This window comes from Tenacibaculum sp. Ill (assembly GCF_051938915.1).
Taxonomy (GTDB): domain Bacteria; phylum Bacteroidota; class Bacteroidia; order Flavobacteriales; family Flavobacteriaceae; genus Polaribacter; species Polaribacter larymnensis.
Genome location: NZ_JBPSCW010000002.1, coordinates 1,590,515 through 1,821,200, shown reverse-complemented (window position 1 = coordinate 1,821,200; position 230,686 = coordinate 1,590,515). Strand labels below are relative to the sequence as shown.

Genomic DNA, 230,686 nt, shown 5'->3' with positions numbered 1-230,686 from the left:
TAATTCTACTTTCTGCTAAACAAAATATTGGTGTTGATGAGTTAAAACAAGAACTTATTTCTTTAGTGAATACAGGTGCTTTAAGTAACAATGAAACAATTGTTACTAACTCACGCCACTTCGAAGCATTAAACCATGCTCTAGAAAGTATTAATTCGGTAAAAAATGGAATTGATTTAGATATTTCTTCTGATTTATTTGCTATTGATATTCGAGAATGTCTACGACACTTAGGAAATATCACTGGTGAATATGATGTTGACAAGGATATTTTAGGTCATATTTTTGGGAATTTCTGTATCGGAAAGTAAGTTTATTTTCTCAAATTTATAACGGTTTACTACGCTTATAAAACAAATTTCTATCTACTTACATGGGTTTATAATTTTACTATAAAATTTTAAACTTAAAAAATGGGATTATACATTACTAGCGGAGCACTAGCTAGCTTTAAAGAAATGGATGAAGAAGCTTTTCAGCATTACTCTTCGATATTTAAAAATATCAACAAATTATTAGAATTAAATGGACTTACACCTTACGAAGAACCAACTGAATTAGAAGATGGTCCTTTAGATCTTGGTGGATTTTCTTACGATTTTATTCATCACTTAAGACGTTTTTACGCTTATTGTGCCGAATATGAAGATTGGACTCCTACTCCATTTAGCCCTAACAGTGAGCCTAATGAAGATTCTATTATAGATGACCATGCATCATTATTAACTTGTCATCTTATATGTCATTCAGATTGTACAGGTTTTTATGTTCCTGTGGATTTTATCGATATTGTTTTTGATAATGATGAGACTCCTATTGATGGTGCAATGATTGGTTCGTCATACACACTTTTTAAGGAATTAAAATTTATAGCAAATAAGCTTAATATTCAACTAGATGAAGAAGATACTATTGTAAATATTGATGCTGTAAATAAATCAATAAACACAGAAGAAAACTTTTGGAGAGAGAAACTAGTTTGGTGTGAATTATTTAAAGCTGCAAAGCATAGTATTCGCAACAAAGCAGCAATCATTTTTCATTAAAAAATTCAATAATTAATAAAACACATCTCATAAATGGAAAGAGAGATAATAATACAGTCACAAGAAAAAAAATATCAAACTATAGGAAAGCTTACTACAAGTAAAATTATTGATTTTTTTATCGAAAGTGAAAACGAAGCTTTACTCCATAAGTTTCAAGGTCAATTTTACCCGTATCGTCATTATGATATTAATGCAACACTAACAAAAGCTTTAAAAGGAATAGACAAGCAAAAAATTGTTGATGCTTATTTTCACGCCTCTAGATTAGGTATTATTACAAAAGTAAAAGAAAACAATTATCCCCTTTTACAAAAAGGTATTGAAAGAGCACTATCCTCAATTGGAAAAGGATATAATATTAATGTTTTAAGACCTAGTACGGTATATTTACTCTTTGGAGTGAACTCACTAAATGACATAGAAAACCTATACAATACAAAGTATAATAAGTTTTTAGAGAATTTAAAGTTTGTTACCAAGGTTAACTCTTATACAAGTTATCCTAGTCTAAGAAGAAAACTAAAAGCATCACTTTTCTTAGAGAATCCTATACTTTTAAAAAGGGCTCAAAAAATGACTCCTTTCTGTAATCAATTTAATTTTGAAACAGCTGGAGCATTGGTTCTACTACTGGTTGACTCTTCTAAAACTTCAAAGCAAGTTCTTTTTGAGTATCATAAAACAGACTTACCTAGAGAAACAGTTTGGGTTCTTGGTAGTTTTTATAAAGACTTTAAAACTTCCGAAGCAAATAAACTACTACTTAACGACTTATATAATAAATATCCTGCGGAATGGGTTGACGAATATTATAACTCTATTTACTAGTAGTTTTATAAGTATTTTTGCTTTATGGATTCACTTACACAAATTGTTCTTGGAGCAGCAGTTGGAGAAGCTGTATTAGGAAAAAAAGTTGGTAATAAAGCAATGCTTTACGGTGCTATTGCTGGTACAATTCCCGATTTAGATGTATATGTTGGAAAACTTTTCGATACTGTTACTGCTCTAGAAATACACAGAGGTTTTACACACTCTGTTTTTTTTGCAATTACTTTTGGGTGGATTTTCGGTTGGCTCATTTCCTTGTATGAGAAAAAAGCCTCCACAAAAGAATGGGCGTTACTCATGTTTTGGGAATTTATAACACATCCTATTCTAGATGCCCATACTACTTGGGGAACTCAACTTTTTTGGCCTTTAGACATACGGTTAGCTTTCAAAAATATTTTTGTTATAGATCCACTATATACACTACCTTTTTTGGTGTTTCTTTTAATGGCTATGTTTCAATCAAAAACATCTAAAAAAAGAAGAAAATATAACAACTTAGGTCTTATAGTAAGTAGTTCTTATATGGCAATTACCATTATTGTCAAGGGAATTACTTATACTAAATTTGCGAATGCTTTAAAAGAACAAGGAATAACTTATAAAGAAATAGGAACCAAACCAACACCCTTTAATACTATTTTATGGTCAGCAAATGTTGAAACTGAAGATGCTTACCTTATTGGTTATTATTCATTTTTTGACACTAAACCTATTGAGTTCTACTCTTATCCTAAAAATCATAACTTATTGGGTGATTACAAAGATGATACTTCTGTAAAACGACTCATTAAAATCACCAAAGGTTGGTATACTGTTTCTGAAAAAAACAATATGTTATACTTAAACGATCTTCGTTTCGGGCTTTTAAGCGTAGCTCCTAATTTTCAACAGTTTGCTTTTAGCTTTGAAATAGCTGAAAAACAAGGTGAAATTATTATAAATGAAGTTCCTAGGAATCGTGAAAAAGCAAAACAATTATTAACAGATTTATGGGAAAGAATTAAAGGAAATTAATTGAGTAATTCCTAGTATATATCTTAAAATTACTGCTCTATTATAAAGCAAAATTACTCAGATTTCAGACAAAATACTTTTGCTTTTTTCAACTGATTTTACTACTAAAAAATTAACTTAAATTAATTTTTTTTAAACAGTTTATTCGCGAATTTTGTTGTCTCAAAAAAAAAATCTTACCTATGAAACGTTACCTAAAACAATTAAGCTTTCTTCTTATATCATGTTCCCTATTTATTTCATGTTCAAGTGATGACAATATTGAAGAGCAAAAATATTTAAACATTCCAGATGCTCAATTTGAGACTAAACTAATCAATCTGGGTATAGATTCTGATGGCATTATCAACCAACAACTATTAAAAAGTGACGCATTAGGAGTTATCAGCCTCGATTTAAACTCATCTAATGATGATATAATTACAGACCTAACAGGTATTGAAGGGTTTACTAATCTAAAAAAATTACATGCAACAGGAAACAATTTAACCACAATAAACTTGAGGTTTAATAAACAGTTAGATACTTTGGTACTTGCCGGTAATTACCTTAAAAATATTGATTTGAGTAACAATACAGAATTAATCAAGTTAGACCTTGATGTAAATGAATTAAGTGTTATTACTGGGTTAAAAAATGCTACTAATCTAAAATCGTTAAGTCTATATTATAATTCATTAGAAACGTTAAGTATTGACAACCCTAATTTAGAAACCTTAAATGTTAGAGATAATTTCCTGGTGTCTTTAGATGTTAAAAAGGCAGTAAACTTAAAAACCATTTTAGCACAAAATAATAAGATTTTAGAAGTAGATTTTTCCGCTAATAAAGCTTTAGAAGTTTTAGCTTTATCTGATAACAAGCTTAAAAATATCGACTTGAAATCTAACAGTAATATTGAAGTATTATATTGTTCCAGTAATTTACTTACATCACTCGATATAAGTGGGTTGGTTAATTTGAGTCGCTTAACTGTTAATGCAAATCCTAGCTTATTCTGTATTAAGATACATAATGGCCAAAATATCCCCACGTTTTCTAAATCTGATTACCAAGAATTTAACACAAACTGTGATTAATAAAATCTTACTATGATGATATCTCCTTATTATTTAATTTAACTTAAATTACTTTTACTAAAACAATAATTCTAAGATAATATCACTTCGTTTTTTTTCTTAATTTTATATCTCTTAAAGATTATAGAAAAACAATGGATAACAAACCTAATAAACAAGCCGATAAACAACCTTCTGCTGAACCTCCATACAAATTATTAAGCTTAAGAACTGGTAAACCTAAAGATTGGGCTGCAGGAATTCCTGGAGTCACAAACGCTATAAAGAGTTTAATAAACGATAAAGCTTTAGTTAGAGGAGGAAAAGCTTTGTTTAAAATGAATCAGTTTGATGGTTTTGATTGTCCTAGTTGTGGTTGGCCCGATCCTGATGATGAGCGATCGCCTATTGCTGAATATTGTGAAAATGGTGCAAAAGCTATAGCTGAAGAAGCTACTAGTAAAAGAATTACTACAGAATTTTTTTTAAAAAATTCTATTTATGAGCTTTCTCAATTAACTGATTATGAAATTGGACATCTAGGTAGACTTTCTGAGCCTATGTACCTTCCTAAAAATGGTACACATTATGAACCTATTAGCTGGGACAATGCTTTTGCAAAAATTGCCGAACACTTAAATAGGTTAGAGTCTCCAGATAATGCTGCTTTTTACACTTCTGGAAGAACAAGTAACGAAGCTTCTTTTGCATATCAACTTTTTGTGCGTGAATTTGGAACTAACAATTTCCCTGATTGTTCTAATATGTGTCACGAAACCTCTGGTTTTACCTTAGCCTCAGTTACGGGTATAGGAAAAGGAACTGCTACTTTAAAAGACTTCTACGATACCGATGTCATCATGATTATTGGTCAAAATCCAGGAACTAACTCTCCACGAATGTTAAGTGCTTTAGAAAAAGGGAAAAAGAACGGAGCTAAAATTATTGCTGTTAACCCTCTTCCCGAAGCTGGTTTAATGGGATTCCGAGATCCCCAAAAAATAAGTGGTATTTTAGGAAAAGGTATCCAACTTGCCGATTTACATCTTCCTGTTAAAATTAATGGAGATTTAGCATTGCTAAAAGCTATCGAACTCTTACTATTACATTTTGAGAAAGAAACTCCTGGTAAAGTTTTTGACCAAGAATTCATCAATAATAAAACAGTTGGCTACGAGGATTTAATAAAACAAATTGAAAGTTATAATTTAGATGAATTAGCAATAGCATCGGGTATTTTAAAAGAAGATATTCAAAAAGCTGCAGAAATGTTAGCTTATAAAAACCGAATTATCATTTGTTGGGGAATGGGACTTACGCAACAACCTAACGGAGTTGATATTATAAAAGAAGTTCTAAACCTGTTATTCTTAAAAGGAAGTATTGGTAAGCCCGGAGCAGGTTCTTGCCCTGTACGTGGACATAGTAATGTACAAGGAAATAGAACGATGCTTATTAACCACAGTCCTTCTAGAGAGCAACTTGATAAATTGCAAGAAGTTTTTGACTTTAATCCGCCAAGAAATAATGGCTATGATGTTGTGAATACCATAAAGGCTATGAATGAAGGAAAAATTAAAGTACATTTTAGCATGGGAGGAAATTTCTTATCAGCAACTCCTGACACCACTTATACTGCAAATGGAATGAGACAGCTTAATTTGTCTGTTTCTGTTTCAACTAAGTTAAACCGAACTCATTTGATTCATGGAAAAGAGGCTTTAATTTTACCTACTATTTCTAAAAGTGAAATTGATATGATTAACGGTGAGCATCAGTATACAAGTGCTGAAAATGCTATGGGAATTGTTGAATGGTCTAAAGGAGTATTAAAACCTATTTCTGACAAACTTATCAACGAGACTCATATTGTGTGTCGTATGGCAAAAGCTACTTTAGGAAATAAAAGTGTGGTTGATTGGGATAGATATATGAATAGTTATGATGCTGTAAGAGATGATATAGAAAAATGTATTCCTGGTTTTGACAACTACAATGTTCGTGTAAAACAAAAAGGCGGATTTTACTTACCTAATGCAGCTCGTGAAGGGAACTTTAAAACAAAAGAGTTTGGAGATCGTGCTCCATTTTCTATAACCACATTGCCTCAAAACACTCTAGCTGATGATGAGTATTTAATGGCTACAGTAAGAACACACGACCAATTCAATACTACTATTTATGGATTAAATGATCGTTACCGTGGAATTCATAATGAACGTCGTGTAATTTTCATGAATAAAAAAGATATAGAAAAAGCTGGTTTTACATCTGGTGATAAGGTAGATTTATACAATTATGACAACAATACAGAGCGTATTGCTCCACTATTTATTATTGTTGAATATCCTATCCCTGAAAAAAATACAGTTACTTACTTCCCTGAAACCAATGTATTAGTTTCAATTCATAATACTGTAAAAGGAAGTAACATGCCCGCTTCAAAACATATTAAAATTAAAATTAAAAAGCACAATCCTGACATCAATGATAAAATAGACGGAACTCTTTATAAGAAATCTAACTCATAAATTAGTTTACTCGTATAGTTTTAATTTATTTTCTAGTTGTTGAATCGTTTTATGCATGGAATCCATTCTATCAAGCATATTATTAATCACGTCTATACCTTGCATATTTACCTCTAAATCGTAATGCAATCTGATTATTTTCTCTAAAATCGGCAACTGTTCTGTGTGTAAATACTTGTTCGAATCTTTTACTACAAACTCTATGAGTTGAAAAGACTCAATACTTTCTATAAATTGTTCATCTAAATTGTGATGAACAATAACTTTCTGTACACTTATTAACTCTTTATCGCTCATATCTATTTCAATTTAGAAAGTTTTGTAAATAACTCTCGTTGTTCTTCTGTTAAATTGGTAGGGGTATTTACTTTATAAGTAACATACAAATCACCATACTGACCTTCTTTTTTATATTTTGGAAACCCTTTTCCTTTTAATCTGATTTTAGTTCCATTTTTAGTTCCTGATTTTACTTTTAATTTAACCTTATCAACAAAGGTATTAATCACTACCTCTCCACCCAATACTGCGGTGTATAAATCAATAGCCTGTTCCGTGTATAAATTAGCGCCATCACGTTTAAAATTAATATCAGGTTTAATATCAAAAGTGATGTATAAATCTCCTTTAGGACCGCCATTAATTCCCTCGCCTCCATGACCTTTTATTTTAATTGTCTGACCATTTTCTACACCAGCAGGAATCTTTATTCGTATCTTTTTATCATTTACTATCAGTACTTGCTTTTGTGAAGTATATACATCTCTTAAATTCAATTGTAAAGTTGCATTAAAATCTTGTCCTCTAAATTGAGCTGTTCGTCTATCTGATCTTCCTCCTCCACCAAAGGCAGCATTAAAAAAGTCAGAAAAATCAGTTCCATCAAAACCTGAAGATGAATATTGCTGATAAGACCCTCCTCTTCCAAATCCACTTTGACTAGCACGTTGTTTTTTAGCCTCCTCATATGCTTCTGCATGTTGCCAGTTTTCTCCGTATTCATCGTACTTTTTACGATTTTCAGGGTTACTTAATACTTCATTTGCTTCATTTATTTGCTGAAACTTCTTTTTAGCTTCTTCATCATTTGGGTTTGTATCTGGATGATATTTTCTTGCTAACTTCCGATAGGCTTTTTTTATATCGGCAGCAGTTGCTTTTTTATTTATTCCTAAAACTTTGTAATAATCTATAAATTCCATATCAATTCGATTGACCTAACACACTAAATTTACAAAATATAATTACACTAAACCAATACTTTAGCTCTACACTATTTTTAATGTATTTTTGCATTCTTATTTTGATAATTGAATGACGGTAGAAGATTTAGTAGGAACATATAATATTATTGGTAGTAATCAGGATGAAAGTGAAAACACTTATAAAGGAACTCTTTCTTTAACGCTTGATGAAAATAATAGAATTCTTGCCAAATGGCTTATTAATAATGAACAAGAACAGCATGGAACTGGTTTCTTTAAAAACAACATCCTTGTAATTAATTTTAACTACACTGATGATGACAATACTATTTATAAAGGTGTTGTAGTTTATTCTTGTCTTTCTAAAAATATTTTAGACGGATTTTGGTCTGAAAAACACGGAAACCCTTTATTTCTTGGTGAAGAACGTTGTTTTAGAGTACAGGAATCACACGAATTACTTAACTAAGCTTTTATTGCTTCTTTTACAAACCAGCTCTTTTAGCTTGTATTGAAGATTTATATGGATTCCAAGGGTCTTCGAATGATCGTTTGAAAAAGAACTCTTTATAATAAGCTATAGTTCTTACTATTCTTAAGTAAGTTCCTGTATATATCGTCATTAAAATAACATAAGGCCACAAGTATTTTTCTTCTTCTCTTCTTTCTGAAAAAATGTAAATACTTAGCATTTGCACATACGACATTACAAAGTATAATGTGAAGTTCATTGGGATAATAAACTGTAAAGAACTGTTATAATTTACAATAATATCTATGATATAAACCCACCACATGATATCTAAAATAACATTGTAAAATACGTTTTCTGCAAGTGAAAAAAAAGTTGACCAATTAAAATTTGCCGTAGGAAAATACACATCTTTATGTTTACGAACTCTAAAACGGATAATAGATTTATCCCATCGCAAACGTTGTTTTGTCAATACTTTAAATTTCGAAGGCGCATTGGTTAAACAAATCGCTTTTTCTTGAAAATATACTTTATAGCCAGACTTTCTAATCTTTACTGTGATATCTCCATCCAAACCTGGACCTATATCCCATCCGCCAATACTATCTATTACATCTTTTCTAAAAGCTCCGAATGCTCCTGAAATAATTTTATAGATTCCCAAATAAGACGTAATTATTCTCCCTACTGATACTGTTTTTAAATACTCTATTGCTTGTAGTTTTGCGCATAAACTTTCTTTGTAGTTTCTCACTTTTACATTTCCTCCTACTGCAGCAATTTTATCGTTTATAAAAAAAGGTAAAAGTACTTGTTCAATTGCATCGCTATCAAAAGAACAATCGGCATCCAAATGCACGATGTATTTACCTTTGCTAAAACGCAGCGCTAAATTTGCTGCTGATGCTTTTCCTCCTCTCATCTCATTTCTTATAAACATATCTATCAACCCTAAACGTTCTAGGTTTTTACCTATGATAGGAGTATCATCATCAGAACCATCATCAACAATAATTAGTTCAAAATTTTTAAACGTTTGTTCTGCCAATGATTTAGTTAACTTATACAAATGCTTTCCTTCATTTTTCCCTGGAATGATTACAGATACAAAAGGGTTTTCTTGAAAGAGTTTTCTTTTAGCTTCTTCAAATTTTTTAGCTCTTTTTTTTCCTGTAATGAGAAAAATAAATGCGATTACATAGTCTATGATTATATAACGTGTAAACTCAAAGATTACGAAATACCAAAACACTCTTATAAATTTTGATAAGCCAACCACAAACCAGTAATTTACATATTCTGGAACTAAATTATGTAGACTTAAAAATATCATTCGAAATACGTATTTGAGTTATCGGTTCCTAAAATTTTATGAATCTCTATTTTGATTTCTTGTTGGGTATCACTCAAGTTATCTGACAATAGCTTTGATAAATTATATTGTATGTTCTCTAGTCTTTCTAACTGATTTTCTTTAGTTTCTGGGAGTAAAATATAGTAGCTATTAAACTTTTCTGCAGATAAGATGTCTGAAGCTTTTAAATACGATTGTATTATTGAACTTATTTCTTTGGTTAGGTTTAATTTTAAATCGGTGTTTAACAATTCTAACTGCTTATTTTCAAATGTTATTTTTGTCAAATAACTATCTCCTTGTGTTACTTCTATTCTCTTTATTTCCTGATTTACTATAATTTTGAAAAGATTAGTATTCATACTATCTACAGAAATAGTTTCCAACTGAGGTTGATTTGTACTTTCTTGATTGAACAACATTTGTTCTCCTATTTCGGTTATTTTATAACTTCCAATTGTTTTTTCTAAAAGCTCATCTAATTTGTTTTCTGTTTCACAATCTAAACACAAGGCTTTCATGTTGGCATTTTGAAATTCGTGATTACAAGTATTACACGAATAGATTGATGAAGGTTTATCATAATCTATTCCGATATGTCTGAGATTTTTATCACATTTCGGACAAGCCAAACCATCGTCAACTTTAAAATCTTTTTCTGGTGCTACATGAGCACAAACAAAATGATGAACCATATCATTTGCTACTATATCAATAGAATCACATTTCGGACAGCATTCTCTAAAATTTAGATAATTCCCAGAACAACTTTTGCAAAGGTGTACATAGTCTTTTAAACTTACAGATAAACTATTTTCTTTTACTGCTTTTTCTAAATTTCTTAATAATGATATTGCTTCATTTTTTTTGTAGAACAATGAGATAAATGGAAATTCATATCCTATATAACTTTCTCTAGTTGCAATTGGTGTTAAAACTTTATTTCTCGAATAAGAAAATGCCATTGTTTTTAACTGAATAAGCTTTTCATGAGAAATTGCTTTAGGTGCTGTTAGGTTCTTTATTCTCTTTTTTATAGTTATTACTCTTTGTATATAAGAAGAGAATATGTTTAGCTCTACGTCACCATCGGTATGAATGGCTACTTCTTTAGGTAATTTGTAAATGCTATTCACAAACAATGGCGACAGACTAACTTGAATGTTTTTGTGTGTTCTTATACTATAAATAATGTCATTTGCATTGGTTACTGTATCTGTATCAATAATAAAACCATCTAAATATGCTAGCTCTTCGTTTTGTAGCTCGCTAGTATGTGAAACCAACAAGAACGAATAACCATCTTGTATGATTCTTCTCGAATTTGATTTCTTTAAAACATTTAGCATGATTTCTACTTTTAATAGTTAACTTTATACTTTACAATGACATATATACTTCTGCTGGAAATTTGTCTTTTTTATCTCCTTTAACATCAAAAATTAATGTTTCTTTCGTTCCATTCTTTAAATAATCGTAGTATGCTAGATGCTTATAATCTTCATGATCCACAGCTAAAATGATTGCATCAAACGCTTCCGAGGTGGTATTTTTAATGGTAAGTCCATAACGTTGCTTTACTTCTTTTGGATCAACCATATAGTCTTGCACTACTACATTATATCCTCTTTTTTGAAGTTCTAAACACATTTCTGCTGTTTTAGAATTTCTAATATCATTTACATTTTCTTTAAAAGCTACTCCTTTTACTAAAATTGAAATATTATTTTTTAAAAACCTTTTAGCATATAACTTTCTTTCTATTTGTAAAACAATGTGATTTATCATGCTTTCATTTACTTCTCTAACTTGCTCAAGTAGCTTTGGGGTATACCTCATTTCCTTTGCCTTGTGTATTAAATAATACGGATCAACTCCTATACAGTGCCCTCCCACTAATCCTGGAAAATAATTATGAAAATTCCATTTAGTTCCTGCAGCTTGCAGTACATCTTTTGTGTTAATTTCTAGCGCATTGAAAATTTGTGATAATTCATTCATTAAACCAATATTTACATCTCTTTGAATATTTTCTACCACTTTTGCAGCTTCAGCTACCTTAATTGCTGGTGCTCTGTGTACACCTGCTGTTACTACTTCTTCGTACACTTTTGCCACTGTTTCAAGAGATTCATCTGTACTTGCCGAAACAATTTTTTTAATTTTTGTAAACGTGTGTTGTGTATCTCCTGGATTAATTCTTTCTGGTGAATATCCTACAGTAAAATCCTTATTTAGTTTTAATCTTGAAATTCTTTCTAAAATAGGTACACAAACCTCTTCGGTACATCCTGGAAATACTGTTGATTCAAAAACCACACAGTCTCCTTTTTTTAAGTATTTAGCAATCGTAGCTGTAGCTGATTTTAACGGTGTTAAATTTGGCTTTTTTAAATCATCTATAGGAGTTGGTACCGCTACGATGTAAAATTTAGCTTCTTTTAAAATTTCATCATTCGACGTAAAGCTTATATCCTTTCCTTTAAACTCTTCTGAAGGTAATTCTTTACATGGATCTTTATGTTGCATTAACTGTAGTACTTTACCATCATTAACATCAAACCCAATTACTTTAAATTTTGATGCCATATGTACAGCCAATGGAAGCCCCACATATCCTAAACCAACAACTGCCATGTTTTCTTTTTTCTCTAAAAGGTTAGTGAATAATTGGTTTTTCTTGTAAGCTAATTTTGGAAATTGATTTTCAACCTGTAACCTGTTTGTTTTTAACGCTGTGCTCATCTTGTTTGTTTTTTTGTTAATTAATATACTGCTAAATTACACTGGCTTTTAAGCTATTTGAGTGGTTATTGGTTTACTAAAAACTTTCTGTAGATGAAAAAACAATAACTATAGATTAATGGTTTTAATCGTTTTTATATGAGTAGAAATATTATCGATTAATGACAGCAGAAACAACACCATTTCCTCTAGTAGCAGCTTGTCTATAGCTTTCATCCAAGTATATCTACAATAAAAAACCTGTGAAGTAAACTTCACAGGTTCATTTTTTTATTTTAAAGTCTTATTAAAACTTTCCTACTTTAATTTTTAAGTTCAATTTATAAAACTTAGCCCAATCAGAAATTTGTTCTTTATGTAAAGGTATAATCTCTGTTAAAATATTTCTTTCTGTTGGCTCATATTTCTTTTGAAATTCAGTTGGTGCCTTATAAGTTGCTATATAAAGTTTATTAATAATTCCTTTAGAAATTGTTTTATCAGGAAACTCTACCTCTACAATAGCTCCTTTATTTATTTTAGACAGATCTTTTAAGTTAAAATATGCTTTTATAAAAACTTTTTCTACATTATGTATTGTTAATACATTTTCTGTTTTGTAACAAGCTTCTTCGCTACTTTTTAAAATTTGCCCAACGACCCCTTTTATTGGAGAGATATATGTATTTTGATAATCTTCATTACTTGTTGTTATTAATTGTGTATCTGGTTTAATTAACTTCTTTTCTGTTTGTAAAAAGTATAATTCGCTCTGTTCCATTTTTATTTGACTTTCAAGTAATATTTTTTGAGTCAGTAAATCGTCTAACTTTGTTTTTGTATATACATCTAGTAAAATAAGTTTTGTTATCTTTTTCTCTTGAATATTCAAAAACGAAAGCCTTTCTTTCAATCCTTTTAACCTTACTTGCTTACTATTAATTTGTCTTTCTATTTCTAATAGGCTGCTATTTTGTTTTTCTTTTCTATCAAAGTTTTTTAATACTATAGATGCGTCACTATCAAAATCGTTTTGAAAGTAATTAAACAACTTACTTCCTTTACTAACTGTATCTCCTTCATTAATATAAATTTCTTTGAGTCTCACATCGTTTGTAAAATTAACATCTACTTTTTCCATTAACATCTGCCCATTACCTTCTAACCATAGAGTTTTATTATACACAAAGCTTGTTAACCAAACAGCAAGCCCAAGAATAATTATAAAATACAAAGCCCTGTCAAAGCTTAGCTTTTTCTTTTTAATTACAGGTTCTTTTAGCGTTCTAATTACTGCCTTTCCTTTTTTATAATTAAATGCTTTCATCTGTTTTTCTTTTAATTTTTTCTAATTCTTCTTTTATAAACTGCTCTACTGTTTTAGTACTCTTATTTACCAAAACATAACTAATTGATGCTTTTTTTAGTTTTTCTTGAATTACTAAATCATTTTTCAATACTGCTACGCTTAATTGTTTAGCCTTTAAAAAATTAAGTTGAAAACTTAGGCTGTAACTTTTACTATTTACAAGTACTAACCTTTCTAAACTTGTTGTTTTTTTAAATGTGTAAGGAACAAACAAAGCATCAATTTTACTAGTTCTATTTAGCTCAAAAAGTCTTGTTATTACTTTATATAACTGTCTTTTTAACTGTAAAATATTCTCTAATATTCTAAATTGTTCTTCTAAAAAATCTAACAATAAAGTCCCTGTATTTTGAGTTTTAAATTCTTCTTTTATTAATTTTAGTATTCTTATTCTTTCTTCTAAAACTTGCCAGTTTTTGTATTCATTTTGCAAGTCTTTTAGTTTTTCATTATACTCACTTATATAAGTGAGTGTGTTATTAAATTGACCTAATGATTTATCTGTTTCTTGTGCTTTTAAAATTTTTATTTTCGTTTCAATAATTTTCTTTCTGTTATTAAAACGTAACGGTGCTTTAAAACGAATACCTACGGAAGGAAAATACCGTTGTATTGCTTCTGAATAACGGTAGTTTTGATTTACATACAACGATAAGTTAATATCATTTAATCGATGCTGTTGTAAGTAGATATTCTCTTCTTTAACGTTTATTGGTGCAGAGGTTTCTTTAAGTGAAAAACTGTCTAACCGTACTTTTAACAGTGGTAGTTTTTTTACTTTTAAATAAGCTGTAGAAACACTATCTCTTAGTAGAACGTTTTCTTTTTCTAACGTTTTTATTTGTTCTTCTAAAACATGTATTTGACTGCTTACTTGTATTAACTTTTCTCTTTTTATTAGTTTTTGGTAATACAGTTTATTCAGTAAATCAAAGTAATCATTTTCAAATGATAAAAATGTTTTTTGTAAGCTAATTACTTCATTGTTTAAAACATAGTTGTAATCTATTTTAAACTGCCTTCTCCATAACTCCTTTTGTACTTTATCACTTTCCTCTTTTAATACGACTATTTGATTCTCAACTCTTTTAGCCTTTGTTTGGTTTTCAAAGTATCCTGACTTTAATACGTTCCATTCTACTTCTGCTTTTACACTAGTAATTATTGAAGTGTTTGTTTCTTCATCTAAAGCATCACTAAAATTATGATTTGCATTTACTTTAAACACTAATCCTATATCGTTTTTATACTGATTAGATTCAAGTGTTTTTAAATCTATCTCTAATAGATTTAAATTTTTGTTTTTTTCTAGTTTGAATTGTTGAAAGGGGAGAAATATCTTAGTCTCATTCTCTGGAAATTTTAATGTGACTTCTGCTTTTTTAACCAAACTTTCTGCATCTTTAATTAAACTCTCTAAAGATTGTCCGAATAAAAAAAATGGCGTAAAAATTAATATAATGATATGTAAACTCCTCTTGTTCATTACTCAAAACTAGCAATAACAAGGACGTTGGAGTATTATAATCGATTAACTGACTATTTACTAAAGATTAATGGCTTTTTTATACAGATGAGACGATTACAGCAAGTTTAATCGCCTTTTTAGTTCATTTCTATTAGATCTGCTCACAGGAACTATATCTTGATTTATAAGTACACTATTATCTTCTATGTCAATAATCTTATTAATATTAATTATATATGATCTGTGTACTTTTAAGAATGATGCTGCAGGCAACTTTTCTTCTATTTTTTTTAAAGGGCTATGAACTATGTAATTTTTTTCTTCTGTTTTAACTTTTATATAATCCCCTTTAGCTTCCACTACATAAATACTTGGTATTTCTATTTTTACCAATCTTCTATCAATGTTTACATATAGTGTATCTGTATCAGTAGATTGAGTGTGGGCTACTGGTTTTAGATTATTTTCTTTTTCTTTTGCCGCTATAATTTTTTCTACCGATTTTTTAAAACGACTTAGTTCTATGGGTTTTACTATATAGTCTACAACAAAATCATATTCAAAAGCTTCCACAGCAAAATTTCTATCAGAGGTAGTCAAAACAATCTTAGGTGGCTTTTTTAAAGTTTGAATCAGATCAAAACCAGTAAAATCAGGCATATGAATATCTAAAAAGATAGCATCTACTTCATTACTATTTAAAAACTTTATTGCTTGTATAGCATTAGAAAACTCACCAACAAGCTTTAACTCTTTTACTTGTTCGCATACTTTTTTAAGAATCATTCTCGACATTAATTCGTCATCTATAACAATGCAGTTCATAGGTAATCTTTTAAATTATCTTCAAAAAATCAAGCATTATAGGTAGTATATTTTCAAAATATTCTTTATTCTCTAAACTATTATCTGCAAGATTGTTTTCAAAGTCGTTGGTTATTTTATAGCTTTTTTCTAAGCCTAAAATACTCATTTTATGTTTAATTCTATGAACAACTTCTTTAGTTTTTTTTAAATCTTCATTTTTTATATGTAAAAAATAACGTTCTATTTCTCCAGAAAGTTCTTCTTTTAAAACTCCAATAACTTGTTTTTTAAACTCTTCATCTCCCTTAGAAAGTTCGTTTATATATAATAGATTTGGTTGCTCCATAATTACTTTTTTATTGTAAAAAAGAAAGTTGTTCCTTTATTTATTTCAGACTCTAACCATATTTCTCCTTTATAAAAATTCACAATTTTTTTCACGATTGATAAACCAATACCTGAGGAGTCTTTAGACTTTTTTAAAGATTGGAAAATTTTAAAAATTTTATCAAAGTGTTCTTTTTCAATACCAATTCCATTATCCTTTATTGAAAACTTATAAAAAGAGTTTTGGTCTTTTACATCAATTTCAATAATCCCTTTTTCTTTATCGTTAAACTTAATTGCATTATTTATCAGGTTTTGAAATAATTGTAGAAACTTTGTTTTGTCTCCTTTTATAATGGGTAATTTCTGTAAAACTTTTATTGAAATGTTTTTTGGCACATATATTACTTTCTTAACTTCTTCAATTAGCAAATTTAAATCTACATCATCGTCTTCTTTAACTCCATTAACTACACTAGAGTATTCTAGCACATCAGTAATGAGTTGTTCCATTTTTTCAAGAGTATTTTCAATATGCTCAAAATTTTGGAGACTAGCTTCATCAAAAACTCCTTCATTATCAGTTTTAATCCAACTGGTCAAGGCATGAATACTTCTGATAGGAGATTTTAAATCGTGGGATACTATGTGTGCATATTCTTCTAGTTCTTGATTACTTTTTGCTACCTTTTTTAATAAGTCAGTATTTTTCTTTTCTACTTTTTTACGTTTTTTAATGTTTATTGCACTTTTTAACTGAAGCGATACTAAACCTGCAATACCTTCTATCGTTTTTAAGTGCTCTTCTGTAAAATAGTTTTTCTCTTGATGCTCTGCATTTATAACTCCTATTACCTTATCTTCATTCTTTATAGGTACTGTTAATTCTGACAGTTTTGGGGTAATATAAACCACGTATCTATCATCTAAACTTGTATTATCTATAATTTCTGAAACACCTGATTTTGCTACGCTTCCAACCACACCTTTTTCAAAAGGTAATCGCATTTTTTCGTAAATTTCTTTGCTCTCTCTTTCTCTTTTATCAAATGATGCTATTAATTCTAATTGTTTTCTCTTCTCATTTACTAAGTAAACAACACAATCGTCAGTATTTAAATAATTAGCAACGCTGTTTGATACTTCCCATGCTATTTCATAGATATCTTCTTTACCTAAAATTGATTTGGCTGTGTTATTTATAACTTCAATTACTTGTCGTTCTTTTCTTTGGTTAGTTATATCTCTAATAATTCCTTGTGCAGCTATTGGAGTATTATTTTTATCAAAAACTACGCTTGAGTTAATATTTACCCATTTTACTTCTTCTTTTTTAGTAATAACTCTAGCTACATAATTGGTGAAGTATCCATTTTTTAATAATTGTGCGTAAGAATTCATCGCATAATCATAATCTTCTTGTTCAGGATAAATAAGGCTTACAACATTTACATCTTCTTCATTTACATCAAAACCAAATAACTCTACGGCAACATCGTTCATTTTTAACACATTACCATTAATATCCATTACTAGATAAGCATCATTAATATTTTCAAAAATTCCTTTTAATTGCGAATCTTTCTCATCTAAAAGGTCTTCTAATTGTTCATTAACTACCTTTAGCTCTTGAGAAATATTAAATAATTCTAACGATTTTTCTTCTAGTATTTTCTCTGCTTGTTTTCTAGCCTTTTTTTGTCTTTCTAGCGCTCTTTGTAGTATTTCAATTTCCTTTATACTCACTAATTTTTATTGATAATAAACCTTACTTCAGTTCCGTCATTTTTAATTTTTTCTAAAATAATTTCTGCTGAACTATTAAAATGTTCAAACGTTTTATTCATTAAACCTAATCCAAAATGATGCATTGCTCTACTTGATTTATATAGCATTACAAGTGAATTTTCGCTTTTCTCTTCTACAAGAAATGTTGGTAATTCTGCATCTGGATAAATCTTTTTTACTTCTACATGAATATGATCTTCAATAGATGACAGCATCTCTATAGGATCATTATATGTAGCTAAAAGTCCAGGATAACTATCTTCTATCACTGAAAAGAAATGTTCTGCGTATACTAACAACAAATCATCTGTTGAAACTCCTGTATTATTACTCAAATTCTCTAATAATTGTAGCATTTCAGAAAATTTGTATGTACCAATAGCAGTGTATACTCCACCAGAATCTAACTCAGATTGTTCTATAATTTTATCTACCATTTCGATACCAAATTTATCTTCAACTAAATCCAAGAACTCTGTAAAAACAATCCCTTTCATATTTTATTTTTTAAATTCATTAAGGCTCCAATACTCAATTATTGTTCCTATTTTTTTTTCATAATCTTGATACTTTAAAGGCTTTAAAACATACCCTGCTATTCCCAATCTATAACATTCTGTAATGTCTTTATCATTATCTGATGTTGTTAGTACTATGGTAGGAATATGTTTTAACTTTTCATCGTTTTTTAGAATAGATAAAAACTCAATCCCGTTAGTATCAGGCATATTCAAATCTAATAAAATTATATTTGGTAAATCTTTTTCCAATAAAGATAAGGCTTCTTTTCCATTATTAGCTTGTGTGATTATATGATTTTCTAAAACAGGAGTAATAGCTCTATTAAACTTAAGCACCTCTATCTTATCATCTTCTATTAAAAGTATTTTTATTTTTTTATTCAAAACCTTAGATTAAAAACTAACTTGATAAAAATAAATCAAATCTAAAGTTATAATTTTTTTCTTTGATAAAGAACTATTTATCTATAGATGAAATGCGCTTTACTATAGACGAATTGATTTTTTACTTTTTTCACCTACTTTTGAAACAAATATTTTAAGCTATGCAATGTCCTTGCAACCCAAATAAAAAATACAGTGATTGCTGCCAAAAAACACATCAAAACATTCATTCAGTTACCTCAGCTGAAGCTTTAATGCGTTCAAGATACAGTGCTTTTGTACTAGCTAACATCGATTATCTACAAAAAAGTCACCATAGTAGCACCAGACCTTCTAAAAGAGAAAAGAAAGAAATTTTAGCATGGACAAAATCTGTTAACTGGATAAAACTAGAGGTGCTACACACAACAGAAACTACAGTTGAATTCAAGGCTTTCTTTATGGAGAATGGCAATATCGATGTGATTCACGAAAACTCTCTTTTTTGTAAAGAGAATGATCATTGGGTATATCTTGGTCAAAAATAAGACTGTCAAAAACGTCATTTCGACCAAAGGGAGAAATCTTTTGTTTATTACTCGTTTTTGAGAGATTCCTCCTCGTCCCTCGTTCGGAATGACATTTTATCTTAGACAATCTCATTAATACTACACCAAGAATTCAAATAAATTAGGTTTATCGTTTAGATATTCACCATAAAAACTACGCTCTTTCATTCTACGAATTAAAGGTTGTAAATCTTCTTTCTTTTCTAATTCTATACCTACTACAGCTGGTCCGTTTTCTCTATTGGTTTTTTTAGAATATTCAAAAAAAGTGATGTCATCATTCTCTCCCAATACCTCAGCTACAAACTCTCTTAAAGCTCCAGCACGTTGTGGAAAACGAACAATGAAATAATGCTTCAATTTGCCATATAACAATGCACGTTCTTTTATTTCGGCAGTACGAGTAATATCGTTGTTACTTCCGCTAATAACACAAACTACATTTTTACCTTTTAATTCTTCTTGATAAAAATCAAGTGCACTTATAGTCAAAGCTCCTGCAGGCTCTACTACAATGGCTTCTTTATTATACATTTCTAATATCGTTTGACACACTTTTCCTTCAGGAACAGTTATCATATCCGATAAGTTTTCTTGACAAATTTTATAGGTCAACTCACCTACTTGCTGTACTGCTGCACCATCTACAAACTTATCAATACTATCAAGCTTAATATTGTTATTTTCCTCTAACGATTTTTTCATAGAAGGTGCTCCTGCTGGCTCTACTCCTATAATCTTTGTTTTTGGGGACAGTAACTTAAAAACACTTGATAAACCAGAGGCCAATCCACCACCACCAACAGGTACAAAAACATAGTCAATAGGTTGTTGTGATTGCTCTAAAATTTCTAAACCAACGGTTGCTTGTCCTTCTATAATTTTTTCATCATCAAACGGATGCACAAATGTTTTTTGCAAACTATCGCATAAAAGTTTTGCTGCCTTGTAAGCATCATCAAATGTATCTCCTATTAATTGAATATCTACAAAATCGCCCCCAAACATTTTTACTTGTTCTACCTTTTGTTTTGGTGTTGGTGCAGGCATGTATATAGTACCGTAGATTTCTTTTTTTCTACACGCCAAAGCAACACCTTGTGCATGATTTCCTGCACTAGCACATACAATTCCGTTTTCCAGCTCCTCTTCGGTTAAAGAACTAATTTTATTATAAGCCCCTCTAATTTTATACGAACGAACTTGCTGCAAATCTTCTCTCTTTAAAAAGATATTAGCATTGAATTGTTGTGATAAGTTAAAATTTTCTTGCAACGGAGTAACTGCTACGACTTCTTGTAAAGTCGCAGCAGCTTGTTGTATTGCTTCTAATTTTGGAAAATAAGTTTCTTTTTGAACTTCCATAGTGTTATGCTAAAACGGGTTCTTCTTGATTGACGCTTGTTTTGATTACTTTCATTGCAGTCATAGCCTCACGCAACTCTGCACCTACTTTTTCAATAGGATGATTACGAATTGCTTTGTTTACTTTAATTAATTCAAGATTATCTACTTCATTGGAAGTGCTGTACTCTTTTCCAATAACATCAGTACTTACCGACTTCATAAAATCGGTTAATAACGGTTTTGCTGCATGATCGAATAAATAACATCCGTATTCAGCAGTATCAGAAATAATTCTGTTCATTTCAAATAACTTTTTACGTGCTACCGTATTTGCTATTAGTGGTAATTCATGTAGTGATTCGTAATAAGCCGACGCTGAAATAATTCCTGATTTCACCATCGTTTCAAACGCCAACTCAACTCCAGCTTTTACAAAAGCTACTAACAATGTTCCTTTATCAAAATACTCTTGTTCTGAAATTTCTTCGGAAGTTGCCGCTGTTTTTTCAAACTGAGTTTTTCCTGTCGCTGCACGCCATGTTAATAAATTCAAATCGTCATTTGCCCAATCTTCCATCATTGTTTTTGAAAAATGTCCTGACATAATATCATCCATGTGTTTATTAAACAAAGGCTCTAATACCTCTTTTAATTCTTCAGAAAGTTGGTAGGCTTTAATTTTTGCTGGATTCGATAAACGATCCATCATATTGGTAATTCCTCCATGTTTTAATGCTTCAGTGATAGTTTCCCATCCATATTGAATTAATTTAGAAGCGTACGATGGCTCTACTCCTTCTTCAACCATTTTATTGAATGATAAGATAGATCCTGTTTGTAATACCCCACATAAAATAGTTTGCTCTCCCATTAAGTCTGATTTTACCTCAGCAACAAATGACGACTCCAAAACACCTGCTTTATGACCTCCTGTAGCAAATGCATAGGCTTTTGCTTGTGCTAACCCTTTATTTTCTGGGTCATTTTCAGGATGTACAGCAATTAACGTTGGTACTCCAAATCCACGTTTGTATTCTTCTCTTACCTCTGTTCCAGGACACTTAGGGGCTACCATAATTACTGTTAAATCCTTACGTACTTGCATACCTTCTTCGACAATATTAAATCCGTGAGAGTATGATAAAGTTGCTCCTGATTTCATTAATGGCATTACAGCATTTACTACCTGCGTATGTTGTTTGTCTGGTGTTAAATTACATACCAAATCAGCAGTTGGAATTAGCTCTTCATACGTTCCTACTGTAAAACCATGTTCAGTTGCATTTTTATACGATTGACGTTGTTCTTTAATTGCTGCTTCACGTAATGCGTATGAAATATCTAAACCAGAATCGCGCATATTTAATCCTTGATTCAATCCTTGTGCTCCACATCCCACAATTACCACTTTTTTACCTTCTAATGCTGCTGTTCCGTCTGAAAACTCATCAGCATTCATAAATCTACATTTTCCTAATTGTTCTAATTGCTCTCTTAATGATAATTGGTTGAAATAATTTTTCATTTTTATTTGTGTTGTTTGTTTATGCTGTTATTAATTGTAATAGTTTTGATACTGGCATTTCTTCTTTCGTAATGGCAATTCTTCCTGAACGAACAAATTGCTTAATACCATGTTTGTCTAAAATGTGATAGAGTTCTTCTACCTCTTCTTTACTTCCTGATTTTTCAAGGACAAAAAAGTTTTTGTTCACATTAATGACTCTTGATTTACTTTGATTGATAATTGTTTGGATATCGTCGTTATCGGTCAATAAGTCTGTACTCAGTTTAAACAAACACGATTCTTGATACACCGTTTCTTCATCTGTATGGTAAAAAGCTTTAATTACTTCCACTTGCTTTTCTATCTGCCCGATAATTTTTTTCATTTGTTCTTCAGTAATCTTTACTAAAAGTGTAATTCTAGAAACACTTTTTATTTCTGAGGAAGAACTATTAATACTTTCTATGTTAATGTGTCTTCGTTGAAATATTGCTGATATTCTATTCAATAATCCAATATTATTTTCTGTATAAATAGAAACCGTATAGGTGTTTTTTGTACTCATATTTTATTATTTTAATCGAACATCAGATACTGATGCTCCAGTTGGAATCATTGGAAATACATTATCTTCTTTCTCTACGCAAACCTCTAAGAAATAAGCTTCTTTAGATTGTATCATTTCTTGAACAGCTGTTGCTAAATCTTCTCTTTTAGTTACTTTATTCGCTGCCATATGATACCCTTTAGCAATTGATACAAAGTCAGGGTTTGTCATTACTGTTGAAGCATATCGTTTGTCAAAAAACAACTGTTGCCACTGACGTACCATACCCAAGAATTCATTATTCAGTACTACAATTTTAACAGCTGCTTTCGTTTGTAAAATTGTTCCAAGCTCTTGAATCGTCATTTGATAACCACCATCACCAATCACAGCTACAACTTCACGTTCTGAAGCTCCCATTTTTGCACCAATTGCTGCAGGCAGGGCAAATCCCATTGTCCCTAATCCTCCAGAAGTAATGCTACTTTTAGTTTGGTTGAATTCCGCATAACGACTTGCTATCATTTGATGCTGTCCTACATCAGTTACTACAATAGCTTTGCCTTCAGAAGCTTCATTGATTTGTTTGATAACCTCTCCCATCGTTAAACCTTCTTTCGTTGGAAACAAGTCACTTTTTATAACATTATCAAACTCTATTGCATCCAAATTTCTAAACTCTTGTAACCATTCTTTGTGTGAATTTTCTTCCAAAAGAAGAAGTGCTGATGCTAAAGTTTCTTTTACATTTCCTAAAACAGCTACATCTGTTTTTACATTTTTATCAACTTCCGCAGGGTCTATTTCAAAATGTATCACTTTTGCTTGCTTCGCATAACGGTTTAAATCCCCTGTTACACGATCGTCAAAACGCATTCCGACAGCAATTAATACATCGCACTCGTTGGTGAGTTTATTTGGACTATAATTACCATGCATTCCTACCATACCAACATGTAACGGATGTTTAGTTGGTAAAGCTGACAATCCTAACAAAGTACTCGCCGATGGAATTCCTGCTTTTTCTATAAACGCTTTGAATTCTTCTTCTGCTTCTCCTAAAATCACTCCTTGTCCCCAAACTACAAATGGTCTTTCTGCATTATTAATTAACTCAACTGCTGATTCAACACTTTGCACATCCATATTCGGAACAGGTTGATAACTACGAACTGAAGTGCATTTTTTATATTCAAAATCAAATTCTTCAAACTGAGCATTTTTAGTAATGTCTACCAACACAGGTCCTGGTCTTCCTGAGCGAGCAATGTAAAATGCTTTCGCCATTACTTCTGGTATCTCACTTGCTTTGGTTATCTGATAATTCCATTTGGTTACAGGAGTTGAAATTCCTACGATATCGGTTTCTTGAAAAGCATCAGAACCTAATAAATGTGCCCCAACCTGCCCTGTTATGCATACCATTGGTGTAGAATCTATCTGTGCATCAGCAATACCTGTAATTAAATTCGTAGCTCCTGGACCTGAAGTTGCCATCGCTACTCCAACCTTACCTGTAGCTCTCGCATACCCTTGTGCTGCATGAGTTGCTCCTTGCTCGTGACGTGTTAATACATGATGTAGTTTATCTTGATATTTATACAGCTCGTCATAAACAGGCATGATTGCACCACCAGGATATCCGTATAACAAATCGACTCCTTCAGCTAGTAAACATTTGATTACAGCTTCTGCACCTGTAATAGTTACTTTTTGTATTGTTTCTTGTTCTGTTTGTTGTTTCGTTTTTGTTTCCATAGTACAAGTGTTAAAATTCGTCGGTTACACATCCATTAGATGCTGATGCTACTGTTCTTGCATATTTATATAGTACTCCTCTTTTTACCTTTAAAGGTGGAGCAATCCATTCTTGTTTTCTCTTTGCTAATTCTTCTTCAGAAACAGCTAGGTTTATTGTATTGGTTTCTGCATTGATGGTTATGGTGTCTCCATCTTTTACCAAAGCGATTACCCCACCTTCTTGTGCTTCTGGTGTGATATGCCCTACTACAAATCCGTGAGTTCCTCCTGAAAAACGACCATCAGTAATTAGAGCAACCTCTTTACCTAGTCCTGCTCCCATAATAGCGGCTGTTGGTTTTAACATTTCTGGCATTCCAGGACCTCCTTTAGGGCCTTCGTAACGAATTACAACCACATCGCCTTTTTTTACTTTTCCGTCTCGTATGCCGTCATTCGCTTCATACTCTCCTTCAAAGACTTTTGCCTTTCCAGAGAAGTACAATCCTTCCTTCCCTGTTATTTTTGCTACAGAACCTTCTTTCGCTAAATTTCCGTAGAGCATTCGTAAATGACCAGTAGCTTTAATAGGCTGTTCTGTCGGTTTAATTACATCTTGCCCGTCTGTTAAACTCGGAACCGTAGCTAAATTTTCGGCTAATGTTTTACCTGTTACGGTTAAGCACTCTCCATGCAACAAACCTTTTTCTAGTAGATATTTTAAAACTGCAGGTGTACCTCCTACTTTATGTACATCTTCCATTAAATATTTTCCACTAGGTTTTAAGTCGGCTAAGAATGGCGTTTCATCAGAAATACGTTGAAAATCTTCTAAGGTAAACTTCACTCCTGCAGCTTTTGCTATCGCTAAAAAGTGTAGTACTGCATTAGTTGAACCTCCCATTACTGTTACCAATCGTACCGCATTTTCCAACGACTTTTTAGTAACGATATCTGATGGTTTGATATCTTTTTCTAGTAATACACGTAGAGCTTCACCTGCTTTTACGCATTCTTGTTCTTTGTTATCACTAATTGCAGGATTGGAAGAATTGTAAGGCAAACTCATACCTAGCGCTTCAATAGCTGATGCCATAGTATTTGCGGTATACATTCCTCCACAAGCACCTGCTCCTGGACATGCTTTTTCAATTACACTTTGATATTCTTTTTTAGTAATCGTTCCTGCAACTTTCTCTCCCCATGCCTCAAAAGCAGATACCACATCTAATTTTTTCCCTTCATGACACCCTGAAGCAATGGTTCCTCCATATACTAAAACTGAAGGACGATTTAAGCGCAACATCGCCATAAGAGCTCCTGGCATGTTTTTATCACAACCTACAACGGTTACTAACCCGTCATACGACATCGCTTGCACTACGGTTTCCATAGAATCAGCAATTACATCACGTGATGGTAGTGAATAACGCATCCCTGGAGTTCCCATAGAAATTCCATCAGAAACACCAATGGTATTAAATATCAATCCAACTAAATCGGCATTTTCGGTTCCTTCTTTTACCAATTTTGCCAAATCGTTTAAGTGCATATTACACGGATTTCCTTCATACCCTGTACTTGCTATTCCTACCAACGGTTTTTCTAAATCTGCTTTTGATAACCCTATCGCATGCAACATTGCTTGTGCTGCAGGCTGTGTATCATCTTGTGTTACTTGTTTACTAAATTTGTTTAGTTCCATGTTAACTTGCTTTTCTTTTTTGACGTAAGCCTAACACTTCGTCTTTATATAATTTCATTAGTTTGTGTCCGTGTGATTTTTCCCACGCTAGTGGAAATTGATAATCGTCTAACGATTGTAACCCTACTACTTCAGCTGCTGTTCCTGTAAAAAAGCAAGCATCTGCCTGTTTTAACTCTTCTAGCGTAAAATGTTTTTCTTCAACAGGTATTCCTTCTTCCTTACACAAATCGATAACCGTAGCACGTGTAATTCCTGCCATGATATGACCTCTTGGTGGAGTGTATAATTCCCCATCTTTTTGCATAAAAACATTGGCTCCTGAACATTCTGCTACATTACCGTTCATGTCTAATAATAGAGCTTCATCATATCCGTTATTTTTTGCTTCGTTAGTTGATAATATTGAATTTGTGTAGTGTCCTGTTACTTTAGCTTCTACAAAACATGATTTCGGATTCGGGCGTTGAAATGAAGACGTTTTTACACGTAGTAATTTATCTCCCATGTATTTTCCCCATTCCCAACATTGGATAACTAGGTTTGTTTCTTTAGAAGTCAACAAACTCATATCGGCTCCAGTAGTGACTAACGGACGGATGTATGCATCTTTCAAACCATTACGTTCTAATAATTCATACGTAATTTGTGTTAGTTCTTCTTCTGAATAATCTAATTGAATATTCATTACTTCTGCGCCAAACTTTAGCCTTTTGTAATGCTCATACGACTTAAAGACTCTAGCCCCTTCCGTTGTGTTGTAAGCTCTCATTCCTTCGAAAACTCCGTTTCCGTAGTGTAAACTCTGGCTATACAAATTAGCACTAGCATCTTTCGCTTTGATAAACTCTCCGTTGAAAAAAATTACTGTTTCCTCGTTATAGTACATTTTTAGTTGTTTTTACTGTTCAAAATTATTTTTCGCTTTTTACTTTACTTTCTTGTTTTTTAAGGCTTTGATGATTTTCATTGACTCTCAAAAACACACAAAAACCTTAAAACCAAACACTTAAAACCAAATCGTTATGATATTCATAGTATAAAAAAAGCCTGTATCTAGAGTTAGATACAGGCTTTCTTATAGGTAATAACCATCTGTATCAACTCGGTGGAAAGCTAATAATGACAATAATAATTACCACGATGTTAAAAAATTGATTCATGCTTTTTACAACAAAAAAAGCTTCCTAAATTTAGGAAGCCTTCTTAATTAATTTATATGTTAAATATTAAATACCGCTTCCCTATCCTTGTGAAATAATCACAATGACAATAATAATAGAAATGATATTTAAAACTTGTTTTTTCATCTGTTGCCACAAATATTTGAAATTATTTTTTAGTTATCCTAATATTTTTTTGACTTTTTTATTTTCCTCCTAGAAAAAACACTCACTAACCTTCTGTATCACTTACACTTATAAAATTTTTTGTTTTTTATATAGCATTAATCAAAATTTATTTTATAGATTTGCGCCATTATGCAAACAAATAAAATATACAACAATATACCCAGTTTTTTAGTGCGGTCTTATAACCGACGCTAGTCTTTCCTTGCACAAAACTGAGTATTGTATAATTTTATTTTCATCCTTTTGATTTCTATAATCTACATTTTTATATCGTTACTAACTCTTGTTATTGTTTTCAATAACGCAGTTGTTGTACGACCTATTTTTATCCGACGTCGCCCGTAAGGGTGCTACTTCATTTTGGGAACCTAGGTGCGTCCGGTTCTTCTTTTCAAACCACCGATTTATAACAAAATGTTTATCTAAAATCAATTTCAATGAGAGTTGTTATTGCTGATCAATCGCATAGTAAGTATGCCGAAATTATTTGTCAAACTATTGACGAAGCTGCTCTGGTTAGAGGTACAGGAATTGCCAAAAGAAAACCAGAATATATTATTACAAAACTAGAAAATGGCAACGCAGTTATAGCCCTAGACGGAGATAATTTCGCTGGCTTTTGCTATATCGAAGCTTGGAGTCATGGTAAGTTTGTCGCAAACTCTGGATTAATAGTGCATCCAGATTACAGAGGTATTGGTTTAGCCAAGCAAATAAAAAAAGTAGTTTTTGAACATTCCAGAGCAAAATTTCCTAATGCTAAAATATTTAGTATCACTACAGGCTTAGCGGTTATGAAGCTCAATAGCGAATTGGGTTATAAGCCTGTAACCTTTTCTGAACTTACCGAAGATCAATCTTTTTGGAATGGTTGTCAAACCTGCAAAAACTACGATGTGCTACAACGTACACAGCAAAAAATGTGCTTGTGTACTGGTATGTTATACGATCCTAACAAAAAATCTCAAAACATAAAAATAAAAGGAAAAGTCTTTCAAAGACTTAAAAGAATTAAGGAGAGCATCTTCCTAAAAAAAGACAAAAAATGAAAAAATTAGTAATTGCATACAGTGGAGGTTTAGATACTTCATACTGTGCGGTAAGTTTATCAAAACAAGGATATGAAGTTCATGCTGTTAGTGTGAATACTGGTGGATTTTCTTCCGAAGAAATTAAGAAAATTGAAGAAAATGCCTATACAATGGGAGTAGCTACCTATAAAAACATTAATGCTGTTGATGATTTTTACAAGAAGGTAGTAAAGTATTTAATCTTTGGAAATGTATTAAAAAACAATACCTATCCCCTTTCTGTAAGTGCTGAAAGAATTGTACAAGCTATTGAAATTGTAAACTATGCCCAAAGTATAGGTGCTAACTGTATTGCTCATGGTAGTACAGGTGCAGGAAACGATCAGGTTAGATTTGATATGATTTTTCAAACGATAGCTCCTGAAATTGAAATCATCACTCCTATTAGAGATTTACAACTTTCAAGACAGGAAGAAATCGAATATTTAAAGAATAATGGAATCGATTTGTCTTGGGAAAAGGCTAAATACTCTGTAAATAAAGGTTTATGGGGAACTAGTGTTGGTGGTGAGGAAACTTTAACTTCTGAGCAACCATTACCTGAACATGCCTATCCTTCACAAGTGACCAAAACAACACCAGAACAGGTAAAACTTTCTTTTGTAAAAGGCGAACTCGTTGCTATTAATGACGACGAAAAAACTCCTGTACAAAATATAGAAGAACTAAATACTATAGCCTCAAAGTTCGGAATTGGTAGAGATATTCATGTTGGTGATACTATTGTTGGAATTAAAGGAAGAGTTGGTTTTGAAGCCGCTGCTGCCTTAATTACCATTAAAGCACATCACTTACTTGAGAAACACACCTTAACCAAATGGCAATTACAACACAAAGAGTATTTAGCTAGTTTTTATGGGATGCATTTACATGAAGGTCAGTATTTAGACCCAGTGATGAGAGACATGGAAGCTTTTTTAGAAAGTAGTCAATCAAAAGTTACGGGTGATGTATTTGTAACCCTTAAACCGTATCACTTTACACTAGATGGAATTGATTCTCCTCATGATTTAATGAATGCCAAATTTGGTAGTTATGGTGAAATGAACAAAGGATGGACCGCCGAAGATGCTAAAGGTTTTATTAAAATCTTAGGAAATCAGAATAAGATATATCAACAGGTTAATCAATAGACAGTAAACAATTAACAGATTGCCACGCTTGAGCCTGTCTTGAGCGACAGTCGAAAGGCTCGCAATAACAAAACCGTCATCATGAGGAGTGATAACGACGTGATGATCTTATAAATGAAAACTGATTCTACTATTTAAAACAACAAACAATATGATACAAGTAGGAATTATAGGTGGTGCAGGATATACAGCTGGTGAGTTAGTAAGACTATTACTACAACACCCTGAAACTACTATCAATTTTGTGTATAGTACCTCAAATGCAGGAAATAAAATAGCAAACACACATCAAGATTTAGTGGGTAGCACTGAGCTAACATTTACAAATACAATCAATGAGAACATAGATGTACTATTCTTATGCTTAGGACATGGAAACTCTAAAAAGTTTTTAGAAGCTCATACCTTTTCAGACCACACAAAGATTATTGATTTAGGAAATGATTTCAGATTAAAAGCTGATAACACTTTTCAAAGAAAAGAGTTTGTATACGGTTTACCTGAACTTCAAAAAACAGCGATACAAGGTGCAAATTATATTGCAAACCCAGGGTGTTTTGCTACAGCTATTCAATTAGGATTGCTTCCACTAGCAGAAGCTAATTTGTTACAAAGTGATGTTCATATCAACGCAGTTACAGGGGCTACGGGTGCAGGAACTTCATTATCCGCTACCACACATTTTACGTGGAGAGATAATAATTTTTCCTATTACAAACCTTTTACCCATCAGCATTTGGGAGAGATAAATCAGACATTAGATACTCTTCAATCTAGTTTTGACTCAGAAGTATTATTTCTTCCTAATAGAGGAGATTTTTCTAGAGGTATTTATGCAACATTGTATACACATTTTGAAGGAAGTTTAGAAGAGGCACAGCAACTGTATGCAGACTATTACAAAAATGCTGTTTTTACACATGTTACTGATAATGACCTCCATTTAAAACAAGTAGTAAATACCAATAAGTGTTTAATTCACTTACATAAGCATGGAGATAAATTATTGATAACAAGCATCATTGATAATTTATTAAAAGGAGCTTCTGGTCAAGCTATTCAAAATATGAACCTAATGTTTGGCTTTAAAGAAGATACAGGACTACAATTAAAAGCTAATTATTTTTAAAATAGAAGACATGAAAATAGCAATCATAGGCACAGGAAATTTAGGAAAATCAATCGCTAAAGGATTGATACAAAACAATTCGTACTCACAACTTTTCTTAACCAAAAGAAATATTGAAGAACTAAACGAATTTAAAGATGTACCTAACGTTTTTATTAGTTCTAATAACGAGAAAGCAATCACAGCATCTGATGTGTTAATTTTTGCAGTACAACCAACACATTTAGAAACTATTTTAAAAGAAGCTGCTCCTCTATTATCAAACAATCATATTGTAATTTCTACAGTTGCTGGTTTTTCCATTGAAAAAATGGAAACTCTCATTGGTTCAGATACTACTATTATCAGAGCCATGCCTAATACTGCTATTGCCGTTGGAAAATCTATGACTTGTCTTAGTGGTAATACTCAAAAGAAGGAAGATTTAGAAATAGCTACAACTATTTTCAATCAGCTAGGAACTTCTATGATTATTCCTGAAGATCAAATGCAAGCAGCTACCGTAATATGTGCTAGTGGAATTGCTTTTTGGATGCGCTTAATACGGGCAACTACGCAAGCCGCTATTCAGTTAGGTTTCGATGCAAAAGAAGCACAAGAACTCGCTATGCATACTAGTGAAGGTGCCGCCAACCTACTCATAGCTACAGGAAATCATCCTGAAGAAGAAATCGATAAAGTTACCACACCTAAAGGCTGTACTATTGAAGGTTTGAATGAAATGGAACACAAAGGATTAAGTGCAGCTTTAATACAAGGAATGGTAGCCTCTTTTAATAAAATTAACACCATAAAAAAAACACCATAATGAGTTTATTTAACGTATATCCTCTATTTGATATCACCCCAGTAACCGCCAACGATGTATATGTATACGATGATAAAGGCACAGAGTATTTAGATTTATATGGCGGACATGCCGTAATTTCTATTGGGCACTCACACCCTACCTATGTAAAAAACATTAGTGAGCAAGTAAGCAAACTAGGCTTTTATAGCAATGCTATTCAAAATCCGTTGCAAGTGGAATTAGCTTCACAATTAGAAAATATATCTGGCTGTAAAGACTACCAACTATTTTTATGCAATTCGGGTGCTGAAGCCAATGAAAATGCTTTAAAACTAGCCTCTTTTCATACAGGTAAGCAGAAAGTAATTGCTTTTAAAAATTCCTTTCACGGGCGTACTTCTGCTGCGGTAGCTGTAACCGACAATCCTAAGATTGTAGCGCCTATCAATGCGCAGCAAGAAGTTATCTTTTTAGAATTTGAAGATTTAGTAGGTGTTGAAAAAGCTTTACAAGACAACAATGTTTGCGCTATTATCATAGAAACCATTCAAGGTATTGGTGGATTGGACGAAGCATCAACTACTTTTTACCTAAGGTTAGAAAAACTATGCCAGCAATACAACACCTTACTTATTACTGATGAAATTCAGTGTGGATTTGGTAGAACGGGTGATTTTTTTGCTTTTCAAAAACACGGCATTACTCCGCATATCATTTCCATGGCAAAAGGAATGGGGAATGGATTCCCTGTTGGGGGAATCTTAATTCATCCAAGTATTGAGGCTTCTTACGGTTTACTAGGAACTACGTTTGGTGGAAATCACTTAGCCTGTGCTGCTTCCTTAGCAGTTATTGAAACCATTAAAAAAGAGCATTTGATGGAAAATGCACAGCAAATTGCTGCGTATTTTATGGAACAAGCAGCTTCTATTCCGCAGATAAACACTGTAAAAGGAAGAGGTTTAATGTTAGGATTAGAATTCGATTTTCCTATTGCTGAATTAAGAAAGAATCTAATATTCAAGCATCACATTTTTATAGGAAGTGCTAAGAATCCTAACTTATTAAGAATTCTTCCCCCATTAACCATTCAAAAGCAACATATCGATGTGTTTTTTGAAGCTTTAAAAAAGGAACTGTCATGAAGAAATACACCAGCCTAAACGACATTGAAAACCTTTCAAACACCATTCAAAAGGCAATTCAATTAAAGGAAAATCCCTATCAGTTTGCTGATTTAGGAAAACACAAAACCTTAGTCATGCTGTTCTTTAATGCTAGTTTACGTACAAGATTAAGCACCGAAAAAGCGGCTAAAAACTTAGGTATGGAGGTAAGCGTGTTAAACATTACCAATGCTTGGAATATGGAGTTTGAAGACGGTACTATGATGAACTTAAGTACTTCAGAACATATTAAAGAAGCTGCCATGGTAATTTCTCAGTATGCAGATATGATTGCAGTAAGAGCTTTTCCGACGTTAAAGGACAAAGAAAAAGATACCTCTGAAATTGTACTCAACAGTTTTATAAAATACGCTACGGTACCTGTTATCAATATGGAAAGCGCTACTGACCATCCACTGCAAGCCTTGGCAGATGCGATTACTATTACAGAAACTAAAAAAGTTGACAAACCTAAAGTTGTGTTGTCTTGGGCTCCACATCCGAAAGCATTACCACATTCGGTTGCCAATGCTTTTGTTCACTTGATGCACAAAATGGATGTAGAATTTGTTATAACGCATCCAAAAGGGTACGAGTTAGATTCTGAAATTACGAAAGAGTTTCCTATCAAATACGATCAAGAGAAAGCTTTTGAAAATGCCGACTTTATCTATGTTAAAAACTGGAGTTCTTTTAATGAATATGGTGAAGTATTAAACGAAGATCCTAACTGGATGATTACTCAGGAAAAAATAGGTGCTGCTAAATTTATGCACTGCTTACCTATCAGAAGAAATGTGGTAGCGGAAGATGCTGTTTTAGATGGCGACAATTCTCTTGTGATTGAACAAGCCAACAACAGAACTTTTGCAGCACAGATAGTATTAAAAGAGATTTTGAATCATTTAAGTTGAATTTAAATTTTGACTTGTCAGTTCGAGTGTCGACCGCAGGGAGATGTATCGAGAACTACTTGAAAACGTCTCGTTACAATTTTTCTTCCTTTCAGTACGAAAAATCACTCGACGTGACATTAAATTAAAAGATAATTGACAAATGAAAACCATAAAGATTGTTAAAATAGGCGGAAACATTATTAATGATGAGACAGCCCTACATAGCTTCTTAGCTGATTTCGCTCAGTTAAAAGGACCTAAAGTATTGATACACGGTGGTGGAAAACTAGCTTCTGAATTGGCTAAACAATTGAATATTCCTGTAACTATGATTGAGGGCAGACGTGTAACCGATACGCAAACTTTAGATTTGATTACTATGGTATATGCAGGTAAAATTAACAAGCAAATTGTTGCGAGGTTACAAGCAAACAATGCAAATGCTGTAGGATTTACAGGGGCTGACGGAAACACAATTATATCAACCAAACGTCCTGCTGAACCTATAGATTACGGATTTGCAGGTGACGTTGTTACCGTGAATCCGCAAGTACTAACGGTATTAATTAATAACGAAGTAACTCCAGTATTTTGTGCAATTACGCATGATGCTAACGGACAATTACTCAATACCAACGCCGATACTATTGCTGCTGAATTGGCTATAGGATTATCTGCTGATTTCTATACAGAACTGTACTACTGTTTTGAAAAACCAGGAGTATTAAGTGATGTTTCTGATGATACTTCTGTTATCGAGCAAATCACGTTAGAAACCTATACTCAACTAAAAACTAACGGAGTCATTTTTGAAGGAATGCTTCCTAAGTTAGACAATTGCTTTCATGCCCTAAAAAACAACGTTCAAAAAGTACACATAGGCAATACAGCTATGGTATTTAACTCAAAAAACAAACACACCTCATTACAACTATCATGATACAAAGACTCACTACAAAAGCTATCAGCCTATTAAAAAAATTGATAGAAACTCCTTCTTTTTCTTCGGAAGAAGATGCTACTGCCCTACTATTAGAAAACTGGTTTCAAGAATTTGATATTCCGTATACCAGAACACAAAACAATGTATGGTCAGTAAACAAACATTTTGATGATAACAAACCTACGCTATTACTAAACTCTCACCACGATACCGTAAAACCTAATAATGGCTATACCAAAAATCCTTTTAAAGCTATTGTAGAAGATGGCAAACTCTATGGTTTGGGAAGTAACGATGCAGGAGGCTGTTTGGTTTCATTATTGGCAACTTATACCTATTTCTACCAAAAAGAAAACTTAGCGTATAATTTGGTATTTGCAGGAACTGCCGAAGAAGAAAGCAGCGGCCCTAACGGATTAAACGGATTACTCAAAACCTTACCAAACATTGATGTAGCCATTGTGGGAGAACCTACCTTAATGCAACTAGCTATTGCCGAAAAAGGCTTGGTCGTTTTTGATGCTGAGGTTGCAGGTACACCAAGTCATGCAGCACATCCGAACCACGATAATGCTATTTATAACACCATTGAAGTATTACAGTGGTTTAAAGAAGTATCGTTTGAGAAAACTTCGGAAACCTTGGGTGAGGTTAAGTTAACAGTAACGCAAATTAATGCAGGGAAACAACACAACGCTGTTCCTTCCGAAGTAAAATTAGTGGTAGATGTTCGCGTAAACGATAAATACACCAATCAAGAAGTTAGCGATTATTTACAGCAAAACGCACCTTGTAACATACAACCAAGAAGTTTGAATTTAAATTCATCGTCAATACTAAAAGAGCATCCATTGGTACAAGCAGGATTGGCTTTAGGAAGAAAAACCTATGGTTCTCCTACCCTATCTGACCAAGCAGTATTGAGTTGTCCGTCGTTAAAATTAGGACCTGGTGATAGTACCCGCTCACACACCGCTGATGAGTTTATTTATCTTCAAGAAATTGAGGAAGGGATTGAGTTATATATTCAATTATTAGAGAAAGTATTAAAAGGAGTTAAGAATTAGCTACTGTACACATGTCAGTTCGAGTGATTTTTATTGAGTGATAGCGAAGTAAAAATTGTATCGAGAACTATTCGAAAACTTCTCGATACAAAATTATTTTTATTTCATTTCAATAATTTTACTCGAAGTGACACTCGATGATAAAAAGAATATAGAACAAAGACTTATAACCAAATCTTTGCTCTAACAGCAAAGCGATCTATTCTCTTGGCTCTAAAAAACAACCGTCATTCTGAACGATAGAGAGAAACCGTAAGGTTCAGCGTAGCTAAATCTCATTAAAAAGAGTAACTCATAAGTTTGAGACCTCTCACATACGTTCGAGGTGACAAACAAACAATGAGAATTTTGTTAGATAAAGTATTTAGCACTCAATACTAAAATAAAAACGTCATAACGAGGAGTGAAACGACGTGGTTATCTCTTAATTTGAAACACAAACAATAAGAAGATTGCCACACTTGAGCTTGTCTTGAGCGACAGTCGAAAGGCTCGCAATGACACATTAAACACTAAGATTATGAAACTTTGGGACAAAGGATTATCCATAGATAAAAAAATAGAGCATTTCACTGTTGGACACGATAGAGAAATAGATATACATATTGCACCGTATGATTTACAAGCATCACTAGCGCATGCTAAAATGTTAGTATCCATCGGTATTATTACTTCGGAAGAATTAGCGCAAGTAACTACTGGAATCACTACACTACAACAACAACTAGCAGACGGCACTTTTGCTATTGACGCTCAGTTTGAAGATGTACATTCTAAAATTGAGTTTGAATTAACCAACATGTATGGTGAAGTTGGTAAAAAGATACACACAGCACGTTCCAGAAACGATCAAGTTTTAGTGGCGTTGCAGTTGTATTATAAAGACAATTTACAGTTGATTTCTGATAAAACTAAAACACTTTTCAATACGTTATTAGAGTTGGCAGAAGAACATAAAACCAAGTTATTACCTGGGTACACCCACTTACAAGTGGCAATGCCTTCTTCTTTCGGGTTATGGTTTTCTGCGTATGCTGAATTGCTAATTGACGATTTGTACATGGTAGATGCTACACTAAAAACGGTAGATCAAAATCCGTTGGGTTCTGCGGCTGGTTATGGTAGTTCCTTCCCTATTGATAGAGAGTTTACCACTAAAGAACTAGGTTTTGAAACCTTAAAATACAATGTAGTGGCTGCACAAATGAGCAGAGGAAAAAGTGAGCGTACGCTTACCATGGCATTAGGAAGTGTAAGTAATACCTTAGCTCGTTTATCGATGGATATTTGTTTATATATGAGTCAGAATTTTGATTTTATTTCTTTTCCTGATGAATTAACTACAGGTAGTAGTATTATGCCGCATAAAAAAAATCCTGATGTATTTGAACTCATTAGAGGAAAGTGTAATAAAATTCAAGCCTTATATACCGAGACCTTGTTAATTACTAACAATTTACCGAGTGGATATCATAGAGATTATCAGTTATTAAAAGAAAATATCATCAATGCTTTTGAGGAGCTAAAAGATGTGCTAGATATTTTTGATTATGCTATTCAGCAAGTTATTGTAAAAGATATTAACCTACAGGATGAAAAGTATAAATACTTATTTACGGTAGATAATATGAATACTTTGGTTGAAAATGGAATGAGTTTTAGAGAGGCTTACCAAAAAATTGGTGGCGAAGTTGTAAACGGTACGTATACTCCTGATACTTCTAAAAAACATACGCATGTGGGTAGTATTGATAATTTGTGTTTGAATAAAATACGCGAGAAGCTTGGTTAGTGGTAGATACTAAAAAAAGTCGTCATTCCGAACGATAGAGAAGAATCTGCTTAATTTAAGTCTAGAACATTCTTAACAGTTCCTAACATACAATTATAAGATTTAGCTACGCTGAACCTTACGGTTTCTCCCTTCGTTCGGAATGACATTTATTTTAGATGAGTCCAAAATCTTTGGTGATGGCAATCAATTGTGTAGGGTTATTGGCGTTAAAGTTTTCTTTTAATAGTTTTAAGCGCTTTTCTACCGAACTAACACTACTGGGCTTTATGTCTTTGTTTTTTAATGCTTCGCTAATTTCTTTTTGATCTAAGCCTTCTGCTAAATGTTTTAATAAAAACACGTCGTAGTCTGTAACTTCAAAAGCTTCTTTATCTCGTAAGGCATGTGCTAATTGTGGTGTGATAAAAAACTCACCGTTAAACACACTTTGTACTGCTTTTTTTAACTCTCTTTGTCCATGGTTAGATTTCCATACATACGCATTTACCTCTAACTCATTACATAATTGCTGAATTCGGTAGGGTTTATCTTCTACAGAAAATACGACTGTTTTTAAAGTTGGTTGTAGTTTTTTTGCTTCGGCTATAAGTGCTTCACCTGATTCTAATCGTTGCTCATGTATGTTATCTTTAAATGATAAATCGCTTACTAATAAATCAAATGGTTCTTTCTCTAACCATGCTTTTTTTAGTTTTAAAAAAGCCTCATCGCAATATTGTGCATATTCAACATTAGGAATTTGCATGTTTTCTAAGGCTACTTTAATTCCGCTTGACATAAAATCAGCATCTTCTGCTATCAATACTTTTTTGAACATAACTACTTTTTAAAGTGAAACTTTGCTTGAAATCCTTTTTCTTGCTTTGATTCAAAAGTAATAAACCCTCCTACTGATTTAATACGGATTTCCATATTTAGCAAACCATTTTTTACAGAGAGTTTTTCTACACCTATTCCATTGTCTTGATACGTTATCGATAATTTGTTTTTTTCTACTGAAAAAGTGATAAGCACCAACGTTGCTTCGCTGTATTTTTTCATGTTTACCAAGAGCTCTTGTAAGGCTCTATACACTACTATTTGTTTTTCTTTAGCTAACTGGTTTATGTTTGCTTCTTGTAATCCTTTATGGATTACTTTACAACGATCGTTCGTAAAATCTAAAAACAGTTGCTTTAAGAAATTCTCAAAGTGCTCTCCTGTGAGTACAGGACTGTTCTCGTGAGAAATATCTCTGGTTTGTGCGTATATTTTCTCTACTCTTGTGAGTAACCTTTCATCTGTTATTGAAGTATTTTGTAGTGTATTCATTACCGCGTATACATCGTTTGCCAATTCATCGTGTATTTTTTTAGCTAAGCGGGTTTCTGTGTTGTAGACTTCTATGGCTTTTTCTTTTTTATTTTTTTCTCTTTTATAAAAGAAATAGACTATTGAGGATAGAATGGTAAGAATAACTGTAAAAATCCAGAGTTGTTTTTGTGATTTTTGTTGTTCTGCTAATAATTTATTCTCAATTGCTTTCTTCTCCAGTTTTTGTGCTTCGATAGTTATCTCATTTACTCTATATATAATAGCTATTTGTTTATTTTGAGTTATCGCTCTTTCCCTTTCTAAGTCTTCCGTTAAGGTAATAAATTCTTTATAATAGGTTTGCTTTTTTTCTGTCTTAAACAATAATAACTTTGCTAATGCATCTCTTATTTCTTTTTTATTTTTTGTTTTTCTTGCTACTTTTAGCATTTTTAAAACATAACTTTTAGCTTCATTTTTTTTATTCTGCTTATTATAATAGTCTGATAAGTGAGAGTAACTAGCACACATTCCTTTATAATCTTTTTCTTCTTTCCTTATCTTCAATGCCATTAAGAAGTCTAAATCAGAAACCTTATCCCCTTTTAACCATTTCGTGTAGGTATAATTATCTATTAACCTAGCTCTAGTAATATTAGGTAGTTCTTTAAAGTAATTACTTACTATTATTATTTTATATATACTAATAGACTTATCATATTGCTTCAGTTCTCGATAACAGTTAGCTATATTATTTTTATACCTGTACCTTCTTTCTTCATCTTCTGTACTTTCTAATGCTTTTTTATACCAATTAATGGCTTCTTTGTAATCATATCTTTTTTTATGGTTTATTCCCAAACAATTATATATACTTGATAATGATCTATTACCTTTAATACTAACATAACCTAATGCCGTCAACGCTGTAGAATCACTCTTATAAAATAATCCAAAGTCTGACTCTAATTTTGCTAATGAGGTTAATCTCCTTATGATTTTTAGGGTATCTTTCATCAAAAAGGATATATTATAAGACTTTCTATAATATATATATGTACTATCTCTAATACCTTTTTTTTTATAATAAAATCCTTTCTTAAAATAAACACTCGATAAGAGTGTGGAATCACTATTTAGTAAGGCTATTTTTAATAATTTGTCAGAATAAAATAAAGCACTATCAAACTCCCTTTTTCGGAACAACTTTTTTGCCAAAGAATCTATCTTTAAATACTCACTAATATAATTTTTATTTAGCTGTGCTTTATATTCATAGTGTTTTTTTTTGTCAATATTACATGAGAAAAAAATAAAAATTGACACATAAATGTATTTATTTAATTTCATATAACTAAAATAATTCTTTCTAATAAAAAATAAGCCTTCATAGAAGGCTTATTTTAATAATCATTTTATTTTTTTCCTTGTGTAACTGGAATATCATCTTCTTCATCTGGGTCTTGTTCATCTTCCCCACCAGTACTTTGAAGTCCTTGTTCTATTTTGTTTGGCACAATATCTTCAGATAAGTCTGTACAAGATGTGAATATACTGTTTACTGCTATAAATGCGAATACTATAAATAATCGTTTCATAATAAAATTCTCTTTAAAATTTTTGAGCATTAGAATTCCTTTCCAAGCTTGATTGCTCAGGTCTATAGTGCTTTGGAAAGCCTAAAAATTTAAAAGAGTCGCGCGCCTCTTTCGCGGGAAGTAGAGATGAACATCGGTATTATTAAGTAGCTTCCCCCCTAAGAAATTCTACCGATATTTCATCTTTTAATTAGAACCAATCAATTTGTTTTCTTTTTTATTTCTCGATTAATTCTGGTACAAACATATAACTGACTTCAAATGAGATTGTGGAAAATGGATGGAAAAGAAGTTGGAAAAGATTTTCTCATTTTACGGATTTCCTTTTCCATACTTTTTCCAACCTTTATAACTTTGTATAAACCAATCAACTACCATGGAAAACGACTTAAAGACTACACTAAACGACGTTGACTTTATTTTTTGTTTTAAACATTTCTTCAAATGTTTTTCTACTAAAAAAAACAAAAAAGAACCTCTAAAAGTGTTATTTACTGAATTATTAGAAGGATTAATGAAAGACGAAGCTGTTGAAAATAAAACTACTAATGGCTGTTTTACTTATTTTGTAAATATATACTTAGGAAATGATGCTCCAAGACCTAAATTTCAAACAACAAAAAAAACTCTTTCCAATTATTACAAAAAGTATGTAGATAATGTTGAAAATGGTGCTGGAGAACCAAAAATTGAATTAAAGGATTTAATAGCTAAATATTTAGGATATAAAAACTATGCAGATTTTTTAGGCTCTACTAAAAAGAAAAAGATTTGCCTTATTTGTATTGCTAAATATAAAAAATCTATTGTTTTTACACTAATTCCTATGTTAGCTATTCCTTTATTTTTATATATTAATTACGAAACTAATAATTGTATTGTATGGAAAGAAGATCATTATGAAAAGACATCATGTACAAATGAAGAAGCTATTAAAAACACTTTATACCATATAGATATTGACCGCTTTAAAAAAGTAACACTTACCAAGGGTATGGAGTTTTTCGCTAACGGAAAACCTAATTTTTGGTATGGAAGTAATACAGAAGGGAAGCGAGAATTCTTTACGGCTAGAGGTGTACATCCTGAAACGTTGAAAGAATTAGATCCTATTACACCTTATATTTTAGAAGTAGAAGGTTTTAAACCATAAAAAAGCCGTTAATTTAATAATTAACGGCTTTTGTTTTTAGTAGCATTCTACCCAAAGCAGGATAGTAATAACTTTATATTTTATCGTCTACTATAGTTTGGTGCTTCTTTAGTAATAGCAACATCGTGTGGGTGACTTTCGTTAATTCCACTTGCTGTAATACGGATAAATTTTCCTGTATTTTTTAGTGTTTCAATATCTTTTGCTCCACAGTATCCCATTCCTGCACGTAATCCACCTACAAACTGATGAATACTTTCTTGTAATTCACCTTTGTAAGCAACACGGCCTACAATTCCTTCTGGAACTAACTTTTTAATATCGTCTTCTACATCTTGGAAATAACGATCTTTTGAACCTTGTTTCATTGCTTCAACAGATCCCATTCCACGGTACGATTTGAATTTTCTTCCTTCGTAAATAATAGTTTCTCCTGGTGATTCTTTAGTTCCTGCTAATAAAGATCCTAACATCACACAATCTGCTCCTGCAGCAACCGCTTTAGGAATATCTCCTGTATAACGAATACCACCATCAGCAATTACTGGAACCCCACTTCCTTTAATTGCAGCTGCTACTTCTAATACTGCTGAAAATTGTGGAAATCCTACACCAGCAACTACACGTGTTGTACAAATAGATCCTGGTCCTATTCCTACTTTTACTGCGTCAGCTCCTGCTTCTACTAGATATTTAGCTGCTTCAGGTGTTGCTATGTTTCCTACAACTACATCTAATTCAGGAAATTTTGCTTTTACTTCTTTTAATACAGAAACTACTCCTTTGGTATGTCCATGAGCCGTATCAATAATCACAGCATCCACCCCTGCATTAACCAATGCTTCTGCTCTATCAACCGCATCATGTGTTACACCTAATGCAGCTGCTACACGTAAACGACCAAAAGTATCTTTGTTTGCTGTTGGTTTCTGTGTAAGTTTTGTTATATCTCTAAAGGTAATTAACCCCACAAGCTTATCATCGTCATTAACAACTGGTAACTTTTCAATCTTATTTTCTTGTAAAATAACTTCAGCATCTTTTAAAGAAGTTCCTTCTGCAACTGTTACTAAGTTTTCAGAGGTCATAACTTCGACTATAGGACGCTCGTTATTTTTTTCGAAACGTAAGTCACGATTAGTTACAATTCCTACTAATTTCCCTGCTTCATCAACAATTGGAATACCTCCAATTTTATGCTCACGCATTGCTTGTTTTGCATCTAAAACGATTGCACTTAACGATAAGGTAATCGGGTCGATTATCATTCCGCTTTCTGCACGCTTTACCTTACGAACTTCTTGAGCTTGTTGCTCAATTGTCATGTTTTTATGTAACACTCCTATTCCTCCTTCTCTTGCAATAGCAATTGCCATAGCAGACTCAGTTACCGTATCCATTGCTGCAGATACAATAGGAACATTGATTGTTATATTTCTTGTAAATTTTGTTTGAATTGAAACTTCTCTTGGAAGTACTTCTGAATAAGCTGGAACTAATAAAACGTCATCATACGTTAATCCTTCGCCTAGTATTTTAGATTGATGAGCTTGCATATGCAATCAATTTAGTGTGTTGTTAATTAATTGCATGCAAATATACTACAAATAATGCAAAAACAACCTTTAAATTTAAGTTAAGAAAATCATTTTTTAAATGTTTATTTTTTTAGTAGCATTTTATTTTAACCTTTTTTCTATTACGTTAATAATCAAGTTTTATACGTTGAAGGTTTTTCTTCTATTTTCTTTTTCACCTTTTTTTTAAATTTATATTGCTTTTGCATATATTAGAACTCATAAAACAAAGCAATGGAAAATAACACCCTTCAAAAAGACAGTAAAAAAATTGTTAGCACTAATAGTAATGGTGTTTACCCTAAAGTATCTATAGAATTAATTACTGAGATCAACAACATGCTATCATACGCTATTTATAATGGTATTGTTATTAATACTGAAGTGAACTCTTTAATTGAAAGTAAGGATTTAAATGATTTAATAAACGCTCATAACATTCTTGTTAAAAATATTGCTCCTGCAACACCAAAATCTATAGAATACACGAAAGCTCTTCGTGATGAAGGTCAAAATAAGTCTATTTTCAGTAAGCTTCCTATAGTTAGGAATCTTATTTTCTTAGCGCTTTTCTTTTTGGTTTTATTCATTGTTACTGCACTTTCTCCTGATGTAAATAATAACTCATTAGATAAAGGCTTAATGAATAACTCTGGATTGCCACTCCTTTTAAACCTCTCTTATTTAGCTTCTGTTGCTGGTTTGGGGGTTATTTTTTATTTATTGAAAAGAGTTAGCGATTCTATTAGAGAATCTACCATGGTTTCAGAAGAATCTATTTCTTATTTAGCCCAAATAGTACTTGGTATTATTGCCGGACTTATCATGTCTGAAATTATTTCATTTTACACCAAAAGTCCTGAAGATATTAACTTGTTTAACAAAGGAGTTTTAGCTCTTATTGGAGGTTTTTCTTCAGAAGCTATTTTTAGTATCCTACAGGGTATTATAGATAGAGTTAAGTCCATTTTTATCATACCAAAAACCAATACAAATTAACTATACTTAAAAACAAAGAGGTTGTTACGTTAAGTGATTATTTATAATAGAGCTTACAGCATACTAACCGAACTTAGCTCAATACTGTAGCAACCTCTTTTTAATTATAAACTAACTACACTTATGAAATACTTTTACGTATCTGTTTTTTCTTTTTTTCTTTTTTCTTGCGCCAGTATTCCAAGCTCTACTGTAACATTAACGAAAGAGGTTATTAAAGAAGCAGATAATATGCATCAGCTAAATGTTTCTTTAGTCAACAGACTTTTTGATGAACGAAAAGAAAAAATCAATTTATTTATTGAGAACAAATACACCCCTACGCTACTAAAAAAGTTTGAGGGTTTATTACCTGATTCTTTAGATTACAAAAAGGAATTGCCTAATATTCTAAATAGTATTGTTCCTATTATTAATCGTAAAAAAGACTCTCTTCAAAGTGTATTGGATATACAAAGGCAAGATATTTTAAACCAACTAAATTCTAATTATAGCGATTATAATAAAGCTACTACTTCACTTCAAAACTTAATTAATTCTGTTGTAAAGGTAAAAACTACAGAAAGTGATGCTTTATCTGCTATAGATCAACTTACAGGTGACAGAATTAACATAAAAAAGGTTGAAAACACCATTAATCAGAGTATTGATAAAACTGGGAATACTCTAAATAAATTGATAAATATTGAAAAAGTAATTACTGAAAAATAACTATTATGAATTCTATAGATTGGAACAATATAGCTAAAGAAGCTGCTTCACAAACTGATGCTGAGTTTAACAAACAATTGGCTAGCTTAACTAACTTAAAACTTAGTGAAGTGGATACTTTTATTAAGGAAAGTAAAATCACCAATGCTAACGCCATAAAAACACTTAAACTTATTGATGATGCTACTATTAGTAATAATGAAAAAGCCAAAGCTATTTCTAATATCGAAAATGGCCTTGGCTTTGTAATAAGTTTAGTTTCTAAAGTGGTATAACTACCTAAAAATTGTATTGTCTTTTATAAATGCTGTTTTATAACGCTCACTAAAGAGTATTTTTTCATCATTATCTAAGACAATAAGATTATCTTCAAAGTAAATCTCTTTGATTTTCTTTACGTTAACTAGGTAATTCCTATGTACTTGTCTAAAATCTGGATTAGACAGCATGTCTTTTAACTTAGTTAATGATAATTTTATTAAGTAGTTTCCTGAGTCGCAAATTATACTACAGTATTTTTCCTTTACCTCTACATAATTAATAGCAGCTACATCAACTTTTACTACGCTTCTTTTTTTCTTTATGAATAAAAAAGATGGGCTTATTACACCATTGTCTGATGCTAAACTAATACTGTTGTTTTGCTGATAACACGACTCAATTGCCAATTCTAAAGAGAATAACAATTCTAGTTTGTTATATGGCTTTAGAAGATATACTAACGGATTGGTTAATTTTGCTTCATCAAATATTTCTCTTCCTTGCATACTTGTTAAGAATAAAAAAGGCACATTAATCCCTTCTTTATTCAAACGGTGTGCTAACGAAATCCCGTCTGGTCTTCCGTTTATCATGATGTCTAAAATAATAACATCAAAAAAGCGGTTTCTAATCAGTTTTTCTGCTTCTACCGCATTTTTTGCTAATGATACTTCATAATCATTATCTTCTAAAAAAGAAGAAAGTTCTAAAGCTTCCTCTCCTGAATCTTCTAGCAATAGTAATTGTAGTCTTTTCATAATTTATGCGCTTGCGTTGGGTAACAAAATTCGTATAGTTGTCCCCACTTCCAACTCACTATCTATGAGTAATTTTCCATTATTCTTTTTAATAAGTGTTTGACATAGTAACATACCTAGCCCTACGCCCTCAGATCTGTTAATTTTGTCAATACTTAAATCTTCTAATCCTTTAATTTTTGCTAGTTTTTCTTCTGAAATTCCAAAACCTGTGTCTTTAATTTCAATTGTACTAAATTCTTCAGAGTCATTATAGGTTTTTACTTCAATTTTACCGTTTTCTCCTGTATATTTTAGTGCATTATCTAACAAATTTCTCAATACTATTTTTAAGGACTCTTTGTCTGCTTTCACTAAAATAGTAGCTTCTAACATGGTCGTTAGTGCAATGTTTTTAGCTTCTGCAATCTCTTCAAAATTATAAACAGCTTGTTCTACCAACGGTTTTAAAGGATATTCCTCTGCTTTAAACGATAACTGATTGTTTTGCTCTAACGACCAATGCAATACATTATTTAATAAGTGACTCGTGCTTTCTGTTAATGCAATAGCATTATTGGTAGTTTCACTTACTGCGTCGTATTCTTTGTTTTTTAACTGTCGTTTTAGCTTTTCGTGTTGTCGCTTAATTGTATTAATTGGCGAACGTAAATCATGAGACACTACAGAAAACAAATAATCTTTGGTTTTGTTAGCTACGTTTAACTCCTCTTTTTGTTGGGTAATAAACCTATTTTTACTTTTTAACTCTCTATAAAAATAACCTAAAAACCCGAGAAAAACTAATAAACCAGAAGCTCCTATGACCAAACTCTTTTGCACCACTGCTTGACGCTTTAACTCTTCTTCTTGTAAAACAATTTCTTGTTGCTTTTGAGCTACGGCTAATTGTTTGTCTTTTTCTGTAAGCTCCCAAATTTTATCACGGTTCCAAATAGAGTCTTTCCAACGACCGTATTCTATATAGTAGTCTACACTTTTTTGGTAGTTTTTTCTATTCTTCTCTACAACCGCCATGTTTTTGGCTGTATATTGTTTAAGTTCTAAATCAGAAAATAATTTTGCTAAATCATACGCCTCTATAAATAATGGAATTGCTTCATCATCTAAATATTGATTATAATATACATTTGCTAAGTCCATTTTAGTTCTTATAATAGCAGCTGTATCTCTAACCTGAACTAAATTCAATTCTTTTTGAAAATATTCCTTTGCTTTAGTATATTCTTTTTTATGAAGATAACTTAATCCTAAGTTATGATAAGCATCTCTACCAAGTTTAATATTTTTTTTTATTCCACCTGACTCCCATTTCTCATAATAATATATGGAACTATCATAATTTTTTAAAATTAAATTTATAGAACCTAGCTTAAGATATTTTAATTGTTGGAAATTATTATTATTTGAAATTGTTTTAAAATTGCTCTTAGCCTTTTTATGCAATCCTTTCATTATAGCACTAACACCTTGTATATAGTTTAGTACATCTTTTTTTCTCTGCTCTTTTACTTTAGACAAAGATTTACCGCTATATACATAACATGAATCATAGGATGCTTTTCTGTATAAAGAATATGCCTTACAAAAATAATCTAAATCATTATCACTCTCTTTACATAAAAAATTTGCTTCTTCATAAAAATAATCTAAATCTGTTTTATCATTTTGGGAAAATAAATACCCTGTAAATAAAACAAAAAAAAGTAGTGAAACTTTTATCATGATTTTTACTGTCCACTTTTTGCTGGCGCAGTTACAGTTCCTCTATCTGTTTCTGGATCATCATTTTCACTACGTACTAAAATCATATCTACAGAAGGAGTTCCTTCGTCTAATTGATAAGCGAACTGTACATAATATAAATCGTATTGACTAGCTACTTCATCACAATTAAATTCTACTCTAAAGTCTCTGCAACTTACCGTATCATACCCACCATCTTTGTTTAAGATTTGTGTTGGTGTTACTCCGTAGTAATTTAAATAGATTTCATTTCCTTGTAGTTGTAATCCGTTTGTGTTATCAACTGAGTTTAATGTATTGTCTGGTAAGTAAGCTAAAACCGTTACGGTGTTAGGAGTTGTACTGTTTCCTGACTCATCTCTAGACATGTTTACTAAAGGGCCTGTAGGTACATTATCAACACTAATATTGGTGTCAAATTTTCTAAAATCTTTTAATGTTAATGTAACTCCGTTAACGTTTACTGGGTTTCCCATGTTTTTATAATTTTAATTTGGTTATTGGCTAAATTTACAATTATAAAAAGAAAAGAAAAAATAGTTTGTTAATAATTTATAGAGGAGTATCTAGATAAATACTCCTCTATAAAACTCCTAGTTCTTCCGCAAGCAAAACAAATATTATTAATAGTTTTCGAAAGCCTTTATTAACACGATAAAGCTGTTATATTAATACCCTGTAAATAATAAAGGGAGAAACCGAAGCTTCTCCCTTTATTTTAAATTTTGAACTGTAATGTTACATACCAGTTTCTCGGAGCGGATGGTATAATACCTGGTCCAGGGTATCCTGTTGCCCTACGGGTAAAATATTTTTCGTCTAACAGGTTATTTACCCCTGCTTCTAACTTGAAAATTTTGTATTTGTAAGAAGCTGAGAAGTCTAATACTCCATAAGCAGGAATTTCACCTACTACTCCACTTATTTTAGCGATACTGGAATTTGAATCTGCTATAACAGCATTCGATGCATCAGAAAATTGTTGTGTTAGGTAAGTATATTGTAAGCTTGATAATAAGTTTTTATAACCGAACTTAACACCGGTTTTAAAGTTAAATTCTGGTACAAATTCTACTTTATTACCTACGATTCCATTTGCTATTGAAGAGGTATACTCTGAGTTTGTATAGGAAGTATTTACAAAGTAATTAAAGTTATAATCGCTATTTATATCAAATATCTTTTTTAGATTCAAATCAAAAAGACTCTCTACACCAAGAATTCTTGCATCTCCAATATTATCTCTTTCTGGTTTACCATCTGGTCTTGTATAAATACCTATTCTATCATTATAAAAAAGTCCGAAAACACTTACATCATATGATACTACTTTGTTAAAATCTCCTCTTACTCCTATATCGGCTGTAAATCCTTTTTCATCTGTAATATCTTCTGCTATTGCAAAAGCAGGATTTGCAGTACTGATATCTGCAAAGGTTACTGAACGATAGTTTTGTGAAACATTTCCATAAAATTCTATTGAGTTATTAGGCTTGTAACTAGTTCCTACTCCTAATAGTAAAAAAGTACGTTCTTTTGTTTCTTCCTCGTCTCTTTCATTTCTATTTATCACATTTCCTGCTGCATCAGTAGTAATATCAGTTATGAATTCTTCTCTTTCGGTTTTTATATGTTCTAAACGAAAACCTGGAGTTACTGACCATTGATCATTTAAATAGAAAATATTCTCTCCAAACAATGCAATATTTAAATTAGGAAATGTACTGTTTGATTGTCTTGGATAGTTTGGATACTCTTCTGAGTAAATTTTAAAGTCAGCATCTGACAATTCAGATCCCGGGCCTTGCGCTGATGTGTTATTTGCTTTATAAAACTTACTCCCTATTAAAAAAGTAGCTTTTTTATTGAATAACTCATATTCTGATAATAACCTAGCTTCAAATCCGAAGTTATTAAAATCTCCCTTTATAACTTGTCTTTCTCTACCAGGATCTTCATCACTAACTCTATTAGTTCTATACCCTACAGCATCTCTCGAAGCATTTAAACCAAAGAAATTAAATGTGAAATTTGTTTTATCTGAAAAACGATGTGCTAACTTAAGATTGTACAAAAACCAATCTACTTGAAACCAATTACGTTCTCTATTACTCTGAAAAGGGTTTTCTACAAACATTGCATCAGTTAATCCACCTGCTTGTTGAGCTACATATTTCAAATATGTAATTTCTGCTTCTAGCTTTGTTTTGTCTGAGATCTCATATCCTAAATGTGCAAAGGCATTTTTTGAATCGAATTCTGAATTCGAACGGAAACCATCTCCTTGCTTGTAATTGTAATATCCGTAGTAGCTAAATTTACCTTTGGTTCCTCCAACACTTGTAAAGTTGGTAAATAAGTTATTACTTCCTAAAGTATTTCTTGTAATGATTTCTAATGGTTTGTTAGGGTTCGGTTTCTTCATTATAAAGTTTACTAGTCCTCCAAACTGAGTTCCATATTGTAACGAAGCTGCTCCTCTTACAATTTGAATTTCATTCAATGCTTCTGCCGGTGGTGTATAATAACTTTCTGGGTACCCTAACACATCTGCACTAATATCGTATCCGTTTTGACGTGTGTTAAAATTAGAGGTTCTGTTTGGATCTAATCCTCTACCACCAATATTTAACTGTAAACCTGCATCATCATTCTGAAAAATATTTAATCCTGCTACTTGACTGTATAACTGACGTGCGTTATTAGAAGCTAATGCTGCTGTAGATTGATTTACTAAAACAACTTCAGTCTTTTTTCCGGCAAAAATGGCTGTTTCTTCAACATCTTTTAAGCGTTTTAACTCAAATACTTTTCTTCGTTGTGTTTTGATTTGTATTTCTGATAACTCCTCTGAAAAAGAGTTTAATTGAACGTTTAATACAACGTCTTTTACAACTGTAATTTTAAGCTCTTTTAATTGGTACTCTTCAACATAAAATAACAATTCTAATTGTTCTTTTTCAGTTGAAAATTGATAAAACCCTTTACCGTTAGTCTCTGCTAACAATCTACCTGTTTTATTATATACTTTTACATTTTGCAACTTCGTATTCATTTCAGAAGTTACCACACCTGAAACTTTGTTTTGAGCAAAAGTTGAGGCAGTAAAAAATAATACACATATTAACCTTACTATATTCTGAGCTAATTGTGTGTGTTTGAACATATGTTTATAGTCCATAAATTTTAATTTTATCATTAAAAGGTAATATCCAATCTTTATGTTTAAAGCTTTCTTTTTGTTTATATAAATCTATGTTAGGTTTTATATATGGTTGACTTAATCGTCCGTTTAATGCTACAAAACTCTCCACGTAGACTTCTATATTTTTATGACCGTCTTTTTTAAAGTGATCTCCTAAATAATGAGCATATTCCAAAATAAAATCAGGCTGAAAGCTCATTTGCTTTTCTTGAAAAGAGGTTAAAAAATCAGCATTGTTTACATAAAAAAACTTCCCTGTTTCACCATCAACAATCTTAAAGTTTGCATAACCTGCTTTCTCCATTAACATAACTCGCCACGAAAAACGAAAACCTTCTTCTGTCCAAAATAATTCTCCTGGATACAATAAGTAACGCCATGGTAATAGAATTTGAAGTATAAAAAGAGTTCCTAAGATTGATAGGATAACTTTCTTTTTAAGTTTTGGATATGTATATTCTTTAACTTGTTGAACTGTTTCTGATGAAATTGAGAACACTCGTTTTATATATTGAATAATTTTTTCATGTAAAGAGGCATCGAAAAAAATGAGTGTCGCAACAATCATTATAAAAGGAAACATACCTATAGGAAATAAAACCCTAGTAAATACATGAAAAAACACAACCAACCCGAAAGCTAACAAACGTGTTCTTTTATACAATAATAAAAAAGGAATTGATAAATCATACAAAGCTCCACACCAACTCATTGTGTAGTGAAACCATTCTTGTTGCATTAAATTATTACCAATAAAAGGTAAATCGTATTTTGATGGTAACCATATTTTTAGTGGTTGTGCTCTGAATAACCAATCGGAATTTAATTTTGCTAAACCTGCATAAAAGTATACAATTCCTAAAAGCAATTTTACACTATCTATTGTCCATTTTGGCACATTTATATATTCTCTTTTTCTTAGGTAAGCATCTAGAGAAAAGCGAGCATTTGCTGGTAAAAAGATTAGTACAAAACTTAGGATGCTTATAAAGTAGTAATGATTTAAATAGGTTGTTTTATCCATTAACTCTATATAGGTAAAGCTTAGAAAGAATGTTATAATAGCCAATCTATATTTAAATCCTAAAGCCACCAATGCTGCTGATAAACCACTAATTATAAATAGTAAATATGTATAATTCCCAATAGGTTTTATCCATTCAAAACCGTAATATGAAAAGTGAAATGTAGGTTGTAAATATAGTTTTTCTATCCAGCCATGATACCAAAATCGTAGGATACCAAAAAGCATCATAACTCCAAAAAAAACACGAAAAACAGCCAAAGGGGCTGAATTTATTTGCTTTGAAAGGTAATTTTTAGAAATCATTTTTATGATATGCTTCACCTACAAAAAGTATGACTAAATAGTTATTTTAATAAAAGCTGCCTATTTTCATAGACAGCTTTGTTATTTTGTTTTCAATGATTAATCTCCATCATTATCTACATATCCAGCATCAATACTAATATTAAATGCTTGCATCATATCTGTTTTTAGTAATATAACGTTTTTCTGTAGCTCATCATATGTCTTAGTCATTGCAGTATTATCGTTTGTTATTTGATCTGAAAAACTATTATTCAACGTATTGATTTGAGTTCTAACACTATTGAATTGATTGATTATAGCTACTGATAAATCATTTCTATCTAAATACTCTAAATAACTTTTAAATGAAACTCCTGTTATATTACTTGTGAAATGTTTTCCATTAAAGAAATTTTGTGAAGCATTCAATGCTTCTAAAGCTAACTCTTTTGAAACTGTTTTACTGTAATATGCTTCTACTTTTTCAGGAAAGGTAGTTCCACTTGAAAAAGTTCCTGTTGGTATTCCGACCTTATTAGTCCTAATTGATTTTTCATAGTGTTGAACATAATCATTTACCATTTTATTTACAGAAGAAGTCACTGTATTTCCTGTTGCACCTACAAACTCATTCTTATAACTTCCTTTCCAATCGTTAAGAATTGCAGTTGTTAATCCGCTCATTTGAGCAATCACATCAGTTATATATTTTTTGTAATTAGCTGCATTTGCATCCGTTGTGTATTTTTCTAAAATAGCAGTATCATTTGCTGCTACGCCATACAATAAATAATCTAACGCTGGAAAACCTTGTGCGTCATGGTTGTTAGAACTATTTAAATCGTATGTTCCGTTACTTACATTACTTTCTACATCTATAACCGTAAGCGGATAAATATTAAAAAAGTTTACGAAACCTAATTCTTCTGCCTTACCTATATTAAACATTTCCACGTGTTGCCATGCTTTGTAAGCATTTAACCAAGCTGTACGTACTTCTGCTAAAGTTGTTGCATTAGGAGCATCTGTAAAAGAAGTTGCTTTTGTTTCTAACGTAGTTAACTGGTTATCAAACGATTCAAAAGAAGGTATAATTATATTATCTGCTAAATGTGTTAGCATTGCTCCTCTATCAAAGCCATCTGATGGTGTTGGGTTATCTGAACTATCTGAACTACAAGCATAAACTACAACTGCAAGTAATAGGAAAGGTAAAAACTTTTTAATCATTTTTATTTCTATTTATTCTAAATAAAACTTTTGCAAATATAAAAAGTAGCTATGAAATCATAACTACTTTTTATAAGAATTCTTAAATTATTTGCTTGTTAGCTCCCTGCTTCTGTTACAGTGAAGTTAAATTTAGCAGCGATAGTTTCAGAAACAGTATCTAATGTTGCTGGTGTAGTATCTTCCCATAAACCATTTCCTGTTCCTAATAAGTCTTCTAATAAACCTTCTACTTCTGTTTTGGTAAAGTATGCTTCTGTAGCATTATTTTTACGAGTAAATTGTAAACTGTAAATAAATCCTAAACCTTCTGAAATAGCATGAAATGCTGCTGCCCTATCGGTCACCCATAAATTTTTACCTTGTTGTAAGTAATATACCCCTCTAATTGCAATTACATTTGAAATTTTTTCACGAATAATTTCTGCTTGCTCATTACGAACATCATAATTTTTAGCTACAATAGCTGCTCTTCCCAACTTGAATGCATTGTAAATATCATCTGCTATACCAGCAAAATCATCATCTCCATTTACTTTTGCTAAATATTCGTTTAAGAACTTATCAGCTTCTAATACTGGTTCAGCTGGGTTAGCTTCGTTACCATATAAGTAACCGTAAGCCTCATCCCACTTATGCTCCATTGTTGTATAACTTTTTCCTTCCTCAACAACATCATTATCGTTGTTAGTAATATTACTTCCTGCATCTAATACAGCTGTACCTAAGTAGTTATTTAACATTTGATCAACCATTAAACCTCCGATTAATGATTTTGCAAAAATTTGATTCAGCTCAACTCCTTTTCCGTTTATGTATCTAATAGAACCTCCTCCATTTTGTTGAAGTTTACCTGCTGTTCCTGCTACTGCGTCAACATCCCAGTTTGGAAATACATCATCTACTTGCTCTTTTATCCAAGCATCAAATTGAGCTTTAATTGCATTAGCTTCTGTTGTATTTGCAGAAAAGAAATCGGTTGAAGCTGCTGTTTTACTACGTACATTTTTACCTGAAGCGTTTAATGTTGCATCGGTAAAGTCTGCATCTCCTTCAGCATGTGCAAACATCTTATCTAAATCAGCTTCAGTTTTTGCCGTATTTTTTAATGCTGTAATTAATTCAGTAGCCATTTTAATTCGAGTCGTTTGACCTGAAAAACTTACTGAGGATTCATTATTTCTTTCAAATTTATAAGTAGCTGGTGCTTTTACTGAGTTTACTGGCTCGTCATCACTCGAACAAGAAGTAAACACTAAAGCTGATATAGCTATCATAGAAAGGATTACTCTTTTCATTTTATTTAGATTAAGTTTTAATTAATTTTGTTTGGCAAATTTATATAAGAAATCCAACCTTACAAATCTTATTAAGACTTATTTTAAATAAATTTTAACACTTATAATTATATCACTAATAAACAAGACTTTAAAACTATTTGAGCTTAAGAAAATTAACAACTGCTTTACGTATATCATATGCTACTTCTTCTTTTTTTGGCGTATAAATACTTAAAACCCCTTCACTTTTACTTGAAAGCATCGGAATATCAAGTCCTCTTAATAAATAATCTGAAAAAGCAACTGTATAAGTTTGGTCTTCTTGAAGTTTACCATTCTTAAGTATCCATTCTCCTTTTTCTTTATTAGCATTAAATCTTTGTAAATAGGCTCCTGTTCCTGAAGATTCTACACCAAAATTTAACACCTTCTTTAATAAGCTTCCTTTAATTTCAACTTTTAAAATCTCTCCTCCATATGGTAATACTCTAAAAATATCAACAGCATTTATATCTCCTGATAATTTATCATCTATTCGTACAGATCCTCCATTTACCAAAGCACAATCTACTTCATTATTATAAGCTAAGCTCATTGATTCTGCAATAATTTTACCCATATTGGTTTGTACAACTCTGATTGTACTTTCTCTTGCATCTAAAGGTTCAGCTGCCTTGTATATTACTTCATAAGGATTCGATACTACTTCTTGAATTTTATCTTCTAAGACTGCTTGCCATTTATCTACAACTTCTTTTACACTCGCATCAAAAGGGATTGATTTATTAATTTCTTTTAACTCAGATTTAAAGTTAACTTTTTTGGTTTTTGGGTTATATTCAAACCTATGAATATAGGCCGTTTTTGCGTTAGCATCTGCTTTTGCAATTGTAACCTCTCCTACTCTTGTGTAACTATTAGTGTGTTCGTGACCACCCATAATTAATGGTACGCTTGGTAAAAGTTTTGCTATTTCTTTATCCTGTGTAAGTGATGCATGAGTTAACCCTAATACGATGTCAACTTTATCTTTTATTTCATTATAAGAGCGTTGTATTTCTTTATACATATCTCCATAATGCACGTAACTTTTGGGGTTTGAAGGAATACAAACACTTATAAACCCTACTTTTAAAGTAGTCCCATCTGAATTCTTAAATTCTTTAATGAAAGAATCTTTTAACGTTTCTTTTTTTCCATCAACGATTTTATGAAAATAAGAGTGTTTACCATCAACATTATGCAATACATTGCCTGATATCCAATCAAACTTACTCTCATTCAAACGATCTTGTAAATGTGTAAAACTTAAATCAAATTCATGATTTCCAAACGCAACAAGGTCAAAGTTCATAGTATTCATAACCTCTACCATTTGTTTCCCTCTTACTCGCTCACCATTATACTTCATTGTTCCTAGTAAAGAAGGTGATAAAAAATCTCCTGCTAATACTAGCATGGTGTTTTTATCTTCATTTAAAAGTTGTTTGTGAACTGTTTCTACTCTTGCCATTCCTCCATACATTCCTCCTTGAATTGGGGCAATTTCATACACATCGTTTAATTGCAGTAATGTAAAATAGCTTTTATCATTATCTTTTTTAAACTGATACGTTGTCTCTAATGTAGTTGTATCAATTTTCTTTTTTGGAGAACCACAACTAACTATAGTGCAAGTTATTAAAAGTAGTAATAGGGTTTTAAATTGCTTCATTTGGTTTTTTTTATAAGAAAACCAAATTTACGAATTCTAATGAAGATATTGACGAGTGTTTTGTCTTATCATTTTTCTATACTCTACCAATTCTGGAAATTGATAAAAAAAGTTTATTTTTTTATGTGCTATAGTTCTAGGTTTTTTAATCTTAGGCCTTAACACAAAGGCTGTCCAGCTTTCAACAATATCTTCTTCTGGGCTTTCAGCAGCATAATCAGTAAGAAATTCTGTTCTATTGTTTAAATATAAATCATACAATTTTTCTACACAATTAGCCTCTGTATAACAGTATTTTCGTTGAATAACATCCCAACGATTTAATAATGCTCCTTTCCAAAATATGTTAACAAACCTATTTATATAACTGTTTTTATAGGCTTCTCCTTCAAGAGTTAAATATAACTCTCCTTCTTCTTGTTCCCTTTTATCTGTTGGTCTTATTTGGGTTCTATTTAGTGTTAATAAGTGCCCAAACTCATGTACTAAAGTATATACTGACTCGTGTAACCTTCTTTTATCTTTAGTTTCAAAATTAACATCTCTAATATCTATTTCTAACTGCCATTTATCATTTTTTGAACTCAATGCAACTAAAGCTCCTGTTTTTTCATCTACCCCATCCGTCATTAAAACAATACGCTTTATATATTTCTGGGTAAGCTCTTTCGGGAAAATCCTATTAAATTCACCCCAATAATAAGCAGCTAATTCATCACTTACCGATTGATTTTTAATTATTTTACTACCATTCACATTCCACACCCCTATCCTTTCACTATTTGTGGATTGAGAAAAGGCTGAAAAAAAGAAAAAAAGAAAAATAATATTTAGTTTCATAATCTTTTAAAAAACTTCTAATGCTTTATTATAAGCACTTTCAAAACTCATTGGTTTAATATTGGTTGCTACTTTATTTGCTGTAAAATAAGACAATAACTTTTCAGTTGGCATATTACCTGTTAACTCATCTTTAGCCATTGGACAACCTCCATAACCTTTAATAGCTCCATCAAAACGTCGGCAACCTGCTTTAAAAGCACTGTCAACTTTTTCATGCCATTTAGTTGGTGTTGTATGTAAATGAGCTCCAAATTCTATTTGAGGATAACTAGGTATTAAGTTTGAAAACAAGTAGTCTATATCTTCAGGTGTTGAGCTCCCAATTGTGTCTGACAAAGATAAGATTTTAACACCAAACGACGAAAGTTTTTCTGTCCATTCTCCTACTATTTCAACACTCCAAGGGTCTCCATAAGGATTTCCAAACCCCATTGATAAATAAGCTACTACCTCTTTATTTGTTCGGTTTGCTATTGCTAATACCTCTCTTAAGGTATCTATAGATTGATCTATTGTTTTGTGCGTATTACGCATTTGAAAATTTTCTGATATCGAAAAAGGATATCCTAAATAATCAATTTCTTCAAACTGTGAAGCATCATTTGCTCCTCGCACATTTGCCACAATTGCTAAAAGTTTACTTGTAGTAGTAGATAAATCTAACTTAGATAAAACTTCAGCTGTATCTCTCATTTGCGGAATTGCCTTTGGCGACACAAAACTTCCAAAATCAATCGTATCAAATCCCACTTTTAACAGTGAATTGATGTATTTAGCCTTCGTCTCTGTGGGAATAAAATGGCTTTTAATTCCTTGCATTGCATCCCTTGGACATTCAATAATTTTAACACTGTTAACCATTGTGTCAAATATACATATTTTGATTCATTTTTTTTACTTAGCATTGCTTACTCAACTTTAATAAAAAAACAAACACACAACCATTTAATTATCAATAAAATACAATAAATAAAAGATTGAATTATGAAAAATATTTATTTTTATTGATGTAAACTGTCACAATTTAAAAGTTAAATTGTCTCTAGTATAGAATGATTTCATTGGAGTCGCAACAAACACATATCAACCAACTAATCGAACGCTGTAAAAAGAACGATAACTCTGCTCAAATGCAGGTTTATCAGGGCTATTACAAAGCTATGTATAACACATCGTATCGTATATTAAAAGACGAGTTCGAAGCAGAAGATTTAATTCAAGAAGCATTTTTAACTGCTTTTACGAAATTAGATACTTTTAAAGGTGAAGTTACTTTTGGTGCATGGTTAAAAAGAATTGTAATTAATAAAAGTTTAACCCAGTTAAAAAAAGTTACTCGATATGATGAAGTAAGGATGGATGTGATTCCTAGCTATGAAGTTGAAGATATTGAAATAGATTATAGCTCACTAGAAGTTAAAAGAGTTATAAACTGTTTACAAAGCTTAAAGGATAATTACAGAATTGTATTGACTTTAAACCTAATTGAAGGCTATGATTATGAAGAAATCGCTCAAATACTAAATTATACTAATGAAAATGTACGTACAACGGTATCTAGAGCAAAAAAGAAGTTAAAACAGGTATTAGCAAGTAATACTAATAAAACAGAAGTATATGGAGGATAAACTGCATCAATTTTTTAAAGAAAATGACTTTGATGTTTTTGAGCCTCATCAAGGGCATTTAAATCGCTTTCAACGAAAACTAGAAACACCGAAAAGAGCTAAAAGACCGTCTTACTTTTGGATGAGTATTGCAGCATCTGTGGTATTAGTTTTAGGTTTTTATCTAGGTAGTTATCAGCAAAAGAACACTTACGATTTAGCTGATATTTCACCTAAAATGGCTGAAGCTCAAAACTTTTTTGTAACAACTATAAATCAAGAGTTAAAAGAGGTTGAACAATATAGAAATTTAGAAACTGAAACGGTTATTGAAGATTCTTTAAACGAAATTGAAGAACTAGAAGACCAATATAAAACCCTTGTAAAAGAATTATCTAAAAGAGAAAACAAGCATCAAATTATCAGAGAAATGATACAAAATTATCAACAAAGATTAGATGTGTTAGAAAAACTTCTTTTACGATTAGAATTACAACAAAATCCCGCTAAAATAGAAATATTAGAAGATGAAATTATATAAATTATTTTTCCTACTACTATTCATTCCTACTCTTTTAGTAGCGAATGATAAAAAACACGAAAAAAGCAAAAACATACGTAAAACTTTTGCTGTTAACAAAAACGCTACCTTATATATTAACAATAAATATGGTAATGTAAACGTGACTACTTGGAACGAAAACAGGATAGAGATTAATGTAAAAATAACTGTAAAAGGTAATGATTTGTCTAACGTTGAACGTAAATTAAAAGCGATTGATGTTCGATTTGAGTCTACTCCCAGTTTAGTAGAAGCTAGAACTATTATTGAAAAAACAAAATCTAGCTGGTCTTGGTGGGGCAGTAATAACACAAACTACAAGATTAATTACTTTGTTAAAATGCCTGTTACCAATAATGCCGATTTAAACAATAAGTACGGAAATATTGAATTAGATAAACTAGAAGGTAAATCCAATATTAACTGTGATTATGGTAAAATACAAATTGACCAATTACTAAATGAAACTAATAACATTAACTTAGATTATTGTGGTACTTCTGAAATTAATTTTATGAAATCAGGAAACCTAAGTGTTGATTACTCTAAGTTAGCTATTATAAAGTCAGAAAACTTAAAAGTAAATGCCGACTATTCAACTATGAAAATTGGTACAGCAAACAATGTTGACTTTAATAGTGACTACGGAAGTATTTCGGTGGATGACGCCTCAAATATTACTGGTAATTCTGATTATGCTAGTATAAAAATAGGAACTCTTAGAAAAAACTTAAAAATTGATACCGACTATGGTGGTGTAAGAGTTAGAAATATTAAAAAAGGATTTGAAAGTATTGTTATAGATGGTAGTTATGCAGGTATTAAACTTGGTACTAGTAGTAATAACAACTTTAATTTTACTATTGATCTAGGTTATGCCGGGTTTGGATATCCTGATAACCATGTAAAAATGTTTAAAAGCATTAGTAAATCTTCTAAAAAATATTACGAAGGAACTTTTGGTAAAGACAACTCTAACTCTACTATTACTATAAAGTCTAGATACGGAGGCGTTTCTTTAAAATTAAATGATTAATTCCTCTTTTTTTCTCGATCATAGAAATACAAATTAAGTAACGAGCAATATAATATACTATAGTGTACGTTATAACATAGTAAAGCTTATAATCTATATATTTATTATACGCTATTAAAAAATCAGCTGTAATAATTAGAAAGATTCCTAAGAAGAAAAACAAATTTTCTTTACTCATTTTATTTAAAAAATTAAAAAAGGTTATTCCAACTATAGTAGCATTTAAAAAGCAAATTATAAAAATTGAATACGAGAGTTCTTTTAAATAAGGTCTTAATAAAACCGAAATAATTAAAAAAAGTATTAACCCTGGTACAAGGTAGGTAAGCAACGTTTTAAGTTTTGTTTTATACATAGCTTTTCTGGCTATTATTAAATATAAAACTCTATTTAGTAACAATAAAAAAACTCCTCCTTTTAAAAAATCATCCTCAAAAATTAAAAGAGCATCTGATACAACAGAACTCATTAATATAAGTAAGTACCAATAATTTATTTTTTGAGAAGAACTTAAGTACAAAAAAGATAAAAACTGTAAAGAAAATATTTTTAGAATTAGCTCTGTAATAGGTTTATCAACATCAATAAAAAATAATGATAAAACACTTACTACAATATAAGCAACACTAAAAATTTTAAAACTAAATGACATCATACTAACGCTAAATATAACTAAAAATGAAAAAACAATTTATTACTACCGTTTTAATTCTCTTATCATTCACCGTTAACTCTCAAAGCTGGTGGGGTTCTAAAAAAGTTAAAGGTAATGGAAAAGTTATCACAGAAACTAGAAAGATTAGTTCTTTTGACAAAGTGAATGTTGGAGGTTCCTTTGATGTTTATTTAATTGACGGAACTGAAGGTAAAATAACCTTAGAAGGTGAAGAAAACATTTTAAAATATATAGAAACTGAGGTAAAAAAAGGGAAGTTAAATATTAACTTTAAAGAAAACACCAATATTAAAACCACTAAAAAATTAATAGTTACTGTTCCTTTTGAAAATATTAAATCGGTTGCTTTAGGAGGGTCAGGAAATGTAATTGCCAAAAAACGCATAAAAGCTGATGAGGCTTCTTTTGCTTTAGGTGGTTCAGGAAATATCGTTGCTAGTGTTGACGCTAATACTGTTAAAGCATCTATAGGTGGTTCTGGAAATATTAAGCTTAAAGGAAAAACTGATAACTTAAAATGTGCTATTGGTGGCTCTGGAAATGTAAAAGGTTACGATTTAAAAACCAATTCTTTAAAAGCTAGCATTGCTGGTTCTGGCGATGTGTTAGCTACTGTTAGTAATAAAATAAAAGCTACAGTAGTGGGTTCTGGAAGTGTATATTACAAAGGAAAACCTTCACAAATAGATAGTAACTCTTTAGGTTCTGGAGATGTTATTGACAGAAATTAAAATTAAATAACCGCAATAAAAAAATCCGCTGTAAGTTTACAGCGGATTTTTTATTTATCTAGATTTACTTTCATTATTGCAACGAAGCTAAACTAGCTTTAATCGTTTCAATTTTTGCTAATGTATCTGATTCTTTTTTACGTTCTAAAGTAATTACTTTTTCTGGTGCATTACTTACAAAACGCTCGTTAGATAACTTCTTTTGGATTCCTGTTAAGAAACCTTCCGCTCTTTTTAACTCCGCATTTAGTTTAGTTATTTCTGCTTCTACATCAATGGTATCTAATGAAATTGGAACAAAATATTCATTCGATTTTACACGGAAAGATGCTGCTCCATCAACTTTATCAGAAACATAATTAATTTCTGAAGCATTCGTTAACTTTTGAATTACTACATCAAACTCTTTAGTAAAGTTTTCGTTATTCACTACTGATAACTCCACCGCATCTTTAAACGAAATATTTTTGTTTTTTCTAATAGTTCTAATTCCTGAAACGACTCCGGTAGCAAACTCAAAATTCGTAATCAACTCTTCGTTTGTTTCTCCTACAGTCGGATATTTAGCTATAATTAATGCATCTTCTGGGGTTCTTTCAGTAATGTGTTGCCATATCTCTTCTGTTAAGAAAGGCATAAATGGATGCAATACTTTTAAGTTATTCTCTAATACTTCTATTACAGCCTTGTAGGTTTTTGCATCAATTGGCTGTTGGTATCCTGGCTTTACAATTTCTAATAACCACGATGAAAAATCATCTGTAATTAATTTATAAATTGCCATTAACGCATCTGATAAACGGTACTTACTAAAGTGATCTTCTATTTCTAACAACACTTTATTGAACTTAGCCTCATACCAAGCTAACCCTATTTTAGCCGTTTCTGGTTGTACCAAACTTTCATCAACCTCCCAACCTTTAATTAAACGGAAGGTATTCCAAATTTTATTTGCAAATCCTTTTCCTTGTTGGCATAAATCTTCATCAAACAATAAATCGTTTCCTGCCGCTGCACTTAATAATAATCCTACACGAACTCCATCTGCCCCAAAATCTTCAATTAACTTTAAAGCATCTGGTGAATTCCCTAAGGATTTACTCATTTTTCTACGTTGCTTATCACGTACTAACCCTGTTAAGTATACATTTTCAAAAGGACGTTCATCTTTATACTCATATCCAGCAATAATCATACGTGCTACCCAGAAGAATAAAATATCTGGTCCGGTAACTAAATCGTTTGTTGGATAATAATATTTGATTTCTTCATTCTCAGGATTTCGGATTCCGTCAAAAACACTCATTGGCCATAACCAAGAAGAAAACCATGTATCTAATGCATCTGGATCTTGTTTTAAGTCAGAAGTAGTTAATGATGCATTTCCTGTTTTTTCTTGAGCTAGTTTTACAGCATCTTCCATATTTTCAGCTACTACAAAGTCTTCTTTTCCGTCTCCAAAATAGAAAGCAGGGATTTGTTGTCCCCACCATAACTGACGAGAAATATTCCAATCACGAATATTTTCCATCCAATGACGATACGTATTTTCAAACTTTTTTGGGAATAACTTCACCTCTCTATTTTCACCTAAAACAGCTTCAATAGCTGGCTTAACTAGCTCTTCCATTTTTAAGAACCATTGATCTGATAATCTTGGTTCAATTACTGCTTTAGTTCTTTCAGATGTACCAACTTTGTTAGTATGAACTTCAGTTTTTACTAAAAATCCTTTTTCTTCTAATTCTTTGGTAATTTCTTTACGAACCACAAAACGATCTTTTCCTTCATAATGTAAACCAAAAGAATTTAAACTAGCATCTTCATTAAAGATATCTATTACCTCTAAGTTGTGCTTATCTCCTAAAGCTTTATCATTTTCATCGTGTGCAGGAGTTACTTTTAAACACCCTGTACCAAATTCAACATCTACATATTCATCTTCAATAATTGGGATTTCCCTATTACATAGAGGAACAATAGCTTTCTTACCTTTTAAATGTGTAAAACGTTCATCATTTGGGTTGATACAGATAGCAGTATCTCCTAAAATAGTTTCAGGGCGTGTTGTTGCTATAATTACTTTTTCATCAGAGTCAACAATATCATATTGTAAGTAATATAAGTTCCCTTGACGCTCTTCATAAATAACCTCTTCATCAGAAAGTGTAGTTTTAGCCTCAGGATCCCAGTTTACCATACGATATCCACGATAAATGTAACCTTTGTTATACAGGTCAACAAATACTTTTATTACTGATTCTGACAAGGCAGGATCCATAGTAAAAGCTGTACGTTCCCAATCACAAGAGGCTCCTAACTTTTTTAATTGATCTAAAATAATACCACCGTATTCATTTTTCCATTCCCAAGCATGTGCCAAGAATTCTTCACGTGTTAAATCATTTTTATCAATACCTTGTTCTTTTAACTTCGCTACTACTTTCGCTTCTGTAGCAATTGAAGCATGATCGGTACCTGGAACCCAACATGCATTTTTTCCTTGCAAACGGGCACGACGAATTAACACATCTTGAATAGTATTATTTAACATATGTCCCATATGCAATACTCCTGTAACGTTTGGCGGCGGTATAACAATTGTATAGGGTTCGCGTTCATCTACTTCTGAATGAAAGTAATTGTGCTTCATCCAGTAATCGTACCATTTTCCTTCTACTTCTTTAGAATTATATTTTGATGGAATATTCATATGTTATGTGTATCTTTATGGTTAATAATTTAACATTTTTTAACCTTTGGCATTGTTTTTGAAATTCGATTAGCAAAAATACAACTATCTATGAGGTACAGAAAATTAGAGGTTGTTTTTTTAGAACTTAAAGAAATAATACTAAATTTGTAGCGGTTAATACCCTAAAAAATTAATTTTTAACATTATGAGAACAATTTTATCATTTATCGCTGTTTGCTTTATCACCTTAACAGTAAGCGCTCAAGAATTTAAATTTGAAACTGAAACTATTGACTATGGAAAGATAGCTTATGGGTCTGAAGGAAAACGCGTATTTGAATTTACAAACGTAGGTGAAGCTCCTATTATAATTAAGGATATCGTATCTCCTTGTGGATGTACAGTACCTACTAAACCTGAAGAACCAATTATGCCAGGTAAAAAAGGACAAATTGAAGTTTCTTATGACACTAAAAGATTAGGTGGTTTCTCTAAAACTTTAACTGTTATTTCAAATGCTAAAAACAAAAGAAAAAGAGTTAAAATTAAAGGATTCATTGTTAAGGATGCTACTCCTGCTAAAGAGAAAAGTACAGTAAGCGATAGCTAAAAACTTACTTTATATATATAAAAAAAGCTCAACTTAAGTTGAGCTTTTTTTTATATCCTTTGTTCAAGTTTAAACATAAATTTAAGCCTAACTCCTACCCTCTCAACTTCTATTCTTATTTTTTTTCCTGGTTTTGTATGAAACATGTCTATAATTTCATTTAAATGATATTCATGTGCCGCCTTTCCATTAATTCTCTTTATTACATCTCCAACTTGAAGACCAGCTTTAAAAGCAGGTGATTTTTCTACTACTTTATCTATTTTGTACTTAGGTTTAAAACGATAAAAGAAAGTACTAACTAAAGAAATTACATTGTTTTTAGGAGTTTGATTATTCACGTTATAACTGTCTTCAAACTTAGTCGCTCCTTTTTCTTTTATTAACTCTTGTCCGTCGTACACTATATGTAAGCCACTCATATTGTAATAAAATCCTTTATTTAATGAAGCGTTCTTTTTTAGCACGACTCTTTTATTAGGATAATCAAGCCATACCTTAAAACGTTTTAAAATTCCTCCTCCAATACTACCATTTCTTTCTTTAAATTGTCTAGCATTAAAAGTTGATGAAGAATCTAAAAAAGATACTGTTGGCTCCCCTATTTTAAACTTCCCTATAGAAACTTTAGGAACTCTACTCCTGTTCCCATAAATAGTACCACTGAAACCTTCTCCAATTATATCTTTAAAAAATTTTTTAGGCGTTTTTAATTCTTCTTTTGTTCCTTCAAACAGCCAAACTGCATCACTACCACCAGTATCAATCAATAATTTTACTGGTAACATTGTATTAGCTACTGTATCAACTTGTACCTTAACATCTATATAAGGTTTATTTCTGTAAAACTGCAAAGGAAAACTTTCACATTTATTACATACATTCAAGTTATATGTTTTAGGATTATAAAAATCTATTCGTTTATTTACATAATTAATTTTAACTATTACGTCTTTCAATAAATCATACCCTATAATTCCATGAATGGTTGTACCCATTTTAGCAGAAATATCAAAAGCATCTTTTAAAACGACATATAATCCTTGATTAGAGCTAGCAATGTTTTTAATTCTAAAATTATTACCTCTAGAAAACAAGGCTTCTACTGGTTCTCCACTACCCAAACCTCTTATGAACACCTTTTTTACATTATTTAAACCTACACTATCTTTAGATGTTAAATTGAATAAGATTGTTTTATTTACACCGGTATCTAAAATAAATGATAACTGATGTCCATTAATTTCTAAGGGAATGACTACTAAATTATTAATTAATTGAAATCTTAAAGACTGTTTATCAGTTTCCTTGCCTAAAAACTGAAAATTTTGTTGAGTAAAGGCAGACACGCTAAAAAAAAGCGCAAAAAAGTATAGTAATAATCTATTCAAAAGAACTTATTTTATGGTTATATACTTAAAGATACAATCTTCATTTTAGATTTTCTGGTTTTTATGATTTTTTTAACCGTTTTTTTTCCAATAAACATTCTGATACTCTCAAATATATTTCGCAATTTTGCTTTTCAAACAACTAATTTATTTTAAAAATGCCATCAATTTCTAGTAAAGGAAATGCTATGCCTCAATCACCAATTCGTAAATTGGTTCCTTTTGCTGAGGCTGCTAAAAAAAATGGAACAAAAGTTTATCATTTAAACATTGGTCAACCTGATATTAAAACACCACAAGTTGCTTTAGATGCTGTAAAAAACAATACTATTGAAGTATTATCATACGCTAGATCTGAAGGTTCAGAAGAGTACAGAACTAAACTTGCTAATTACTATGCTAAAAATGATATTCATGTAACTGCAAATAATATTATTGCTACTACTGGGGGATCTGAAGCTTTGCTATTTAGTATTGGTAGTATTACTGATCCAGGAGATGAAATAATTATACCTGAGCCTTTTTATGCTAACTATAATGGTTTTTCTACTGCTTCGGGTGTGAAAGTAGTTCCTGTTATTTCTAAAATTGAAAATAATTTTGCCTTACCTGCAATTGAAGATTTTGAGAAGTTAATTACTCCTAAAACTAAGGCTATCTTAATTTGTAACCCTGGAAATCCAACTGGATACTTATACAGTAAAGAGGAAATTGAAAAGCTAAAACAAATTGTGTTAAAACACGATTTATTTTTAATTGCTGATGAAGTATACCGTGAGTTTACGTACGATGGTGAAAAACATAACTCAGTTATGGCTTTTGAAGGATTAGAACAAAATGCTATTATGATTGATTCTGTATCGAAACGTTATAGTATGTGTGGTGCAAGAATTGGTTGTATAGTTTCTAAAAACGAAGAGTTTATAAATACAGCTCTTAAGTTTGCACAAGCCCGTTTAAGCCCACCAACGTATGCTTTAATAGCCAGTGAAGCTGCTTTAGATACGCCTCAAAGTTATTTTGATGAAGTTATAGAGGAGTATGAAGATCGTAGAAATACGTTAATCACTGAATTACAAAAAATAGACGGTGTAAAAGTTGCTAATCCTAAAGGTGCTTTTTACTGTGTTGTTGAATTTCCAGTTAAAGATACTGATGATTTTGCGCAATGGATTTTAGAGAAATTCAATGATAATAACGAAACAGTAATGGTAGCTCCTGCAAGTGGATTCTACTCTACCGAAGGGGAAGGAAAAAACCAAGTGCGTATAGCCTATGTTTTAAACAAAGCGGACTTAAAACGTTCAGTTGAGATATTAAAAATCGCTTTAGAAAAATACAATAGTTAATTGAATATTCAAGAAAACATATCTTTAAAAGAATACAACACGTTTGGTATTGATGTAAATGCCAAACGTTTTGTTTCTATTACTTCAGTATACCAATTACAACAACTTTTAAAAGAGGAAAAAGACATTTTTTTAATTTCTGGCGGTAGTAACATGTTACTTACCAAAGATATTGAAACCTTAGTTGTACATATTAATTTTAAAGGAATTTCAATAGATCAACAAAACCATAACGATGTCTACATAACTGTAAATGCTGGCGAGAATTGGCACGAGTTCGTATTATGGTGTGTTTCTCTAAATTATGGCGGTTTAGAAAACTTATCGCTTATTCCTGGAAATGTAGGTACTTGCCCTATTCAAAATATTGGAGCTTACGGAGTTGAAGTAAAGGATACTATAACTAAAGTAGAAGCTATTGAAATAAAAACAGGAAAACTCGTTTCTTTTTCTGCTGAAGAATGCCAATTTGGATATCGAAATTCCATTTTTAAAAATAAAGCTAAGGGAAAGTATATATTAACTTCTGTTAGTTTTAAATTAACTAAAAACAATCATAAGCTTAATACTTCTTACGGAGCAATAGAATCTGAATTATCTTCAAAAAGAATAACAAATCCAACCATTAAAGATATTTCTGATGCTGTTATTGCTATTCGTCAATCTAAATTACCCGACCCAAAAGAGATTGGTAATAGCGGAAGTTTCTTTAAAAACCCAGTAATTTCTAAAGAACATTTTGAAAAACTTCAAAAAAAATATCCAAACATTCCTAGTTATGTGATTTCAGATACCGAAATTAAAGTCCCTGCTGGTTGGCTAATTGAACAAAGTGGCTTTAAAGGAAAGAGTTTCGGTAACTTCGGTGTTCATGAAAAACAAGCCCTAGTTTTAGTAAATTATGGAGATGCCTCAGGAAAAGAAATTTATGAATTAGCGCAAAAAATTCAACATACTATTAAAGATACATTTGATATTAATCTTGAAATAGAAGTTAATATTATTCAATAAAAAAAGGAGCGCAGTAGTTACGCTCCTTTATATTTCTACACCTATTTTTTCTATTCTTTTTCAAACAAAGCTTTATAAATTAAACCTCCTACAATTGCTCCTGCAATAGGCGCTACCCAAAACAACCATACCTGCGACAAATAACCTCCGCCAGCAAATAATGCTTGACTCATAGAACGTGCTGGATTAACAGATGTATTGGTTATAGGAATGCTAATTAAATGAATTAAAGTTAGCCCTAAACCAATTGCAATTGGTGCAAAACCTTTCGGAGCATTTTTATGAATACTTCCTAAAATAATTAGTAAAAAAAACATAGTTAACAAAAACTCAGCTATAAAAGCGGCTGTTAAATTATAACCACCAGGAGATAACTCTCCATAACCATTAGCTGCAAAGCTCCCAAGTGTTTCAAATCCGTCGTTATCTGTTACTATTAAATATAAAAAAATAGCTGCTAATACAGCACCTACTAATTGTGACACAATATATGGTACTACTTCTTTAGCAGTATGATTTCCACCAACCCAAAGCCCAATAGTAACTGCGGGGTTAAAGTGACCTCCTGAAATATGCCCTACAGCATACGCCATTGTTAATACTGTTAAGCCAAATGCTAAGGCGACTCCCGCAAAACCTATTCCTAGCTCAGGGAAACCAGCTGCAAAAATTGCACTACCACAACCTCCAAAAACTAACCAAAATGTTCCGAAGAATTCAGCAAAATATTTTTTCATATCCATATTTTTAAATTAATTGATTATATAACATAAGACACTCTAACAGATAAAAGTCACAACTTTATAAATCTCTCTTTATTCTATATAGAAAAACTGGAAGTTTGTATCTTTGCAGTACAAAACAATACATCATGAAATTAATTTTTGTTACCATAGGATTATTAGCTTTAGCATTTGCTGGAATTGCCATTAAAATTTGGGCAAAAAAAGACGGAGAGTTTGCTGGTACTTGTGCTAGTCAAAACCCAATGTTAAACGAAAGCGGTGAAGCTTGCGGATTTTGTGGTAAAACCCCAGACCAGTTTGATACTTGTAATGAGCCTCAACATAACTAAGTAAACATCACTCAACCAACCCCTTTACTTTCTTTACAACACATACTCCTACTCTACGCTACTTATGTAGCTATGGCTATGCAGATAGTGTATTAACTTATCTCTCTTGGAAAATCAACATAAGAAAGTTTTGTTTTCTTATTACCATTTCTTGATATTTGTTTAGTATTGCTGCAAATTAGTATCTTTATATCAAATCAAATTTCGAACCTAAGCATTGGAAATAAATCAAGAAAAAGTACTTCATCACATTCAACAAGCAAAAAAAGGAAATCAGATATCTTTTAATTATTTATTAGATACTTTTTGGGGAACTGTATACGCTTTTCAACTAAAAAAAACTAAGAATGATAACGATGCTGAAGATATTACCATTCAAACTTTTTCTAAAGCTTTTGATAGAATAGATACTTTTGATGAAAGTTACCAATTTAAAACTTGGTTGATTACAATTTCTAAAAATGTATATATTGACTCTCTTCGAAAGAAAAAGTCTAGTATATACACTCAAACAACAGAAGAACAAGAAAAAGAAGTTTATGCTGTTGTTGATGATGCCCCTTCTCCTGAAGACAAAATTATTACTGAACAAAATTTAGCAAAGCTTCTAAAAGACATTAAAAAGCTAAAACCAAAGTATCAAGAAGTTATTAATCTTCGATATTTTCAAGAGTTGAGTTATAAGGAAATTTCTGAGCAAATAGGAGAACCTATGAACAATGTTAAGGTAAAGTTATTACGTGCAAAAAAATTATTAGCTGAAATAATAAAGAAATCATAAATTGCAAAACCTTTAAAATTCAGGTTTTTATGATTTTTAAATTATTTACTAACAGCTTCGAAGAACCTAAGCAGGTTTTATAGCAAACTAAACTCCTATCCCCTCAATGAAAAAATCTCTTTTAAACTTATTGGGTCCTGGAATATTATTTGCTGGTGCTGCTATAGGTGTTTCTCATTTAGTACAATCTACCAGAGCTGGTGCCGATTTTGGTTTTGGTTTACTTTGGGCACTTCTTCTAGTACATATTATTAAGTATCCTTTTTTTCAATTTGGTCCTCGATATGCTACAGCAACCGGTGAAACACTGTTAGACGGCTATAAAAAACTAGGTAAAGGAGTCTTAGTAAGTTATTTTATCTTAAACCTTGCTACCATGTTTACCATTCAAGCAGCAGTTACCATTGTTACAGCTAGTTTAGCTTCTAACCTTTTTGGTATTTCTCTTGATTTAGTTACATGGTCAGTATTAATTATGCTCGTTAGCATTGTTTTTTTGGGTATTGGTAAGTACAAGTTTTTAGATAACTTAATGAAGTATATTATTGCTATTTTAACCATTAGCACCATAGTAGCTGTAAACATTGCTTTATTTAAAACTGATAAAGGTTTTAGTTTTCAACAAATAGTACCAAGCGGAACTGCCCAAGTTACTTTTTTAATTGCCTTTTTAGGATGGATGCCAGCTCCGTTAGATATTTCTATTTGGCACTCATTATGGTCGGTAGAAAAAGATAAAACTACTTTTGTAAAAATTAAACCCAAGCAAGCTATTTTTGATTTTAATATTGGATATATTGGAGCTTTATTTTTAGGGGTTTGTTTCGTTATGCTAGGAGCATTGGTAATGTATCAATCTGGGGAATCATTCTCTAGTAAAGGAACTGTTTTTGCTTCTCAATTAATTAATTTATACACTAAAAACTTAGGAGAGTTTTCTTCTGTGTTTATTGGAGTAGCAGCTTTTACTACTATGTTTAGCACTACCATTACAACGTTAGATGCTTCACCTAGAGCCATGGAAAAATCTTCTTTTTTACTTTTTTCAAAAAAAATAAAACTAGGGTATTGGTTTTGGTTGATATTGTTAACACTTGGAACTTCTGTTATTCTATATTACTTTTTAAGTGATATGGTTTTTCTTGTAAGAATAGCTACAGTTTTATCTTTTTTAACAGCTCCTTTTTATGCTATTCTCAACTATATATTAATTACTGGTAAACACACTCCTAAAAAATACAGACCAAGTATAGGGTTACGTATTTTGAGTCTTATAGGTATTGTTTTTTTGTTCGGATTTAGTATTTGGTTTTTACTTAGTTTATAAATCTTTTCTTCGTAAATTTGCCATTCAATTTTTATGGAATGGCAAACGAAACTTTAGCAACACCAGAAAGAACGAAAAAACCAAAATGGTTACGTGTAAAATTACCTGTAGGAAAAAAATACACGGAACTAAGAGGACTAGTTGATAAATATAAACTGAACACCATTTGTACTAGCGGAAGTTGTCCTAATATGGGAGAATGCTGGGGAGAAGGTACTGCTACCTTTATGATTTTAGGTAACACCTGTACACGCTCTTGTGGATTTTGTGGTGTTAAAACAGGACGTCCAGATACTGTTGAATGGGATGAACCTGAAAAAGTAGCTCGTTCTATTAAATTAATGAATATTAAGCATGCTGTAATCACTTCGGTTGACCGTGATGACTTGAAAGATGGAGGTTCTATTATTTGGTCTGAAACAGTACAAGCTATTCGTAGAGCAAATCCTAATACCACTTTAGAAACTCTAATCCCTGACTTTCAAGGAAACGAAAAATTAATAGATCGAATCATTGAAGTAGCACCTGAAGTAGTTTCTCATAATATGGAAACAGTACGCCGTTTAACTCGTGAAGTTCGTATTCAAGCAAAATATGATCGTAGTTTAGGTGTTTTAAAATACCTAAAAGAAAACGGAATGCGTACTAAATCTGGAATTATGCTTGGTTTAGGAGAAACAGAAGATGAAGTAATACAAACTATGAAAGATTTACGTGGTGTTGGATTAGATGTTATTACTATCGGACAATATTTACAACCTAGTAAAAAACACTTACCTGTTAAGGAATTCATAACTCCTGAACAGTTCAAAAAATACGAAACATTAGGATTAGAAATGGGCTTTATGTATGTAGAAAGCGGTGCTTTAGTACGTTCTTCATACAAAGCACATAAACACGCTAGCTAACCTTAAATTAAAATATCCTTAACTTTTTAACGGTTTAACGTTAAAAAAATGTCAAATAATTAAAAATTAAATAAAGTACGCCTTTTTATTTATAATTTTGGCACAGATATTGAAAACAACAATACCGTAAGCAAGTAACATTGTTTTCATTGTGTAAATTATTTGAATTAGTTGATTAACAAAGAAGCCCGCTCAATTGAGCGGGCTTCCTGTTTTTATATTTATAATAAAGCTACTTAAATAGCTCTAATAATATCATATTTAGTTATGATATGATGTTTACCGTTTTCTAAATCAACTAATACAGCTTGGTTCTCTTTATTAATTAACTTTGAAACCTCATCAATAGAAGCTGATTTTTTAACTGTAGGGTATGCTTTACCCATTACATCTTTAATAGGCTTTTCTGCTATGTTTTTATCTTCTAAATAACTATGTAATAATGCTGATTCATCTACAGAACCTACAAATCCATTTGCGTCTCTTACAGGAATTTGTGATATTTTAAATGCACGCATTCTTTCGATAGCATGAGACACTAATTCTTCTGTTTGAACAGTTACTAATGGTTTATCTATATGATCTTTAATTAAATCTTCCGCAGTAGTAATTTCTTCTTCTAAAAAGCCTCTATCACGCATCCAATCATCATTAAACATTTTTCCTACATAACGACTTCCATGATCGTGAAATAACACTACTACTACATCATCTGGTTTAAACTCATCTTTTAATTGTAACAATCCTTTAATTGCTGATCCAGCAGAATTACCTACAAAAATACCCTCTTCCTTAGCTATTCTACGGGTGTAAATAGCAGCATCTTTATCGGTTACCTTTGTAAATCCATCAATTAAAGAAAAATCAACATTCTTAGGTAAAATATCTTCACCAATACCTTCAGTAATATATGGGTAGATTTCATTCTCATCAAAAATACCTGTTTCGTGGTATTTTTTAAATACAGATCCGTACGTATCTACTCCCCAAATTTTAATATTCGGATTCTTTTCTTTTAAAAACTTAGCTGTACCTGAAACAGTCCCTCCTGTTCCTACTCCAACTACAAAATGTGTTATTTTACCATCTGTTTGTTCCCAAATTTCTGGTCCTGTTTGCTCGTAATGTGCTTGTGCATTTGACGGATTGTCATATTGATTTACATACCAAGAGTTTGGTGTTTCTTCACCTAAACGTTTAGAAACAGAATAATATGAACGAGGATCATCTGGTTCTACATTCGTAGGACAAACAACTACCTCTGCCCCTACTGCACGTAGAATATCCATTTTCTCTTTAGATTGCTTATCTGAGATTACAAAAATACATTTGTACCCTTTTACAATAGCTGCTAATGCTAATCCCATCCCTGTATTTCCTGAAGTACCTTCAATAATAGTACCTCCTGGTTTTAAACGACCATCTGCTTCGGCATCTTCAATCATTTTAAGTGCCATACGATCTTTTACAGAGTTTCCTGGATTAAACGTTTCTACCTTAGCTAATACTAAAGCATCTACTTCTTTTGTTACTGAGTTTAACTGAACTAAAGGTGTGTTACCAATAGTTTCTAATATATTTTTTGCGTACTTCATATCTAATTAATGTTATGCAAAACTAAGCAAATCGAATGGATTTTGAAGGGCGGATTTTTGTGATGATGTATGAAGGAACAATCAGCATTAAAAAACACAATGCTAACGTACCTATATTCAACAATAAAATAGCTAAGAAATTAATATCTACAGGCATTGTTGACACATAATAGGTTTCAGGATCTAGACTTATTAGCTTCGTATATTTCTGAATTAAAAGAATACTAAGCCCAATAAGGTTTCCCCAGAACAACCCTTTTAAAATTAAGTAAGAAGCATTGTATAAAAATATTTTTCGGATACTCCAATTTACACTTCCTAATGCTTTTAAAATACCGACCATTTGTACACGCTCTAAAATAAGCACTAACAATGCTGTTACCATATTTATTCCTGCAACTAATACCATGATCCCGATAATAAACCACACGTTATTATCTAGTAGCTTTAACCATTCAAAAATAGCAGGATAATTACTTACAATTGTAATACTATTTAGGGTTGCACCAATACTTGTATATACTTCATCTCCTTTTTCTTTAAGCTTATCATAATCATCAATCAATACTTCAAAACCTCCTATCTCATTATCTTTCCAACGATTAATTTTTTGAACTTCTCTTAAATCGCCCAGCAACATAATCTTATCAAACTGTTCAAAACCTGTATTGTATACTCCTACAATAACTGGCTTTCTAGACTTAAACTTCAAACTACTATTTTCTGCTCCAAACCAAGTTTGAATTGTATCGTTAACTTTAAAATGTAATCGGTTTGCTATGGATTCTGAAATTAGAATTTCTCTATTTCTATCTTGCGAAAAATCTGGTAAACGACCTTCTACTAAACATTCATTAAAAAAAGTAAAATCATAATCAGCAGTAACACCTTTAAAAATAATTCCTTCAAAATCAGTTGGGGTTCTTATAATTCCTCCTACATTGGCAAAAGGTTGCACTTTTTTTATTCCGTCAATATTTTTAAATTCTGGATAAAACTCTTGGTTAATATCAATAGGAACTGTGGAAACATCTGAATTATTATTATCATAATTTACAATTTGAATATGCCCTTTAAAACCTGTCATTTTATCGCGCACCTTATTCTGGAATCCTGAGGTAATTGACACTGCTATTAACATAATAGCTACACCAAGAGCAATGGCAATAGTGGCAATGGTAATAATTGGTGATGAAATACTGCTTTTATACTGTTTTCCAGCAATGATTCGTTTTGCTATGAATAGTTCGAAGTTCAAATGTTTTCTTTTTTACAAAACCAAAAGTAACTAATTCTTATGTAAAGAAAGAGAAGAATACCTAGGTTTTAATTCTTTAACTTTTATTATTCTTAAAAAATAGAAATCTGTACCTTTATGCTTTAATTTTTTATAGATGAAGCTTTCTTTTAATTACGTTTTTTTACTTTTTTTAGTATTCAGTTTTCAATTTTCTTCTTGTGCACAACAACAAAAAAAATCTACTGCTAAAGAAGCTATAAAACAAGAAGAACCAAAAACAATTAAAACAGGTGCTGATAGAACAGACCAATACCTTCCTCTTTTAAAAAATAAAAATATAGCCATTGTTGCAAATCAAACTTCCGTTTTACAAGTATTACAACGAGCTGAAGTTTCACCCAATATTATGGGATCTAAACAAGTAACACATCATTTGGTAGATTATTTACATAACTACGAAGGAATTAACGTACAAAAAGTATTTGCTCCCGAGCATGGTTTTCGTGGAAAAGCTGATGCTGGTGAAGCGATAGCTGATGGAAAAGATGTAAAAACAGGGATTCCAATTATTTCGTTGTACGGAAAAAACAAAAAACCTTCACCAGAACAATTGAATGGAATTGATGTTGTTGTTTTTGACATTCAAGATGTGGGGGCTCGCTTTTACACTTATATTTCTACGCTACATTATGTAATGGAAGCTTGTTCCGAGGCAAATATCCCTGTGATTTTATTAGATAGGCCCAATCCTAACGGACATTATATTGACGGACCTGTTTTAGAACCTGAACACAAAAGTTTTGTAGGTATGCATCCTGTTCCTGTTGTATATGGAATGACGATTGGGGAATACGGACAAATGATTAACGGAGAAAAATGGTTAGCCAATGATATTCAGTGTGATTTAACCGTAATTCCTCTAGAAAATTATACGCATCAATCAACATATAGCTTACCTGTAAAACCATCTCCTAACTTACCAAACGATGTTTCGATAAACTTATACCCTAGTTTGTGTTTTTTTGAAGGAACTAATGTATCTGCAGGAAGAGGAACAGACAAACAGTTTCAAATTTATGGTTCACCACATTTAAAAAAAACTAGCTTTAGTTTTACTCCACAACCCAATGAAGGTGCAAAACATCCAAAACATAAAGAAAAGATGTGTTTTGGGGAAGATTTAAGCGCTTCTGAACATTTAGCTAACTTAGACCTTAATTGGTTGTTAAAAGCGTATCAACAATCTCCTAAAAAGGATTTTTTTAATGATTTTTTCACCAAATTAGCAGGTACTAAAAAGCTACAACAACAAATTGAACAAGGGCTTTCAGAAAAAGAAATTAAAGCTAGTTGGCAACAAGATTTAGATAATTTTAAAAAAGTACGTGAGCAGTATTTGTTGTATGAGTAATTTAATTTGGCTCATAACTCTCTTTTATTTAAAAAACTTAGCTACTAGGCTATATTTTTTTTACAAAGACAAAGAATATCTTAACCATTCTAAACTAATAAAAACTAAAAATTCGACAAATATCTCATATCATAAGTGGAAATAATTAAAAACATCATTATTCCTTTAATATCTGCCTTAATTGGAGGATTATTTTCAGTTTGGGTCTTTAACAAAGGTCTTAACAAAAAAAAGCAAGAAGAAAGGAAAAACAGAATTCAAAATAATTTTGAAACAGAAGAGTATTTCTTTTATAACTTAAAATCAATATTATTTTTCATAGATAAACAGGTTGATGCTATTTCAAGAACTTCTCAAAACACCAAAAATTGGTTCCATAAAAACTTGACTTTAGCTACATTTTCAGAATTAAAAATGACTGAATTAAGAGAGTTGAACTTTAAAACGTTGTTTCAAATATTGGTAATTGACAGACAAGGTAGCAATAAAGATAAGATGCAAGATTTTATAAATATAAAAAACTGCTTACACAATATAGAAGACTTTCTTCAAAAGCATAAAGACGAAAATAAAAAACTTCACACAGACTTAAATAAATACTTAGACACTTGGAATCACTGTTTAAAAAGATTAATTCAATTATATAATCATTACATTTTTTTAAAACCTAATGAAGATGATTCTCTTATGCCTATACTAAATAAATATATTGTAGTAAAACAGAGAGAAATAATAAAAAATGGAAGTGACCAGAATATGGAAATCTTTTATAATACAATAATAATCCCTTTCATGGATGAAATGATTGCTTATAAAAACTCTGACGACCAAAGAATTTTACCTGTCATTGAAAACTTAATGGAATGTAGGAAAAGCTATGAGCAGACTAAAGGTTTAAGGTATCAACGGAGAAAAAATATATTGAGTTCAGGTAGAAGATTGATTCAAATAAAACAGCTTCTGAACGAAAGTATGAGTTCAATTGAAAAAAGGGAAAAGCGGATTGAATAAAGTCAGTGTACAATAACGTATAACTACAATTATGGCGGATTCAGCTACTTCCAATCTCGCTCGAAATAACTAACACCTATTATTAACCGAAAATAATTAAATTTAAAACTGTTACTCAAGCTATACAAGATTAATAGCAAAATATTATAAAATTAACTGATATATTTCACTCCTTTTCTACCTTATGTCATTTATCCTTACACACCAATTGCCTATAGTTAATTCCCCAGTTTGCTAAATTATCAATTAAAGGAGCTAGCGTTTTACCATATTCTGTAATGGTATATTCAACAGTGATGGGTTTGGTATTTTTAACCGTTCTGTTAACCAAACGATTCATTTCTAAATCTTGTAATTCTTTTGATAGCATTTTCGATCCAATTCCATCTATTTCTCGCAATAAATCCATAAACCCTAGTTTATTACCTTCTATCAAAGTTCCTAAAATATGGAATTTCCATTTTCCGGATAATATACTCATGGCATCACTAATAGCCTGCATTCTAACCTGACAAATAGGTGTATTATTTATTAATGATTTTTTCACTGATATAACTCTTTCAATTTATTCTTTAATCACTAAGGTAGTTTCCTAGAGGAAAGTACTTTCCTTTAGGAAACTCATGCCAAATATACTAGTTATCTACCATAGTTTTGCTTTATGAATCAATTGTAAAACAAATAAGAACATGGTTAAAAATATTAATGTATTAATAGTATTTATTGCCTTGTTGAATCTTGCAGCTTGTAAAGGACAGTCAAAAACAAACAACATGAACAAACAAACATCGAACGCAAATCCGCTTTTATGCGATCCGCAAACAGGAATGTGTGAAGTAGCAAATGATAGTACCGAAAACTCTATTGTAAAAAAAGACCAACCTAACGAAAACAAGATAAAGGTGGTTTACTTTACCGACCCTATCTGTTCTTCTTGTTGGGCTATAGAGCCTCAATTAAGAAAATTAAAACTTGAATATGGGCAACACATTGAAATTGATTACAGAATGGGTGGTTTATTACCTGATTGGAGTTATAACAGTGGAGGAATAAGCAAACCTTCAGACGTTGCTCATCATTGGGATGAAATTAGCGTTTACTACGATATGCCTATAGATGGTGATGTATGGTTAGAAGATCCTTTAGATTCTTCTTATCCTCCTTCAATCGCTTTTAAAGCTGCTCAGTTACAAGATAAAAACAAAGCTATTTTGTTTTTAAGGGAACTGCGAGAAATGGTATTCTTAAAAAAGAAAAACATTGCTAAATGGGAGCACATGGCTACTGCTGCAAAAAATGTGGGGCTTGATGTTGATGTATTAAAAACTGACTATGAAGGAAAAGCTAGATTATTATTTGAAGAAGATTTAAAATTAGCAAGAGCTTATAGAGTAAGAGGTTTTCCTACAATGTATTTTGAAGACAATTCTGGTAACCAAGAAATCGTATACGGCTCTAAAGCTTATGCTTTCTACGAAATGGCTATTTTAAAAATTCAATCTACAATTTCTAAAAGTGAATATGCTAAGGACTGGAAAACTTTATTCGACAAATATAATTCACTAACTGTTAGAGAGTATTCAGAATTATCTGGGATTCCTAGAATACAAAGTGAACAATTATTAAATGACCTCATGAAAAAGGGATATTTAGAAAAAATTGCTACTAAAAATGGTGCTATGTGGGAGGTTAAAAAAATATAACTCCTAGCACTGAACATAAGCAATAGCAACCGCCCCCCAGATGAATGGTGTTTTATTTTAAACTACATCATTAATTCCGCTATTGCTTATGTATAAAAACAAAAGCGAAATTTTATAGTTTTATCGTACAAGGCTTATAAAAAACCTTGCTCTTTCATCCAGTTATTAGAATAAATCTTATTCATATAACGAGAACCATGATCTGGTAAAATTACTACTACTACACTATTTTCATCAAAAAAGTCATTGTTAGCATATTGTTGCGTAGCTTGTAAAGCTGCTCCTGAAGTATATCCTGCGAAAATTCCTTCTGCTTTTACTAACTCTCTGGCCTTTAAAGCAGCTTCTTTATCTGATACTTTTTCGTAAACGTCTACCACATCAAAATCTGTAGAAGTAGGTATTAAGTTCTTTCCTAAACCTTCTATTTTATAAGGACTGATTTCATTTGCATCAAACTCACCAGTTTCATGATACTTTTTAATTACAGATCCCATAGCATCTACTCCAAGAATCTGTATATCTGGATTTTGCTCTTTTAAATATCTTGCAGTTCCAGAAATTGTACCTCCTGTTCCGCTAGCAGCCACTACATGTGTTACTTTTCCATCGGTTTGTTCCCAAATTTCTGGTCCTGTACTCTTGTAATGTGCTTCAATATTCAACTCATTAAAATACTGGTTGATATAAATAGACCCTGGATTTTCTCTATGCAATCGTTTTGCTACTTCGTAATAAGAACGAGGATCGTCTGGTGTAACATTTGCAGGACATACATGCACTTCTGCCCCCATCGATTTTAGCATATCTATTTTATCTTGAGAAGACTTATCGCTTACTGCTAAAATACAACGATAACCTTTTACGATACTTATCATTGCCAATGAAAAACCTGTGTTACCAGAGGTTGTTTCTACAATAATATCTCCTTCTTTTACTATTCCTTTTTGTTCTGCCGTTTCTATGATATGCAACGCAATTCTATCTTTAGCAGAGTGTCCCGGGTTAAAAGCTTCAACTTTTGCATAATATGTACCCGGTAAATCTTGGGTAATTCTATGCAGTTGAATCATGGGGGTTTGACCTACTAAATCTATTATTGAATTGGTTATACCTTGATGTCTCTTCATTATAGTCTTTAAATAAGAAAAAGTGTCATTACGAAAATTAGACACGAAAAATCTGTTGAGATTGTTCGTTGCTTTCGCAATGACACTTACACTCAATCGAGCGCAAAAATATAATTATTTTTTTAACTTACCTTCTAACATTAAAAAGAACGTATATTCTTCTGCAGTTTCTTTTAATGCATCGAACCTTCCTGAAGCTCCTCCATGGCCTGTTTCCATATTCGTGTGTAAGAATAACATATTGTTATCAGTTTTTAGCTCACGTAACTTCGCAACCCATTTCGCTGGTTCCCAGTATTGTACTTGACTATCATGTAAACCTGTAGTTACCAACATATTTGGATATGCTTTAGCTTCAACTTGATCGTATGGAGAATACGACTTGATATAATCGTAATATTCTTTATTATTAGGATTACCCCACTCATCATACTCACCTGTTGTTAATGGAATACTGTCATCTAACATCGTAGAAATTACATCTACAAATGGTACCGCAGCAATTATTCCATTATATAACTCTGGATTCATATTAATGATAGCTCCCATTAGTAGTCCTCCAGCAGAACCTCCCATTGCATACAAATGTTCTGGAGATGTATATCCTTGATCAATTAAATACTTAGAACAGTCAATGAAATCGGTAAATGTATTTTTCTTATTCAACATTTTACCATCTTCGTACCATTCACGTCCTAAATACTGACTTCCTCTAATATGCGCTAATGCATATACAAATCCACGATCTAATAAACTTAAACGTGTTGTTGAAAATCCGTCATTAATAGTATATCCGTAAGAACCATATGCATATTGTAAAATTGGTGTGCCTTTATCAAGCTTAGTATCTTTATGATGTACAATTGACAACGCTACTTTTTTACCATCACGTGCAGGTACCCAAATACGCTTACTTACATAATTGTTTTTATCAAACTTTCCTCCTAAAACTTCTTGTTCTTTTTTAATCTCTTTTGATCTGTCTCTCATATTGAAATCAATCACAGAGCTTGGAGTTGTCATTGAGTTATACGAGTAACGGATTACCTCAGTATCAAATTCTGGATTTCCATATACTCCTGCTGAGTAAGTTTCTTCATCAAAAGGCAAATAATAGTCTTCTCCTCCATCCCATCGCTTGATACGGATTTTATTTAATCCTTCATTTCTTTCTTCTAAAACTAAGTAATCTTTAAAAATTGAGAAGTCTTCAAATAACGTATCTTCTCTATGTGGAATTACATCTACCCAATTCTCTTTTCCTGGCTTATCTACAGGAGTTTTCATCAACTTAAAATTGGTTGCTCCGTCCTTATTGGTTTTAATGTAAAAATGATCTCCGTAGTGTGCTACTTCATATTCTAAATCACGCTCTCGAGGTTGAATTATTTGTAATTCTCCATCAGGATTATTAGCATCTAATACGTGGTACTCAGTTGAAACCGTACTATACGAACCTATTATGATATAATCTTTAGATTTTGATTTGGTAACAAAAGCTCCAAAAGTATCATCTTTTTCCTCATATACTAATTCATCTAAAGATGCGTCTGAACCTAAAGTATGTTTGTAAATCTTTGAAGAACGTAAGGTTACAGGATCTTTTTTAGCATAAAACAATGTTTTATTATCATTAGTCCAAACCGAACCTCCAGTGGTATTCTCAATAATATCTTTGTAAACTTTACCAGTTTCTAAATTTTTAATTCTGATAAAATATTGTCTACGACTTACGGTATCTGTAGCAAAAGCAACCATCTTATTGTCAGTAGACACATTTAGCCCTCCTAACTGAAAATAATCATACCCTTTTGCTTCTTTATTCACATTAAACATGATCTCTTCTTCAGCTTCTAAAGTTTCTTTTTTACGGCTATAAATTGGGTATTGCTGTCCTTTTTCATAACGTGTAATGTAAAAGTATCCATCCTTTTTATATGGTACTGACTCATCATCTTCTTTTATACGACCTTTCATTTCTTGAAATAACTCTTCTTGAAACTCTTTAGTCTCTTTTGTTATTTCTTCATAATAAGCATTTTCTGCATTTAAATAATCGTATACTTTCTGGGTTTGCTCGTCTTTAACTTTAGCATTCTTTTGCTCATCGGTTAAACGCATCCAAAAGTAATCATCGGTACGAACATCTCCATGTTTCTCTAACTTAGTCGGTTGCTTTTCAGCAACTGGGGCTTTGATATCTTTATTCATTTCTTGTTTTTTGCAAGAACCAAAAATAAGACTAAAAAACAAAGCCGATAGCATTATTTTTTTCATTTTTTAAGTTGGTTTATATTTCCTGTGAAAATACTATTTTTGTTGTTAAGTAAATCATAAAAAACTGTACAACAATGTTTGGAGATATTTCTGGAATGATGGGTAAATTACAAGAAGCCCAACAAAAAGTAGAAGAAACAAAAAAGCGATTAGATACTGTTTTAATTGATGAAACAATTGCTGGAGGAAACGTAAAAGTTACAGTAACTGCTAATCGTGAAGTTAAAGCTATTACAGTAGATGAATCTTTGTTAGAAGACAAAGAAGAATTAGAAGACTATTTAATCTTAGCACTAAACAAAGCATTAAAACGTGCTGGTGAAATTAACGAACAAGAATTGGCTGTTGCTGCTAAAAGCGGAATGCCTAATATTCCTGGAATGGATATGTTCAAATAATAACCTATGCCTTTACAATTAGAAGATTACATGTTACCTTGCTTAAACAAAAAATTCTTTGGAGTTGATTGTTTAGGTTGTGGTATCCAACGTGCTTTAAGTTTAGTTTTCCATGGAGAGTTTATAGCTGCTTTTAAAATGTATCCTGCTATATATACTTTACTGCTGTTAGCTATTGCTGTTAGTATTAACTTCTTCTATAAAGTAAAATATGCTCAAAAAATAATCAGTATATTGGCTATTATTAACATAATTATCATTGTAAGTAGTTATGTTATAAAAATGAATCAATTAATTTAAATTTTAGAAAAACTATGGAAAAACAAAAACTACCAAATTCAACTACTGCATTAGTTTTAGGTATATGCTCTATTGTAACTTGCTGTTGTTATGGAGTTATTGGGCTACCTTTAGGAATTATTGCTTTAGTTTTAGGTAACAAAGCTATTAAATTGAATAACGAAAACCCTGATATGTATGAGGGAGTAAAAAATGCTAATACAGGGAAAATACTTGGTATTGTTGGTATTATATTAAACGTTATTTTTATAGCTTACATTATTTGGATTATTTCAATGATAGGAATGGATGCATTAGGAAATCCAGAATTATTACAAGAAAGATTACAAGAACTACAATAATTCTACATCAATAAAAAATAAAAGAGCGACCAAAACGGTCGCTTTTTTTTATATCATTCCTTTTGCTTTAAACTCAAGGTATTTATTAATTACATTTACGGATAAATGTTGCGGCTTGGTTAAAATAGCATGCACAGCATTTTTCTCTAGTTCTTTTATCATCAAACGTTTTTCGTAAGCATATTTCTCTGCAATGGTTTTGTGATATACACTTTGTAAGTCTTCTGCATTTTCAGTGATTAAAGTGTCTAACTCAGTATTTTCGAAGAAAACGGTTACTAACAAATGTTTTTTAGCTATTACTTTTAAATACGGTAATTGTCTTTTTAAGGCAGATATATGTTCAAAATTAGTATATAAAATCAACAAACTACGTTGATTTATTTTTCGTTTGATGTTTGCATACAATAATGCAAAATTAGCATCTGAAAAGTCGGTAGTTATGTTATACAACTCTTCGTTTATTACCGATAAATTTGTTTTCTTATTACTTGCAGCTACTATTTTTTCTACTTTTTTAGAAAATGTAAGCATACCTGCTTTATCATTTTTTAATAAGGCTATGTTTGAAAAAGCTAAAGTTGAGTTAATGGCATAGTCTAGTAACTTTAATCCTTCAAAAGGCATTTTCATTACACGTCCTAAGTCTATTATAGAGTAAATAGGTTGCGATTTTTCATCTTGATATTGATTCACCATTAACTCCGCTCTTTTAGCCGTAGCTTTCCAGTTTATGGTACGTACATCATCACCAGGAATGTAGTTTTTTATTTGCTCAAACTCCATTGTATGCCCTATTCGTCGTATCTTCTTCATTCCAAATTCCGTTAAGTTATTGTGCATTGCCAAAAACTCGTATTTTTTCATTTGTATGTACGACGGGTATACTTTCACACTTTCTTCCGCAGAAAAGGAATATCGTTTAGAAAACATCTGCAAAAAAGAAGACACAAATACGTTTACTCTTCCAAATTTGTACTCTCCTCTTTCAACTGGTCTAACATTGTAGGTATAAGTTGATTTCTCCCCAGGCTTCAAAGACATTGCATGTTCAAAATCTCTTTTTTGGAATTGAGCAGGTAATTCATCTATCAACGAAATAAAAACTTGAAACGGATAGTTATTTTCAAGCGTAATTGCTATTTCATTATCATCAGAGTTCGACAGTTTTTCTGATGCAATTCTTTTTGCTGAAAACCCGTTTTTAAATCGATATAAAATGAGCACATCAACACACATCGCTATCACAAATAACCATACTAACATCCATGTTGCTGAATACAACGCAGGAAGCCAAAACGACATTAAAAACAATGCCGAAATAGCGCTTATGTAGATAAAAAAGCGATTGTGTACGTATAACGATTTAAAGAATTGAATCACTACCTTGGAACTTCTACAGATTGTACAATCATTTCAATCACCTTATCGGCTGTCATCCCTTCCATTTCGCGTTCAGGAGTTAACATAATTCTATGACGTAATACTGGATAAATACTCTTCTTTACATCTTCAGGAATCACAAAATCTCGTCCATTAATTGCCGCAAACGCTTTAGATGCCATCAATACTGCAATACTTGCTCTTGGTGAACCTCCTAAATACAAATGTGCATTGTTACGCGTGTTAGAAATTAATTGCGCTATATATTTAATAATCTTTTCTTCTACCAACACCTCAAAAACCTTGCTTCTGTATTCTAATAGCTCAGATTCAGTTAATACTGCTTCCACTTTAGTTTGCGGTAGTGCTCCTTTACGATCGTTATGAGCTGTGATAATTTGTATTTCTTCTTCTAAGTTAGGATATCCTACATTTATTTTAAACAAGAAACGGTCTAATTGGGCCTCTGGTAAAGCATAAGTACCTTCCTGTTCTATTGGGTTTTGGGTTGCCAATACCATAAATGGTGGATTCATAACATAACGCTCACCATCCATTGTAATTTGTTTTTCTTCCATCACCTCAAACAAGGCTGCTTGTGTTTTTGCAGGCGCTCTGTTAATTTCATCAATCAACACTATGTTAGAGAAAATTGGACCTTTTTTAAACTCGAAATCAGATGTTTTCATGTTGAGTACAGAAGTACCTAATACATCTGAAGGCATTAAATCTGGTGTAAATTGAATTCGACTGAAATCGGTTGCAATGGTTTTTGCTAATAGTTTTGCTGTTACTGTTTTAGCAACTCCTGGCACACCTTCAATCAGCACATGCCCGTCTGCTAGTAAAGAAACCAACAGTAATTCCATAAACTCTTCTTGTCCTACAATTACTTTTCCTAACTGTTCTTTTATTTTAATAACAGCTTCTTTTAATTTCGACAAGTCTACTCTGCTTGAAAATAGTTCGTTTGTTACTTCTGCTGGATTATTTTCTGTATTCATCCTACTCTTTTTTATATGCTTTAAAATCTTCAATAGCCTCATTCAACGCTACCAAATCCTCTTCGGTTATACTTGATTTTGATTGTATTTGCAGTATTTTTTTGAATAAAGCAACTACTTTTTCTTCTGAATTACCACTTCTGTTGGCAAGGTTTTTATAAAAACGCTCATCTATTTTTAAGGTTGATAATCTATATTTGATTCTGATATACTCTAAAAAATAGTTGATTTTATGTTCAGCTATATTTTTATGATCTGATTTTTCGTAATACATATTGGCTATGGTACGTGTAAAAGCCAATGTTTGATTTTTTAATGGAGTAATTACAGGAATTAAACGCTGATTACGTTTCCCTTTAAAAATAATAAAGAACAATACCCCTATCAATCCTATATAATATGCCCATTTTAACGATTCGGTTGACAGAATATAATGCATAGGTGAGGTTATTCTACTTTTTCCTGTTTTATAATAGGTATCCCATAAAATGGCACTTCTACTATTAGAGCCTCCCCCAGCTCCCACTTCATTTTTTTGCTGATTATTTAAGTACGATAACACATTAGCTACATATTCATAATTGCTATCTAACAACATATTGTAATTGGTAAATGCTAGTGGAAATGTATGTAAATAGAAGTTTCCTTGACCGTGTTTTACTTTTATAAAGTTTGGTTTTTTACTGATAATAGAATCATTTTCATTCCTTACTACCAACTCACCTAAAACAGTTGTATTTACAGTATCTACTTCAGAAAAATATAGCTTTGAAAAATCTCTATCAAAATGATATTCTTTTCCACCAAAAATAGGGTTACTCATTTTTTGATAGGCTTTTTCTTCAAACGCTGAAGTTGTTAAATAACTTGTTTGAACCTGCAATGTGTCTAAATGAATTCCGTTTGTTGCTATAAATACATCATTCCCTCTATCTGTAAACTCTAAAAGCTGATTCAACTCATCTTTGTCAAAATTTACTTTATTATCAACAAAAAAGTACGTTCCATTATTCTTATCGTCTTTTAAATATATGTACGGATTTTGATAGACATCTTTTACTTCACTTTTTGGAAATAAACTTGACATTTCTTTATGCAGTACATATGTACCATACGGAATTTTATGTTTTGCTGCATAACTTGGATACCAATTGATTTCTTTAGGCTTTACAGACTCGACATAAAAAATACCGAGTACTATAAGCACCAACAAACCAATGTATATTTTTAGTTTCTTATCCAAATTAGTATATTTTAGCTAGCGTGTTTTTAAAATTACTTTCCGCTTGTAAGAATTTTTCTTTATCTATTGAAAACTCACCATACCACACATAATCATACAAGTAAGTTAACTTTTTAAAATCGCTATGCAATTGCTTTTTTGACGATAGTTCTTTTATATAATCTTCATTCGTTTTTTCTTGTTGCCAAGAGATAAAATCTTTGTCAGACAGGTTTTTTAGCAATAGTAAATAGTAATAACGTATTGCTAACTGATAGTTCCCTTCTGAAATTGCTTTCTGAATTAACTTTGGTAAATCTTTATCTTTAATCAACTCCTCCTCTTCTGATAAGTGTACAATAGGTTTGTTTTTTTTACCATCAATAATATTACGTGCATTTACTTTTAAAAAGAATTTAATAATAAAGTACAACACTAATCCTGCAATTACATATGGTAACGCTTTTAAAACAACGCGTAAAAATCCTACTGCTGGAGTAATATCATCAAAAATATAAGAGAGTATTTTTATGATGGTTCGTTTTAACCAATCCCATATTTTTTCTAAAATAGTAGGTTCTCTTTTTTCTACGATGTATATAAATTCATCTTTTTGCTTGTACTCTTCTATTTTTTGAGCATCAAACTTTTTTTGTTCAATAATAGTATCATCATACCTAACTTCTCTTTTTTCTTCTTGAGAGAAAAGAGTTATTGAACAAATAAAAAACGTTATGTAAAAAAGAAACTGCTTCAAAAGATTACTGTCCTATACTATCAATTCTTTCAATTGTTCCAGTAAGGTTTTTTCTTTCATTAATATCAAAATATAAAAGTACGTTGGTTATTAAAGTGATTGAATAAAACATTAGCTGACCTGCTATTGAAATAACATTTAAAATCAAGTAAATAGGATCTCCAAAAAATCCAAAAACTTGTGCTGGATCATCACTTCCTGAACCTATTCCCATACTTATTAATTGATATATCGTTGCTGGTATTTGAAACACATATCCTAGAATACTTACTAAAATAGATACAACGAAAACAACCCCAAAAGCCTCCCAAAAATACCCGCTTATAAAGTTGAAACACTTTCCTACTGCTCCAGAGGCTGTTTCATTTTCAAACACTAAAATTGAAGCTCCTAAAGATAATGCTGGCCATGTATAAAACACTGGTAACACACATAGCATTGCACTAGCAAATAATATTAACCCTGCTAAAATACCAAAGCCTGTAAACGACCAAAACTTAGCTTTCGTGTTGGTTACAACGTCTTCTTGTCTGACTACTCCCTTGTTATCTATATACGATTTAATATAATACATACCTGCTAAGTTTATGTAAACGATAGCTACTAAATAAGCTATCATCATAATAAACACCGCTCCCATCATTCCTGCAACTCCACTTGCATCGTCACTCACTATTGATGAAATAGACATCATGTAATAAATCATAGCTGCTACAGCTATTATAATTGGAATAGTAGCTACTTTTAAAATGGTTAAAAAGAATTGTTTTCCTTCTAATCGTATAAATTTAAAAGCATCTGAAATAATACTACCTAAATCTCTCTCTTTTTTAAACTCTACGTATTCTTTATGCATGGGTTTGTTGATTTTTATAAACTTTAACAGGGTAAATGACGTAATAAAATATGATTAATGCTAATGAGGTAGCAATAATTAAAATAGCTAACCAATCTGGCATTTCTGTATGACGGGTTACAAAACCTTCTAAAAATCCTGCAACAATAAAAAACGGAATGGTACTTACCATTATTTTTAATCCGTCTTTCATGCTTCTTTTAAACGATTCTAATCTTGAATAGGTTTTAGGAAACAACAAGCCATTCCCCAATACCAAACCTGCACAGCCTGCAATAACAATTACTGATATTTCTATAGTTCCATGAATCCAAATGGTTCTTGACGATTCCCAAAACAATCCTTTATCGTAAAAGAAATACAAAAACGAACCTAACATTATTCCGTTTTGCATCATAATATATAATGTTCCAACCGAAAAAAGCATTCCTAAAACAAAAGCATACATGGCTACTTTTATATTATTTACAGTAATTCCTATAAACATATCAACTTCATTGGCTTTTTTATAAACAGCCATTGGGTCACCGTTTTCAATATTTTCTAAGGTCATGTTTACATAACCGTCTCCTAAAATAAGGCGGACAAAATCAATATCAGTTGCAGCTGAAAAAGCACCACAAATTGAGAAAAAAGCAAATACTAAAAACGCAATCAATAATTGTTTTTGGTAGCTATAAAACATTAAAGGAAATTCCGTTTTAAAAAAACTAACAAACCTGTTTTTGCTTTCTTTTTTAGTTTTATAAATTTTTTGATGCGCAGCAGAAGCTATAGAATTTAAGTATATCACCGTATTTCCGTTCGGATAAAAGGTTTTAGCGTAACTTAAATCATCAGTCAACTCCACATATAAATCAGATAATTTATCTGGTGAAATAACTTTTTTGTTATACAGCACATCTTCAAAAAGTTGCCACTTTTCTTTATTTTTATTTACAAAAGCAGCTTCTCTCATGTATTTAAAAAATTAAAGCATGTTTGTTGAGAAGTTTCTCTAATCATAGAATATTTTTATCTTCGCTAAACTAAAAAAAGTTGCATAAATATCAACAAAAAAAAGTGAAAAACTAGTTCATGGATAATTTTCAAATAGAAACAGCTCAAAACATTGCTATTAGTCAAAATGTAGCTCATGTTACCACTCGTATCGGTTCTTATTTAATCGATGCCTTATTTATTGTTGGGTACTACATTATCATTGCTATTATAATAGGTATGTTAGATATCCCTATGAGTATGGAATATATGAGTCTGTTTGTTTTATTAGGGCTGCCTGTATTCTTCTACAGCTTGCTTTTTGAAATTTTAATGAATGGGCAAACACCTGGTAAATACTTCAACCAAATAAGAGTGGTTAAATTAGATGGTTCTAAACCTACTTTTGGAAGTTATTTAATTAGATGGTTGCTACGTTTTGTTGATTTTACTTTAGCTAGTGGCTCTGTTGCAGTTCTTACAATTTTATTGAACGGAAAAGGGCAACGTTTAGGAGATATTGCTGCAGGAACTACTGTAATATCTGAAAAGAAAAGGATTACTTTAAAAGATACTATTGCAAGCGATGTAGTCGATAACTACACACCTACCTATTCACAGGTAACGCTATTGAGTGATAATGATATTCATACTATCACAAGAGTATACAGAGATGCCATGAAGAAAAGAAATCATAAAGTAATTTTAAAACTACATACAAAAGTTATTGAGTTAACAGGAATTACTACCGAGCAAAAACCTGCTCAATTTATAGATACTGTGATTAAGGACTATCATTATTACGCGCAACAATAAACTATCCTATTAAATCCCTTTATTTAAAGAATAGAAAGTTTAAAACATTTTGATTTTTTTAAATTAAAATGGTTTTTTAGTAAGTCATCTCCAGAAGCGGAAATTGGTATTTGGGCTGCTGAAACTGGAAATGCCTTTAAAAGACAATACATAGGTCTAAAAGGGAGGTCAAAAACTTTTAGATATAATCAAACTAGAAAGAAACTAAGGTAATTACTATGAAAAAAGAAAACTATATTCAAATAATATTATTAATAGTTATATTTTTAATTTACCATCAAGAAGCTTTTCTTAATCAAGTATTAAAGTTTATAATAGTAATAGCATATTCGTTATTCGCTATTTACTTTTCTATGCTTAATTTTTTAAATAAAAAGAATGGAAAGAAAATAAAGGTAATAAGTTACTATATAACTGGAGCTTTCGAATTTTTATGGTTTTTAACAGGTTTTTTTGTATTGTATAGAAATATAAATAAATTTAGTATAGCTATCATTGTTATGTTCATATCCTTATTACTGTATTTTTTAAGCTTTCTAAAAATTAGAGTAGAAAGAAGGAATTAGTGAAATGTATTCAAGTAAAGATGCTATGAAAAATGATATAGCTTCTGTAAAAAAATAAATATGAACCCAGAAAACAAAAAAGCTTTTAAGGAAATTCTTATACTACTTATTAGTACAGTTTTGATTGTATATTTTTTATTTAAATTTTTTGTTTGGAAATAAAATCTATCTCTGGAGTTAAAATGTGTTTTTAACATATCACACCCTTTAATTTACTGAAAACAAACCCACTATCCTCTCTCCTCTTTTTTCGTTAATAAAAAGCTAACAAAAACTATTTTTTCACCCGTTGAATATAGTATTTTCGCACCCTTTCTTACAGAAAAAATCACATTTCAAGGGTACGAGAACAACTATGAACGACGAAAAAAACTGGTTACAATATTATAAAAACAGCTTATCTGATAGTGAAAACTTAGCTATCGATATTAGTAAAATAAAAAACCTTTTTCATCAAAAATCATCCGATTTAAGCAATGCACTCATCAACTCTAAACAAGCAAGTCAACTATTAGATGTTGAAGAACGTAGAATTAATCGGTTAAAAGGAATTGCTAAAAAAGACAATCCTAAGTGGCATAAGGTAGAAGAAACTAAAATATTAATAGCGCCTTTTCATTTAATATATCAAACAGATAACACAAAATTTAAACAACGTACTATTCATCCTTTTTGGATTAGTGCTATTGTAAATCGTTCAGGGCAATTATCAGCTCCAAAAGATGGTTTTCCTTTAATTGTTCGCAACTATCTAACTCCTATGGCAGATATTAAGAACGATTTTATATTCTCTTCTATCGACACCGTTTTAGATGCTAAAGACCTAAATGCTCCCGATTTTGAAAATAGCGAAGAACCTATACCTTGGGATGAATACTGGAACTATATTAACGAAGTATTCTCTGCGATAACTTTTAGCAACCTATATCGTTATCAAGTAGAACGCCATACCACACAATATGAGCTTACTTATTTCGCATTAAGTTCTAAAATCTCAACAGCAAAAAGTATTTTATTTCTGTACGAAAACTTACTTAAAAATACGGATGAGTTACCTGTACTCTCTAAAATCATCAATCCATATACTAGAGAGAGACAAGAAGCCATTACCGATAACGGATTTTTAGTCTATAATCATTTGCATTTAGGACAAATGTCGAATAAATTCCCACTTTCCGTTAGTCAACGTAAAACATTGTTATCCTATTTAGTAGCCGAAGAAAATGCGGTTACCGCTGTAAACGGACCTCCAGGAACTGGAAAAACTACGCTATTGCAAAGTTTAGTTGCTACCGAATTTGTAAAAGCTGCTATTAACGGAGAAGAAGCTCCTATAATTTTAGCATGCTCTAACAACAACCAAGCCGTAACGAATATTATTGATAGTTTTATCAACTCTGAAAGTACGATGGGAGAATTAGCCAATCGTTGGATTCCTGATTTTAACGGATATGCTACCTATCTTCCTTCCAGTTCAAAAAGTGAGAAAAAACTAGCTAATATCAATTATTTAAAAGGAAATTTATTTGGCCATGAAGGAACACTTTGCAATCTAGAAAATGAAAAATATATCTCTGAAGCAGAATACTATTTTTTAACAAACTACTGTCAGTATTTCAATACCCAAACAAATTCACTTGACGATGTTTGCAACCATTTACAGGAAGAAATTATTGGTATTCAAAATATTTTAGCTGATGGTGTTGATTTCTCAAGAAACTATATAAATGCTGTAAACTATATTAACAGCATACTTGTACACGAAGAAGATTTTGTTCAAAAAAGTACGTTTAAAATCTCCAAGCTACAAGAATGGAGAACTGTTTTAAACGATTTAAAAACATCGACAAAAGACACTGATTTTATTGATAAAGTAAAACACTATTTTATTGATGAAACTCAGTTTGAATCAAGAAATGCTGAACACATTTTTAAGGCTGACGCTGAAACACTGTTGGATACTAAAAGAGCAGCAGCATACATAAAAGAATGTACAAACAATGTAAATCTGTTATTGCAATCGCATTTAAGCCTAAAAAATTGGAAGTACGAAAATAACATCAAAGGATTTCCTTTTGTTTCAGAAGAACAAATGTGGGCGTATGAATATGAAAAGATAAACTCTAACGATGCAACACAGCGTTTCTTTTATGATGAATTAGATATTGATTTACGCCATAAAGCATTCTTATTAACAACCCATTATTGGGAAGCTCGCTGGTTACTAGAAACCAGAGAAATGTTAGAGGAAAACACCGAAAAAGGAACAGGAGAATATGCTATTAAAGCAAAATGGAAACGAAGAGCTATGCTCACCCCCTGTTTTGTAGCTACTTTCTATACAGCACCAAGTCACTTTTTATACAGTCAATTTCAAGGAGAAAACGAAAACGGAAAACCTATTTTTGAATATTTACCTCTATACAACTTTTTAGATTTGTTAATTATTGATGAAGCAGGTCAGGTTACTCCAGAAGTAAGTATCCCTGTATTTTCATTAACTCAAAAAGCCTTTGTAATAGGTGATTTAAAACAAATAGAACCTATTTGGTCTATTCCTAAAAAAATTGACCAAGGAAACTTAACAAGTCTTGATATTATTGAAAATCAGAATGACGCACATTTAGATGAGTTAGGTTTTTTAGCTTCTAGCGGAAGCATTATGAAAATGGCTCAAAATGCCTGCGAATTTGAAACTCCCCTACCTGCAAAAAAAGAACAAGGATTGGTTTTGTTAGAGCACAGACGATGTAATGATGAAATTATTAGTTTTTGTAACGAATTGGCGTACGATGGAATTTTAAAACCCATGAAAGGGAAAGCGAAAGAAAACCAAGCATTTCCATCCATGATGGCATATCATATAGAAGGAGTTAGTGAACGCAAATACAACAGTCGTCAAAACATTAGTGAAGTAAAAGCCATAATTTCTTGGTTACAGCAAAACAAAGAAACCATTCAAGAAGCATACGATGTAGACTCTATTGAAAGTGTTTTAGGAATTATTACCCCTTTTGCTAGTCAAAAAGGAGAATTATCTAAAGCTTTAACCGATGCAGGTTATAAAGTAAGCGATATAAAACTAGGTACGGTACATGCATTACAGGGTGCAGAACGAAATATTATTTTGTTCAGTTCTGTATATTCTAATGATGATGAAGGAACCTTGTTTTTTGAAAAAGATAACAAACCTAACATGTTAAATGTAGCGGTTTCTAGAGCTAAAGAAAGCTTTATTCTTTTTGGAGACACTCGAATTTTTGATGAAACCAAAAACACCCCTTCAGGAATTTTAAAAAGACATTTAAACATTTATGAAATGGCTAACTAATTATGTTTTTGTACACCAAAAAAAATCATAACTAAAAAAGTGTACAACACTTGTACACTAAAAAATTTGATAAAAAAAATAGTGTACAGCACTTGTACACCAAAAAAATTACCAACTTAAAAAGTGTACAGGAAAGTACCTAACTTGCTATTAAACATTTTTAATAACATTTAGAAAAATGTTAGTTTCATATTTTAGTAATTAAAAACTAATAAATAACAACAAAAAAAGGAACGATATAATCGTTCCTTTTTTTATATACAATGCTGCAAACTTATTTTTTAAACTCAGCAATAGTCTTCTTAATAATATTAATACAGTCTCTTAATTGTTCTTCGTTCATTACTAATGGTGGTGCAAAACGAATAATGTTTCCGTGTGTTGGTTTTGCTAATAATCCGTTATCACGTAACTTCATACAAATATCCCAAGCAGTTGAGCTATCTTCGGTATCGTTAATTACGACAGCATTTAACAATCCTTTACCACGTACTAACGTTACTAATTCGTTTTCTTTAGCAAACTCAGCTAACTCTTCTCTAAATATTTTACCTAAACGCTCAGCATTTTCAGCTAATTTTTCATCTTTAACCACCTCTAAAGCTGCAATAGCTACCGCTGCGGCAACAGGGTTTCCTCCGAAAGTAGAACCGTGATTACCAGGTTTAATAACATTCATAATGTTATCGTTTGCTAAAACTGCAGATACTGGATATGCACCTCCACTTAAAGCTTTACCTAAAATTAAAATATCTGGTTGTACATCTTCGTGGTTTACTGCTAATAATTGACCTGTACGTGCAATACCTGTTTGTACTTCATCAGCAATAAATAATACATTATGCTTTTCACATAACGCTTTAGCTGCTGCTAAATATCCTTCAGAAGGCACATATACCCCAGCTTCACCCTGAATAGGTTCAGCCATGAAACCAGCAATATTATCGTTATTTTCTAATGCTTCTTCTAAAGCTTGTAAATTATCGTATTCAATTTTAATAAACCCTTCAGTAAACGGACCAAAGTTTTTACGTGCTACAGGATCGTTTGAAAAAGAAATAATTGTAGTTGTTCTTCCATGGAAGTTATTTTTACAAACAATAATTTGTGCTTCGTTTTCATTAATTCCTTTTACTTCATACGCCCATTTTCTACAGATTTTTAAAGCAGTTTCTACAGCTTCAGCACCCGTATTCATTGGTAATAATTTATCAAAACCAAAGTATTCTGTTGCAAACTTTTCATACTTTCCTAACATATCGTTATAAAAAGCACGAGAAGTTAACGTTAATGTTTGTGCTTGGTTTACCATTGCACCAACAATTTTTGGATGACAGTGCCCTTGGTTTACTGCAGAGTAAGCTGATAAAAAATCATAATATTTTTTTCCTTCAACATCCCATACATATACTCCTTCTCCTTTACTCAATACTACTGGTAATGGATGGTAGTTATGTGCTCCGTATTTGTTTTCTAAGTCAATCGCTTGTTGCGAAGTTAATTGGTCTAAAACAGCCATTTTTCTTAATTTTTTAAAATTTATAAAATAACCATTCCTTATCTACCTTTATCCTTTCGAAAAAGAAGTTTCGAAAATTCAGCGTGGGAAAGAAATCATCCCTAACTACAAAATTATTAAATTAAAGTGACTTTCATAAGTTTTGAAGGGTCTAAAAATATAAACAACATAACTTTTTTTATGGTTTACAATAAAACCATAGTTAATCAGTTTTTTTTATCTTTAAAGAAATTAACTAAATATCATTTTATGAAAAGAATTTTATTTTTATTACTGCTTTCAATAGCTGTAATTGGGTGTAAATCTACATCTGTAACTAACACGAAACTTGACAACAAAACTGAACGATTGCTAAAAGGTAACTGGACTATTACAGCTGTAAATTTTCCTGGTTCAAACTACCTAAAAGTAAACTCATTTAATTTAGAAGACTCTAACTGCTTTATTGGTAGTAACTGGAGTTTTGTTTCTAACAACAATAAAGGAGAAATGAGCTTAAACAATCCAAGTACAGATTGTAAAGACTTTAGCTCTCCTATTACATGGTATGTTAATAAAGATGGAAACTTTGTCTTAAAAATTATTAATAACCACAAAGCTAAAGACGTTAATACTGGATATATTTTAAGATTACGTAACGTTACTGAAACTAGCTTTGACTTAATTGACAAAGTTAACGTTGCAGGACAAGTAAAAGACATTACATACTCATTTCAAAGACAATAATTAATAAAAGCATTATGAAAAAATCAATCATTTATAGTTTATCAATTTTATTTTTAGCTGGTACTATTTTTACCTCTTGTAAATCTATACAAAACGCTAACAACACTCAAAAAGGTGCCGCTATTGGTACTGCTGCTGGTGCTGTAATAGGTGCTGTAATAGGTAACAACGTAGGTAGTAAAAACAACTCTGAGCTAGGAGCCATTTTAGGTGGTGTTGTAGGTGGTGTTGCTGGTGGTGTTATTGGTAACCAAATGGATAAACAGGCTCGTGAAATTGAAGAAGCTTTACCAGGTGCAGAAGTTGAAAGAGTTGGTGAAGGTATTAAACTTACTTTAGGAGAAAATGCTGTTCGTTTTGCTACTAATAAAGCTACTTTAACAGCTACAGCGCAGGCTAACTTAGATAAATTAGTACCTGTATTTAAAGATTATGAAAACACAAATATTGTAATTTACGGTTATACAGATAGTACTGGTGCTGTTGATTATAACCAAAAACTTTCAGAAAAAAGAGCTAATTCAGTAAGAAACTACTTAGCTGGCAAAGGATTAAACAACAGTCGTTTTGAAACTAAAGGACTAGGTGTTAAAGATCCTATTGCTACTAACGATACTGCTGAAGGAAGAAGTAAAAACAGACGTGTTGAATTTGCTATTGTTGCAAACGAACAAATGATAAAAGAAGCTAAAAAAGAAGCAGGTCAATAAAAAAGCCTTCACAACAAAGATTAAAGACTACTCTAAATGAGTAGTCTTTTTTTTATCTTCAAACCATATCTTTTCCTAATTTTGCACACCATAAATCATAGTATAGAATGCCAAGAAGAGAGCGAAATAAGTTTGTAAAAAGAGGACAAGTCATTGAAATTTTAATTGAAGACTATGCCTTCGGCGGAAAAGGAATTGGAAGAATACGTTCAGAAGAAGGTGTTTTTGTAGTTTTTGTTCCTAACACTTTACCAGGACAATTAGTAAAAGCACGTGTAGATAAATCAAAAAAGAAGTATGCAGAGTGTAAGTTAATTGATGTTTTAAAACATTCTGATGATGAAGTAACTGTTCCTTATCAAGATATTCCTGGAGCACCATACATTCAATTACCTATAGATTTACAACACAAATACAAGCAAGAAAGTACTTTATCTTTATTTAAACGCATTGGTAAAGTTGAAAATATTGAAGACCTGTTTGATGAGTTTATTGCTTCTCCAAATGTATTTCACTACCGCAATAAAATGGAATATGGCTTTTCTGCCATTGGTTACGACCGTGAAAATAAAACCGATATAGATGAGTTTACATTAGGTTTTAAACGTCGTGGTGTTTGGTGGATGGGTGATAACCTTGAAAAAGATTCTGGTTTATTTGACAAACAAGTTGAAGATAACATCAAAAACATCAGAGAATACTGTGAAAAAACTGGTTTAGCGCCTTGGCATGGACCTAAAAAAGAAGGTTTCTTTAGGTATTTTGTGGTAAGAAAATCATACAAAACCAACGAATTGTTATTCAACTTAGTAACCACTTCTCACGATTTATCAAAATTTGATTTAAAAGAGTTTGCTAACTATTTAGTAGAGTTATTTGGCGATAGAGTTGCTGGTTTATTACACACTATTAACGACGAAACTGGCGACAGAACCATAGCTACCTCAGGAAGTGTAAAATTAGTATACGGAAAAGATAAAATTGTAGAAGAATTATTAGGGTTGAATTTTGAAATTAGCATGAAAAGCTTCTTCCAAACCAACCCTAAATCTGCCGAAAAACTATATACCAAAGTTGTTGATTATGCGTTAGAAAACAAAGATGCAATTGACAATACCGTAGTGATGGATTTATTCTGTGGTACTGGAACCATTGGGCAAATTATTGCTTCAAAGTCGAATAACACTAAAATTGTTGGTGTAGATATTGTAGCCTCTGCTATTGAAGATGCTAAGAAGAATGCAGAACGAAACAATATTGAAGGTTTACAATTTTATGCAGCTGATGTAGGAAAGTTTTTAAATGAACACCCACAATATAAAAACAAAATAAGAACCATTATTTTAGATCCAGCTCGTGCGGGTATTGCACCAAAAACGCTTAAGAAAATCATAAACTTAAACGCTGATAGAATGGTTTATGTATCTTGTAACCCAGCAACACAAGCTCGTGATACCGAAGAGTTGATTAAAAACGGATATCAATTAAAAAAGATTAGTTTAGTAGATCAATTTCCACATACATCACACATAGAAACTGTGGTTTTATTTGAAAAATAAAAATTAATGAAAAAATACATTGCTCTATTCATACTTATAGCAGGTTTAACGGCCTGTGAAAAAGATGATTTCTGTACACAAAATCCTGTAACACCCAATTTAGTGCTTCGTTTTTATGACAAAGACAATACAAACGATTTAAAAAAATTTGAACGTCTTTCTGTCATTGCTCAAGGAAAAACTGATAGCCTTTTTACAAATGTAACTAATGATAGTATTGCTATTCCATTAGACGGTACATCACAAAAAACAGTCTATACATTAAAAATGAATGATGTAGATGGCAATATAGCTAATAACCAAACGGCTACACTTACTATTGAGTACAATCCTGAAGAAGATTTTGTTTCTCGCTCATGTGGTTTCAGAATTATTTATGAAAATGTAACTTTAAGTAATACAGGTTGGATAAACAGTTTATCAACTACAGAAATTCCTTTAATCGATAATCAAGCTAGCGCCCATGTACAAGTATTTCATTAGTCTATGTTTCGTTTTTGTATTTGTCAACGGATACTCACAAATAAATACACCTAAAGAAGAAACCAAAGAAAAAATAGATACCGTTACATATAAAACAGGGTATGGCTTACGTATCGGATTAGATATTAGTAAACCTGGTCTTGCTATTATTGACAAAAGTTATAGTGGTCTCGAATTAGTGGGTGATTATAGAGTATCTAAAAAATGGTATATCGCTACAGAGCTAGGTTTTGAAGATGAAACTACCTATGAAGATTTTTCGTCTTCTAGTTCAAAAGGAAGTTATATTAGACTTGGAGCAAATTACAACGCCTACGAGAATTGGTTAGACATGAATAACGAAATTTATGTTGGTATGCGTTACGGTTTTGCCATATTTGATCATACCTTAAATAGCTACCAACCTAATGTATCTTCAGGTACCGAAAATCTACCTCCTTATTTTCCATCAAACCCCGTTACAACACCTATGTCTGACAATGGACTCACCGCTCATTGGACTGAATTACAGCTAGGTATAAAAGCAGAAACTTTTAAAAACTTGTTTATAGGTTTTAGCTTTTCGTATAAAATTATGTTAAGTGTTGACGATCAAAAAGGCTTTAAAACGCTATACACACCAGGTTTTAATCGCGTTTTTGAAAGCAGTACAGGCTTCGGGTTCAACTATACAATATCGTACTTAATTCCTTTTGTTAATAAATAAATTGTCAGCATACGCTTGATTTCACTAACTTTACTGCCTGAATAATAAAACTTATTAACAATGAATAAAATTCCAAGCGTAAACTTAGCAGATTTTTTATCGGACGATGCTGAAAGAAAACAAAAATTCATCAATGAAATTGGTGACGCTTACGAGAATATAGGATTTGTAGCATTAAAAGGACACTTTTTAGACGATGAATTAGTAGATAACTTATATGCTGAAATCAAGAAGTTTTTTGATTTACCTACAGATGTAAAAGAAAAATATGAAATTCCAGGTATTGGTGGTCAAAGAGGATATGTTTCTTTTGGTAAAGAGAGTGCTAAAGGAAAAAAAGAAGGAGATTTAAAAGAGTTTTGGCACTTTGGTCAGTATGTTGATGCAGATTCAAAATACGCCAATGAATACCCAGAAAATGTAAAGGTTGAAGAATTACCTGAATTTAACAAAGTAGGTAAAGAAGCCTACCAAATGTTAGAAAAAACAGCTAAATACGTGTTACGTTCGTTAGCATTACACTTAGGCTTGGAAGAAACGTATTTTGACAATTATATTAAAAACGGAAATAGTATTTTACGTCCAATTCACTACCCTCCTATTACTACTGAACCTAAAGGTGCTGTAAGAGCTGCTGCCCATGGAGACATTAACTTAATTACTTTGTTAATGGGAGCTCAAGGAAAAGGATTACAAGTACAAAACCATAAAGGAGAATGGATTGATGCTATAGCGGAAGATGATGAATTAATGATTAATGTAGGTGATATGTTATCACGTCATAGTAACAACAAGTTAAAATCAACAATTCACCGTGTAACCAACCCTCCTAAAGAATTATGGGGAACATCTCGTTATTCAATTCCATTTTTTATGCACCCTGTTTCTGATATGAAACTAGATGTTTTAGAAAACTGTATTGATGAAAACAACCCTAAGCAGTTTGAAGATATTACTGCGGGTGAGTTTTTAGATGAGCGTTTACGCGAATTAGGATTGAAAAAATAAATCTAATGGATTTACAAGATCAATTAAAAAATTTATTTCCAGATCATCAGTTTGAAGAAAAACCTGAAGAAAAAAAACCTGATATCTGGTTACAAGAAGAACCTATTCTTTGCAAGTACGAAAAACGAAAAGGTAAACCAGTTACTATTATAGACGGCTATAATGGAGCTACTAAAGATTTTAAAAAGCTTGCTAAAGAAATTAAAACTAAGCTAAGTGTTGGTGGTAGTTTTAAAGACGATAAAATCATAATTCAAGGAGATTATAGAGATACTATAATGCAACTTCTTAAAGACAAAGGATTCAACGTAAAACGCGTTGGTGGATAAGTAAAAAATGTCGAAGAATTGAATCTTCGACATTTTTTTTATATTTACAACTTTTGTAAAGTGTTAAATACCAACCAATAAATAATAACGTATAAAATAAATCGTTTATTTTATATAAATAAAGAAATCAACAAATTCCCTAGAAATCATGAAACATTCTTTATTGCACATAACCAATGGAGACGTCACAACTCAGAGACTTCAAAATTTAAATATTGAAGGAGATATTATTACATGGCGTGAAATGTTATGTGAAGGAAAAACTTCTGTAGACGTAGGTAGTGAAGACTTTTGGAAAACTCGCTTCGACTTTTTAAAAACTACGTATAAAGTTACCAAGAAGAAGTTTATAGATTATACTCTTAAAGAGTACCGTAACCTTTGTAATCAAAAACAACAAGACGAGATTGTTTTATGGTTTGAATACGATTTATTTTGTCAAGTAAACATGCTAGCTGTAATAAGCTGGTTAAAAAGATATCGTAAAAACCACAAAATATCTTTAGTTACTAGTGGAAAAATAGACAATTCAAAAAAACTATATGGTTTAGGAGAATTATCTGACGACCAGTTAATAGAGCACTTTAATAATAAAATAGAGCTCTCTCAAGACGATATTGAGTACGCAGACTACATTTGGCAATTGTATTGTTCAGATAGTCCGTTACCTCTTGAAAATGCGCATAAATTCAATCCAGAATCACCATTTGTATATTTAGAAAACGCTATAAAAGCACATTTACTTCGTTTTCCATCTATTGAAAATGGTTTGAATCATATAGAAAATAACATTTTAAGAACAGCTAACGAGCATACGTTTGCAAACCAAAATGAACTTCTTACCAACCTTTTAACCCATCAAGAAAACTACGGGTTTGGTGATATTCAATACATTAACAAGCTTGAAAGTCTTAAAAAGTTATTCACCTCATTTGACCCTGTAAAACTTAGTAAAGCAGGTAAAAAGGTATTGCAAAACCAAACAAACTATTATGCTAAAATTCGTTCCGATTTTTCGTATCTTGGTGGCGCAAAAAAATACAGCTATCTCTATGTAAACTCTACTGATAAGCTGTTAAAAATAACATCATAAATGAGTATACAACATTCTGAGCTCATCTTAAATCCAGATGGTAGTATTTACCATTTGAATTTAAGACCTGAACATATTGCTACCGATATCATTTTTGTTGGAGACCAATATCGTGTTGATAAAGTTACCAAACACTTTGATAACATAGAATTTAGCACCCAAAAAAGAGAATTTAAAACCACTACTGGTACTTATAAAGGAAAAAGAATTTCTGTAATTTCTACAGGAATAGGTCCTGATAATATTGATATTGTTTTAAACGAGTTAGATGCCTTAGTTAATATCGACTTAAACACACGTCAAGCTAAAGAAAAGCATACACAGTTAAATATTACCAGAATTGGAACTTCGGGTTCTTTGCACGCAGACATTCCTGTTGATAGCTTTTTATTAAGCTCTCACGGATTGGACTTAAACGGAATGCTTCAATCATATCAAGTAGATAAAATTTCACATCCTGATATTGAAGAAGCTTTTATAAAACATACTAGCTGGAGTACAAAAAAATCGTACCCTTTAATTGTTTCTAACGGAAAAACTTTAGAAGACAAGTTATTATCTGACAAAGTATATAAAGGAATTACAGCCACTGCTGGTGGATTTTATGGTCCTCAAGGACGTGTTTTACGTTTACCTTTACAAGACCCTGATTTAAATAAAAAGATTGATAGTTTTAACTACAACAACAATCGAATTACCAACCTAGAAATGGAAACTTCTGCTATTTACGGATTAGCTAAATTACTAGGACACAATGCTGCTTCAATGAACGCTATTATTGCTAATAGAGCTAACGGAACGTTTAGTGAAGATCCGTACAAAGTAGTAAATGATTTGATTGTATACACTCTTGAGAAATTAGTTGAATAAATGCTGAAATTAAAAATAGGTGGTGTTCCAGAACACTTTAATTATCCATGGTACATCACTTTAAAAAATAAAGAATACACCAAAGAAGGGATAAACTTACGCTGGAAAGATTATCCTGGAGGTACAGGAGCCATGGCAAAAGCTTTACGCTCTGGTGAAGTTGATATTGCCTTAGTACTTACTGAAGGAATTATAAAGGATATTATTAACGGAAATCCGTCAAAAATTACACAAACCTTTGTAAAAAGCCCGCTTGTTTGGGGAATCCATGTAGCTGCCAATTCTAAATTTAAAACTATTGACGATTTAGAACACGCAACTGTAGCTATTAGTCGCTTTGGTTCAGGTTCTCAACTTATGGCAATTGTAAATGCTCATAACAATGGTTGGGACATTAATAAATTACAATTTAAAGTAGTTGGAGATTTGCAAGGAGGAATTGATGCTTTAACAAATGGAGAAGCAGACTATTTTATGTGGGAACACTTTACCACCAAACCATTGGTAGACAATGGTACTTTTAGAAGAGTTGGTAACTGCCCTACTCCATGGCCTTGTTTTGTTATTGCTGTTCGTGATGAAGTACTAGAAAATCATTTTGAAGAAGTAAAAAAAGTACACGATATAATTAATAATTGTACTAAAGACTTTAAGGATTTTGATAATATTGATGAAGTTCTTTCCAACAGGTATGAACAACAAATAGACGATATTCAAGAATGGTTATCTATTACTGAGTGGAATGACGGTGAAGCTATTTCTGAAAATTTAATTTCGGACATACAAAATAAAATGGTAGAGTTCAACGTTATTGAAAAGAAGGAAAATTCTGGTGACTTAATCAGAAATATGTATATTTGATTTTTATAAAACGGAATAATGATGAAAAAAGTAGTATTTATTGCAATTTGTACTGTTAGTTTATTAGGTTTTTCTTCTTGCGGAAGTACTAGTCCTTGTGGATTAGCAAAAACTAATCAAAACAAACAAAAACAACATCAACAACAAGAGATAGTAGTTGCAGATGCAACTGAAGTAGCAATCGCTGAATAAGTTGATGTTTCTTTATTCAAATTCAATAAATCCGCTTTTTTAGGCGGATTTTTTTACCTTATAGTTTCTCTTTACAACAAAAAAAGCCTTTTCTGAACAGAAAAGGACTTTAAGTTGTTTTGTTATATATTTTTTACTTCGCCATAATTTCTCCTAATAATGCACCTTTTTCAAAAGCAAATACTATTACTAACAATAGTAAGATTGCTGCACCTGTAATAACATAATACTTAGTTTTATTTTCTTTTTTCATTATATATAATTCAGTTTAATTAATTCTTCTTTTTTAACATAGGTACAAACCTGAAACCTCCTAGTTCGTGCTTTTCAAATTCTTTTGGCGACTTTCTTATAAACAAGGTCATAACCTGTTCTTTATCTCCCACAGGAATCAGCAACCTACCTCCTACTTTAATCTGTCCTAATAATGCTTTAGGAACATATGGTGCTCCAGCGGTAACAATAATTTTATCAAAAGGAGCTTCTTCTGGTAATCCTTTATAACCATCACCAAAAATAAATCGTTTAGGTTTATAACCTAACTTTGGTAAAAACATCGAAGTTTTTTTAAACAACTCATGTTGTCGTTCTATTGAATACACCTCTGCACCTAACTCTAACAGTACTGCTGTTTGATAACCAGATCCTGTTCCAATCTCTAATACTTTATCGCCTGGTTTTACTTCTAATACTTGTGATTGAAATGCCACAGTATAAGGCTGAGAGATTGTTTGTTCAGCGGCAATAGGAAATGCTTTATCTTGATAAGCATGCGCTTCAAAACTACTATCCATAAACAAATGTCTTGGAATTTTTCTAATAGCCTTTAACACTTTTTCATCATTAATTCCTTTTGCTTCTAAAACGTTTGCTAATTGATTTCTAAGTCCTTGATGTTTGGTTGTATCCTTCATTCTTACATTAATCTACCAATGGGTTTTACTAGCTAAATTACTATAAAATTTATAATTTCTTATTTAAAACACCCATTATAGGGCTTACTAATTATAAAATTTCGGGAGGATAAAAGTAGTAATAAATCTGTATAAAAGTGTATCTTTGTTTGCGTTGATTTTTTGTAGAAATCATTTCTTTTTCAACAAACCAATCAAATAACTAATAATCTTTCACTTATGTTAAAAGCTGGAGTTTTAGGCGCAGGTCACTTAGGAAAAATCCATTTGCGTTTGTTACAACAATCAGATAAATATGAATTAGTAGGGTTTTATGACCCTTTTACAGAAAATGCACAAAAAGTAGCTGATGAGTTTGGCTATAAATTATTCGATTCAGTAGAAGCATTAATTGATGCTGTTGAAGTAGTTGATATTGTTACTCCTACTCTTTCTCACTTTGATTGTGCTAAACAAGCTATAGAAAAAGGAAAACATATTTTTATTGAAAAGCCTATTACGAATACAGTGTTAGAAGCTGAAGCAATAAGAACTTTAGCTAGCCAGCATCATGTTCGTGGTCAAGTTGGACATGTAGAGCGTTTTAACCCTGCTTTTGTGGCTGTAAAAGACTTGATTGACACACCAATGTTTATTGAAACACATCGTTTAGCTGAATTTAATCCTAGAGGAACAGATGTTCCTGTTGTTTTAGATTTAATGATTCATGATATTGACATTATTTTATCTGTGGTAAATTCAAAAGTAAAGAGTGTTCATGCAAGTGGAGTATCAGTTATTTCAGAAACTCCTGATATTGCCAATGCACGTATTGAATTTGAAAACGGTTGTGTAGCAAACCTAACAGCAAGTAGAATTTCAATGAAAAATATGCGCAAAAGTCGTTTTTTCCAAAGAGACGCTTATATCTCTGTAAACTTTTTAGAAAAGCAATCGGAAGTTGTTAGAATGAAAGATGTGCCAGAAAAACCTGATGAGTTTGCCATGATTTTGCAGAATGCTGAGGGAGTTAAAAAGCAAATTTATTACGATAATCCTGAAGTAGTTGCCAACAATGCTATTTTAGATGAATTAGAGTCGTTTGCTGATGCTATTAAGAATAACACTACTCCTATTGTTTCGTTACGTCAAGGTACTGAAGCTTTACGTGTAGCGCATCAGATTATAGACTGTTTTTAACGTATAAAGTAAACAATTAATAACCGCGTTAGGGATTGCAGTGAAAATACTTTTTTGTTATTCTGAGTGATTCGAAGAATACAACAAAAAAGATTGTAGCGGAAAGCCCGACCCGCAGGGGAACGCCCATATAAATATCAAAACACAACAACATGAAAAATATCGCCGTAATTGGAGCAGGAACAATGGGAAATGGAATTGCGCATACTTTTGCTCAATTTGGATACAATGTTCAACTTATCGACATTTCGCAAGCTGCCTTAGATAGAGGACTAGCAACCATTACTAAAAACTTAGACAGAATGGTAGCGAAAGAAAAAATTACTGAAGACGATAAAAATAATACCTTAAAGAACATTACTACACATACTTCTATTAAAGAAGGGGTGCAAAACACTAGTTTAGTTGTTGAGGCAGCTACTGAAAATGTAGATTTAAAACTTAAGATTTTTAAAGATTTAGATGAGGCTTGTGCTGAAGATACTATTTTAGCTACCAACACTTCATCAATCTCTATTACACAAATTGCAGCAGCTACCAATAGACCTGAAAAAGTGATTGGAATGCACTTTATGAATCCTGTACCAATTATGAAATTGGTTGAAATTATTAGAGGATACAACACTTCTGACGAAGTAATGAACTTTACAGTTGATTTAACTAAGAAAATTAATAAGGTTCCTGTTGAAGTAAACGATTACCCAGGTTTTGTTGCCAACCGTATTTTAATGCCAATGATTAACGAAAGTATTGAAACTTTATACAACGGTGTTGCTGGTGTTGCTGAAATTGATACTGTAATGAAATTAGGAATGGCACACCCAATGGGACCATTACAATTAGCTGATTTTATTGGATTAGATGTTTGTTTATCTATCTTAAACGTAATGTACGACGGATTTAAAAACCCTAAGTATGCTCCATGTCCGTTATTAGTAAACATGGTTGCAGCAGGAAAATTAGGAGTAAAATCTGGTGAAGGTTTTTACGATTACTCAGAAAGTAGAAAAGCAGAGAAAGTAGCGAAGATGTTTTCTTAAAAAACTACTATAGCTATATAAAAAAGAAGCCTATTTTAGGCTTCTTTTTTTATTTTTATAACTTTAATACTTCACCTTCATTAGGTACCAAAATTTTATCTTGAATAGTTTTTCCTTGCTCTTTTAGAAACAAACGAAATTGATCTTTTGTTAATCCACAATGGTTTATTGCATCCATGTGAATTGCGACTATAATAGCTTCATTATTGGCAGCTATACTCAATAGCTCTTCTTTAGTTAAAGTCATAAACTTCCCCGGTTCTAAAACAGTGTTTGGCTTGCTAAAACTACACTCCCCTGTATTTGCAACAATATAAGTAGGTTTTTCACTTTTTAAAGCATTCTTTAAAAGACCATCTAAAACGGCGTCTCCTGTAATAAATATTCTATTTTCTTTAAATGTTAAAGAGAATGAAGATGATTCACCAAAAGGCATTGCTCCCGTTGCTCCCTCATGATGATGAGCTTCGTAGCGTTTTATCGATATTCCAGACCAATTTACAACCTCTTCTATACTTTTTAAATTTGTAAAACCTTTTGATTTTAATTTTTCTACATCGAAAGGCTGGCAAAAAATAAGTATGTTTTTAGGAAGTAATTTTTCCGCATCGGCATCAAGGTGATCTGGATGATAATGTGTTATCAAAACAGCATCGGCTTGTTCTATAATTTTATTTTTAGGTATCGGTAAATCATTCATTGGAATCCGTTTATCATTAGAAAAAGGAATCGGATCCTGTGTTCCTTTATCTGACAAAACAGGGTCTATTAATATGTTTTTTGAATTCACTTTTAAAAGCACCGTAGCCTGTCGTATGTATTCCAGTTTTATTCTATTGTGTTTTCTAGTTTTATTAGTTGTTTGACACGCACTAATCACGGTTAAAATTACGAGTAGTAATTGATACCTTTTCTTCATTTTTATATGTTTTTTTTCTTATACAGCTACGAAACTAAAGTACTTTTAAACAAGAAACAATACGTTACATTTTTGTACCTTACGCACATTTTGGTTAGTTTTTTTAGTGCCAAAAAGATAGAATTGAAAAAAAATGAAAAATTTTTTACCTGATTATTGCCCTTTAACATTTGCTACAAAAGTTATAAGTGGAAAATGGAAGTTATTTATCATTTCTAGACTTGTTGAAAAACCACTTAGGTATGGACAAATCAAGACTTCATGTGAAACAATTTCAGAAAAGATGTTAACTAGCCAATTAAGAGAGTTAGAAACTGATGGAATTATTGTTAGAAAAATATATGCTGAAGTACCACCAAGAGTTGAGTATTCTCTCACTCCATTTGGCAATGATTTAGTCAATGCTTTAGCTCCATTACATGCTTGGGGAATTGACTACATGGAGCATAAAAAAATTCCTTTTCCTAAACATAACTAAAAAGATGATTACACCGTATCATCAAAGTAAACAAAGAACTAGTTTCCTAAATTATAAGTTTAGCTAAAAGCCTTTTGGGCTTAACACGAAGTATCTGCGATGATTTTCCATTCGCCTTGTATCTTCTTAAAGATGATCATAAAAACACCGTTAGCGTCTCCTACGGTTCTTTTTAAATGATATTCTCCCATTACAGAATAAGCCCCATTGGTAATTTTCGAAATATCATTAACCTTAAATGTTAATGTTCCCGAATACTCTTTTGTTGGATACCCTTTTTTATAATTATCTAAGGTTTTTTGCCAACCAAAAGTTATTCCGTTACGTCCATAAAACTTTAATGAATCACTTTTCCAATATCCTTGCATAAAGCCTTCTAAATCGTGATTAGACCAAGCTTCTTCTTGTGCTTTCATTACTGATAAGATTTCTTGCTTTTCTGTTTCTTCTAAGACAGTTTGAGTTGCTTCTTGTTTACAAGAAACAAATAGTGTTAGTAAAAAGATTACAGTTAATAACTTCTTCATCTTAAAATAATGAATTTATAATTTCTTTTATAGTAATACCTTCAGCTTCTGCTTTGTAGTTTTTTACAATTCTGTGTGATAAAATAGGAATGGCTACTGCTTGCACATCTTCAATATCAGGTGAGTATTTTCCGTGTACTGCTGCGTGTGCTTTAGCTGCTAAAATTAAGTTTTGAGAAGCTCTAGGACCTGCTCCCCAATCGATATATTTTTTGATTAATTCTGTTGCTTTATCTGAATTAGGACGTGTTTTACCTACCAATCTAACTGCATATTCAACTACATTATCTGCCACAGGTATTTTACGGATTAACTTTTGGACTTCAATAATCTCATCTGAAGAAAAAATTGCATTCACTTTTTGTTCAGCTATTGAGGTAGTATTTTTTACGACTTGTACTTCTTCTTCAAAACTTGGATATTCCAAGTTAATTGAAAACATAAAACGGTCTAATTGTGCTTCTGGTAATGGATATGTTCCTTCTTGCTCAATTGGGTTTTGCGTAGCTAGTACAAAAAATGGCAATTCTAACTTATAATGATGCCCTGCAATAGTTACCGATTTTTCTTGCATTGCTTCTAACAATGCTGCTTGCGTTTTAGGTGGTGTACGGTTAATTTCATCTGCTAAAATAATATTTGAGAAAATTGGTCCTTTTATAAATTTAAAATGACGTGTTTCATCAAGTATCTCACTTCCTAAAATATCTGAAGGCATTAAATCTGGAGTAAACTGAATTCTATTAAAGTTTAGTCCTAATGCGCTAGAAATTGTATTTACTAACAAGGTTTTTGCTAATCCTGGTACTCCAATTAACAACGAATGACCACCACAAAAAATTGACAATAATGTATAATTTACAGCTTCTTGCTGTCCTATTATAACCTTACCTATTTCTTGTTGTAGTTGACTATATTTTTCTACAAGTGTGTTTACTGCTGTTACGTCAGACATAAATCAAAGTTTTTCTTTGTTCAATAAATTTAATTACAAACTTTTATAAAATGAAATTCCCGCTTTCGCGGGAATGACAATATACTAAATTTATTACTTCTTATTTGTTTTCTTTTTTCCAATCTTTCTTAAAAGTACACTTCTTATAATCGTTACTTAATTTTAAGTAAGTTTCTTGGATTTTTTCTTTAGTCCACTTTGTAATCTCTTCTTCTTTTTTCTTAGCTAAAGCAAACTGTTGCATTCTTACATAGTCTTCTACTAAATCTGCCTTATGTGTGTCTGTTTTCTCTTTTAATAAGATTACTTTATACATCTTTTCACCTTCACGAGTTTCATCGTAGTAAATATCAGATAAATTACCTTTTTTTAATTCACTTATTCTTGCGAATAAATCTGGAGGCATTCTTGTTAACTCAAAAGTAGGCTCTTGTGTATAAGGATTCATTATAATACCCGCACTATTTTTTGTTTCTTCATCTTCAGAATACTTTTTTACAGCTTCTTCAAAAGTTATTTTTCCTTCTTTAATATCAGCTACTATCTTTTCTATTTGCTCTTTAGTTTCATTTAATTTTTCGTCAGAAACCTCAGGCTGCATTAAAATATGTGATACTTCACGTTGATTTCCTTTTATTTTATGCAACTGAAGTATATGATATCCAAAAGCAGATTTAATAGGCTCAGAAATTTGATTTACATCTAATGAAAAAGCAGTTTCTTTAAACTCTTTAATAAACGGACTATCTTTTGTAATTACATATTTACCTCCGTTTTGAGCAACTCCAGGATCTTCTGAATTGATAATTGCTTTTAACTTAAAGCTAGCACCATTTTCTATCTCTTTTTTAATCTCTTTTAGCTTGTTAATTACACGCTCTTTCTCTTCTTCTGTTGGCTCTGCTTTTATTACTAATTGTTGTAATTGAACTTCTGCAGGTATTTCAGGAAGCTCTCCTTTATCTTCTAATCCTTTGAAATAAATACGAATTTCTTCAGGAGTTACATCAATATTTTCAGTAATTTTTTGTTGTTCTTTTTCAATTAATAGATTTTCTCTTTGAACTCTTCCTAATTCTTTCTTTAAATCCTCAACATCATTAAAACCATAAGCTTCAACTACTTTTTCTTCACTTCCGTATTCTTGTGTAAAGAAAGCAATACTTCTATCTACTCTACTATCTATTTCTGATTGAGATACTGTAACACTATCAATAACCGCGTGGTGAGCTAATAACTTTTGCTGCATTAATTCTTCTAACATTTCACAGTCAGAAATCTTTACTTTTCCTTCACTTCTTAACTCTACCTCTTGCTTAAACTTATCTATATCAGAATCTAGAACAATGTTTTTACCTACTACAACAGCAACACCATCTATTTTAGTTCCTTGTGCGTTTAATGTTGTTAAGCTTGCTAAAAACAACGTAAATGCTATACTAATATTCTTTAAAGTTCTTGTTTTCAATTGCATCATTTATCAGCGTTTTTTCAATATCTCGTATTAATTCTAATTTTCTTTTATGTAAAATAATTTGCTTTATTCTAGGGCTTACATAGCTTAATGGAGCCGTAGCATTTTTTGGTAACATATTTTTTACAGCGACCAAATATACTCCTAAACTATCTTCTTTTTGTATGAATTTTGATATTTTTAACAAGTTTTCTTTCGTTTCGTTACGAAAAGGTGGAATTTTTTTCTTTAAATAGTCAAAAGTTACCCAAGTTGAATCTTGCAAGCGATATGATTTAAAATTTAATAAGTGTCGTTCTAAATCTTCTTTGTCTTCTTCTTTTTCTGACTTAAACTGCTTTATTGTTTCTTTTTTATCTAAATAATTTTTACCAAAATGTACATATTCAAATTGGACAAGCTCTTCACTTACTTTAAAGTTATCTTTGTTTTCCTGATAATACAATGCTATTTCTTCCTCAGTAACAACAGTATCTAGTTGTTGTTTTATTAAACGTTCTTTATATCCATTAATGTATAAGCTCTTTTTATAATCATTAACTAAGTTTTGTATTTCTTCGCTGTTTACTTCTGAGATATTCTCCTCTGCTTTTATATACAGTAACTCTTGTTTAGCCCATGAGTTAACCAACCCCTTTACAATAACTAAACTATCTTTAGGCGAAAGGTTTTTGGGTAATAAACCTACAATATCTTTCTTGTATAAATGTTTATTATAAACAGTAGCTATTGGTCTTTCATTGGTAACCTTTTTTGTCTTTAAACTTACAAGATCACATGAAACTATTATTAATGATGTAATTAAAAAAATATATTTTCTCACTATATTATTGGTTATACGTATTCTTTAATTTTCTTAATGCCCCTTTTCTTACTCTAACCATATTATTTTTTCGTAGCTCTTTAATCCATTTTTTTTCTAGCTCGTCTTGATAATCACTTATTACTTGCCCCCTTATATCATCAAGTTCTTTGCCATATTTTACTTTATTTGCAATATAAAAAGATTTTAACCCTAAGGTGTCTTTTGAAGCTTTATTCCATATTTTTTTTTGCATTAAGTCAAATAGTAGTAAACCTTCTTTATATTCTAACAGTGTATTTCTATACTCTGAATTTGTTTGAAACAAACTTTCTTTAAAAGAACTTAATAATGCTTTTCGTTTAAAATCTCTAAAACTTTCTGTTATTGTCTTATTTTTTAATTTTATAAACTCTAAAAAATCTTTTTGAGTAAACTTTTTCTTATTAACAGAAAGTAACACTGAATTTAGCTCTTTTATCTTTAACTCCTCTTTTTTATTTTTTTGAAAAACTGTCAATGCTTCAGGATATTCTTTAACTTGGTATTTATCCATTAGTTTTCTGAACAATGCCTGATCGGATACCTTTATTCTTTTAGATTGTTTTACTTTTCTAGTCAACTCATTTTCCATTTCTGAAAAAGATGGTACTGGATAGTTTTTTATGAGTTTAGCTATATGCCAACCATATTTTGTTTTAAATGGTTTACTATAATCTCCAGGTTCTTTTAAGTTTCTTACATTATTCTCAAATTCATCAACCATTTTTCCTGTTCCAAACCTTGGTAGCTTACCTCCAATCTTAGCTGTATTAGTATCTTCTGAATGTTCCTTTGCTACTTCTTCAAATAGTTTTCCAGACTCCAGTAGTTTATATAATGAGTGAATCTTTGACTCGCCCTTAGATGAATGTCTAACTAAAATATGAGCTGCTTCAAACTCTCCTTTAGAGTTTCTTATATCTGTTACTTTTACAATATGCCATCCAAATTTTGTTTTAAAAGGCTCTGAAACTTCTCCAACCCTTGTTTTGTATACTGCCGTCTCAAAAGGATATACCATTTGAAAAGCTTTAAAATAACCTAAATTTCCTCCATTAATTTTTGCTGATGGATCTTCTGAAACCTCTCTTGCTACTTTTTCAAAACCTTCTCCTTGTAAAATACGATTTCTGTAACCTACAATCTTATTTCTTAAAAACAGTGTATCTACAGCTAACCCTTCACTTGGATATCTTACTAAAATATGACTCGCTTTAACTTCATTTTTAGTACGATAATACGCTTCATTTACTAGTTTACTTAGTGTTTCTGTATCATACAAATAAGGTGCTAATAATTCCTTTTTGTAGCTTTCTAGCTCTTTTTGGTAGGATTTTACTGTATCTAGTTTTAACTTATAAGCTTCTTTTACTTTTAGCTTATAATTAATAAATAGGTCTAAATAACTTTCAATATCATTAGCCTCTTTATCCTCGGCAATCATTAAATTCTTTTCATACATCTGCCTAAACTCCGAAACCATTATTGGAGCATCATTAATACGAAACAATTCCATATCCTTTTGACCAAAAGAAGGAAATGTAGCGTAAAAGACAGCAGTTATGAAAAGTACTTTTTTCATGCTATAAATTTACAAAGAAATAATTCCTTTTATAGCTTCTGCCTTCTTATAGTATGAAATAACCTCGTCTGAACTTTTAACAGTTAAATGTATCGATACACTTACATACTTTCCTGTTTTAGATTTTTTTGTATCAATAACTGCTCCTCCATTATCAAATAAATCTTGTACTTCTTGTACTTGATTACCATCAGTAGGAACTATAAACTTGTATAAATATTTAGCAGGAAACGTTGTAGTATCTTCTAACTGTGATTTTAACTTTGCGTAAAAAGCTTCTCTATCTTGCATAACTCAAAAAATTACTGTTTTATTAAAAATCATCAAAAAATATAGAAATTGTAATGATGAAGCACAAAATTACACTATTTATTATATTTATAACTTGAAACTTTTATTTTTGCCCCATGCAACAAAAAATAGTTTTAATAGGTGGTCCTGGTACGGGTAAATCCTCTATTTTAAGAGAATTTATTAGACGTGGATATGAATGTATGCCAGAGATTTCAAGAGAGGTTACACTAAAAGCTCAAAAAGATGGGATTGACCAACTTTTTTTAGAGCAACCTTTATTATTTAGCCAACTATTATTAGAAGGAAGGGAACAACAGTACATAGATGCTCATCAAAGCGATGCTGAGATTATCTTTTTTGATAGAGGAATTCCTGATGTACATGCTTATATGAATTATTTAGGATCTGACTACCCAGATATTTTTATTGAAAAAAGTAATAAGTATTTATATAGTAAAGTTTTTATGTGTGCCCCTTGGGAAGCCATATATAGATCTGATAATGAACGTTACGAGACTTTCGAACAGTCAGTAAAAATAGATACCTTTTTAAAAGAGGCTTACGAGGAAGTAGGCTATAATATTATTGACGTTCCTTTTGGGTCGATACATGAGCGCTGTGACTTTATTTTACATTCGTTAAAACACGATGTATGATGAATCTCTACAAATATTAAAACATTATTGGGGTTATACTTCTTTTAGAAAACCGCAACAAGAAATAATTACTGAAGTATTAGCAGGAAACAATGTTGTTTCTTTACTTCCTACAGGAGGCGGAAAATCTATCTGCTTTCAAGTACCTACATTGGTTAAAGAAGGAGTTTGTATAGTAGTTTCTCCTTTAATTGCCTTAATGCAAGATCAAGTTTCTAACCTTATTGATAAAGGTATAAAAGCAACTTTAATACCTTCAGGAAGCACACAAGATGAGATTATTACATTATTTGATAATATTCGATTTGGAAACACTAAGTTTTTATACATTTCTCCTGAACGATTACAATCTCGTTTTATTCAAGAAAAAATAAAACAACTAAATGTAAATTTAATTGCTATTGATGAAGCACATTGTATTTCTGAATGGGGGCATGATTTTCGTCCATCTTATCAAAACATTACCATTTTAAAGGAACTACAACCTACTTCTCCAATAATTGCTTTAACTGCTACAGCAACTCAAAAAGTAATTTCAGATATTATTTCTTCTCTTGAATTAGAAAACCCTACTGTATTTAAAAAATCTTTTTTTAGAGAAAATTTAGCCTACCAAATTTTTAAAACTGAAGATAAACTTGGTAAACTCAATCAGATTTTCACCAAAACAAAAGCTCCTGCAATTGTATATGTAAATACTCGTAGTAAGACAAAAGAAATTAGTAGTTATTTAAATGCACAAGGCTTTAAGAGTTCTTTTTACCATGGTGGTTTATCTTCTGTAGAGAAAAAAATAGCTTTTGATAATTGGATGTCTGAAAAAACTCCAATTATTGTTGCCACGAATGCCTTTGGAATGGGAATAGACAAACCCAATGTTAGAGTGGTTGTACATATTAACTTACCTTCTTCTATAGAAAATTATATCCAAGAAGCAGGTCGTGGAGGTCGTGATGGAATAAAATCTTTCTCTGTAGTATTAACAAACAATAGTGATATTTCTTTAAGTAATGAATTACTTGAAAAATCATTACCAACTATTGAAGAAATAAAAATTATTCATCAAAAACTATATCAGCATTTTCAGATTACAAAAGGAGAATTAATAGAAACTGCTTTTGATTTTAATTTTTTAGGCTTTTGTAGTAAATACAATTTCATACCTAACAAAACATTTAATGCACTTCAAATACTTAATAATAATGGAGTCATAGAATTAAACCATAGTTTTCAACAAAAATCTACTGTTCAATTTTTAGCTTCAAGTAAACAAGTTATATCACATACAAATCAAAACACCCAGATTAAAAATTTTATTCAACAAATGTTACGTATGTATGGTGGTATTTTTGAAACTCCTGTAAAAATTGATGAGTTTTATATTGCTAAAAAGTTAGAAACTACTTCATGGTTTGTAATTGATACATTGGAAAGGTTAGCTCAAAAAGAACTAATCTCCTATACTAAAGCTACTAATAATGCTGAACTTTTCTTTTTACAACCCAGAGAAGATGATAAAACCATCAACCGAATTTCGGTAAATATCAAACAATATATTAAACAGAAAAAAAAGAAAAATAGAGATTTACTTCAGTTCATAGAAAATAATTCAGTTTGTAGAAGTGTACAACTACTCTCCTACTTTGATGAACATCACTCTCAAAACTGTGGAATTTGTGATGTTTGTTTACAGAAAAAAAATAAAACTAGTATCAATCAAAAAGATATTCTTTCTAACTTACAAAAAGGAAAAACCTATACAGTTACTGAAATCTGCTCGCTATTAAATGAAAAAGAAGCGAACATTTTAATACTTTTGCGAGAGCTTCTTTCCGAAGAAAAAATACACACAAAAAACAATAAATACTTTTTAAAATAATGAGAGATTTACGCATCGTTTTTATGGGAACTCCTGATTTTGCTGCTACTATTTTACAGCATTTAGTAGAGAATGATTATAATGTAGTTGGTGTTATCACAGCAGCCGATAAACCTGCTGGTAGAGGTCGTAAGCTTAATCAATCAGCTGTAAAAAAATATGCTTTATCTCAAAACTTGCCTATCCTTCAACCTAAAAACTTAAAGAGTGAAGAATTTCAAGAAGATTTAAAAAAGTGGAATGCTAATTTACAAGTAGTTGTAGCTTTTAGAATGTTGCCAAAGTCAGTTTGGGCAATGCCAGAATTTGGCACCTTTAATTTACATGCTTCATTGCTACCAGAATATCGTGGTGCTGCTCCTATTAATTGGGCTATTATAAATGGTGAAACAAAAACGGGTGTTACTACTTTCTTTATCGATGATAAAATTGATACTGGTGAAATTATTCTGCAAAGTGAAATAACAATTAAAGAAGATGAAATTGTTGGTGAATTACACGACAGATTAATGCATTTAGGGGCTAAACTCGTTGCTGAAACTTTAGACTTAATAGCTAAAGGTGATGTAACAACTACTAAACAACCTGAATTAGAAGAAAAATCTGCACCAAAATTATATCCACATAATTGTAAAGTAGATTGGTCTAAATCTTTAAATGATATTTACAATCATATTCGCGGATTAAATCCATATCCTGCTGCTTGGACTACTATAGTTAACGGAGAGGATGAACTTTCAGCTAAAATATATGGAGTTAGCAAAGAGCTTTCTTCACATAATCTTGATATTGGTACCATTGTTACTTCTAAAAAAGAACTAAAAGTAGCTGTAACAGATGGTTACTTAAATATTCATCAAATTAAAATTTCTGGTAAAAAATTAATGGATGCTCAAAGTTTATTAAACGGTTATCAGTTTAACAAAGAGGCAAAAGTGCTGTAGCCCTTTATTTATAGGGTTTTAACGTTTTTAACAAAAAACGGCCAGTGGTTATTAACAATTAAGGGCAACTTATTAACAAAACAGTATTTTTTTTAAGTCAAATCTTGCACAATCCCGCATTCCGTCTATATTTGTTGAGCTATTGAAGCAAAAAAACATTAATTAATTTTAAAATCTATTTAAATTATGAACAAATCAGATTTAATCGATGCGATGGCTGCTGATGCAGGAATTTCAAAAGCTGCTGCTAAAGCTGCATTAGACTCTTTAACTGATAACGTAACAAAAACTTTAAAGAAAGGTGATAAAGTTGCTTTAGTTGGATGGGGAACTTGGTCTGTTTCTAAGAGAGCTGCTAGAACTGGTAGAAACCCTCAAACAGGAAAAGAAATTAAGATTGCTGCTAAAAATGTAGTTAAGTTTAAAGCTGGTGCTGGTTTAAGCAATTCAGTAAACTAATATTTTCCACGAAACATATTACAAACAGCATTTAGGCAACTAAATGCTGTTTTTTTTATCAAAGTGTCACAAAAAATAAATACTGGTTGTCTATTATATAGAACTTAAAACCTTTTAAAATGAAAAATATAGTTACTGTCATCGGACTTTTATTTTGCTTTTCTACAACTTTTGCCCAAAGAACCTTCAATGCATCAGATATTATGAAAGATGTTAAAAACGGGAAAGCGGTAGAAATTTCTAATGCCACTATTAAAGGTACATTAGACTTTACTTTTATGGATGAAGCCTTACCTAAATTACCTAAAAGAAAAAGTTGGTGGAACAATGGTGGATCTAATACCATTGAAAAACAAATTACCAATAAAGTTTCTTTTGTTAATTGTGTTTTTGATGATGATGTATTAGCTTACATTCCTCATGAAAAAAGCGGATATACCTTTGTAGCTAACTTTGAAGATGTGGTTGTATTTAAAGACTGTACTTTTGAACAAAAAGCTATGTTTAAATACTCTGATTTTGAAAGAAACACTAATTTTTCTAATACTAAGTTTAAAGGAGACTCTACCTTTAAATATGCAAAATTTGATAGAGATATTACTTTTGAAAATACTTCTTTTGAAGAACCAGCTACTTTTAAATATGCAGATTTTAAACGTTTTGTAAGCTTTAAAAACTCTATTTTTAATGAGAGTGCTATTTTTAAATATACTGAGTTTAAAGACGGGGTATCATTTAGAAATGTAAAATTTGAAGAAGACTTAAATATTAAATATACCAAAGTATCTGGTGAATTTGATATTACAGGAATGGAAGTAGCTTTTGATATAGACTCAAAATACACTAAAATAAATGGAAAAAGTTTTAATAAGTATTTAATGAAAAGATAAACTTTATTCTATCCTCCTATATATAAGGAGTTTAAAAAATATACTTAAACTAAAGAGCAAAAAACTCGTAATAGATATTACGAGTTTTTTGCTCTTTAAAATTTAGGTTGACTCTTATTATTAATTGCACTAACTTAGTATACAACTTCTTACCCTCAAACCTACAACTACTAATGGAGTCCAGAAACCATTCAAAAACGGGGTAAATCCGAAAAACCAAACGAGTAGGAATTAAATTTAATGTCATGCCTAAATATGTTATTGAACGAGAGCTCGCAGGAGCTAGCGAACTAACCCCTGAGCAACTAAAAGAAATTTCACAGAATTCTTGTGGGGTTTTAGATGAGTTAGGACCTAAAATACAATGGGTTCATAGTTATGTAGCAGAAGACAAAATATATTGTATCTACAATGCTCCTGATAAGGAGATGATTCTTAAACATGCAGAAAAAGGAGGCTTTCCTGCAAACAAAATCAATCAAATTTCAACTATTATTGACCCTATTACTGCCGAGTAATCATTATTAAAACACTAAAAACAAACCTCGTAAGAATTCTTGTGAGGTTTGTTTTTAAAGTTTAGTTTTACTCAAAAAACTAAACCCAATAACTTCATTTAGAGTTTTTCATAAACAACCAACTACTCTAACAGTATTTAAATAAATGGACTACAATCTATTACTAAAAAACATTCAACAGCTTATTGAATTAAAAGAAGAAGAGATAAATTACTTCATTTCCTTATTATATTTAAAAAAAGTTAGCCGAAAAGAGCTTATTCAACATTCTGGTAGAATTTGTAATAACTATTATTATATAAGAAAAGGATGTCTAAAAAAATACTATATCAACTCAGAAGGCAAAGAACGTATTTTTGAATTTGCTGTAGAAAATCAATGGATTACTGACCAGAAAAGTTTTTGGTCACAAACTTCTGCTATTTTTAATATTGAAGCAATAGAAGACTCGGAAATAATTCAAATACAAAGAACAAACATCGAATCTCTTTTTACAGAGATACCAAAATTTGAACGTTACTTCCGTTTAATTGCTAATGACTTCTTGTTTAAACAAGAAAGAAGGATTAAACAAAATTTAGCTTGTTCGGCAAAAGAAAGGTATAACGATTTTTTACAAGATTACCCTAATATTGAACCACGGTTAACACAACGACAAATAGCTTCTTATTTAGCAGTAAGTCCAGAGTTTTTGAGCTCACTTCGTAAGGATAAATAATATTATTTTAAAGACCTTAATCTACATTAAGGTTTATATATCAGGTACAGCATACTTTTGATATATATATTCTATGATATAATCATAGAAATTAACTTTAATAAAATATGATAACCTTACCAGATATTACCAGCATCTTTCTATTTAGCCTAAGTTCTATAATACTTGTAATTACGCCTGGACCTGCTTTTCTTTACATCTTTACCAAAACAACTGAAAAAGGCTATAAAGCTGGTATACTTTCGGTTTTAGGCATTGAAGTAGGTACATTATTACATATTGTTACAGTAGCTTTTAGTTTCTCAACTGTCCTATTAAGTTCTAGTATAGCTTTTACCATCATAACATATGGAGGGGCTTTATATTTAATTTTCTTAGGAGTTAAAACTTTCTATTCTACTTATAATAGTAATTCTAAAAACACATTGATAATAAAAAGTGCTATTTCTAATGATTTTTGGAGTGGAGTAATAGTAAGTGCTTTAAACCCTAAATCTATTTTATTTTTTGTTGTCTTTTTACCGCAATTTGTAAATATCTCCAAAAGAAATGAGGCCTCTCAAATACTATTTTTGGGTTTGTTGTTTATTGTAATTGCAGTTACTTGGGGATTTATTTTTGTTTTTCTTTCTAATAAACTAGGTAACTATTTAAAAACAAAATTTACAAATTTTAAAATTCTTAATTACATTGTAGGTATTATTTATATTGGAATAGGACTTTTTTCTCTTTTCTTTTTTACCAAGTAATACATTTATCCTCTTATTTATTGATAGTATTAAATCATAAACTTTTTTTACCTTTAAAACCTAATTTGAATTGTAACCTGTTTTTATATAAGCAACAACTACTTTAATCATTATAGCAAAGAATAATGACATTCAACAAAGTTTGGGATACTCATAAAGATCATTTACTAAATTTTATTAATACTAAAGTTAATGACAAACATATTGCAGATGATATTCTACAGGAAGTTAGTTTAAAACTATATAAGAGTTTGGCTAAAGAAATAGAAATAAAAAATTATAAGAATTGGCTTTTTCAAGTTACCAGAAACACAATTGCTGATTACTACAGAAAGCAAGTAAAACAAGATAAAATTGTAATGAATCAGCCTGAAACAAATATAAATTTTGATCCTTGTGTTTGTGACTTATCTTCTTTTATTATTCAACAATACCTTCCTAAAAAATATAGTGAACCTCTTTATTTAAGTGATATCGAACAAAAACCTCAACAAGAAATTGCTGACACTCTAAACCTAAGCTTAACAGCAACAAAGTCTAGAATACAAAGAGGGCGTAAAAAGCTAAAAGAATTAGCTATTGAATGTGTTGATTTTTCTTATAATAATAAAGGTCAAATAACTGATTTTACACTAAAGAAAAACTGTGAACTCCCACAAGAATTAAAAAATGAAATGAAAAGAATAAACTTTATGCCATAATCTTGCATCTTTTTACTTCCTGTTGACGACTACAAGGGAAAGTAAAAACATATGATACATAAAAAAACATCTTTACTAGCTGTCCCTTTCTTATTATTATCAACTGCTATATTTAGTTATTTAACTCTAATAAATAAATGGAACTTTGAAATTTCCTCTTATGCTATTTTCTGCTTTACACTCTTATATATTTTAGTTTTAGAACGTGTTATTCCGTTAAAAAGAAAATGGACACCTCAAAAAAACTCACTTTGGGCAGATATTAAGCATTTAATTTTCTCTACAGCTTTATTTGATGCTTTTGGAAAAACACTCGCCCTATCAATAACCATTTATGCTCGAGAAAATAGTTTTACTCTATTCAACTTCTGGGATACACTCCCTTTTTGGTTCTGTTATATTATCGCTAATTTAATTGGTGAACTTCTTCCGTATTTATACCATCGCATTAGTCATAAAGGTAACTCTAAATCATATTTAAGTCTCTTACTCTGGAAAATTCATTCAATCCATCATTTACCAACAAGTTTAAATTGGTTTAAAACAAATTGGATTCATCCTCTTAATATGTTTTTAAACACATTTTTAAAGATGGCTCCTATTCTACTTTTAGGATTCAGTAAAGAGATTATTTTTTTAGTAGGAATTACACATACTGTTATTGCCTATATTTCTCATGCCAACATTCAAACAAGAAAAAGTTTTTGGGATTATCTTATTGTTACACCACAGATCCACCATTTTCATCACAGTACTGATATGGAAGAGGCTAAAAACTTTAGCAATGTTTTTCCTTTCTGGGACTTGCTATTTGGTACCTATTACAACCGAAAGGGAGCAGTTAAAGAAGTAGGAGTTATGAAAAGTTCTAAAATTAATTACCCAGAACCTTTTGCATATTATAAGCAATTAGTATTTCCCATAACAACTTTAAAAGAATGTTGTAAATAAAAAATCACAACACAATATATTTGATATATCAAATATATTTTTATTTTTGCTTGATATATCAAATAAAATGAATTTTAATACACCTACAACTACTGTTTTATATTCTATCGAAGAAACTATAAAGGCATATCGTAAGCTCAGTCAACATAATATTGCCCAAATTGTTCCTGATATAACTGTAGATCAGGCTCTAATTTTATTAATGCTTGAAAATAATAATAAAACTCAAACAGAAATTGCCGATTTAGTTTTTAAAGACTATGCCTCTATGACACGTATAGTGAAACTAATGATATCTAAAAACTATTTAATTAAAACAACGGATAGAAAAGACAAGCGAAAAGCTAAGTTAGAAATTACAGATAATGGAAAAGAAATTATAAAAAAACTAAAGCCAGTAATACAAAAAAACAGACAAACTGCCTTAAATAATGTATCTAATAAAGAATTAGAACAGTTATACAAAACTTTAAAAAAAATAACTAAAAATTGCAATTCTTAAAATGAAGAGATTAATCTATTTACTTGTACTTACAATTACTTTTTCTTGCACAAAGAAGAAATCCACTCTTATTAAAAATCAAAAAATAAATCAAATTGCTAATTACTTAGACTCTTTAGATGGATTTAGTGGTGCTGTTTTAATTGCTAAAAATGACAGCATATTATTCAAGAAAGCATATGGGTTTGCTCATCTGGGACACAAAATAAAAAACAATACAGAAACTAAATTTTCGTACGCATCTATAGGCAAATCTTTTACTGCTGTTGCTATACTAAAACTAGTACAAGAAGGAAGATTATCACTAAAAGATCCTATCGGGAAATTTCTTCCTAACTATAAGAACAAAGAAACAAGAGATTCTGTTACTATAGAATTATTACTAAAACACAGAAGCGGTCTCCCAAATTACTTTCATTCAAAAGAGTTCTTGAATGCCTCTAAAGATCAGTATAGAACTATGGAGCAACTTACACACCTGTATGAGAATGAACCTTTAGAATTCAAACCTAACAAACAATTTGCATATAGAAACACCAACTACATTGTGCTGGGCAGAATTATAGAAGCTATCACAAAAGTGCCTTATAATGAATACATACAAAAGCATATATTTTCTGTAGCAAATATGCTGAATACGGGTAATTTTGATATTGATCATACTATTGAAAATACTTCAGAAAACTATACCCTATCAAATATTTATCCGAACCAATTACAAAAAACAATTTATATGGGTGGTGTAAAAGGTACTCCAGCTGGAGGTGGATACACAAACGTAGATGACTTATATAATTTTACAGTAGCTTTTAAAAACAATAAGCTTTTAAACAAAACCTATACCGACCTTATGAAAAAAGAACCAAAAAATGATTGGTATGGGTACGGAATGCAGTTTGCAGGAGCTAAAGGTTCAGGAATTTATGGTCATAGCGGAGGACATTTCGGTACTGGTGCTGAATGGCGAGTTTTTGAAAAACAAAATTACATCGTAATACTTTTAACTAATAAAGATCTAGATCAAGGCTTTTTTGACGCTCGTTTTTTTATAGAAAAAACAATCTCAGGCACAACTCCAAAGCTAGACAACTACTTTTTTACTAAAAAGATAATTAAAACTTGTTTGAATAACAGTATTGAAGAAGCTAAAACAGAAATTAAAAACTCAAAATTCAAACTTTCTGAAATAAACTTAAACGCTAAAGGCTATGAAATGATAAAAAGAGGCTTTTATAAAAATGCTATTGATTTATTTATGCTTGAAGTATTCTCTTTCCCTGAGTCTTATGATGCATACGATTCTTTAGGAGAAGCCTACATGAAAGACGGACAGATAAAAAAAGCTATCAAAAATTATCAAAAAAGCCTCGAGTTTAATCCTGATAATACAAATGCTGTAGAGAAACTAAAAGAATTAAAATCTATTTAATTGTAATTAAATGAAATACTACACTATTCTACTCATATTCATTACATCGTTAGCTTTTGCTCAACAAGAGACAACATTAGAAAGTTACATGGATGCCCAAGCAAGTATTAATCATTTTTCAGGAACAGTATTAGTAACTAAAAATGACTCCATCTTATTAAAAAAAGCGTATGGAACTGCTGATTATGAATGGAAAGTTCCTAATACAATTGATACAAAGTTTAGTTTAGCTTCAGTATCAAAACAATTTACAGCTGTTGCTATCATGCAGTTAATAGAAAAAGAAAAGGTCTCATTAGATGATAAACTTACTAAGTATTATCCAAACTTTCCTAAAGGAGACCAAATAACAATTAAAATGATGTTGACACATAATGCTGGACTCCAAATGGATTATGATGAGTTATATCTTACAAAAACATCATTAGATAAAGATTCTGTAGCAAATTATATTATGCAAAAACCTTTGTTGTTTAAACCAGGTTCAAATACAGCATACAGTAATATTGGGTATTATTTACTTGCACGTATTATTGAAAAAATTTCTAATCAATCCTATGTAGCATATCTTAAAGTAAATCTATTTGATAAAGCTAAAATGTATAATACAGGAATTAGTAACAACGATTCTATAGTTCCTAAATATGCAAAAACCTATTACCAAAAAGAAGGTACGCTTATAAAAAAACCTTATATAAACTGGAATTTTAATATTGGTCATGATGGAATTTATTCCACTGTAGAAGATTTATATCTCTGGAATAAGGCTCTATTTGACAGTACTATTTTACTAAACGAAACCTCTAAAAAGAAAATGTTTACATCGTACAATGACCAAAAGTTTGGGTTTGGTCTAATGATAAATCCCTTCTATAATCAAAACCATGAATTAATAGCTCATGATGGAGGATTTTATGGAGCCATGACTTCGTTTAATAAATTTACCAATGATAACATTTTTATTACCATTTTATCCAATAATCAATCTCCTTCATATCTAATTGCTTACGGACTTGCTGCTATTATTTTCAATAAGCCTGTTGAGCTTCCATATAAACATCTACAAATCAAAATAAATCCTGCATTATATAACGAGTATGTTGGTAGCTATGAAAATGTTACAATTCTTAAAAGGAATAAAAAACTATACTACTCTAATTACGATACTGAATTATTACCTGAATCTGATGTCAAGTTTTTTATTACTAAAAAAAATAAGACTATTGAATTTATTAAAAACAAAAAAGGTAAAGTCACCAAAATTATAGTTAGAAAAGCTGGAGTCGCTGAAATTAAAAAGAAAACTAGTTAATTAAATAGTACTCTACCCAAGTCTTAAATATTATTTTAAAGAGTTGTTTTAGCTCTTTAAGAATATGGATAAAAAACGTAAGCCCTAAAAATGAAAAAAACAACTTATTCCCTTTTACTTATAATCATACTTTCTTGTACAAATAAGAAACTTACATCTATTAGAGATTCTTATGTAGATAAAATTGCTAATTACTTAGACTCTTTAGATGGATTCAGTGGAGCAGTTTTAATTGCTAAAAATGACAACATCTTATTCAAGAAAGCTTATGGATTTGCTCATTTAGGCCATAAAGTTAAAAATAGAACAGATACAAAATTCAATCAAGGTTCAATTGGTAAATCATTTACTGCTGTAGCTATATTACAGTTAATACAAAAAGGAAAACTATCACTTCAAGACAATATAGGAAAGTTTCTTCCTAATTACCCTAATAAAACTGTTAGAGACTCTGTAACAATAGCTCATCTTTTAACACATACTAGTGGACTACCTCATTTTTTCGCTAGAGAACCTTTTATAAAAGGATCTAAAGATTTATTTAGATATACAAATGACTTTAGTTCTCTTTATGAGAATGAACCAATGGAATCAAAACCAGGTAAAATATTTTCATACCGTAATACCAATTACTTAATACTAGGTAAAATAATTGAAGCTGTATCTGATACAGAATATAATAATTATTTAGAAAGTAATATTTACTCGATTGCTTCGATGAAAAATACAGGAAACTATGACTTAGATCATCCTATTGACAATGCCGCAGAGGGTTATACAACTTCTGAAGTCCACCCGAATAAGCTTAAAATAAATATTCATACGTATCCTGTAAGAGGCGGTGCTCACGGAGGTGGGTATACTACTTTAGACGATCTTTATAAATTCTCCCAAGCTATACAGAACTATAAACTACTTAACAAAGAATATACTAAACTATTCACTACTCCTTTAAAAAAAGACAGTTATTATGGTTATGGCATGCAATTCTCTAATCCAGAAAAAGGCACTATATATGGACATACTGGAGGGCATTATGGTGTAGGTAACGAATGGCGTGTTTATAAGCAAAAAGGATACTCAATAATAATTCTAACAAACAAAGACGCTGATAAAGGTTTTTTAGATGCTCGTTATTTTATTCAAAAAACTATTTCTGGAAATAGCCCTAAACTAAACAATTACTTTTTTACCAAAGAAGTCATAAAAACCTGTTTAAATGAAGACATTGAACAAGCAAAAGCTTTAATCCGAAAATCAAAGTTTAAAATTTCAGAAATTGACTTAAATACGAAAGGTTACGAAATGATAAAAAAAGGTTTTTATAAAAAAGCAATCAATTTATTTACTCTTGAAATACTATCCCACCCTGAATCATACAATGCTTACGATTCTTTAGGGGAAGCCTACATGAAAGATGGACAGATAAAAAAAGCTATAAAAAATTATCAAAAGAGTTTAGAAATAAACCCTGAAAACTTAAATGGAAAGGAGAAGTTACGCGAATTATTGGCTATGAATAATTAGCACTAACAAAAACTCCGCTAAAAAAGCGGAGTTTTTATTTTTATTCTTCTTCATCGTTAAATGAAGTATTCTTCTTTGCTTTTTTACTTCCTTCGTAGAGTTCGTATTTTACAAAACGACAATCTAAATCAGCATTTTTAAGCGGAATCCTTTTCGACGTTCGTAAACCTACATGCTTTAAAGCTTGAATATCCGATGTGATTAACCACGCTGTTGAGTTTGGATAATTATTCTTTAAAGTATCTCCTATTTTTGTATAAAACTCTTCTACATCAATATTTAAACGTTCACCATAAGGCGGATTGAACAAGATTGTAGTTTTACCAAATACTTCTTTCTTAGAGTTAAAGAAATTTACGTGATGTACTCCTATAAACTCTTCCAAATTTGCATTGATAATATTCTGTTGTGCTTTTCTAACTGCAGATGGAGCCTTATCAAATCCCATAATTTTAAAATGAGAACTTCGTATTTTCTTTAATAACGAATCTTGAATAACAAAATATAAATCTTCATCATAATCCTTCCAGTTTTCAAAAGCAAAATGCTTTCGGTTAATGTTTGCAGGAATTTGATTCGCTATCATTGCTGCTTCAATCAAAATAGTTCCTGAACCACACATCGGGTCTATAAAGTTCTCTTCACCTTTATACCCTGAAAGCAAAATTAATCCTGCTGCCAATACCTCATTAATCGGCGCAATGTTTGTTGCACTTCTATAACCACGCTTGTGTAACGATTCACCAGAAGAATCTAACGATATAGTTAGCCATTCTTTATGAATATGTACATGAACTTTTACATCTGGATATTTTAAATCTACATTCGGACGCTTTTTATACTTGTGCATAAAATAATCTGCAATAGCATCCTTCGATTTCAAACTAATATAGTGCGAGTTTGAAGTAAAGTTTTTTGAGTTTACTACCGAGCCAATAGCAAATGTTCCATCAACATCTAAAAATCGTTCCCATTTTACACGTTGAATTGCTTCGTATAAATCTTCTTCATCAAAAATTTTACTACGTTTAATCGGTTTTAAAATACGAATAGCAGTACGTAAAGCTATATTAGCTTTATACATAAAACCTTTATCTCCTCTAAAAGTAACACTACGTACTCCCTCCTTCACTTCCATTGCTCCTAGCAGTCGTAATTCATCTGCTAAAACTCCTTCTAAACCTGCCATGGTTATGGCAGTCATTTTAAAATCTTTTTCCATGTAACTGTAAAATTTCATTGCAAAAGTACAGCTAATTTTGGGTTGTTGTGAATCTTTTCTACTTTGAATATAAAAAACGTAAGTTTTGCGTATTTTTGCAGACCTTTATAGTTATGAATACAACAACAGATTGGTTTACTTCGTGGTTTAATACACCATACTATCATATTTTATACAAGCATAGAAACGATGCCGATGCTCAGTTTTTTATGCGAAACATTACTTCTTTTTTACAGTTACCTAAATTGAGTCGTATTGCTGATTTACCTTGCGGTAAAGGACGTCATGCAGTGTATTTAAACTCGTTGGGTTATGATGTTGTGGGAGGTGATTTAAGTGAAAACAGTATTGAACATGCCAAACAATTTGAGAATGACACGCTTCATTTTGAAGTTTGGGACATGCGAAAGCCTATTGAAAGTAAATACGATGCTGTATTTAATCTTTTTACCAGTTTTGGTTACTTTGAAGATGATAACGAAGACATTGCTGTTTTAAGAAGTATTAAAAACGGACTAAAAGAAAACGGTGTTTTTGTGTTAGATTTTTTAAATGTTGAAAAAGTAAAAAACACACTAGTAAAAGAAGAAGTAAAGACTATTGATGGCATTGAATTCAATATTCAAAAAGAAATCAAAGACGGATTTATCTTAAAACATATTTCTTTTACTGCTGAAGGTAAATCACATTCATATACTGAACGTGTAAAATTTTTAACTTTAGAAAAACTACAATCATATTTTGATAGTGTCGGCTTACAAGTAACACATGTTTTTGGCGATTACAATCTTAATGAGTTTAATTCACAATCTTCTGACCGCTTAATTATTGTTGCTAAATGAGTTACTTATTGCTAATTATTTCTGTTTTAGTAGGTGTTTTATTCGTTTTTACACTAAAACCTAGTAACACCTTCGTTCGCTTATTATTAGCCTTTAGTGGCGCTTATTTACTTTCGGTTACTATTTTACATTTATTACCCGAAGTATATCATCATACCGATGATACTAAATTAATAGGTATTCTAATTTTAATAGGAATTATTATTCAATCGGTATTAGAATCATTTTCAAAAGGAGCTGAACACGGGCACATACACTTACATTCTGACTCGTCTAAATTTCCTTGGTTACTTTTTGTAAGTTTATGTATTCATGCTTTTTCAGAAGGATTACCAATTCATCATGCAGATGATAACTTATTATGGGCAATTATTGTACATAAAATTCCAATTGCAGTAGTTTTAACCACCTTTTTGCTACAAACAAAGTATTCAAAGAAAACAATCTTTTTCTTTTTAACTGTATTTGCATTAATGAGTCCTTTAGGTATTTTAGTATCTAACAAAGTTCCTTTAATAGAACAATATCATACAGAAATTACAGCTTTAATAGTTGGAGTATTTTTACACATTTCAACCATTATTCTTTTTGAAAGTACTGAAAATCATAAATTCAACTACAAAAAGTTTGCTGCTATTATTTTAGGAATATTACTAACTATCTTCTCTATGCACCAACCCCATTGAGAAAGCAGGTAAACAAACTGCTAAATACTCACAAGGTTCTGTAAATGGATTGGAATATTGAATACGTGTATTTTTTTCAATTTTGATAGATTGTCCTGCTTCTAACACTACAATTTCACCATCAATATTAAATTGCTTTTTTCCTTTAATTATATAAGTATATTCTTCAAATTCTGGTTTTTGAAAAGGTTCACTCCAACCTGGAGGAGCTATCATATGTGCAATACTTACTTTTGAATTTCCATCAGTAGCATTTCCAAAATGTTCTTCGATTAATTTTCCGTCGGTAGTTGGTACTACAAACGGACTTTTTTGAATGGTATATTTTTTACTCATATCGTTTTACTTATTTCTTTCGAATTTTTAATATTTAAGTCTAAAACTTCTTTATAACTTTATGTAACAGTAGCACACTATTAACCATTAAATCAGCAATAAAATTAAAATTATTTCTTTTCAGTTATAACCTAAACAGTACTTAAAATTGATATAAATAGGCTAAATAATAAGTAGTCTTTAAGTACACAAGATTACTGATACACGCACAAGTTTCGTACAAAAATAATTGATTGTTCTTAAAAGACAGCACTTTACAGTAAGTATATTAAAAATCAAGGCACTACCTATTTATTTTTAGATATATTTTTTATCTTTAAACTCAAAAATTGTTGTACCCCCAAAAAATATCTATGAACATAAAAGCTAAACTTTTTGTGTGTGGAGAAGAACGAGAATTAATCTCTACCAGTTTAAATTATATCCGACTCACTGATTGGAATGGTAAACCAACCTCAGCTTTAATGGGAGGAACTTTTACAGTTACTTACGAATCTCAAATGTATGATGATACCTTTATCGAATGGGGGATTGCCGACAGAGCAGAAAACAAAAAAATAGATTACCCTGCTAACTTATATTTATTAAGAGATGGGAAAGTGGTTTTTTACGAAGACGATTTTGATGGAGTAGAATTATTCCAATATAATTTTCAAGATGGTACACTTATAAACTATCATGAGGTCTTTAATAATCAAGAAGGCATGTATGTTACGTTAACCATATCACCTACGATGCAAGATTATCGTTTTTTTAAAAACAGTACCGATTGGAGAAGAAAAAGCCGTACTCGTTATATAAAACCTTGGCAAGAGAGTTTTATACCTCCTATAAAAGAAACTCCTTATAAGGCACAGGATAATACTAGGAGTAAAAAAGTTTTAAATCTTTATTTTGAGGATGTAGAAACAAAAGAAAAGGTTAAGAAAGTAAAACCCGACCAACTTGTAGAGTTAGTAATTGTTTCTAAAGAAATGAAAAACAAAAAAGTAGATATAGACCTAAATAAATATCCCTTTAATTTTGAGTACAATAAAAAACCTTTAGAAAAGAATATTTTAAAAGATATTCTAATAACAAATGATACTCAGAAACTAACTGTAAAACCCCTAAAAAAAGGATAATATGGCTACTGTAACCGAATGCGGAAACCCTAGTAATACTTTTTCTATAGAGCCTTTAGAAATGTGGGAGTTTACTCCCATAGTAAGCTTGGATGCTGAACCAACAGACTATGAAGATAAAAAAGAAACATCTTTAGTGTACAAAAAGGACGAAAAAGTAACATTATCTGATAAAATTAGTAAATCAATTAGAGATAAATATACTTTGATGGAGTTTACTACCGAAAGTAAAAAGCTTTCGTTAAAATTCACTGTTAAAAATGGTACAACAGACCAGTTTTATGATGATGATGGGTATATTAAACCTAAAATAGCATTGACTAAAGGAGAGAAAGAGCTTACTGAAAAGGAAAGTATAAAAATAACAGACGATAAGAGTTTTTTAGTAGACTACACCAAGAAAAAAAGTACACTTATAGAGTTAGATATTGAAATAAACACAGAAACAGAAAGAACTTTTTTCATCAATTTTTATGCTAACGACAACAAGAAATATTTTGATATAGAAGGAAAGTATAAGAATGTGTTTTGTGGGCAAGTTAAGATAATACATAGTGCTGCGAATGAATGGGAGTTTTCTTTAGAGAAAATACAAGAAATTCGTGACTATGCTAAACAAAACCTTGAAAAAAGAGAGGGTCCAGGAGATGCAAATAAGTATCACCATTGTACCGATACTCATAAGCATATTGTGTACAGATTATTAAACCATCCTACTGATTTGTATTTAGGAAAAGATCAAAATCATTTGCCCTCAGCAAATAGAGTTACACCTAATGATTTTAAAAAGGCAGGGGAGGCAACGACAGATGGTGTACGAGATAAATTAACTTCATTAACTTATGCAGAACCATCAAAAACTTTTACCGTAATTGATATTAAAGATAGAGAAGTGCTTAATAATGATGGTACAGCAGGAAATACAGATGTAGAACTAAGCAGGTTTAAAGAAAGCCCTGTGGAATACATGAAAAGTAAATGCCCCAAAGATGGTTATTATGTGTTTATAGGGGCTTATAATGCAGACTATCATTCGTTTACTATTGTAGCGAATAAAAGAGGTAATAATATTAGTTTTGAATTTATTGACCAATTAAGTGGAGTTGTATTATTCCAAAGTAGAAATACATTTGAACAATGGCTAAGAGAAAGTATTGTTATTTATAAAGAGAATTATCCAATGAAACTTGAACTATATCAATTAAGAAACAAAAAAAAATAATTATAATTATGAAATATTTGATGTTATTATTTTGTGTTACATTATTAACTATTAACTGCAAAACAAAACTAAATAATAACCCTGTCCAAAAGAATAAAGAAGAAGGTGTAATTAAACAGAAAAAAGATACAGTTTACTCACTTTTAGATACTATTAATTTTGAAAGAGTAGTAAAATCTATCAGTAATGTAGAGTTATCACAACCACAAAAGTCAGATTGGTTAACTAATAATGATAGGTTCCTCTCACTAACCTCTATTAACCTTGAAATGTATACTTATAAGGTAAAAACAAAAAGTTATAAGTATCGTGATAGTGTCACTTTTTATATTCATAATTTAAAACATAAAGATAATACTCTTTCAATGAAACCATATTTAGAAAATCTTAGAGGAGAAAAGACAAGAGGTTATTTAGGGGATAGAATACTAATTTTTGCTATGAGAAATAACAAAGAAGTCAACTTTATTGATATACCTGAAAAAATGAACCCTTATAAATTGAGGTTGGAACTAGTGGATACTTTATATAAAAGAATAAAAAGTGATGTCATTATCTGTGATAGATGGAATAAGTGTGTATACAAAGATTTTCGAGAAAAGAAATAGTTATGAAAAAAAACATAATAGTTTTTACAATAATACTATTTCTCTCTTGTAAAGTAGCACAAAACCAAACAAAAAAAGGAGATAAATTACCATTTAGAGCTATAGATTATTCAGTAAAATGGGAGGGAAAAGTACGGTTAGTTACAACATATAAGGAAGCACTACGAATAAGATTAACAAGTAAGAGTAAGAAAAACGAAAGGTTTTATTCGAAAAATGCAGTTTATTTATTTGAAGTTGGGGGCGGTTGCTTTGGGGCAAGTCCGAGTGAAATATCGGTTACACTAAAAAACAATATAATAAATATAAATTGGGAAGAACCTAATGAACTTTGTCCTGAAGTAGGAGAAATGTCAGCTTTTTGGGGCGAAATTATTATAAATAAAAAAGACTACCCTAACTATGAGCGTTTAAAAGTAAAATACTACTGGGAAGAATGAATTTGAAGAAGGCTCGTAAAGTTAAAAACTATTAAGAACTTATTTTATTAAATGATAAAACCAAGCAGTTCTTGATAAAAATGGAATAAAACAAACATAACAGTAAAAAAGGGGTAGTTATCGTTAATAATATTTGTTTTATTGCGTGTTTCAGCAATTAAGTTAGTTAATAAAATAACACTAGCAATAAATTATACAGTATTGTAGTACGTTTTATTATTTACTCTTTTCTTTAAATATAAAATTCTCTATTTTATTATTACTATATTTTTTATTTCCAATCACTTTGCCATTTTCTATTTTCAAAACTAAGCCCTCTAAGAATTTATATTCTATTTCTTCTGGTTTACTATAAATTTTAATAATAGAATCCTGTGTCAGCTCCCATTTATATTTTAGTTTTGAAGTAATATACTCTGAACCGCAACTAGAAATATCTTTTTCGGTTATTAGTATTTGTTCCTTGGAGAAGTTTAATATTAAATACTTTTGTACTCCAGCACAAGGGTTTGGTTCGGGAGTTTCCTCACATCCGTAACCAATATTTGATACATATTCTTTGTTAGTTAATATGTCAGTTTTATTTTGAGCCTCTAAATTCAAAAATATGTTTGTAAATAGTAAAAATAGTATAAATCTTTTCATTATAATTTCCCATTTAGTTGGGTTAAATGTACTACAACTTGTTTGTGTAAACACTCTCAGTATTTTTATACAACAATAAAAATAGTATAAACGTACTTTTTGCAATTTTTTAGTATTAGCTAATATAACAAAAAAAGGAAATTAACAACGAATTTTAAGCGTTTGTGTGTTAAAACATAAGCTATTACAAACCTAAAACAGATGAGTATATAGAAGTTACACTTGATGGACAAACAGGAAAAGAAATTAAACGAAGAGATTTAGAGTTTATAGGTAATTAAGTAATTATTATTAACAACTTTTACTTCAAAAATATAGAAAGTTCTATTCCTTCAGCTAAAAAATATAATGTACTTGTTTAAATAAACAAAAAAGAGCACCCTAAAAGAGTGCTCAATCTTTTCCATGTACAGTTACTAGCCCCCCAGCTGTATTACTGTACATTTCGGTTAGTGATTATTAACACAAAATTAACAATTTTATCTTATTACAAAACTAGAATTAATATAAATAAAGAATCCTTCATTTAGGAATTGTAATTCTTAGAAAAAAACTTCCAAAAAACTATAAAATAGAACCATACTCTGTAAACTTCTCCTTTGTATATCAAAGTATATATAAGTTGCTAACATTATGGCGTACTCCGTTGATACTACGCTATGGGTAGTTGAGATCACGGCATGGGTTGCTAATACTACGGCATACTCCGAAGACACCGCGGCATGGGTCGTTGATATCACGGCGTGGGTCGCTAATACTACGGCATGCTCCGAAGACACCAAGGCATGGGTCGCTGATATCACGGCATGGGTCGCTAATACTACGGCATGCTCCGAAGACACCACGGCATGGGTCGCTGATATCACGGCGTGGGTCGCTAATACTACGGCATACTCCGAAGACACCACGGCATGGGTCGCTGATATCACGGCGTGGGTCGCTAATACTACGGCATACTCCGAAGACACCACGGCATGGGTAGTTGATATCACGGCATGCTCCGAAGACACCACGGCACACCCCTTTAGCATCAAGGCATTAGTTAAATAAAAAAATGAGTGGTATCTCTTTTAGTTCTTTTTTTCAGACTCCCAAATTGGTAGAGGACTTCTTTTAACACTTTTAAACCTATCTGGCATGTTTTTAAAAGGAGTAAGAACAAAGGTAAAACTGTTATCGGCATTAAACCTCCAATAATTTCCCTTTAACACTCCATCTTCTGTTTTAACATTCCAATCAGGGATATTAATTAAAGAGAATTCTTTGGCTTCTTCATTAAAATCTAACGCAAAATCTCTTAATACATGTTCAGAAGGATACTTCAGTGTAATTTTTGCGTTTAAACTACCTTCATCAGTAACATATAAAGTACATGATTTTGATGGGTAGGCTTCTATTTCTTTCCTCCAGTTTCTTGCTACCACTTTTTTTAGTTCTGAACTAACATGCATACTATCTGCTTCATTTGCTATAAGTGCAAATATGTTTTCTTGAACTATAGTTATTGTTTGCTCTTTTGGGTTTATAGTAACAGTTGTTTTCTCCGCTCCTATTCTACTGTTTTCTCCAAAAAAAACTCCCAATACAAAAAATGCTATTTTTATTACTTCCATCTTTTAAAAATTACATAGCTATTATTAATTAAAAAGCCGAAACATCTGTTTCGGCTTCGAATATTTTAGTTAAACCAAATGGTAAATGATTTAATTTTGGCTAAATCTGGAATTTGTTCTTTGGTTACTTTTTGAGTACTAAATTCTTTTAAACCTAAATCTTCATTATCAATCGTTATTGTTGCGTTTAAATCATCAATAAATAAGGTTGCTGATGAAAATGATGATTCTACTTTACTCACTTTAGTATTTGCATTAATTTCTTGAAAAGTAGATTTTATATTTACTCCTGATTTTGTTTTAAAACGATCATCAAAAATTTCAATACTCTTAATTGTTGATGTAGAGTCCAATTGTTCTTTTGGAGTAATTGTTAGTAAATGCTTTCCTCCTTTTTCATATACTAAGTACTTATCATCTTCTTGAAAAAGATTATTTCCTTTAGCCCCTTCACTTAATACTTTAACTACTGAATCTTGCTTAAATACGTTTTCTATTTCGTTAACAGTTGTTTTAGTAGTTAACTTTCCTACTTTTCCTTTAGCAATATCAAATTTACTATTACCACACTGGATGAATAGTACTGATATTACTGCGATAACTAAAGGTTTCATTAATGTTCTCATTTGTCTTCTTTTATATTTAAAACGTCTATTTCTTGTATTTCTTATTTTATTACTTTTTTCAAAATTCCAAAGGCTGCTCTTATAAAAGTAGCACTTGTTAATACCTTCACTATTGGATTCATACGTGTACTTCTACTACGTGTTGATGAACTTCTTCTTGTCTTTTCTTCTTCCTCTTTGCGTGCTTCTTCGGTTTTCTTCTCGTTAATTTTTTCTATCTTCTCGTTTAGCATTTCGTAAGCACTCTCCCTATCAATAGTATCGTTGTATTTCGGAATTAATCTTGAATTATCTAAAACTTGTTTAATTTCCTTTTCTGTTAACACATCCATTCTACTCATAGGTGCACGCAACATGGTTCGTGCCAATGGTGATGGAATTCCTTTTTCATTTAATACAGAAATCAACGCCTCTCCTATTCCTAACTGTGTTAATACTTCTTTAGTATCGTAATATTCAGAATCAGGATAATTTTCTGCGGCTAATTTGATTGCTTTTCTATCTTTTGCTGTAAATGCACGTAAGGCATGTTGAATCTTCATTCCTAACTGTGCTAATACATCTTCTGGAACATCTTTTGGATTTTGTGTAACAAAATACAATCCTATTCCTTTAGATCGAATTAATTTTACGATGCTTTCTATTTGACTTAACAACGCTTTTGAAGCTTCATCAAACACTAAATGGGCTTCATCTATAAAAATCACCAATTCTGGTCGCCCACTATCTCCTTGCTCTGGAAAAGTTTCATATACCTCAGCTAGTAACTGTAGCATAAAGGTTGAAAACAGTTTTGGCCTATCTTGAATATCTGTTAAACGTAATACAGAAATAACACCACGTCCGTTTTCATCAATACGGGTTAAATCGTCAACTTCAAATGATTTTTCTCCAAAGAATAAATCACCTCCTTGTTGTTCTATTTCTATAATTTTTCTAAGAATTGCTCCAGTACTTGCGGTAGAAATTCGTCCATATTCTTTTTTAATCTCTTCTTTCCCTTCATTGGTTATATATTGAAGGATTTTCTTGAAATCTTTTAAGTCTAATAACGGTAATTGGTTATCATCACAATATTTAAAAATAATCGCTACAATACCTGATTGTGTTTCAGTCAAATCTAAAATACGTGATAATAAAACAGGTCCGAATTCAGAAACTGTAGCACGTAAACGAACTCCGTTTTGTTCTGAAATTGATAAAATTTCTATTGGAAATTTTGTTGGAGTAAATGGTATTCCAATTTTTTCGTGGCGTTCATCAATCTTAGCATGCCCAGGGCTTGGTTGCGCTAGTCCACTTAAGTCTCCTTTTACATCCATTAACAATACAGGAATTCCTTTTTCTGACATGTTTTCTGCCAGCACTTGCAAAGTTTTTGTTTTTCCTGTTCCTGTTGCTCCAGCTATTAATCCGTGACGGTTTAATGTTTTTAAAGGAATATTTACATGAGCATTTGTTACAGTTTCTTCTCCTAACATTCCTGCTCCTAGCGTAATAAACTCTCCTTTTGTTGTATAGCCTTCTTTGATGTAATTGAAAAACTCTTGGGTTTTACTCATTATTTATGACCTTTTTTGTGATAAAAACACGTAAAAGTAACAAAAATCATTCATTAAATTTTAATGTTGCCTATCTTTGCACCCTTATGTTGAAAAAAGAAGTACAAGAGTTAATTAATACAGGAGAAATGCTTCCGTTAATGGAAGAGTTTTATACGATTCAGGGAGAAGGAGCACACACTGGTACTGCTGCTTATTTTATTCGTATTGGTGGTTGCGATGTAGGTTGCCACTGGTGTGATGTAAAAGAAAGCTGGGATGCTAATTTACATCCACCTACAAAAACGGATATTATCGTTGAAAACGCAAAGAAATATGCCGAAACTGTGGTTATTACAGGTGGTGAGCCTTTAATGTGGAGTTTGGACTATATTACACAACAACTTCAAGAAAAAGGTATTAAAACACATATTGAAACTTCTGGAGCTTACGATTTTTCTGGTGTTTGGGATTGGTTTTGTTTATCGCCTAAAAAAACCAAATTACCTTTGGAACGTGCTTACCAAGAAGCGGATGAATTGAAAATGATTATTCATAATAAAAATGATTTTCAGTTTGCTGAGGAACAGGCTGCTAAAGTTGGTAAAAAATGTAAGTTGTTTTTACAACCTGAATGGAGTAAAAAGGAAAAAATGACTCCGCAAATTATTGATTATGTGATGGAGTATCCACAGTGGAAAATTTCCTTACAAACTCATAAATACTTAAATATACCATAAATAAAAAAGCAACCTAATTGGGTTGCTTTTTTAGTATTCACTTGGCTCTATATGAATTAAAACATGTCCTAAATCTGGGAGTTTTTCTCTTAAATAGTCTTTTAATTTATGAGCAATATCGTGTCCTTCTTTTACTGTAATTGTACTATCTACAATGGCATGTAAATCTACATGATATTTCATTCCTGCTTTACGAACAAAGCATTTTTCTGTTCCTAAAACACCTGCTACTTCCATAGACTTTTCTCTTATTTCATCTATCAAATCATCATATACATGTTCATCCATTATTTCACCCAGCGCTGGTCTGAAAATCAGGTAACTATTGTATAGAATAAAAAACGAAGCTAATAAAGCTGCCCAATCATCAGCTGTTTCATAGCCTTCTTTAAAAATAAGTGCTATAGAAATTCCTATAAATGCCATTACAGAAGTAATTGCATCACTTCGATGGTGCCACGCATCTGCTTTTAAGGAAGAACTATTAGTTTCTTTACTTTTTCTGATAACCACTTGAAAAGATATTTCTTTCCAAATAATAATTGCTCCTAAAACAAGTAACGTCCATGGTTTAGGAGTTTTGTGTGGTGTTTGGATATTCTGTATACTTTCATAAGCTATAACTGTAGCTGAAGTTACCAAAAAGGCTACTACCACAAAGGTGATTAAAGGTTCTATTTTTCCATGTCCGTACGGATGGTTTTTATCTGCGGGTCTTTTCGCGTATTTCAATCCTAATAGCACTAAAAGCGAAGAAAAAATATCGGTAGTAGATTCAATTGCATCTGCTATTAATGCGTATGAGTTTCCGAAAACACCTGCTAATCCTTTAATAATTGCTAAACTAGTATTGCTAAGAATACTAAAATATGTGGTTTTGATGGCTAACTCTTCTTTACTCATTGAATTATGATATTACAATCTCTTTTTATGAGGTATTACGAAGGTACTTGAAAACTATCGAAAAACCCTAGATTGTACAATAGAAAATCTATTACTAAAAAAAGACTCGCCAGTTGGCGAGCCTTTTGGATAGTTAATAAAACTACCACTTTAACAACAATTAATATTTAATAACGAATGAAAAAATTAGTTCCAGCCTCCTCCTAAGGCTTTATATACTTTTACGTTTGCTAATAATTGATCTCTTTTAGTTTCTATAATTTCAATTTTAGATTCTAATGCTTCTCTTTGCGTTAACAACACTTCTGTATATTCAGCCCTTGCCGATTTAAACAGACGGATTGAAAGGTCTATAGATTCGTTTAACGCTTCTACTTGTTGCTTTTTTAAATCGTAACTGTTTTTTAAGTTATCAATTTTCGAAAGCTCGTTCGCTACTTCTAAATACGCATTTAAAATAGCTCTTTCGTATTCGTAAACAGCTTGTAATTGTTTATTGTTGGCTGTTTTATAAGCTGCTTTTATAGCATTTCTATTGATTAAAGGCCCTACAATATCACCTGCTAAAGAATACACTAACGATTCTGGTGTTGATGTTAAAAACTTAGGTTTAAATGCTTGTAACCCTACTCCTGCTTTTATACCGATTGATGGATAAAAATTAGCTCGTGCTATTTTAGTATTTAATTTGGCTGCTGCTAATTCGTATTCAGCTCTTCTTAAATCGGGTCTGTTTTGTAACAGTTGTGATGGGATTCCTGCTTTTACTCCTTCAATAGGTTTGTCTATAAAATTATCTGAGTTTCTTTCTATAGGTTGTGGGTATCTTCCTACTAAAAAGTTAATTTTATTTTCAGTTTCTACTATCTTTTGTTGAAGTTCATATAGGTGACTTTGGTTTTTAAGTACACTCGCTTCAAACCTACGTACTGCCAATTCAGTTGTTCTTGCAGCTTGTTTTTGAAGCTTCACCATTCGCAATGCATTTTTTTGAATTTCTAAGTTTTGTGAGACCATAGATAATTCATTATCTAATGCTACTAATTCGTAATATGAATTTGCAATTTCTGAAACCAAATTAGTTACCATAAAGTTTTTTCCTTCAACACTAGCTAAGTATTCTAGTACTGCTGCTTTCTTCTCATTTCGTAACTTCTTCCAAACATCTAACTCCCATGAAGCAGAAAGTCCTATTGAAAAATCAGTTAATGGCTCTGGAAATTTTTCATCTTCTCGAATATTTAAATTTTCTTCTACGGCTCCATTTCTAGTATACTTCCCTACCTTTTCTACTTCTGCCCCAGCATACATATTTACAAATGGTAAATACTCACCTTTTTTTGCCTTAATATTATTTTTTGAAATAGCTACTTGTTGTAACATTATGTTCAACTCTTGGTTGTTTGATAAAGCTGTATCTATCAGAGAAATTAAATGTGAATCTGAAAAAAAGTCACGCCATTTAATAGTAGCTGTATTTAATGAATCTACAGGTTGGTTCTTAAAATTCTCTGGTACCGCCTTATTTTCTTCTCTTACTACTTGATTTGATACACAAGAGCACAAAACTAAGAGGGTAAGCACACTTAAAAAGTGTGCTTTTTTTATTACAAATAAACTTCCTTGTTTAGTTTTCATTGTTTTCTCTTTTAATTATTTTCTTTAGAAGCTTTTTAAGCTCTGCTATTTTAGCTTTTGTTTTACTTCCTTCAACTTCATTTATTCTTATAAATTCTTCAGAAACTGGTTCATTAGATTCGTCTTTAATTAAGCTTCTTCCATCACTCATTTTAGCAAATATGTAATAGAGACCTGGTATAATTAAAACTCCGAAAATTGTACCTATTAACATTCCTCCTAAAGCCGAACCACCAATAGTTCTGTTACCAATAGCCCCAGCTCCATGAGCTATAACTAACGGTATTAATCCTGCGATAAACGCAAATGAAGTCATTAAAATTGGTCTGAATCGTTCTTTAGCTCCTTCAATAGCTGCTTCAAAAATTGTAGCTCCCTGACTTCTTTTTAATACAGCAAACTCTACAATTAAAACCGCATTTTTACCTAACAGACCAACTAACATAATAATCCCAATCTGTGCGTATACATCATTCGCTAAGCCCATTAATTTTAATAGTGTAAATGACCCGTACACTCCTACTGGAAGCGAGAATATCACAGCTAATGGCAGTATAAAACTTTCATATTGTGCTGCTAATACAAAATATACAAAGGCCAATACAATGATGAAAATATACACTGATTCATTACCTCTTCTTGCTTCATCGTAGGTAAGTCCTTCCCAAGCTACATCATAACCTCTTGGTAATTCTTTTGCTGCTACTTCTTTAATTGCGTTAATAGCATCTCCACTTGTGTATCCTGGTGCTGGTAACCCTCTAATAGCTGCTGAATTATATAAATTGTATCGTGTTATCTCATTAGGTCCTAGTTTTTTTTCTAAACTCATGAACGCTGAATAAGGCACCATTTCTCCCTCTTCATTTTTAACATATAGTTTTTCTAAGTCTGAAGGAATTCTTCTGTATTCTGGCGCTGCTTGTGTATATACTTTAAAGAATCTACCAAAACGAATAAAACCTTGTTCATAGGTACTACCTATTAAAATGTTTAGGTTTTCCATGGCTTTACCAATGGTCACTCCTTTTTGCATCGCTTTTTTATTGTCGATTTTTAATTCGTACTGCGGATAGTTTGCAGAATAAAAAGTAAATAACCCTGTAAGCTCTTTTCGTTTTGATAACGATTCCATGAATTTGTTATTGATACTTTCAAACTCGTGGTAGTCTGTTGAGTTTGTTTTGTCTAATAAACGCATTGAGAATCCTCCTGAAGAACCGAAACCTGGTACTGCTGGTGGTTCAAAATATTCTATAACTGCTCCTAAGTCTTTAGTTTCTTCTTCTAGTTCTTCCATGATTTCATGAACTGAATGATGACGTTCTGACCATGGTTTCAAGTTAATTAAACAGGTACCTGCGTTTGACCCTCTACCTTCGGTCATAATTTCATATCCTGCTAAAGATGAAACTGACTCTACTCCCTCTGTTTCTTCACAAATTTGTTGTAGTTTTCTTGCTACTTCGTTTGTACGTTCTAAGGTAGCACCTGGTGGTGTTTGAATGATTGCGTAAATCATTCCTTGGTCTTCACTAGGAATAAAACCTGCTGGTAATGTTTTATTGGTAATAAATATTCCTGCACAGAAAGCTAGTAATACTCCAAAGGTTAACATTCTTCGTGCTACGATTCTGTTTAACACTTTTACATATCTTCCCGTAAGCTTTTCAAATCCTTTGTTAAACCAATCAATAAATTTATCTACTATTGATTTTTTTCTTTCTTTTCCGTGGTTGTTCTTCAACATCATTGCACACAATACTGGTGTTAATGTTAATGCTACCACTGCTGAAATAATGATAGATCCCGCCATTGTTATAGAGAACTGTCTGTAGAAAACTCCTACTGGCCCTGTCATAAATGAAATTGGCACAAATACAGAAACCATCACCAATGTAATTGCTAAAATAGCACCACCTATTTCTCCTAATGCTGCTTTAGATGCTTGATAAGGTGTTAGATGTTCTTTCTCCATTTTTAAATGGACTGCTTCTACAACTACAATAGCATCATCTACTACAATACCAATGGCTAGTACTAATGCAAACAGGGTAATTAAGTTGATTGATAGCCCGAAAAGTTGCATTATAAAGAATGCTCCGATTAAGGACACTGGTACTGCTATAATTGGAATTAAGGTTGATCGTAAATCTCCCAAGAATAGGAATACCACAATGGCTACTAAAATAAAGGCATCTCTAAGTGTATGTATTACTTGTTCTATAGAGGCGTCTAAGAAGTTAGAAACGTCATAACTAATTTGAAAATCAATCCCTGGTGGTAGATCTTCTTTTAATTCTTTTAGTTTTTCTTTTACCGATTCTATTACATCACTACCATTACTTCCAAAGGTTTGTTTTAAAACTATAGATGCTGATGGATGCCCATCTAAGTTTGAGTAAATATCGAAGAATTCACTTCCTAATTTTACTTCGGCAACATCTTTTAGCTTTAAAATTTCTCCTTCTTCATTTGCTCGAATAATAATGTCTTTGTACTGATCTGGTTCGTTATACCTGTTTTGATAGGTAAGTACGTATTCTAGTGATTGTGATTTGATTCCTGAACTTCTTCCCAATCTTCCGGGTCTTGCCAAAATACTTTGGTCTTCCATCGCTTCTAAAATTTCTTCCGCAGAAATATTATAGGCTCTCATTCGGTCTGGTTTTAACCAAACTCTCATCGCATATTTTCTACTTCCTAAAATTTTAGCACTGGCAATACCGTTAATACGTTGAATCTCGGGTATCATTTTGGTGTACGCATAGTTGTATAGGAACTTTTCGTCATTATGTTTTTCTTTACTAAAAAGGTTCACATACATTAACATACTTGGTTGTACTGGAGTTATAATTACTCCTTCTCGTTGTACTAATTCAGGTAATAAAGGCATTACTTGATCTACCCTTGTTTTTACCCTAACTACCGCTTGGTTGGGATCTGTACCTGGTTCAAAAATTACACGTAAGGTTCCTTCTCCTGCACTTGTAGCATCAGAAGCGATATAACGCATTCCTTGAACTCCATTGATGGCTGTTTCTAGAGGAATTAGTGTTGAGTTTACCAATACATCTGCACTTGAACCTGGGTAGGCTATAAATATGTTTACCGTGGTTGGTGCAATTTGTGGAAACTGTGATATTGGGAGTTGTTTTATTGATAACAACCCCGTAAAAACAACTATTATCGAAATAACAATTGCTAGTACTGGTCTTTTTATAAATTGACTAAACATGTTTTGTTGAATTTTAGTTTTTGATTACTCTGCATATAAGTCTAAACTAGACATTACTGCATTTGGCTCTTTAAACTCAACATGTATCTTTTGTTGGTCTTTTACCATACGGATTCCTTCTAACAATATTTTATCGTTTTCTGTAAGTCCTTTTTCTACTATAAATAAGTGTGGTAATTCTGCTTCTACAGTAATTTCTCGTTGTTTTACTGTATTATTTTTATCTACTACAAAAACATATTTTTTATCTAATACTTCAAAAGTGGCTTTTTGTGGAATTATTAAGGCTCCTTCGTATGGAACTTCCATTAAAATACTTCCCGTTTCTCCGTGTCTTAAAATTCCATCTGGATTTGGGAAAGTTGCTCTAAAGGCAATATTTCCTGTTTCATTGTTAAACTCTCCCTCAATCGTTTCTACTATTCCTTTTTGATTGAATGGTTTGTTATTTGCCATTAAAAGTGTTACTTCTTTTTTCTTGTCTTTATCTTGACTCATTATGTAGTCTAGATATTCTGTTTCTGGTACATTAAAATATACCCACATTTTACTGTTGTCTGATAGTGTTGTTAGGAGTTCTCCTTCATCTAACAAACTTCCTTTTCTAACATGTAAGTGGTCCATTATACCGTTAAATGGTGCCTTAATGCTTGTAAAACCTAGGTGTGTTTGTGCCAACATTACTTCAGCTTTTGCTTTTTCGTAGTTTGCTTTCGCTAAGGCTAATTCATTTTTAGAAACTACGTTTCCATCTGCTAATAATTCCGTGTTTTTATATTCAATTTCAGCAGCTTTTGCTTCTGCTTTTGCTTTTTGTAAATCTGCTTTATAAACGTTTGCTGATATTTGAAACATGTTTTGTCCTTTTTTTACATGCTGTCCTTCATCAACAAATACTTTCTTTAAATATCCTTTTTCTAGTGCCCTCAATTCTATATGCTGAATGGCATGTATTTGACTTACATAATCTTTAGTTATTGATGTATCTTTTTTAATGGGATTGGTTACAAGGAACTTTGTTTCTGGATGTTTAGATTCCTTTTTTGATTCGCAGCTAATATTAATTAATAGCGCAAATAGGCTCATGAAAATGAAGCTTTTTTTCATTTTTTTGTATGTATTTGTAAAGTTAGAGTAAGTGTGTAACCATTGAAAACCAATGGTTATTCTAAAAATTTAATTAAATTCTTATGCGTGAATAAATAAAATAAGCTAAATGATAGGTTTAGGCATACTTTACCGAAGAGGGTATCAAATTATAAAAACTTGAAATTTTACATGGAGTTTTACTATAGCGCTAAAAGTGTACTCTTTAAAGCGTTGTGCTTTTTCTTTTACTACACAAAACTGGCACTCAAAAAACTGCGCATGTAAGATTGCTGATAAGTAACTTCCGAATTTTGATAAATTTTCATCTACTTCATTTTCGTCTTGGGTTTTGTCTTCAATCTCGCTGATTTCAAAATAATTCTCCCTTTCAGAGTCTTGATGCTGTTTATCAAAAGCTAAGTTAATGGTGTTTTGAGTAATTGATTGTGGCTCTGTTTTTGCGTTTACAGATTTATAAGTAACCACTGAGGTTGTTGTATCAAAAGCCTTTTGGTCTGCATATGATGTAGACCATCCTTTTAATAAAAGTATTAATAAAAATAGATATTTATTAAATGTATTACTCATTTCGACCGGCAAAATTATAGATATATATTCATTTAACAAACAAATCGTATCGTAAAATATTTATAAAACAAAAAAACTCGCCAAATGGCGAGTTTTAATAGTATGTTTTTTTGGGGTATAAAGCTATTCTTTATATACTCCCATATTTTCATATTTCTCCATACGTTGAACTATTAATTCTTTCTCCTTAAGCTTTTTAAGCTCTCCGTATGCTTTTATAATCTGTTCTTTAACAGCTTTAAAAGTTCCTTCACGGTCAGAGTGTGCACCTCCTAATGGTTCTTTGATGATATCATCTACTATTTTTAGTTTCATACCATCTTCTGCTGTTAACTTTAATGCTTCGGCTGCTTTTTCTTTCTCTGACCAGCTACGCCATAATATTGAAGAACAGTTTTCTGGTGAGATAACCGAATACCAAGAGTTTTCTAGCATATATACTCTGTCTCCTACTCCTATTCCTAAAGCTCCTCCTGAAGCTCCTTCTCCTATAATTATGGTAATAATAGGTGTTTTTAAACGCGTCATTTCAAAGATATTACGAGCAATTGCTTCTCCTTGTCCACGTTCTTCAGCTTCTAATCCTGGGTATGCACCTGGAGTATCTACTAAAGTTACTACTGGTAATCCAAATTTTTCAGCCATACGCATTAAACGTAATGCTTTACGATATCCCTCTGGATTCGCCATACCAAAGTTACGGTATTGACGTGTTTTGGTATTATATCCTTTTTGCTGACCTATGAACATAAAAGATTGGTCTCCAATCTTACCTAGTCCACCAATCATTGCTTTATCATCTTTCACACTACGGTCACCGTGTAATTCCATAAAAGAGTCTCCGCAAAGTGCTTTTATATAATCTAAAGTATAAGGACGATTAGGATGACGAGACAACTGTACACGTTGCCATGCCGTTAAATTCTTATATATATCTTTTTTAGCTTTCTCTAATTTTTTTTCAATCTTCTCACATGTAGCTGTTACGTCTACATCACTTTCTTTTCCTATATCAAAACATTTTGCCAACTGATCTTCTAGCTCTTTTATTGGCATTTCAAAATCTAAATATTCCATTGTATTCTTGTATATAGTTTGATTTTCTAATTTACTAGTTAGTTGTTTGTAAAGGCAAACATACTAAAAAATTGTACAGTTTACCTTCATCCTTTTTCTTAAAATACTATTTTTTTATAATTTTCTTTTTTATAGAAGAGGCATTTTTAAGTACTCCGTTCAGTAACACCACTATTAAAACAATACAGGCACCATAATAAAACTCTGGATTCATTTGTTCTTTTTCTCCAAATATTAATAGTGCCAAAATAATGGCATAAATAGGTTCTAAATTAATAGTAAGCATTACTGTATAAGGTGTTAAATACTTCATTACTTGTACTGAAGCAATAAAAGCATATGCTGTACAAATACTACTTAAAATTAATAAATATATCCAATCACTTGCTTGTAATTGGAAAAAATCTACTGAAAATTTTTGCGTAAATAATAAGTAAATAGTTACTCCTAAAACTCCGAATAATAGTTGATAAAATGAAATAGTATTGGCTTCATATTTTTTTATAAACACACCATTTAACACTGAAAATAATGCGGATAGAAAGGCTGAAATTAACGCATAAATAATTCCAAGTGTATACTGACTTTCAAAATTAAATATAATATACAAGCCTACTATTACTAACAGTCCTAAAACTATTTCGATTAATTTTATTCTTCTTTTAAAGAAAAAAGGCTCTATAAATGAAGCGAAAAAGGCTCCAGTACTCATCATAACCAAAGCTACTGATACATTTGATACTTTTATTGCTTTAAAGAATGTTATCCAGTGTACCGCTATAATTATTCCTGAAATAGCAAACTTGGCTAATGCTTTTTTTTCTACTTTAAATGATTTCTTTCTTATTACAAAATAAATAGCAATAAAGCCTACTGCTAATAACATTCTGTACCAAACTAAAGGAACTGCATCAATTGATATTAATGCTCCTAATATTGCTGTAAACCCCCAAATAAAAACGATTAAATGTAAGTGTAGGTAGTTTTTTAATTTATCTCCTTGCATTGAAATATAAATAAATAGCGTATAAACCAAATACTATATTAGGTATCCAAACATTTAACAGGGCATTTGCTCCTGCTACAGCTCCTAATACTTCTGCTACTTTTAAAAAGAAAACATAAATAAACATAACGCTAATACCTATGGCTAAATTAACTCCTATACCTCCTCTACTTTTCCTGTGTGCTAGCCCCACTGCAATTAATGTTAGTATGTAGCTAGCAACTGGTAAACTTGTTCTTTTGTAGAGTTCAACCAAGTATGCGTTTAAGTTTTTTATTCCTCTTTTTCTAGACACTTCAATAAACTTGACCAACTCTGGAGAGTTCATTTCTTGTGCCATAATATTCTTGTAATTAAAATCTTCTGGTGTAAATGTAAATGTGGTATCTAAGCTTCTTCCAGAAAAGATACTATCTCTTTCTTTAAAAATTTTTCGTTCTTTCCAGTTATATAGTTTAAATGTACTATCCTTTTCCTTCCAATTAATATTATCAGCAGTAAGCTTTCTTTTTAGCTTAATACCATCATATAGGTCGATTGAAAAATTAAACCCTGAGTTTCGCTTTAAATCAAAGTTTTGGATATATACATAAGTGCTATCATTAAGCTGTAAGCTAAATTCACGAATAGTAGTGTCTGAATACTTCTTTTTCTTTAGATATTTTTTTTCAAAAGCTTTTCGTGTTTTACTACTTGATGGTACAAAAAAGTGGTTCATTGATAACGCTACTGCACAAACAATAGTTGCTCCTATAAAATATGGATATAAGAATCGTGTAAATGATACTTGAGAACTGTTAATTGCTACAATTTCTGTGTTACTTGCTAGCTTTGAAGTAAATAAAATAACTGCTATAAACAATGCTAATGGCATAAACGTATTAGCATAGTAAATAATGAAGTTTTTATAGTAATCATTAACTATTTCAAACAACGTAAGATTTTCTTCTCGTAAAAATTTATCAACCTTTTCTGCAATATCAATAGCTACTGCAATAGGTATTAAAATAAGTAACGTAAACAAAAAAGTTGTTAAGTAACGTTTTAATATGTACCAATCTAGTATTTTCAAATTACAAACGTTTATCCATTTGTTTTACCATCTTGTCTTTCCATGAAGCAAAATCTCCTGCTATAATGTGTTTACGTGCTTCACGAACTAACCATAAATAAAATCCTAAATTATGAATAGACGCTATTTGTTTACCTAACATCTCTCTTGAAGCAAATAAGTGGCGTAAATAGGCTTTAGAATACATAGTGTCTACCCAAGTAATACCCATTTCATCAATTGGAGAAAAATCTTTTTCCCACTTTTTATTTTTAATATTTATACTACCGTGTGCTGTAAATAACATTCCGTTACGTGCATTACGGGTTGGCATTACGCAATCAAACATATCGACACCTAATGCAATATTTTCCAAAATATTAATAGGTGTACCTACTCCCATTAAATATCTAGGCTTGTCTTCCGGTAATATTGCTGTTACCACTTCAGTCATCGCATACATTTCCTCTGCTGGTTCTCCTACTGACAATCCTCCAATAGCATTTCCTTCAGCTCCTGAATTTGCTATATATTCTGCTGATTGTTTACGTAAGTCTTTGTAAGTACTACCTTGCACAATTGGAAATAAAGATTGGCTATATCCGTATTTTGGAGGGGTATTCTCAAAGTGTTTTATACAACGATCTAACCAGCGATGTGTCATATGCATAGATCGTTTTGCATAATTATAATCACAAGGATATGGTGTACATTCATCAAAAGCCATGATTATATCTGCTCCGATAGTACGCTGTGTTTCCATTACATTTTCTGGTGTAAAGAAATGCGTTGATCCATCTATATGACTTTTAAATTTTACACCTTCTTCATTTATCTTTCTTCTTCCTGATAAAGAGTATACTTGGTAACCTCCACTATCCGTTAAAATATTTCGATCCCAATTCATAAACTTATGCAAACCTCCTGCTGCTTCTAAAGTTTCTAATTTTGGACGTAAGTATAAGTGATATGTGTTTCCTAAGATTATATCAGGATTAATTTCGTCTTTTAATTCTGATTGATGTACTCCTTTAACTGTAGCTACTGTACCTACAGGCATGAATATTGGAGTTTCTATAGTTCCGTGATCGGTTGTAATAACACCTGCTCGTGCTTTACTTTTAGGATCGGTTATTTTTAAGTCAAATTGCATAAGTGGCAAAGATACACATGTAAGTTGAATGTTTAAAAGTAGAAAGTTAAAAGTTTCTTATTACTGTTTTTAATTCTTTCTTCTTCTTCCAAACTTGGATTTAAAATCTGCTTTTTTCTTTGGTTGAGTACTTTTTTGAGGAGAAGTTTTTTGGGTCTTTTTTTCTGCTCCTTCATATGTTTTTGATGAGCTTGCTACTAGTTTATTAATTTCATCCATTTCTTTAGATGATAATTCACGCCACTCTCCTACTTTTAAGTTTCCTAAAGTTACATTCATAATACGTGTGCGCTTTAGTTTTTTTACTTCGTACCCTAAGTATTCACACATACGTCTTATTTGACGATTTAAGCCTTGTACTAAAGTTATTTTAAATACAGTATCATTTACACGTTCTACTTTACATTTCTTTGTTACGGTTCCTAAAATTGGTATTCCGTTACTCATTCTCTTTATAAAGCGTTCATTGATTGGCTTATTAACCGTTACTATGTATTCTTTCTCATGGTTATTTCCTGCGCGTAGAATTTTGTTTACGATATCTCCGTCATTTGTTAAGAATATTAATCCTTCTGAGGGTTTATCTAATCGACCAATAGGAAATAATCGTTGTGGATGCCCTACAAACTTTACTATATTTTTACGCTCTTTACTATCTGTAGTACAAACAATACCTACTGGTTTGTTTAACGCTATATATATGGTTTTTGGTTTTGCTTTTAACGGTTTTCCATCAATTTTAACGACATCGCCTTCATGTACTCTATTGCCTAGTTGTGTGGGTTTTCCGTTTATGGTTACTCTTCCTTCAGTAATAAAGCGTTCTGCTTCACGACGTGAACAAATACCTGTACTACTTATGTACTTATTAAGATTTATTGATGTGTCGTTATTATTTTCCATTACATAGAATCTATGTTATAGCTACACAAACAAATGTAACACATAACTGAGTTTATTTATACTGTATTACTTTTAGATATTAAAAGCTAATCACCTACAAAGAAAAAGAAAATCCTCAAGCTAACACTTGAGGATTTCATAATTTATATGTTTTTCTTCTTAAAACATGATCATTTTTTGTGTACAACGTGCTAAACTTGGTCTTCTTTCATAATCAAACCCTAGTGTTATCATGTGTGTACCATAGTTATATTCTTGTGTCTTATTCATGTTAATACTAAATCCGTACGACAAGTATAGGTTGTTCTTTTTTAAACCAAATAATGGTGCAATAGCGTTTGGTTGAAAAAACTGGTCGTTTAAGAATGTGTAACTTACCCCAGCCCAAACATATCCGTCTCTAATTCCTTTTCTGGCTTTAACGTTCATATCTGTTCTAGATCGTTTATCTGCTTCTCTATACTCTACCAACATTGAAGGTTCTAATTCAAAATTTCTACTTAACCTTGTAAAAGTATAAGAAGTAAAAACTGTATACTTTCTTAATACTTCTGGTTCACCAGTTTGAAAGTCTTCAATTTCTTTATTTAAAATATTTATCGCGTTAAGACTTATACTAAATCGTTCGTAACGATATAATAGACCTACATCAAAATTTGAATTGTTTAATGTTCTATTTGGTACTACTTGTCCTGAATTATTTTCAGAAGTATCAATACCAAACTGAATAAAACTATAGCTTAATGCGAATGATAAAAAGCTATCGTGAAAGTCACTTAATGTTAAGTGACTTGCAAACGATAATTTTGCTCCTTTATGAGTTGTATATCCATTTTTATCATTAAATAAAGTAATACCACCACCAAAAGTGTCTGCTATACGAGCTTCAACTGTTAACGATTGTGTGTCTGGTGCATCTTTAACTCCAATCCACTGGCTTACTCCATTTAACCTAACCTGTAATCCAGTACCAATACCTGCATACGTTGGAGATATTAAAAACGGGTTATCGGCTAAATGACTCACATATTGTGGTAATTCTACTTCTTGTGCAGTAACTTTTACACTACTTAATACTACACATAAAATTAATATTATTTTTTTCATTTTTGTTATTATCTATATAGTGTAAAGTGTCCCATTATTTTCTTCTCTTGACCTGATAACTCTTTAAAGTAAATTGTATACCAATAATCTCCTGATGGTAATGGTGTACCTTCATAAGTACCATCCCATCCTTCTACAGTACCTTTAAAGTCTGCAAGATTACGTGCATATCTATCATAAATAAACACTTTGATATCATGATAATCTTCTACTTCACGAGGATACCAGTAATCATTTATTCCATCTCCATCTGGTGTAAATAAGTTTGGAACAAAAATAGAAATATACTCTCCTCTAACAGTTAATGTAACCTCACAACCTCTAGCATCTCTTACCGTAATGGTATAATCTTTTGTTTGTAAGATTAAGAACTCGTTATCTGGACCAAAATCACCTCCATCTACACTAAACTCGTACGGAGCTAACCCGCCATCAGGATTTGCAATTAATGTATTCTTAACTGAATCATCAATTTCTAAGGTTAATGGTTGATAATCCACTATATCAATTGGACTACTAGTAGAACTTTGAGAACAAGAACTTATTGTGTGTGTAGCTGTAACATAATAACCTGATCCTGCTGGTACATCAATAAACTCTCCTGTAGTATTTGTAGCTATTAGTGTATTTGCACCATCATATAATGTATATGACATGTTATTTCTGTAAACTTCGTCTACTATTGCTAAGATAATATTGCCTGTTGGACAAGTATATTCAAAATCTACTGTTAACTGTAAATCTACTGGTTCTCCTGTAGTTACTCTTATAGGATCAACTACGTTACAACCTGCTTCATCTCTAACTGTGATAAAGTACGATGTACCTCCTTGAATGTTTTCATTTGCTCCTAATACTATTGAGTTGGTAGTGTACTGAGTTGGTAACTCAACATTATTAATACTTACATAATAAGGTTGTGTACCTCCTTGTACATCTAACTCAATTGTTGGTGTAGGATCATCAATACATACTTGTTCTGTTACTCCTACTAGTGTTGCTGTAAACTCATCTGGTTGTGTTACTTCAACTCTTATAGGATCTAAATAACATCCTACAACATCTTTTACAGTAATCCAATACACTCCTGCGCTTAAATTTTCAAATACATTGTTTTTTACAAACTTAGTTTCAGGAAAATCAGGACTACTTGGATCTGAAGCAATATTGAACTCGTAATCTTCATTACCTCCATCTGCATTAACTATTATAGTACCATCGTTACCTCCAAAACACGTAACTGGTGTTGGTGTTACAATTGCTTCTAATACATCTGGTTCAGTTATTGCATACTCTCCTGTTATAGCATAACACTCTACGCCAAACCTATTTGTACTTCTTACATTTATTTTATAAGTACCAACATCTAAACCACTAAATGTGTTTGATGGTTGCCAATTACTTAAAGGCGTGTTGTTTTCATCTAATAATTGATAAGCATTATTAGCAAACCCACCATCTACATTAGCTGATAACACTGCATTACTATCTCCATTACAAGTGATAAATGCAGAGTCTACATTTAAGGTAGCCACTAATGCTTCATAAGCTCCTATTGTTAATGTTGTTGGATCAGAAATACATAATTCACTATCTCTCACAAAGAATTGGTGTGTTCCGGCATCAACATTAAATGTATGGTTAGAACCTGAATTAGCTGGTACAAAAGTAATTCCGTCCATACTATACATATATGGTCCTGTACCTCCTGCTCCTGTAACTTCTACCACTGCTTGAGGGTCGTTACATGTAATATCTACTGTAATTTCTGCTGAAGCAACTACTTCGATAGGGTCAATTATATCAATTGGACCTATTGGACCATCACAAGAATACCCATCTGCTACTTTTACTATATATCCATTACCTGCTGGTAAATTCGTAAAGATTGGTGATGATTGACTTGCACTTTCTGTTCCGTCAGGATATACTAATATATAACTGTATGTTAAATTAGGATCTTGTGTTTGACCTCCAGCTATATTAGTTACTTCAATAGTTGCGGTGTACTCTCCTTCACATAAGTTTGGTGTAACATTAAAGTCTCCTGTAATGGTTGTTCCAGGTTCTAATGTAAAGTTTGTAAATGTTGTACATCCATTAATATCTCTAACCGTAGCAGTATAATCACCTGCTGTTAAACCTGTAATTATTGCATTGCTATTAAATGGCTGAACTACTGTTGAGCCACCTCCAGTGGTGTTTACCAATTCATATTGATAAGCTCCCCAACCTCCACTAGCAGCTAAATTAACAGCTCCTGAGTTTGCTGGTGTACATTTTAAATAGGTTAACTCATGCGCTAATGTTAAATCTGCTGTTGGTTGAGCAATCTCAAAATCAACTGACCTAGGTGTACAGTATGGAGAATATGTCATTCTTATTTGTACATAATACTCTCCTGGAGCAATACCTGAAATAGTAATTGGTGATGCTGCTCCTGCCGCTACATTTCCTGAAACTACAGCTGTACCTCCTCCTACAGGAATTACTTCGTAATTAAAGGCATCTGTATATGATGTAGAAGGGCTAAAATAGAAATCTACACTTCCTGTACCATTGAAACATGCTCTTTGAATATTTGTTAAGAACACATCATACGATGGTACTGGTCCTACTACATAGTATTCTGTTTCAATACAGTTGGTATCTAAGTTCTCTAACTCTACTCTATAGGTACCTGGTGCTAAGAATTGTGTAAAGTCACCATCCGTATTTGTTCTTGTTTCTATAGGTGTAGCTGTTGGTCCTGCTGCATTGTCATACAACCTATACTCAAAATTAGTTAACGAACCTCCTACTACAGTATGAGTAGCAATAATGTCTTCACCGTTGTTACAATCAATTTTTCTTTGAGGATCAACTGTTAGACCAGTTATTTTTACAAACGGATTGATAGTTACATCTTCTGTAGCAAAACAACCTTCGTTTTCGTCATATACGTTAACCGTATATGTTCCTCCTGCTTCATCTGTAGAAGTATAAGTGAAGTTATTTCCGTTATATAAAACATCTCCTGTAGCTGTATCTATAAACTCTACACGTACATAATTTCCTGTACCACCTATAATAGCTGATTTATCTACCACTATGGTTGCACTATTTGTTTCATTACCCACTGTACAATTAAACTGAGTAAATGTAACTGCATTAGTAATATCAATTGCCAAATTTTCATTAATTGTTACATCAGTAGAAGTAATACAACCGTTTGTTCCTTCAGCTGTAATTGTATATGTACCTGCTGGTAAACCAGAGAATACGTTGTTATTAAACGACCATCCTGTTGGCTGAGGATTAATTATATATGTTAACGGTGAAATACCATTATCAGTTGAAGAAACCGTAATTTCTCCTGTTGAACTTCCAGAACAGATATTATTAACCGTAGCTTGTGCTGTAAACACAGGTTCTATTCTAGGGTTGATTATGATTTCTTTCGAAACCTCACATTCTGGTTTTGGCTGAGAATCCATATCACGTACCGTTACCGTATAGGTTTCAGGTGTTGGATTTCCGTTAGGAATTGAAATTGTAAACGGATTACTCGTTACAGGACTACTTAATACCAATGAACCTCCAGAAGAATCAACTACCTCATATTCGTAATTACTTACTCCAGACGTCCAGTTTGTTAAATCAACTGTTACAATACCATTTGGTGTTGGTGTACAGTCTATTTTCTTTGTTTCAACTAACGAGAAGTTAACTTTTGGGTTAATTGTTACATCTATAGGAGCTGTTAAAGCAGTACATCCTTTAGAATCTACAACGTTTACAGTATACGTATCTGCTGGTAAATTGCTAAATGTAAATGACGGTGCATTTATCGTTTGTGTAGCACTATACGAGGCACTAGTAATACTATATACATAGGTATTTGTACCACCCGTAGCGTTTATTGTTATACTACCTCCAACAGAGGTATCACATACATTATCATTTTTATCTACAGAGAATCTTATTGGGTCTGGGTTTATAATAGTAACTGTATCTGACATAGTACAACCGTTACCATCTCTTATTCTAACTCTGTATTGACCTGATGCTAAGTTTGTAAATATATTATTACCTCCATTAGAAGCAAAATCATACCCTCCAATAATAGCACCTGTATTTGTATCTTCTAATTGATATATGTAATTGCCCCAACCTCCACTAGGTGTTGCTGTTATTCTTGCATCCGAACCATTTGTACAGCTTACAACAGGATCTACATTAGCCGTAACATCTAACTGAGTTGGCTCATAAATAGTAAATATTTCAGTAGTAGCCTTACAATTAGGACTAGCGGTCATTGTAATGGTTATGTAATAATTACCTGCTGGTAAATTATGAACAGGTGTAGGCGCATTTACTCCTTGATGTGGAATATTAAGACCTCCTGGATTAGAGCTTAAATCTATAGAGTCTCCTGTATTAGCATCAAATAATTCAAAGTCGTATTGATCTACATAAGCTCCTGTTGGTCTGAAATCTATAAGTACACTTCCATCGTTAGCTTCTTTACATGATTCATTTTGAACATCAGATACTACAATATCATATACAGGTTCTGGTCCAACTTTATAGAATGTTTCTACCATACAGTTTGTTGTTGGGTGTGTAGCAGTAACTGTATAGTCTCCTGTTGCTAATCCTGTAAAGGTAACAGGACTTCCTGCTCCTGTTATTGTTTGATCATATCCTGGACCTACCACTCTATATTCAATACCTACAACATTTGGATTCGCTTCTACAATAATACTTTCTAATGTAGTACAAGTAATAGCATCATCTTGATTGGCAGTTACACCTATCATTGGCTCAAATGGAGGTATAATTACGTCATCAATAGTAGCAAAACATCCTTTATCATCATATACTATAATATCTACAGTTCCACCAGAAGTGTTTGTTGTTGTAAACTCAAAACTGCTTCCTATTTTTGATTCCTGTATTCCTGTATTAGGCGTATAGGTAAATGATACACTCGTATAGTTTCCTGAACCTCCTGAAATATCTCCTGCTCCATTTGGTACGGTAACCGTAGCTACATTTACAGTATTTGTACCTGCGTTACACTTAAATCCATCAACTACAGGGTCTGTTAATGTAATATCTAAATACTCAGTAATTACAATACCTGTTTTAGTTGTTGTACATCCATTAATTGTACTTTCAGCTGTTACTGTGTAAGTACCTGGAGCTAATCCTGTGAATACTGAATCTCCCGTAAATGTATCAGTATAACCACTTGGTCCATTAATTGTATATATTAATGGTATAATACCATTATCAACCGCAGTTACTCTGATACTTCCTGAATTATCACCCGCACACACACTATTTTCTACTTCATATGAGAAGTCTGGCTGAACAGCTGCTGCTACAGGAATTTGTTTTGTTTCCGAACATCCTGATGTTACATCTGTTACCGTTACTTCGTAAGTATCGACTGTTGTTACTGTAATATTCTGAGAATCATCTGCTCCAGTTATTGATCCATTATTAGGTGACGCTGTACCTGCTGGTGTAACAGTGTATGTAAAGTTTCCTGATGTACCTAAGTTAGCTCCTGAAGTTATTTCTATACCTAGAATAGCTTCCCCTGGTGCACAATTTAAATTTTGAACTGTGGTTAAGTCAAACTCTAATGCTGGATACGTAACTGCTGTACCTCCTGTTATGGTATTTTCACAACCATTCGCATCTCTTACCACTACAGTATGGCTTCCGTCAGCTAAACCAGTAAAGGTATGAGAACCTGAAGTTTGTGCTGTAAAAGCACCGCTGTTAATACTATATTGGTATGGAGCTAAACCTCCTGTTGCTGAAACTGTGATAGATTTTAAAGGATCACAGTTTGCTGTGCTATCTACAGTTAGCGTTGGTAATTGAGCTACATTTAATGTTACTGTACCTAAACTAGCTGTACAAGCATTAGGATTGTTACTATCAGCTACCGTTACCGTTACATCAACAGTAGTTAATGTTGTTGGTGCTGTTACTGATATTTCATTTCCTACTACAGTTGTTACTGCAGATCCATCTGATGTTGTAGCTGTATATGTATAAGGACCAAAACCACCTACTACATTTTCTACCCTTATTTTTCCTGGAACACTACAAGTAATGTCGTTTAACTTTGTTAAATCTCCTGTAATTTCTGTACCTTCAATAATCTCAACATCTTGAGCACCAAATTCACAAACCACACCTCCTGTGTTTGATAAAATAATATAATAGGTTCCTGGTGCTAGATTAGTTACCGTGATAGGATCAAAACCTGTTTGTGCCACATCTGTATATGCAGGTACAGCTGTACCTGTATTAGTTGCTGGGTCTCTTTCATACAGCGTCCAAGTAAAATCATTTGTTAAATCTCCACTTTTATTATCTATTAAAAATGTTATTTGTCCTGAATTTGCTCCAAAACACGCTTGACTGTTAACAGTTGATGTAATTGGTACTGAAGGAGTAAAATCAATATAAAGATCGTCACTATTTTGTTCAATACAGTCATCTGATGGATCAGCTGTCCCTTTTGTATCTCTAACAAAAAATTCATACGTTAATCCTGGTGTTAAACCTGTAAAAGTATATGTTCTGTCTGGATCACCAAGTGTTCCATTATTAAGTGCATCAGGTCCAACCCAACCTGAAGGAGAGTTAATAGCAAATTCAAATTCACTAGTTGGGCTACCTCCTAATGCTTCTACAGTTACTGAAAAACCAACTGAACAGTTACTTGGGTTTGCTATAGGGTCTACAATTAAACCTGTAACATTATATGGTATTTCATATGGTCCGTAAGACTCTAAACATAATTGATTACCAGAACTGTCAACTGTTTGTAATACAGGGTGTACTATATCTCCTGAATTTAAACCTCTTATTTGACCATCTGTAAAATTAGTCCATGTGACACCATTATCTGTACTATATTGTAAAATATTAGGTAAATAAGTTGCAGGATCTATATTAATAAAATTAAATCCTGTCTGAGATGCATCAACAATACAACCTGGTGGTAAAACATCTTCAATATCCATTACAATTGCAGGAGGATTTGTTAACGTAAAGTCAAACGTATCTTCACAACCTAAAGCATCTGTAATTTTGATTTCATAAGTATCTACAGGTAAGTTATTAAAGCTAAAACTAGTACCTGTAAAATTATCTAATCTACCTACTTCAGCATTTGAATTATCTTCAATAATAATGGTGTAAGGTGCTTGTCCTGTACTGGCTACTATTTGTCCATCAACACTACCTGTATCACCGTTACAAGTTGGTTGGTTAGGTGTTGCAGTAATATCTACAGGTGTAGTTGTACCAATTATAACATCTTCAATAATATAAGAACAACCTGAGCCATCTCGTACATATACATCATAAGTACCTGGAGCTAACCCTGTAATAAGATTTGTTCCACTATAATCTCCTGTTGCTGGTGCATTTGCAGGATCGGCAGGTGTAGCTGTACTTGTTACTGCTGCAAATTCATGCGCCCCATCACCTCCTGTTGCAGTTACTGAAATTTCTCCTGTAGGATTTGTTGGAGGATTACAACTAGCATTGGTAGGTGTTGCTGTTGCGTAAAGTAGGTTGTTGATTACAACCGTAGCATCTTCAGAACATCCTTTTCCATCTTTCACTGTAACAGTATAACTTTCTGAAGATAAACCTGAAATTGTAAACGGATCTGAAGTTATAGGAATAAAGTTGCTACTTCCATTTAAACTATACGAATAGTCACCATTACCGGTAATATTACTGATTTCTATCTGTCCGTTAGTTCCATCAAAACATAATGCTGCTGCATCAAAAGTTACAGATTCTGCTGGTGCTACAGTAACTGTTTCAGATATTGTACAACCATTAGTTTGGTCTGTAGCTACTACAACATAGTCACCTGATGCTACATCTGTAAATTCTGTAGTTGTGGTAGTTCCTGTTGGTGTCATTGGCGCTATAAATAACTCATAACTATATGTTACACCTCCATAACCTCCTGTTACACTAGGAGTAATAGTAGCTCCCGTAGGTATACTACAGGTAACTTCTTTTGTTATTGGTAATGCTAATACCATTGGCGCTGGATCTACCAATGTTTCTTGTAATGTAACCGTACAAGTTGCTGGTGATGCACTATTAGGGCGAACTTCAATCGTATTTACTCCTACTGGTAAACCAGTTATTGTATGCGGATTATTTCCTGATGTACTTACCCAACCTGCACCATTTGCATTGTATTCAAAGTCAGCTGTTGGTGTACCTGATGGGAAATATGCTTCAACAGTAATTGTACCATCATCACTTCCAATACATGTTTTAGAGCTACCTGTAATAGCAGCTGTAAACTCTTGGTTGGCTTCTACATTTACTATAACATCTGTCGTACAATTACTTCCATAATCAACAGTAATAGTATAAGCTCCTGCAGATAAGTTTGGAAATACTCCTGTTAAGTTTGAAGTCCCTCCTAATGTATATGTATAACTACCCGCAGGTGTACCTGTTACAGTTATATTTCCTGTTCCATCACAGTTATAATCTACTGTACTATTCAATGTTGGTTCAGTAGGTAAATCTGCAATAGTTACATTATTTAATACTAATTCACAACCATTAGCATCTACTACTTTTGTATTATACACACCTGCGTCTAAATTAGTTACTGTAGTACTACCTGCTTGTGTATAATCGGTATCTGTTGTTAATTTATAGAAATACAAATAATCTGTTGTACCTCCTGTTGGTACTTGAAACGTAATTGTTCCTAAAATTGTTCCTGAAGGACTACACATTAAATCAGTTGCTGTTGTAGGTCCTCCGCTAACTAATGCATCTGGAGCTTGTATTGTTCTTGTTTCTGATGCAGTTGGACAATTATTACCATCTATAACTTGAATTTCATAACTTCCTGCTGTTAGACCAGAAAAAGAATAATTTAATCCACTTCCTGTTTGAACTGGTGTAGAAGTTGGTCCTCCTGTTACTGCTACAGTGTATGGTGCTGTACCATTTTCAACTACGACATTAATTGTTCCTGTTCCTCCATTACAATCAGGTTGTACAAGTGTTGTTGTATGTGTAGGATTCACTATTTGATTTACTGTTACTGTATCTGTAAATTCACAATAGTCTGTTCCTCCATTTTTATCTCTTACATATACAATATAAGTTCCTGCTGGTACATTTATAGCACTAGATGTGTATGTAGTTTGAGTACCTCCTGCATCTTCAACAACAAATTGATAATTTCCATCTCCTCCATTTGGAGTTATCTGTATTTGACCTGGATTACAAGTTGCACTCACTGGTACTATCGTTGCTCTAACTTGTGGAAGAATTGTTGCAGATTCTGTTACCTGACAACCTTTTCCATCTCTTACAATAACATCGTATGTTCCATCTGTTAAATTATTAAACACATTAGAGTTTTGCCAACCTGTAACACCATCAATCATATATGAATAGTCTCCATTTCCTGTACCTATATTTACAGTTAATGTTCCGTTACTTCCATCATAACATTGCACTGGTGTAACAGTAAAATCCAAATCTTCTTTTGGGTTAACTACAATAGGGAAAGGTGTAGATGTACAACCATCTTTGTCTGTTGCAATCACGTTATAAGAACCTTCTGGTACATTTGCAAATGCAACAGGGGTTCCAGAGCTATTTAATAATTCGTATGTATATGGTGCTCCATTACCTCCATCTGTATTAGTAACTGTAATAGTAGCTCCTGTATTTGGCACACAAGTTATTTCTTTTGTTACCTGAGCAGCAACTGTAACTACACTTGGTTGAGTTAAAACTACATTATCTGGTATATCTACTTGACAATCTCCTTCAGAGTTTACATTTGAACGTACACTAATTGAATATGTTCCACTTGTTAAACCTGTTATTGTATGTGGACTTGTTGTTAATGCTGTACTCCATGCCCCTCCGTTTAACGAATATTGGTAAGAAGTTCCGTAGTTTTCAGCATTAATAGTAATTGTACCATCACTTCCACCGTTACATGTTATATTTTCCCAAGAGTCTATATTAGCTGTAAATGCTTGGTTCTGCTCTATAACAAAATTAACTAATGTACTACAGTCTTGTCCTTTATAATACACTAAAATATTATGAGGTCCTGGATCTAAATTAGGAAAGTTATTAATATTCGTTGTTGCTCCTCCATCTAATGAATATTCAAAATTATTTTTTATTTCTGAAGGTGGTCCTAATACTACATTTCCTGTACCATCACAGTTATAAGTTATATCTGGTACTAATTGTGGTGCGTTTGGAGAATCAAAAATTTCAATATCTCCTGGTATTACATATACACATCCATTTTCATCTCTTATATAAAAACGATAGGTCCCTGGAGTTAAACTATTAAATACTGCTTCTGCCGACCCGTTATCATCAAAAGAATAATAATTAATAGAAGTTACATTTCCTGTACTAGTATCTACAACACCTATACCATATTCATATGATCCAGTACCTCCTTGTTCATTAAAGAATCTTACTTTACCTCCTGCTCCACAGTTGTAATCTCTTTCTTTAACTACTTCTGCACTAAGTGCTGGTGGTTCTGTAATTGTAGCACTTACTTGATAAGTACATTGATACGTATTTTTTGAAGCTCTAATATCAATAGTATAAGAACCTACTGATAAACCTGAGAATACACCTGTATTATTCGTTGTAGAAAAACCATCTCTACTATACTCTAAAGTATAACCTGTAGCATCTCCTCCTGTTAAGTTTACTTGTATCGTACCATCATTACCTCCATTACATGCAATATTTGTTGGTGTTGCTGTAAACTGTAACGCTGGTTCAACCACAACAGTAGCCTCCGCTGTTGCGCTACAATTGTTATTGTCTCTTACTTCAAACACATATGTACCTTCACTTCCCATTGGAACTTCGTACGTTGTATCAGTAAAATACACTTTATCAGCATCTGCTACTGGAGTTCCATTTACAGAAATTACAGCATATTCGTATGGTGAAGTCCCCTCACTTGGCGTTAATGTTATAATTCCTGGAGAGCTTCCATTTTCACAAGTAATATTTTTTGTGGTAATTGCTGACATTGTAATTGGCTCAGGTAAGGTTATTACTCTTGTTTCATTAGCCGAACAACCACCTTCTGTAGTTACGAAAACCTGATATGTACCACTCTCAGTTATAGTATATCTTTGGTCATTACTATCAATAAAGCCATTAGACCCTGCCATATATACATTATCTTTTCTTATCTCATAAGAATATCTACCTGGTACATTTCCTATTTGTACTGTAAGCTCTGATGCTCCTCCACATGTATCAATATTTGTAAGTACATTTAAATCAATATCTAGACTTTGTATATTTACACTATCTGTAACATAGTTACAAGATCCGTTAGAACCAATTTGACGAATTGTTACAGTATAATCTCCTGGATTAGTTATAGAGAAAGTATTACTTATTTGAAAAGCAGTCGTTGTACCATTGCCAGATAAACTATACTCATACCCATCAGGTACTCCATTAACTACAATACTTCCGTTTGTACCACATAAAATATCTGTTGGTACAAGAGTAGGTGTTAGTGAATTTCTAAATACATTAAAATAATATGTTCTCGGACATGTACCATCGTATAAAACTTCTAATTTATAAGCTCCTGTTTCACCAAAAGATTGAGTTAAATCTGTACCTAGCGGAGTCCAAGAGCATCCAGTAGATGTGGGTGCACAATCTTCTGTTTCAAAGTTATATCCACAACCACCATCTCCATTTAGTTTAAACCATTCTACAATTGTATTAGACCCTGCAAAAGGTAAAGTAATGTCTCTGGTTTCTGTTGTGTTTCCACATAAATAAATTTCAGCTAACTCTGTAGTGTTACTAGTACAAGAAGTATTGAATCTATCTGCAAAAGGTGGTGCCAATGGATTAGATACATCTGCAAAACTTATTACTTCAACAATTTCAGGTTTTGTAATACAACCTAAGGTTGTTGTTTTTGTAACAGTATATACTCCTGCACTACTTACTGTAATACTCTGAGTATCATCTATAAACTGACCATTTTCATCTTCCCAACTATAGGTATCAAAACCGTCACCCGCAGTTAACTCAATACTTCCACCACAAAGCACCTCTTTTCTCCTAAACTTACAATCATCTATATTAACTAAGAAATTTGAAGAACCTACAATACCAAAGTCACAACTATCAAAACCAGAATAACTAGGCTCGTTATCTACTACAACTCCACCATTCACTCCTTCATACCTTGCAAAAGCCTGATTTTGAATCTCGTTAGAACAAACATCTCTTAACTCATTACAATCATTAACTACTTGTACATGTAAACGAATATTATACTCTGCTCCATTCTCTCTTACCATATCATCCGGTACAGAAAACTCAACCTGCGCTCTAAAACCGTTATCTGCAGAGGGAGCTTCATAGCCTACTATTGTTACTCCAGCTGGTAAATCAATATCAAAACGCACACCATTATACACAGTTCCTCCTGTAGACGTTTCTAATAAATCTACATTTTTAGGTAACCTATCCGTTATAATTGTATTTGTAGCATCATCTGTACCTACATTTTGAAAACTTATATTATAAAATAATTCGCTTCCTAAACTTACTGCTTCTCCCTGCACATCTTTTCCTGTGCCATCTAAAACAGATTTTACCATTTGTAGCTCTGGCTCAATAATTTCAACCGTCATTGCATTTAAGAAAGGGAAATATGCATCTTGTGCTGTAGTGAACTTTACATCAATAGATGTTTGTCCATTTTCTATTACAGAGTTTCCGGGATTACTAAGGTTAAATAAGTCTATATCAAAACCTAACGTATTGGTACTTCTAGGAGCTCTATCATTAACAAAATTATTAAACTTCGTTATAGAACTATTAAAAAAGTTATTGGCTTGGTTATTATTCCCTGTCGTTATGCTCTGATAGTTATTTGACTGATTTAATATTTGAAAACTATCTCCTTCATAAGGTTTATCTCCTTCTAAAGCTGCTGTAAGTAATTGAACTCTAACAGGACCTGAAGGAATTGTTTTAAAGCCAGAGAATGTTACATCTGTATCCACATCTCCATTAATAGTAGAAAAACCATCAAATAATGAAATGTTTTTACTTGATTCGGTTTCATTTTCATAAATAACTACCATCACCCAGCCTGCTGAAGACCCAAGTCTCTGTCCCTCAGAATCTCTACCTATAGTTGCTTTTATATTGGCTCCAAAATAATCTCCATTAGGGTCTCCTAAAGTCTGTATTAGCGATGTTACATCACTATAACATACATACGGTAATTGAGTAGCCTCACCATCATCGTAAATTACAGTTCCTGTAATATCTTGATATGCTTGTCCAGGTATTTTAAACTTCATGGTATTGAAGTCATTATCTCTAGTATTTATCCCTTTTTTTTCATCTTTCCAATTCTCATATGGATAAATCGAAGCCCAGTATAAACCTGCATATACAACTCTTGAACAACTTGGTAAATTAAGAGTTGACATACTTGATGAAAAAGTAGTATTATTACCAGGTATCCCCAGAACATCATCAATATCTATATAGCCTAACTCAAAATCAGTATTAGCACTTGTTCCATAGTTAAAATCATCATCAGGTCCTATAAAACTATAATCATCATCATCTATACTTAAAATATTATTACCAACATATGTTATGTTACCTTTAACATTAATACCACCAGGGCCTAATCTATTATTAAAAGGGGTATCTAATAACTTATTAGCTGTAGATTTCTCCTGATTTTTTGATAGTTTTTGTGCTGCTTGCTTTAGTTCTTTAGACACTCTTGAATCTTCAAACAAACTAGATTTTTCCTGCGAAAAACTAAAAAAGGTTTGTAATACAAGTATTAGTAAAGTAATTATTCTTTTCATAATTTCAATTGGGGGAATTAATTAATCAAGTTCTTAAGTTATGTATTTTATTTTATCTGTACGATTGCTTTACGATCGTAAAAGGCTCCATTTAAATTTGTATTGTACATTTTTATTGCTTCCGCTCTATCTGTTGTTTTAAAAATGTAAACATGCATAAACCCTGTTTTTGGGTCAACAAAATAATCTGCATCTATATCATCATTTCGTAACTCATCTACATTTCTATCTGCTAATGCTTTTTGTGAGTTAACATATACTCTTAAATAATATCCTGGCTCTACTCCTTCAGCCTCCATTGGATAAACTCTAGCTGGTGGTTGTGTTTTAGGTTCTTCATAACTACTCAATGAGCCTCCTAAAGTAATTTTAACCACATACACAGGATCTTTAGTTGTTTTTTGAACTTTTATCGTTGAGTTATCTTTCTTCTCATCGTTCTTTTCAAATAAACGAGTTTTATCGTTAAAATTGTCAACCTCTTCTTCTGCATCTTCTTCTTTTGCAAACCTATCAAGGTAAACGTAATATAACTTTTTCTTAGGCTCAAATACATATTTTGCTTCAATATCTAATCTAGACCACTTATCTATTAGTGCTTCAGCATTTTCTTTACTTCTAAACTGGTCTGAAACTACATAATACATGGTACCTCCTCCACCTGAACGCGTTATTGTACTCTTACGCCATGGTTTATTTGATCTTCTTTTTAATGAAGTATCTTTTGATTGAACTGTATCTCTTATTATTACTGTATTAGTTGTTGTTTTCGGCGCTGGTTGATTTTTCAATAAACGTAATACCTCGTCAACTTTTTTATTTAAAATATCAATAGAGTCTTGCGCTTGTTGAATTTCATCAGATAAATCGTTGTGTTCTGGGTTTTTATATTCAATTTCTTTCTTTGGGGCTCGTTCTGGAAGACTAACTTTTACGTTACCAGTTCTTCTTTTAGGACGCTCTCTTGTAAACGATCTTTTTCCAAAATTATAAATCAATCCTATTTCATTAGTTGCAGCAAAACTGCTCTTTTCATAGGTAAAACCAATTGCTAACTTATCAGACAAGTTTACTCCAACACCTGCTGAGATACCGTATGTTTTATCATAACCTGCTTTTACCCAACCTGCTTTAGGTAAATCTACAATAGCATTTGCTCCATAGGTAAACCCTTCATCTCCTGGTTTTCTTGCGGTTGCTAACATTCGTATATCTGCTCCTTCAAAAAGACCTTTAGCATAAGTTAACTCGTGTGAATACATTAAATGTCCTGAAAATGTTTTTTCTCCAAAAGAAGTAGCCATTTCACTCTTTTTTAGGTTAAAGTCTACTAAATTCTCAAAAAACACTCCTACATCAAACTTTCCAATAGATAAAGTTATCGCTGGTTGAAAGTTTACAACGGGATCGTCTTGATAATTACTTAAAAAAGTATCCCCATCGTCTGTTACTAAAACTCTTCCCCAGTCTAAACTTCTTCTACTATACAAAAAGTTAAACCCAAAGGTTAAATCCATGGTTTCATTTAATCGTAAACGATGAGCGTAATTAGCCAAAGCTCCAAAATCTTTTACAGAACCTACTTCTTGTTGATAAATAGCTAACCCTGCACCTACATTTTCTCGCATCTTACCAGAGTATGTAAGCATATATAAACGAGGATTGTCTTCAAAATCTATATTACTATTTCTTACAATAGCCGAAAGTGATGTTTTATTTTCTCGTAAAGCAGAGAAGGTTGGTACAGTTAAAAAACGATTGAATTTCATAAAGCTACGTGAACTAAAACTATTATATTGTTGTTCGCCACCGGAAAACTGCGCTTGTACCACAAACACATTTAATACCAGTAAAATAAGTAACGTAATTTTTCTAATCATTCTAACTTTTTAGTGTAAAACAGATATAGTTCCAGCTTTAATCAACTTATCTTCTTTTACTATTTTATAATAAAAGACTTTTTGATTTCCTAAATCCTCTGTAGGCCAATCATTTCTATATTCAGTTGTTTTTAAAATTTCTTTACCGTTAGCGTTGTACAACATTATTGTTACCAATGGTTGAAACGCATATTTATTTGATATTTTCCATGTGTCATTTTTCCCATCTCCATTAGGAGTTAATGTGTTAGGCACTACAACTTGATCATCAGGTTCTACTACTTCTATTGTCTTATACAGTGTACAGTTACCTACTTTTACTTGCACTGTATAAAAACCTAATTCAGTCACTTCTAACTGCTCTGTTGTAGACAACAAAGTTCCTGAAGTACTTTCTCCTTGGTACCATTCATAATTTTCTCCACCAGCTGCCACAACTATAGCTGAACCGCCCTCTTCCAGCACAACAATTTCTGATGGAGTAACAGTTACTGCTGAATCATCAAAAGGAATTACATTTATAGGTGCTAATTCATTGCTACAGCTTGAATCAGAATATTGTAACACATACTCACCTACTTCATTCACTACTAGTGTTTGAGGATCTGAAGGGGTTACATCTTCATCACCGTCTTTTACCCATTGATAAGTATAACTCGTATTAAAGTTATCTATTGTGTAAACAATAGAAGAACCTGCACATAAAGAATTTGAAGTTGATGTAGAAGATATCTGAGGTACCTCTACTAACTTTGCATCAATAGCATTAGAATCACCACTCTTTCCTGTATTTGTACTTACTGTTAATGTGTAAGAACCATTATCTACATATGAATTGACAGTGTACTGATCACTTGTTCCTCCTGTAGAAACTCCATCTTTTTTCCAATCAAAATTTAACATCGCTATTTGATCGGAGGTTAAATCATACTCGTTTCCATCTTCTGCTACGGCCTTTACCCCTACCATACTTAACTTAGTAGTAGCTGAATTACACTCTTCATAATCTGTAGCAGTTCTAATTACTACATTAAACGAATCTACAGCCAGTAGTACAAATTCTTCTGAATCAACAACAGCGTCACAAGCAGATCCTGTACTCTGAGTTACTCGTGCATAATACACTTCTGGCTCAATGGCATTCATACATAGTTGGGTCTTTGCTGCTAAAGGAGTCGTATCAGTACCCTTAAACCATTCAATTGTACCTGAAGGCGCGTCATGATTAATACACAGTTCTATTGTTTCCCCTGGTAAAATTACTCTGACCAAGGCTCCTTCTGTTCCCACATTAAAACTAGCTTCTGTTTGTTGTTGTAACACTACATCATTTGAAACTGTTGTACATGTCCCTGCTTCTATTTCTAAACGGTATGTACCAAATTGTCCTACAGTTGGTGTGGTATATGTTGGATCGTTTGAAGATTTTTTTAATTCATCATCTAAATACCAATTATATATATAAGTAGTATTGGTCGCATTTGCTTCAAATGTATGAGATTGGTCTCCACATATTTCAATAGTTGAAGCCCCTTTAATTTGCGTATCTGTTCCACTAAGACCATCAACATTTAAAAACCTTGACTTCGGCCCTCCACATAAACCATAATCAATTACTACATAATATTGTCCTGTTTCTGTTATTGTATATTTAGGCTCTTGCGTAGTTGCTACCAACTCATCCGTACCACCAACTCTTCTATACCATAAATACTCTCTATTTACATCAGTATCTAAAAAAACTTCTCTTGATTCACCATTACATAATGTAAAAGCATTACCATTATTTATAGATAACTCACCTTCTGTAAACATATCATAATAAGCCTCAAAAGGAGCTGTCTGTACTGTTTGGACAGGTTCCTGACTTGTAGTTACACGTATTACATAATTCTTACCATAAGTTCCTTCTGGCAACTGAAAACTGATATTTTCTATATTAAATTGTTGATTATAATTATCTGCAGCTGTACTGACTAGAGTTCTTAATGTTTTTACCTTGCTGGGATCTGAGAAAGATCCATTTTCATCAGAAATCTCTATTTTAAAAGTATTTTCATCCTCAAAAGCAGCTCCACTAAAAGTTATATCTAGAGAATAATCTGTCCCTCCTACTTGATCACAAAGAGATCTATTACTCACCCCCACTAAATCGTTAATAACTACGCTTTCAAGCACTTGAGCGCTTGAATTTATACACAGTAGAAATGATGCTAAAAGTAATAATATGCTTTTAGTGCTTCTTTTCATTTAAGGGATTCTTTTAAGGGTGTCAAATTTATAGTTTTTCTTAACAAAACTATAATAAAACTAATAAAATTAATAGGGAAATATATAAAATCTATTTTTAACAGGCAACTAAAGTTTTACAGCTCTTTGTTTTTTACCTTTTTTATTTTTTTTTTTTGTAAAAAAAACTTTCCTTTGTTAGCGAAAAAATATGCTATACTTTCTATACTACTAGAATTGCAGTAATTAAAAATTGTATTATCAAATTTAACCCCAAAACCACGCTCTTAAAAAATATTTTGCGTGTAAAAATTTATGTATTATGAAAAAAAACTCCTTTTACTTTTTAGGTGTATTACTATGCCTATTTACAAACTCTTATGGACAAATTAATTTTCCAGACACTAATTTTAAACAAGCACTATTAACTCATGATCCTATCATAGATACTTCTGGAAACGGTGAAATTGAAGAAGCTGAAGCCTTAAGTATAGACAGGTTAAATTTAGATAATAAAAATATATCAAGTTTAGACGGAATTCAATTTTTTAAAAACCTAGAAGTTCTAAACTGTAGTGATAATAGCATTAAGAAGATTGATTATTCACAAACTTCCACCCTAACCAAATTACGTTTTTTAACCGCTAGAAGAAACCAAATATCTTCTGTTGATGTTAGAAACTGTGCATTATGGGGACTAAGACTCGAAGACAACCCTATTAAACATGCATATTTAACAGGCCCAAGTACCTTTCAAATGGAAGCCCAATGGGGTATATACTTTGATCTAGACGTTATAGAGTATGTTTGCATTAGCAATGCACAATACATGCCTCAATCAAATGGTGTAGATCATAGAGGGTTCTGGGACAGAATTGGAAGCGCTCTCCATATAGGCGAATGTACAATTGTTACCTGCCCAATAATAAACTTCCCTGACCCTAATTTTAAACAAGCATTAGTAGAAGATTATGATACTGATGGTGACGGAGAAATTTGCATTGATGAAGCAGAGAAAATAACACTTATTGGTAATTATAACAATAAAAATATTTCCGACCTTACAGGAATTGAATACCTAACAAACCTTACAGTATTATATTTAAATTCAAATAAACTAACATCCGTTGACTTTAGCAATAACCTTAAACTAAGAAACCTATCACTAAGCTACAATCAAATAAGCAGTATTAATATAGAAAACAACTTGGCACTTGAGTCTTTAGATCTATCAAATAACCTTTTAACTAATATCAACATTAACAATAACAAAAACCTTAGAAGTATATTTATTAATGATAACAAAATATCTAAATTAGATGCCAGTAACTTAACAAAGTTATTCTATATTAACACAACACACAATCCTTTTCTAACTACCTTGAATACTACAAACTGTAGTGCTCTTAAAGATATGCAAATCTGGAACTGTCAAATAACACAATTAGATATTAACACTAATCCCAACATAGAAAGTATACAGGCACACAACAACAAGATAACAGGGTTAAATATTACTTCAAACAATACCAAAATAAAACGTTTAATTTTAAACAACAATCTTATTAGTAAAATAGACATAAGAAATTGTACTTCTTTGAAGACATTAAACTTAAACAATAACCCAAACTTAGAAACTGCTTATTTAACAGGAGGGCATGAATTTTACCTTAGTTTTAGTTACTTTACTCGTTTTGGTAGCTCAGACCCTTATGTTGACTTGAGGTCTTGCCCAAAGCTAAATTTTGTTTGTGTAAACAATGTATCGTTTTTCAATGATATTAAAAACTACATAAAAGGTATGTACCCATTATGTACGGTTAACACAGATTGTACTTTACCAAGAAACGATTTTGGTAGTTACTTTATCCTATCTCCTAATCCTACCACTGGAAGTATGATCTTATCTAAAAAAGACACTGGCACAACAGCCTCTACAGCTGATATTTTCAATGCTCAAACGGGTAGTTTTGTAAAAAGTGTTAATCTTCTTTTTGGAGGAGGTTTTGGTAGTTTATCATTCAAAAAATCAACAACTTCAACAACAACTCAAAGGTTGGGTGCCCCTATTGATTTAGAAGATGGGGCTCCTATTAATGTTAACGACCTAGCTACTGGTAGCTATATATTTAGAGTTAACAGTAATAGAGGTACACACACTACTAATTTTATTAAAATGTAACAATACAGTTAATAGCATATTTTCAAAGAGAGAGGTTAATACCTCTCTCTTTTTTGTCTATATCTTTCAAAAGTATTAGAATTCTACCCTATATTTGCTATCTATTTTTTGAATCATGACAAAGAAAATAACTATAGCCATTGACGGTTTTTCATCTACAGGGAAAAGTACTATTGCTAAGCAATTAGCCAAAGAATTGACCTATATATATGTTGATACCGGAGCAATGTATAGAGCTGTTACTTTGTATGCTATGCAGCAAAACTATATTTCTGAAAGTCATTTTAACTCTGAAGATTTAATTGCTGATTTACCTAACATTTCTTTGTCTTTTGCTTTTAATGAAGAACTTGGTTTTGCTGAAATGTTTTTAAACGGAATCAATGTTGAAAGAGAAATTAGAACCATTGAAGTTTCTAAATTCGTAAGTAAAGTTGCTGAAGTTTCTGAAATTAGAAAAAAGTTAGTTCGTGAGCAGCAGGAAATGGGTAAAAACAAGGGGATTGTTATGGATGGTCGCGATATTGGAACTGTAGTTTTTCCTGATGCTGAATTAAAATTATTTATGACTGCTTCTGCCGACAAACGCGCTACGCGTCGCTACAAAGAATTATTAGATCGTGGTGATAATATAAATTATGAAGAAATTTTACAAAATGTACAAGAGCGCGACAAAATAGATTCTACCCGAGAAGACTCTCCTTTGGTTATGGCAGACGATGCTATTGAGTTTGATAATTCTGATATGGGGCTTAAAGAACAATTTGAACGTATTATGAGTTTAGTTAACGCTAGAATTCAATAAAAACTACTTTTAATTATTAGTACAATAAACCCACAAAATTCTTTGTGGGTTTCTTTTTGCTTTTTTTATGTAAAGTTGTAAATTTCTTACATGGAAAATCTTCAAAAAATAATCAACGTTGCTCAAATACGAAAAGCTGACGAACACACTATTACTAAAAAAGGAATTACCTCATTTGCTCTGATGGGGCAAGCATCTTTAGCCTTTGTAAAAGCTATTGAACCTTTATTAAATCGTTCTCTAAAAATTGCTATTGTTAGTGGTGTTGGTAATAATGGAGGTGACGGATTTGCTATTGCTAGAATTTTAAAAAGTAAAAAATACACTATACAACCTTTTTTAGTTCAGTTTAAAGATACACTTAGCTCTGATTGTGATATTAATTTTCAAAAACTTGATGATACTATTATTATAAAGTCAACTGATGAAACTCCTGATTTTTCTGAGTACGATGTAATTATTGATGCTATTTTTGGTTTTGGACTTTCCAAGCCTATTACTGGTTTTATAAAAAAAGTGATTCAAAATATAAATAAGGCTAAGAAAACTGTATATGCTGTTGATGTTCCTTCTGGATTGTATTGCGACAAGCTTCCTGATTCTGAAACTGTTGTACAGACAGACCTTGCTGTAAGTTTTCAGCGACCAAAATTTTCATTTTTTTTTCCTGAAAATGGAACCTTTGTAAGAAATTGGAAAACAGTTGATATTGGCTTAGATGAAGATTTTATTCAGCAACAAGAAAGCAACTATTTCATTCTGAACGATAAAATTGCTGATATTTTAACTTCTAGACCGCGTCAATCACACAAAGGAAGTTACGGACATGCGTTATTAATTGCTGGTTCTTACGGAAAAATGGGGGCTGCTGTACTTTCTTCAAAAGCTTGCTTACGAAGTGGTACTGGTCTACTGACTAGTTACGTACCAAAATGTGGTTACCAAATTATACAATCTTCCGTCCCAGAAGCAATGTGCCTAACCGATGAGAATGAAGAATTCGTGACCGAACTCCCAGAAATTTTCAAATACGACATTCTCGGGATAGGTCCTGGAATAGGTGTTAACGAAAAAACGACACAACTTGTAAAAAAATTAGTATCGGAAAGTAGTAGTCCGTTAGTAATAGATGCCGATGCTATTAATATTATTGCTCAAAACGAAGAATTAAAATCATTACTTCCTAAAAACTCTGTCCTAACTCCACATATTAAAGAATTTGATAGATTGGTTGGAAAATCTGACACCTCAACTGAACGTTTTCAGAAGCAACTTGAATTTTCTGCAAAATATCAATGCATCGTGGTTTTAAAAAATGCATATACTGTGATTTCTTCTCCTGGAGGAAATTTATATTTCAACACTTCTGGAAACCAAGGAATGGCAACAGGTGGTAGCGGTGATGTACTCACAGGAATAATCACTGGATTATTAGCTCAAAACTATTCGTCTTTACACGCTGCTTTATTAGGTGTATATTTTCATGGAAAAGCAGGTGACGAAGCTGCTAGTAAAAAAGGATACAATGCTTTAATAGCTTCTGATATTATTGATGCTTTACGAATAGAAAAAAGTTAGTTTTCTTTAGAAAATGTTTGGATTATTGTTGCTAATAACATTACTAATCCACACCCTAAAGCATTTAACCACAAATACGGCAACCAATCAATATACCAAACTGCTATGATTATTAGTTGTGTGATTATTGCTGCAACAAATACCGCATTTCCTTTTACATATTTTATAAAAAAGGCTAATAAGAATATCCCCAGCACGTTTCCGTAGAAAATGGAACCTATAATATTTACGAGCTGAATTAAATTATCAAATAAATTAGCTACACAGGCGACTAAAATTGCTAAAATCCCCCAACCTAAAGTGAACCATTTTGACATTTTTACATAATGCTCATCGCTATATTCTATTTTGGTATTTCGTTTGTACAAGTCAATCGCTGTCGTACCTCCTAAAGCGTTTAATTCAGATGCTGTAGAAGACATGGCTGCTGATAAAATTACCGCTAATAATAGACCTATTAATCCTTTGGGTAAATTATTTAGAATAAAATGAATAAACACATAATCTTTATCGTTTGTTTCTACTAACGGATCTACTTCTGAAATAATAGTTTTCGCCTCTTCCTTTAGTATCTTATCTTGTTCATTAAACTCTTGAATCTGTGCTACATTATCAGGAGTTAACCCTTCAAAAATCAGCGCTTTTTTTCTTCCTTCAATAAAACGATGCTGCTCTTCTAATTTTACATATTGTTCTATTGTTTCAAGGTTGGAATTTGCTATTGCTTCTCCTGATTTTGGGTTAAAATTTAACGGTGACGGATTAAACTGATAAAATACAAACACCATTACTCCAACTAACAGAATAAAAAACTGCATCGGTACTTTTAACAGCCCATTAAAAATCAATCCTAATTGACTTTCTCTTAATGATTTCCCTGATAAATAGCGCTGTACTTGGCTTTGATCAGTTCCGAAATAAGATAGCATTAAAAATGTTCCTCCTAAAATACCTGTCCAAACAGTATAACGGTTATTTAAATCCCAAGAAAAGTCTAGTACTTTCATTTTATCAGAAGCACCTGCAATTTCTAATGCTTTGGTAAATGTAATATCTTCTGGTAAATATTGTAATATCAAGTAAAAAGCAACAAACATTCCTGCGAAAATTACAGCCATTTGTTGTTTTTGAGTAACACTTACTGCTTTAGTTCCTCCAGAAACAGTATAAATAATTACCAAAACACCTATTATAATATTTAGCGTAACTAAATCCCACCCCAAAACAGCTGACAAAATAATAGCTGGGGCAAAAATGGTAATTCCTGCAGCTAATCCACGTTGAATTAAAAACAGAATTGCAGTTAAGGTTCGAGTTTTTTGATCGAACCTTCCCTCTAAATATTCGTAAGCTGTGTAAACTTTTAATCGGTGATAAATAGGAATAAACACCAAACAGATAATTACCATTGCTATTGGTAACCCGAAGTAAAACTGTACAAAGCCCATTCCGCTATGGAACGCTTGTCCTGGAGTAGATAAAAAAGTAATGGCACTGGCTTGTGTTGCCATAACCGACAAACCAATCGTCCACCATTTACTTTCGTTTCCTCCTTTTATATAATCTTCTACATTTTTACTTCCTCTGGTTTTCCAAGCTCCATATAAAACAATAAACAATAAGGTTATTGAAAGAACAATCCAATCTACTATTTGCATGGTTTACTTTGTATATATGTTAGTGATTATATAAAATAACACGATGTATACTAAGTTAGCCACTAAGACTAACGTGTATTCTTTTTTCCATACATACTTTTTATCCATACTTTGTTTGTTTATTAGTTGATTATTGTTTTGGTTTCTCGTAAAAACTATTGGCTAAAGATGCTTCATTTAATAAAGGCATTTTAAACTGAATTGGTTCTCTTGCTGGTTCTGTTGGTTGCCCGTTTTCATCTTTAGCATACCAAGTTATGAATTTTGGCAACAACAAACCGTTAACATTTTCCCAATCGTTGTATCTTATAATTTTATACGCATCGGTTGGTTCTTTACTAAAAAAGGTAACCGTATACCCTAACCAAGCCATTTGTTTTGTTTCTGGGTGGTAAAATATAAAATAATTATCATCTGGTGAAGTTCCAACGTTTGCTTTGTATGAAATTTTTATTCCTGGGTAAGTTACTCCTTCATAAATTAGTGGATTTGTTTCTGAATATACAATACCATCATCTGCTAACACAAAAGGCATTGCATAAAAATAAAAATATAAGTTATAATAAAACTCAGGATTCCCTTTAAAAGCGGTTGAGTCTTGTTGTTGTAACCACACTTCTGTTCCGTCAAAGCCTAAAGAATATTCTGGTGAATTCACTACTGTTTTTCGTGAATGTAAATCTGTAGTATGCTCTTCATTTTTTAATGTGAATGACAATGTTTTCATTTTCTTCCATTGTTCAATTCCCCCATGTTCTTTTAAAACTTCTTCTAAAGCTTTTGGGTATTTTGATACTGCTACCTCTTCTTTGTTACTTGTTTCCTTTTTAATTTCTTTTTTACACGCTATTGAAACAAAAGCTATAGTTATTAGTAGTACTATTTTTTTCATGATAATTGATTTATTCTGATTGGTCGAAACTGCCGCTAAAAATTACAGTAAAAATAAAAAACTCTCTAAAATACATTTAGAGAGTTTTATGTTAACTATAAAAATTGAATGAATTATTCATCCGTTAAGGCTTCCATAAAAGCTATTAGGTCTTTAATTTCTTTTTCTGACAAATTTAATTTATCTGATGGTAACGTTTGATTTGGAACTTTATACCCTAATCCTTGTCCACCACCTTTATTATAAAAATCAACTACTTGTTCTAAGGTTTCATATACCCCATTATGCATATAGGGAGCCGTTTTGGATACATTACGAACGGTAGAAGTTTTGAAAAAGTATTTTCGTTCTTCAGTTTTAAATATATTATAAGCACCTAGGTCATCATCTAACCCTGTTTCTTCTAAATTTGGAACTCCTATAGACTCTACTTCTGTTTCTGTAAAATTAGGAGGAACTGTTCCATTAAACACAGGTGGAAAGTGGCAGGTCGCACATTTTGCTTTTCCCATAAAAAGATTAAATCCATTGATTTCAGAAGTTCTTAAAGTGTTTTCTTTATTATTGATGTTTTTATCAAACTTTGAACTAAAGTCTCCTAAACTTCTAATGTAATTTGCCATCGCGTTTCTAATATTAAAATCAGTTACTTTTCCATATAAATCAGTAAATGATTTCGTATACACACTATCACTTTTTACAGTTTTTGTCAAATTTTCTAAATTGGTATGAAACTCATTTTTATTTTCAACAACTCCAACAATTTGTCCTTCTAAACTTCCTGCTCTTCCATCATGAAAAAAAGTTTGTTGATAAGCAGCATACGGTAGTGTTGGTGTATTTCTTTTTTGCTTCGGAAAAGTTGCTAATCCATCTGTAAAAGCTTTATCCTTAATATGACAAGTAGCACAACTCATAACACCGTCTTTTGATAAGCTTTTATCGTTGAATAATTTTTTTCCTAAAGCTATTTTTTCACCAGACATAGCTTTCTCTAACTGATGATAGTCATTAAAGAAATTAATATTAAATGTTTCTTTAGAAAATAACGAAGTGATATTGTTATTAAATGCCATAGTTAATGGAAACTCCACTTTCCAATCTTCTGAAGTTTTTGCCAACAACTCTAATTGCTTATGCGTATGGCTTTTAATAAAATCGAAACGATTGAATGTAGTAAACTCTCCATCTTCTAATACTTCTTGAGTTGTCTGTATTTCATTCAACCAATCAGTATATAAGCTTTCATTTGAAAATTCACTCTTATACGTTTTTATAATAAAAAATAAGGTTTCATAATTTGTCTTAGCCTCAGTCAACGATTGCTCTAACACAGGTGAATCAAAACCTGTTATTCCTACCAAAGCTATACGAGCAATTTGATCGCGTAACAACCATAAAACATGGTGCTTTTTTAAATACAATGTATTGTTTGCCGCTATTAGTTTAAGTCTATTTTTGGTAATATTTACAGCATCTTTTAAAGCAATAACATCAACCTCATCTTCATGTAATAACTCTTCAATAACCTGAAAACCAAAAGGATTTCTTATTTTTATATTGGTAGCATCTTCTTCGTCAATTCGTAAAAGATTAGGGCTATTTAAACTCTTATAATTTTCTTTATCAACAAATGATAAAATAGGCTCAATTAACTTAAACTCTTTTCTCGCTAATTTGTACTTATTAAGTTTCTCTGAAACCTCATCAACAATATTAATTTCTTCTAAAAGAGTAATACAATTATCTAAATGAAGTGAGTAATATTCTTCAACTTTTACTACTAAAGCTTTACTATCAACTTTTGTGTAACTCGCTGTTTTTTCTTGTTTACAACTAATTATAGATACCAGAAAAAGACACATGATAACATGTGCCTTTTGTATTTTTTGAAAATTGTTTGTCATTATCTATCTAATCCTTGAATCACATATAATTGACTTCCTTCTTTTGATGTTTCAGCTGCATCATTTGCTAAAGGATCTGTAAACGCTCCCCCATCTGCTGGAACCCAACCATGATTTTGAGTAATTAATAAAAATGTATTGCTTACTCCTATAGTTTTAGAAATATCAATCATTCCTGTAATCTCCCATGCTTTTTCTTGGTAAGTTAACCCATAACCTGCTGCCGCAGCTGCCACTTGGTCACATTCTAATACTTTTTTCAGTTCTCCTGTTTTTAGGTTATATTGGTATAAACTTGCAGCATGTTGTTTTTCTGCACTATCAAAATACCCGTTAGGATCTTCTTGAATATAAGCATAGTTTTCAGTTACTACGATATTATCAGGACTATGAAAAACACCTGCTTTACCGTCTAACTTATCACCATCTAACACACATGTAATTTTAGCAGCTCCTGTAGGATCATTTTCATTTAATTCTACTTTATACACACGTCCGTAAATAGTTCCTTTCCCTATTAAACCATCTTTTTTACGACCTGTAACACAAAAATAAATTTCACGATTGTTTTTAGCAGAACCTCTTCTCCAATCAATATCTTCTAAACGAGAGAATCCCATCACTCCTTTTTCTTTAGCTTCAGCATCTAACAAATCGATATTCTTCTCAGTTAACTCAACAAAAGAAGCACTGTAAGTTGTACCTTCTTTCATGTCTACTTCATAAGTAACACCTTCATCCGTTACTTTTAAACCATATAACTTTCCTCCTTCTACATCTCCTCTACTACCTACATACATTCCTAATTGTCCTGAAGGAACCATATTATCTCCGTGATCATCTCCTATAAACACAACCGTCTTATCAGTATAAGCATCTTTACTTAACGGTACTGCATTTTCAGTCACCCACTGCCCCATAGCAGTTAACATTCTTGGACTACTTGCCCCAGATGCATCTTTAAAAGGGTCTGTAGCAAAAACACCTTGAGGTCCATCTCCCCATTCACCTCCAGATAAGTATAGAGGACCAAAGCCATGCTCTTCTTGTGTTATTAACGTCCCTGAACATTGAGCAGAGCCTCCTGTTGCTATAGCGTTTAAAATATACTCACCATGAACTGGTTTAAAAGTTTTATCTAATTTAATACGAGCAATAGAGTAATCTGCCTCAATATTATTTATTAAAGTATAAGTACCATCTGAGTTTCTCATTAATCCAGCCCCATCAGACATAGAACCATACACAAAGTTTGGAGTATCTTCTAATTTATCTTCAGATGATAATAAAGGAAAAATGTTTACTCCAGAAAACTCTGATTCTAATTTTAAGAAGTTGGGAGTTTTAGAATGTGCTTTTAATTCTATTGAATCTCCATGGTTAAGTGTACTATCAGAGTCACACGATGTTAAAGCTATTACACTACAAACACCTAAGAACCCTAATTTAAGTAAGTTTTTCATTATTCTGTTAATTTTTGTTTTATACCCGCAAATCAACAACACTAACTTTAAGAAGTTCTTAGCTATAGTTTAAATCTATCTCATCAAAAGGTTATTAACTTTAACTAAACTTAAACAACTCTAAACAACAATTTTCGTAAAATCCTGTAAACACTAGTTATTACCGTTACAGTCCTTAACCATCTCTTAACTTACTTAACTCATATTACTTCTTGGTACACCTCTTTTTCTAACAAAAAAAAGAGCACCTTTAAAAGGTACTCTTAGTTTGCATCAAATTTTTACTTTGGTTAGAGTAAAAAAGTCATTTTGTTTTTCTTTTTCTTCATAGAACTTTCCCTACGACGTGATATAATTCCCCATTTTATATCTTAACCTTATTGAAGGTTTAAATTTTAACCGAGACAAAAATAAACCGTCTAATTTTCTTTTTGGTAAGTCAGTGACTTACTTTTAGTAAGTCACTGACTTACTTTTTCAACAAAATGGAGTAAAAAAGGTCCTAAAAGCTAAAAATATTGTTAAAACAATAATTATTTAAAATTTTATATATTTGCTTTTCATGAAAAAAATGAAGTTACATATAGCACAAGAGCTTGTAAGCTTAACATGTGGTTTTCGCGGGAATCCTGATGAAGGAATCTTTCGAAACAGGACGTTGTATGTTAATTATAATGAAAACTCAAATATGATTTGATTATAAAAACTAATAATATATAAAGCGTCCAATTAATTTTGGACGCTTTTTTTTTATATTTTTTTTGAAAAATGGAATTTTAATTTAAAACATACTAAAAACTCTTAATTGAACTCTAAGACACTAACGTACAAAACGTTACAAAAACACTACTTATCTGGATATTATCCGGACAGCCTCCCTTTACCTTAAAACTAAAATAATCACTTGATTATCAATATATTAAGTAATAAAAACACTTGTTTTATTGTAAAAATTTCGTATATTTGTACCATACTTATTAAGATATACTTAATTAGTATTATTAATAAATAATAATTTAAAACTATGGTATTAACTAACATAAACAAAAGTATCAGCTTAGCTTACAGAAAAGAGGCTGATTACATAACAAAAAAAGACAAGGATGTTTATTGTGGAGCAAAATATTTAATGAGGAATTAGCAATTATTCTACACTTATATATAACACAAAAGCGTCTTTTTAAAAAAGACGCTTTTTTTTATTAAAAAACACATTTTTAACAAGTTAAAACTTGTATAATTCGTTTTTTTTCACTATATTAAGAAGACAAAATAAATGCTATGAAAACATTAAAATTGCACATACTATATGAAAAAGGACGTTTACTCATTAAACAAGAACGCTTACTAAAATCATCTTCATTATCAATAATGTTGTCACTATTTTAGAATCAGAAATCAACTAGCGTTCATTCAAAAAAATTGCAAACGCTTCCTTTATGACAAAGTAGAATTCCCTGAAGTCTGTTGTACTCAATAGGCCTTAGTAGTAACACATCTTCATGAATTGATGTTTCTATCAATTTAATTCTACCTACTACCCAAACACTTGGGTTAGATGACTATTGCCTCATTTAAAAAATGATGTAATACACACGAAAATTTATTTCGATGCTATATGAGCTGCACATGCGGCTAGGAAAACTATTGTCAAAATTTAAAAATTGAAATTATGAGAACTTTAAAATTTACACTACTAATAAGCACGTTATTTTTGTTAACCACAAGTTGTACAGACTTAACAGAAGATATTGTACCAAACGACAACGATAATCATATAGAACTAGTTTCAGTAACAAGTCCACCTCCTTACTTAGGTGGAGATACAGGTGGTGGTAACGATGGAGGTGATGGTACAAAAGGAAATTAAACTTATATTTACAAGCTTTTAACAAAATGTTAGAAGCTTTTTTTAGTTATCTCAAAAAACAATACTCTTGAAACCTCTAAAAGCAAATTTATTCTTTTTATTTTTTATTCTAACAAGCTCTGTTTATAGCTTTTTCTTACCGTACTCTAAATTACAACAAGTAGACAGCATTAAAATATGGCTAAATTCAATTAATAATGAAAAGTTAGACACTGTTAGTAGGAGAAAAATATTATTCAAAGCGTATAACTATATCCAAAAGAATCAAAAGAGTCAAAATCACTTAAGCACCATATCTTACGAATACTACAAGCTAAAAGACTCAATATCTTTTCTCAAGATTAATCAAAAGGCTGTAGAGTCAGCAAACAAAACAAAGGACTATTACTCACTGGGTGACGCTCATTGGAATTATGCTACTTATTATGTAAAGCTGAGTAAATACAGTAAGGGCTATGCTCATTTTAATCTAGCCTATGAAGCTTTCGAAAAAGGTAACTTTGAATATGAAAAAGCTAAAATGTTATTTGGAATGGCACATATTAAAGGCCGCTACAGAGATTATTTAGGTAGTGAAATCTTAATTATTAAAGCTTTAAAAATTTATAAAAGCTTAAAAAAACATCAGGATTTATACTTATCATACAACCATCTTGGTCTTCTGCAATTTGATATTAAAGAATATGACAAAGCTATATTCTATTACAAAACAGCTCTAAAACATTATTCCAACCTAAGTAAAAAAAATAGAAGTAGAAAATACATAACTATTTTCAATAATATAGGAAATGCTTACCTTAAAAAGAAGAACTACAAAAAAGCTATAGAAAATTTCAAAAAAGAACTTGGTAATCTATTAAAAAAAGAGCAATACGCAAGAGTATTAGACAATATTTCTTACTGTAAACTTCTAGCAAGAGACACCCTAGGTATAAAACAAAATTTTCACAAAGCTTTAAATATTAGAGATAGTTTAGGTAATAACGAAGGGATTCTAACTTCAAAAATCCATATTTCAGATTATTATAAATATATCAAAGATACTACTAAGGCTATGCAATATGCTAAAGAAGCCAATTTGCTTGCCAAAGAGTTAAAAAATGGGGGAGATTATTTAACTACTTTAAAACAACTTGCCAATTTAGACAAACAAAATTCTAAAAAATACTTAGATCGTTATATCGTGTTTAACGATAGTTTAATTAGTGCTGAGCGAAGAATACAAAATAAGTTTACTCGTATTGAGTTTGAAACAGATGAATATATTGAGGAAACCGAGCGTTTAAGTCAACAACGTGTATGGATTATTGTTACTAGTTTCGCTGGTCTGTTAGTTCTTAGCCTACTTTATTTTTTACGTGTACAAAAAGTAAGAAATGAGAAATTAAAACTAGAGGCGGAACAACAAAAAGCTAATGAAGAAGTGTATGTATTAACACTACAACAACAGGCTAAATTAGAAGAAGAGCGTGTTAACGAACGTAACCGTATTTCGGCAGAACTTCATGATGGTGTTTTAGGGAAACTTTTTGGTACTCGTGTTAATCTAGGCTTCTTGGCAATGCAAATGAAACCTGAAACTCAAGAAAAACATCAGGCTTTTTTAGATGAGTTACAAGAAATAGAAAAGGAAATTAGAGATGTTTCCCACAGGTTAAGCGATAATTTTGATAGTGCTAATATTAATTTTACAACTATTTTAACCCAGCTTTTAAAAGACAGAAGTACCATTGGTAACTTTAGCTATCAATTTGATTTTGACAAAACTATTCCTTGGAGTGAAATTAGTGAGGTTACAAAAGCCAATGTTTATCGTATAATACAAGAAGCTTTACAAAACATAATTAAGCATGCTAAGGCAAAAAACGTTACCTTAGACGTCTCTTTTAATAAAAAAGAGCTTATTATTTCGTTAAAAGATGACGGAATTGGTTTTAATACCGAGAAAAAGAAAAAGGGAATTGGTATAAAAAATATTACAGCAAGAGTAAAAAAACTAGGTGGTAATTTAGAGTTTATTTCTAAAGAAAACCAAGGAACTACGCTTGTTATTATAACCCCTTTTAATGCAACAAATGGAAAACAAAAAGTATAACGCTTTAATAATTGACGATCACCCCTTAATATCAGAAGCTTATAAAAGTGCTTTTACTTATATTGAAAGCCAAGGTGAAAACATCTCTTTTCAGGTACAAATAGCAAATAATTGTGGTGCTGCCGATGAAATTATAGAGGCATACTCCTCTTCTAATCGACCAATTGAAATTATCTTTTTAGATATTAGCCTCCCTCCTATGGAAGAAAAAGGCATTTTATCTGGTGAAGATTTAGGTTTGATTATTAATGAAAAGCTACCTGAATCTAAAATTATCATTTCTACTACTTTTAACGACAATTACCGTGTACACAGTATTTTAAAAAATGTAAATCCTGATGGTTTTTTAGTTAAAAACGACATTACTCCTGTAGAATTGGTTCACGCCATTAAAGAAGTTCTTAGCGACCCTCCATATTATAGTAAAACTGTAATGAAAATGCTGAGAAGTCAAGTTTCTAATGAGTACTTTTTAGATGATTTAGATAGAAAAATATTGTATGAATTATCTATTGGTAATCGTGTGAATAAATTACCTAATATTCTTCCATTATCATTAGCTGCTGTTCAAAAAAGAAAACGACAAATGGCTAAAGTGTTTGGGGTTGACAACTCTGATGATCGTGATTTAATTTTAATAGCAAAAGAAAAAGGATTCTTATAAGAACCCTTTTTCACTATTTTACAATCTATTATCAATTATACTTTGTACAACTTCAGGATTTAGAAGTGTAGAGACATCTCCTAAATTATCTAATTCGTTGTGTGCAATTTTTCTAAGAATACGACGCATAATCTTTCCTGAACGTGTTTTAGGCAATCCTTCTGTAAACTGAATTTTATCCAACTTCGCTATCGGACCAATATGTTCTGTAATAATTTGATTTATCTCTTTGTATAAATTGTCTTGGTTTCTTGTTTCTCCAGTTTCTTTTAAAATAACATAACCATATAAGGCATTTCCTTTTACATCATGAGGAAAACCTACAATAGCACTTTCAGCTACGGCTGGATGTTCATTCACTGCATCTTCAATAGGTGCGGTTCCTAAGTTATGACCTGAAACTATAATTACATCATCTACCCTACCTGTAATTCGGTAATATCCCACCTCATCACGAAGCGCTCCATCACCTGTAAAATACATATTATCGAATGCTGAGAAATACGTCTCTTTATAACGCTGATGGTTTCCCCATATAGTTCTTGCCATAGATGGCCAAGGATATTTTATGCACAATCTTCCATCAACTTGATTTCCTTTTACTTCTTTTCCGTTTTCATCCATTAACGCTATTTGAATTCCTGGTAAAGGTAATGTTGCATAAGTTGGTTTTGTTGGAGTGATATATGGCAATGGTGAAATCATGATCCCTCCCGTTTCAGTTTGCCACCAAGTATCTACTATTGGGCTTTTCTTTTTACCTACATTATCGTTATACCAGTGCCACGCTTCTTCGTTAATAGGCTCTCCAACCGTTCCTAAAACTTTTATTGAGGATAAATCGTGACTATCTACAAAATCCAAATTTTCTTTTGCTAATGCTCTAATTGCTGTTGGCGCTGTATAAAATTGATTTATGTTGTGTTTTTCAACAATTTCCCAAAAACGACCAAAGTCTGGATAACTAGGAACACCTTCAAACATTACAGTTGTAGCTCCGTTTGCTAAGGGACCGTATACAATGTAGCTGTGCCCCGTAATCCAGCCAATATCTGCTGTACACCAATACACATCATTTTCTTTATAATTGAAAACATTTTTAAATGTATAAGCTGTGTACACCATATAACCAGCTGTAGTATGTAACATTCCTTTTGGGCTTCCTGTTGAACCTGAAGTATATAAAATGAATAATGGATCTTCAGCATCCATAATCTCAGGAACACAGTCTTGATAAGCTTCTTCTAGCAGAGGTTCTAACCACTTATCACGTCCTTCTTTTAACTGAATATCTGAATTAATTCTTTTGGCTACTAATACATTTTCTATAGTAGGACAATTTTCTAATGCCTCATCAACAATACTTTTTAAATCAATTGTTTTAGCTCCTCTATAAGAACCATCTGAGGTAATTACCATTTTTGCTTCGCAATCATTTATTCTCGTAGCTAATGCTGTTGATGAAAACCCTGCAAAAACAACTGAATGCACTGCTCCAATTCGAGCACAAGCTAAAACTGAAATAGCCAATTCTGGAATCATTGGTAAGTAGACACAAACTCTATCTCCTTTCTTAATTCCATGGTCTTTTAACACATTAGCGAATTTACAAACACGCTTGTGTAATTCTTTATAAGATATATGTTCGGCTTCTTCATTTGGATTATTTGGTTCAAATAAAATGGCAGTTTTATCTCCTCTAATATGCAAATGACGATCTATACAGTTTTCTGTAATATTTAATTTTGCTCCTTCAAACCATTTAAACTCAGTTTTCTCAAAATCATAGTCTAAAACTGTATCCCATTTTTTTCTCCAAACAAAGTGTTCTTCTGCTATTTCTTCCCAAAATAACTCTGGATTTCTTACGGACTTTCTATATACTTGAAAATATTCTTCTAGGTTTTTTACGTGGTAATTACTCATTCTTATACTTCTTTTATTTTAGCTTAAGCTACTAAAATAAATCATTTTTAATTGTTTATCAACTTATTAGTTCTTCTTCTTAAAACACATACTAATCTTCATCTTCTTGTTGCAATAATCGTGAATGTACGATAAAGCGAACTCCTAAAGGAATCTCTAATGAAAAACTTGATCCTCTTCCTTCAGTTATATCAATCGTTAAGTGCGTATGCTTCCAATATTCATATTGATCTTTATTCATATAAAAAGGAACTTCATCTAACACACCTAACAGAATATCACTTTCATCTAAATACATTTCATCTTTAGGAAAAATCATTGGAGACGAACCATCACAACACCCTCCACTTTGATGAAAAATCAATGCTCCATGCTGTTTTTTTAGTTTTTCAACTATTTCTTTTGCCGCTTCTGTTATTGCTACTCTTTGCATATTCTATTTTTAAATTATAAAATACTGGACCTATATCAGCCCAGTATTTACAAACAACTAAAAGAACCCTAACTTGTTTTTATCATACGATATCAACATGTTCTTAGTTTGACGATAGTGGTCCATCATCATTAAGTGGGTTTCTCTACCAAATCCTGATTTTTTATATCCTCCAAATGGTGCATGTGCTGGGTATGAGTGGTAACAGTTCACCCAAACTCTACCTGCTTTAATAGCTCTTGGAATTTGATATAACTGATGTGCATCACGCGTCCAAACTCCTGCTCCTAATCCATACATCGTATCGTTTGCTATTTCTAATGCTTCAGCTTCATCTTTGAATTTTGTTACACATACTACTGGACCAAAAATTTCTTCTTGGAATACACGCATTTTGTTATGTCCTTCTAAAATAGTTGGTTTAATATAGAATCCATTCGCTAACTCTCCTTCTAATTTATTAGCTTCTCCCCCACATAACACTTTCGCTCCTTCTTCTTTTCCTATATTAATATAGGCTTGTATTTTTTCATATTGATCGTTTGATGCTTGCGCACCTACCATCGTATTTACATCGTATGGACTATCTTGAACAATAGCTTTTGTTCTTGCTACTACTCGCTCCATAAACTTATCATAAATATCCTCTTGTACTAAGATACGCGAAGGGCAGGTACATACTTCTCCTTGATTAAAAGCAAACAACACTGCACCTTCAACTGCTTTGTCTAAAAATGCATCGTCTTCATCCATTACGCTATTAAAGAAGATATTTGGAGACTTACCTCCTAACTCCATCGTTACTGGATTTAAGTTTTTAGAGGCATATTGCATAATTAACTGTCCTGTAGTAGTTTCTCCTGTAAATGCTACTTTATCTATTCTAGGGCTTGATGCTAATGGTTTACCAGCTTCTGGTCCAAAACCATGTATCACATTAATAACCCCTGGAGGAAAAACACCTGCTATTTTTTCCATTAAAAGTGTTGCTGATGATGGAGTTTGTTCTGCTGGTTTTAATATTACACAGTTACCTGTTGCTAGTGCTGGAGGTAGCTTCCATGACAACATTAAAAGAGGAAAATTCCAAGGAATAATTTGTCCAACAACCCCTAAAGGCTCTTTAATGTTCATTGATAAGGTATTTTGGTCAAGCTCGGTAGCACTACCCTCTTCTGCTCTAATTGCTGCAGCAAAATAACGCCAATGATCTGCTGCTAAAGGAACATCTGCATTTAATGTTTCTCGTATTGGTTTTCCATTATCACACGTTTCTACTAATGCAAACTCTTCTAAATTTGCCTCAATAATATCTGCTACTTTATTTAATAAAGATGCTCTCTCTGCAGCTGAAGTCTTCCCCCAGCTTTCTTTGGCTGCGTTTGCTGCATCCAATGCTAATTCAACATCTTCTTTTTGTGATCTAGGATATTTTGCTATAATGCTATTATCAATTGGAGATGTATTTTCAAAATATTCTCCTCCTAATGGAGACACAAACTTTCCATTGATAAAATTTGCATAAGTGTCTTTAAATTTTGGTTTCGTGTAACTCATAAAACTTTGTATTTTTGTTTTTTACTTAAATCAACTATCGAAATAACACTTCCTTAATTAATACATGTTGAAAATGAATATTTCGTAATTTTTGTAAAATTAAAATATCATATAGTCAATATATTGAACGTATTTATTAAATTGTAACACATATCTATTATCTTAAAAAATACATAGATAGAATTTTGTACTATTGATTATGAACCATTTATTAAGTCGACATAAAGAAAGTAGAAAACTCACTACTTTAATTGAGAACAGAACTACGTATAATGCTGAATATGCGGAGTTGAATATTTTTGAGACTCATAAAAGTGCGGAGCAGATATCTTTAACTTTTGATTTTCCTGTTATTGCAAGTATGCTTACTGGAAAAAAAGTAATGCATTTAGAAGGTATGGAACCTTTTGATTTCTTTCCTGGTGAATCTGTAGTAATGCCGACTAACAAAGAAATGATTATCGATTTTCCTTTAGCTGAAAAGAATAATCCTACTCAGTGTTTGGCTTTAGGCATTGATTCTAATAAGATTGATGAGATAGTAGAAAAGTTTAATCATAACGTAGCTATTGAACGTGAAAACAATAATTGGAAGCTAAATGAAACTTCTTCTCACCTAGTACACAATACAGATATTAATCATTTAGTAGGACGTTTGGTACACACTTTTACTGACCAAAATAAGTCTAAAGACATTCTTCTTGATTTAATGATTCAAGAACTTATTGTGAGATTATTACAAACTAAGGCTAAAGCTTTTATTTTAAATGATCCTTCTGGCACGCTTACAGATACACGTATAGGCATGGTTATTAAGTTTATAAAAAACAATCTTACTAATAAAGATATTACTGTTGAATTGTTAGCTAAGAAAGCTTGTATGAGTACGTCTCATTTTCATAAAAAGTTTAAAAATACCTTAGGGATTTCTCCTATTGACTATATAAATTCTGAAAAGATTAAATTTTCTAAAAAACTTATAAAACAATCTAAAAACCTGCGAATCTCTGAAATAGCCTACAAATCTGGTTTTAATAACATTAGCTATTTCAACAGACAGTTTAAAAAAATGGAGATGATTACTCCTCAGCAGTTTAAAAAGTCTTTTCTAAAAGAGTAAATCATCAACTTTTTTCAAAAAACTTTTATAGTTACATTTGTTTAATATGATGATATCTCTTTTTTTAGATGTTTTAAGCACTAATTGGTACATAATTTTACTTTTCTTTATCGTAGCTGTTCTATACTCCTCTGTCGGATTTGGCGGTGGTTCTAGTTACTTAGCTGTTTTAGCACTTACTGGTTTACTTTTCACACAAATTAGAGCTACAGCTTTACTATGTAATGTAATGGTTGTTACAGGAAATGTTTTACTGTATATGCAACAAAAACAATATAACTGGAAAAAGGTTATTCCACTTACTTTATTTAGCATTCCTATGGCTTTTTTAGGTGGCTATTTACGAATAAGTCAAACTTTTTTCTTTATTCTCTTAGGTTTCACACTACTCTTTGCTGCTATTACCATGTGGATTTCTAACAAAGTGGTTACCAATAACAGCAAAACTAAAGATTTAAACCTAACAAAAAATGCAGGTTATGGTGGAGTAATTGGTTTTATTTCTGGAATGGTAGGTATTGGTGGCGGTATTTTCTTAGCTCCGTTACTTCATTTAACCAATTGGGACACTCCAAAGAAAATAGCAGCTACAGCAAGCTTTTTTATTTTGGTAAACTCTATATCTGGGTTGATAGGTCAGTATACAAATCCTGAGTTTTCTATTGATTGGACACTAACTTCTAGTTTATTAATTACCGTTTTTATTGGCGGTCAAATTGGTAGTAGAATGAGTAATCAATTCTTTACTCCCACTCAACTAAAAAAGGCAACCGCTATTTTGATTGCCTTTGTAAGTATTCGGATTTTAATTAAGTATTTATTCTAATTTCGCTTTTTTGCCCCTTTTTATTGCCTTTAGCTTTGGTTAGCTGTAAACATACCTTTTTCTTTTTTTATTCTGTTTTGAAAGATTGCTATTTTCTTTCCTTTTTTTTCTAAAAACTTATACGTGTAAAATCCATCTTCAAAAGAAAATTCATTAGATGAAGTTGGATAAATCTTAAATTTACTTGAACTTCCTTCTCTCTGACTGTATAATTGACCATTTTCCATCGTGATAATACGAATTCCTCCATCTTCAAACTTATAAGCACCTACCCACTTTTGCAACTCTTCTTTTGATAAAGAAACAGCATTATTACTTGAAGAAAAAGGTTTATTAATAGCCAAAGCTGCTATTTTTATAGTCAAAGCTGTTGGTGATTTACAACCACAATTAGAAAATACAATTACATACACATCTTCACTAGGTACATATACTCCCATAGATTTATATCCAGGAATTGAGCCACCGTGTTCCAAAGTTGGCACTCCATTTATTTCGTTTAGACTCCAACCATATCCATAGTTTATTTTCTTACCATTATTCAGTGTGTAATTGGTAAACGCTTTATCAATTGTTTCTTTTTTTACTAATGTATTATTACGAATGGCTGTTTGCCACTTTAACATATCATCTACATTAGACATGATTGAACCTGCTGCATAAGGTAATGTCATACTTATATATTGAGCATTTGAATATTCTCCATTTCTCTTTCGATAACCTGCTGCTCTGTTTTTAATTAATTTTGTATAGCTTCCGTAATAAGAAGAATTCATATTTAGCTTCTTAAAAATTTGTTCTTCAACAAATTTCGGATAACTAATTCCACTTACTTTTTCAACAATATATCCTAAAATAAAATATCCAGAATTATTGTATTTATACTTTTCTCCGGGTTCAAAATCCATTGGCTCATTCTTAAAAAAATCAATAAATTTTAAAGGTTCTACATCTTTAGTTGTCACCTCTCCAAACTTTTGCATTGATGTATAACTTTTAATTCCCGATGTATGTGTTAATAAGTGATGAACAGTAATTTGTTTTCCATTCGTTGGATAATCAGGTATAAACTTAGTTATATCATCTTCTAAACTTAGCTTACCTTCTTCTAACAACATTAATATTGAAACTGATGTAAACTGTTTGGTAATTGAACCAACTTCGAAAACATTTTCTGGCTTCATGTTTACATCTAACTCTAGATTAGCTTTTCCATAAGCTTTTCTGTAAATAACATTTCCTTTTTTAGCAACCAAAGCTACTACTCCGGTTTCATTACTTTTGAATTGTGTTTGTAAAATTTCATCAACCTTTGATGTCAAATTTTGAGCAGACACTAAATTTGTTAATAAAAAGCAAAAAGAGAAGAATAATATTTGTTTTAGTTGAATTCGGTTTTTCATTTGATTTGTTTTCATGATTATTACACTTAGGACGACCCAAAAACAAATAGGTTACATCATTTTTTACTAAAAACAAAAAAAGCAACGTAAATACGTTGCTCTTTCATCCCCAAAACATAGATAACTATTTCTTAGCCTAACCAAGCATTCATCATCCACAATGTTTTTTCTTGTTCTGCTATAAAGTCACTCATCATTGAATTTGTACCCTCATCTTCAGCTTTATCAGACAAATCAAGAATTGTACGTTCTATTTTTAATAGTTCTGATAGTGAGTCAATAATTAACTTTACCGCTTCAACATCATTTGAAATATTTTTTCCTACTGGCACTCTTGATACACTAGTGTAATCTTCAAAAGTATGTAATGGCGTTCCTTGTAATGTTAAAATACGTTCTGCAATTAAGTCTACTTTTTCTTGTGCATCTGTATAAAATTCTTCAAACTTCATATGCAACTCAAAGAAGTTTTTCCCTTTAATATTCCAGTGTAACCCTCTTGCATTTTGGTAATACACTTGAAAATTTGCTAGTAATGTATTTAACTCATTTACTAAGTTTTCGGTTTTTTGTTTATCTAATCCTAAAATTGTGGTTGACATATTGTTTTGATTTTAAGTTTTTTACTTTTTCTACTACAAATTTAGGGCAAGTTTTAACAGTTTTACTATAAAGGTAATCGATTGTTTTAATATCTTTATCGAAAATTATTATTGAAATGACTATAACACAATTAAAATATACACTAGCTGTTGCTGAATATAAAAATTTCACCATAGCGGCAGAACATTGCTTTGTTACACAACCAACGTTGAGTATGCAAATTCAGAAATTAGAAGAAGAATTAGATGCTAAGATTTTTAATCGCTCTAAAAAACCCATTGAATTAACTGAAGTTGGTAAGCGTATTGTAGAGCAAGCCAAAGTTATTGTTGATGAGAGTAATCGTATTATAGATATTGTACACCAACAAAAAGGGTATGTTGGTGGTGAGTTCAGACTAGGTATTATTCCTACAATTATGCCTACGTTGCTTCCTATGTTTTTAAAAACTTTTAGTAAGAACTATCCAAAAGTTCAATTAGTTATTGAAGAGTTAACTACAGAGGAAATTGTTAGAAAATTAATGGATGGTTATATCGACGCTGCTATTGCTGCAACTCCATTAGAAAATGAAGCTATAAAAGAGCGCGTTCTATATTATGAACCTTTTGTTGGCTTGGTTCCTAGCGAACATCGTTTGTTTAAACAAAAGAAATTAAAAGTTGATGATTTAGAGGTTGATGACATTTTATTGTTAGAAGACGGGCATTGTTTTAAAGACAGTGTAATTAATCTTTGTAGAACAAACAAAAGAAATTCAACACACCACTTTCAATTAGAAAGTGGAAGTTTTGATACATTAATAAAGTTATCTAAAGACGGTTTAGGAATGACATTACTTCCTTACTTAAATACTTTAGACTTAAATGAGCGAGACAAAACTCATTTAAGAGAGTTTGAAACTCCTTCTCCTGCACGTGAGGTTAGCTTGATTTATCATAAATCTCAATTAAAAATGCAATTGATAGAAGCTTTAAAAACTACAATTGATAGTGTTATTAGAGGCGCTATTGCTTTTAGTGATGTAGAAATCATAAGTCCACTTCAAAAAAAATAAGAGTAATAAAAAATCCCGCTAATAGCGGGATTTTTTATTTTTTATCGCTCAACGATTTAAAAACTATATTCTGATAATGGCTTAGGAAAATCTTCTGGATTAGCCGCTAAATGATAACGAGGATCATCTACCGCTTCTTCAATAACATCTGCAAAAATCGGGCTTGCTTTATAAAGTAATACCTTACAATCTTCACTTAAATGTTTTAAGGTTACCTTTTTCCCTTCCTTTTGATATTTTTCTACTAATATAAAAATAGCTTCAATAGCTGAGTGATCAGAAATACGTGATTCTACAAAGTCAATCTCCACATTATCTGGGTCATTCTTAATATCAAACTTTTCGTTAAAAGCAGTAATACTTCCGAAGAATAAAGGCCCCCAAATTTCATAAACCTTAGTTCCATCTTGTTTAAAACGTTTTCTCGCTCTAATTTTCTTGGCATTTTCCCAAGCAAAAACTAATGCTGAAATAATTACTCCAACAAATACAGCAATTGCTAAATCAAAAATCACGGTTACCGCTGATACTATAATTAACACAATCGCATCTGATTTTGGTATCTTGTTCATAATTCTGAAGCTCGACCATGCAAATGTGTCAATTACCATCATAAACATTACTCCTACTAAAGCTGCAATAGGTACTTGTTCAATATATTTATCTGCAAATAGGATAAAAATTAATAAAGTAACCGCCATCATAACTCCTGATAAACGTCCTCTACCACCTGCGTTAATGTTAATTACTGTTTGACCAATCATACCACAACCACCAGTTCCTCCAAACAAACCACTTAACATATTTCCTGCTCCTTGTGCTACACATTCTTTATTACCATCACCTCTTGAATCTGTTAACTCATCCACTAAATTCATCGTCATTAATGTTTCAATCAATCCAACTGAAGCAGCTAAAAAGGCATACGGGGCTATAAACTTTAAAGTATCTAAATTGAATGGTAAATTGCTCCAAAGTTCTGCTAAATTCATTTTTTTAGAAATTTCATCAAAACCATTTAAACCTGCTCCTCCACCATCTCTAATAAAATCTCCAACATTGATAGACTCTAATCCTCCAAAAATAGACACAAACGTAACAATTAAAATAGCTGTTAACGCTGCTGGTACTTTTGTTGTTAGTTTAGGAAGTAACCATATAATTAGCATTGTTAACAATACTAACCCAATCATAGTATATAGTTTTGTTCCTTGTAAAGTAGACTTTACTACTCCACTATCTTTTACTGAATAGAATCCGTCATTTTCTATATTAAAAACAACCTTTTTTGTTTTTGCTTCAAAAACTTGTGTATCTGATTTTACAAAAACTTCTTGATTTGTTTGATTGTTAATTACTGAATTTCCTTTGATTGAAAATAATGCCGCATTTGATACTAGGTCTTGTACTTCATTATCTGCTATTTTATAAACCAGTTCTTTCGATTCAGTTTTACGCATGTTTTGTCCGAAAATATCTTTCTTATTTTCTTTAAACATTCCTAGTTGTGCAATAAAAATAACTACAGCTAAACCGTTTACAAATCCCATCATTACTGGATGTGGAATTAGTCTAACTAATTTTCCAAGTTTAAATACTCCTGCTAACACTTGAATTATTCCCATTAAAACTACAGCTGCTAGTAAATAAAAGTACCCCATGTTTTCTACAGGTGTGTCAAACAACAATCCTTTTGCGTGTCCTTCTTGTATCATGTTTACAAAAATTACAGCCACAGCTCCTGCTGCTCCTGAAATTAAACCTGGTCTTCCTCCAAAAATTGCTGAAACAATTCCCACAACGAAAGCTCCAAACAGTGCTACAATAGGACTAATTTGAGCCACAAAAGCAAAAGCTACCACTTCTGGTATCATCGCTAACGATACTGTAATACCTGCTAAAGAATCGTCTTTTATGTTAATCTTCTTACTTTTAATGTATTTCATCATAATTTCTAAGAGTCTTTTGTAAAAGTGCGCAAATGTAAAGATAATTTTATAGACCTAGTTTTACGTTTCATTAAGTTTAATTTTGTCAGCGTAAATTTTTGCCTTAATTTTGAACGTTGAACTATCAAACCAATTTGGTAGCAACAAATGAGCAGAAAAACACTACTTACTTCGAAAGAAATTGAAATCATTCTGCATCGATTAGCGTGCCAGTTAATCGAGAATCACAACGATTTTTCTAACACCGTTTTAATAGGGTTACAACCTAGAGGTTCTTATTTAGCAAATCGATTGGCTAAATTATTAAGAGAGGAATATCATATTAAAGACTTAAAATTAGGTTTGTTAGATATTACTTTTTATCGTGATGATTTTCGCAGAAGAGAAGAACCATTAGAAGCCACTTCTACACAAATTGACTTTTTAATTGAAGGAAAACAGGTGGTTATTATTGATGATGTATTATTTTCAGGAAGAAGCGTTAGAAGTGCTTTAACAGCACTACAATCATACGGAAGACCTGATAATATTGAATTATTAGTATTAATTGATCGTCGTTTTAGCCGTCATTTACCAATTCAACCTAATTATAGAGGAAGACAAGTAGATGCCATTAATGAAGAAAAAGTAGTTGTTAATTGGCAAGAAACTCATAAAGAAGATACAATTTACCTTGAACCCAAGCCCTCAAAGCTTGATTAGTTATGATTAAAAAAACAAACTAAAATGAAGCAGTTAAGTGTTGAACATTTATTAGGAATCAAATACCTTAACAAAAATGACCTTGAGCTTATTTTTGAAACTGCTGCTCATTTTAAAGAAGTCATTAACCGACCTATAAAAAAGGTTCCTTCATTACGTGATATTACAATTGCTAATTTATTTTTTGAAAATAGCACACGTACAAAACTTTCTTTTGAATTAGCAGAAAAGCGTTTATCTGCAGATGTTATTAATTTTTCTGCTGGGCAATCTTCAGTAAAAAAAGGAGAAACTTTAATTGATACTGTAAACAACATTTTATCAATGAAAGTTGATATTGTTGTAATGCGTCATTCAAATGTAGGAGCAGGAATTTTCTTATCGAACCATGTAGATGCTAAAATTATTAATGCTGGTGATGGTACACATGAACATCCAACCCAAGCATTATTAGATAGTTTTTCTATGAGAGAAGCTTTAAATAGCGACTTAAAAGGAAAGAAAATTGTAATTGTTGGTGATGTCTTACATTCACGTGTAGCTTTATCAAACATATTTGCTTTACAACTACAAGGCGCTAAGGTAAAAGTTTGTGGACCAAGCACTTTAATTCCTAGATACATTTCTAGTTTAGGTGTTGAAGTAGAAACAAACCTTAAAAAAGCTTTAGAGTGGTGTGATGTTGCTAATGTATTACGTGTACAACACGAACGTATGGATATTAAATATTTTCCATCAACTAGAGAATACACACAACTTTTTGGTATTAACAAAGAAATATTAGACAATCTTGGTAAAAAAATTGTCATTATGCACCCTGGACCTATTAATAGAGGTGTAGAACTAACAAGTGATGTTGCCGACAGTGATCAATCAATTATTCTAAATCAAGTAGAAAATGGAGTTGCTGTTCGTATGGCAGTTATTTATTTGTTAGCACAACAAATAAAAAGATAGTCATGAACATAGTAGATAAAACTGATTACACTTTAATTACTTCTGATGAGAAAACATTTTCTAGTTTCTTAGAAAACTTTGATAATGAATACGTAAACCTTACAGGAAAAAACCTGATTATTGTAATTTCAGAAGAATTTAATGCCTCTAACAAAAATATTTTGCTATTTTTGAGATACGCGGAACAACATCAGAACAATGGCACATCTTTTGTAGTTGTGTCTAAAGATGTTACTATTGATGATTTTCCTGAAACCTTTAACATTGTTCCTACATTAGTAGAGGCAGAAGATGTTATAGAAATGGAAAACATTCAACGTGATTTAGGTTTTTAACCTTATATTTTTAAATAATTATCCATCCCCTAAATGATAATTTATGGTAAAAAAAATACTATTTATAACTTTTTTCTTAGCTATTTCCGTTGGTTTTTCTCAAGAAAAATCAATTGAGAAGTTAGTAGCATCCCCTAACCCTTTTACGAATAATACTACTATTTATTTTAATGCAAAACACGATCAAACAGTTATCTTAACTGTTAGAAATGTATTAGGTAAAACTGTTTATAATAAAGAGCTTAAAGTGGTTAAGGGACGTAACTCTTTTCCGTTTCAACGTAACGACTTAAAGTCTGGAATGTACATTTATGCAATACAAAGTAATAAAGAGATTATTTCAAAACGCTTTGTAATTAAATAAATGAGTTTACACTTAACTGTTTTAGGTTGTCACTCTGCTACACCAAGAGCAAATGCCTACCCAACCTCTCAATACTTAGAAATTAACAATCGTCATTTTTTAATTGATTGCGGTGAGGGTACACAACGTCAAATGAGAAAGTATAAAGTTGGTTTTTCAAAAATCAACCATATTTTCATTTCTCATTTACATGGTGATCACTTTTTTGGTTTGGTTGGACTTATTGCCACTTTTGGCATTCTAAACAGAGAAAAAGAGCTACATATTTACGGACCAAAAGGTATTAAAGAAGTTACTACTCTTCAATTAAAGGTTTCTAAATCGTGGACTAAATATCCTATTATTTTTCACGAATTAGAATCTAAAGAAAGTGAACTCATTTTTGAAGATGATAAGGTTTCTGTTAGAACTATCCCTTTAAATCATAGAGTGTATACTAATGGTTTTTTATTTACCGAAAAACCAAAACTTAGAAAATTACATATTGAAAATATTCAGCAATACAATGAAATAGAGACTTGTGATTTTCATAATATTAAAGCTGGTAAAGACTTTATACTCTCTACAGGAGAAGTGATTCCTAATAAAGAATTAACTATTGATCCGCCTAAGCCTTTAAGTTTTGCCTTTTGTAGTGATACTGCCTATAAGCCAGATATTATTCCTATAATTAAAGAGGTAGACTTATTATATCATGAAGCTACATTTTTAAAAGATAGAGAAGATTTGTGCGATAAAACAAAACACTCTACTGCAGAACAAGCTGCTTCTATTGCCAACCAAGCAAATGTAAATAAGTTAATTATTGGACATTATTCTAGCAGATATAAAAACATTAATGATTTTAAAACTGAAGCTCAAACAGTTTTCAAAAACACTGAATTAGCAGAGGCAGGAAAAAGATATAGCACTAATTCTTTTCCTGTTGAAGTTCTAAATTAATACTGCTTTGTTGATAGGAGTACTAAAGTACAGGCTATTTCGCTCTCAATCCCATTTTCTTTTAACAACTCTATAAACTCAATATTTTCAGTTCCTGGATTAAAAATTACTCTGCGAGGTTGTAAATTAATTATATATTCATAATACAATTTCTGGCGCTCTGGATTTAAGTATAAGGTTACAGTATCAATATTTTCAAAAAAAATATTTTCTGTTTCAATGGCTACATCTACTACGTTTCCTTTTTGTAATCCAATCGCTACAGTTTCTATATCATTGTCTCTTAACTTTTTAATAGCAATATTAGAGTATCTAGAAGGCTTTAAAGAGGCTCCTAGTACCAAAGTACGTTTTTTCATTTTCTGTTAATAATACGTTAAACTCTCTTAAACTGAGTAACAAAGTTAGACAATTAAGAGTCTATTAAGCACCAAAACAATTCAAAAACAACAAAAATGAAAAACATATTACTAATACTTTTAGCTGTATTTACTACAAGTATTTATGCACAAATGCCTAAAAGTAGCCTACCTAAACCAGGAGTTATTACTGGTAAAGTAGTCGACCAAGCGACCAAGCAACCTCTTCCCTATGTTAATATAATAATCAAAGATGCTGCCAAAAAAATTATTACTGGTGGAATTACTGATGACAACGGATTATTTTCTATAAAAAATATACCTGAAGGAAACAGTATTGTTGAGGTTCAGTTTATAGGATATAAAACTTTTTCAAAGCCAGTTACTGTAAGCCGCAAATCAAATAAAGTTAATTTAGGTACTATTCCTCTTGAAGAAGACAGTACTACTTTAGATGAAGTAGAAATTCGTGCAGAAACCTCTTCAGTTACTCAAAAAGTAGACAGAAAAGTAATTAACGTTGGTAAAGATTTAACCTCAGCAGGTGCTACTGCTTCTGAGTTATTAAATAATGTACAATCTGTAAGTGTTGATAGCCAATCAGGAAATATTAGCTTACGTGGTAATGAAAACGTACGTGTACTAGTAGACGGAAAACCTACGAACATACCTGCTTCTGAATTATTAAAACAAATTCCTTCTTCATCTATTAAAAGTGTTGAGTTAATTACGAATCCTTCTGCTAAATACAATCCTGAAGGAATGAGTGGTATTATCAATATAATTCTTAATAAAAATGCCAACATGGGCTTTAATGGCTCTATAAACACTGGTGTTGAAGCTGGACATTATGTTCGTTACAACGCTTCAACAAATATGAACTATAAAACAGGAAAAGTTAACTTCTTTGGAAACTATGGATTCAATGGTGGAGACCGCTATAACTTTGGTTATGTAAATAGACCCGGAGTTAACAATCAAGACTTCATTTTTATAAATGATAACGAATCTCATTTATTTAAAATTGGAGCAGACATTTATTTAGATGATAAAAACACCTTATCTCTTTATACTACTCAAAACTGGTTTGACAGTAATGCTAGCGGACGTGCTATAATTACAGACAACAATGGTGATTTAATATCTCACTCTCCTAATACACAAACAAATGAAAGTCATAACCAAGCTTACAATGTAAATTATAAACATGATTTTGAAAAAGAAGGGCATAATATAGAACTTGAAGCCAATTTCTCTAAAAATGATTCTCCAAAATTTTTAGAAAATATTTTCTTAGAAAATTCGCAACCAGATTATTTTAACGATATAAATAATAACAGAAAAAGTACACTGTTAAATTTAGATTACACTAACCCTATTTCTAAAAATGGAAAATTAGAGTTAGGTTTAGAATATAGAGTTAATAGAGCTGATAATACTAATGTAACAAACCAACAAATTTTAGTAGAAGAACCTGATACTTATAGAGATGTAGGTAACTCTTCCTTCACCTACGATAGAGATATTTATTCTGCTTATGTAAACTATGGACATAAGTTTGGTAAACTTAACATGCAATTAGGTGCTCGTTTTGAACAATATAAAATTGAAGGAGACTTTACAGGATTGGATGAAAATGGAGATCTAAAGAACGAGAAAGTAACTGATGATATTTTTACTGTATACCCATCTGCTTTCTTTACCTTCAACCCAAATGACAATGATCAATTTCAATTAAGTTACAGTAAAAGAGTTGACAGACCAGGAATACAACAAGTAAACCCTATTAGAGAATGGAGTACGCCTTTAATTACGTCAATAGGTAATCCTGACCTTGTTCCTCAGTTCACTAATTCAGTTGAATTTAACTATACACGAAAAATAAAAGGCGGGTCGATAACTTTAGGTAGTTTTTATAGAAATATTAATGATGTAATTAATAGAGCTACTTATAAAGATCCTGCTGACGCTGATAATGTAAAGCAAATATTAACCTTTGCTAATTTTGATGACACAGATGCTTATGGTTTAGAGTTTTCTGTAAACTATAAAATTGCAAAATGGTGGAGAGCAAATGCTAGTATGGACTATTATTCTCAAAAGCAATTTGGAACCACAGATTTAAGTGACCCTAATGCTCCTACTACTGAAGTTAAAACAGATATTTTTAACGCACGTATAAGTAATAGTTTTACAGTATCAAAAAAATTACGTTTACAATTATTTGCAATGTACAGAGGTCCAAGAGAAGACATTCAATGGAACGTAGACCCTATGAAAATGGTTAACATCGGTGCTAACTATAGTATTCTTAAAGGGAAAGGAAATATTAACCTTAGAGTAAATGATATCTTTAACGATATGAGATTTAAATTTAACTCTGAAAGACCTTTTGTTCAAAATGGACGTTTTAAATGGGAAAGCAGAACAGCTTATATTGGATTTAACTATAGGTTTGGTGGAGGAAAAAACAAAGCCCGCTCTCGTAAACAACGTGATAACAATGAAAGACAAGGAGGCGGAGGTTTCCTATAAAATTAATTTTTAATTAATTATTTAAAAAAAACGAAGTTAAATACTTCGTTTTTTTTATTTTTAGCGCAATTTCATTCCCTTCAATTTATGAAAAGATTGCTAATATTATTTTTATTTCTAGGCACTTATTTTTGTCAAGCACAAAATTTACGGCTTACTGGAATCGTTTTAGATAAAAAAAATAATCAACCATTACCTTTTGTCACAATTACTTGTAAAAACACTTCTAACCAAATACTAACAGGTAGCATTTCTGATGAAAAAGGTAATTTTAAAATTGAAAAACTTCCTAAAGAAAGTTTGCTCTTAACTTTTCAATTTATTGGTTATAAAACCTTCGAAAAGAAGGTTGACTTAAAAGAGCATAGTAAAATAGAAACAGTTTTCCTTGAAGAAAATACTACTCAATTAGATGAAGTTGAAATACAAGGAGAAACTTCAACTATTATTCAAAAAATTGATAGAAAAGTTATTAATGTAGGTAATGACTTAACTGCTGCTGGAGCTACCTCCCTAGAAATGCTTGAAAACATTCCTTCTGTAGATATTAATCAACTCTCTGGAACCATAAGTTTGCGAGGAAATGAAAATGTTAGGGTTTTGGTAAACGGAAAACCTTCCAATATAAATACAGCTCAATTATTAAAACAAATACCTTCTAACTCAGTTAAAAGCGTTGAAATAATTACTAACCCTTCAGCTAAACACACACCTGAAGGCATGAGTGGTATTATCAATTTAATTCTTAAAAAGAATACAAAAATTGGTTTTAATGGAAGCTTAATAACGGGGATTAAACAAAGTAGAAACACAAGACCTGATATTACTTTAACTACAAACTATAAAACAGGTATAACTAATTTTTACCTAAACTACAATACAAGTTGGGGAGATTATGAAACCTTTAATGATTTAGAAAGAAACGACATCAACTTAACTCAAGATTTTGACTTTCTTAACAATTCAAAGAATCATAATATCAAGTTTGGTGTAGACATAGATGTTACTTCGAAAAGTATATTGTCTATGTACACCTCTCTAAATTTTGATAATAATAGTTTAGCTACCAATACTCTTATCCATGAAAACAATTCTTTAGTTTTTAATAACAAAAGTTTTTCTGACTATAACCAAAAGGACAAAACTTACAACATTGATTATGTTTATAACTTTGATGATAAAGGTCAAAACTTAGAAGTTGAGTTTAATCACTCTATCACAAAAAACCCTGAGGAAACTATTAATAAAGAATTAGTTAATCCAAATTCAAAAGAATATAATTACACAAACGATATTAAAGACACACGAAAGTTATGGTTATTAAATATTGATTATATAAAACCTATAAAATCTGGAAAACTAGAATTTGGTGTTGAATTCAGAAAACAAGATTTTTACAATTTAATACTTACTGATAGAGAACACATAAATGATTCGGCTTCTCTTGAACTCGTTGGAAATACAACCTTAAATTATGACAAAGGTATTTATTCTGGATATCTAAATTTTAACAAGGAGTTCAAAAAAATTTCAATTCAAGCAGGTATAAGGTTAGAGCAATTTAATTTAGATGCTCTTTTTTCGAATACTCAACAAGGAAACACCTCTTTAAAAAATAATCTTTTTAGTTGGTACCCTTCAGCCTCAGTTCTATACAGCTTTACTGAAAAAGACAAGTTACAATTTGCTTATAGTAGAAGAATTGACAGACCTTCAGCTTACCAAGTAACTCCTATTCAAGAATGGTTTTCACCTCTAACTATATCAAAAGGAAACCTTAACTTACAGCCGCAATTTACAAATTCTCTAGAGCTTAATTATACTAAAACAATTACCAAGGGCTATGTATCTTTCGGTACATTTTACCGAAGAACAAATAATAAAATTGGTCGATTATTACAGCAAGATGAACAAAATCCAGACAGAATCATTACTTCATTTACCAATTACGATTATGCTGATAGTTATGGGGTTGAGTTATCTGCAAGCCTCAAACCAATCAAATGGTGGACGTTAAATCCTTCTTTCGAAACCTACATTCAAGACTCTCAAGGTGTTTTGAACGGCAACTTTGAAACGGTAAAAAACACCTTAGTAAAAGGACGTATAAGTAACTCCTTTAAAGCTTCTAAAAAACTGAGTTTTCAATTATCATGTATTTTTAGAGGTAAAAGTGAAAACATTCAATATACTGTACAACCATATACTATGATTAATGCCGCTGCTAGATTAAAGATAATAAATGGTAAAGGAAGTATCACCTTAAGAGGTACTGATATTTTTAATAATGTAAACTTTGATTACAGGTCAAATAATCCATTTATGCAAAAAGGAAAGTATACTTTGGAAAACAATTCAGTTTATCTAGGTTTTTCTTACAATTTTGGAAGTGGAAAAAATAAGAGTAAAAGTAGAAAATACAGAGACAGTAATGAATCTCAAGGAGGTATGTTTTAATAAACATCTAGAATAGAACATTAATTATATATCTAAAACACTTATCATTGGTACTTCTAACAAATATTAAATCTACCTCATAAATTTTCTATTATTAACATAACATTTGGTTTTAGTAAACAAAATTACTATTTTGGGCATTAAAAAAATAAAAATTAAAAATAATGAAAAAAAAAGTAACAACTTTAGGGAGGCAACTAAGTATTAATGAAAAAAAACAGGTTAGAGGAGCATACACCGATGATATTTGTTGCAAAAAACCAAGACTTGTTGTTTGTGAATGCAAAGATGACAATGATTTTGATAGAATTCAATAAGGGTTAATCATTAATTAAATACCAAAAAATGGTTCTTATAAAATCAAAAACTATTTTTAATAAAAATACCTAAACCCGAAGTCATAAAACTTCGGGTTTTTTGTTTTATATGTATAATAAAACTACCAACGAATCACTACTGATCCCCAAGTAAATCCACTACCAAAAGCAGCCAATACTACTAAATCACCTTCATTGATTTTTCCTTTTTCCCAAGCCTCTGTCAATGCTATGATAACTGAAGCAGCAGTAGTATTGCCATACTTCATAATATTATTATATACTTTATCATCCGATAATTGGAACTTCTTCTGAATAAACTGTGCAATACGTAAGTTTGCTTGATGAGGAATTAACATATCAATGTCTTCTTTTTGCAAACCGTTAGCTTCTAAACCTTCCATAATAGCTTCTGAAAAACGAACTACTGCATGTTTAAATACAAATTGTCCATTCATATATGGATAATATGAAGTATCATCAGGGTCGCTTTCTTCAATAATAGTATCAACCCATCTTCCTGTTGATGGTCCTATTAATGCCAATTCTTTAGCATGCTTTCCTTCCGAATGTAAATGAGAAGATAAAATCCCTTTACCCTCTTCTTCACTACGAGATAAAACTGCTGCACCTGCACCATCACCAAAAATTACAGTCACTCCCCTACCTCTAGTAGATTTTTCTAAACCTCCAGAGTGATTTTCAGATCCAATTACCAAGATATTCTTATACATTCCAGTCTTAATAAACTGATCAGCAACAGACATTGCATAAATAAACCCAGAACATTGATTACGTACATCTAATGCTCCAATAGTAGGCATATCTAACAAATCTTGAATTTGTACTCCTCCTCCAGGGAAATATAATTCAGGACTCAACGTAGCAAAAACAATAAAATCTATATCATCTTTTGTTAAACCAGCACGCTCTATAGCTATTTTAGCTGCTTTTGCCCCCATAACTGATGTAGAATCATCAGATGTTTTTGGATCAATCCAACGACGTTCTTTAATACCAGTTCTTTCTTGAATCCATTCATCACTCGTCTCCATGAACTGAGTCAAGTCATCGTTAGTCACTACGTTCTCAGGAACATAATAACCTAATCCTGTAATTTTTGAGTTATACATATTTTTTTATGTTGATTATTCTGTTGTTAACAAATTAAAAGCCTGTAAAAGTATGAATTTTATATAATTCGTACAAAAAGTGTCATCTTGTCACTATTTTTTATTTGGTATTTTTTTTGACTATTCATTCAACAGAAAATAATATCAATTAAAAATATATACTTATGAGTAAAGGAAACATTAATGTATCGGTAGAAAATATATTTCCACTGATTAAAAAATTCTTGTATTCTGATCACGAAATCTTCTTACGTGAGTTAATTTCTAACGGAACAGATGCTACTACTAAATTAAAACACCTTATTTCAATTGGTGAAGCAAAAACTGAATTAGGTGATGCTAAAATTGAAATTAGTATTGATAAAGAAGCAAAAACCTTAACTATAAAAGACCAAGGTATTGGTATGACAATGGATGAGGTTGAAAAATATATTAATCAAATTGCCTTTTCTGGAGCTGAAGAGTTCTTAGAAAAGTATAAAGATGATAAAAACGAAACGGGCGTTATTGGTCATTTCGGATTAGGTTTCTACTCTGCATTTATGGTTGCTGATAAAGTAGAAATCTTTACCAAATCGTTCAAAAATGAACCTGCTGCTCACTGGATTTGTGATGGTTCTCCTGAATATACTTTAGTTGAACATGACAAAGCTGACAGAGGTACAGAAATTGTATTACATATTGCTGAAGATTCTACAGAGTTTTTAGAAGAAGGTAAAATTCGTGGATTACTAACTAAGTACAATCGTTTTAACCAAGTACCAATTAAGTTTGGAACCAAGAAAATAAACGATCCTGACTTCACTCCTCAAACTACCAAAGACGAAGATGGTAAAGAAGTAACAGAACCTCACAAACAAATTGAAGTAGATGATATCATCAATAATACAGAACCTGCATGGACTAAAAAGCCAGCAGATTTAGAAGATGAGGATTATAAAAACTTCTACCGTGAGTTATATCCAATGCAATTTGAAGAGTCTTTATTCCATATTCATTTAAATGTAGATTATCCATTCAACTTAACAGGAATTTTATACTTCCCTAAGTTGACACAGAATTTGGATATGCAAAAAGACAAAATTCAATTATACCAAAACCAAGTATTTGTAACGGATAATGTAGAAGGAATTGTTCCTGATTTCTTACAAATGTTAAAAGGTGTAATTGACTCACCGGATATTCCTTTAAATGTTTCTCGTTCATATTTACAAGCAGACGGAGCTGTTAAAAAGATTTCTGGATATATTACCAAAAAAGTAGCAGATAAACTTTCTTCTTTATTCAAAAACAACCGTGAAGACTTTGAACAAAAATGGAACGATATCAAAGTTATTATTGAATACGGAATGTTATCAGAAGAAAAATTCTTTGATAAAGCAAAGAAGTTTGCCTTATATCCAACTGTTGATGGTAAATTCTTTACGTTTGATGAATTAGTTGAAAAAACTAAAGATACTCAAACAGATAAAGACGGAAATCACGTTGTTTTATATGCTGCACACAAAGATGCTCAACACAGTTATATTGAAGAAGCTAAAGCTAAAGGGTATGAAGTATTATTATTAGATTCTCCTATTGTTCCGCATTTAATGCAGAAGTTAGAAACTGAATCTGGTGATGCCAAAGTACAGTTTAAACGTGTAGACGCTGACCATGTTGATAATTTAATTAAGAAAGACGACACTGTAATTTCTAAACTTTCTGACGAAGAAAAAGAGAAATTAAAACCAGTTATCGAAGGCGCTGTAAACAACTCTAGCTACACAGTACAATTAGAAGCTATGGATTCTAGTGCTTCTCCTTTCTTAATTACCGTACCAGAATTTATGCGTCGTATGAAAGAAATGAGTGCTACTGGTGGTGGAATGATGGGAATGGGTAACATGCCAGAAATGTATAATTTGGTAGTTAATACCAACCACGAGTTAGTATCAGAAATTTTAAATGCTGATGAAGACAAGCAAAAACAATTAGTTTCGCAAGCTTTTGATTTAGCTAAATTATCTCAAAACCTATTACATGGTGAAGAGTTAACCAACTTTATCAAACGTTCTTACGAATTAATTAAATAATGACGAATCGTCATAGATAAATTAAAAAAACCTCTTTGTGAAAACAGAGAGGTTTTTCTTTTTCGTTTATCTACAAAATTATTAGCTTCGTTTCACTTAGAAAATAACATCAATTTAAAACTATGGAACATATTATTTGTTTTGGAGACAGTATCACCAGAGGTGAAAACGATAATGAAAAAGGTGGTTGGGCAGATCGTTTGAAAGCTTACTGTATGGAACTTTTTCTAAAAAATAGAAAAGATGAAATTTGTGTTTTTAACATGGGAATTGGCGGAGAAACAACAGAAGGTCTGATTAAACGATTTGCAAATGAATTCAACACAAGACTTTTAAAAGACGGAAACAATATTGTTACTTTAGCTTATGGTGCCAATGATATAGCTTCTTTAAATGGTAAAAACGCTGTTTCGATAGAAAAGTTTCGTGATAATCTCAACTTGTGTATTGACCATGCCTTAAAACACAATGCTACGGTATATTTAATCAATATACTTCCAGTCATAGAAAACGATTACAATACTAAAAAAAGGTCACCAAAAGACATTTTAAGATACAACGATATATTGTTATCAATAGCACAAAAACAAAACATTAATCTTGTTGATGTACATAGCAAATTTGACTTTGATAAAGAGGAACTACTTACCTACGATGGTGTTCATCCTAATGCAAAAGGACATGAAAAAATATTTAACATAGTTAAAGAGGTTATTTTACCTAATCACGATTAACAATCTAATTCTCTCTTTTTCTTTTTGGTATATTTGTTCACATTCAAAAATATAACCATGAAGAAAATCCTCTTAACTGTAGTGGCCACAGCTACTTTCCTAGTTTCTTGTAAGCAAGAAAAAAAGGAAGCAGTAAGCACTCCTACTCCAGAAAATACTGAATTCAATCAGTTATTAAAAGATTACAACGAAGGTAAGCTACAATTGAATCCTGTAAATGCAACTTTTGCAGGTGATAATCGTTTTAACGACCAATTCCCAAATACCTTATCTGATGAATATCAAGCAAAAAGCAATGAGTTTTTCAAAAATTATAAAGAAAAACTTAACAGCTTTAAAGACGCTGACTTAACCGAAAGTCAACAAATGAGTAAAGCTGTATTAGCTTGGGACTGTGATATGGCATTGGCGCAAGCTAGTTATAAAAATGACTTATTAATGCCAATCAACCAAATGTGGACAATTAACCTTACCATGGGGCAATTGGCAAGTGGTAGTAGTGCACAACCTTTTAAAACAGTTGAAGATTACGACAATTGGTTAAGCAGATTAGACAAATACAATACTTGGTTACAATCGGCTAAAGAACGTATGCAGCAAGGAATCAAAAAAGGATATGTATTGCCTAAATCATTAATCCAAAAAGTAATTCCACAGTTTGAAAGCTTAACAATTGTAAAAACTTCTCCTGAAGGAATTACAGATTTTTCAGAGCATTTATTTTATTCTCCAATAAACACTTTACCAGCTGATTTTTCTGATGCTGATAAAACACGTTTAACTGAAGCTTATACCAACATGTTGAATGATAAATTAATACCATCATTCAAAGCAATGCATGAATTTTTAAAGAATGACTATTTAGCAGCTGGTAGAGAAAGTAGTGGTATTTCTGATATTCCAAACGGAACAGCATATTATCAACACGCTATCAAAAACTACACAACCACCAACATGACTGCTGATGAAATTCATGAGTTAGGACTAAAAGAAGTCGCTCGAATTTTATCAGAAATGGAAGAAGTAAAAAAACAAGTTGGTTTTGAAGGAGACTTAAAAGAATTCTTTGATTTTGTTCGTAATAATAAGGAGTTAATGCCGTACACCGAACCGCAACAAATCATTGATAATTTTAATGCGATTCACGAAAAAATGAAGCCACAATTAGAAAAGCTATTTGGTAACAAACCAAAAACTCCTTTTGTGGTTAAACAAACTGAAAAATTCAGAGAAGCTTCTGCTAGTGCTGAATACAACCCTGGTTCATTAGACGGGACACGTCCTGGAGTTTTCTACACCCCAATTCCTGATGCTACTAAATACAATGTATTTTCTGATGAAGCTTTATTTTTACACGAAGCTATTCCTGGTCACCATTATCAAATTTCTTTAACACAAGAAAACGAAGAGTTACCAGACTTTAGAAAAACCTTATGGTACAGTGCCTACGGTGAAGGTTGGGCATTATATACTGAGAATTTAGGTAAAGAGTTAGGTTTATACACAGACCCTTATCAATACTTTGGAATGTTAGGGATGGAAATGCACCGAGCAATTCGTTTAGTAGTTGACACAGGAATACATGCTAAAGGATGGAGCCGTGAGAAAGCGATTCAATATTCATTAGATAATGAAGCTGAAGGTGAAGCTAGTATTATTTCTGAAATTGAGCGTTATATGGCAAACCCTGGGCAAGCGTTATCATATAAAATAGGGCAATTAAAAATCCGTGAATTACGTGCTAAGGCTAAAAAGGAGTTAGGTGATAAATTCGACATTAAAGAATTCCACAATCAGGTTTTAGAAACAGGATGTATTCCTTTAGCGTTATTAGAAAACAAAATTGACAAGTGGATTGCTTCTCAAAAATAATATCATCACTTTATTAAAAGTAAAATCCGCTTTGAAAATTCAAAGCGGATTTTTTTATCAGTTCAGGTTTCTAGTAAAATGGTTTTTCAAATAATAGATTTGTACAAATACCATTACGGTAAAAAAGAAGCAAGCACTTAGCATTAAATTTGATACTGTGATATTTTCAAATAAATTTGGCAATTGAATATTCGATAAATAATCCATTTTTATCTCGGGTATTTGAAGCCAACTTGATGAAGCTCCTTTCGATACAAACAAAATACTAACAGCTAATATACCCGCTAATACAAACCATACTCTTTTGGATATTAATGGTGTTGCTTTATAAATAGAAGATTGCTCTTCTTTTAAAATCGCATCCATAATATTTGCTATAAAATCAATAGATGGTGTCTCTGCTTCTATTTCGTTGATATACTTTTTTGTAAAAGCGTCCAACTCTTTAATATCTTTATTTTCTCCCATAATGATTAATCAATTCAGGTTCTACTTTTTTCTCTACTATACTCAGTAAACTCTTTCTAGCTCTATGTAATTTTACTTTAACATTCGCTTCAGAAAAATCGGTTACTTCTACTATTTCCTTCAAACTTAATTCTTCAAAATAAAACATCCATAAAATTGTACGTTCTTCTTCAGGTAAACTTAACAAACACTTATTAATTACTTGTGCTCGTTCTTTTCGTTCAATTCCTTCTAAAATACTATCAGCAGATTTAATTCTATTAATTGTAATCTCGTCAATTATATCGGTATTATACCTTTCTTTATTCTTCTTTAAGCTATCTAAGCAAGTTCTATATGTTATTTTATACAACCAAGTAGAAAACTTCGACTCTCCTTTAAACTTGCTCAAATTCTTATAAGCTTTTATAAAAGTATCTTGTGATATTTCTTCAGCCTCTTCTCTACTCTTTACCATTTTTAACGCCAACGAAAACACCATTACCTTATACTTTTCAACTAAAAAAGCATAAGCATTAGCATCTCCCTTAAGGGTTTTATCTATATAAATTTGATCGTTAATAATAGTCGTTTTATACTATGACTGTACTTAGTTAAAAAAGGTTACAACTATTCATTAAAAAAATTAAAAATATTCTGTAACCTTTTTTTAAATGTAGCTGTCATACTTGTAAACACATTAAAAATAATCATTTTAAACTCAAAAATATGGAAGTAGCAATTGTATTTATGTTCTTATTCGCAGTAATCTTCGGAATCTTTTACTTGTTTTATTCAACAAGAAATAAGGAACGTTTAGCTTTAATTGAAAAAGGTGTAGATGCCAAAATTTTTATGCAGGGAGAAAAAAAGCGTTCAACTTTAACAGGTAGAGTAATTATCTTAAATTTAGCTTTATTAGCTATGGGAATTGGCGTTGGTGTTTTATTAGGTGCTATTTTGAGCTCTTTCTTTGGTTATAATGGTCCATGGGAAACACGTCCAGCAGATGCCATTGATTCTGAAGTTTTCTTTATTGCATCTATCTTTTTATGCGCCGGAGGAGCCTTATTAATTGGATTTAATCAAACTAAAAAATTAGACAACAAATAACGTTTGTTTAAATAATAAATTATTTTACTAAATATGTTAAAAGAGAATAATGCTAATTTTATTCTCTTTTTTGTTTTGTAATTTAGTAAGCTAAATTCCTTAACATGAGAAAATTTACAGTACTATTCTTACTAATTTCTACAACAATATCAGCGCAAACCGACACTAAAATATACGATATTATTAATGCTGTTTCAGCAGATAGGATCAAAACTGATATTACTACTCTAACAAATTTCGGAACACGTCATACACTAAGCGATACTATTTCAAATACTCGTGGAATTGGAGCGGCACGTCGTTGGATTAAATCTGAGTTTGATAAAATATCTTCTGATTGCAACAACTGTTTAGAGGTATTTTACCAAAAAGACTTTGTAAAAAAAGGAACCAATAGTAGAATCACCAAAGATGTTTGGGTCGTTAATGTTGTTGCTATTCAAAAAGGAACAAAATATCCTAACAATTACATTGTAATGAGTGGTGATATTGACTCAAGAATTTCTGACCCTAATAATTATACCGATGATGCTCCTGGAGCTAATGATAATGCTTCCGGAATGGCAGGAACAATTGAAGCTGCTCGTGTTTTAAGTAATTACAACTTTGAAAACAGTATTATTTATGTTGGATTGTCTGGTGAAGAACAAGGTCTATTTGGCGGAAAAGGACTAGCTACATATGCTAAAGAAAAAAACTGGAACATTATTGGTGTAATGAATAATGACATGATAGGAAATATTAAAGGTGTTGACGGCGTAATTGATAATCGTACGTTTAGAATCTTTTCTGAGCCTGTTCCTCCAACAGAAACAGAACGCCAACGAAAAGCACGTCGTTTTTATGGTGGTGAAGTCGATGGAATTTCACGTCAGCTAGCACGTTATATATACAAAACTACCAAAACGTATATACCAGAAATGAATCCGAAAATGATTTATCGTTTAGACAGGTTTGGTCGTGGCGGACATCATAGACCTTTTAACGATGCTGGTTTTGCTGGTATTCGAATTATGGAAGCTCATGAGAATTATACGCAACAACACCAAGATATTAGAACAGAAAACGGTATTGAATATGGTGATAGACTTAAATTTGTAAACTTCGATTACGCTAAAAAATTAACCGCTGTGAACGCTATTAACTTAGCGAGTATTGCTGCTGCACCACCTTCTCCTAAAAATGTAGGAATTGGTGGTATTGTTGAAGCTTCTGCCAAACTTCAATGGGATAAAGTTGATGGTGCTAAAGGATATAAAATCTACTGGAGAGAAACTACTTCTCCTACTTGGGATAACTTTAAATATGTGGAAAATACTACTGAGTTTACTTTAGACGGAATTGTTTTAGATAATTACTTCTTCGGAGTAAGTACTGTTGGTAAAAATGGACATGAAAGTATAGTTTCATTCCCTTCAAAAATTATACGTTAATTAATGGATAATAAGCCTCATCTATATTTTAAAACTCATATTGAATGGCGAGCTTGGTTATTAGACAACCATAATGAAAGTGATGGTGTTCATTTAATTTTATACAAAATTGATGTTGACATGCCTAGTATGCGATGGGAAGAAGCCGTAAAAGTTGCTTTATGCTTTGGTTGGATTGATAGCACTGTAAAAAGTTTAGGAGATGGAAAAAGGAGGCAATATTTCTGTCCTAGAAAACCTAAAAGTGTTTGGAGTGCACTCAATAAAAAATATATTGAAGAACTAACTGCTTCCGAATTAATGCATCCATCCGGAATTGCTTCTGTTGAAATTGCTAAAAAAAATGGTTCTTGGAATGCTTTAGACCCTGTAGAAAAATTAATTGTTCCTGAAGACCTACAAATTGAGTTTGATAAAAATCCAACTGCTTTTAACAACTTTCAAAACTTTGCTCCATCTTATCGTAAAAGTTATTTGTATTGGATACACCAGGCTAAAAGAGAAGCCACAAGAACAAAACGAATTAATGAAATTATTCGTTTGTGTGAGGCCAACATAAAGTCTAAATAAACTGTTAAATTTTATAATATAATTAACAATAATAAACAATAATAAAAGTAATTTGGGAACCTTATTTATCAACTCAAACAATTTATTATGTTTACAAAACAATTAAAATTAGTTTGTTTACTTTTTTTAACAATTTCAATAATGGGCATTCAAGACATAAATGCTCAAAAAAAGAAAAAGAGAAAGAACAAAGCTAAAACAGAAGTTTCTTCCAAACCTAAAAAAAAGAAACCTAAGAAAACAATTAAGAGCTTAACTAAAAGCAGTAAAAAATTAGACGGTTTATTTACCATCTTCCAAGATACTGTTACTGGAGACGTTAAGTTATTATTGAAAAAAGATCAACTAGACAAAGATTTTATCTATTTCTCGCAAATAGCTGATGGTGTTACAGAAGCTCGTGCATTTAGAGGTTCTTATAGAGGTTCTAGTATTTTCAATATAAAAAAGCACTTTAATAATATTGAATTTGTAGCTCCAAACACTTCTTTTTATTTCGATAAAAATAATGCGATCTCTAAATCAGCAAAAGCAAATATTAGTGATGCTATAATGGCAAGTACTAAAATTTTAGCTTCTGATGAAAAAAAAGGAGAGTATTTAATAGATGCTAATCCTTTATTTATTTCTGAAGCTTTTACTAGAATTAAAGCTCCAAACTTTCCTAAAAGCTCACCTTTTACTTTCAAGCTAGGTAGGTTTGACAAGAAAAAGTCAAAAATAAATACCATAAAGAACTATCCGGAAAACACTAATATTAAAACTGAATATGTATATAACAATCCTTCAGTTTTAAACCAAGGATCTAATGCTATTAAAGATGGTAGATATGTTTCTATAAAGGTTTTCCATACGTTTATGAATCTTCCTGAAGATAACTATCAAGCTAGGATGGATGACCCTAGAGTAGGTTATTTCCTAACCAATACTAACGACATGACCTCTACAAGTACAGTAAATTATAGAGATTTTATACATCGTTGGAAACTTGTAAAGAAAAATCCTGAGTTAGCCATTTCAGAACCTGTAAAACCAATTACTTGGTGGATTGAAAACTCAACACCTAAAGAGTTTATTGAAACTATAAAAGAAGGTGTTTTAGCTTGGAACGAAGCTTTCGAGAAAGCAGGGTTTAAAAATGCTATGGTTGTAAAAGTTCAACCAGATGATGCTACATGGGATGCTGGTGATGTTCGTTACAACGTATTACGATGGACTTCTTCTCCTAACCCTCCTTTTGGTGGTTACGGACCAAGTTTTGTTAACCCGAAAACAGGAGAAATCTTAGGAGCAGATATCATGCTTGAATATGTTCACTTTACCAATCGTGTGATATATAATAAAATTTTTGGTGATGTTTCAAAAGCATCTTCAGAAGAAGAGACTCGTGCTATTTTAAACAATGAAAATAACCATATGTATTGTTCAGCTGGTCACTTGATGCATGAAAACACAATGTTTGGTAAAACAGTATTAGCAGCGACAGGTGCATCTGATTTAGAAATGGAAGGCATGAAAAGAGAAGCTATGAAATCATTAATCATGCACGAAGTTGGTCATACATTAGGTTTAAATCACAATATGAAAGCAAGTCAGTTATTTTCACCTGAACAATTAGCTGATGCTGATTTTATAAAAGGAAAATGTTTAACTGGTTCTGTAATGGATTATGCTGCTATTAACCTAACTCTTGATAGAAGTAAACAAGGTCAATATTACGATACTGCTGTAGGACCTTATGATATTTGGGCTATTCAATTTGGTTATACTCCTTTTAAAAATAGAGCTGAAATAGATGCTTTATTATCACAATCAACAAAACCAGAATTAATTTTTGGTAACGATGCTGATGATATGCGTTCTCCTGGTAAAGCAATTGACCCTCGTGTTATGACAGGTGACTTATCAAACGATCAAATAAAGTATTCTGTTGACAGAATTAAGTTAGCTAACAATATGATGAAAAACATTAAACAACGTTTTTCAAAAGATGGAGAAACCTATGAAGAACTTAGAAATGCTTATTATATCTTAAATGGTCAAGCTGCTAGAGCTGGTGATGTAATTTCTAGGTTTATAGGTGGTGTTTATGTAGACAGAGCTGTATCTGGTCAAGAAGGAGCTACAAAACCTTACACTCCAGTTAGTTTAGCTGATCAAAAAAGAGCTATGGAAGCTTTAAAAACTTATGTTTTTGCTCCTAATGCTTTTAAAGCACCTAAAGATTTGTATAATTATCTAGCCAGACAAAGACGTGGCTATAACTTTTTCTCAGGTCCAGAAGATCCAAAAATCCACGCGCAAGTTTTAAGTTACCAAAAAAGGGTCTTAAACCATATTTTACATAGAAATACTTTACAAAGAATTTCTGATTCTGAATTATATGGAAACCAATATAAACTGTCTACTTTTATGACAGATCTTAATAACGCAATTTTTAGAGCTGATGTAAATACCAATATAAATTCTTTCCGTCAGAACTTACAAACTGAGTATACTAAGATGTTATTAAAAATGGTTAATGGTAAAAGTAAATATACAAATGCCTCTAAAGCTATGGCTTTATACAACTTAAACAGAATTAAATCATGGGTAAGTAATGGTGTTGGAAATATTGCCACTAAAGCTCATAAAAATCAATTAAAACTGTTAATTAATAATAATCTTAAAGACGTAAAGTAATAAATAGTATTAATAATTTAACACAACCCCATCATTTTGTAATGATGGGGTTTCTTTTTCATTATAAGTCTATAACTTTTAATTCCAAAGCTATAAACCTAATAGAAAAGATATATCATTAGATTCTAAATGATTTTTAGTATTTTGTACTCCAATCAATTAACTATATGCAACTAGAATCCCTCGTTAAAAATTTTAAAAACAAAGATGTAAAGGCTTTTGAAAGCCTCTACGAAATGTACAAACAAAGCGTTACTGGAGTAGTTTACAATATTGTTAGAGACCAAACAATAGCCGAAGAAATAACACAAGATGTTTTTATAAAAGCTTGGAATAATGCAAGCACATATTCTGAAAAAAAAGGACGTTTTTTCACATGGATTATCAATATTGCTAGAAATGCTGCTATTGATAAAACAAGATCTAAAAATTTTAAGAACAGTTCTAAAAACCTTGATGCCGAAATTTTCGTAGATATATTAGAGAACCACGACAGTTTAGACTCTAAAACTGATGCAATTGGTATAAAAAACTTTGTAAACAAGTTAAAAGATACTTGTATTAAGGTTATAGAGCTTCTTTACTTTAAAGGCTTTACACAAAAAGAAGTTTCTGAAAGTTTAAAAATGCCTCTTGGTACTGTAAAAACTAGAAGCCGAAATTGTATTAACGAATTAAGACTTATGCTAAAATAATGGCTACAAATAAACACATAGAATCTGGAATATTAGAACTATACATAGCTGGCGCTCTTTCTGATAAAGAAAACGAGCAAGTATATGGTTTGATGATGGAACATCCTGAGATTTTAGAAGAAGTAAAAGAGATTGAAAAGTCTATTTCTATTCTTACTTCTCACGTTGCTCCTAAAGATGCTAAAAATTCTTTTAAAGACGTTTTAATAAAAATGTTACAAGAAAAAGAAGATTCAGCAAAGACAATTCCTTTACGAACATCAAAAAATAATTGGGTAACTTATACTGGATGGGCTGCTGCCTTAGTTGTTGGTAGTTCCTTAATTTTATCTTTAAATAAGAGTGCTAATTTACAAGGTCAAATAGACACTATTAACGAGGCTAAAGAGCAATATGAAATTCAGTTAGACAAAACAAATACCGATTTAGCCGAAAACAAAAAACTTTTAGCAGTAATAAGAAGTAAAGAGATAGTTACTGTTCCACTGCAGGGGCAAAAAGTATCTCCTGAGGCATATGCAAAAGTATACTGGAATAAAAACTCTAAAAATATTTACTTAGATGTTCAAGGTTTACCTGATCCACCAGAAGGAAAGGTATACCAAGTATGGTCTTTAAAACTTGATCCATTATCTCCAACTAGTTTAGGAACTATAGATAACTTTACAGCTAGTGATAGTAAAATATTTACTATTAATAATCCTAATGATTCACAAGCTTTCGGTATTACTTTAGAACCTGCAGGTGGAAGCGAAACACCTACTTTAGAACAATTATATACTCTAGGTGCAGTATAAATAATAATTACTTATAAATTAATATAGCCGCTTTAAGCGGCTATATTTTTGTTGCCATTAATCCTTCTAAAAAAATGACAACTTATCAAGTCCCCCCGGACTATCGTTATTTTAAAAAGAATATCGTATTGTAGCTTTTGCAGAAAACGGAGTTCCTGGTGTAAAGTGAATTTCCTCTACTGGGTTTGGCTCATTTTGCAACCTTGATTCTGTAGCAAACTGTGTTTCATTCCAAGCTACGTCAAAAATATTTTCTAACGATACGCCTAGTGTTATGTTATTTATTTTATAACTAATATTTGCATCAGTAACAAAATAACCTTTTGCTACTATTGAATTATCTTCATTTGCAGGTCTATCACCTATATATCTGTAATTTACCCCTCCTGAAAAGTTCTTATAATTATTTACAGATAATCCTCCTGTTACAGTCACTTTAGGAGCTAACGGAATATTGTTTTCTCCAGACGGACCGTCAACACTTTCCGCTTTTGTAAAAGTAGCGTCACTATCAAAGTATAACCAATCTGTTAATTGATATCTAAGACCTAAATCGATACCATAACGTTGTGCTTCTCCTGAAGGTTCTACAATACCTGCATCTCCAACATATACTAATTCATCTTCTGAAAGTAAATACCATAATGCTGTATTTATAGCTATTTTTGAAGTAGGCTTCCAAACAGTTCCTAAATCAACACCATAAGCTCTTGGTAATGTTTTCCTATTAGGTTGTGTAGCCACTACCCTAGTATCGTTTGAATGAAAACCTATTCCTGATTTTAAAAACCATTGAATTTTAGCATTTGGAGTATAGGTTACATTTATTTTAGGATTTACTACTACTTGTGATTTAGAAAATGTTTTGTACTCATCTAATAAGTAATCATTGTAGTTAAATTTTAAATAATCTAAACGTAATGCTGGAGCTACCATAAACTTTCCAAACTCAAATTCACTATTTGCAAAAGCGTAATAATTCGTTTGATTTACCTTTCCTAATTGAATTCGATCTAAAACTTCTTTTCTTTGAAGTGTATGCGATAACTCTAAGTTATCTACAATATCGGCACGTAAACCTGTTCCAATAGTTAACTCTACAGGTGTATTTGATAATTGTGTTTTCTTTTTAAACTGTGTGTTAAACCCGAAAACATCTCTGTTTTCAGTTTGCTTTATTTGATCTCCGTTTACAGGGTCTTCTAAGTAGAAAGTAAAGTTTGAAAATAAATTGAAATTATAATTTGAATAGAAAACGTTTGAAGTTACACTAACATCATTCTTTAAAACTTTTGAGTGTTCTAAATTTATATTTGTTCGTGAAGTTGTTCCTCCTTCAGTATCATCAATTGAACCGAAACGAGTAATATTTCCATTGTCTACTTCTCTTTGTGGTATTTGCCCTGAAGCATCCCATTTACTCGTAAAATGCGAAGCTGATACTGATAAACTACTATTATCTTTTAAAAAGGTTCTATACTTCGTAAAAATATTAATTCGACTAAAATTTTGTGGAGATTCTACAAAACCATCTGTTTCTAAATACTCGATAGCAACATAAGCATTATCTGTACTGTTTTTATCTAACAAATTAAACATACCTAATGTTCTAAAAGTATTGAATTGACCAATACCTACTTCTACTCTACTGTTTTCTAAATATGTTTTTGTTTTAAAATCTACATACCCAGCTGTATTAAAGTCTCCCTTACTAGCATAATAAGGACCTTTTCCGAAGTTAATTTTTTCAATGGTTTCAGGAATTATAAAGTGTAAATCACTATATCCTTGCCCATGAGCATGAGAAACCATATTTACAGGTGTTCCGTCAACCGACAACGCTATATCAGTACCATGATCAATATCAAAACCTCTTAAAAATATTTGTTCAGATTTTCCTCCTCCAGCATGTTGACCTATAAAAAGCCCCGGTACTCGTTGTAAAATTTGTTGAGATGAGTTTACTGGTTTTTTATCTAAATCAACTCTAACAATTGTTTGTAATGGATCTCTTTTATTAGACAATACCATTTCATCTAACAAAAAACTTTTCATTTCTAAAATAATTGTTTTTGGAGAGTTTAGATCGTCACTACCTAATTCTAAGTTGATTTTTTTATATCCTAAAATTCCGAATTCAATAATATCTCCTACTTTTGAATTATCTAAGATAAATTCTCCATTAACTTTCGTATGTGTGTGGCTATTACTGGTAGTATTATATACATATACATTCTCTAAAGGCTTTTTATTGGTATTAAATACCTTTCCTTTAAATTCTTGTGAAAATACATGGTAACTACCTAGCAGTAATGCTAAAAATAAAATCTTTGCTTTCAAAATACTGGGGTTTAATTATATACTTAAAATTTTTTCTGTCATCAACGGACCTAATTCAAAAGAGCTTTCTAACAACTCATCTTTTAAAGCCATAGCTTTATCATTAATTCCATTTGCTTTGTAAATTTCAGCTATATGATACTGTATTTCGGGCTCGAAAGTTTTATCTACTACATGTGTGTTAATTACTTCTAAAGCTTTTTTAAACTCTTTATTTTTGTAATAATACCAAGCTAGTAAATCGTAAGACTGTGGTGTAGGCCTACTCTCAATTTCTTTTTCGATGTATGATAATGCACTAGATGTGTCATTAAGTTCTTCTAAATATAATTTAGCTAGATGCTGATTATACATTACACCATATGAGCTATTTTTTACAGCCGATAAATATACCTCTATATTACTTTCTTTCATTGTTAAATTATTCTTAAACTCGGCTATTTCTGCCTTTAACAAATAGTAATCTGGAGAAGAGTGTTCGTTACTTATAATATCTAAAATTCGTAATGCTTCATCTGCATTTTTATCATGAGAATATACAATCCAAGCAATACCTTTTTTTGCATACGCATTACTATTATCTAGTTCTAATGCTTTCAAGTATAAATTATAAGAATCCTTTATTTGACCATTATGTCCATAAAAGTCAGCTAAATTGGTATAACTCCATGCTTTTAAATCTTTATTACTAGCTTCTTCTGCTTTTTTCATGGCCTTTTCCATAAATCGAATTGCTGAAGACAAATCTCCTTTATAATCATGCCATTTAGATACTCTTATTAAATAATCAAAGTCAGCATAGTTTTCAATTTCAGCTAAGTACTCTGAAGCTTTATGAGGTTCTCCTAACTCTAAATAAACATCAAACAGCATTTTTTGAGTAGCATTTAGGTTTTCTCCATTTACCTCAGCTTTTTTTAGTAATTCTAATGATTCTTTAAATCGATGTTGAGAGATATAGTTTCTTGCTAATGATCGTAAATGTGAAGCTTTGTTATAATTTGTTTTTTGATTGATTTTTAACAGCTTTTTTTCCGCTTCTATCAAATAAGAAATATTTCCTTTTTCTGAGAAAAGTAATGTATTAGCCTTTGCTATTTTAGTTAAATATGGATATTGCGTTGGCTGATTGTTTAGTTTTTTCTGCCAAAAGTCTAGTTCTTTTTGTGCTAACGATTCTGAAGTAGTTATTGTATTTTTTATATACTTATTATACTCTTCTTGATTAGCTACTTTTGTTGTTTTTGAAGTTGTACAACTCAATATACTACTACTTAAAATAGCACATATAATTATTTTAACAGTTTTCATTTTAGAAGGATTTTTAGTTAATAGTTTATTTAAAAATTGGTTGCTAAAAAGCAACCAATTTTAACCCCAGGAGGTTTAGTCATCCCGTTCTACCAAGGACTTGCCAAATATGGAAAAGAACTTGAAAATTCTTTATCATTTGCATCTACGTTATCATTTGACAATGTTGGGTTCTCAGAAAAATCTTCTCCTCCAAAAATCAATAATAGTTCAACGGTAATAACATCATCTGCTAATGCTCTACCTGTTAATACATTAGTTCCATCGTAAAAAGTTGTTGTACCATCTAATGAAACGGTTAATACATCGGTAGCTAAAACACTTGCAAAAGTTGCAGCGTCTAAACCTAATGCATTCGTATCACCATCATTTGCATATGCAGGGCTTAACGCTTTTAAATTCATTTCAAACATTGCTGCAAAATTTGCTCCTTGCTCAGACGGTATTGTTACATTAAACGCATCTTTCATATCACTATTTACAAAAACAGTATTCACTGCTGGTCTACCCATTTGGTCTTTTTGCATGTAACTTCCCGAGAAGTCAATAGAAGCCATTGGTGGTATGTTATTATCATCATCACTACAACTTGCTAAGGCAAAAATTGATAGGATTGAAATTGCTAAGATTTTTATATTGTTAAGTTTCATGTCTTTGAATTTTAAAGTTGATTGTTTTTTACTGCTTCGTTTTAGTTTCTACCCAAGTATTAATAGTACCTGAGCCTCCAATCATAGATTTTGGTACCTCTACTACTACTGATAATACATTAGTACCTGCAAAAGTATCTGCTCCTGGATCATTAAAACCACCTGCATTTCCTGCAATAATTTCACCGTATTGAGCAAAATCCATAAAGAAAGGATCATCTCTAGGTCCTGCAAAAAATTGCATTCCTCCTTTACTACCAACTATGGCACTAGATCCATAAGGAGTTATAGAAACCCCATACTCTGATCCATCTTGTGGTAACGTACTAGTTAAACCTGTAGTTGATGGATTGTATGGACCAAAAAAGTACATTTTTCCATCTCTTGGAATTGCTTGAATTACTAAATCTTCAACTTTGTCATCATTGTTATCGATATTAAATTCAATCAATACATTTTCATCAAAACTTGCTGATGCTGTTGCTGAAGGACTTAATAATCCTTGAATATTTGCTACAAAAACAAGATTGCTTGTATTTTCTCCTTGGAAAGCATAAAAGTCTGTAATATCACTTGAGCCTCCTGTTACGTCTGGAGCATCAATGTGATCGGCTGCTAATAAGACTAAACCTATTAATGCTAAAGCACCGGCTCCAATAATTAATTTCATTTTTTTCATGGTTGTAAATTTTAAAGTTAATTACTCATTCAACCATACTTACGAGAAAATAGCAATGACGGTTTTTATTTTTTAACTTTTTTTTATAAAAACATGAAACCCTCCTATTTTAAAGGGATTACAGATGATTTTTTTTATACTCTTCTTTTATCTATTCATTTCTTTAAAAATGAATGTTTATTTTTGAGTACTATGGCTACAATATTAATTACAGGCGGAACAGGATTGATTGGAAAAGAGTTAACCAAAAAATTAACTAGTAAAGGGCATGTGGTAAACATTCTTACCCGAACACCTAAAAAGAACAATGAGTTTCGCTGGAATGTAAAAGAAAGTTTTATTGATAAGGATGCTTTTAACAATGTTAGCCATATTATTCACTTAGCTGGAGCAGGTATAGCAGATAAACGATGGACTAATGAAAGAAAGAAAGAATTGATAGATAGCCGTGTAAAAACAGCTAATTTACTGTTCAATAAAGTACAAGAATACCAAGTACCTCTTGAAAAATTTATTTCTGCTTCTGGTATAGGATATTATGGAGCTGTTACTTCTGACAAAATATTTACAGAAAAAGATAGACCTGAAAATGATTTTATCTCTAAAATTTGTGTGAAATGGGAGAATGCTGCTCTTCAATTTGAACAAATAGATATTCCTGTAACCATTTTACGAACTGGTGTCGTTCTTTCAAAAAATGGAGGGGCTTTACAAAAAATGAATACTCCTTTATTTTTATCTGCCTTAGGAAAAGGTAAACAATATATGCCTTGGATTCATATTGATGATTTATGTGAACTCTATTCAAAAGCAATAGAAGACAAAGACTTTAATGGTATTTTTAACGCTGTTGCTCCTGAACATCAAACCAACGAAAGTTTTACAAAATTACTTGGAAAAAGCATTAATAAACCAGTGCTTCCAATGAACGCTCCTTCGTTTATTTTAAAAACTGCTTTAGGAGAAATGGCTTATATCTTATTAAAAGGAAGTAGAGTTTCTTCAAAAAAAACAAATAGTAATTATACTTTTATTTTTCCAACCTTAAAAACTGCTTTAACTAATATTTATAATGAATAATAAGCTTGAAAATCCTGTTTGGCATTCGTTGTGTGAAACACATGAAAAATTTGCTGTTAATTATGATGGTGTGAAATTTTATAATCCTACAGTTTGTCCTTTCGGTGCTTTTACTGATGCTTCAAAAACTACAGATGCGCTGAATGAATATTCAAAACTTACAGATCAATTCTTTTTGGTTTCTGAAAATAAAACTCCTACTTACGACAAAGACAAAATTCTTCTGTACAAAAAGATTGATGGCTGTCAAATGGTTTTAGAAAACATAACAGATGTTGACATTACCGAAGAGATTATACCATTAACTGAAAAACATGTTGATGAAATTTATAACCTAGTATGGTTAGTAATGCCTGGTTATTACAGAAAAAGAACATTTGATATGGGAAAGTATTTTGGAATTTTTAAGAATAATAAACTTGTTGCTGTAACTGGACAACGCATGCAAACTGACAATTTTATTGAACTTAGTGCTGTAGTCACTCACCCTGAGCATACCAGAAAAGGATTAGCTAAACAACTTTCTCAACATGTTACTAAAGAAATTTTAAAAGATGAGAAACATCCTATTTTGCATACCAACAAAGGAAACCCTGCAATACAGCTTTATGAAAAACTGGGGTATAAACTAACAAGAGATATGAATTGGTGGTTTTTTCATAAAAAATAAGAGCTCAGAAATTCCTGAGCTCTTTTCTTTTTATTTGGTTAGTTCTGGTACTGATGTATAAATATAATCACCATGTTTACCTGTAAAATACTTACTCATTTTCTTTCCAAACTCTTTTCTTTTTGCTTCGTCAGACCAATGTTCTCTATAAAGCTCATTACTTCTTTTTCCCATTTTATCTAAATCTCCCATTGACTCTATTACATAAGCCCTGGTATACTCTGTTCTGTCAGACCCCCATGCGTGTCCGTGTTGATAAAATCCTTTTATAAATTCATTTTTTTGAATAACATTATCTAAATATTGTTTTGATAATTCATCAAATTCTTTCATTGAGCCATCTTCTGGAAATGCAAAATGCCCTTTTACCACTAACCAAATCATTTCTTTGTTTGAAGGTTGTAACATCTTTGCTCCTCCAATTGGTGCATAAATTTCATCTGAATGATGATGTGTGTAATAAGCATCCTTTTTCTTAAAATATGCAGCTCTTTCATCTTTGTCTGGCCAAGCCTCTTTTGCTAACTCACCACTTCTTTTATAAGCTTTATCTATATTATCCCAAGAAGAATACGTGGTTACAAAAATTATCTCTGTATTATCTGGTGTAAAGCGATGTAAAAACACAAACGACCTTAAGATAAACTCATTCTTTTTTACAACTTTATCTAAAAACTCTTTTTCTACAGCAATCCATTCTCCTTTATCAAAATTTTCATAGTTTAAGTTCCAGTGCCCCGTTGTGACAGTTATATACTCAGGACGTTGATTCTCTTCTTGCGAAAAGATGGTTGATGGAATAACCATAAGTAATAGAAATCCCATTAATAGCTTAAGTTTAACTGTTTTCATAATAGTTAAGTTTTAGTTATGATTGAAAAATGTAATTATGGGTTTGCTTAAGAAATAAATTATAAACTAGCCCCTTTGTGAGAAGTATAATGAGAGTTTTACAAAATTAACAAATTATAACACATTATGAATAAGTGTTTTAACTGTATTTATCATAAAAAAAGCTCAGAATAAATTCTGAGCTTTCAAGTAAGTATATGATTAATATGTTTTTAACCTTTAGTAAACTTAGCTGTCATATTAGTTGTTGCATCTTGCCCTTGAATCTTCATTGTCATATTTATGTTTGACTCTAAAGGCATACCAGAACCTCTATCTATATCCATCGCTCCTGTAATATCTCCATCAGCTGCTCCCGTAACTTTTCCTGAAATATCTATTAAAACATTTTTAGAAGATATTGATTTTACTTTATAGGTAAAGCTGAAGTTCATTGCTCCGTCATTCTTAGTTTTTGTCCAAGTATCTCCTACAGCAACTGCCTCTTTAGGGTAAATTACACTACTAGATTGTTTTGTAATATCTTTTGCCCCTTGAATATTACTAGGCTCAACCTTTGTTTCTAAGATATTTCCTAGGTTATCACCTTTAGTCATAATTGTAGCTGATAACATAGGCTGCATTTTAGACTTCATCATTTTTCCTGTCTCATCTAATTCTTCATCCTTTTTAGATGAGTCATATGATATATTCACTGCTCCTTGCTTCATATCCATTACCATTTTGGTAATTTTAGAACTACTTTCATATGTATCGCCTGAAACACCTGTTATATTATATTTCATTTGAATATGCATATTATTTGTCATTATTCCAGTACCTATAACTTGAGCCATTTTCATATCCATAGTGTACTTTTGTCCTTTCTCATAGTTTAAACGAAGTAACACTTTTTCTTGTGCAGTACTCACCATTGTTACACCTAACAAAAGTGCTATTAAAATTTTTTTCATCCTTTTTTGATTTCTATTAGTAGTTAAAGTAGCTAATATAGTTAAAAATAAAAAAGGCTTAGGTGAATACCTAAGCCTTTTAAAATGTTATATCGCTTTTTAAAAATCTTGATTTACATCCCAAGATTCTAAAATTTCTTTTAATGTTTTAATAAACATACCTCCTAAAGCTCCATTTACCACTCTATGATCATAAGAATGTGATACAATCATTTTATGACGTATTCCTATAAAATCTCCTTCTGGAGTTTCAATAACAGCTGGTTTTTTAACAATCGCTCCTAAAGCTAAAATTGCAACTTGAGGTTGGTTAATTATTGGTGTACCTGTAATACTTCCAAAACTACCAACATTCGTTACTGTATAAGTTCCTCCTTGAATTTCGTCTGGTTTTAATTTATTAGCACGAGCTCTACCTGCTAAATCGTTTACTTGCTTAGTCATACCAACTAAATTTAACATATCAGCATTTTTGATTACTGGTACAATTAAATTTCCGTCAGGCAAAGCTGCTGCCATTCCTAAGTTTACATTTCCTCTTTTAATGATTTTATCACCATCAACAGAAATGTTTATCATTGGGTGCTTCTTAATTGTAGAAGCTACAGCTTGCATAAATATTGGTGTAAATGTTAACTTCTCTCCTTCTCTTTGTTGGAAAGCATTTTTAACCTTATTTCTCCAATTAACAATATTTGTTACATCAATTTCAATAAATGACTGTACGTGAGCTGATGTTTGAATAGAATCGACCATGTGTTTAGAGATTAATTTCCCCATACGACTCATTTCTATAATTTCATCTTTACCACTTAATGAAACTGGAGTTGGTGCTGGTGCTGATTGAGGTGCCGATTTTTTCTCTGTTGAAGCTGGCGCTGCAACTGTTGGTTGATTTCCTCTATTATCTAAATATGATAAAATATCATTTTTAGTAACTCTTCCTTCTTTACCAGTTCCTTTTATAGTTTCTAACTCTTCAACTGATATTCCTTCTGTTTGTGCAATACTTTTTACTAATGGTGAGTAAAAACGATCACTTGATGAAGTATCAATCGTAGTAGCTACTGTCTCTTTAGCTACTTCAACTGTTTTTTCTACTGCTGCAACAGTTTCTGGTTTAACCTCTTCTTTCTTAGGTGCATCTACTGTAGCTCCCTCTTCTCCTTCTGTTTCTATAATTGCAATAGTTTCACCTACTTGCACAACAGCATCTTTTTCAAATAAGATTTCAACTAAGGTTCCTTCTACTTCACTAGGTACTTCACTATCTACTTTATC

The 230,686-nt window shown here is 31.5% G+C and carries 202 protein-coding genes (2 of these 202 cut by a window edge); 104 read left to right on the top strand and 98 right to left on the bottom strand.

Going from position 1 to position 230,686, the window contains the following annotated elements:
• The 6 genes from mnmE to ACTPNM_RS08585 all read left to right on the top strand — a co-directional run.
• Positions 1-311 carry the end of a tRNA uridine-5-carboxymethylaminomethyl(34) synthesis GTPase MnmE gene (gene mnmE, locus ACTPNM_RS08610; RefSeq protein ID WP_274640702.1) on the top strand. It extends 1,084 nt beyond the left edge of the window, so only the last 311 of its 1,395 coding nucleotides appear in the window; its start codon lies off the left edge, out of view; the stop codon is at positions 309-311.
• Between the two features lie 102 nt (positions 312-413).
• Positions 414-1,046, top strand: coding sequence for a hypothetical protein (locus ACTPNM_RS08605; RefSeq protein ID WP_440121377.1), 633 nt, complete (start codon positions 414-416; stop codon positions 1,044-1,046).
• Between the two features lie 33 nt (positions 1,047-1,079).
• Positions 1,080-1,877, top strand: coding sequence for a hypothetical protein (locus tag ACTPNM_RS08600; RefSeq protein WP_440121376.1), 798 nt, complete (start codon positions 1,080-1,082; stop codon positions 1,875-1,877).
• A 24-nt stretch (positions 1,878-1,901) separates the two neighbouring features.
• Positions 1,902-2,897: a metal-dependent hydrolase gene (locus ACTPNM_RS08595; RefSeq protein WP_440121375.1), complete on the top strand. Its 996-nt coding sequence runs from the start codon at positions 1,902-1,904 to the stop codon at positions 2,895-2,897.
• Positions 2,898-3,079: 182 nt separating this feature from the next.
• Positions 3,080-3,976, top strand: coding sequence for a hypothetical protein (locus tag ACTPNM_RS08590; protein WP_440121374.1), 897 nt, complete (start codon positions 3,080-3,082; stop codon positions 3,974-3,976).
• 134 nt (positions 3,977-4,110) lie between these two features.
• Positions 4,111-6,486 carry an FdhF/YdeP family oxidoreductase gene (locus ACTPNM_RS08585; RefSeq protein WP_440121373.1) on the top strand — a complete coding sequence of 792 codons (2,376 nt, stop codon included), beginning with the start codon at positions 4,111-4,113 and terminating at the stop codon, positions 6,484-6,486.
• 6 nt (positions 6,487-6,492) lie between these two features.
• Here ACTPNM_RS08585 and ACTPNM_RS08580 read toward each other — a convergent pair whose 3' ends face one another.
• Both ACTPNM_RS08580 and ACTPNM_RS08575 read right to left on the bottom strand, forming a co-directional pair.
• Positions 6,493-6,783, bottom strand: a complete 291-nt coding sequence (locus ACTPNM_RS08580; protein WP_440121372.1) for a chaperone modulator CbpM — start codon at positions 6,781-6,783, stop codon at positions 6,493-6,495.
• A gap of 2 nt (positions 6,784-6,785) precedes the next feature.
• A complete protein-coding gene (locus tag ACTPNM_RS08575) occupies positions 6,786-7,688 on the bottom strand; it encodes a DnaJ C-terminal domain-containing protein (RefSeq protein ID WP_440121371.1) in 903 nt (300 codons plus the stop codon).
• A gap of 112 nt (positions 7,689-7,800) precedes the next feature.
• On the opposite strand from ACTPNM_RS08575, the gene ACTPNM_RS08570 reads away from it, so the two are divergent.
• The gene (locus ACTPNM_RS08570; protein WP_440121370.1) at positions 7,801-8,160 is read left to right on the top strand and encodes a hypothetical protein; all 360 of its coding nucleotides are present in this window, start codon (positions 7,801-7,803) and stop codon (positions 8,158-8,160) included.
• Positions 8,161-8,176: 16 nt separating this feature from the next.
• Here ACTPNM_RS08570 and ACTPNM_RS08565 read toward each other — a convergent pair whose 3' ends face one another.
• From ACTPNM_RS08565 to ACTPNM_RS08520, 10 genes are all read right to left on the bottom strand, one after another.
• Positions 8,177-9,499, bottom strand: coding sequence for a glycosyltransferase family 2 protein (locus ACTPNM_RS08565; protein WP_440121369.1), 1,323 nt, complete (start codon positions 9,497-9,499; stop codon positions 8,177-8,179).
• The gene (locus ACTPNM_RS08560) at positions 9,496-10,869 is read right to left on the bottom strand and encodes a hypothetical protein (protein WP_440121368.1); all 1,374 of its coding nucleotides are present in this window, start codon (positions 10,867-10,869) and stop codon (positions 9,496-9,498) included. Before ACTPNM_RS08560 ends, ACTPNM_RS08565 begins: the two co-directional genes overlap by 4 nt.
• 31 nt (positions 10,870-10,900) lie before the next feature.
• Positions 10,901-12,265: a nucleotide sugar dehydrogenase gene (locus tag ACTPNM_RS08555; protein ID WP_440121367.1), complete on the bottom strand. Its 1,365-nt coding sequence runs from the start codon at positions 12,263-12,265 to the stop codon at positions 10,901-10,903.
• 286 nt (positions 12,266-12,551) lie between these two features.
• Positions 12,552-13,571, bottom strand: a complete 1,020-nt coding sequence (locus tag ACTPNM_RS08550) for a hypothetical protein (RefSeq protein ID WP_440121366.1) — start codon at positions 13,569-13,571, stop codon at positions 12,552-12,554.
• Positions 13,558-15,099, bottom strand: coding sequence for a hypothetical protein (locus tag ACTPNM_RS08545; RefSeq protein WP_440121365.1), 1,542 nt, complete (start codon positions 15,097-15,099; stop codon positions 13,558-13,560). Before ACTPNM_RS08545 ends, ACTPNM_RS08550 begins: the two co-directional genes overlap by 14 nt.
• Positions 15,100-15,195: 96 nt before the next feature.
• Positions 15,196-15,906: a LytR/AlgR family response regulator transcription factor gene (locus ACTPNM_RS08540; RefSeq protein ID WP_440121364.1), complete on the bottom strand. Its 711-nt coding sequence runs from the start codon at positions 15,904-15,906 to the stop codon at positions 15,196-15,198.
• A gap of 10 nt (positions 15,907-15,916) precedes the next feature.
• Positions 15,917-16,234: an Hpt domain-containing protein gene (locus ACTPNM_RS08535; RefSeq protein WP_440121363.1), complete on the bottom strand. Its 318-nt coding sequence runs from the start codon at positions 16,232-16,234 to the stop codon at positions 15,917-15,919.
• Between the two features lie 2 nt (positions 16,235-16,236).
• Positions 16,237-17,961, bottom strand: a complete 1,725-nt coding sequence (locus tag ACTPNM_RS08530; RefSeq protein ID WP_440121362.1) for an ATP-binding protein — start codon at positions 17,959-17,961, stop codon at positions 16,237-16,239.
• A complete protein-coding gene (locus ACTPNM_RS08525) occupies positions 17,961-18,500 on the bottom strand; it encodes a heme NO-binding domain-containing protein (RefSeq protein WP_440121361.1) in 540 nt (179 codons plus the stop codon). The genes ACTPNM_RS08530 and ACTPNM_RS08525 overlap by 1 nt, the downstream gene beginning before the upstream one ends.
• A gap of 3 nt (positions 18,501-18,503) precedes the next feature.
• Positions 18,504-18,908: a response regulator gene (locus tag ACTPNM_RS08520; RefSeq protein WP_099216162.1), complete on the bottom strand. Its 405-nt coding sequence runs from the start codon at positions 18,906-18,908 to the stop codon at positions 18,504-18,506.
• Positions 18,909-19,069: 161 nt separating this feature from the next.
• Here ACTPNM_RS08520 and ACTPNM_RS08515 point away from each other — a divergent pair, with 161 nt between their 5' ends.
• The gene (locus ACTPNM_RS08515; protein WP_440121360.1) at positions 19,070-19,435 is read left to right on the top strand and encodes a YchJ family protein; all 366 of its coding nucleotides are present in this window, start codon (positions 19,070-19,072) and stop codon (positions 19,433-19,435) included.
• A gap of 120 nt (positions 19,436-19,555) precedes the next feature.
• Here the strand turns inward: ACTPNM_RS08515 and ilvA are convergent, their stop codons facing one another.
• Genes ilvA through ACTPNM_RS08485 form a run of 6 tightly spaced genes read right to left on the bottom strand, consistent with a single transcriptional unit; the run spans position 19,556 to position 27,191 of the window.
• Entirely contained in the window at positions 19,556-20,821 is a 1,266-nt protein-coding gene (ilvA, locus tag ACTPNM_RS08510) for a threonine ammonia-lyase IlvA (RefSeq protein WP_440121359.1), read from the bottom strand.
• Positions 20,822-20,825: 4 nt separating this feature from the next.
• Positions 20,826-22,328: a ketol-acid reductoisomerase gene (gene ilvC, locus ACTPNM_RS08505; protein WP_440121358.1), complete on the bottom strand. Its 1,503-nt coding sequence runs from the start codon at positions 22,326-22,328 to the stop codon at positions 20,826-20,828.
• 19 nt (positions 22,329-22,347) lie between these two features.
• Positions 22,348-22,875 carry an acetolactate synthase small subunit gene (gene ilvN, locus ACTPNM_RS08500; protein ID WP_274640669.1) on the bottom strand — a complete coding sequence of 176 codons (528 nt, stop codon included), beginning with the start codon at positions 22,873-22,875 and terminating at the stop codon, positions 22,348-22,350.
• Between the two features lie 6 nt (positions 22,876-22,881).
• Positions 22,882-24,615: a biosynthetic-type acetolactate synthase large subunit gene (ilvB, locus tag ACTPNM_RS08495; protein ID WP_440121357.1), complete on the bottom strand. Its 1,734-nt coding sequence runs from the start codon at positions 24,613-24,615 to the stop codon at positions 22,882-22,884.
• A gap of 10 nt (positions 24,616-24,625) precedes the next feature.
• Positions 24,626-26,302, bottom strand: a complete 1,677-nt coding sequence (gene ilvD, locus ACTPNM_RS08490; protein WP_440121356.1) for a dihydroxy-acid dehydratase — start codon at positions 26,300-26,302, stop codon at positions 24,626-24,628.
• Between the two features lies 1 nt (position 26,303).
• Positions 26,304-27,191 carry a branched-chain amino acid transaminase gene (locus tag ACTPNM_RS08485; protein WP_440121355.1) on the bottom strand — a complete coding sequence of 296 codons (888 nt, stop codon included), beginning with the start codon at positions 27,189-27,191 and terminating at the stop codon, positions 26,304-26,306.
• Between the two features lie 900 nt (positions 27,192-28,091).
• On the opposite strand from ACTPNM_RS08485, the gene ACTPNM_RS08480 reads away from it, so the two are divergent.
• The 9 genes from ACTPNM_RS08480 to argH all read left to right on the top strand — a co-directional run bounded on the left by ACTPNM_RS08480 (position 28,092) and on the right by argH (position 37,661).
• Positions 28,092-28,703, top strand: coding sequence for a GNAT family N-acetyltransferase (locus ACTPNM_RS08480; RefSeq protein ID WP_440121354.1), 612 nt, complete (start codon positions 28,092-28,094; stop codon positions 28,701-28,703).
• A complete protein-coding gene (gene argG / locus ACTPNM_RS08475) occupies positions 28,700-29,878 on the top strand; it encodes an argininosuccinate synthase (protein ID WP_440121353.1) in 1,179 nt (392 codons plus the stop codon). Before ACTPNM_RS08480 ends, argG begins: the two co-directional genes overlap by 4 nt.
• 151 nt (positions 29,879-30,029) lie before the next feature.
• Positions 30,030-31,007 (top strand): N-acetyl-gamma-glutamyl-phosphate reductase, encoded by a 978-nt coding sequence (gene argC / locus ACTPNM_RS08470; RefSeq protein ID WP_440121352.1) that lies wholly within the window; start codon positions 30,030-30,032, stop codon positions 31,005-31,007.
• Positions 31,008-31,017: 10 nt separating this feature from the next.
• Positions 31,018-31,815, top strand: a complete 798-nt coding sequence (proC, locus tag ACTPNM_RS08465; RefSeq protein ID WP_440121351.1) for a pyrroline-5-carboxylate reductase — start codon at positions 31,018-31,020, stop codon at positions 31,813-31,815.
• Positions 31,815-32,942, top strand: coding sequence for an aspartate aminotransferase family protein (locus ACTPNM_RS08460; RefSeq protein WP_440121350.1), 1,128 nt, complete (start codon positions 31,815-31,817; stop codon positions 32,940-32,942). The genes proC and ACTPNM_RS08460 overlap by 1 nt, the downstream gene beginning before the upstream one ends.
• Positions 32,939-33,877, top strand: coding sequence for an acetylornithine carbamoyltransferase (locus tag ACTPNM_RS08455; RefSeq protein WP_440121349.1), 939 nt, complete (start codon positions 32,939-32,941; stop codon positions 33,875-33,877). The genes ACTPNM_RS08460 and ACTPNM_RS08455 overlap by 4 nt, the downstream gene beginning before the upstream one ends.
• Before the next feature lie 142 nt (positions 33,878-34,019).
• Entirely contained in the window at positions 34,020-34,799 is a 780-nt protein-coding gene (argB, locus tag ACTPNM_RS08450; protein WP_440121348.1) for an acetylglutamate kinase, read from the top strand.
• The gene (locus tag ACTPNM_RS08445; RefSeq protein ID WP_440121347.1) at positions 34,796-35,869 is read left to right on the top strand and encodes a M20 family metallo-hydrolase; all 1,074 of its coding nucleotides are present in this window, start codon (positions 34,796-34,798) and stop codon (positions 35,867-35,869) included. The genes argB and ACTPNM_RS08445 overlap by 4 nt, the downstream gene beginning before the upstream one ends.
• A gap of 520 nt (positions 35,870-36,389) precedes the next feature.
• Positions 36,390-37,661 carry an argininosuccinate lyase gene (gene argH, locus ACTPNM_RS08440; RefSeq protein WP_440121346.1) on the top strand — a complete coding sequence of 424 codons (1,272 nt, stop codon included), beginning with the start codon at positions 36,390-36,392 and terminating at the stop codon, positions 37,659-37,661.
• Between the two features lie 154 nt (positions 37,662-37,815).
• On the opposite strand, the gene ACTPNM_RS08435 is transcribed toward argH, so the two are convergent.
• The 3 genes from ACTPNM_RS08435 to ACTPNM_RS08425 all read right to left on the bottom strand — a co-directional run bounded on the left by ACTPNM_RS08435 (position 37,816) and on the right by ACTPNM_RS08425 (position 40,555).
• The gene (locus ACTPNM_RS08435; protein ID WP_440121345.1) at positions 37,816-38,481 is read right to left on the bottom strand and encodes a response regulator; all 666 of its coding nucleotides are present in this window, start codon (positions 38,479-38,481) and stop codon (positions 37,816-37,818) included.
• A 2-nt stretch (positions 38,482-38,483) separates the two neighbouring features.
• Positions 38,484-39,974, bottom strand: a complete 1,491-nt coding sequence (locus ACTPNM_RS08430) for a tetratricopeptide repeat protein (RefSeq protein WP_440121344.1) — start codon at positions 39,972-39,974, stop codon at positions 38,484-38,486.
• Between the two features lie 398 nt (positions 39,975-40,372).
• On the bottom strand, positions 40,373-40,555 hold the full coding sequence (locus ACTPNM_RS08425; protein ID WP_440121343.1) for a hypothetical protein: 183 nt from the start codon (positions 40,553-40,555) through the stop codon (positions 40,373-40,375).
• A gap of 376 nt (positions 40,556-40,931) precedes the next feature.
• Here ACTPNM_RS08425 and ACTPNM_RS08420 point away from each other — a divergent pair, with 376 nt between their 5' ends.
• Positions 40,932-41,708 (top strand): hypothetical protein, encoded by a 777-nt coding sequence (locus ACTPNM_RS08420; protein WP_440121342.1) that lies wholly within the window; start codon positions 40,932-40,934, stop codon positions 41,706-41,708.
• 80 nt (positions 41,709-41,788) lie between these two features.
• Here the strand turns inward: ACTPNM_RS08420 and guaB are convergent, their stop codons facing one another.
• A complete protein-coding gene (guaB, locus tag ACTPNM_RS08415; RefSeq protein WP_274641025.1) occupies positions 41,789-43,264 on the bottom strand; it encodes an IMP dehydrogenase in 1,476 nt (491 codons plus the stop codon).
• 255 nt (positions 43,265-43,519) lie between these two features.
• Here guaB and ACTPNM_RS08410 point away from each other — a divergent pair, with 255 nt between their 5' ends.
• The 3 genes from ACTPNM_RS08410 to ACTPNM_RS08400 all read left to right on the top strand — a co-directional run bounded on the left by ACTPNM_RS08410 (position 43,520) and on the right by ACTPNM_RS08400 (position 45,270).
• A complete protein-coding gene (locus tag ACTPNM_RS08410) occupies positions 43,520-44,284 on the top strand; it encodes a hypothetical protein (protein WP_440121341.1) in 765 nt (254 codons plus the stop codon).
• A gap of 123 nt (positions 44,285-44,407) precedes the next feature.
• The gene (locus ACTPNM_RS08405; protein ID WP_440121340.1) at positions 44,408-44,995 is read left to right on the top strand and encodes a hypothetical protein; all 588 of its coding nucleotides are present in this window, start codon (positions 44,408-44,410) and stop codon (positions 44,993-44,995) included.
• 5 nt (positions 44,996-45,000) lie between these two features.
• Positions 45,001-45,270, top strand: coding sequence for a hypothetical protein (locus tag ACTPNM_RS08400; RefSeq protein ID WP_440121339.1), 270 nt, complete (start codon positions 45,001-45,003; stop codon positions 45,268-45,270).
• On the opposite strand, the gene ACTPNM_RS08395 is transcribed toward ACTPNM_RS08400, so the two are convergent.
• The 10 genes from ACTPNM_RS08395 to ACTPNM_RS08350 all read right to left on the bottom strand — a co-directional run bounded on the left by ACTPNM_RS08395 (position 45,271) and on the right by ACTPNM_RS08350 (position 58,205).
• Complete coding sequence (locus ACTPNM_RS08395) at positions 45,271-46,014, bottom strand: LytR/AlgR family response regulator transcription factor (protein WP_440121338.1); 744 nt, start codon at positions 46,012-46,014, stop codon at positions 45,271-45,273.
• Positions 46,015-46,017: 3 nt separating this feature from the next.
• A complete protein-coding gene (locus ACTPNM_RS08390; RefSeq protein ID WP_440121337.1) occupies positions 46,018-47,739 on the bottom strand; it encodes a tetratricopeptide repeat-containing sensor histidine kinase in 1,722 nt (573 codons plus the stop codon).
• Between the two features lie 5 nt (positions 47,740-47,744).
• Entirely contained in the window at positions 47,745-48,236 is a 492-nt protein-coding gene (locus ACTPNM_RS08385) for a hypothetical protein (RefSeq protein WP_440121336.1), read from the bottom strand.
• 242 nt (positions 48,237-48,478) lie between these two features.
• Positions 48,479-50,941, bottom strand: coding sequence for a TonB-dependent receptor family protein (locus tag ACTPNM_RS08380; RefSeq protein WP_440121335.1), 2,463 nt, complete (start codon positions 50,939-50,941; stop codon positions 48,479-48,481).
• Positions 50,931-52,295: an HTTM domain-containing protein gene (locus tag ACTPNM_RS08375; RefSeq protein ID WP_440121334.1), complete on the bottom strand. Its 1,365-nt coding sequence runs from the start codon at positions 52,293-52,295 to the stop codon at positions 50,931-50,933. Before ACTPNM_RS08375 ends, ACTPNM_RS08380 begins: the two co-directional genes overlap by 11 nt.
• A 99-nt stretch (positions 52,296-52,394) precedes the next feature.
• Positions 52,395-53,507, bottom strand: coding sequence for an imelysin family protein (locus ACTPNM_RS08370; RefSeq protein ID WP_440121333.1), 1,113 nt, complete (start codon positions 53,505-53,507; stop codon positions 52,395-52,397).
• A gap of 98 nt (positions 53,508-53,605) precedes the next feature.
• Entirely contained in the window at positions 53,606-54,805 is a 1,200-nt protein-coding gene (locus ACTPNM_RS08365) for a DUF4856 domain-containing protein (RefSeq protein WP_440121332.1), read from the bottom strand.
• Between the two features lie 136 nt (positions 54,806-54,941).
• The gene (locus ACTPNM_RS08360; protein WP_440121331.1) at positions 54,942-56,501 is read right to left on the bottom strand and encodes a bifunctional metallophosphatase/5'-nucleotidase; all 1,560 of its coding nucleotides are present in this window, start codon (positions 56,499-56,501) and stop codon (positions 54,942-54,944) included.
• A gap of 36 nt (positions 56,502-56,537) precedes the next feature.
• Positions 56,538-57,341 (bottom strand): hypothetical protein, encoded by an 804-nt coding sequence (locus tag ACTPNM_RS08355; protein ID WP_440121330.1) that lies wholly within the window; start codon positions 57,339-57,341, stop codon positions 56,538-56,540.
• Between the two features lie 6 nt (positions 57,342-57,347).
• Complete coding sequence (locus tag ACTPNM_RS08350) at positions 57,348-58,205, bottom strand: hydroxymethylglutaryl-CoA lyase (RefSeq protein ID WP_274641035.1); 858 nt, start codon at positions 58,203-58,205, stop codon at positions 57,348-57,350.
• 191 nt (positions 58,206-58,396) lie between these two features.
• Here ACTPNM_RS08350 and ACTPNM_RS08345 point away from each other — a divergent pair, with 191 nt between their 5' ends.
• Genes ACTPNM_RS08345 through ACTPNM_RS08335 form a run of 3 tightly spaced genes read left to right on the top strand, consistent with a single transcriptional unit; the run spans position 58,397 to position 60,549 of the window.
• Positions 58,397-58,972 carry an RNA polymerase sigma factor gene (locus tag ACTPNM_RS08345; protein ID WP_274641036.1) on the top strand — a complete coding sequence of 192 codons (576 nt, stop codon included), beginning with the start codon at positions 58,397-58,399 and terminating at the stop codon, positions 58,970-58,972.
• Positions 58,962-59,492: a hypothetical protein gene (locus tag ACTPNM_RS08340; RefSeq protein ID WP_274641037.1), complete on the top strand. Its 531-nt coding sequence runs from the start codon at positions 58,962-58,964 to the stop codon at positions 59,490-59,492. Before ACTPNM_RS08345 ends, ACTPNM_RS08340 begins: the two co-directional genes overlap by 11 nt.
• A complete protein-coding gene (locus tag ACTPNM_RS08335) occupies positions 59,479-60,549 on the top strand; it encodes a hypothetical protein (protein ID WP_440121329.1) in 1,071 nt (356 codons plus the stop codon). The genes ACTPNM_RS08340 and ACTPNM_RS08335 overlap by 14 nt, the downstream gene beginning before the upstream one ends.
• Here the strand turns inward: ACTPNM_RS08335 and ACTPNM_RS08330 are convergent.
• The gene (locus tag ACTPNM_RS08330) at positions 60,512-61,204 is read right to left on the bottom strand and encodes a lysoplasmalogenase family protein (RefSeq protein ID WP_440121328.1); all 693 of its coding nucleotides are present in this window, start codon (positions 61,202-61,204) and stop codon (positions 60,512-60,514) included. The two genes, ACTPNM_RS08335 and ACTPNM_RS08330, sit on opposite strands and share 38 nt — an antisense overlap.
• Positions 61,205-61,227: 23 nt before the next feature.
• Between ACTPNM_RS08330 and ACTPNM_RS08325 the strand changes: the two genes are divergently transcribed.
• Positions 61,228-61,956: a head GIN domain-containing protein gene (locus ACTPNM_RS08325; RefSeq protein WP_440121327.1), complete on the top strand. Its 729-nt coding sequence runs from the start codon at positions 61,228-61,230 to the stop codon at positions 61,954-61,956.
• A 73-nt stretch (positions 61,957-62,029) separates the two neighbouring features.
• Here ACTPNM_RS08325 and ACTPNM_RS08320 read toward each other — a convergent pair whose 3' ends face one another.
• Positions 62,030-64,669: a valine--tRNA ligase gene (locus ACTPNM_RS08320; protein ID WP_440121326.1), complete on the bottom strand. Its 2,640-nt coding sequence runs from the start codon at positions 64,667-64,669 to the stop codon at positions 62,030-62,032.
• Between the two features lie 187 nt (positions 64,670-64,856).
• Between ACTPNM_RS08320 and ACTPNM_RS08315 the strand changes: the two genes are divergently transcribed.
• Positions 64,857-65,261, top strand: coding sequence for a DUF1573 domain-containing protein (locus ACTPNM_RS08315; protein ID WP_047789497.1), 405 nt, complete (start codon positions 64,857-64,859; stop codon positions 65,259-65,261).
• Between the two features lie 50 nt (positions 65,262-65,311).
• Here ACTPNM_RS08315 and ACTPNM_RS08310 read toward each other — a convergent pair whose 3' ends face one another.
• Positions 65,312-66,652 carry an aspartyl protease family protein gene (locus ACTPNM_RS08310; RefSeq protein WP_440121325.1) on the bottom strand — a complete coding sequence of 447 codons (1,341 nt, stop codon included), beginning with the start codon at positions 66,650-66,652 and terminating at the stop codon, positions 65,312-65,314.
• Between the two features lie 158 nt (positions 66,653-66,810).
• Between ACTPNM_RS08310 and ACTPNM_RS08305 the strand changes: the two genes are divergently transcribed.
• Positions 66,811-68,001 carry a pyridoxal phosphate-dependent aminotransferase gene (locus ACTPNM_RS08305; RefSeq protein ID WP_440121324.1) on the top strand — a complete coding sequence of 397 codons (1,191 nt, stop codon included), beginning with the start codon at positions 66,811-66,813 and terminating at the stop codon, positions 67,999-68,001.
• A complete protein-coding gene (gene murB / locus ACTPNM_RS08300; RefSeq protein ID WP_440121323.1) occupies positions 68,002-69,012 on the top strand; it encodes a UDP-N-acetylmuramate dehydrogenase in 1,011 nt (336 codons plus the stop codon). It abuts the gene before it with no gap.
• Positions 69,013-69,062: 50 nt separating this feature from the next.
• Here murB and aqpZ read toward each other — a convergent pair whose 3' ends face one another.
• Positions 69,063-69,749: an aquaporin Z gene (aqpZ, locus tag ACTPNM_RS08295; RefSeq protein ID WP_440121322.1), complete on the bottom strand. Its 687-nt coding sequence runs from the start codon at positions 69,747-69,749 to the stop codon at positions 69,063-69,065.
• Between the two features lie 134 nt (positions 69,750-69,883).
• On the opposite strand from aqpZ, the gene ACTPNM_RS08290 reads away from it, so the two are divergent.
• The 4 genes from ACTPNM_RS08290 to lipA all read left to right on the top strand — a co-directional run bounded on the left by ACTPNM_RS08290 (position 69,884) and on the right by lipA (position 73,103).
• Positions 69,884-70,087 (top strand): membrane or secreted protein, encoded by a 204-nt coding sequence (locus ACTPNM_RS08290; protein ID WP_099216576.1) that lies wholly within the window; start codon positions 69,884-69,886, stop codon positions 70,085-70,087.
• A 217-nt stretch (positions 70,088-70,304) separates the two neighbouring features.
• Positions 70,305-70,868, top strand: a complete 564-nt coding sequence (locus ACTPNM_RS08285) for an RNA polymerase sigma factor (RefSeq protein ID WP_274641044.1) — start codon at positions 70,305-70,307, stop codon at positions 70,866-70,868.
• A gap of 106 nt (positions 70,869-70,974) precedes the next feature.
• On the top strand, positions 70,975-72,195 hold the full coding sequence (locus ACTPNM_RS08280; protein ID WP_274641045.1) for an Nramp family divalent metal transporter: 1,221 nt from the start codon (positions 70,975-70,977) through the stop codon (positions 72,193-72,195).
• Positions 72,196-72,233: 38 nt separating this feature from the next.
• Complete coding sequence (gene lipA / locus ACTPNM_RS08275; RefSeq protein WP_274641046.1) at positions 72,234-73,103, top strand: lipoyl synthase; 870 nt, start codon at positions 72,234-72,236, stop codon at positions 73,101-73,103.
• A 236-nt stretch (positions 73,104-73,339) separates the two neighbouring features.
• On the opposite strand, the gene ACTPNM_RS08270 is transcribed toward lipA, so the two are convergent.
• Both ACTPNM_RS08270 and ACTPNM_RS08265 read right to left on the bottom strand, forming a co-directional pair.
• Positions 73,340-74,698: a pyridoxal-phosphate dependent enzyme gene (locus tag ACTPNM_RS08270; RefSeq protein ID WP_121147415.1), complete on the bottom strand. Its 1,359-nt coding sequence runs from the start codon at positions 74,696-74,698 to the stop codon at positions 73,340-73,342.
• Between the two features lie 22 nt (positions 74,699-74,720).
• Positions 74,721-75,956, bottom strand: a complete 1,236-nt coding sequence (locus ACTPNM_RS08265) for an ABC transporter permease (RefSeq protein WP_440121321.1) — start codon at positions 75,954-75,956, stop codon at positions 74,721-74,723.
• A 136-nt stretch (positions 75,957-76,092) separates the two neighbouring features.
• Here ACTPNM_RS08265 and ACTPNM_RS08260 point away from each other — a divergent pair, with 136 nt between their 5' ends.
• Complete coding sequence (locus tag ACTPNM_RS08260) at positions 76,093-77,349, top strand: exo-beta-N-acetylmuramidase NamZ family protein (RefSeq protein WP_440121320.1); 1,257 nt, start codon at positions 76,093-76,095, stop codon at positions 77,347-77,349.
• Positions 77,350-77,484: 135 nt separating this feature from the next.
• Complete coding sequence (locus ACTPNM_RS08255; protein WP_440121319.1) at positions 77,485-78,360, top strand: hypothetical protein; 876 nt, start codon at positions 77,485-77,487, stop codon at positions 78,358-78,360.
• A 187-nt stretch (positions 78,361-78,547) separates the two neighbouring features.
• Here ACTPNM_RS08255 and ACTPNM_RS08250 read toward each other — a convergent pair whose 3' ends face one another.
• A complete protein-coding gene (locus tag ACTPNM_RS08250) occupies positions 78,548-78,907 on the bottom strand; it encodes a winged helix-turn-helix transcriptional regulator (protein WP_440121318.1) in 360 nt (119 codons plus the stop codon).
• 226 nt (positions 78,908-79,133) lie between these two features.
• On the opposite strand from ACTPNM_RS08250, the gene ACTPNM_RS08245 reads away from it, so the two are divergent.
• A complete protein-coding gene (locus tag ACTPNM_RS08245; RefSeq protein WP_440122829.1) occupies positions 79,134-80,063 on the top strand; it encodes a ClpXP adapter SpxH family protein in 930 nt (309 codons plus the stop codon).
• A gap of 134 nt (positions 80,064-80,197) precedes the next feature.
• Here ACTPNM_RS08245 and ACTPNM_RS08240 read toward each other — a convergent pair whose 3' ends face one another.
• Both ACTPNM_RS08240 and ACTPNM_RS08235 read right to left on the bottom strand, forming a co-directional pair.
• Complete coding sequence (locus ACTPNM_RS08240) at positions 80,198-81,193, bottom strand: PLP-dependent cysteine synthase family protein (RefSeq protein WP_440121317.1); 996 nt, start codon at positions 81,191-81,193, stop codon at positions 80,198-80,200.
• Positions 81,194-81,307: 114 nt separating this feature from the next.
• On the bottom strand, positions 81,308-83,404 hold the full coding sequence (locus ACTPNM_RS08235) for a S9 family peptidase (RefSeq protein WP_440121316.1): 2,097 nt from the start codon (positions 83,402-83,404) through the stop codon (positions 81,308-81,310).
• 140 nt (positions 83,405-83,544) lie between these two features.
• Between ACTPNM_RS08235 and ACTPNM_RS08230 the strand changes: the two genes are divergently transcribed.
• Genes ACTPNM_RS08230 through ACTPNM_RS08220 form a run of 3 tightly spaced genes read left to right on the top strand, consistent with a single transcriptional unit; the run spans position 83,545 to position 84,509 of the window.
• Positions 83,545-83,868 carry a YbaB/EbfC family nucleoid-associated protein gene (locus tag ACTPNM_RS08230; protein WP_121147422.1) on the top strand — a complete coding sequence of 108 codons (324 nt, stop codon included), beginning with the start codon at positions 83,545-83,547 and terminating at the stop codon, positions 83,866-83,868.
• 6 nt (positions 83,869-83,874) lie between these two features.
• Positions 83,875-84,168: a DUF2752 domain-containing protein gene (locus ACTPNM_RS08225; RefSeq protein WP_237270938.1), complete on the top strand. Its 294-nt coding sequence runs from the start codon at positions 83,875-83,877 to the stop codon at positions 84,166-84,168.
• Between the two features lie 14 nt (positions 84,169-84,182).
• Complete coding sequence (locus ACTPNM_RS08220) at positions 84,183-84,509, top strand: CCC motif membrane protein (RefSeq protein ID WP_274641055.1); 327 nt, start codon at positions 84,183-84,185, stop codon at positions 84,507-84,509.
• Positions 84,510-84,557: 48 nt separating this feature from the next.
• Here the strand turns inward: ACTPNM_RS08220 and ACTPNM_RS08215 are convergent, their stop codons facing one another.
• The 6 genes from ACTPNM_RS08215 to ACTPNM_RS08190 are packed head-to-tail and all read right to left on the bottom strand — an operon-like array spanning position 84,558 to position 90,689.
• The gene (locus tag ACTPNM_RS08215; RefSeq protein WP_440122828.1) at positions 84,558-85,889 is read right to left on the bottom strand and encodes a DUF58 domain-containing protein; all 1,332 of its coding nucleotides are present in this window, start codon (positions 85,887-85,889) and stop codon (positions 84,558-84,560) included.
• Positions 85,890-85,891: 2 nt separating this feature from the next.
• The gene (locus tag ACTPNM_RS08210) at positions 85,892-86,896 is read right to left on the bottom strand and encodes an AAA family ATPase (RefSeq protein WP_440121315.1); all 1,005 of its coding nucleotides are present in this window, start codon (positions 86,894-86,896) and stop codon (positions 85,892-85,894) included.
• 1 nt (position 86,897) lies between these two features.
• The gene (locus tag ACTPNM_RS08205; RefSeq protein ID WP_440121314.1) at positions 86,898-88,139 is read right to left on the bottom strand and encodes a DUF4350 domain-containing protein; all 1,242 of its coding nucleotides are present in this window, start codon (positions 88,137-88,139) and stop codon (positions 86,898-86,900) included.
• 1 nt (position 88,140) lies between these two features.
• Positions 88,141-88,875 (bottom strand): DUF4129 domain-containing protein, encoded by a 735-nt coding sequence (locus ACTPNM_RS08200; RefSeq protein WP_274641058.1) that lies wholly within the window; start codon positions 88,873-88,875, stop codon positions 88,141-88,143.
• 4 nt (positions 88,876-88,879) lie between these two features.
• Entirely contained in the window at positions 88,880-89,731 is an 852-nt protein-coding gene (locus tag ACTPNM_RS08195; RefSeq protein ID WP_440121313.1) for a hypothetical protein, read from the bottom strand.
• Positions 89,724-90,689, bottom strand: coding sequence for a stage II sporulation protein M (locus tag ACTPNM_RS08190; RefSeq protein WP_440121312.1), 966 nt, complete (start codon positions 90,687-90,689; stop codon positions 89,724-89,726). The genes ACTPNM_RS08195 and ACTPNM_RS08190 overlap by 8 nt, the downstream gene beginning before the upstream one ends.
• A gap of 119 nt (positions 90,690-90,808) precedes the next feature.
• Here ACTPNM_RS08190 and ACTPNM_RS08185 point away from each other — a divergent pair, with 119 nt between their 5' ends.
• From ACTPNM_RS08185 to ACTPNM_RS08175, 3 genes are all read left to right on the top strand, one after another.
• Positions 90,809-91,525 (top strand): RDD family protein, encoded by a 717-nt coding sequence (locus ACTPNM_RS08185; protein ID WP_440121311.1) that lies wholly within the window; start codon positions 90,809-90,811, stop codon positions 91,523-91,525.
• A 561-nt stretch (positions 91,526-92,086) separates the two neighbouring features.
• Entirely contained in the window at positions 92,087-92,149 is a 63-nt protein-coding gene (locus ACTPNM_RS08180) for a DUF1508 domain-containing protein (protein WP_440122827.1), read from the top strand.
• Between the two features lie 297 nt (positions 92,150-92,446).
• Complete coding sequence (locus ACTPNM_RS08175; RefSeq protein ID WP_440121310.1) at positions 92,447-95,422, top strand: AAA domain-containing protein; 2,976 nt, start codon at positions 92,447-92,449, stop codon at positions 95,420-95,422.
• 274 nt (positions 95,423-95,696) lie between these two features.
• Here the strand turns inward: ACTPNM_RS08175 and rocD are convergent, their stop codons facing one another.
• Complete coding sequence (rocD, locus tag ACTPNM_RS08170) at positions 95,697-96,941, bottom strand: ornithine--oxo-acid transaminase (protein ID WP_440121309.1); 1,245 nt, start codon at positions 96,939-96,941, stop codon at positions 95,697-95,699.
• Between the two features lie 249 nt (positions 96,942-97,190).
• On the opposite strand from rocD, the gene ACTPNM_RS08165 reads away from it, so the two are divergent.
• From ACTPNM_RS08165 to ACTPNM_RS08115, 11 genes are all read left to right on the top strand, one after another.
• Positions 97,191-97,667, top strand: coding sequence for a lipocalin family protein (locus ACTPNM_RS08165; protein ID WP_440121308.1), 477 nt, complete (start codon positions 97,191-97,193; stop codon positions 97,665-97,667).
• A 14-nt stretch (positions 97,668-97,681) separates the two neighbouring features.
• Complete coding sequence (locus ACTPNM_RS08160) at positions 97,682-98,377, top strand: OmpA family protein (protein WP_099216081.1); 696 nt, start codon at positions 97,682-97,684, stop codon at positions 98,375-98,377.
• A gap of 107 nt (positions 98,378-98,484) precedes the next feature.
• Entirely contained in the window at positions 98,485-99,936 is a 1,452-nt protein-coding gene (rlmD, locus tag ACTPNM_RS08155; RefSeq protein WP_440121307.1) for a 23S rRNA (uracil(1939)-C(5))-methyltransferase RlmD, read from the top strand.
• A 6-nt stretch (positions 99,937-99,942) separates the two neighbouring features.
• Positions 99,943-100,419 (top strand): DUF6452 family protein, encoded by a 477-nt coding sequence (locus tag ACTPNM_RS08150; RefSeq protein ID WP_440121306.1) that lies wholly within the window; start codon positions 99,943-99,945, stop codon positions 100,417-100,419.
• Positions 100,400-101,125, top strand: coding sequence for a DUF6048 family protein (locus tag ACTPNM_RS08145; RefSeq protein ID WP_440121305.1), 726 nt, complete (start codon positions 100,400-100,402; stop codon positions 101,123-101,125). Before ACTPNM_RS08150 ends, ACTPNM_RS08145 begins: the two co-directional genes overlap by 20 nt.
• A gap of 60 nt (positions 101,126-101,185) precedes the next feature.
• Entirely contained in the window at positions 101,186-102,133 is a 948-nt protein-coding gene (locus tag ACTPNM_RS08140; protein WP_440121304.1) for an isopenicillin N synthase family dioxygenase, read from the top strand.
• A gap of 5 nt (positions 102,134-102,138) precedes the next feature.
• The gene (locus tag ACTPNM_RS08135; protein WP_440121303.1) at positions 102,139-102,462 is read left to right on the top strand and encodes a translation initiation factor; all 324 of its coding nucleotides are present in this window, start codon (positions 102,139-102,141) and stop codon (positions 102,460-102,462) included.
• A gap of 148 nt (positions 102,463-102,610) precedes the next feature.
• Positions 102,611-103,555, top strand: a complete 945-nt coding sequence (locus ACTPNM_RS08130) for a DUF1835 domain-containing protein (protein WP_440121302.1) — start codon at positions 102,611-102,613, stop codon at positions 103,553-103,555.
• A complete protein-coding gene (locus ACTPNM_RS08125) occupies positions 103,556-104,425 on the top strand; it encodes a nucleoside phosphorylase (protein WP_440121301.1) in 870 nt (289 codons plus the stop codon).
• A complete protein-coding gene (locus ACTPNM_RS08120) occupies positions 104,426-105,286 on the top strand; it encodes a substrate-binding domain-containing protein (protein WP_440121300.1) in 861 nt (286 codons plus the stop codon).
• Positions 105,287-105,304: 18 nt separating this feature from the next.
• Positions 105,305-105,478: a hypothetical protein gene (locus ACTPNM_RS08115; RefSeq protein WP_167444751.1), complete on the top strand. Its 174-nt coding sequence runs from the start codon at positions 105,305-105,307 to the stop codon at positions 105,476-105,478.
• A gap of 272 nt (positions 105,479-105,750) precedes the next feature.
• Here ACTPNM_RS08115 and ACTPNM_RS08110 read toward each other — a convergent pair whose 3' ends face one another.
• A complete protein-coding gene (locus tag ACTPNM_RS08110; protein WP_440121299.1) occupies positions 105,751-106,392 on the bottom strand; it encodes a protein-L-isoaspartate(D-aspartate) O-methyltransferase in 642 nt (213 codons plus the stop codon).
• A 219-nt stretch (positions 106,393-106,611) separates the two neighbouring features.
• Between ACTPNM_RS08110 and ACTPNM_RS08105 the strand changes: the two genes are divergently transcribed.
• Both ACTPNM_RS08105 and ACTPNM_RS08100 read left to right on the top strand, forming a co-directional pair.
• On the top strand, positions 106,612-107,571 hold the full coding sequence (locus ACTPNM_RS08105) for a Gfo/Idh/MocA family protein (RefSeq protein ID WP_440121298.1): 960 nt from the start codon (positions 106,612-106,614) through the stop codon (positions 107,569-107,571).
• 152 nt (positions 107,572-107,723) lie between these two features.
• Positions 107,724-108,611: a 3-hydroxybutyryl-CoA dehydrogenase gene (locus tag ACTPNM_RS08100; protein ID WP_440121297.1), complete on the top strand. Its 888-nt coding sequence runs from the start codon at positions 107,724-107,726 to the stop codon at positions 108,609-108,611.
• 55 nt (positions 108,612-108,666) lie between these two features.
• On the opposite strand, the gene ACTPNM_RS08095 is transcribed toward ACTPNM_RS08100, so the two are convergent.
• Positions 108,667-109,530 (bottom strand): MBL fold metallo-hydrolase, encoded by an 864-nt coding sequence (locus tag ACTPNM_RS08095; protein ID WP_440121296.1) that lies wholly within the window; start codon positions 109,528-109,530, stop codon positions 108,667-108,669.
• 133 nt (positions 109,531-109,663) lie between these two features.
• Between ACTPNM_RS08095 and ACTPNM_RS08090 the strand changes: the two genes are divergently transcribed.
• On the top strand, positions 109,664-110,008 hold the full coding sequence (locus tag ACTPNM_RS08090) for a winged helix-turn-helix transcriptional regulator (protein WP_440121295.1): 345 nt from the start codon (positions 109,664-109,666) through the stop codon (positions 110,006-110,008).
• A gap of 80 nt (positions 110,009-110,088) precedes the next feature.
• On the opposite strand, the gene ACTPNM_RS08085 is transcribed toward ACTPNM_RS08090, so the two are convergent.
• From ACTPNM_RS08085 to ACTPNM_RS08060, 6 genes are all read right to left on the bottom strand, one after another.
• Positions 110,089-110,535: a YybH family protein gene (locus ACTPNM_RS08085; RefSeq protein ID WP_440121294.1), complete on the bottom strand. Its 447-nt coding sequence runs from the start codon at positions 110,533-110,535 to the stop codon at positions 110,089-110,091.
• A gap of 1 nt (position 110,536) precedes the next feature.
• Entirely contained in the window at positions 110,537-111,490 is a 954-nt protein-coding gene (locus ACTPNM_RS08080) for an AAA family ATPase (protein WP_440121293.1), read from the bottom strand.
• Positions 111,491-111,590: 100 nt separating this feature from the next.
• Positions 111,591-112,967: a peptidylprolyl isomerase gene (locus ACTPNM_RS08075; protein WP_440121292.1), complete on the bottom strand. Its 1,377-nt coding sequence runs from the start codon at positions 112,965-112,967 to the stop codon at positions 111,591-111,593.
• Positions 112,930-113,787: a hypothetical protein gene (locus ACTPNM_RS08070; RefSeq protein ID WP_440121291.1), complete on the bottom strand. Its 858-nt coding sequence runs from the start codon at positions 113,785-113,787 to the stop codon at positions 112,930-112,932. The genes ACTPNM_RS08075 and ACTPNM_RS08070 overlap by 38 nt, the downstream gene beginning before the upstream one ends.
• Before the next feature lie 4 nt (positions 113,788-113,791).
• Positions 113,792-115,390, bottom strand: coding sequence for a peptidylprolyl isomerase (locus tag ACTPNM_RS08065; RefSeq protein ID WP_440121290.1), 1,599 nt, complete (start codon positions 115,388-115,390; stop codon positions 113,792-113,794).
• Between the two features lie 9 nt (positions 115,391-115,399).
• Positions 115,400-115,681, bottom strand: a complete 282-nt coding sequence (locus ACTPNM_RS08060) for a DUF493 family protein (protein ID WP_274641264.1) — start codon at positions 115,679-115,681, stop codon at positions 115,400-115,402.
• A 116-nt stretch (positions 115,682-115,797) separates the two neighbouring features.
• Here ACTPNM_RS08060 and ACTPNM_RS08055 point away from each other — a divergent pair, with 116 nt between their 5' ends.
• From ACTPNM_RS08055 to ACTPNM_RS07990, 14 genes are all read left to right on the top strand, one after another.
• On the top strand, positions 115,798-116,340 hold the full coding sequence (locus ACTPNM_RS08055) for an ATP-binding protein (protein ID WP_274641263.1): 543 nt from the start codon (positions 115,798-115,800) through the stop codon (positions 116,338-116,340).
• Positions 116,333-118,219 (top strand): RecQ family ATP-dependent DNA helicase, encoded by a 1,887-nt coding sequence (locus ACTPNM_RS08050; RefSeq protein ID WP_440121289.1) that lies wholly within the window; start codon positions 116,333-116,335, stop codon positions 118,217-118,219. The genes ACTPNM_RS08055 and ACTPNM_RS08050 overlap by 8 nt, the downstream gene beginning before the upstream one ends.
• Positions 118,219-119,163, top strand: coding sequence for a methionyl-tRNA formyltransferase (gene fmt / locus ACTPNM_RS08045; RefSeq protein WP_440121288.1), 945 nt, complete (start codon positions 118,219-118,221; stop codon positions 119,161-119,163). Before ACTPNM_RS08050 ends, fmt begins: the two co-directional genes overlap by 1 nt.
• Positions 119,164-119,349: 186 nt before the next feature.
• Entirely contained in the window at positions 119,350-119,622 is a 273-nt protein-coding gene (locus ACTPNM_RS08040) for an HU family DNA-binding protein (RefSeq protein WP_099216100.1), read from the top strand.
• A 119-nt stretch (positions 119,623-119,741) separates the two neighbouring features.
• Positions 119,742-120,512 carry a pentapeptide repeat-containing protein gene (locus tag ACTPNM_RS08035; RefSeq protein ID WP_274641260.1) on the top strand — a complete coding sequence of 257 codons (771 nt, stop codon included), beginning with the start codon at positions 119,742-119,744 and terminating at the stop codon, positions 120,510-120,512.
• 245 nt (positions 120,513-120,757) lie between these two features.
• A complete protein-coding gene (locus ACTPNM_RS08030) occupies positions 120,758-121,030 on the top strand; it encodes a DUF4242 domain-containing protein (RefSeq protein WP_440121287.1) in 273 nt (90 codons plus the stop codon).
• Between the two features lie 145 nt (positions 121,031-121,175).
• Positions 121,176-121,748: a Crp/Fnr family transcriptional regulator gene (locus ACTPNM_RS08025; RefSeq protein ID WP_440121286.1), complete on the top strand. Its 573-nt coding sequence runs from the start codon at positions 121,176-121,178 to the stop codon at positions 121,746-121,748.
• Positions 121,749-121,855: 107 nt separating this feature from the next.
• On the top strand, positions 121,856-122,497 hold the full coding sequence (locus ACTPNM_RS08020) for a LysE family translocator (RefSeq protein WP_440121285.1): 642 nt from the start codon (positions 121,856-121,858) through the stop codon (positions 122,495-122,497).
• A gap of 125 nt (positions 122,498-122,622) precedes the next feature.
• Entirely contained in the window at positions 122,623-123,198 is a 576-nt protein-coding gene (locus ACTPNM_RS08015; RefSeq protein ID WP_440121284.1) for a sigma-70 family RNA polymerase sigma factor, read from the top strand.
• A gap of 51 nt (positions 123,199-123,249) precedes the next feature.
• Positions 123,250-124,149, top strand: a complete 900-nt coding sequence (locus tag ACTPNM_RS08010) for a sterol desaturase family protein (RefSeq protein WP_440121283.1) — start codon at positions 123,250-123,252, stop codon at positions 124,147-124,149.
• Between the two features lie 67 nt (positions 124,150-124,216).
• A complete protein-coding gene (locus ACTPNM_RS08005; protein WP_274641250.1) occupies positions 124,217-124,651 on the top strand; it encodes a MarR family winged helix-turn-helix transcriptional regulator in 435 nt (144 codons plus the stop codon).
• Between the two features lies 1 nt (position 124,652).
• The gene (locus ACTPNM_RS08000) at positions 124,653-126,080 is read left to right on the top strand and encodes a serine hydrolase (RefSeq protein ID WP_440121282.1); all 1,428 of its coding nucleotides are present in this window, start codon (positions 124,653-124,655) and stop codon (positions 126,078-126,080) included.
• A gap of 10 nt (positions 126,081-126,090) precedes the next feature.
• Positions 126,091-127,392, top strand: coding sequence for a serine hydrolase (locus tag ACTPNM_RS07995; RefSeq protein ID WP_440121281.1), 1,302 nt, complete (start codon positions 126,091-126,093; stop codon positions 127,390-127,392).
• 90 nt (positions 127,393-127,482) lie between these two features.
• Positions 127,483-128,919 carry a serine hydrolase gene (locus tag ACTPNM_RS07990; protein WP_440121280.1) on the top strand — a complete coding sequence of 479 codons (1,437 nt, stop codon included), beginning with the start codon at positions 127,483-127,485 and terminating at the stop codon, positions 128,917-128,919.
• A gap of 40 nt (positions 128,920-128,959) precedes the next feature.
• On the opposite strand, the gene ACTPNM_RS07985 is transcribed toward ACTPNM_RS07990, so the two are convergent.
• Positions 128,960-130,141 carry a THUMP domain-containing class I SAM-dependent RNA methyltransferase gene (locus ACTPNM_RS07985; protein ID WP_274641246.1) on the bottom strand — a complete coding sequence of 394 codons (1,182 nt, stop codon included), beginning with the start codon at positions 130,139-130,141 and terminating at the stop codon, positions 128,960-128,962.
• Between the two features lie 113 nt (positions 130,142-130,254).
• On the opposite strand from ACTPNM_RS07985, the gene ACTPNM_RS07980 reads away from it, so the two are divergent.
• Together ACTPNM_RS07980 and ACTPNM_RS07975 are read left to right on the top strand one after the other, a co-directional pair.
• Positions 130,255-130,983, top strand: coding sequence for a class I SAM-dependent methyltransferase (locus tag ACTPNM_RS07980; protein ID WP_440121279.1), 729 nt, complete (start codon positions 130,255-130,257; stop codon positions 130,981-130,983).
• Positions 130,980-131,669 carry a ZIP family metal transporter gene (locus ACTPNM_RS07975; RefSeq protein WP_274641244.1) on the top strand — a complete coding sequence of 230 codons (690 nt, stop codon included), beginning with the start codon at positions 130,980-130,982 and terminating at the stop codon, positions 131,667-131,669. Before ACTPNM_RS07980 ends, ACTPNM_RS07975 begins: the two co-directional genes overlap by 4 nt.
• Here ACTPNM_RS07975 and ACTPNM_RS07970 read toward each other — a convergent pair.
• On the bottom strand, positions 131,637-132,005 hold the full coding sequence (locus tag ACTPNM_RS07970) for a cupin domain-containing protein (protein ID WP_121147479.1): 369 nt from the start codon (positions 132,003-132,005) through the stop codon (positions 131,637-131,639). The two genes, ACTPNM_RS07975 and ACTPNM_RS07970, sit on opposite strands and share 33 nt — an antisense overlap.
• A 353-nt stretch (positions 132,006-132,358) precedes the next feature.
• Here ACTPNM_RS07970 and tssD point away from each other — a divergent pair, with 353 nt between their 5' ends.
• From tssD to ACTPNM_RS07950, 4 genes are read left to right on the top strand one after another with little or no spacing between them, the layout of a single operon-like run.
• Positions 132,359-133,129: a type VI secretion system tube protein TssD gene (tssD, locus tag ACTPNM_RS07965; RefSeq protein ID WP_440121278.1), complete on the top strand. Its 771-nt coding sequence runs from the start codon at positions 132,359-132,361 to the stop codon at positions 133,127-133,129.
• A gap of 1 nt (position 133,130) precedes the next feature.
• Complete coding sequence (locus tag ACTPNM_RS07960; protein ID WP_440121277.1) at positions 133,131-134,351, top strand: hypothetical protein; 1,221 nt, start codon at positions 133,131-133,133, stop codon at positions 134,349-134,351.
• Positions 134,352-134,359: 8 nt separating this feature from the next.
• Complete coding sequence (locus ACTPNM_RS07955) at positions 134,360-134,959, top strand: hypothetical protein (RefSeq protein WP_440121276.1); 600 nt, start codon at positions 134,360-134,362, stop codon at positions 134,957-134,959.
• A gap of 2 nt (positions 134,960-134,961) precedes the next feature.
• Complete coding sequence (locus ACTPNM_RS07950; protein WP_440121275.1) at positions 134,962-135,399, top strand: hypothetical protein; 438 nt, start codon at positions 134,962-134,964, stop codon at positions 135,397-135,399.
• 216 nt (positions 135,400-135,615) lie between these two features.
• On the opposite strand, the gene ACTPNM_RS07945 is transcribed toward ACTPNM_RS07950, so the two are convergent.
• From ACTPNM_RS07945 to ACTPNM_RS07925, 5 genes are all read right to left on the bottom strand, one after another.
• On the bottom strand, positions 135,616-136,044 hold the full coding sequence (locus tag ACTPNM_RS07945) for a hypothetical protein (RefSeq protein WP_440121274.1): 429 nt from the start codon (positions 136,042-136,044) through the stop codon (positions 135,616-135,618).
• Between the two features lie 542 nt (positions 136,045-136,586).
• Positions 136,587-137,075, bottom strand: a complete 489-nt coding sequence (locus ACTPNM_RS07940; protein ID WP_440121273.1) for a hypothetical protein — start codon at positions 137,073-137,075, stop codon at positions 136,587-136,589.
• A gap of 39 nt (positions 137,076-137,114) precedes the next feature.
• Positions 137,115-137,657: a hypothetical protein gene (locus tag ACTPNM_RS07935; RefSeq protein ID WP_440121272.1), complete on the bottom strand. Its 543-nt coding sequence runs from the start codon at positions 137,655-137,657 to the stop codon at positions 137,115-137,117.
• 65 nt (positions 137,658-137,722) lie between these two features.
• Positions 137,723-138,283: a hypothetical protein gene (locus ACTPNM_RS07930; protein WP_274641242.1), complete on the bottom strand. Its 561-nt coding sequence runs from the start codon at positions 138,281-138,283 to the stop codon at positions 137,723-137,725.
• Positions 138,284-138,324: 41 nt separating this feature from the next.
• Positions 138,325-139,845 (bottom strand): helicase HerA-like domain-containing protein, encoded by a 1,521-nt coding sequence (locus ACTPNM_RS07925; RefSeq protein WP_440121271.1) that lies wholly within the window; start codon positions 139,843-139,845, stop codon positions 138,325-138,327.
• An 86-nt stretch (positions 139,846-139,931) separates the two neighbouring features.
• Here ACTPNM_RS07925 and ACTPNM_RS07920 point away from each other — a divergent pair, with 86 nt between their 5' ends.
• Positions 139,932-140,564, top strand: a complete 633-nt coding sequence (locus ACTPNM_RS07920; protein ID WP_440121270.1) for a 7-carboxy-7-deazaguanine synthase QueE — start codon at positions 139,932-139,934, stop codon at positions 140,562-140,564.
• Between the two features lie 30 nt (positions 140,565-140,594).
• On the opposite strand, the gene ACTPNM_RS07915 is transcribed toward ACTPNM_RS07920, so the two are convergent.
• The 14 genes from ACTPNM_RS07915 to ACTPNM_RS07850 all read right to left on the bottom strand — a co-directional run bounded on the left by ACTPNM_RS07915 (position 140,595) and on the right by ACTPNM_RS07850 (position 172,384).
• Positions 140,595-141,467, bottom strand: coding sequence for a cation diffusion facilitator family transporter (locus ACTPNM_RS07915; protein ID WP_274641240.1), 873 nt, complete (start codon positions 141,465-141,467; stop codon positions 140,595-140,597).
• Between the two features lie 186 nt (positions 141,468-141,653).
• Positions 141,654-143,105 (bottom strand): TolC family protein, encoded by a 1,452-nt coding sequence (locus ACTPNM_RS07910; protein WP_440121269.1) that lies wholly within the window; start codon positions 143,103-143,105, stop codon positions 141,654-141,656.
• Positions 143,095-146,343 carry an efflux RND transporter permease subunit gene (locus tag ACTPNM_RS07905; RefSeq protein ID WP_440121268.1) on the bottom strand — a complete coding sequence of 1,083 codons (3,249 nt, stop codon included), beginning with the start codon at positions 146,341-146,343 and terminating at the stop codon, positions 143,095-143,097. The genes ACTPNM_RS07910 and ACTPNM_RS07905 overlap by 11 nt, the downstream gene beginning before the upstream one ends.
• Positions 146,344-146,367: 24 nt before the next feature.
• A complete protein-coding gene (locus ACTPNM_RS07900) occupies positions 146,368-147,450 on the bottom strand; it encodes an efflux RND transporter periplasmic adaptor subunit (protein ID WP_440121267.1) in 1,083 nt (360 codons plus the stop codon).
• 144 nt (positions 147,451-147,594) lie between these two features.
• Complete coding sequence (locus tag ACTPNM_RS07895) at positions 147,595-148,032, bottom strand: hypothetical protein (protein WP_440121266.1); 438 nt, start codon at positions 148,030-148,032, stop codon at positions 147,595-147,597.
• 111 nt (positions 148,033-148,143) lie between these two features.
• Positions 148,144-149,097 carry an acetyl-CoA carboxylase carboxyltransferase subunit alpha gene (locus ACTPNM_RS07890; RefSeq protein WP_440121265.1) on the bottom strand — a complete coding sequence of 318 codons (954 nt, stop codon included), beginning with the start codon at positions 149,095-149,097 and terminating at the stop codon, positions 148,144-148,146.
• A gap of 106 nt (positions 149,098-149,203) precedes the next feature.
• The gene (locus ACTPNM_RS07885) at positions 149,204-150,103 is read right to left on the bottom strand and encodes a DMT family transporter (protein WP_440121264.1); all 900 of its coding nucleotides are present in this window, start codon (positions 150,101-150,103) and stop codon (positions 149,204-149,206) included.
• Positions 150,090-151,175, bottom strand: coding sequence for an LptF/LptG family permease (locus tag ACTPNM_RS07880; protein WP_274641233.1), 1,086 nt, complete (start codon positions 151,173-151,175; stop codon positions 150,090-150,092). The genes ACTPNM_RS07885 and ACTPNM_RS07880 overlap by 14 nt, the downstream gene beginning before the upstream one ends.
• A gap of 1 nt (position 151,176) precedes the next feature.
• A complete protein-coding gene (tgt, locus tag ACTPNM_RS07875; protein ID WP_440121263.1) occupies positions 151,177-152,307 on the bottom strand; it encodes a tRNA guanosine(34) transglycosylase Tgt in 1,131 nt (376 codons plus the stop codon).
• 69 nt (positions 152,308-152,376) lie between these two features.
• On the bottom strand, positions 152,377-153,210 hold the full coding sequence (rluF, locus tag ACTPNM_RS07870) for a 23S rRNA pseudouridine(2604) synthase RluF (RefSeq protein WP_440121262.1): 834 nt from the start codon (positions 153,208-153,210) through the stop codon (positions 152,377-152,379).
• Positions 153,211-153,369: 159 nt separating this feature from the next.
• Positions 153,370-154,317, bottom strand: coding sequence for a PorP/SprF family type IX secretion system membrane protein (locus ACTPNM_RS07865; protein ID WP_440121261.1), 948 nt, complete (start codon positions 154,315-154,317; stop codon positions 153,370-153,372).
• A gap of 8 nt (positions 154,318-154,325) precedes the next feature.
• Positions 154,326-168,254: a T9SS type B sorting domain-containing protein gene (locus ACTPNM_RS07860; RefSeq protein WP_440121260.1), complete on the bottom strand. Its 13,929-nt coding sequence runs from the start codon at positions 168,252-168,254 to the stop codon at positions 154,326-154,328.
• A gap of 47 nt (positions 168,255-168,301) precedes the next feature.
• Positions 168,302-170,134: a PorP/SprF family type IX secretion system membrane protein gene (locus ACTPNM_RS07855; RefSeq protein WP_440121259.1), complete on the bottom strand. Its 1,833-nt coding sequence runs from the start codon at positions 170,132-170,134 to the stop codon at positions 168,302-168,304.
• Between the two features lie 9 nt (positions 170,135-170,143).
• Positions 170,144-172,384 (bottom strand): gliding motility-associated C-terminal domain-containing protein, encoded by a 2,241-nt coding sequence (locus ACTPNM_RS07850; protein WP_440121258.1) that lies wholly within the window; start codon positions 172,382-172,384, stop codon positions 170,144-170,146.
• A 301-nt stretch (positions 172,385-172,685) separates the two neighbouring features.
• Here ACTPNM_RS07850 and ACTPNM_RS07845 point away from each other — a divergent pair, with 301 nt between their 5' ends.
• From ACTPNM_RS07845 to ACTPNM_RS07835, 3 genes are all read left to right on the top strand, one after another.
• Positions 172,686-174,545: a leucine-rich repeat domain-containing protein gene (locus ACTPNM_RS07845; RefSeq protein ID WP_440121257.1), complete on the top strand. Its 1,860-nt coding sequence runs from the start codon at positions 172,686-172,688 to the stop codon at positions 174,543-174,545.
• Positions 174,546-174,660: 115 nt separating this feature from the next.
• Positions 174,661-175,350 (top strand): (d)CMP kinase, encoded by a 690-nt coding sequence (gene cmk, locus ACTPNM_RS07840; RefSeq protein WP_440121256.1) that lies wholly within the window; start codon positions 174,661-174,663, stop codon positions 175,348-175,350.
• Between the two features lie 90 nt (positions 175,351-175,440).
• On the top strand, positions 175,441-176,928 hold the full coding sequence (locus ACTPNM_RS07835; RefSeq protein ID WP_440121255.1) for an NAD(P)H-hydrate dehydratase: 1,488 nt from the start codon (positions 175,441-175,443) through the stop codon (positions 176,926-176,928).
• On the opposite strand, the gene ACTPNM_RS07830 is transcribed toward ACTPNM_RS07835, so the two are convergent.
• The 4 genes from ACTPNM_RS07830 to ACTPNM_RS07815 form a co-directional block, all read right to left on the bottom strand.
• Positions 176,925-178,586: a sodium:solute symporter gene (locus tag ACTPNM_RS07830; RefSeq protein WP_440121254.1), complete on the bottom strand. Its 1,662-nt coding sequence runs from the start codon at positions 178,584-178,586 to the stop codon at positions 176,925-176,927. The two genes, ACTPNM_RS07835 and ACTPNM_RS07830, sit on opposite strands and share 4 nt — an antisense overlap.
• Positions 178,587-178,716: 130 nt before the next feature.
• Positions 178,717-179,478: a DUF6503 family protein gene (locus ACTPNM_RS07825; protein WP_440121253.1), complete on the bottom strand. Its 762-nt coding sequence runs from the start codon at positions 179,476-179,478 to the stop codon at positions 178,717-178,719.
• A 113-nt stretch (positions 179,479-179,591) separates the two neighbouring features.
• Entirely contained in the window at positions 179,592-181,385 is a 1,794-nt protein-coding gene (locus ACTPNM_RS07820) for a cytochrome-c peroxidase (RefSeq protein WP_440121252.1), read from the bottom strand.
• Entirely contained in the window at positions 181,385-182,848 is a 1,464-nt protein-coding gene (locus ACTPNM_RS07815; protein WP_440121251.1) for an alkaline phosphatase PhoX, read from the bottom strand. The genes ACTPNM_RS07820 and ACTPNM_RS07815 overlap by 1 nt, the downstream gene beginning before the upstream one ends.
• Before the next feature lie 1,672 nt (positions 182,849-184,520).
• On the opposite strand from ACTPNM_RS07815, the gene ACTPNM_RS07810 reads away from it, so the two are divergent.
• The 3 genes from ACTPNM_RS07810 (at position 184,521) to ACTPNM_RS07800 (ending at position 187,477) form a co-directional block, all read left to right on the top strand.
• Positions 184,521-184,718, top strand: coding sequence for a hypothetical protein (locus ACTPNM_RS07810; protein ID WP_440121250.1), 198 nt, complete (start codon positions 184,521-184,523; stop codon positions 184,716-184,718).
• A 67-nt stretch (positions 184,719-184,785) separates the two neighbouring features.
• Complete coding sequence (locus ACTPNM_RS07805; protein WP_440121249.1) at positions 184,786-186,813, top strand: tetratricopeptide repeat-containing sensor histidine kinase; 2,028 nt, start codon at positions 184,786-184,788, stop codon at positions 186,811-186,813.
• Positions 186,785-187,477, top strand: a complete 693-nt coding sequence (locus ACTPNM_RS07800; protein WP_440121248.1) for a response regulator — start codon at positions 186,785-186,787, stop codon at positions 187,475-187,477. The genes ACTPNM_RS07805 and ACTPNM_RS07800 overlap by 29 nt, the downstream gene beginning before the upstream one ends.
• Positions 187,478-187,495: 18 nt before the next feature.
• Here the strand turns inward: ACTPNM_RS07800 and acs are convergent, their stop codons facing one another.
• The 3 genes from acs to ACTPNM_RS07785 form a co-directional block, all read right to left on the bottom strand.
• A complete protein-coding gene (gene acs, locus ACTPNM_RS07795; RefSeq protein WP_440121247.1) occupies positions 187,496-189,403 on the bottom strand; it encodes an acetate--CoA ligase in 1,908 nt (635 codons plus the stop codon).
• Positions 189,404-189,494: 91 nt separating this feature from the next.
• On the bottom strand, positions 189,495-189,836 hold the full coding sequence (locus tag ACTPNM_RS07790; protein ID WP_121147497.1) for a DUF779 domain-containing protein: 342 nt from the start codon (positions 189,834-189,836) through the stop codon (positions 189,495-189,497).
• Between the two features lie 57 nt (positions 189,837-189,893).
• A complete protein-coding gene (locus ACTPNM_RS07785) occupies positions 189,894-191,393 on the bottom strand; it encodes an aldehyde dehydrogenase family protein (RefSeq protein ID WP_440121246.1) in 1,500 nt (499 codons plus the stop codon).
• Between the two features lie 199 nt (positions 191,394-191,592).
• On the opposite strand from ACTPNM_RS07785, the gene ACTPNM_RS07780 reads away from it, so the two are divergent.
• Positions 191,593-192,513 (top strand): AraC family transcriptional regulator, encoded by a 921-nt coding sequence (locus ACTPNM_RS07780; RefSeq protein WP_121147499.1) that lies wholly within the window; start codon positions 191,593-191,595, stop codon positions 192,511-192,513.
• Between the two features lie 46 nt (positions 192,514-192,559).
• Positions 192,560-193,339, top strand: coding sequence for a sulfite exporter TauE/SafE family protein (locus tag ACTPNM_RS07775; RefSeq protein WP_440121245.1), 780 nt, complete (start codon positions 192,560-192,562; stop codon positions 193,337-193,339).
• 29 nt (positions 193,340-193,368) lie between these two features.
• Here ACTPNM_RS07775 and ACTPNM_RS07770 read toward each other — a convergent pair whose 3' ends face one another.
• Together ACTPNM_RS07770 and ACTPNM_RS07765 are read right to left on the bottom strand one after the other, a co-directional pair.
• The gene (locus ACTPNM_RS07770; RefSeq protein ID WP_440121244.1) at positions 193,369-194,757 is read right to left on the bottom strand and encodes a serine hydrolase domain-containing protein; all 1,389 of its coding nucleotides are present in this window, start codon (positions 194,755-194,757) and stop codon (positions 193,369-193,371) included.
• A 116-nt stretch (positions 194,758-194,873) separates the two neighbouring features.
• Positions 194,874-195,344, bottom strand: coding sequence for a Dps family protein (locus ACTPNM_RS07765; protein WP_099213733.1), 471 nt, complete (start codon positions 195,342-195,344; stop codon positions 194,874-194,876).
• A gap of 116 nt (positions 195,345-195,460) precedes the next feature.
• On the opposite strand from ACTPNM_RS07765, the gene ACTPNM_RS07760 reads away from it, so the two are divergent.
• Positions 195,461-196,402, top strand: a complete 942-nt coding sequence (locus tag ACTPNM_RS07760) for a hydrogen peroxide-inducible genes activator (RefSeq protein ID WP_440121243.1) — start codon at positions 195,461-195,463, stop codon at positions 196,400-196,402.
• A 56-nt stretch (positions 196,403-196,458) separates the two neighbouring features.
• Here ACTPNM_RS07760 and ACTPNM_RS07755 read toward each other — a convergent pair whose 3' ends face one another.
• Complete coding sequence (locus ACTPNM_RS07755; protein ID WP_440121242.1) at positions 196,459-198,351, bottom strand: SulP family inorganic anion transporter; 1,893 nt, start codon at positions 198,349-198,351, stop codon at positions 196,459-196,461.
• Between the two features lie 147 nt (positions 198,352-198,498).
• Here ACTPNM_RS07755 and pyrR point away from each other — a divergent pair, with 147 nt between their 5' ends.
• The 5 genes from pyrR to ACTPNM_RS07730 are packed head-to-tail and all read left to right on the top strand — an operon-like array spanning position 198,499 to position 201,651.
• On the top strand, positions 198,499-199,053 hold the full coding sequence (gene pyrR, locus ACTPNM_RS07750) for a bifunctional pyr operon transcriptional regulator/uracil phosphoribosyltransferase PyrR (protein WP_099213736.1): 555 nt from the start codon (positions 198,499-198,501) through the stop codon (positions 199,051-199,053).
• Positions 199,054-199,077: 24 nt separating this feature from the next.
• Positions 199,078-200,010, top strand: coding sequence for an aspartate carbamoyltransferase catalytic subunit (locus ACTPNM_RS07745; RefSeq protein ID WP_099213737.1), 933 nt, complete (start codon positions 199,078-199,080; stop codon positions 200,008-200,010).
• 2 nt (positions 200,011-200,012) lie between these two features.
• Positions 200,013-200,345: a hypothetical protein gene (locus ACTPNM_RS07740; protein WP_440121241.1), complete on the top strand. Its 333-nt coding sequence runs from the start codon at positions 200,013-200,015 to the stop codon at positions 200,343-200,345.
• Positions 200,346-200,388: 43 nt separating this feature from the next.
• Positions 200,389-200,709 carry a T9SS type A sorting domain-containing protein gene (locus tag ACTPNM_RS07735; protein ID WP_121147502.1) on the top strand — a complete coding sequence of 107 codons (321 nt, stop codon included), beginning with the start codon at positions 200,389-200,391 and terminating at the stop codon, positions 200,707-200,709.
• Positions 200,710-201,651, top strand: coding sequence for a ribonuclease Z (locus tag ACTPNM_RS07730; RefSeq protein ID WP_274640065.1), 942 nt, complete (start codon positions 200,710-200,712; stop codon positions 201,649-201,651).
• Here ACTPNM_RS07730 and ACTPNM_RS07725 read toward each other — a convergent pair.
• Positions 201,648-202,010 (bottom strand): CoA-binding protein, encoded by a 363-nt coding sequence (locus ACTPNM_RS07725; RefSeq protein ID WP_440121240.1) that lies wholly within the window; start codon positions 202,008-202,010, stop codon positions 201,648-201,650. The two genes, ACTPNM_RS07730 and ACTPNM_RS07725, sit on opposite strands and share 4 nt — an antisense overlap.
• A gap of 96 nt (positions 202,011-202,106) precedes the next feature.
• On the opposite strand from ACTPNM_RS07725, the gene ACTPNM_RS07720 reads away from it, so the two are divergent.
• From ACTPNM_RS07720 to ACTPNM_RS07710, 3 genes are all read left to right on the top strand, one after another.
• Positions 202,107-204,545 carry a TonB-dependent receptor domain-containing protein gene (locus ACTPNM_RS07720; protein WP_440121239.1) on the top strand — a complete coding sequence of 813 codons (2,439 nt, stop codon included), beginning with the start codon at positions 202,107-202,109 and terminating at the stop codon, positions 204,543-204,545.
• 87 nt (positions 204,546-204,632) lie between these two features.
• Positions 204,633-207,002: a TonB-dependent receptor domain-containing protein gene (locus ACTPNM_RS07715; RefSeq protein ID WP_440121238.1), complete on the top strand. Its 2,370-nt coding sequence runs from the start codon at positions 204,633-204,635 to the stop codon at positions 207,000-207,002.
• A gap of 164 nt (positions 207,003-207,166) precedes the next feature.
• Positions 207,167-207,319: a hypothetical protein gene (locus tag ACTPNM_RS07710; RefSeq protein ID WP_430730329.1), complete on the top strand. Its 153-nt coding sequence runs from the start codon at positions 207,167-207,169 to the stop codon at positions 207,317-207,319.
• 122 nt (positions 207,320-207,441) lie between these two features.
• Here the strand turns inward: ACTPNM_RS07710 and ACTPNM_RS07705 are convergent, their stop codons facing one another.
• A complete protein-coding gene (locus ACTPNM_RS07705; protein ID WP_440121237.1) occupies positions 207,442-208,452 on the bottom strand; it encodes a 3-oxoacyl-ACP synthase III family protein in 1,011 nt (336 codons plus the stop codon).
• A gap of 164 nt (positions 208,453-208,616) precedes the next feature.
• Here ACTPNM_RS07705 and htpG point away from each other — a divergent pair, with 164 nt between their 5' ends.
• From htpG to ACTPNM_RS07690, 3 genes are all read left to right on the top strand, one after another.
• Complete coding sequence (gene htpG / locus ACTPNM_RS07700) at positions 208,617-210,527, top strand: molecular chaperone HtpG (protein ID WP_440121236.1); 1,911 nt, start codon at positions 208,617-208,619, stop codon at positions 210,525-210,527.
• A 122-nt stretch (positions 210,528-210,649) separates the two neighbouring features.
• On the top strand, positions 210,650-211,261 hold the full coding sequence (locus ACTPNM_RS07695) for an SGNH/GDSL hydrolase family protein (RefSeq protein WP_440121235.1): 612 nt from the start codon (positions 210,650-210,652) through the stop codon (positions 211,259-211,261).
• Positions 211,262-211,318: 57 nt separating this feature from the next.
• Complete coding sequence (locus ACTPNM_RS07690; RefSeq protein ID WP_440121234.1) at positions 211,319-213,133, top strand: DUF885 domain-containing protein; 1,815 nt, start codon at positions 211,319-211,321, stop codon at positions 213,131-213,133.
• A 57-nt stretch (positions 213,134-213,190) separates the two neighbouring features.
• Here ACTPNM_RS07690 and ACTPNM_RS07685 read toward each other — a convergent pair whose 3' ends face one another.
• Positions 213,191-213,601 (bottom strand): hypothetical protein, encoded by a 411-nt coding sequence (locus ACTPNM_RS07685; RefSeq protein ID WP_440121233.1) that lies wholly within the window; start codon positions 213,599-213,601, stop codon positions 213,191-213,193.
• Positions 213,588-214,145 (bottom strand): RNA polymerase sigma factor, encoded by a 558-nt coding sequence (locus ACTPNM_RS07680; protein WP_440122826.1) that lies wholly within the window; start codon positions 214,143-214,145, stop codon positions 213,588-213,590. The genes ACTPNM_RS07685 and ACTPNM_RS07680 overlap by 14 nt, the downstream gene beginning before the upstream one ends.
• A gap of 164 nt (positions 214,146-214,309) precedes the next feature.
• Between ACTPNM_RS07680 and ACTPNM_RS07675 the strand changes: the two genes are divergently transcribed.
• The 6 genes from ACTPNM_RS07675 (at position 214,310) to ACTPNM_RS07650 (ending at position 220,870) form a co-directional block, all read left to right on the top strand.
• Positions 214,310-214,693: a DUF6249 domain-containing protein gene (locus tag ACTPNM_RS07675; RefSeq protein ID WP_440121232.1), complete on the top strand. Its 384-nt coding sequence runs from the start codon at positions 214,310-214,312 to the stop codon at positions 214,691-214,693.
• A gap of 104 nt (positions 214,694-214,797) precedes the next feature.
• On the top strand, positions 214,798-216,126 hold the full coding sequence (locus tag ACTPNM_RS07670) for a M28 family peptidase (RefSeq protein ID WP_440121231.1): 1,329 nt from the start codon (positions 214,798-214,800) through the stop codon (positions 216,124-216,126).
• 3 nt (positions 216,127-216,129) lie between these two features.
• Positions 216,130-216,696 carry a YdeI/OmpD-associated family protein gene (locus ACTPNM_RS07665; RefSeq protein WP_440121230.1) on the top strand — a complete coding sequence of 189 codons (567 nt, stop codon included), beginning with the start codon at positions 216,130-216,132 and terminating at the stop codon, positions 216,694-216,696.
• A gap of 141 nt (positions 216,697-216,837) precedes the next feature.
• On the top strand, positions 216,838-219,378 hold the full coding sequence (locus tag ACTPNM_RS07660; protein WP_440121229.1) for a zinc-dependent metalloprotease: 2,541 nt from the start codon (positions 216,838-216,840) through the stop codon (positions 219,376-219,378).
• Positions 219,379-219,545: 167 nt separating this feature from the next.
• Entirely contained in the window at positions 219,546-220,073 is a 528-nt protein-coding gene (locus tag ACTPNM_RS07655; protein WP_099213755.1) for an RNA polymerase sigma factor, read from the top strand.
• Positions 220,073-220,870 carry an anti-sigma factor gene (locus tag ACTPNM_RS07650; protein ID WP_440121228.1) on the top strand — a complete coding sequence of 266 codons (798 nt, stop codon included), beginning with the start codon at positions 220,073-220,075 and terminating at the stop codon, positions 220,868-220,870. Before ACTPNM_RS07655 ends, ACTPNM_RS07650 begins: the two co-directional genes overlap by 1 nt.
• A 111-nt stretch (positions 220,871-220,981) precedes the next feature.
• Here the strand turns inward: ACTPNM_RS07650 and ACTPNM_RS07645 are convergent, their stop codons facing one another.
• The 4 genes from ACTPNM_RS07645 to ACTPNM_RS07630 all read right to left on the bottom strand — a co-directional run bounded on the left by ACTPNM_RS07645 (position 220,982) and on the right by ACTPNM_RS07630 (position 225,850).
• Entirely contained in the window at positions 220,982-223,210 is a 2,229-nt protein-coding gene (locus ACTPNM_RS07645) for a TonB-dependent receptor (RefSeq protein ID WP_440121227.1), read from the bottom strand.
• Positions 223,211-223,225: 15 nt separating this feature from the next.
• Entirely contained in the window at positions 223,226-224,521 is a 1,296-nt protein-coding gene (locus ACTPNM_RS07640) for a tetratricopeptide repeat protein (RefSeq protein WP_440121226.1), read from the bottom strand.
• An 89-nt stretch (positions 224,522-224,610) separates the two neighbouring features.
• A complete protein-coding gene (locus tag ACTPNM_RS07635; protein WP_440121225.1) occupies positions 224,611-225,171 on the bottom strand; it encodes a DUF4331 family protein in 561 nt (186 codons plus the stop codon).
• 28 nt (positions 225,172-225,199) lie between these two features.
• A complete protein-coding gene (locus tag ACTPNM_RS07630) occupies positions 225,200-225,850 on the bottom strand; it encodes a DUF4331 family protein (protein ID WP_440121224.1) in 651 nt (216 codons plus the stop codon).
• A gap of 192 nt (positions 225,851-226,042) precedes the next feature.
• Here ACTPNM_RS07630 and ACTPNM_RS07625 point away from each other — a divergent pair, with 192 nt between their 5' ends.
• Together ACTPNM_RS07625 and ACTPNM_RS07620 are read left to right on the top strand one after the other, a co-directional pair.
• Positions 226,043-226,930: a TIGR01777 family oxidoreductase gene (locus tag ACTPNM_RS07625; protein ID WP_440121223.1), complete on the top strand. Its 888-nt coding sequence runs from the start codon at positions 226,043-226,045 to the stop codon at positions 226,928-226,930.
• A complete protein-coding gene (locus ACTPNM_RS07620) occupies positions 226,923-227,600 on the top strand; it encodes a GNAT family N-acetyltransferase (protein ID WP_274640086.1) in 678 nt (225 codons plus the stop codon). The genes ACTPNM_RS07625 and ACTPNM_RS07620 overlap by 8 nt, the downstream gene beginning before the upstream one ends.
• 30 nt (positions 227,601-227,630) lie before the next feature.
• Here ACTPNM_RS07620 and ACTPNM_RS07615 read toward each other — a convergent pair whose 3' ends face one another.
• From ACTPNM_RS07615 to ACTPNM_RS07605, 3 genes are all read right to left on the bottom strand, one after another.
• Positions 227,631-228,452 (bottom strand): hypothetical protein, encoded by an 822-nt coding sequence (locus tag ACTPNM_RS07615; RefSeq protein ID WP_274640087.1) that lies wholly within the window; start codon positions 228,450-228,452, stop codon positions 227,631-227,633.
• A gap of 212 nt (positions 228,453-228,664) precedes the next feature.
• Entirely contained in the window at positions 228,665-229,405 is a 741-nt protein-coding gene (locus ACTPNM_RS07610) for a DUF6263 family protein (protein ID WP_440121222.1), read from the bottom strand.
• A gap of 99 nt (positions 229,406-229,504) precedes the next feature.
• Positions 229,505-230,686: the 3' portion of a dihydrolipoamide acetyltransferase family protein gene (locus tag ACTPNM_RS07605; protein ID WP_440121221.1), read on the bottom strand. 126 nt of this gene lie beyond the right edge of the window; only the last 1,182 of its 1,308 coding nucleotides appear in the window; the start codon falls outside the window, past its right edge; the stop codon is at positions 229,505-229,507.

What these genes read in the sequence shown, in the direction of transcription:
- ACTPNM_RS08605 (WP_440121377.1), top strand. Translation starts at nt 414, where the DNA reads ATGGGATTATACATTACTAGCGGAGCACTAGCTAGCTTTAAAGAAATG.
- ACTPNM_RS08600 (WP_440121376.1), top strand. Translation starts at nt 1,080, where the DNA reads ATGGAAAGAGAGATAATAATACAGTCACAAGAAAAAAAATATCAAACT.
- ACTPNM_RS08595 (WP_440121375.1), top strand. Translation starts at nt 1,902, where the DNA reads ATGGATTCACTTACACAAATTGTTCTTGGAGCAGCAGTTGGAGAAGCT.
- ACTPNM_RS08590 (WP_440121374.1), top strand. Translation starts at nt 3,080, where the DNA reads ATGAAACGTTACCTAAAACAATTAAGCTTTCTTCTTATATCATGTTCC.
- ACTPNM_RS08585 (WP_440121373.1), top strand. Translation starts at nt 4,111, where the DNA reads ATGGATAACAAACCTAATAAACAAGCCGATAAACAACCTTCTGCTGAA.
- ACTPNM_RS08580 (WP_440121372.1), bottom strand. Translation starts at nt 6,783, where the DNA reads ATGAGCGATAAAGAGTTAATAAGTGTACAGAAAGTTATTGTTCATCAC.
- ACTPNM_RS08575 (WP_440121371.1), bottom strand. Translation starts at nt 7,688, where the DNA reads ATGGAATTTATAGATTATTACAAAGTTTTAGGAATAAATAAAAAAGCA.
- ACTPNM_RS08570 (WP_440121370.1), top strand. Translation starts at nt 7,801, where the DNA reads ATGACGGTAGAAGATTTAGTAGGAACATATAATATTATTGGTAGTAAT.
- ACTPNM_RS08565 (WP_440121369.1), bottom strand. Translation starts at nt 9,499, where the DNA reads ATGATATTTTTAAGTCTACATAATTTAGTTCCAGAATATGTAAATTAC.
- ACTPNM_RS08560 (WP_440121368.1), bottom strand. Translation starts at nt 10,869, where the DNA reads ATGCTAAATGTTTTAAAGAAATCAAATTCGAGAAGAATCATACAAGAT.
- ACTPNM_RS08555 (WP_440121367.1), bottom strand. Translation starts at nt 12,265, where the DNA reads ATGAGCACAGCGTTAAAAACAAACAGGTTACAGGTTGAAAATCAATTT.
- ACTPNM_RS08550 (WP_440121366.1), bottom strand. Translation starts at nt 13,571, where the DNA reads ATGAAAGCATTTAATTATAAAAAAGGAAAGGCAGTAATTAGAACGCTA.
- ACTPNM_RS08545 (WP_440121365.1), bottom strand. Translation starts at nt 15,099, where the DNA reads ATGAACAAGAGGAGTTTACATATCATTATATTAATTTTTACGCCATTT.
- ACTPNM_RS08540 (WP_440121364.1), bottom strand. Translation starts at nt 15,906, where the DNA reads ATGAACTGCATTGTTATAGATGACGAATTAATGTCGAGAATGATTCTT.
- ACTPNM_RS08535 (WP_440121363.1), bottom strand. Translation starts at nt 16,234, where the DNA reads ATGGAGCAACCAAATCTATTATATATAAACGAACTTTCTAAGGGAGAT.
- ACTPNM_RS08525 (WP_440121361.1), bottom strand. Translation starts at nt 18,500, where the DNA reads ATGAAAGGGATTGTTTTTACAGAGTTCTTGGATTTAGTTGAAGATAAA.
- ACTPNM_RS08515 (WP_440121360.1), top strand. Translation starts at nt 19,070, where the DNA reads ATGCAATGTCCTTGCAACCCAAATAAAAAATACAGTGATTGCTGCCAA.
- ilvA (WP_440121359.1), bottom strand. Translation starts at nt 20,821, where the DNA reads ATGGAAGTTCAAAAAGAAACTTATTTTCCAAAATTAGAAGCAATACAA.
- ilvC (WP_440121358.1), bottom strand. Translation starts at nt 22,328, where the DNA reads ATGAAAAATTATTTCAACCAATTATCATTAAGAGAGCAATTAGAACAA.
- ilvN (WP_274640669.1), bottom strand. Translation starts at nt 22,875, where the DNA reads ATGAGTACAAAAAACACCTATACGGTTTCTATTTATACAGAAAATAAT.
- ilvB (WP_440121357.1), bottom strand. Translation starts at nt 24,615, where the DNA reads ATGGAAACAAAAACGAAACAACAAACAGAACAAGAAACAATACAAAAA.
- ilvD (WP_440121356.1), bottom strand. Translation starts at nt 26,302, where the DNA reads ATGGAACTAAACAAATTTAGTAAACAAGTAACACAAGATGATACACAG.
- ACTPNM_RS08485 (WP_440121355.1), bottom strand. Translation starts at nt 27,191, where the DNA reads ATGTACTATAACGAGGAAACAGTAATTTTTTTCAACGGAGAGTTTATC.
- ACTPNM_RS08480 (WP_440121354.1), top strand. Translation starts at nt 28,092, where the DNA reads ATGAGAGTTGTTATTGCTGATCAATCGCATAGTAAGTATGCCGAAATT.
- argG (WP_440121353.1), top strand. Translation starts at nt 28,700, where the DNA reads ATGAAAAAATTAGTAATTGCATACAGTGGAGGTTTAGATACTTCATAC.
- argC (WP_440121352.1), top strand. Translation starts at nt 30,030, where the DNA reads ATGATACAAGTAGGAATTATAGGTGGTGCAGGATATACAGCTGGTGAG.
- proC (WP_440121351.1), top strand. Translation starts at nt 31,018, where the DNA reads ATGAAAATAGCAATCATAGGCACAGGAAATTTAGGAAAATCAATCGCT.
- ACTPNM_RS08460 (WP_440121350.1), top strand. Translation starts at nt 31,815, where the DNA reads ATGAGTTTATTTAACGTATATCCTCTATTTGATATCACCCCAGTAACC.
- ACTPNM_RS08455 (WP_440121349.1), top strand. Translation starts at nt 32,939, where the DNA reads ATGAAGAAATACACCAGCCTAAACGACATTGAAAACCTTTCAAACACC.
- argB (WP_440121348.1), top strand. Translation starts at nt 34,020, where the DNA reads ATGAAAACCATAAAGATTGTTAAAATAGGCGGAAACATTATTAATGAT.
- ACTPNM_RS08445 (WP_440121347.1), top strand. Translation starts at nt 34,796, where the DNA reads ATGATACAAAGACTCACTACAAAAGCTATCAGCCTATTAAAAAAATTG.
- argH (WP_440121346.1), top strand. Translation starts at nt 36,390, where the DNA reads ATGAAACTTTGGGACAAAGGATTATCCATAGATAAAAAAATAGAGCAT.
- ACTPNM_RS08435 (WP_440121345.1), bottom strand. Translation starts at nt 38,481, where the DNA reads ATGTTCAAAAAAGTATTGATAGCAGAAGATGCTGATTTTATGTCAAGC.
- ACTPNM_RS08430 (WP_440121344.1), bottom strand. Translation starts at nt 39,974, where the DNA reads ATGAAAGATACCCTAAAAATCATAAGGAGATTAACCTCATTAGCAAAA.
- ACTPNM_RS08425 (WP_440121343.1), bottom strand. Translation starts at nt 40,555, where the DNA reads ATGAAACGATTATTTATAGTATTCGCATTTATAGCAGTAAACAGTATA.
- ACTPNM_RS08420 (WP_440121342.1), top strand. Translation starts at nt 40,932, where the DNA reads ATGGAAAACGACTTAAAGACTACACTAAACGACGTTGACTTTATTTTT.
- guaB (WP_274641025.1), bottom strand. Translation starts at nt 43,264, where the DNA reads ATGCAAGCTCATCAATCTAAAATACTAGGCGAAGGATTAACGTATGAT.
- ACTPNM_RS08410 (WP_440121341.1), top strand. Translation starts at nt 43,520, where the DNA reads ATGGAAAATAACACCCTTCAAAAAGACAGTAAAAAAATTGTTAGCACT.
- ACTPNM_RS08405 (WP_440121340.1), top strand. Translation starts at nt 44,408, where the DNA reads ATGAAATACTTTTACGTATCTGTTTTTTCTTTTTTTCTTTTTTCTTGC.
- ACTPNM_RS08400 (WP_440121339.1), top strand. Translation starts at nt 45,001, where the DNA reads ATGAATTCTATAGATTGGAACAATATAGCTAAAGAAGCTGCTTCACAA.
- ACTPNM_RS08395 (WP_440121338.1), bottom strand. Translation starts at nt 46,014, where the DNA reads ATGAAAAGACTACAATTACTATTGCTAGAAGATTCAGGAGAGGAAGCT.
- ACTPNM_RS08390 (WP_440121337.1), bottom strand. Translation starts at nt 47,739, where the DNA reads ATGATAAAAGTTTCACTACTTTTTTTTGTTTTATTTACAGGGTATTTA.
- ACTPNM_RS08385 (WP_440121336.1), bottom strand. Translation starts at nt 48,236, where the DNA reads ATGGGAAACCCAGTAAACGTTAACGGAGTTACATTAACATTAAAAGAT.
- ACTPNM_RS08380 (WP_440121335.1), bottom strand. Translation starts at nt 50,941, where the DNA reads ATGGACTATAAACATATGTTCAAACACACACAATTAGCTCAGAATATA.
- ACTPNM_RS08375 (WP_440121334.1), bottom strand. Translation starts at nt 52,295, where the DNA reads ATGATTTCTAAAAATTACCTTTCAAAGCAAATAAATTCAGCCCCTTTG.
- ACTPNM_RS08370 (WP_440121333.1), bottom strand. Translation starts at nt 53,507, where the DNA reads ATGATTAAAAAGTTTTTACCTTTCCTATTACTTGCAGTTGTAGTTTAT.
- ACTPNM_RS08365 (WP_440121332.1), bottom strand. Translation starts at nt 54,805, where the DNA reads ATGAAAAGAGTAATCCTTTCTATGATAGCTATATCAGCTTTAGTGTTT.
- ACTPNM_RS08360 (WP_440121331.1), bottom strand. Translation starts at nt 56,501, where the DNA reads ATGAAGCAATTTAAAACCCTATTACTACTTTTAATAACTTGCACTATA.
- ACTPNM_RS08355 (WP_440121330.1), bottom strand. Translation starts at nt 57,341, where the DNA reads ATGAAACTAAATATTATTTTTCTTTTTTTCTTTTTTTCAGCCTTTTCT.
- ACTPNM_RS08350 (WP_274641035.1), bottom strand. Translation starts at nt 58,205, where the DNA reads ATGGTTAACAGTGTTAAAATTATTGAATGTCCAAGGGATGCAATGCAA.
- ACTPNM_RS08345 (WP_274641036.1), top strand. Translation starts at nt 58,397, where the DNA reads ATGATTTCATTGGAGTCGCAACAAACACATATCAACCAACTAATCGAA.
- ACTPNM_RS08340 (WP_274641037.1), top strand. Translation starts at nt 58,962, where the DNA reads ATGGAGGATAAACTGCATCAATTTTTTAAAGAAAATGACTTTGATGTT.
- ACTPNM_RS08335 (WP_440121329.1), top strand. Translation starts at nt 59,479, where the DNA reads ATGAAATTATATAAATTATTTTTCCTACTACTATTCATTCCTACTCTT.
- ACTPNM_RS08330 (WP_440121328.1), bottom strand. Translation starts at nt 61,204, where the DNA reads ATGATGTCATTTAGTTTTAAAATTTTTAGTGTTGCTTATATTGTAGTA.
- ACTPNM_RS08325 (WP_440121327.1), top strand. Translation starts at nt 61,228, where the DNA reads ATGAAAAAACAATTTATTACTACCGTTTTAATTCTCTTATCATTCACC.
- ACTPNM_RS08320 (WP_440121326.1), bottom strand. Translation starts at nt 64,669, where the DNA reads ATGAATATTCCATCAAAATATAATTCTAAAGAAGTAGAAGGAAAATGG.
- ACTPNM_RS08315 (WP_047789497.1), top strand. Translation starts at nt 64,857, where the DNA reads ATGAGAACAATTTTATCATTTATCGCTGTTTGCTTTATCACCTTAACA.
- ACTPNM_RS08305 (WP_440121324.1), top strand. Translation starts at nt 66,811, where the DNA reads ATGCCATCAATTTCTAGTAAAGGAAATGCTATGCCTCAATCACCAATT.
- aqpZ (WP_440121322.1), bottom strand. Translation starts at nt 69,749, where the DNA reads ATGAAAAAATATTTTGCTGAATTCTTCGGAACATTTTGGTTAGTTTTT.
- ACTPNM_RS08290 (WP_099216576.1), top strand. Translation starts at nt 69,884, where the DNA reads ATGAAATTAATTTTTGTTACCATAGGATTATTAGCTTTAGCATTTGCT.
- ACTPNM_RS08280 (WP_274641045.1), top strand. Translation starts at nt 70,975, where the DNA reads ATGAAAAAATCTCTTTTAAACTTATTGGGTCCTGGAATATTATTTGCT.
- lipA (WP_274641046.1), top strand. Translation starts at nt 72,234, where the DNA reads ATGGCAAACGAAACTTTAGCAACACCAGAAAGAACGAAAAAACCAAAA.
- ACTPNM_RS08270 (WP_121147415.1), bottom strand. Translation starts at nt 74,698, where the DNA reads ATGAAGTACGCAAAAAATATATTAGAAACTATTGGTAACACACCTTTA.
- ACTPNM_RS08260 (WP_440121320.1), top strand. Translation starts at nt 76,093, where the DNA reads ATGAAGCTTTCTTTTAATTACGTTTTTTTACTTTTTTTAGTATTCAGT.
- ACTPNM_RS08245 (WP_440122829.1), top strand. Translation starts at nt 79,134, where the DNA reads ATGAACAAACAAACATCGAACGCAAATCCGCTTTTATGCGATCCGCAA.
- ACTPNM_RS08240 (WP_440121317.1), bottom strand. Translation starts at nt 81,193, where the DNA reads ATGAAGAGACATCAAGGTATAACCAATTCAATAATAGATTTAGTAGGT.
- ACTPNM_RS08235 (WP_440121316.1), bottom strand. Translation starts at nt 83,404, where the DNA reads ATGAATAAAGATATCAAAGCCCCAGTTGCTGAAAAGCAACCGACTAAG.
- ACTPNM_RS08230 (WP_121147422.1), top strand. Translation starts at nt 83,545, where the DNA reads ATGTTTGGAGATATTTCTGGAATGATGGGTAAATTACAAGAAGCCCAA.
- ACTPNM_RS08225 (WP_237270938.1), top strand. Translation starts at nt 83,875, where the DNA reads ATGCCTTTACAATTAGAAGATTACATGTTACCTTGCTTAAACAAAAAA.
- ACTPNM_RS08220 (WP_274641055.1), top strand. Translation starts at nt 84,183, where the DNA reads ATGGAAAAACAAAAACTACCAAATTCAACTACTGCATTAGTTTTAGGT.
- ACTPNM_RS08210 (WP_440121315.1), bottom strand. Translation starts at nt 86,896, where the DNA reads ATGAATACAGAAAATAATCCAGCAGAAGTAACAAACGAACTATTTTCA.
- ACTPNM_RS08195 (WP_440121313.1), bottom strand. Translation starts at nt 89,731, where the DNA reads ATGCATAAAGAATACGTAGAGTTTAAAAAAGAGAGAGATTTAGGTAGT.
- ACTPNM_RS08190 (WP_440121312.1), bottom strand. Translation starts at nt 90,689, where the DNA reads ATGAGAGAAGCTGCTTTTGTAAATAAAAATAAAGAAAAGTGGCAACTT.
- ACTPNM_RS08185 (WP_440121311.1), top strand. Translation starts at nt 90,809, where the DNA reads ATGGATAATTTTCAAATAGAAACAGCTCAAAACATTGCTATTAGTCAA.
- ACTPNM_RS08175 (WP_440121310.1), top strand. Translation starts at nt 92,447, where the DNA reads ATGAACGACGAAAAAAACTGGTTACAATATTATAAAAACAGCTTATCT.
- rocD (WP_440121309.1), bottom strand. Translation starts at nt 96,941, where the DNA reads ATGGCTGTTTTAGACCAATTAACTTCGCAACAAGCGATTGACTTAGAA.
- ACTPNM_RS08165 (WP_440121308.1), top strand. Translation starts at nt 97,191, where the DNA reads ATGAAAAGAATTTTATTTTTATTACTGCTTTCAATAGCTGTAATTGGG.
- ACTPNM_RS08160 (WP_099216081.1), top strand. Translation starts at nt 97,682, where the DNA reads ATGAAAAAATCAATCATTTATAGTTTATCAATTTTATTTTTAGCTGGT.
- rlmD (WP_440121307.1), top strand. Translation starts at nt 98,485, where the DNA reads ATGCCAAGAAGAGAGCGAAATAAGTTTGTAAAAAGAGGACAAGTCATT.
- ACTPNM_RS08150 (WP_440121306.1), top strand. Translation starts at nt 99,943, where the DNA reads ATGAAAAAATACATTGCTCTATTCATACTTATAGCAGGTTTAACGGCC.
- ACTPNM_RS08145 (WP_440121305.1), top strand. Translation starts at nt 100,400, where the DNA reads ATGTACAAGTATTTCATTAGTCTATGTTTCGTTTTTGTATTTGTCAAC.
- ACTPNM_RS08140 (WP_440121304.1), top strand. Translation starts at nt 101,186, where the DNA reads ATGAATAAAATTCCAAGCGTAAACTTAGCAGATTTTTTATCGGACGAT.
- ACTPNM_RS08135 (WP_440121303.1), top strand. Translation starts at nt 102,139, where the DNA reads ATGGATTTACAAGATCAATTAAAAAATTTATTTCCAGATCATCAGTTT.
- ACTPNM_RS08130 (WP_440121302.1), top strand. Translation starts at nt 102,611, where the DNA reads ATGAAACATTCTTTATTGCACATAACCAATGGAGACGTCACAACTCAG.
- ACTPNM_RS08125 (WP_440121301.1), top strand. Translation starts at nt 103,556, where the DNA reads ATGAGTATACAACATTCTGAGCTCATCTTAAATCCAGATGGTAGTATT.
- ACTPNM_RS08120 (WP_440121300.1), top strand. Translation starts at nt 104,426, where the DNA reads ATGCTGAAATTAAAAATAGGTGGTGTTCCAGAACACTTTAATTATCCA.
- ACTPNM_RS08115 (WP_167444751.1), top strand. Translation starts at nt 105,305, where the DNA reads ATGATGAAAAAAGTAGTATTTATTGCAATTTGTACTGTTAGTTTATTA.
- ACTPNM_RS08110 (WP_440121299.1), bottom strand. Translation starts at nt 106,392, where the DNA reads ATGAAGGATACAACCAAACATCAAGGACTTAGAAATCAATTAGCAAAC.
- ACTPNM_RS08105 (WP_440121298.1), top strand. Translation starts at nt 106,612, where the DNA reads ATGTTAAAAGCTGGAGTTTTAGGCGCAGGTCACTTAGGAAAAATCCAT.
- ACTPNM_RS08100 (WP_440121297.1), top strand. Translation starts at nt 107,724, where the DNA reads ATGAAAAATATCGCCGTAATTGGAGCAGGAACAATGGGAAATGGAATT.
- ACTPNM_RS08095 (WP_440121296.1), bottom strand. Translation starts at nt 109,530, where the DNA reads ATGAAGAAAAGGTATCAATTACTACTCGTAATTTTAACCGTGATTAGT.
- ACTPNM_RS08090 (WP_440121295.1), top strand. Translation starts at nt 109,664, where the DNA reads ATGAAAAATTTTTTACCTGATTATTGCCCTTTAACATTTGCTACAAAA.
- ACTPNM_RS08085 (WP_440121294.1), bottom strand. Translation starts at nt 110,535, where the DNA reads ATGAAGAAGTTATTAACTGTAATCTTTTTACTAACACTATTTGTTTCT.
- ACTPNM_RS08080 (WP_440121293.1), bottom strand. Translation starts at nt 111,490, where the DNA reads ATGTCTGACGTAACAGCAGTAAACACACTTGTAGAAAAATATAGTCAA.
- ACTPNM_RS08075 (WP_440121292.1), bottom strand. Translation starts at nt 112,967, where the DNA reads ATGATGCAATTGAAAACAAGAACTTTAAAGAATATTAGTATAGCATTT.
- ACTPNM_RS08065 (WP_440121290.1), bottom strand. Translation starts at nt 115,390, where the DNA reads ATGAAAAAAGTACTTTTCATAACTGCTGTCTTTTACGCTACATTTCCT.
- ACTPNM_RS08060 (WP_274641264.1), bottom strand. Translation starts at nt 115,681, where the DNA reads ATGCAAGATAGAGAAGCTTTTTACGCAAAGTTAAAATCACAGTTAGAA.
- ACTPNM_RS08055 (WP_274641263.1), top strand. Translation starts at nt 115,798, where the DNA reads ATGCAACAAAAAATAGTTTTAATAGGTGGTCCTGGTACGGGTAAATCC.
- ACTPNM_RS08050 (WP_440121289.1), top strand. Translation starts at nt 116,333, where the DNA reads ATGTATGATGAATCTCTACAAATATTAAAACATTATTGGGGTTATACT.
- fmt (WP_440121288.1), top strand. Translation starts at nt 118,219, where the DNA reads ATGAGAGATTTACGCATCGTTTTTATGGGAACTCCTGATTTTGCTGCT.
- ACTPNM_RS08040 (WP_099216100.1), top strand. Translation starts at nt 119,350, where the DNA reads ATGAACAAATCAGATTTAATCGATGCGATGGCTGCTGATGCAGGAATT.
- ACTPNM_RS08035 (WP_274641260.1), top strand. Translation starts at nt 119,742, where the DNA reads ATGAAAAATATAGTTACTGTCATCGGACTTTTATTTTGCTTTTCTACA.
- ACTPNM_RS08030 (WP_440121287.1), top strand. Translation starts at nt 120,758, where the DNA reads ATGCCTAAATATGTTATTGAACGAGAGCTCGCAGGAGCTAGCGAACTA.
- ACTPNM_RS08025 (WP_440121286.1), top strand. Translation starts at nt 121,176, where the DNA reads ATGGACTACAATCTATTACTAAAAAACATTCAACAGCTTATTGAATTA.
- ACTPNM_RS08020 (WP_440121285.1), top strand. Translation starts at nt 121,856, where the DNA reads ATGATAACCTTACCAGATATTACCAGCATCTTTCTATTTAGCCTAAGT.
- ACTPNM_RS08015 (WP_440121284.1), top strand. Translation starts at nt 122,623, where the DNA reads ATGACATTCAACAAAGTTTGGGATACTCATAAAGATCATTTACTAAAT.
- ACTPNM_RS08010 (WP_440121283.1), top strand. Translation starts at nt 123,250, where the DNA reads ATGATACATAAAAAAACATCTTTACTAGCTGTCCCTTTCTTATTATTA.
- ACTPNM_RS08005 (WP_274641250.1), top strand. Translation starts at nt 124,217, where the DNA reads ATGAATTTTAATACACCTACAACTACTGTTTTATATTCTATCGAAGAA.
- ACTPNM_RS08000 (WP_440121282.1), top strand. Translation starts at nt 124,653, where the DNA reads ATGAAGAGATTAATCTATTTACTTGTACTTACAATTACTTTTTCTTGC.
- ACTPNM_RS07995 (WP_440121281.1), top strand. Translation starts at nt 126,091, where the DNA reads ATGAAATACTACACTATTCTACTCATATTCATTACATCGTTAGCTTTT.
- ACTPNM_RS07990 (WP_440121280.1), top strand. Translation starts at nt 127,483, where the DNA reads ATGAAAAAAACAACTTATTCCCTTTTACTTATAATCATACTTTCTTGT.
- ACTPNM_RS07985 (WP_274641246.1), bottom strand. Translation starts at nt 130,141, where the DNA reads ATGGAAAAAGATTTTAAAATGACTGCCATAACCATGGCAGGTTTAGAA.
- ACTPNM_RS07980 (WP_440121279.1), top strand. Translation starts at nt 130,255, where the DNA reads ATGAATACAACAACAGATTGGTTTACTTCGTGGTTTAATACACCATAC.
- ACTPNM_RS07975 (WP_274641244.1), top strand. Translation starts at nt 130,980, where the DNA reads ATGAGTTACTTATTGCTAATTATTTCTGTTTTAGTAGGTGTTTTATTC.
- ACTPNM_RS07970 (WP_121147479.1), bottom strand. Translation starts at nt 132,005, where the DNA reads ATGAGTAAAAAATATACCATTCAAAAAAGTCCGTTTGTAGTACCAACT.
- tssD (WP_440121278.1), top strand. Translation starts at nt 132,359, where the DNA reads ATGAACATAAAAGCTAAACTTTTTGTGTGTGGAGAAGAACGAGAATTA.
- ACTPNM_RS07960 (WP_440121277.1), top strand. Translation starts at nt 133,131, where the DNA reads ATGGCTACTGTAACCGAATGCGGAAACCCTAGTAATACTTTTTCTATA.
- ACTPNM_RS07955 (WP_440121276.1), top strand. Translation starts at nt 134,360, where the DNA reads ATGAAATATTTGATGTTATTATTTTGTGTTACATTATTAACTATTAAC.
- ACTPNM_RS07950 (WP_440121275.1), top strand. Translation starts at nt 134,962, where the DNA reads ATGAAAAAAAACATAATAGTTTTTACAATAATACTATTTCTCTCTTGT.
- ACTPNM_RS07945 (WP_440121274.1), bottom strand. Translation starts at nt 136,044, where the DNA reads ATGAAAAGATTTATACTATTTTTACTATTTACAAACATATTTTTGAAT.
- ACTPNM_RS07940 (WP_440121273.1), bottom strand. Translation starts at nt 137,075, where the DNA reads ATGCTAAAGGGGTGTGCCGTGGTGTCTTCGGAGCATGCCGTGATATCA.
- ACTPNM_RS07935 (WP_440121272.1), bottom strand. Translation starts at nt 137,657, where the DNA reads ATGGAAGTAATAAAAATAGCATTTTTTGTATTGGGAGTTTTTTTTGGA.
- ACTPNM_RS07930 (WP_274641242.1), bottom strand. Translation starts at nt 138,283, where the DNA reads ATGAGAACATTAATGAAACCTTTAGTTATCGCAGTAATATCAGTACTA.
- ACTPNM_RS07925 (WP_440121271.1), bottom strand. Translation starts at nt 139,845, where the DNA reads ATGAGTAAAACCCAAGAGTTTTTCAATTACATCAAAGAAGGCTATACA.
- ACTPNM_RS07920 (WP_440121270.1), top strand. Translation starts at nt 139,932, where the DNA reads ATGTTGAAAAAAGAAGTACAAGAGTTAATTAATACAGGAGAAATGCTT.
- ACTPNM_RS07915 (WP_274641240.1), bottom strand. Translation starts at nt 141,467, where the DNA reads ATGAGTAAAGAAGAGTTAGCCATCAAAACCACATATTTTAGTATTCTT.
- ACTPNM_RS07910 (WP_440121269.1), bottom strand. Translation starts at nt 143,105, where the DNA reads ATGAAAACTAAACAAGGAAGTTTATTTGTAATAAAAAAAGCACACTTT.
- ACTPNM_RS07905 (WP_440121268.1), bottom strand. Translation starts at nt 146,343, where the DNA reads ATGTTTAGTCAATTTATAAAAAGACCAGTACTAGCAATTGTTATTTCG.
- ACTPNM_RS07900 (WP_440121267.1), bottom strand. Translation starts at nt 147,450, where the DNA reads ATGAAAAAAAGCTTCATTTTCATGAGCCTATTTGCGCTATTAATTAAT.
- ACTPNM_RS07890 (WP_440121265.1), bottom strand. Translation starts at nt 149,097, where the DNA reads ATGGAATATTTAGATTTTGAAATGCCAATAAAAGAGCTAGAAGATCAG.
- ACTPNM_RS07885 (WP_440121264.1), bottom strand. Translation starts at nt 150,103, where the DNA reads ATGCAAGGAGATAAATTAAAAAACTACCTACACTTACATTTAATCGTT.
- tgt (WP_440121263.1), bottom strand. Translation starts at nt 152,307, where the DNA reads ATGCAATTTGACTTAAAAATAACCGATCCTAAAAGTAAAGCACGAGCA.
- rluF (WP_440121262.1), bottom strand. Translation starts at nt 153,210, where the DNA reads ATGGAAAATAATAACGACACATCAATAAATCTTAATAAGTACATAAGT.
- ACTPNM_RS07865 (WP_440121261.1), bottom strand. Translation starts at nt 154,317, where the DNA reads ATGAAAAAAATAATATTAATTTTATGTGTAGTATTAAGTAGTGTAAAA.
- ACTPNM_RS07860 (WP_440121260.1), bottom strand. Translation starts at nt 168,254, where the DNA reads ATGAAAAGAATAATTACTTTACTAATACTTGTATTACAAACCTTTTTT.
- ACTPNM_RS07855 (WP_440121259.1), bottom strand. Translation starts at nt 170,134, where the DNA reads ATGATTAGAAAAATTACGTTACTTATTTTACTGGTATTAAATGTGTTT.
- ACTPNM_RS07850 (WP_440121258.1), bottom strand. Translation starts at nt 172,384, where the DNA reads ATGAAAAGAAGCACTAAAAGCATATTATTACTTTTAGCATCATTTCTA.
- ACTPNM_RS07845 (WP_440121257.1), top strand. Translation starts at nt 172,686, where the DNA reads ATGAAAAAAAACTCCTTTTACTTTTTAGGTGTATTACTATGCCTATTT.
- cmk (WP_440121256.1), top strand. Translation starts at nt 174,661, where the DNA reads ATGACAAAGAAAATAACTATAGCCATTGACGGTTTTTCATCTACAGGG.
- ACTPNM_RS07835 (WP_440121255.1), top strand. Translation starts at nt 175,441, where the DNA reads ATGGAAAATCTTCAAAAAATAATCAACGTTGCTCAAATACGAAAAGCT.
- ACTPNM_RS07830 (WP_440121254.1), bottom strand. Translation starts at nt 178,586, where the DNA reads ATGCAAATAGTAGATTGGATTGTTCTTTCAATAACCTTATTGTTTATT.
- ACTPNM_RS07825 (WP_440121253.1), bottom strand. Translation starts at nt 179,478, where the DNA reads ATGAAAAAAATAGTACTACTAATAACTATAGCTTTTGTTTCAATAGCG.
- ACTPNM_RS07820 (WP_440121252.1), bottom strand. Translation starts at nt 181,385, where the DNA reads ATGACAAACAATTTTCAAAAAATACAAAAGGCACATGTTATCATGTGT.
- ACTPNM_RS07815 (WP_440121251.1), bottom strand. Translation starts at nt 182,848, where the DNA reads ATGAAAAACTTACTTAAATTAGGGTTCTTAGGTGTTTGTAGTGTAATA.
- ACTPNM_RS07810 (WP_440121250.1), top strand. Translation starts at nt 184,521, where the DNA reads ATGAGAACTTTAAAATTTACACTACTAATAAGCACGTTATTTTTGTTA.
- ACTPNM_RS07800 (WP_440121248.1), top strand. Translation starts at nt 186,785, where the DNA reads ATGCAACAAATGGAAAACAAAAAGTATAACGCTTTAATAATTGACGAT.
- acs (WP_440121247.1), bottom strand. Translation starts at nt 189,403, where the DNA reads ATGAGTAATTACCACGTAAAAAACCTAGAAGAATATTTTCAAGTATAT.
- ACTPNM_RS07790 (WP_121147497.1), bottom strand. Translation starts at nt 189,836, where the DNA reads ATGCAAAGAGTAGCAATAACAGAAGCGGCAAAAGAAATAGTTGAAAAA.
- ACTPNM_RS07785 (WP_440121246.1), bottom strand. Translation starts at nt 191,393, where the DNA reads ATGAGTTACACGAAACCAAAATTTAAAGACACTTATGCAAATTTTATC.
- ACTPNM_RS07780 (WP_121147499.1), top strand. Translation starts at nt 191,593, where the DNA reads ATGAACCATTTATTAAGTCGACATAAAGAAAGTAGAAAACTCACTACT.
- ACTPNM_RS07775 (WP_440121245.1), top strand. Translation starts at nt 192,560, where the DNA reads ATGATGATATCTCTTTTTTTAGATGTTTTAAGCACTAATTGGTACATA.
- ACTPNM_RS07770 (WP_440121244.1), bottom strand. Translation starts at nt 194,757, where the DNA reads ATGAAAACAAATCAAATGAAAAACCGAATTCAACTAAAACAAATATTA.
- ACTPNM_RS07765 (WP_099213733.1), bottom strand. Translation starts at nt 195,344, where the DNA reads ATGTCAACCACAATTTTAGGATTAGATAAACAAAAAACCGAAAACTTA.
- ACTPNM_RS07760 (WP_440121243.1), top strand. Translation starts at nt 195,461, where the DNA reads ATGACTATAACACAATTAAAATATACACTAGCTGTTGCTGAATATAAA.
- ACTPNM_RS07755 (WP_440121242.1), bottom strand. Translation starts at nt 198,351, where the DNA reads ATGATGAAATACATTAAAAGTAAGAAGATTAACATAAAAGACGATTCT.
- pyrR (WP_099213736.1), top strand. Translation starts at nt 198,499, where the DNA reads ATGAGCAGAAAAACACTACTTACTTCGAAAGAAATTGAAATCATTCTG.
- ACTPNM_RS07745 (WP_099213737.1), top strand. Translation starts at nt 199,078, where the DNA reads ATGAAGCAGTTAAGTGTTGAACATTTATTAGGAATCAAATACCTTAAC.
- ACTPNM_RS07740 (WP_440121241.1), top strand. Translation starts at nt 200,013, where the DNA reads ATGAACATAGTAGATAAAACTGATTACACTTTAATTACTTCTGATGAG.
- ACTPNM_RS07735 (WP_121147502.1), top strand. Translation starts at nt 200,389, where the DNA reads ATGGTAAAAAAAATACTATTTATAACTTTTTTCTTAGCTATTTCCGTT.
- ACTPNM_RS07730 (WP_274640065.1), top strand. Translation starts at nt 200,710, where the DNA reads ATGAGTTTACACTTAACTGTTTTAGGTTGTCACTCTGCTACACCAAGA.
- ACTPNM_RS07725 (WP_440121240.1), bottom strand. Translation starts at nt 202,010, where the DNA reads ATGAAAAAACGTACTTTGGTACTAGGAGCCTCTTTAAAGCCTTCTAGA.
- ACTPNM_RS07720 (WP_440121239.1), top strand. Translation starts at nt 202,107, where the DNA reads ATGAAAAACATATTACTAATACTTTTAGCTGTATTTACTACAAGTATT.
- ACTPNM_RS07715 (WP_440121238.1), top strand. Translation starts at nt 204,633, where the DNA reads ATGAAAAGATTGCTAATATTATTTTTATTTCTAGGCACTTATTTTTGT.
- ACTPNM_RS07710 (WP_430730329.1), top strand. Translation starts at nt 207,167, where the DNA reads ATGAAAAAAAAAGTAACAACTTTAGGGAGGCAACTAAGTATTAATGAA.
- ACTPNM_RS07705 (WP_440121237.1), bottom strand. Translation starts at nt 208,452, where the DNA reads ATGTATAACTCAAAAATTACAGGATTAGGTTATTATGTTCCTGAGAAC.
- htpG (WP_440121236.1), top strand. Translation starts at nt 208,617, where the DNA reads ATGAGTAAAGGAAACATTAATGTATCGGTAGAAAATATATTTCCACTG.
- ACTPNM_RS07695 (WP_440121235.1), top strand. Translation starts at nt 210,650, where the DNA reads ATGGAACATATTATTTGTTTTGGAGACAGTATCACCAGAGGTGAAAAC.
- ACTPNM_RS07690 (WP_440121234.1), top strand. Translation starts at nt 211,319, where the DNA reads ATGAAGAAAATCCTCTTAACTGTAGTGGCCACAGCTACTTTCCTAGTT.
- ACTPNM_RS07685 (WP_440121233.1), bottom strand. Translation starts at nt 213,601, where the DNA reads ATGGGAGAAAATAAAGATATTAAAGAGTTGGACGCTTTTACAAAAAAG.
- ACTPNM_RS07675 (WP_440121232.1), top strand. Translation starts at nt 214,310, where the DNA reads ATGGAAGTAGCAATTGTATTTATGTTCTTATTCGCAGTAATCTTCGGA.
- ACTPNM_RS07670 (WP_440121231.1), top strand. Translation starts at nt 214,798, where the DNA reads ATGAGAAAATTTACAGTACTATTCTTACTAATTTCTACAACAATATCA.
- ACTPNM_RS07665 (WP_440121230.1), top strand. Translation starts at nt 216,130, where the DNA reads ATGGATAATAAGCCTCATCTATATTTTAAAACTCATATTGAATGGCGA.
- ACTPNM_RS07660 (WP_440121229.1), top strand. Translation starts at nt 216,838, where the DNA reads ATGGGCATTCAAGACATAAATGCTCAAAAAAAGAAAAAGAGAAAGAAC.
- ACTPNM_RS07655 (WP_099213755.1), top strand. Translation starts at nt 219,546, where the DNA reads ATGCAACTAGAATCCCTCGTTAAAAATTTTAAAAACAAAGATGTAAAG.
- ACTPNM_RS07650 (WP_440121228.1), top strand. Translation starts at nt 220,073, where the DNA reads ATGGCTACAAATAAACACATAGAATCTGGAATATTAGAACTATACATA.
- ACTPNM_RS07640 (WP_440121226.1), bottom strand. Translation starts at nt 224,521, where the DNA reads ATGAAAACTGTTAAAATAATTATATGTGCTATTTTAAGTAGTAGTATA.
- ACTPNM_RS07635 (WP_440121225.1), bottom strand. Translation starts at nt 225,171, where the DNA reads ATGAAACTTAACAATATAAAAATCTTAGCAATTTCAATCCTATCAATT.
- ACTPNM_RS07630 (WP_440121224.1), bottom strand. Translation starts at nt 225,850, where the DNA reads ATGAAAAAAATGAAATTAATTATTGGAGCCGGTGCTTTAGCATTAATA.
- ACTPNM_RS07625 (WP_440121223.1), top strand. Translation starts at nt 226,043, where the DNA reads ATGGCTACAATATTAATTACAGGCGGAACAGGATTGATTGGAAAAGAG.
- ACTPNM_RS07620 (WP_274640086.1), top strand. Translation starts at nt 226,923, where the DNA reads ATGAATAATAAGCTTGAAAATCCTGTTTGGCATTCGTTGTGTGAAACA.
- ACTPNM_RS07615 (WP_274640087.1), bottom strand. Translation starts at nt 228,452, where the DNA reads ATGAAAACAGTTAAACTTAAGCTATTAATGGGATTTCTATTACTTATG.
- ACTPNM_RS07610 (WP_440121222.1), bottom strand. Translation starts at nt 229,405, where the DNA reads ATGAAAAAAATTTTAATAGCACTTTTGTTAGGTGTAACAATGGTGAGT.